At 57.2% G+C, this 225650-nt stretch carries 231 protein-coding genes, 1 tRNA gene, 1 pseudogene and 2 riboswitches (1 of these 235 running past the window's edge); of the genes and pseudogenes, 109 read left to right on the top strand and 124 right to left on the bottom strand.

The window, feature by feature from the left end:
- A protein-coding gene (gene cysE, locus AC2FJ5_RS03525) for a serine O-acetyltransferase (protein WP_496676121.1) crosses the window boundary here: on the bottom strand, positions 1 to 77 show its 5' end (the start). It extends 733 nt beyond the left edge of the window; the window shows 77 of its 810 coding nt (coding positions 1-77); its start codon is at positions 75 to 77; the stop codon falls past the left edge of the window.
- Positions 78 to 140: 63 nt separating this feature from the next.
- Here cysE and AC2FJ5_RS03520 point away from each other — a divergent pair, with 63 nt between their 5' ends.
- The gene (locus tag AC2FJ5_RS03520) at positions 141 to 500 is read left to right on the top strand and encodes a TraR/DksA family transcriptional regulator (protein WP_496700527.1); all 360 of its coding nucleotides are present in this window, start codon (positions 141 to 143) and stop codon (positions 498 to 500) included.
- Here AC2FJ5_RS03520 and AC2FJ5_RS03515 read toward each other — a convergent pair.
- The 20 genes from AC2FJ5_RS03515 to AC2FJ5_RS03420 all read right to left on the bottom strand — a co-directional run bounded on the left by AC2FJ5_RS03515 (position 481) and on the right by AC2FJ5_RS03420 (position 16134).
- Positions 481 to 777, bottom strand: coding sequence for a DUF7742 family protein (locus AC2FJ5_RS03515; RefSeq protein WP_496700528.1), 297 nt, complete (start codon positions 775 to 777; stop codon positions 481 to 483). The genes AC2FJ5_RS03520 and AC2FJ5_RS03515 overlap by 20 nt on opposite strands.
- Before the next feature lie 5 nt (positions 778 to 782).
- Positions 783 to 4745: a baseplate multidomain protein megatron gene (locus AC2FJ5_RS03510; protein WP_496792477.1), complete on the bottom strand. Its 3963-nt coding sequence runs from the start codon at positions 4743 to 4745 to the stop codon at positions 783 to 785.
- Positions 4746 to 5192 (bottom strand): C40 family peptidase, encoded by a 447-nt coding sequence (locus tag AC2FJ5_RS03505; protein ID WP_496700530.1) that lies wholly within the window; start codon positions 5190 to 5192, stop codon positions 4746 to 4748. It lies immediately after the preceding gene.
- Positions 5189 to 6076 carry a phage/gene transfer agent baseplate hub protein gene (locus AC2FJ5_RS03500; RefSeq protein ID WP_496691062.1) on the bottom strand — a complete coding sequence of 296 codons (888 nt, stop codon included), beginning with the start codon at positions 6074 to 6076 and terminating at the stop codon, positions 5189 to 5191. The genes AC2FJ5_RS03505 and AC2FJ5_RS03500 overlap by 4 nt, the downstream gene beginning before the upstream one ends.
- Positions 6076 to 6708, bottom strand: a complete 633-nt coding sequence (locus AC2FJ5_RS03495; protein ID WP_281971926.1) for a DUF2460 domain-containing protein — start codon at positions 6706 to 6708, stop codon at positions 6076 to 6078. Before AC2FJ5_RS03495 ends, AC2FJ5_RS03500 begins: the two co-directional genes overlap by 1 nt.
- 15 nt (positions 6709 to 6723) lie before the next feature.
- Positions 6724 to 7386, bottom strand: a complete 663-nt coding sequence (locus AC2FJ5_RS03490) for an RcGTA-type gene transfer agent tail tape measure protein (protein ID WP_496792475.1) — start codon at positions 7384 to 7386, stop codon at positions 6724 to 6726.
- Entirely contained in the window at positions 7373 to 7582 is a 210-nt protein-coding gene (locus AC2FJ5_RS03485) for a rcc01693 family protein (protein WP_496700532.1), read from the bottom strand. The genes AC2FJ5_RS03490 and AC2FJ5_RS03485 overlap by 14 nt, the downstream gene beginning before the upstream one ends.
- Positions 7579 to 7899, bottom strand: coding sequence for a gene transfer agent family protein (locus tag AC2FJ5_RS03480; protein WP_496792474.1), 321 nt, complete (start codon positions 7897 to 7899; stop codon positions 7579 to 7581). The genes AC2FJ5_RS03485 and AC2FJ5_RS03480 overlap by 4 nt, the downstream gene beginning before the upstream one ends.
- A 2-nt stretch (positions 7900 to 7901) precedes the next feature.
- Positions 7902 to 8315, bottom strand: coding sequence for a phage major tail protein, TP901-1 family (locus tag AC2FJ5_RS03475; RefSeq protein ID WP_496700534.1), 414 nt, complete (start codon positions 8313 to 8315; stop codon positions 7902 to 7904).
- 20 nt (positions 8316 to 8335) lie between these two features.
- On the bottom strand, positions 8336 to 8749 hold the full coding sequence (locus AC2FJ5_RS03470) for a DUF3168 domain-containing protein (protein WP_496701301.1): 414 nt from the start codon (positions 8747 to 8749) through the stop codon (positions 8336 to 8338).
- Complete coding sequence (locus AC2FJ5_RS03465; protein ID WP_142633184.1) at positions 8746 to 9084, bottom strand: phage head closure protein; 339 nt, start codon at positions 9082 to 9084, stop codon at positions 8746 to 8748. The genes AC2FJ5_RS03470 and AC2FJ5_RS03465 overlap by 4 nt, the downstream gene beginning before the upstream one ends.
- Entirely contained in the window at positions 9081 to 9680 is a 600-nt protein-coding gene (locus AC2FJ5_RS03460) for a head-tail connector protein (RefSeq protein WP_496700535.1), read from the bottom strand. The genes AC2FJ5_RS03465 and AC2FJ5_RS03460 overlap by 4 nt, the downstream gene beginning before the upstream one ends.
- A 171-nt stretch (positions 9681 to 9851) precedes the next feature.
- On the bottom strand, positions 9852 to 11030 hold the full coding sequence (locus AC2FJ5_RS03455) for a phage major capsid protein (RefSeq protein ID WP_496676132.1): 1179 nt from the start codon (positions 11028 to 11030) through the stop codon (positions 9852 to 9854).
- Positions 11031 to 11066: 36 nt separating this feature from the next.
- The gene (locus AC2FJ5_RS03450; protein WP_496708565.1) at positions 11067 to 11612 is read right to left on the bottom strand and encodes an HK97 family phage prohead protease; all 546 of its coding nucleotides are present in this window, start codon (positions 11610 to 11612) and stop codon (positions 11067 to 11069) included.
- 26 nt (positions 11613 to 11638) lie between these two features.
- A complete protein-coding gene (locus AC2FJ5_RS03445; RefSeq protein ID WP_142633175.1) occupies positions 11639 to 11857 on the bottom strand; it encodes a GTA head formation protein, RCAP_rcc01685 family in 219 nt (72 codons plus the stop codon).
- Positions 11850 to 13013, bottom strand: coding sequence for a phage portal protein (locus AC2FJ5_RS03440; protein WP_496792473.1), 1164 nt, complete (start codon positions 13011 to 13013; stop codon positions 11850 to 11852). Before AC2FJ5_RS03440 ends, AC2FJ5_RS03445 begins: the two co-directional genes overlap by 8 nt.
- A gap of 197 nt (positions 13014 to 13210) precedes the next feature.
- The gene (locus tag AC2FJ5_RS03435; protein ID WP_496700538.1) at positions 13211 to 13822 is read right to left on the bottom strand and encodes a hypothetical protein; all 612 of its coding nucleotides are present in this window, start codon (positions 13820 to 13822) and stop codon (positions 13211 to 13213) included.
- Between the two features lie 104 nt (positions 13823 to 13926).
- Complete coding sequence (locus AC2FJ5_RS03430) at positions 13927 to 15297, bottom strand: DNA-packaging protein (protein WP_496792471.1); 1371 nt, start codon at positions 15295 to 15297, stop codon at positions 13927 to 13929.
- Positions 15206 to 15550 carry a hypothetical protein gene (locus AC2FJ5_RS03425; protein ID WP_496792470.1) on the bottom strand — a complete coding sequence of 115 codons (345 nt, stop codon included), beginning with the start codon at positions 15548 to 15550 and terminating at the stop codon, positions 15206 to 15208. Before AC2FJ5_RS03425 ends, AC2FJ5_RS03430 begins: the two co-directional genes overlap by 92 nt.
- Before the next feature lie 206 nt (positions 15551 to 15756).
- Positions 15757 to 16134: a VOC family protein gene (locus AC2FJ5_RS03420; protein WP_496792469.1), complete on the bottom strand. Its 378-nt coding sequence runs from the start codon at positions 16132 to 16134 to the stop codon at positions 15757 to 15759.
- A 40-nt stretch (positions 16135 to 16174) separates the two neighbouring features.
- Between AC2FJ5_RS03420 and AC2FJ5_RS03415 the strand changes: the two genes are divergently transcribed.
- On the top strand, positions 16175 to 16711 hold the full coding sequence (locus tag AC2FJ5_RS03415; RefSeq protein ID WP_496792467.1) for a winged helix-turn-helix transcriptional regulator: 537 nt from the start codon (positions 16175 to 16177) through the stop codon (positions 16709 to 16711).
- A 317-nt stretch (positions 16712 to 17028) separates the two neighbouring features.
- The gene (locus AC2FJ5_RS03410) at positions 17029 to 18291 is read left to right on the top strand and encodes a DEAD/DEAH box helicase (RefSeq protein WP_496792465.1); all 1263 of its coding nucleotides are present in this window, start codon (positions 17029 to 17031) and stop codon (positions 18289 to 18291) included.
- 33 nt (positions 18292 to 18324) lie between these two features.
- Here the strand turns inward: AC2FJ5_RS03410 and mltG are convergent, their stop codons facing one another.
- The 7 genes from mltG to fabD form a co-directional block, all read right to left on the bottom strand.
- The gene (mltG, locus tag AC2FJ5_RS03405) at positions 18325 to 19485 is read right to left on the bottom strand and encodes an endolytic transglycosylase MltG (protein ID WP_496792464.1); all 1161 of its coding nucleotides are present in this window, start codon (positions 19483 to 19485) and stop codon (positions 18325 to 18327) included.
- On the bottom strand, positions 19486 to 20751 hold the full coding sequence (gene fabF / locus AC2FJ5_RS03400) for a beta-ketoacyl-ACP synthase II (RefSeq protein ID WP_496691051.1): 1266 nt from the start codon (positions 20749 to 20751) through the stop codon (positions 19486 to 19488).
- Between the two features lie 204 nt (positions 20752 to 20955).
- Positions 20956 to 21699: a 1-(5-phosphoribosyl)-5-[(5-phosphoribosylamino)methylideneamino]imidazole-4-carboxamide isomerase gene (locus tag AC2FJ5_RS03395; RefSeq protein ID WP_496691050.1), complete on the bottom strand. Its 744-nt coding sequence runs from the start codon at positions 21697 to 21699 to the stop codon at positions 20956 to 20958.
- 120 nt (positions 21700 to 21819) lie between these two features.
- On the bottom strand, positions 21820 to 22320 hold the full coding sequence (locus AC2FJ5_RS03390) for a GNAT family N-acetyltransferase (protein ID WP_496792637.1): 501 nt from the start codon (positions 22318 to 22320) through the stop codon (positions 21820 to 21822).
- Between the two features lie 177 nt (positions 22321 to 22497).
- Positions 22498 to 22731 (bottom strand): acyl carrier protein, encoded by a 234-nt coding sequence (locus AC2FJ5_RS03385; RefSeq protein WP_005982462.1) that lies wholly within the window; start codon positions 22729 to 22731, stop codon positions 22498 to 22500.
- A gap of 209 nt (positions 22732 to 22940) precedes the next feature.
- Complete coding sequence (gene fabG / locus AC2FJ5_RS03380; RefSeq protein ID WP_496792463.1) at positions 22941 to 23678, bottom strand: 3-oxoacyl-[acyl-carrier-protein] reductase; 738 nt, start codon at positions 23676 to 23678, stop codon at positions 22941 to 22943.
- 27 nt (positions 23679 to 23705) lie between these two features.
- Positions 23706 to 24644 carry an ACP S-malonyltransferase gene (fabD, locus tag AC2FJ5_RS03375; RefSeq protein ID WP_496691049.1) on the bottom strand — a complete coding sequence of 313 codons (939 nt, stop codon included), beginning with the start codon at positions 24642 to 24644 and terminating at the stop codon, positions 23706 to 23708.
- Positions 24645 to 24815: 171 nt separating this feature from the next.
- Between fabD and AC2FJ5_RS03370 the strand changes: the two genes are divergently transcribed.
- Positions 24816 to 26042 (top strand): cytochrome b/b6 domain-containing protein, encoded by a 1227-nt coding sequence (locus AC2FJ5_RS03370; protein ID WP_496784886.1) that lies wholly within the window; start codon positions 24816 to 24818, stop codon positions 26040 to 26042.
- Positions 26043 to 26100: 58 nt separating this feature from the next.
- Here the strand turns inward: AC2FJ5_RS03370 and AC2FJ5_RS03365 are convergent, their stop codons facing one another.
- Together AC2FJ5_RS03365 and AC2FJ5_RS03360 are read right to left on the bottom strand one after the other, a co-directional pair.
- A complete protein-coding gene (locus AC2FJ5_RS03365) occupies positions 26101 to 26673 on the bottom strand; it encodes a YceI family protein (RefSeq protein ID WP_281971916.1) in 573 nt (190 codons plus the stop codon).
- Positions 26674 to 26799: 126 nt separating this feature from the next.
- Positions 26800 to 27318 (bottom strand): hypothetical protein, encoded by a 519-nt coding sequence (locus AC2FJ5_RS03360; RefSeq protein WP_496691047.1) that lies wholly within the window; start codon positions 27316 to 27318, stop codon positions 26800 to 26802.
- A 285-nt stretch (positions 27319 to 27603) separates the two neighbouring features.
- On the opposite strand from AC2FJ5_RS03360, the gene rpsF reads away from it, so the two are divergent.
- The 6 genes from rpsF (at position 27604) to AC2FJ5_RS03330 (ending at position 31322) form a co-directional block, all read left to right on the top strand.
- Positions 27604 to 27957 carry a 30S ribosomal protein S6 gene (rpsF, locus tag AC2FJ5_RS03355; RefSeq protein WP_142633142.1) on the top strand — a complete coding sequence of 118 codons (354 nt, stop codon included), beginning with the start codon at positions 27604 to 27606 and terminating at the stop codon, positions 27955 to 27957.
- A gap of 28 nt (positions 27958 to 27985) precedes the next feature.
- Entirely contained in the window at positions 27986 to 28213 is a 228-nt protein-coding gene (gene rpsR / locus AC2FJ5_RS03350; RefSeq protein WP_005608650.1) for a 30S ribosomal protein S18, read from the top strand.
- A gap of 12 nt (positions 28214 to 28225) precedes the next feature.
- Positions 28226 to 28846: a 50S ribosomal protein L9 gene (gene rplI, locus AC2FJ5_RS03345; RefSeq protein WP_496701325.1), complete on the top strand. Its 621-nt coding sequence runs from the start codon at positions 28226 to 28228 to the stop codon at positions 28844 to 28846.
- Positions 28847 to 28998: 152 nt separating this feature from the next.
- On the top strand, positions 28999 to 29475 hold the full coding sequence (locus tag AC2FJ5_RS03340) for a transglycosylase SLT domain-containing protein (protein WP_281994455.1): 477 nt from the start codon (positions 28999 to 29001) through the stop codon (positions 29473 to 29475).
- A gap of 191 nt (positions 29476 to 29666) precedes the next feature.
- A complete protein-coding gene (locus tag AC2FJ5_RS03335; protein ID WP_185956601.1) occupies positions 29667 to 30368 on the top strand; it encodes a helix-turn-helix transcriptional regulator in 702 nt (233 codons plus the stop codon).
- Positions 30369 to 30464: 96 nt separating this feature from the next.
- Positions 30465 to 31322, top strand: coding sequence for an acyl-homoserine-lactone synthase (locus tag AC2FJ5_RS03330; RefSeq protein WP_142633135.1), 858 nt, complete (start codon positions 30465 to 30467; stop codon positions 31320 to 31322).
- Positions 31323 to 31419: 97 nt separating this feature from the next.
- On the opposite strand, the gene tig is transcribed toward AC2FJ5_RS03330, so the two are convergent.
- From tig to AC2FJ5_RS03315, 3 genes are all read right to left on the bottom strand, one after another.
- Complete coding sequence (tig, locus tag AC2FJ5_RS03325) at positions 31420 to 32751, bottom strand: trigger factor (RefSeq protein ID WP_496792636.1); 1332 nt, start codon at positions 32749 to 32751, stop codon at positions 31420 to 31422.
- 183 nt (positions 32752 to 32934) lie between these two features.
- A complete protein-coding gene (locus AC2FJ5_RS03320) occupies positions 32935 to 34059 on the bottom strand; it encodes a porin (protein WP_496676156.1) in 1125 nt (374 codons plus the stop codon).
- A gap of 271 nt (positions 34060 to 34330) precedes the next feature.
- Positions 34331 to 36118, bottom strand: a complete 1788-nt coding sequence (locus AC2FJ5_RS03315; protein WP_496792462.1) for an NAD(P)H-hydrate dehydratase — start codon at positions 36116 to 36118, stop codon at positions 34331 to 34333.
- A gap of 169 nt (positions 36119 to 36287) precedes the next feature.
- Between AC2FJ5_RS03315 and AC2FJ5_RS03310 the strand changes: the two genes are divergently transcribed.
- The 5 genes from AC2FJ5_RS03310 (at position 36288) to AC2FJ5_RS03290 (ending at position 40784) form a co-directional block, all read left to right on the top strand.
- Positions 36288 to 36626 (top strand): P-II family nitrogen regulator, encoded by a 339-nt coding sequence (locus tag AC2FJ5_RS03310; protein WP_142633129.1) that lies wholly within the window; start codon positions 36288 to 36290, stop codon positions 36624 to 36626.
- Between the two features lie 35 nt (positions 36627 to 36661).
- Positions 36662 to 38068, top strand: a complete 1407-nt coding sequence (gene glnA, locus AC2FJ5_RS03305; protein ID WP_496792461.1) for a type I glutamate--ammonia ligase — start codon at positions 36662 to 36664, stop codon at positions 38066 to 38068.
- Positions 38069 to 38173: 105 nt separating this feature from the next.
- Positions 38174 to 38818 (top strand): MSMEG_1061 family FMN-dependent PPOX-type flavoprotein, encoded by a 645-nt coding sequence (locus AC2FJ5_RS03300; protein ID WP_281994452.1) that lies wholly within the window; start codon positions 38174 to 38176, stop codon positions 38816 to 38818.
- Between the two features lie 65 nt (positions 38819 to 38883).
- Positions 38884 to 39672 carry a lytic murein transglycosylase gene (locus AC2FJ5_RS03295; protein WP_496784879.1) on the top strand — a complete coding sequence of 263 codons (789 nt, stop codon included), beginning with the start codon at positions 38884 to 38886 and terminating at the stop codon, positions 39670 to 39672.
- A 197-nt stretch (positions 39673 to 39869) separates the two neighbouring features.
- Positions 39870 to 40784 (top strand): hypothetical protein, encoded by a 915-nt coding sequence (locus AC2FJ5_RS03290; RefSeq protein ID WP_246097123.1) that lies wholly within the window; start codon positions 39870 to 39872, stop codon positions 40782 to 40784.
- 37 nt (positions 40785 to 40821) lie between these two features.
- On the opposite strand, the gene AC2FJ5_RS03285 is transcribed toward AC2FJ5_RS03290, so the two are convergent.
- Positions 40822 to 41565 (bottom strand): heme-dependent oxidative N-demethylase family protein, encoded by a 744-nt coding sequence (locus tag AC2FJ5_RS03285; RefSeq protein ID WP_496792459.1) that lies wholly within the window; start codon positions 41563 to 41565, stop codon positions 40822 to 40824.
- A gap of 122 nt (positions 41566 to 41687) precedes the next feature.
- On the opposite strand from AC2FJ5_RS03285, the gene dddP reads away from it, so the two are divergent.
- Positions 41688 to 43031 carry a dimethylsulfonioproprionate lyase DddP gene (dddP, locus tag AC2FJ5_RS03280; RefSeq protein WP_496792457.1) on the top strand — a complete coding sequence of 448 codons (1344 nt, stop codon included), beginning with the start codon at positions 41688 to 41690 and terminating at the stop codon, positions 43029 to 43031.
- Between the two features lie 4 nt (positions 43032 to 43035).
- On the opposite strand, the gene AC2FJ5_RS03275 is transcribed toward dddP, so the two are convergent.
- The gene (locus AC2FJ5_RS03275) at positions 43036 to 43218 is read right to left on the bottom strand and encodes a hypothetical protein (protein ID WP_496692351.1); all 183 of its coding nucleotides are present in this window, start codon (positions 43216 to 43218) and stop codon (positions 43036 to 43038) included.
- A gap of 232 nt (positions 43219 to 43450) precedes the next feature.
- Here AC2FJ5_RS03275 and AC2FJ5_RS03270 point away from each other — a divergent pair, with 232 nt between their 5' ends.
- Complete coding sequence (locus AC2FJ5_RS03270; RefSeq protein ID WP_496751590.1) at positions 43451 to 44665, top strand: bifunctional alpha/beta hydrolase/OsmC family protein; 1215 nt, start codon at positions 43451 to 43453, stop codon at positions 44663 to 44665.
- A 6-nt stretch (positions 44666 to 44671) separates the two neighbouring features.
- On the opposite strand, the gene AC2FJ5_RS03265 is transcribed toward AC2FJ5_RS03270, so the two are convergent.
- The 5 genes from AC2FJ5_RS03265 to AC2FJ5_RS03245 all read right to left on the bottom strand — a co-directional run bounded on the left by AC2FJ5_RS03265 (position 44672) and on the right by AC2FJ5_RS03245 (position 47228).
- A complete protein-coding gene (locus tag AC2FJ5_RS03265; protein ID WP_496688465.1) occupies positions 44672 to 45010 on the bottom strand; it encodes a hypothetical protein in 339 nt (112 codons plus the stop codon).
- 10 nt (positions 45011 to 45020) lie between these two features.
- Complete coding sequence (locus AC2FJ5_RS03260) at positions 45021 to 45578, bottom strand: hypothetical protein (protein ID WP_496692354.1); 558 nt, start codon at positions 45576 to 45578, stop codon at positions 45021 to 45023.
- A gap of 136 nt (positions 45579 to 45714) precedes the next feature.
- On the bottom strand, positions 45715 to 46302 hold the full coding sequence (locus AC2FJ5_RS03255) for a biotin transporter BioY (RefSeq protein ID WP_142633110.1): 588 nt from the start codon (positions 46300 to 46302) through the stop codon (positions 45715 to 45717).
- Positions 46303 to 46377: 75 nt separating this feature from the next.
- Positions 46378 to 46800 (bottom strand): DUF6314 family protein, encoded by a 423-nt coding sequence (locus AC2FJ5_RS03250; RefSeq protein WP_281971906.1) that lies wholly within the window; start codon positions 46798 to 46800, stop codon positions 46378 to 46380.
- Positions 46797 to 47228 carry a hypothetical protein gene (locus AC2FJ5_RS03245; protein WP_496792455.1) on the bottom strand — a complete coding sequence of 144 codons (432 nt, stop codon included), beginning with the start codon at positions 47226 to 47228 and terminating at the stop codon, positions 46797 to 46799. The genes AC2FJ5_RS03250 and AC2FJ5_RS03245 overlap by 4 nt, the downstream gene beginning before the upstream one ends.
- Here AC2FJ5_RS03245 and purB point away from each other — a divergent pair.
- From purB to AC2FJ5_RS03225, 4 genes are all read left to right on the top strand, one after another.
- Entirely contained in the window at positions 47219 to 48523 is a 1305-nt protein-coding gene (purB, locus tag AC2FJ5_RS03240) for an adenylosuccinate lyase (RefSeq protein ID WP_271947679.1), read from the top strand. The genes AC2FJ5_RS03245 and purB overlap by 10 nt on opposite strands.
- A 182-nt stretch (positions 48524 to 48705) precedes the next feature.
- Entirely contained in the window at positions 48706 to 49251 is a 546-nt protein-coding gene (locus tag AC2FJ5_RS03235; RefSeq protein ID WP_142633104.1) for a tetratricopeptide repeat protein, read from the top strand.
- A 69-nt stretch (positions 49252 to 49320) separates the two neighbouring features.
- Entirely contained in the window at positions 49321 to 50412 is a 1092-nt protein-coding gene (locus AC2FJ5_RS03230) for a flagellar motor switch protein FliG (RefSeq protein WP_496792454.1), read from the top strand.
- A gap of 106 nt (positions 50413 to 50518) precedes the next feature.
- Positions 50519 to 51442, top strand: coding sequence for a lysophospholipid acyltransferase family protein (locus AC2FJ5_RS03225; RefSeq protein WP_496792452.1), 924 nt, complete (start codon positions 50519 to 50521; stop codon positions 51440 to 51442).
- Here AC2FJ5_RS03225 and AC2FJ5_RS03220 read toward each other — a convergent pair whose 3' ends face one another.
- The gene (locus AC2FJ5_RS03220; protein WP_496792451.1) at positions 51443 to 52144 is read right to left on the bottom strand and encodes a DUF1223 domain-containing protein; all 702 of its coding nucleotides are present in this window, start codon (positions 52142 to 52144) and stop codon (positions 51443 to 51445) included.
- A 227-nt stretch (positions 52145 to 52371) separates the two neighbouring features.
- On the opposite strand from AC2FJ5_RS03220, the gene acnA reads away from it, so the two are divergent.
- Positions 52372 to 55062, top strand: coding sequence for an aconitate hydratase AcnA (gene acnA, locus AC2FJ5_RS03215; RefSeq protein WP_496792450.1), 2691 nt, complete (start codon positions 52372 to 52374; stop codon positions 55060 to 55062).
- A 199-nt stretch (positions 55063 to 55261) separates the two neighbouring features.
- On the opposite strand, the gene AC2FJ5_RS03210 is transcribed toward acnA, so the two are convergent.
- The 10 genes from AC2FJ5_RS03210 to yajC all read right to left on the bottom strand — a co-directional run bounded on the left by AC2FJ5_RS03210 (position 55262) and on the right by yajC (position 62225).
- The gene (locus AC2FJ5_RS03210) at positions 55262 to 55801 is read right to left on the bottom strand and encodes a DsbE family thiol:disulfide interchange protein (RefSeq protein WP_142633094.1); all 540 of its coding nucleotides are present in this window, start codon (positions 55799 to 55801) and stop codon (positions 55262 to 55264) included.
- Positions 55794 to 55952 carry a heme exporter protein CcmD gene (ccmD, locus tag AC2FJ5_RS03205; protein WP_185956600.1) on the bottom strand — a complete coding sequence of 53 codons (159 nt, stop codon included), beginning with the start codon at positions 55950 to 55952 and terminating at the stop codon, positions 55794 to 55796. Before ccmD ends, AC2FJ5_RS03210 begins: the two co-directional genes overlap by 8 nt.
- The gene (locus AC2FJ5_RS03200; RefSeq protein WP_142633092.1) at positions 55949 to 56722 is read right to left on the bottom strand and encodes a heme ABC transporter permease; all 774 of its coding nucleotides are present in this window, start codon (positions 56720 to 56722) and stop codon (positions 55949 to 55951) included. The genes ccmD and AC2FJ5_RS03200 overlap by 4 nt, the downstream gene beginning before the upstream one ends.
- Positions 56723 to 56783: 61 nt before the next feature.
- On the bottom strand, positions 56784 to 57440 hold the full coding sequence (gene ccmB, locus AC2FJ5_RS03195) for a heme exporter protein CcmB (RefSeq protein ID WP_282021834.1): 657 nt from the start codon (positions 57438 to 57440) through the stop codon (positions 56784 to 56786).
- Entirely contained in the window at positions 57437 to 58051 is a 615-nt protein-coding gene (gene ccmA / locus AC2FJ5_RS03190; protein ID WP_142633088.1) for a heme ABC exporter ATP-binding protein CcmA, read from the bottom strand. Before ccmA ends, ccmB begins: the two co-directional genes overlap by 4 nt.
- A 113-nt stretch (positions 58052 to 58164) precedes the next feature.
- A complete protein-coding gene (locus tag AC2FJ5_RS03185) occupies positions 58165 to 58518 on the bottom strand; it encodes an Mth938-like domain-containing protein (protein WP_142635082.1) in 354 nt (117 codons plus the stop codon).
- A gap of 9 nt (positions 58519 to 58527) precedes the next feature.
- Positions 58528 to 59274: a sulfite exporter TauE/SafE family protein gene (locus AC2FJ5_RS03180; protein WP_496792448.1), complete on the bottom strand. Its 747-nt coding sequence runs from the start codon at positions 59272 to 59274 to the stop codon at positions 58528 to 58530.
- Positions 59267 to 60241 (bottom strand): protein translocase subunit SecF, encoded by a 975-nt coding sequence (gene secF / locus AC2FJ5_RS03175; protein ID WP_282021836.1) that lies wholly within the window; start codon positions 60239 to 60241, stop codon positions 59267 to 59269. The genes AC2FJ5_RS03180 and secF overlap by 8 nt, the downstream gene beginning before the upstream one ends.
- Before the next feature lies 1 nt (position 60242).
- A complete protein-coding gene (secD, locus tag AC2FJ5_RS03170; protein WP_496792447.1) occupies positions 60243 to 61904 on the bottom strand; it encodes a protein translocase subunit SecD in 1662 nt (553 codons plus the stop codon).
- Between the two features lie 33 nt (positions 61905 to 61937).
- The gene (gene yajC / locus AC2FJ5_RS03165; RefSeq protein ID WP_142633080.1) at positions 61938 to 62225 is read right to left on the bottom strand and encodes a preprotein translocase subunit YajC; all 288 of its coding nucleotides are present in this window, start codon (positions 62223 to 62225) and stop codon (positions 61938 to 61940) included.
- A 202-nt stretch (positions 62226 to 62427) separates the two neighbouring features.
- On the opposite strand from yajC, the gene AC2FJ5_RS03160 reads away from it, so the two are divergent.
- Together AC2FJ5_RS03160 and serS are read left to right on the top strand one after the other, a co-directional pair.
- Positions 62428 to 64089 (top strand): mechanosensitive ion channel family protein, encoded by a 1662-nt coding sequence (locus AC2FJ5_RS03160; RefSeq protein WP_496792445.1) that lies wholly within the window; start codon positions 62428 to 62430, stop codon positions 64087 to 64089.
- A gap of 72 nt (positions 64090 to 64161) precedes the next feature.
- The gene (serS, locus tag AC2FJ5_RS03155) at positions 64162 to 65454 is read left to right on the top strand and encodes a serine--tRNA ligase (RefSeq protein WP_496792444.1); all 1293 of its coding nucleotides are present in this window, start codon (positions 64162 to 64164) and stop codon (positions 65452 to 65454) included.
- A 57-nt stretch (positions 65455 to 65511) separates the two neighbouring features.
- Here the strand turns inward: serS and AC2FJ5_RS03150 are convergent, their stop codons facing one another.
- The 5 genes from AC2FJ5_RS03150 to AC2FJ5_RS03130 all read right to left on the bottom strand — a co-directional run bounded on the left by AC2FJ5_RS03150 (position 65512) and on the right by AC2FJ5_RS03130 (position 70786).
- Complete coding sequence (locus AC2FJ5_RS03150; protein ID WP_496792443.1) at positions 65512 to 66051, bottom strand: helix-hairpin-helix domain-containing protein; 540 nt, start codon at positions 66049 to 66051, stop codon at positions 65512 to 65514.
- A 38-nt stretch (positions 66052 to 66089) separates the two neighbouring features.
- On the bottom strand, positions 66090 to 67076 hold the full coding sequence (locus tag AC2FJ5_RS03145) for a fatty acid desaturase (RefSeq protein ID WP_496700554.1): 987 nt from the start codon (positions 67074 to 67076) through the stop codon (positions 66090 to 66092).
- A 165-nt stretch (positions 67077 to 67241) separates the two neighbouring features.
- The gene (gene der / locus AC2FJ5_RS03140) at positions 67242 to 68705 is read right to left on the bottom strand and encodes a ribosome biogenesis GTPase Der (RefSeq protein ID WP_142633070.1); all 1464 of its coding nucleotides are present in this window, start codon (positions 68703 to 68705) and stop codon (positions 67242 to 67244) included.
- 48 nt (positions 68706 to 68753) lie between these two features.
- A complete protein-coding gene (locus AC2FJ5_RS03135; RefSeq protein WP_142633068.1) occupies positions 68754 to 70076 on the bottom strand; it encodes a PQQ-like beta-propeller repeat protein in 1323 nt (440 codons plus the stop codon).
- A gap of 38 nt (positions 70077 to 70114) precedes the next feature.
- Positions 70115 to 70786, bottom strand: coding sequence for a hypothetical protein (locus AC2FJ5_RS03130; RefSeq protein ID WP_142633066.1), 672 nt, complete (start codon positions 70784 to 70786; stop codon positions 70115 to 70117).
- 225 nt (positions 70787 to 71011) lie between these two features.
- Between AC2FJ5_RS03130 and AC2FJ5_RS03125 the strand changes: the two genes are divergently transcribed.
- Both AC2FJ5_RS03125 and AC2FJ5_RS03120 read left to right on the top strand, forming a co-directional pair.
- On the top strand, positions 71012 to 72244 hold the full coding sequence (locus AC2FJ5_RS03125; RefSeq protein WP_271947728.1) for an efflux RND transporter periplasmic adaptor subunit: 1233 nt from the start codon (positions 71012 to 71014) through the stop codon (positions 72242 to 72244).
- On the top strand, positions 72241 to 76020 hold the full coding sequence (locus tag AC2FJ5_RS03120; RefSeq protein ID WP_496792442.1) for an efflux RND transporter permease subunit: 3780 nt from the start codon (positions 72241 to 72243) through the stop codon (positions 76018 to 76020). Before AC2FJ5_RS03125 ends, AC2FJ5_RS03120 begins: the two co-directional genes overlap by 4 nt.
- 32 nt (positions 76021 to 76052) lie before the next feature.
- Here the strand turns inward: AC2FJ5_RS03120 and AC2FJ5_RS03115 are convergent, their stop codons facing one another.
- From AC2FJ5_RS03115 to AC2FJ5_RS03105, 3 genes are all read right to left on the bottom strand, one after another.
- On the bottom strand, positions 76053 to 76457 hold the full coding sequence (locus AC2FJ5_RS03115) for a DUF2147 domain-containing protein (protein WP_496692368.1): 405 nt from the start codon (positions 76455 to 76457) through the stop codon (positions 76053 to 76055).
- Positions 76458 to 76508: 51 nt separating this feature from the next.
- Complete coding sequence (locus tag AC2FJ5_RS03110) at positions 76509 to 78314, bottom strand: ABCB family ABC transporter ATP-binding protein/permease (RefSeq protein WP_496700558.1); 1806 nt, start codon at positions 78312 to 78314, stop codon at positions 76509 to 76511.
- Between the two features lie 77 nt (positions 78315 to 78391).
- A complete protein-coding gene (locus AC2FJ5_RS03105; protein WP_496792440.1) occupies positions 78392 to 79669 on the bottom strand; it encodes a LysM peptidoglycan-binding domain-containing protein in 1278 nt (425 codons plus the stop codon).
- 126 nt (positions 79670 to 79795) lie between these two features.
- On the opposite strand from AC2FJ5_RS03105, the gene AC2FJ5_RS03100 reads away from it, so the two are divergent.
- A complete protein-coding gene (locus AC2FJ5_RS03100; RefSeq protein ID WP_496692371.1) occupies positions 79796 to 80359 on the top strand; it encodes an LOG family protein in 564 nt (187 codons plus the stop codon).
- Positions 80360 to 80395: 36 nt separating this feature from the next.
- On the opposite strand, the gene AC2FJ5_RS03095 is transcribed toward AC2FJ5_RS03100, so the two are convergent.
- The 3 genes from AC2FJ5_RS03095 to AC2FJ5_RS03085 all read right to left on the bottom strand — a co-directional run bounded on the left by AC2FJ5_RS03095 (position 80396) and on the right by AC2FJ5_RS03085 (position 82543).
- Entirely contained in the window at positions 80396 to 80848 is a 453-nt protein-coding gene (locus tag AC2FJ5_RS03095; RefSeq protein WP_496792439.1) for a baeRF12 domain-containing protein, read from the bottom strand.
- Positions 80849 to 81057: 209 nt separating this feature from the next.
- On the bottom strand, positions 81058 to 81939 hold the full coding sequence (locus AC2FJ5_RS03090) for a metallophosphoesterase (RefSeq protein ID WP_496792437.1): 882 nt from the start codon (positions 81937 to 81939) through the stop codon (positions 81058 to 81060).
- A gap of 4 nt (positions 81940 to 81943) precedes the next feature.
- On the bottom strand, positions 81944 to 82543 hold the full coding sequence (locus tag AC2FJ5_RS03085) for a superoxide dismutase (protein WP_142633050.1): 600 nt from the start codon (positions 82541 to 82543) through the stop codon (positions 81944 to 81946).
- Between the two features lie 102 nt (positions 82544 to 82645).
- Between AC2FJ5_RS03085 and AC2FJ5_RS03080 the strand changes: the two genes are divergently transcribed.
- On the top strand, positions 82646 to 83407 hold the full coding sequence (locus tag AC2FJ5_RS03080; protein ID WP_496792436.1) for an FkbM family methyltransferase: 762 nt from the start codon (positions 82646 to 82648) through the stop codon (positions 83405 to 83407).
- Positions 83408 to 83509: 102 nt separating this feature from the next.
- Positions 83510 to 83788 carry a hypothetical protein gene (locus tag AC2FJ5_RS03075; RefSeq protein WP_496792435.1) on the top strand — a complete coding sequence of 93 codons (279 nt, stop codon included), beginning with the start codon at positions 83510 to 83512 and terminating at the stop codon, positions 83786 to 83788.
- Between the two features lie 161 nt (positions 83789 to 83949).
- Here AC2FJ5_RS03075 and AC2FJ5_RS03070 read toward each other — a convergent pair whose 3' ends face one another.
- The 4 genes from AC2FJ5_RS03070 to AC2FJ5_RS03055 form a co-directional block, all read right to left on the bottom strand.
- The gene (locus tag AC2FJ5_RS03070; protein ID WP_496792434.1) at positions 83950 to 84516 is read right to left on the bottom strand and encodes a sarcosine oxidase subunit gamma; all 567 of its coding nucleotides are present in this window, start codon (positions 84514 to 84516) and stop codon (positions 83950 to 83952) included.
- Positions 84509 to 87523: a sarcosine oxidase subunit alpha family protein gene (locus AC2FJ5_RS03065; RefSeq protein WP_496792432.1), complete on the bottom strand. Its 3015-nt coding sequence runs from the start codon at positions 87521 to 87523 to the stop codon at positions 84509 to 84511. Before AC2FJ5_RS03065 ends, AC2FJ5_RS03070 begins: the two co-directional genes overlap by 8 nt.
- Before the next feature lie 43 nt (positions 87524 to 87566).
- Positions 87567 to 87896 carry a sarcosine oxidase subunit delta gene (locus AC2FJ5_RS03060; RefSeq protein ID WP_142633040.1) on the bottom strand — a complete coding sequence of 110 codons (330 nt, stop codon included), beginning with the start codon at positions 87894 to 87896 and terminating at the stop codon, positions 87567 to 87569.
- Between the two features lie 88 nt (positions 87897 to 87984).
- On the bottom strand, positions 87985 to 89229 hold the full coding sequence (locus tag AC2FJ5_RS03055; protein WP_271947765.1) for a sarcosine oxidase subunit beta family protein: 1245 nt from the start codon (positions 89227 to 89229) through the stop codon (positions 87985 to 87987).
- A gap of 195 nt (positions 89230 to 89424) precedes the next feature.
- Here AC2FJ5_RS03055 and ccmI point away from each other — a divergent pair, with 195 nt between their 5' ends.
- The 3 genes from ccmI to AC2FJ5_RS03040 are packed head-to-tail and all read left to right on the top strand — an operon-like array spanning position 89425 to position 91359.
- Complete coding sequence (gene ccmI / locus AC2FJ5_RS03050) at positions 89425 to 90648, top strand: c-type cytochrome biogenesis protein CcmI (protein WP_496792431.1); 1224 nt, start codon at positions 89425 to 89427, stop codon at positions 90646 to 90648.
- Complete coding sequence (gene ruvX / locus AC2FJ5_RS03045) at positions 90645 to 91109, top strand: Holliday junction resolvase RuvX (protein ID WP_142633033.1); 465 nt, start codon at positions 90645 to 90647, stop codon at positions 91107 to 91109. Before ccmI ends, ruvX begins: the two co-directional genes overlap by 4 nt.
- A 16-nt stretch (positions 91110 to 91125) precedes the next feature.
- On the top strand, positions 91126 to 91359 hold the full coding sequence (locus AC2FJ5_RS03040) for a DUF1289 domain-containing protein (RefSeq protein ID WP_142633031.1): 234 nt from the start codon (positions 91126 to 91128) through the stop codon (positions 91357 to 91359).
- A 257-nt stretch (positions 91360 to 91616) separates the two neighbouring features.
- Here the strand turns inward: AC2FJ5_RS03040 and AC2FJ5_RS03035 are convergent, their stop codons facing one another.
- From AC2FJ5_RS03035 to AC2FJ5_RS03015, 5 genes are all read right to left on the bottom strand, one after another.
- Positions 91617 to 92345 carry a SpoIIAA family protein gene (locus AC2FJ5_RS03035; RefSeq protein ID WP_496700567.1) on the bottom strand — a complete coding sequence of 243 codons (729 nt, stop codon included), beginning with the start codon at positions 92343 to 92345 and terminating at the stop codon, positions 91617 to 91619.
- 35 nt (positions 92346 to 92380) lie between these two features.
- Complete coding sequence (locus AC2FJ5_RS03030) at positions 92381 to 93136, bottom strand: hypothetical protein (RefSeq protein WP_496792428.1); 756 nt, start codon at positions 93134 to 93136, stop codon at positions 92381 to 92383.
- A 23-nt stretch (positions 93137 to 93159) separates the two neighbouring features.
- The gene (locus AC2FJ5_RS03025) at positions 93160 to 93984 is read right to left on the bottom strand and encodes a sulfite exporter TauE/SafE family protein (RefSeq protein WP_496792427.1); all 825 of its coding nucleotides are present in this window, start codon (positions 93982 to 93984) and stop codon (positions 93160 to 93162) included.
- A 38-nt stretch (positions 93985 to 94022) separates the two neighbouring features.
- Positions 94023 to 95018 (bottom strand): tRNA dihydrouridine(20/20a) synthase DusA, encoded by a 996-nt coding sequence (gene dusA / locus AC2FJ5_RS03020; protein ID WP_496792426.1) that lies wholly within the window; start codon positions 95016 to 95018, stop codon positions 94023 to 94025.
- Positions 95019 to 95144: 126 nt separating this feature from the next.
- A complete protein-coding gene (locus AC2FJ5_RS03015; RefSeq protein WP_496792425.1) occupies positions 95145 to 95756 on the bottom strand; it encodes a TetR/AcrR family transcriptional regulator in 612 nt (203 codons plus the stop codon).
- 139 nt (positions 95757 to 95895) lie between these two features.
- On the opposite strand from AC2FJ5_RS03015, the gene AC2FJ5_RS03010 reads away from it, so the two are divergent.
- From AC2FJ5_RS03010 to AC2FJ5_RS02985, 6 genes are all read left to right on the top strand, one after another.
- Entirely contained in the window at positions 95896 to 96360 is a 465-nt protein-coding gene (locus tag AC2FJ5_RS03010; RefSeq protein WP_496792423.1) for a (2Fe-2S)-binding protein, read from the top strand.
- Between the two features lie 3 nt (positions 96361 to 96363).
- Complete coding sequence (locus tag AC2FJ5_RS03005; protein ID WP_496792422.1) at positions 96364 to 98550, top strand: molybdopterin cofactor-binding domain-containing protein; 2187 nt, start codon at positions 96364 to 96366, stop codon at positions 98548 to 98550.
- Between the two features lie 110 nt (positions 98551 to 98660).
- Positions 98661 to 99980: a glutamine synthetase family protein gene (locus tag AC2FJ5_RS03000; protein WP_496792421.1), complete on the top strand. Its 1320-nt coding sequence runs from the start codon at positions 98661 to 98663 to the stop codon at positions 99978 to 99980.
- A gap of 58 nt (positions 99981 to 100038) precedes the next feature.
- Positions 100039 to 100719 (top strand): type 1 glutamine amidotransferase, encoded by a 681-nt coding sequence (locus tag AC2FJ5_RS02995; protein ID WP_496695905.1) that lies wholly within the window; start codon positions 100039 to 100041, stop codon positions 100717 to 100719.
- A complete protein-coding gene (locus tag AC2FJ5_RS02990) occupies positions 100719 to 102077 on the top strand; it encodes a glutamine synthetase family protein (RefSeq protein WP_496792419.1) in 1359 nt (452 codons plus the stop codon). The genes AC2FJ5_RS02995 and AC2FJ5_RS02990 overlap by 1 nt, the downstream gene beginning before the upstream one ends.
- A gap of 6 nt (positions 102078 to 102083) precedes the next feature.
- A complete protein-coding gene (locus AC2FJ5_RS02985; protein WP_496792418.1) occupies positions 102084 to 103388 on the top strand; it encodes an NAD(P)/FAD-dependent oxidoreductase in 1305 nt (434 codons plus the stop codon).
- Positions 103389 to 103441: 53 nt separating this feature from the next.
- Here AC2FJ5_RS02985 and AC2FJ5_RS02980 read toward each other — a convergent pair whose 3' ends face one another.
- Positions 103442 to 104386: a formylglycine-generating enzyme family protein gene (locus AC2FJ5_RS02980; protein WP_496792417.1), complete on the bottom strand. Its 945-nt coding sequence runs from the start codon at positions 104384 to 104386 to the stop codon at positions 103442 to 103444.
- A 212-nt stretch (positions 104387 to 104598) separates the two neighbouring features.
- On the opposite strand from AC2FJ5_RS02980, the gene AC2FJ5_RS02975 reads away from it, so the two are divergent.
- Entirely contained in the window at positions 104599 to 105813 is a 1215-nt protein-coding gene (locus AC2FJ5_RS02975) for a DegT/DnrJ/EryC1/StrS family aminotransferase (RefSeq protein WP_496792416.1), read from the top strand.
- A gap of 62 nt (positions 105814 to 105875) precedes the next feature.
- Here the strand turns inward: AC2FJ5_RS02975 and phaR are convergent, their stop codons facing one another.
- The 3 genes from phaR to AC2FJ5_RS02960 all read right to left on the bottom strand — a co-directional run bounded on the left by phaR (position 105876) and on the right by AC2FJ5_RS02960 (position 108950).
- Positions 105876 to 106430 (bottom strand): polyhydroxyalkanoate synthesis repressor PhaR, encoded by a 555-nt coding sequence (gene phaR, locus AC2FJ5_RS02970; RefSeq protein WP_496749494.1) that lies wholly within the window; start codon positions 106428 to 106430, stop codon positions 105876 to 105878.
- Positions 106431 to 106566: 136 nt separating this feature from the next.
- The gene (locus AC2FJ5_RS02965; RefSeq protein ID WP_142633002.1) at positions 106567 to 107013 is read right to left on the bottom strand and encodes a phasin family protein; all 447 of its coding nucleotides are present in this window, start codon (positions 107011 to 107013) and stop codon (positions 106567 to 106569) included.
- 134 nt (positions 107014 to 107147) lie between these two features.
- Positions 107148 to 108950: a PHA/PHB synthase family protein gene (locus tag AC2FJ5_RS02960; RefSeq protein WP_142633000.1), complete on the bottom strand. Its 1803-nt coding sequence runs from the start codon at positions 108948 to 108950 to the stop codon at positions 107148 to 107150.
- A gap of 111 nt (positions 108951 to 109061) precedes the next feature.
- Between AC2FJ5_RS02960 and phaZ the strand changes: the two genes are divergently transcribed.
- Positions 109062 to 110333 carry a polyhydroxyalkanoate depolymerase gene (phaZ, locus tag AC2FJ5_RS02955; RefSeq protein WP_271947865.1) on the top strand — a complete coding sequence of 424 codons (1272 nt, stop codon included), beginning with the start codon at positions 109062 to 109064 and terminating at the stop codon, positions 110331 to 110333.
- A gap of 5 nt (positions 110334 to 110338) precedes the next feature.
- Complete coding sequence (locus tag AC2FJ5_RS02950; RefSeq protein WP_496695915.1) at positions 110339 to 110923, top strand: DUF6151 family protein; 585 nt, start codon at positions 110339 to 110341, stop codon at positions 110921 to 110923.
- Here the strand turns inward: AC2FJ5_RS02950 and AC2FJ5_RS02945 are convergent.
- From AC2FJ5_RS02945 to AC2FJ5_RS02930, 4 genes are all read right to left on the bottom strand, one after another.
- On the bottom strand, positions 110914 to 111630 hold the full coding sequence (locus AC2FJ5_RS02945) for an alpha/beta fold hydrolase (RefSeq protein WP_142632994.1): 717 nt from the start codon (positions 111628 to 111630) through the stop codon (positions 110914 to 110916). The genes AC2FJ5_RS02950 and AC2FJ5_RS02945 overlap by 10 nt on opposite strands.
- An 84-nt stretch (positions 111631 to 111714) precedes the next feature.
- Positions 111715 to 112329: a hypothetical protein gene (locus tag AC2FJ5_RS02940; protein WP_496700637.1), complete on the bottom strand. Its 615-nt coding sequence runs from the start codon at positions 112327 to 112329 to the stop codon at positions 111715 to 111717.
- A 28-nt stretch (positions 112330 to 112357) separates the two neighbouring features.
- Positions 112358 to 113338: an alpha/beta hydrolase gene (locus AC2FJ5_RS02935; protein ID WP_496700581.1), complete on the bottom strand. Its 981-nt coding sequence runs from the start codon at positions 113336 to 113338 to the stop codon at positions 112358 to 112360.
- Positions 113338 to 114087 (bottom strand): alpha/beta fold hydrolase, encoded by a 750-nt coding sequence (locus tag AC2FJ5_RS02930; RefSeq protein WP_282021849.1) that lies wholly within the window; start codon positions 114085 to 114087, stop codon positions 113338 to 113340. Before AC2FJ5_RS02930 ends, AC2FJ5_RS02935 begins: the two co-directional genes overlap by 1 nt.
- Positions 114088 to 114305: 218 nt before the next feature.
- Here AC2FJ5_RS02930 and thrS point away from each other — a divergent pair, with 218 nt between their 5' ends.
- The 5 genes from thrS (at position 114306) to AC2FJ5_RS02905 (ending at position 118993) form a co-directional block, all read left to right on the top strand.
- Positions 114306 to 116264 carry a threonine--tRNA ligase gene (thrS, locus tag AC2FJ5_RS02925; RefSeq protein WP_496792414.1) on the top strand — a complete coding sequence of 653 codons (1959 nt, stop codon included), beginning with the start codon at positions 114306 to 114308 and terminating at the stop codon, positions 116262 to 116264.
- Positions 116265 to 116485: 221 nt separating this feature from the next.
- Positions 116486 to 116788, top strand: a complete 303-nt coding sequence (locus AC2FJ5_RS02920; protein ID WP_142632987.1) for a BufA1 family periplasmic bufferin-type metallophore — start codon at positions 116486 to 116488, stop codon at positions 116786 to 116788.
- 74 nt (positions 116789 to 116862) lie between these two features.
- A complete protein-coding gene (gene bufB / locus AC2FJ5_RS02915; protein WP_496792413.1) occupies positions 116863 to 117720 on the top strand; it encodes an MNIO family bufferin maturase in 858 nt (285 codons plus the stop codon).
- Positions 117717 to 118478 (top strand): HvfC/BufC family peptide modification chaperone, encoded by a 762-nt coding sequence (locus AC2FJ5_RS02910; RefSeq protein WP_496792411.1) that lies wholly within the window; start codon positions 117717 to 117719, stop codon positions 118476 to 118478. The genes bufB and AC2FJ5_RS02910 overlap by 4 nt, the downstream gene beginning before the upstream one ends.
- Positions 118475 to 118993, top strand: a complete 519-nt coding sequence (locus tag AC2FJ5_RS02905) for a hypothetical protein (RefSeq protein ID WP_496792410.1) — start codon at positions 118475 to 118477, stop codon at positions 118991 to 118993. Before AC2FJ5_RS02910 ends, AC2FJ5_RS02905 begins: the two co-directional genes overlap by 4 nt.
- 1 nt (position 118994) lies before the next feature.
- On the opposite strand, the gene AC2FJ5_RS02900 is transcribed toward AC2FJ5_RS02905, so the two are convergent.
- Both AC2FJ5_RS02900 and AC2FJ5_RS02895 read right to left on the bottom strand, forming a co-directional pair.
- Positions 118995 to 119363: a hypothetical protein gene (locus AC2FJ5_RS02900; RefSeq protein ID WP_142632981.1), complete on the bottom strand. Its 369-nt coding sequence runs from the start codon at positions 119361 to 119363 to the stop codon at positions 118995 to 118997.
- Between the two features lie 41 nt (positions 119364 to 119404).
- On the bottom strand, positions 119405 to 119722 hold the full coding sequence (locus tag AC2FJ5_RS02895) for an ArsC/Spx/MgsR family protein (protein ID WP_281972388.1): 318 nt from the start codon (positions 119720 to 119722) through the stop codon (positions 119405 to 119407).
- Between the two features lie 216 nt (positions 119723 to 119938).
- Between AC2FJ5_RS02895 and AC2FJ5_RS02890 the strand changes: the two genes are divergently transcribed.
- A complete protein-coding gene (locus tag AC2FJ5_RS02890; protein WP_142632979.1) occupies positions 119939 to 120145 on the top strand; it encodes a cold-shock protein in 207 nt (68 codons plus the stop codon).
- A gap of 435 nt (positions 120146 to 120580) precedes the next feature.
- On the opposite strand, the gene thyX is transcribed toward AC2FJ5_RS02890, so the two are convergent.
- Positions 120581 to 121492 carry an FAD-dependent thymidylate synthase gene (thyX, locus tag AC2FJ5_RS02885; RefSeq protein ID WP_142632978.1) on the bottom strand — a complete coding sequence of 304 codons (912 nt, stop codon included), beginning with the start codon at positions 121490 to 121492 and terminating at the stop codon, positions 120581 to 120583.
- Positions 121493 to 121667: 175 nt separating this feature from the next.
- On the opposite strand from thyX, the gene AC2FJ5_RS02880 reads away from it, so the two are divergent.
- From AC2FJ5_RS02880 to AC2FJ5_RS02870, 3 genes are read left to right on the top strand one after another with little or no spacing between them, the layout of a single operon-like run.
- Complete coding sequence (locus tag AC2FJ5_RS02880; RefSeq protein WP_142632976.1) at positions 121668 to 122096, top strand: VOC family protein; 429 nt, start codon at positions 121668 to 121670, stop codon at positions 122094 to 122096.
- Positions 122093 to 122797, top strand: coding sequence for a DUF1194 domain-containing protein (locus AC2FJ5_RS02875; RefSeq protein ID WP_281994409.1), 705 nt, complete (start codon positions 122093 to 122095; stop codon positions 122795 to 122797). The genes AC2FJ5_RS02880 and AC2FJ5_RS02875 overlap by 4 nt, the downstream gene beginning before the upstream one ends.
- Complete coding sequence (locus AC2FJ5_RS02870) at positions 122794 to 123522, top strand: DUF1194 domain-containing protein (protein WP_496700586.1); 729 nt, start codon at positions 122794 to 122796, stop codon at positions 123520 to 123522. The genes AC2FJ5_RS02875 and AC2FJ5_RS02870 overlap by 4 nt, the downstream gene beginning before the upstream one ends.
- On the opposite strand, the gene AC2FJ5_RS02865 is transcribed toward AC2FJ5_RS02870, so the two are convergent.
- The 3 genes from AC2FJ5_RS02865 to AC2FJ5_RS02855 form a co-directional block, all read right to left on the bottom strand.
- Complete coding sequence (locus AC2FJ5_RS02865) at positions 123516 to 124013, bottom strand: MarR family winged helix-turn-helix transcriptional regulator (RefSeq protein ID WP_271947897.1); 498 nt, start codon at positions 124011 to 124013, stop codon at positions 123516 to 123518. The genes AC2FJ5_RS02870 and AC2FJ5_RS02865 overlap by 7 nt on opposite strands.
- Before the next feature lie 77 nt (positions 124014 to 124090).
- Positions 124091 to 124348, bottom strand: coding sequence for a succinate dehydrogenase assembly factor 2 (locus tag AC2FJ5_RS02860; protein ID WP_496727762.1), 258 nt, complete (start codon positions 124346 to 124348; stop codon positions 124091 to 124093).
- Positions 124348 to 124737: a helix-turn-helix domain-containing protein gene (locus tag AC2FJ5_RS02855; RefSeq protein ID WP_142632968.1), complete on the bottom strand. Its 390-nt coding sequence runs from the start codon at positions 124735 to 124737 to the stop codon at positions 124348 to 124350. The genes AC2FJ5_RS02860 and AC2FJ5_RS02855 overlap by 1 nt, the downstream gene beginning before the upstream one ends.
- 92 nt (positions 124738 to 124829) lie before the next feature.
- On the opposite strand from AC2FJ5_RS02855, the gene AC2FJ5_RS02850 reads away from it, so the two are divergent.
- Positions 124830 to 126032 (top strand): pyridoxal phosphate-dependent aminotransferase, encoded by a 1203-nt coding sequence (locus AC2FJ5_RS02850; RefSeq protein WP_496700588.1) that lies wholly within the window; start codon positions 124830 to 124832, stop codon positions 126030 to 126032.
- A gap of 11 nt (positions 126033 to 126043) precedes the next feature.
- Positions 126044 to 126445, top strand: a complete 402-nt coding sequence (locus AC2FJ5_RS02845; protein WP_271947903.1) for a hypothetical protein — start codon at positions 126044 to 126046, stop codon at positions 126443 to 126445.
- 7 nt (positions 126446 to 126452) lie between these two features.
- Here AC2FJ5_RS02845 and AC2FJ5_RS02840 read toward each other — a convergent pair whose 3' ends face one another.
- Both AC2FJ5_RS02840 and ppk2 read right to left on the bottom strand, forming a co-directional pair.
- Entirely contained in the window at positions 126453 to 127817 is a 1365-nt protein-coding gene (locus AC2FJ5_RS02840; RefSeq protein WP_496792409.1) for an MATE family efflux transporter, read from the bottom strand.
- 104 nt (positions 127818 to 127921) lie between these two features.
- Positions 127922 to 128848 carry a polyphosphate kinase 2 gene (ppk2, locus tag AC2FJ5_RS02835; protein WP_142632960.1) on the bottom strand — a complete coding sequence of 309 codons (927 nt, stop codon included), beginning with the start codon at positions 128846 to 128848 and terminating at the stop codon, positions 127922 to 127924.
- A gap of 110 nt (positions 128849 to 128958) precedes the next feature.
- Between ppk2 and AC2FJ5_RS02830 the strand changes: the two genes are divergently transcribed.
- Positions 128959 to 129834 (top strand): alpha/beta fold hydrolase, encoded by an 876-nt coding sequence (locus AC2FJ5_RS02830; RefSeq protein ID WP_496792407.1) that lies wholly within the window; start codon positions 128959 to 128961, stop codon positions 129832 to 129834.
- A 3-nt stretch (positions 129835 to 129837) separates the two neighbouring features.
- On the opposite strand, the gene AC2FJ5_RS02825 is transcribed toward AC2FJ5_RS02830, so the two are convergent.
- Complete coding sequence (locus tag AC2FJ5_RS02825) at positions 129838 to 130446, bottom strand: carboxymuconolactone decarboxylase family protein (protein WP_496792406.1); 609 nt, start codon at positions 130444 to 130446, stop codon at positions 129838 to 129840.
- A gap of 111 nt (positions 130447 to 130557) precedes the next feature.
- On the bottom strand, positions 130558 to 130935 hold the full coding sequence (locus AC2FJ5_RS02820; protein WP_496708605.1) for a hypothetical protein: 378 nt from the start codon (positions 130933 to 130935) through the stop codon (positions 130558 to 130560).
- 206 nt (positions 130936 to 131141) lie between these two features.
- Here AC2FJ5_RS02820 and parE point away from each other — a divergent pair, with 206 nt between their 5' ends.
- Positions 131142 to 133100: a DNA topoisomerase IV subunit B gene (parE, locus tag AC2FJ5_RS02815; RefSeq protein WP_496792405.1), complete on the top strand. Its 1959-nt coding sequence runs from the start codon at positions 131142 to 131144 to the stop codon at positions 133098 to 133100.
- Between the two features lie 10 nt (positions 133101 to 133110).
- Positions 133111 to 133698 carry a hypothetical protein gene (locus tag AC2FJ5_RS02810; protein ID WP_496792403.1) on the top strand — a complete coding sequence of 196 codons (588 nt, stop codon included), beginning with the start codon at positions 133111 to 133113 and terminating at the stop codon, positions 133696 to 133698.
- Positions 133699 to 133868: 170 nt separating this feature from the next.
- On the opposite strand, the gene AC2FJ5_RS02805 is transcribed toward AC2FJ5_RS02810, so the two are convergent.
- From AC2FJ5_RS02805 to AC2FJ5_RS02765, 9 genes are all read right to left on the bottom strand, one after another.
- Positions 133869 to 134639 (bottom strand): alpha/beta hydrolase, encoded by a 771-nt coding sequence (locus tag AC2FJ5_RS02805; RefSeq protein WP_496792401.1) that lies wholly within the window; start codon positions 134637 to 134639, stop codon positions 133869 to 133871.
- Between the two features lie 59 nt (positions 134640 to 134698).
- On the bottom strand, positions 134699 to 135844 hold the full coding sequence (locus AC2FJ5_RS02800) for an iron-containing alcohol dehydrogenase (RefSeq protein WP_496792400.1): 1146 nt from the start codon (positions 135842 to 135844) through the stop codon (positions 134699 to 134701).
- Positions 135841 to 137223, bottom strand: a complete 1383-nt coding sequence (locus AC2FJ5_RS02795) for an aldehyde dehydrogenase family protein (RefSeq protein ID WP_496792635.1) — start codon at positions 137221 to 137223, stop codon at positions 135841 to 135843. The genes AC2FJ5_RS02800 and AC2FJ5_RS02795 overlap by 4 nt, the downstream gene beginning before the upstream one ends.
- 130 nt (positions 137224 to 137353) lie before the next feature.
- Entirely contained in the window at positions 137354 to 138715 is a 1362-nt protein-coding gene (locus AC2FJ5_RS02790; RefSeq protein WP_496792398.1) for a glutamine synthetase family protein, read from the bottom strand.
- A 57-nt stretch (positions 138716 to 138772) separates the two neighbouring features.
- Positions 138773 to 140458, bottom strand: coding sequence for a Na/Pi cotransporter family protein (locus AC2FJ5_RS02785; RefSeq protein WP_142632940.1), 1686 nt, complete (start codon positions 140456 to 140458; stop codon positions 138773 to 138775).
- A gap of 146 nt (positions 140459 to 140604) precedes the next feature.
- On the bottom strand, positions 140605 to 141639 hold the full coding sequence (locus AC2FJ5_RS02780) for a TRAP transporter substrate-binding protein (protein WP_142632938.1): 1035 nt from the start codon (positions 141637 to 141639) through the stop codon (positions 140605 to 140607).
- A 52-nt stretch (positions 141640 to 141691) separates the two neighbouring features.
- The gene (locus AC2FJ5_RS02775) at positions 141692 to 143011 is read right to left on the bottom strand and encodes a TRAP transporter large permease (RefSeq protein WP_281971849.1); all 1320 of its coding nucleotides are present in this window, start codon (positions 143009 to 143011) and stop codon (positions 141692 to 141694) included.
- Positions 143008 to 143580: a TRAP transporter small permease subunit gene (locus AC2FJ5_RS02770; RefSeq protein WP_185956598.1), complete on the bottom strand. Its 573-nt coding sequence runs from the start codon at positions 143578 to 143580 to the stop codon at positions 143008 to 143010. Before AC2FJ5_RS02770 ends, AC2FJ5_RS02775 begins: the two co-directional genes overlap by 4 nt.
- Before the next feature lie 8 nt (positions 143581 to 143588).
- Positions 143589 to 144344 carry an N-formylglutamate amidohydrolase gene (locus tag AC2FJ5_RS02765; protein WP_496792397.1) on the bottom strand — a complete coding sequence of 252 codons (756 nt, stop codon included), beginning with the start codon at positions 144342 to 144344 and terminating at the stop codon, positions 143589 to 143591.
- 162 nt (positions 144345 to 144506) lie between these two features.
- Here AC2FJ5_RS02765 and AC2FJ5_RS02760 point away from each other — a divergent pair, with 162 nt between their 5' ends.
- Positions 144507 to 145370: a MurR/RpiR family transcriptional regulator gene (locus tag AC2FJ5_RS02760; protein ID WP_246097116.1), complete on the top strand. Its 864-nt coding sequence runs from the start codon at positions 144507 to 144509 to the stop codon at positions 145368 to 145370.
- 75 nt (positions 145371 to 145445) lie between these two features.
- Positions 145446 to 146201: pseudogene (locus tag AC2FJ5_RS02755) on the top strand (hypothetical protein); the annotation flags it as partial.
- 7 nt (positions 146202 to 146208) lie between these two features.
- On the opposite strand, the gene AC2FJ5_RS02750 reads toward AC2FJ5_RS02755, so the two are convergent.
- Entirely contained in the window at positions 146209 to 146883 is a 675-nt protein-coding gene (locus AC2FJ5_RS02750; protein WP_281994395.1) for a TIGR04283 family arsenosugar biosynthesis glycosyltransferase, read from the bottom strand.
- A 73-nt stretch (positions 146884 to 146956) separates the two neighbouring features.
- Between AC2FJ5_RS02750 and ygfZ the strand changes: the two genes are divergently transcribed.
- Entirely contained in the window at positions 146957 to 147694 is a 738-nt protein-coding gene (gene ygfZ, locus AC2FJ5_RS02745; protein WP_496792395.1) for a CAF17-like 4Fe-4S cluster assembly/insertion protein YgfZ, read from the top strand.
- A gap of 106 nt (positions 147695 to 147800) precedes the next feature.
- Positions 147801 to 148739, top strand: a complete 939-nt coding sequence (locus AC2FJ5_RS02740; RefSeq protein WP_271947939.1) for an ABC transporter transmembrane domain-containing protein — start codon at positions 147801 to 147803, stop codon at positions 148737 to 148739.
- A 63-nt stretch (positions 148740 to 148802) separates the two neighbouring features.
- Here AC2FJ5_RS02740 and efp read toward each other — a convergent pair whose 3' ends face one another.
- Positions 148803 to 149366 carry an elongation factor P gene (efp, locus tag AC2FJ5_RS02735; RefSeq protein WP_142632922.1) on the bottom strand — a complete coding sequence of 188 codons (564 nt, stop codon included), beginning with the start codon at positions 149364 to 149366 and terminating at the stop codon, positions 148803 to 148805.
- Positions 149367 to 149584: 218 nt separating this feature from the next.
- Between efp and AC2FJ5_RS02730 the strand changes: the two genes are divergently transcribed.
- Positions 149585 to 149905 carry a DUF6280 family protein gene (locus AC2FJ5_RS02730; protein WP_108785849.1) on the top strand — a complete coding sequence of 107 codons (321 nt, stop codon included), beginning with the start codon at positions 149585 to 149587 and terminating at the stop codon, positions 149903 to 149905.
- Between the two features lie 204 nt (positions 149906 to 150109).
- A complete protein-coding gene (locus AC2FJ5_RS02725; protein WP_496792394.1) occupies positions 150110 to 151567 on the top strand; it encodes a cobyric acid synthase in 1458 nt (485 codons plus the stop codon).
- Between the two features lie 3 nt (positions 151568 to 151570).
- Here the strand turns inward: AC2FJ5_RS02725 and AC2FJ5_RS02720 are convergent, their stop codons facing one another.
- From AC2FJ5_RS02720 to AC2FJ5_RS02710, 3 genes are all read right to left on the bottom strand, one after another.
- A complete protein-coding gene (locus AC2FJ5_RS02720) occupies positions 151571 to 152287 on the bottom strand; it encodes a hypothetical protein (RefSeq protein ID WP_496792393.1) in 717 nt (238 codons plus the stop codon).
- 75 nt (positions 152288 to 152362) lie between these two features.
- The gene (locus AC2FJ5_RS02715; protein ID WP_496692410.1) at positions 152363 to 153781 is read right to left on the bottom strand and encodes a TolC family outer membrane protein; all 1419 of its coding nucleotides are present in this window, start codon (positions 153779 to 153781) and stop codon (positions 152363 to 152365) included.
- Positions 153782 to 153876: 95 nt separating this feature from the next.
- Positions 153877 to 154530 carry a protein-L-isoaspartate O-methyltransferase family protein gene (locus AC2FJ5_RS02710; protein WP_142635071.1) on the bottom strand — a complete coding sequence of 218 codons (654 nt, stop codon included), beginning with the start codon at positions 154528 to 154530 and terminating at the stop codon, positions 153877 to 153879.
- A 228-nt stretch (positions 154531 to 154758) separates the two neighbouring features.
- Here AC2FJ5_RS02710 and AC2FJ5_RS02705 point away from each other — a divergent pair.
- The 8 genes from AC2FJ5_RS02705 (at position 154759) to cobJ (ending at position 163441) form a co-directional block, all read left to right on the top strand.
- Positions 154759 to 154832, top strand: a tRNA-Cys gene (locus AC2FJ5_RS02705).
- A 351-nt stretch (positions 154833 to 155183) separates the two neighbouring features.
- Positions 155184 to 155390, top strand: a riboswitch (cobalamin riboswitch).
- 94 nt (positions 155391 to 155484) lie between these two features.
- Positions 155485 to 155859 carry a DUF1636 family protein gene (locus AC2FJ5_RS02700; RefSeq protein ID WP_142632902.1) on the top strand — a complete coding sequence of 125 codons (375 nt, stop codon included), beginning with the start codon at positions 155485 to 155487 and terminating at the stop codon, positions 155857 to 155859.
- Positions 155860 to 155861: 2 nt separating this feature from the next.
- Entirely contained in the window at positions 155862 to 156917 is a 1056-nt protein-coding gene (cobW, locus tag AC2FJ5_RS02695) for a cobalamin biosynthesis protein CobW (protein ID WP_496792391.1), read from the top strand.
- 3 nt (positions 156918 to 156920) lie between these two features.
- On the top strand, positions 156921 to 160214 hold the full coding sequence (gene cobN, locus AC2FJ5_RS02690) for a cobaltochelatase subunit CobN (RefSeq protein ID WP_496792389.1): 3294 nt from the start codon (positions 156921 to 156923) through the stop codon (positions 160212 to 160214).
- Complete coding sequence (cobG, locus tag AC2FJ5_RS02685; RefSeq protein WP_496705830.1) at positions 160211 to 161338, top strand: precorrin-3B synthase; 1128 nt, start codon at positions 160211 to 160213, stop codon at positions 161336 to 161338. The genes cobN and cobG overlap by 4 nt, the downstream gene beginning before the upstream one ends.
- Positions 161338 to 161967 (top strand): precorrin-8X methylmutase, encoded by a 630-nt coding sequence (locus AC2FJ5_RS02680; protein ID WP_496788254.1) that lies wholly within the window; start codon positions 161338 to 161340, stop codon positions 161965 to 161967. The genes cobG and AC2FJ5_RS02680 overlap by 1 nt, the downstream gene beginning before the upstream one ends.
- Positions 161964 to 162692, top strand: coding sequence for a precorrin-2 C(20)-methyltransferase (locus AC2FJ5_RS02675; protein WP_496692416.1), 729 nt, complete (start codon positions 161964 to 161966; stop codon positions 162690 to 162692). Before AC2FJ5_RS02680 ends, AC2FJ5_RS02675 begins: the two co-directional genes overlap by 4 nt.
- Positions 162689 to 163441 (top strand): precorrin-3B C(17)-methyltransferase, encoded by a 753-nt coding sequence (gene cobJ, locus AC2FJ5_RS02670; protein ID WP_496692417.1) that lies wholly within the window; start codon positions 162689 to 162691, stop codon positions 163439 to 163441. The genes AC2FJ5_RS02675 and cobJ overlap by 4 nt, the downstream gene beginning before the upstream one ends.
- On the opposite strand, the gene AC2FJ5_RS02665 is transcribed toward cobJ, so the two are convergent.
- On the bottom strand, positions 163414 to 164163 hold the full coding sequence (locus AC2FJ5_RS02665) for a cobalt-precorrin-6A reductase (RefSeq protein WP_496792388.1): 750 nt from the start codon (positions 164161 to 164163) through the stop codon (positions 163414 to 163416). The two genes, cobJ and AC2FJ5_RS02665, sit on opposite strands and share 28 nt — an antisense overlap.
- Here AC2FJ5_RS02665 and cbiE point away from each other — a divergent pair.
- The 9 genes from cbiE (at position 164162) to AC2FJ5_RS02620 (ending at position 171011) form a co-directional block, all read left to right on the top strand.
- Positions 164162 to 165361, top strand: a complete 1200-nt coding sequence (cbiE, locus tag AC2FJ5_RS02660) for a precorrin-6y C5,15-methyltransferase (decarboxylating) subunit CbiE (RefSeq protein WP_496792386.1) — start codon at positions 164162 to 164164, stop codon at positions 165359 to 165361. The two genes, AC2FJ5_RS02665 and cbiE, sit on opposite strands and share 2 nt — an antisense overlap.
- Positions 165358 to 165726, top strand: coding sequence for a cobalamin biosynthesis protein (locus AC2FJ5_RS02655; RefSeq protein ID WP_496792633.1), 369 nt, complete (start codon positions 165358 to 165360; stop codon positions 165724 to 165726). The genes cbiE and AC2FJ5_RS02655 overlap by 4 nt, the downstream gene beginning before the upstream one ends.
- Entirely contained in the window at positions 165723 to 166517 is a 795-nt protein-coding gene (cobM, locus tag AC2FJ5_RS02650) for a precorrin-4 C(11)-methyltransferase (RefSeq protein ID WP_496792385.1), read from the top strand. The genes AC2FJ5_RS02655 and cobM overlap by 4 nt, the downstream gene beginning before the upstream one ends.
- A complete protein-coding gene (locus AC2FJ5_RS02645) occupies positions 166504 to 167826 on the top strand; it encodes a cobyrinic acid a,c-diamide synthase CobB (protein ID WP_496792384.1) in 1323 nt (440 codons plus the stop codon). The genes cobM and AC2FJ5_RS02645 overlap by 14 nt, the downstream gene beginning before the upstream one ends.
- Positions 167823 to 168551: a uroporphyrinogen-III C-methyltransferase gene (gene cobA / locus AC2FJ5_RS02640; protein WP_496792382.1), complete on the top strand. Its 729-nt coding sequence runs from the start codon at positions 167823 to 167825 to the stop codon at positions 168549 to 168551. Before AC2FJ5_RS02645 ends, cobA begins: the two co-directional genes overlap by 4 nt.
- Complete coding sequence (gene cobF / locus AC2FJ5_RS02635; protein WP_281971820.1) at positions 168544 to 169287, top strand: precorrin-6A synthase (deacetylating); 744 nt, start codon at positions 168544 to 168546, stop codon at positions 169285 to 169287. Before cobA ends, cobF begins: the two co-directional genes overlap by 8 nt.
- 43 nt (positions 169288 to 169330) lie before the next feature.
- Positions 169331 to 169539, top strand: a riboswitch (cobalamin riboswitch).
- Positions 169540 to 169576: 37 nt separating this feature from the next.
- Complete coding sequence (locus tag AC2FJ5_RS02630) at positions 169577 to 169747, top strand: CbtB domain-containing protein (protein ID WP_496792380.1); 171 nt, start codon at positions 169577 to 169579, stop codon at positions 169745 to 169747.
- 4 nt (positions 169748 to 169751) lie between these two features.
- Positions 169752 to 170450, top strand: coding sequence for a CbtA family protein (locus AC2FJ5_RS02625; protein WP_142632874.1), 699 nt, complete (start codon positions 169752 to 169754; stop codon positions 170448 to 170450).
- A gap of 66 nt (positions 170451 to 170516) precedes the next feature.
- Complete coding sequence (locus AC2FJ5_RS02620) at positions 170517 to 171011, top strand: hypothetical protein (RefSeq protein ID WP_496692424.1); 495 nt, start codon at positions 170517 to 170519, stop codon at positions 171009 to 171011.
- On the opposite strand, the gene AC2FJ5_RS02615 is transcribed toward AC2FJ5_RS02620, so the two are convergent.
- On the bottom strand, positions 171008 to 171421 hold the full coding sequence (locus AC2FJ5_RS02615; RefSeq protein ID WP_496705815.1) for a DUF1636 family protein: 414 nt from the start codon (positions 171419 to 171421) through the stop codon (positions 171008 to 171010). The genes AC2FJ5_RS02620 and AC2FJ5_RS02615 overlap by 4 nt on opposite strands.
- 68 nt (positions 171422 to 171489) lie before the next feature.
- Between AC2FJ5_RS02615 and AC2FJ5_RS02610 the strand changes: the two genes are divergently transcribed.
- The 7 genes from AC2FJ5_RS02610 (at position 171490) to mdoH (ending at position 180981) form a co-directional block, all read left to right on the top strand.
- Entirely contained in the window at positions 171490 to 171948 is a 459-nt protein-coding gene (locus AC2FJ5_RS02610) for a DUF302 domain-containing protein (protein ID WP_271947979.1), read from the top strand.
- 77 nt (positions 171949 to 172025) lie between these two features.
- A complete protein-coding gene (locus tag AC2FJ5_RS02605) occupies positions 172026 to 173645 on the top strand; it encodes a thiamine pyrophosphate-binding protein (protein WP_496792378.1) in 1620 nt (539 codons plus the stop codon).
- Complete coding sequence (locus tag AC2FJ5_RS02600; RefSeq protein WP_142632866.1) at positions 173632 to 174816, top strand: CaiB/BaiF CoA transferase family protein; 1185 nt, start codon at positions 173632 to 173634, stop codon at positions 174814 to 174816. The genes AC2FJ5_RS02605 and AC2FJ5_RS02600 overlap by 14 nt, the downstream gene beginning before the upstream one ends.
- A gap of 181 nt (positions 174817 to 174997) precedes the next feature.
- Positions 174998 to 176368 carry a tetratricopeptide repeat protein gene (locus AC2FJ5_RS02595; protein ID WP_496792377.1) on the top strand — a complete coding sequence of 457 codons (1371 nt, stop codon included), beginning with the start codon at positions 174998 to 175000 and terminating at the stop codon, positions 176366 to 176368.
- A gap of 34 nt (positions 176369 to 176402) precedes the next feature.
- Entirely contained in the window at positions 176403 to 177620 is a 1218-nt protein-coding gene (locus tag AC2FJ5_RS02590; RefSeq protein WP_281994375.1) for an OpgC family protein, read from the top strand.
- A complete protein-coding gene (locus AC2FJ5_RS02585; protein ID WP_496792375.1) occupies positions 177617 to 179116 on the top strand; it encodes an OpgD/OpgG family glucan biosynthesis protein in 1500 nt (499 codons plus the stop codon). Before AC2FJ5_RS02590 ends, AC2FJ5_RS02585 begins: the two co-directional genes overlap by 4 nt.
- A complete protein-coding gene (gene mdoH, locus AC2FJ5_RS02580; RefSeq protein WP_496792373.1) occupies positions 179113 to 180981 on the top strand; it encodes a glucans biosynthesis glucosyltransferase MdoH in 1869 nt (622 codons plus the stop codon). Before AC2FJ5_RS02585 ends, mdoH begins: the two co-directional genes overlap by 4 nt.
- Here the strand turns inward: mdoH and AC2FJ5_RS02575 are convergent, their stop codons facing one another.
- Both AC2FJ5_RS02575 and AC2FJ5_RS02570 read right to left on the bottom strand, forming a co-directional pair.
- Complete coding sequence (locus AC2FJ5_RS02575; RefSeq protein ID WP_496792372.1) at positions 180982 to 181797, bottom strand: CE1 family esterase; 816 nt, start codon at positions 181795 to 181797, stop codon at positions 180982 to 180984. It abuts the gene before it with no gap.
- Positions 181794 to 182267 carry a rhodanese-like domain-containing protein gene (locus AC2FJ5_RS02570; RefSeq protein WP_496792370.1) on the bottom strand — a complete coding sequence of 158 codons (474 nt, stop codon included), beginning with the start codon at positions 182265 to 182267 and terminating at the stop codon, positions 181794 to 181796. Before AC2FJ5_RS02570 ends, AC2FJ5_RS02575 begins: the two co-directional genes overlap by 4 nt.
- A 214-nt stretch (positions 182268 to 182481) precedes the next feature.
- Between AC2FJ5_RS02570 and AC2FJ5_RS02565 the strand changes: the two genes are divergently transcribed.
- The 7 genes from AC2FJ5_RS02565 to selD are packed head-to-tail and all read left to right on the top strand — an operon-like array spanning position 182482 to position 190577.
- Entirely contained in the window at positions 182482 to 185355 is a 2874-nt protein-coding gene (locus AC2FJ5_RS02565) for a monovalent cation/H+ antiporter subunit A (RefSeq protein WP_496792632.1), read from the top strand.
- The gene (locus AC2FJ5_RS02560; protein ID WP_142632852.1) at positions 185355 to 185714 is read left to right on the top strand and encodes a Na+/H+ antiporter subunit C; all 360 of its coding nucleotides are present in this window, start codon (positions 185355 to 185357) and stop codon (positions 185712 to 185714) included. The genes AC2FJ5_RS02565 and AC2FJ5_RS02560 overlap by 1 nt, the downstream gene beginning before the upstream one ends.
- Positions 185711 to 187255: a monovalent cation/H+ antiporter subunit D gene (locus tag AC2FJ5_RS02555; RefSeq protein ID WP_496792368.1), complete on the top strand. Its 1545-nt coding sequence runs from the start codon at positions 185711 to 185713 to the stop codon at positions 187253 to 187255. Before AC2FJ5_RS02560 ends, AC2FJ5_RS02555 begins: the two co-directional genes overlap by 4 nt.
- The gene (locus tag AC2FJ5_RS02550; RefSeq protein ID WP_496692434.1) at positions 187252 to 187752 is read left to right on the top strand and encodes a Na+/H+ antiporter subunit E; all 501 of its coding nucleotides are present in this window, start codon (positions 187252 to 187254) and stop codon (positions 187750 to 187752) included. The genes AC2FJ5_RS02555 and AC2FJ5_RS02550 overlap by 4 nt, the downstream gene beginning before the upstream one ends.
- Entirely contained in the window at positions 187749 to 188018 is a 270-nt protein-coding gene (locus AC2FJ5_RS02545) for a K+/H+ antiporter subunit F (RefSeq protein WP_142632846.1), read from the top strand. The genes AC2FJ5_RS02550 and AC2FJ5_RS02545 overlap by 4 nt, the downstream gene beginning before the upstream one ends.
- 7 nt (positions 188019 to 188025) lie before the next feature.
- Positions 188026 to 188412: a Na+/H+ antiporter subunit G gene (locus AC2FJ5_RS02540; RefSeq protein ID WP_142632844.1), complete on the top strand. Its 387-nt coding sequence runs from the start codon at positions 188026 to 188028 to the stop codon at positions 188410 to 188412.
- Between the two features lie 5 nt (positions 188413 to 188417).
- Positions 188418 to 190577, top strand: a complete 2160-nt coding sequence (gene selD, locus AC2FJ5_RS02535; protein ID WP_496792366.1) for a selenide, water dikinase SelD — start codon at positions 188418 to 188420, stop codon at positions 190575 to 190577.
- Here selD and mnmH read toward each other — a convergent pair.
- Together mnmH and AC2FJ5_RS02525 are read right to left on the bottom strand one after the other, a co-directional pair.
- Positions 190568 to 191620 (bottom strand): tRNA 2-selenouridine(34) synthase MnmH, encoded by a 1053-nt coding sequence (gene mnmH, locus AC2FJ5_RS02530; RefSeq protein ID WP_496792364.1) that lies wholly within the window; start codon positions 191618 to 191620, stop codon positions 190568 to 190570. The genes selD and mnmH overlap by 10 nt on opposite strands.
- Positions 191621 to 191664: 44 nt before the next feature.
- Positions 191665 to 192330, bottom strand: a complete 666-nt coding sequence (locus AC2FJ5_RS02525) for an SOS response-associated peptidase (protein ID WP_496792362.1) — start codon at positions 192328 to 192330, stop codon at positions 191665 to 191667.
- 55 nt (positions 192331 to 192385) lie between these two features.
- On the opposite strand from AC2FJ5_RS02525, the gene AC2FJ5_RS02520 reads away from it, so the two are divergent.
- Entirely contained in the window at positions 192386 to 194044 is a 1659-nt protein-coding gene (locus tag AC2FJ5_RS02520) for a tetratricopeptide repeat-containing sulfotransferase family protein (RefSeq protein ID WP_496792361.1), read from the top strand.
- 65 nt (positions 194045 to 194109) lie between these two features.
- On the opposite strand, the gene AC2FJ5_RS02515 is transcribed toward AC2FJ5_RS02520, so the two are convergent.
- Positions 194110 to 195687 carry a bifunctional metallophosphatase/5'-nucleotidase gene (locus AC2FJ5_RS02515; RefSeq protein WP_496792360.1) on the bottom strand — a complete coding sequence of 526 codons (1578 nt, stop codon included), beginning with the start codon at positions 195685 to 195687 and terminating at the stop codon, positions 194110 to 194112.
- Positions 195688 to 195794: 107 nt separating this feature from the next.
- On the opposite strand from AC2FJ5_RS02515, the gene AC2FJ5_RS02510 reads away from it, so the two are divergent.
- Genes AC2FJ5_RS02510 through arsC form a run of 4 tightly spaced genes read left to right on the top strand, consistent with a single transcriptional unit; the run spans position 195795 to position 197954 of the window.
- Complete coding sequence (locus tag AC2FJ5_RS02510) at positions 195795 to 196133, top strand: DUF952 domain-containing protein (protein WP_496692441.1); 339 nt, start codon at positions 195795 to 195797, stop codon at positions 196131 to 196133.
- Entirely contained in the window at positions 196130 to 196546 is a 417-nt protein-coding gene (locus AC2FJ5_RS02505) for a DUF1330 domain-containing protein (RefSeq protein WP_496792358.1), read from the top strand. Before AC2FJ5_RS02510 ends, AC2FJ5_RS02505 begins: the two co-directional genes overlap by 4 nt.
- 11 nt (positions 196547 to 196557) lie before the next feature.
- Entirely contained in the window at positions 196558 to 197616 is a 1059-nt protein-coding gene (locus AC2FJ5_RS02500) for a quinone-dependent dihydroorotate dehydrogenase (RefSeq protein WP_496701470.1), read from the top strand.
- Positions 197613 to 197954 carry an arsenate reductase (glutaredoxin) gene (gene arsC / locus AC2FJ5_RS02495; protein WP_496693344.1) on the top strand — a complete coding sequence of 114 codons (342 nt, stop codon included), beginning with the start codon at positions 197613 to 197615 and terminating at the stop codon, positions 197952 to 197954. The genes AC2FJ5_RS02500 and arsC overlap by 4 nt, the downstream gene beginning before the upstream one ends.
- Here arsC and AC2FJ5_RS02490 read toward each other — a convergent pair.
- Genes AC2FJ5_RS02490 through AC2FJ5_RS02480 form a run of 3 tightly spaced genes read right to left on the bottom strand, consistent with a single transcriptional unit; the run spans position 197951 to position 200211 of the window.
- Positions 197951 to 199267: an MATE family efflux transporter gene (locus tag AC2FJ5_RS02490; protein ID WP_496792357.1), complete on the bottom strand. Its 1317-nt coding sequence runs from the start codon at positions 199265 to 199267 to the stop codon at positions 197951 to 197953. The genes arsC and AC2FJ5_RS02490 overlap by 4 nt on opposite strands.
- Positions 199268 to 199273: 6 nt before the next feature.
- Positions 199274 to 199792 (bottom strand): PaaI family thioesterase, encoded by a 519-nt coding sequence (locus AC2FJ5_RS02485; RefSeq protein ID WP_271948008.1) that lies wholly within the window; start codon positions 199790 to 199792, stop codon positions 199274 to 199276.
- Positions 199792 to 200211: a PaaI family thioesterase gene (locus AC2FJ5_RS02480; RefSeq protein WP_142632821.1), complete on the bottom strand. Its 420-nt coding sequence runs from the start codon at positions 200209 to 200211 to the stop codon at positions 199792 to 199794. Before AC2FJ5_RS02480 ends, AC2FJ5_RS02485 begins: the two co-directional genes overlap by 1 nt.
- A 113-nt stretch (positions 200212 to 200324) precedes the next feature.
- On the opposite strand from AC2FJ5_RS02480, the gene AC2FJ5_RS02475 reads away from it, so the two are divergent.
- The 8 genes from AC2FJ5_RS02475 to AC2FJ5_RS02440 all read left to right on the top strand — a co-directional run bounded on the left by AC2FJ5_RS02475 (position 200325) and on the right by AC2FJ5_RS02440 (position 208109).
- Entirely contained in the window at positions 200325 to 200693 is a 369-nt protein-coding gene (locus AC2FJ5_RS02475; RefSeq protein WP_142632819.1) for a MerR family transcriptional regulator, read from the top strand.
- Between the two features lie 298 nt (positions 200694 to 200991).
- Positions 200992 to 201393, top strand: coding sequence for a MerR family transcriptional regulator (locus AC2FJ5_RS02470; protein ID WP_142632817.1), 402 nt, complete (start codon positions 200992 to 200994; stop codon positions 201391 to 201393).
- Positions 201394 to 201441: 48 nt separating this feature from the next.
- On the top strand, positions 201442 to 203223 hold the full coding sequence (locus AC2FJ5_RS02465) for an acyl-CoA dehydrogenase C-terminal domain-containing protein (protein WP_496692444.1): 1782 nt from the start codon (positions 201442 to 201444) through the stop codon (positions 203221 to 203223).
- Between the two features lie 51 nt (positions 203224 to 203274).
- Positions 203275 to 203487 carry a hypothetical protein gene (locus AC2FJ5_RS02460; RefSeq protein ID WP_142632813.1) on the top strand — a complete coding sequence of 71 codons (213 nt, stop codon included), beginning with the start codon at positions 203275 to 203277 and terminating at the stop codon, positions 203485 to 203487.
- A gap of 79 nt (positions 203488 to 203566) precedes the next feature.
- Entirely contained in the window at positions 203567 to 204205 is a 639-nt protein-coding gene (locus AC2FJ5_RS02455; protein ID WP_142632811.1) for a glutathione S-transferase family protein, read from the top strand.
- 10 nt (positions 204206 to 204215) lie between these two features.
- Entirely contained in the window at positions 204216 to 205427 is a 1212-nt protein-coding gene (locus AC2FJ5_RS02450; protein WP_496792355.1) for an acetyl-CoA C-acetyltransferase, read from the top strand.
- Complete coding sequence (locus AC2FJ5_RS02445; RefSeq protein ID WP_142632807.1) at positions 205427 to 205915, top strand: cupin domain-containing protein; 489 nt, start codon at positions 205427 to 205429, stop codon at positions 205913 to 205915. The genes AC2FJ5_RS02450 and AC2FJ5_RS02445 overlap by 1 nt, the downstream gene beginning before the upstream one ends.
- Positions 205908 to 208109 (top strand): 3-hydroxyacyl-CoA dehydrogenase NAD-binding domain-containing protein, encoded by a 2202-nt coding sequence (locus AC2FJ5_RS02440; RefSeq protein ID WP_496792354.1) that lies wholly within the window; start codon positions 205908 to 205910, stop codon positions 208107 to 208109. The genes AC2FJ5_RS02445 and AC2FJ5_RS02440 overlap by 8 nt, the downstream gene beginning before the upstream one ends.
- A gap of 67 nt (positions 208110 to 208176) precedes the next feature.
- Here the strand turns inward: AC2FJ5_RS02440 and AC2FJ5_RS02435 are convergent, their stop codons facing one another.
- From AC2FJ5_RS02435 to AC2FJ5_RS02425, 3 genes are all read right to left on the bottom strand, one after another.
- Positions 208177 to 208905: a Hint domain-containing protein gene (locus AC2FJ5_RS02435; protein ID WP_496792353.1), complete on the bottom strand. Its 729-nt coding sequence runs from the start codon at positions 208903 to 208905 to the stop codon at positions 208177 to 208179.
- Between the two features lie 188 nt (positions 208906 to 209093).
- Positions 209094 to 209741 carry a sulfotransferase family 2 domain-containing protein gene (locus tag AC2FJ5_RS02430; RefSeq protein WP_496696042.1) on the bottom strand — a complete coding sequence of 216 codons (648 nt, stop codon included), beginning with the start codon at positions 209739 to 209741 and terminating at the stop codon, positions 209094 to 209096.
- Positions 209738 to 210673 carry a DMT family transporter gene (locus AC2FJ5_RS02425; protein WP_496792351.1) on the bottom strand — a complete coding sequence of 312 codons (936 nt, stop codon included), beginning with the start codon at positions 210671 to 210673 and terminating at the stop codon, positions 209738 to 209740. The genes AC2FJ5_RS02430 and AC2FJ5_RS02425 overlap by 4 nt, the downstream gene beginning before the upstream one ends.
- A 152-nt stretch (positions 210674 to 210825) precedes the next feature.
- Between AC2FJ5_RS02425 and AC2FJ5_RS02420 the strand changes: the two genes are divergently transcribed.
- A complete protein-coding gene (locus tag AC2FJ5_RS02420) occupies positions 210826 to 211839 on the top strand; it encodes a hypothetical protein (protein ID WP_496692449.1) in 1014 nt (337 codons plus the stop codon).
- Between the two features lie 6 nt (positions 211840 to 211845).
- Here the strand turns inward: AC2FJ5_RS02420 and upp are convergent, their stop codons facing one another.
- The 7 genes from upp to AC2FJ5_RS02385 form a co-directional block, all read right to left on the bottom strand.
- Positions 211846 to 212478, bottom strand: a complete 633-nt coding sequence (gene upp / locus AC2FJ5_RS02415) for a uracil phosphoribosyltransferase (RefSeq protein WP_142632797.1) — start codon at positions 212476 to 212478, stop codon at positions 211846 to 211848.
- Positions 212475 to 213461: an adenosine deaminase gene (locus tag AC2FJ5_RS02410; protein WP_496792349.1), complete on the bottom strand. Its 987-nt coding sequence runs from the start codon at positions 213459 to 213461 to the stop codon at positions 212475 to 212477. The genes upp and AC2FJ5_RS02410 overlap by 4 nt, the downstream gene beginning before the upstream one ends.
- On the bottom strand, positions 213458 to 214669 hold the full coding sequence (locus AC2FJ5_RS02405; RefSeq protein WP_496792348.1) for a phosphopentomutase: 1212 nt from the start codon (positions 214667 to 214669) through the stop codon (positions 213458 to 213460). The genes AC2FJ5_RS02410 and AC2FJ5_RS02405 overlap by 4 nt, the downstream gene beginning before the upstream one ends.
- Positions 214666 to 215973 (bottom strand): thymidine phosphorylase, encoded by a 1308-nt coding sequence (locus tag AC2FJ5_RS02400; protein ID WP_496792346.1) that lies wholly within the window; start codon positions 215971 to 215973, stop codon positions 214666 to 214668. The genes AC2FJ5_RS02405 and AC2FJ5_RS02400 overlap by 4 nt, the downstream gene beginning before the upstream one ends.
- 4 nt (positions 215974 to 215977) lie before the next feature.
- Positions 215978 to 216370 (bottom strand): cytidine deaminase, encoded by a 393-nt coding sequence (locus AC2FJ5_RS02395; RefSeq protein WP_496677966.1) that lies wholly within the window; start codon positions 216368 to 216370, stop codon positions 215978 to 215980.
- Between the two features lie 102 nt (positions 216371 to 216472).
- Positions 216473 to 217564, bottom strand: coding sequence for a cupin domain-containing protein (locus AC2FJ5_RS02390; RefSeq protein WP_271948028.1), 1092 nt, complete (start codon positions 217562 to 217564; stop codon positions 216473 to 216475).
- Entirely contained in the window at positions 217539 to 218231 is a 693-nt protein-coding gene (locus AC2FJ5_RS02385) for a hypothetical protein (protein WP_496792345.1), read from the bottom strand. The genes AC2FJ5_RS02390 and AC2FJ5_RS02385 overlap by 26 nt, the downstream gene beginning before the upstream one ends.
- A 186-nt stretch (positions 218232 to 218417) precedes the next feature.
- Here AC2FJ5_RS02385 and AC2FJ5_RS02380 point away from each other — a divergent pair, with 186 nt between their 5' ends.
- The 3 genes from AC2FJ5_RS02380 to AC2FJ5_RS02370 all read left to right on the top strand — a co-directional run bounded on the left by AC2FJ5_RS02380 (position 218418) and on the right by AC2FJ5_RS02370 (position 224359).
- Positions 218418 to 220691 (top strand): NADP-dependent malic enzyme, encoded by a 2274-nt coding sequence (locus tag AC2FJ5_RS02380; protein ID WP_142632785.1) that lies wholly within the window; start codon positions 218418 to 218420, stop codon positions 220689 to 220691.
- 265 nt (positions 220692 to 220956) lie between these two features.
- Entirely contained in the window at positions 220957 to 222846 is a 1890-nt protein-coding gene (gene prpE / locus AC2FJ5_RS02375; RefSeq protein ID WP_496792343.1) for a propionate-CoA ligase PrpE, read from the top strand.
- Between the two features lie 73 nt (positions 222847 to 222919).
- Positions 222920 to 224359 carry an amidase family protein gene (locus AC2FJ5_RS02370; protein WP_496792341.1) on the top strand — a complete coding sequence of 480 codons (1440 nt, stop codon included), beginning with the start codon at positions 222920 to 222922 and terminating at the stop codon, positions 224357 to 224359.
- Positions 224360 to 224622: 263 nt separating this feature from the next.
- Here AC2FJ5_RS02370 and AC2FJ5_RS02365 read toward each other — a convergent pair whose 3' ends face one another.
- Complete coding sequence (locus tag AC2FJ5_RS02365; protein WP_496792340.1) at positions 224623 to 225384, bottom strand: NAD kinase; 762 nt, start codon at positions 225382 to 225384, stop codon at positions 224623 to 224625.
- Positions 225385 to 225650 lie beyond the last annotated feature (266 nt).

Here is a 225650-nt window from a genome sequence, read left to right as displayed (position 1 = left end):
ACCGCGGCCTGAGCCTCGGTCGTGATGCGATCCCAAACGGGATCTACAGGTGTGACATGACTGCGCTTTTCCAACATGGCTTTTGATCCTTTGCTGCGCCTAGAATGCCATTTAGTGGCTAAAACGCCAAACGCAAACCCGTGATCGGCAAAGCAACGAAAATGAATGAGGCTGACCTGAAGCAAATCAACGAGAAAATCCTTGTCAGGCTGGACGAATTGGCGCGCCAGTCGCAGGCCGGGAAAGATGCGCAATCTGTTGTTGAACTGGATCAACAATCTATCGGTCGTCTGAGCCGGATGGATGCGCTACAGAACCAGGCCATGGCCAAGGCGCACCAAATCAACCGGGACCTGGAATACCGACGTCTTTTGGCCGCGCTGAAGCGGATTGAAAGTCAAGAATACGGATTCTGCGAAGATTGCGGCGAGCCGATTCCAAATGGCCGACTTGAATTGGACCTCGCCGCAACCAGATGTGTCAGCTGTGCTTCTGGTTAATGCGGAACCGGATCAAATGACGCAGCACCGTCTCAAAACACCGGCAATACTGCAGATCATCGAATGAGGGTTCGGCGGCAAGGCGCCGGTTTCGCGCCGCAGCCAATAACGAACCGTTGCCGAACAACGGGTGCAGCCGCCCTGTTTTACTTACATGGCCATCAGCCGTTTCAGCTTCGGCAATCATACGTCGGCATAAACGGTCACGCTGATCGGGCGGCGCGTTCAACAAAACACGCGCCGCCGTGCTGACATCTCCGTGCAATACGGGCCGCACCGCGCCTATCCGACCTGCAGCCTGACAGGCGATCCAGGTCCGTAAGCCGCAGATATCTGCGAAACCGACACCTCATAAGACCCAGTTGCAGCGTCACCGGCCTTCATGGACGACGTGTAATTCCAATCCGGCTGGGCAACGACCTGTTCCCGGATCAGGCTACCATTCTGCCGGACCTGAACAAGGTAGGCTTCGGTTTCTTCATTCAACGGCACATCCAGCCCGGACCAGTCATCGCCATCCAGACGTGTCCGCCGCACCCATGAGAACACGTCCCTCGAGCTGGATTGCTGCACGCGAAGATGAGAAGGGGCATAGGGCCGCAAACCATTGCCTTCAAAGGCCTCGACCAGATGCTCGTAAGAGGGATCTTCGTACCCTCTGGTTGCAGGGCCGATACGGTAATGTTTGGTCAGGCCACGTTCCGACCGCAACAACCCTGTCTGGAAGACACGTTCGTCCAACAACACGAACATTGATCCTTCGGGCCAGAGATCGGGCATGATTGCATCTGTCCCCAGCTGGCCGCGCAACCGGCCAGATAGGGTATAGACACCTTCCTCTTGCAGAGCAGCATCCGCGAACTGGAACACCTCCCAATTGCCGGGCGTTCCGTCGCCAATCGCTGCAAGATTTGCGCCGTTTAACAAGGCAGACCGTGGACGGGACTCCAGGACGCCATCTACAAGATTGACACGTAAGGCATCGCCTTCATCCCAAAGTCCGGTACTGGCCCTTCGCATCGGGCTTGCGGTGAAGCCTATTATGGCCTGCCCTGTTATCACCTGTTGCAACGCGTAATCCTCATCGCTTAATGCGGCATACACCGCAACGCTTCCTGGCCAAGGGTCTGCTGCAGCCGCAAGATATGGCGCATGCGGCACTTCGGAACCGGTGATCAGAGGCAGGTCCAAGAATACCGGCAGCACCGGCACCGGAGCGACAAATGGCTTCGCTGTAACTTCATCAGCGGGGGCATCTGGCGGTGTGTAAACGCCGGGCTCGATCCTGACAGCCTCGGCCAGTTGCATTTCGGCCTGTTCAAGCCTGTCAATGCGATAGCGCGCTTCCTGCCCACCACTGACAAGCCGCACAACATCCCCTGCCCCGACATTCAAAAGCGAAGGCGGTAATGCAAACCTAGCCGTTTCACGCGAGACACGCGCCTCACTCAGCCAACGTTCCACCGTTTGACGCCCCTCGGCCCGCGTCATGGACAACGGCATCTCATTTACCGATACCGAATGGGTTTCATCATCAGGCAACACAGCCTCTTCCGAGACTATTTCATGGTCAGCATCAGACTGAACAAAGCGCAGCCTGACACGGCCAGAGATTTCCGCCTCAGCCTCGCGACGATATTCCACGTGTCCGTCAATGTCCGAAGTGATGGCCAACTGCTCTTCATTCAGGGTCAGGGCACGTGCGCCATCCCGCATCTGAAAGATCAGCTTTCCTTCGCGTTCAAGCGCATCGAAACCATACCGCAGCATGAGCGGTTGCAATGCCGAACGGGCATCCGAAACCTGTTCAACCGCATAGCCCTGAACGGAACCGTAAAGGCCCGAGACATCAATCTCGGTAACACCGGCAGCATGGCAAAGCTCGGTTACAACAGAGGCCAGCGTTCGTGAGCCGGAACGCCCATTAAGCCAATGGCCGCGGGCATAGTTGGCCCCATCGCTCCACTGGCTGCGCAGGTTTGGAAAGGTCGGATAGGGCCGCGCATCCCACGCCCAGACATAGGCATTGGACACGTCCACCATCGGGCCGCCATAGCTGGATGAAACTGGATTGATATCTGCGTCCGACCAATAGCCAAGAACCGCCCTGAGGTATTGCGTCTGCAGAAAGTCGTCCCGAAGCCCGTTTGAATATTTCGGCAACCCGGATTCTGAAGATTTAGGGTCTAGAAACTTGTTGGGCTGGTTGGTGCCTTTGTCTACTGCCGCACAACCGAGCTCAGTGAACCAGATGGGCTTGGACTCTGGCAACCAGTCAGTCGGGTTGTCGCTACGCACACCATTGATTCGCTCGTGATGCGGTTGTGACCACCAGTTGCGAACGTCCTTATATCGCCAGATCCACGGCTCGTTATGTGAACCATCTTCGATCGGCGTACGGATTTGTGCCGCCTCTTCTTCGGGCGAGGCATAATACCAGTCATAGCCTTCGCCACCTTCGATGTTCCCACGCAGATAGGAAAGATCGTAGATGGATTTTGCGCCGGCATCCGCATCCACGTGATCTTCACCGTCCCGCCAGTCGGACAGAGGCATGTAATTGTCGATACCGACGAAATCTATGTTGTCATCCGCCCAAAGCGGATCGAGGTGGAAGTAGCGATCCCCACTGCCATCATTTGGCTGGTAGCCGAAATACTCGCTCCAATCCGCCGCATAACCGATCTTTGTGTCTGGCCCCAGAATACTACGCACTTGCCCTGCCAAAACGCGCAGCTGCTCAACGGCCGGAAATCCGTTTAGGCCACGAATCTGGGTAAGACCACGCATTTCCGAACTGATACAGAAGGAGTCCACCCCACCTGCCGCCTTACACAAGGCAGCGTAGTGAAGAATAAATCGGCACAACCCCCATTCCTGCGGGCCAGAATAGGAAACCGTGCCGTTTCCGATGACAAAATCATCCGCTCGCGCCTGACCAAAGAAATCGGACACCTGAACATTGGCCTCAGCCATCTGGTCCGGAGACCCGTCCCGCCCAGGCGCAACACTCAGAGTGATGCGACCGCGCCAGGGAAGGTGCGGCTGATCGCTGGCATCAGACCACGGGTCGGGCAATCCGTTTCCACCGATCTGATCCATCAGGATAAACGGGTAGAACATGACCCGCTTCCCCTCTTGCTTAAGGTGTTGGATCGCTTGAATGACCGACGCGTCCGCTGGTGTCGCGCCATAGACGGGCTCGTTATTTTCCTGACGAACGATCTGGGCGGTTGCCCTTGTCAGCCCCGCGACACCCCAGGGCATATTTTTGCCCTCGATACCATTTTGCAGAACCTTTGGTTGTATCTTGCATTGACCGCATCGCAGATCACTTCCGAACCAGGACACAACCAAAGAGGCGGCTTCACAGCCCGGAAGTTCACTTTTCAAGGCTTGTGTGGACGTCACGAGATCAGGCAAACCAGAGGTCGAATTCACATTGGCCGCCCAACTGCGGCCGCGGCCTTTTGTGTAATTCACCTGCTGGGACGCCAATGCATATTCACCGGTCCCAGGCATTAGCGCCACGCCTCGTACAATACGTGACAGGGAATTTTCGGTATCAGGCAAACCAGGCTGCTCTTGCCGCACGACCTCGAACGAGAACTGCGGGACGCGGTTTCCAAAAGCGCCCAGCTTCAAATCTTCGATCACAATATAGGCGGTGCCACGATAGGCCGGGACATTTCCAGTACCTTCGATTGCTTCGATCAACGGATCGGGCAGCTGATCGTCGGTGCCAGGATAGACGCGCATATTCAAACTGCTGCGCTCAATCTCTTCGCCATCCGCCCAGACACGCGGCACGTCAGATATTTGCCCCGCGCCCAACGCGACCGCTAATGAAACTGAATAGCTGTAGCTGTTGGTGGTCGTTGTAACCTCGGGCTGCTTGGGGGATCCCTTGCCACCCCCAACCGATTGCGTGGTAGAGCTGGTGCTGCGGGTTTCCAGAAAATCCGAAGCCCAGATAACCTGCCCCCCGACACGCATCCGACCAAAGATGTTGGCGACAGCGGCGCCCTCGCCCGTCTGAGTAAGGCGAAAACGGTCCAATCGGCCCGTTTCTACAACTTCGCTGCCGCTGCCCATGACCGACTGGCTCATCAAACGCTGGTCGATGACACGCCCAAGAGTGGCACCAATGGCACGGCCGATAACTGCCGTGGACAGCCCCGCAACCGTCCCGCCAATGGCCCCGCCAACAGCGGCACCCGCCGCAGACAGTAATATCGTCGCCATCTAGATATCCTCCGTGGGGAACTCAAAACAAGAAACAACCCGCCGTCGCCACGGGTCGCTTAGGGCGCTTTCAACAACGCCATGTCCGGAATAAGCGTGAATGAACCGAGGGATGTCTCGACAGGTGCTGACAATTCCCAAATGCTTGGCAACGCCACTTTCCCGCATACGAAACAGCAACACGTCTCCGACCGAAAACCATGCCGGATCTTTCTCGATGAGATGGCGGCGTGCTGCGGCCCACATACGCTCTTCGCCCTGTGGTTCAGACCAATCCATGCTATAGATTGGGACGGCCTCAGGTTCGTGCCCGAGCACAGCGCGCCATACGCCACGCAGTAATCCCAGACAGTCCGTTCCGGTGCCTCTTACAGACGCCTGATGGACATAGGGGGTGCCTAGCCAGCTTCTGGCCTCATCAACAATGCTTTGCTTTGTCGGGATCATCGTCTGCTTCCCCCCCTGTTTGCCCCGTTTTTCTTGGGAACCGCCATCACCCAATCTTCGGAAGGCAGGTCAGGAAAGCCCTGAAAATTCGTGATATTATTGAACTTCAAGCGGCAGGTCGTCATGCGCTTGTCGCAACCTGCGGTCAGCCTCACCCTGTCGCCCTCGGCCAATCCACCGCTGATTGCAGACCACAGAACGACCGATCGACCTGTGTCGGTCTTTTGGTCCTTCTTGACCGCCCCCCACAGCCCAGCCGCACGGCCTGTCAGCACATCAAGCCGACCACGTTCGAACCATGTCTCAAGGTGAGTTTCCGCCCCTCGCAGCTGCAAAATACTGCCACCCGTCAAACCGACGATCTCAGCTTCGGCCGAGTATCCCAGGGCATCGGTGTTGAACCCGCACGCCTTGTCGCCCAGCACGGCTGTGCAGGGCTTTTGGTAAATCCGGCCCAAAGGTCGGTTCAACTTATCTGTCAGGCCCCGCAGTTCGGCATGAAAAGCCCCACCTGCCCGTCGCAATTCACCGATTGATCCGCGGAACTGCAACATTCGCTGCGATGGATCGGCCCAGTTCACAAGCCATGCCCGCACCTCGGCCCCGTCGAAGCGACCGGATTCGATATCCTCTTCGGTTACTGCGACATCCGATAACGCACCCATTGCTTCCGAGTTATCAATGGACAGCCCCGTTGCCTGCTCGATCGCGGCTGCTGTCAGACCCGAACTTGCATTGAAGTCCAGGCCTTCAAAGCTCAGCTTCAGGTCATGGTCGGTAAAGCCAAACTGAACACCGTCTGTGCGCGTAATCGCCCAACACCGACAGGTCGTTGTCAGACCACTCTGCAGATGGGCCTGCAGTGCCTGTTTGTCACCAGCCATCAGACACGCACCTCGACCACTGGCACGTTCGGAACGTCCCCTGCCTGAAAACTCGCGACACTTGTCTGGATCTTGTCGGTGTCAAACCTCACTGGCACATCGAATTCAAAACCGGCGGTGATATCAACCCGTTCAGGCGGAGGCGAATAGAACGTGACCAACCCCGAGTTCAGATCCACCTCGAAGTCGACACCTTCACGCATCTCATCCTGCTCGACGCCCACGCGGACGGTTCCCAATACGGGTTTGACGACCGGCCTTACATAAGTGAATCCACCCGAGGAATAGGTCTTTACCAGCTGGAATTCTGTCGCTACGCCATCACCTTGCGCAATGATCTGGTCGCCTTGGGCAACTTCGCCCGTAGCCGCACCAGATTTGAAATCGGACCAGTCTTTCCAGCGAAATCCAAACATCTGCCCCTGCCTCGCCTCGAAGAACGAGATCAACGTTTCGATGTCATCCAAGGATCGCATACCCAGACCGGCATCATAGCGACGCCGCGAATGCGCCCAGGGGGTATTGCGCTCTTCGAACCCGTTCGCCAGCGTCACAATATCCGTGCGCCTCTCGGGCCCACCGACCGAACCAAAACTCAGGCTGGCCGGAAATCTCACCTCGTGGAAATTCATGGTCTGCTCCCTGATCTACCTATTGCGATTGCCACGACCCAGCGCGCGGCTCATCTGGGCCGCGATCTGGCTTTGGCTTCGACGGAAACCCTGCACGTCCGGGGTCGTGATGTTCATCACCACGTTCACCGCAGAGCCGCCGCCAGACATGCGCACGCCCAACTTCCCATCGGTACTGCGGGCCAGCGGCATAATGGCCTCGGGGCCAGCCTCGCCCATCAGCCCGGTGCCGCCACGCATTGGAAACGTGGTTGGACCGCTGATCACTCCACCGTTGGCAAAGGGCATCACCCGTCCTTGGCTGAAGCTGCCGCCGTCAGCAAAAGGAAGAATGCCCTTCACAAAACCTCCGATCCCATTGGCTAGAAGGCCGCCGAAATGATCCGTGACCGGTTTGATCGCAGCAGAATAAGCGGTGCGGATCATCGAGTTCTTCAACACGTCCAGCGCATCGGACAGGTTCATTCCGTCCATCACGACGCCATCGAACGCCCGTCGCAGGCCACCGGACATGCCACGCTCCAGCGTTGCAACATCCTTGCCCGTTTCCTCAAAGGCTGCTTTGATGCGCTTCATCTGCCCATCAAATGCCGCAGCCATCGATGCCGCATCACTCAACGAGTCGCCAAGCGCCTCGCCCCGCTCCTGCAGGTCTTCCAACCCGTTACGATCCGTCATCACGCTCTCCTTTTGTCTTGTCCGGATAGGCCGCCAGCAACGCATCCAAACCCATCCTGTTCATCGAAGGCATGCCCGCGCCCTGCCCCAGCATCAGCCGCAACTCGGCCGGGGTCAGGCTCCAGAATTGGTCCGGTGTCAGGCGCAGGCTAAGGAACCCGGCCCGCATCAATGCGGGCCAGTCGAACCCGCTCATGCCTGCCCCGGCACCATGAAGGCCCTTGCCAACAGTTCGGCCGCGGCACGAGCACCGTGCATTGGCCCGCCCTCGATCTCGGCTCTCAGCAGGTCGGCGCGGGTGACATTGGCCCCGCCCCCCCGCAGCCCGGCGACGATAAGCGCCAGAACATCACCGCTGGAATAGGCGCCACCTTCGAACCGTTGCACCAGTTCAACCAATGTCCCGGAGCCCAGTTCCTGTTCCAGTTCCGCCAAAGCACCCAAAGTCAGCTTCAGCACCCGTTGCTCTCCATCGATGGTCAGTGCCACCTCTCCCGTCCACGGATTGGCCATCGTTACAGCACCGTAAAGGTCAGAGCACCGGCGCTTGCCATGCTCATTTCATAGGTCGCTTCACCATTGTGAGAGCCCGCATATTCGATGCCGGTCACCTGGAACGCACCCGCAACAATCCCGAAATCCGGGATGATGATCTGAAAACCAGGTGTCTCACCGTCAAAGAACAGCTGGCGCGCGCGCTCATCCGTTCCCGCGTCCTTGAATACGCCCGAGCCCGAGATCGAGGCCGACTTGACCCCCGCGCCCGACAAAAGCTCGCGCCAACCACCCTGGCTTTCCAGGCTGGTCACATCGACACTTTCCGCGTTGAAACTGACCCGCGTGGCACGCAGCCCCGCAATGGTCTCGAACAGGCCTGAGCCGTTCATATCTACTTTGACCAACAGGTCTTTTCCGTTCTGGGCAGCCATTTGCTCTCTCCGTTGATTACTTAATCGTCTTCCACGCGGGCGCGGAATTTCAGGTCGATCTGGCGGATCGCGCCGCCCGTTCCGGTCCGACGGGCCGAGGCACGTTCGAACCACAGCCCGACCAATCGGCCTCGATCCAGGGTCAGCCCCGCTCTGTCCAGGGCGTCACAAACTGCCCCCGCCAGCGTTTTTGCTGCACCGAACCCGGCAGCTTCGGACACGACGGACACCGTGAAACGATGGACGGCACCGGTCCCCGATCGGTCCGAGGCATCGCGCACCTCTTCCGGGCCCAGCGTCACATAGGTTTGCGGAACTGAACCAGCTGGAACGGCGTCATAGATCGCTCCACCTGAAAGAGTGCTGATCTGTGTGTCTTCCGACAATTTCTGGTAAATTGCCGCCTGCAACGCGGCTGAAACGCCATAGCTCATACCGCCACCTCCTCATCCGCAAAGCAGATCAAGTACTGGCCGCGCAGGTCCCGCTCGGCGACGGCGCGGATAACGAAACGGCGTGTGCCTTCCGCAAACCGCTGATCCGGCGAGGGGCGCATGGTCGATCCTTCGGGCGCGCCACGAACCACAATCCGGTAGCCGACACGCGAAACCGGCAACCCTGCAACATTTCGCTCTGACCCGCTGCGCGCAGTGACTTCGGCCCAAACCGAGCCCAAGGCGACCCATGTTTCCAGATACCCACCGGCGCCATCAGCGGTGCGCACGGAGGATTCAAGCAACAGTTTTCTATTCAGCCGAGGCGCCTTCATTGGGCCACCCCTGCACCAAAACGAACCACACGATAGCGTTGGATCAGGCTGGTCACGCCAAAGGGCATACAGCCGGCACCCAACGTGGTCTCATCCCGGTATTCATAGTAATGCGCGGCCAACAGCAGAACCGCCTGCCCGAGATCTGCCGGCAACCTTGACCATTCCCCGGCAATACCGGCGATAAACGCGATCTTCACGGATCCGCCGGTCGAAATAGCGGGCAAGACAGCCCCGGCAGGGCGTATCCGCGGGCGCTGGCTATCGCGATCCAATCTGTATCTGTCAGACGAAACGGCGGTTTCAGTACCCGCTGCATCCGTCAAACTGACCGTATTGATGGTCGAGACCGGCGCCACAGGCAGCACTTCGCCCGCAGGGTCACGCCAACTGTTAAGGCTCCAGGAAAACTCACGCGTGATAAGTACCTTCCCGGTACGCGCCTCAATCGCAGCAATCGCCGCCCTTAAGAAGCCCTTGAGCACTTCATCCTGCACGCTGGCACCAGTAAAGCCTGTTCCCAGCCTCAAATGCGCCTTGAACTGATCCACCGGCAGCGCCGCATCCGCGATGGCGGTTTCTTCGATCAACATCATCCATTCACTCCGCAATCTCGGACCCCTCCGGGGCCGTAACTTCAGGAATTGACGGGCACGCGCCGCCCCACGTTGCTCGGACGGAGGGGAGCAGCTAGACAACGCAGGGATCTCGCCCCGACCCGCGCCCGCCGCCCCGAGGGGCGAAGGCCCCCCGGGATTCAGCCCGCTTTAGGCGGTGCCGAATTTCACGAGTTTGATCGCAGCAAAGTCGCTGACATCGCCGCCGACGCGCTTGGTCGCATAGAACAGAACATGCGGTTTGGCGCTGAAGGGATCACGCAATACGCGCAGGTCCGGACGCTCGGCAATGGTATAGCCCGCCTGGAAGTCACCGAAAGCAATCGAAAAGCTGTCGGTTCCCGCATCCGGCATATCTTCGGCGATCAGCACCGGATAGCCCATCAGCCGCGCCGGCTCACCAGCAGCCAGACCGTCCGACCACAAGAAGCGGCCATCGCTGTCTTTCAGCTTGCGGATCAGACCAGCAGTTTTCGAGTTCATGACGAAGGTCCCGTTGACCCGGTACTGCGCGCCCAGCGCATAGACCACGTCCACAATGGCATCCGCTTCGACACCGCCATCGGTACCGGTGGGGACATAGCCAATGTTACCCCAATCCCAGACATCGTTGTCGACCTTGGCGTGGTTCAGAATACCCTTGGGTTTGTCCGCGCCGTCGCCGTTGATAAAGGCCGAGGCCTCGGCGCGTGCAAACTTGTCCGCGATACGACCGGCCAGCCAACCCTCGACATCGAACGCGCTGTCATCCAGCAGTCGCTGCGAGGCTTTGGGCAGTGCGCTCAGCTCGTGCAGCGGGATGGATATCCGGTCAATCGACGGGGTGCTGGTTTCGCTCGCCGCAGCATTTTCATCTGCCCAGCCCGCACCGATATCCGTGTGGTCGATCAAAACATCGAACGAGTTCGCCTCGACATTTACGATCGAAGCAATCGAGCGGATAGAGGCCGTAGATTTCAGCACCGATTTGATGATCTCGGCGGTTTGCGGGTCAATCAGGTACCCACCGTCACTGTTCACAGCGCTCGAGAGCGATTTCACCTCCATCTCAAGCCCACGCAGGCCGTCATCCTCACCCGAGCGCACATAGGCATCAAAGGCCTTCTGATGCGGTGCACCGTCCTCGATTGAGGCCGCAAGATGCGGGCGTGCCGCGATGGTTGATTTACGATCCAGCATGGTCAGTCGCTCTTCTGTCTGTTGCAATTTGGTTTTAACTTCAGCCTTCAGGCCCTTGAATTCGTTCACGAAGCCAGTCATCGCCTGCTTCACCTCCTGAACCAGGGGCACACCCTCTCCGGTCAAGGCCGGGGTTTCGGTCTTGCTCATCAGCACTTCCTTTTTGGGGGGTGAGGTTTCGGCGCGCTAGGTTCGCGCCAGCTCCTGCCGGGCGTGATCAAACACCTCGGCAATACTGCGCCAGGTGTTCTCGGCCTCGGGGTCCACCCCCTTTGCCGCCACCCGCGCACTGGGCAGCATCGGGAACGTCACCAGCGACACCTCCCACAGCTCCAGTTCGGTCAGGACCCGCTGGCCCTTGTCATTCTTCACGGCGCGCTTGGTACGATAGCCAATCGACAGGCCATCCATTGCGCCCGCCCGGATCAACTCGGCCGCCTCGCGACCTTTCTGAGTGCTTTCCAGCAGACGTCCCTTGACCCACAAGCCCCGGTCATCTTCGTGCACCTCATCCCAGACACCAATGGGCTGCGCCGGGTCATGCTGCCAGAGCATCTTGACCCGTTGACCCGCTGTGCCCAGCCTCTCAAGCGAACCGCGATACGCACCTTTCTGCACCACGTCACTGCCCTGATCCACCTGTCCAAACAGGCTGGCATAACCTTCGATCACCGCGTCCTCGGTCACCGAAAGGCCCTCTCCGAACCGTGCGAACTTATGTTCCAAGTCCATAAACTTCTCCATGTAACTTGCTGAATTCATGGTGTTACTGAAAGGAATGACTGAAACGCCTGCGCCAGGATCACCGCTGCCACGCCATAGACCGTCAGCCACAACCGCCTCTCCAGCCGCTCCATCATCTCTTCGATCTGATCCAGCCGCCTGCACAGATGTTCATGCTGGATCTCAGCCACCCGCTCATGCGCGGCCAGCCGCAAGCCTGGCGCGCAATCGAATGGCGGATATCCTTCAGCCATCCGCACGCTCCGGCAGCCCCAGCAAAGCACGCTTTTCTGCGTCAGTCAGGAACTCAGCCCCATTGACCCGCGACCAAAGCGCATCCCGCTCGGCGGACAACGCTGGAACCTGATCCAGATCGGGCTTCAGCATAAGCTCTTCGCCGGTAAAGCCCGCCAACCACGCCGACACCGCCGCCGCCACCCGCGTCACCAGGGGCAGCACGGTCAGGCGGTAAAACGCCCGGTTGGCCTCCTGATAGTTCGAATAGGTCGCATCGCCCTGGATCCCCAGCAACATCGGCGGGACCCCAAAGGCCAGCGCGATCTCGCGGGCGGCGGCTTCTTTAGTTTTCTGAAACTCCATGTCCGAGGGCGAAAAGCCCATCGGCTTCCAATCCAGGCCCCCCTCCAGAACCATCGGACGACCAGCATTGCGCGCCCCGCGATAGTTCTGCTCGATCTCATCGGAAAGACGCCGGAACTGATCCTCGGCCATCACCCCTTGGCCATCACCGCCCTTCCAAACCAGCGCCCCCGAAGGTCGCGCTGCATTGTCGAGCAGCGATTTTGACCACCGAGACGCGCTGTTGTGCACATCAATCGCCATCGCCGCAGCCTGCATCGGCGAGAACCCGTAGTGATCATCTTGCGGGTGGAACGATTTGATATGACAGATGTTTTCCGCCGCAAACCGGTGTTTCTTGCCGCCCACAGCGTAATCATACGCCTTGGGCCAGCCATCCGCTCCCGGCACCACGCTCATCCGGTCGGATCGCAAGACATGCAGCTCAACCGGCAGCCCTTCTTCGGCCTGAACCGCCTCAACATAGGCATTGCCCGACAGCAGCAACTGCGCAAACAAGGCCTCCATCAACTCTGCCCGCCCCTGTGCGGCATTCGGACGGCGCATCAGGGACAGGATCGGATGTACATCATAGCGCTGCGCCTGATCCTGCAGCACCAAAGGTAACGCCGCCGCCGCCTCGGCAATCAGCTTGACCGAGCGAAACCCCACCGGGTTCCCCGCAAACCCCGTCCGCGTCAGCGACACCGCATCCCGCGGACTCCACGCCACGCGCCCCCCGGTCTGCCACGCCACCACAGGCCCCGTCGCGCTCGCCTTCGCCTCGGGCGCCTCATCAGCCGATCCACGACGCAAGAAATCGAATACCATCTGTGCTCCTTTCTGCCGCCGCTCTGCCCGGCTTGTTGAAAGGAGTTATGACGGAAAGAAGTTTAAGCCTTGGGAATGGGGCGTACGGAGGGTGGGCAACGGGATAGCTGTAGCTGCATTGAGATGGGGCTACGCAGCCGAAACGAGGTCAAATCTAATGCTCATGACACTCCTGTGGTATCCGCTACATCACGCCGTCAAGATCGGATCATTGTGAGTAGTTCCTCAGCCTCCGGAACATAGTCCAACAGTATAGGGTAGTATGTCCTGCCAAAGAGTATCGGATGGCCGGGATGGGACAGCCCAAGCCCGAATGGTTGCACCTGCTGTTCGGAAAGAAGAATGCCAACTTCAAGTGATGGATAAGGGCGACTATCGACTATTGAATACGGAAACTTCGCTGAATGTTCACACGAAACGACATAGAGCCGGACACCTAGCCTCCAGTTTCTACCTCGCCGGCAAACAATTACCCGCCTGTTCGTAACAAAATAGGCCAAGTTATACAGGACGTAGTGCCGCTGACTCGCGATGCTAAACGAAAAGGCTACGAAAGCGAACGTTACTGCTCCGTATATCCAATACGCCTCAAAACGGCCAAACTCGGCATCGGCATTGATGAATGGAATAGTAGCCCACATGACGACCGAAGCGACCAACAGGAAAACATGAATCTTCCGCTCCTCACCTACCGCCTGAAAGAACTTGCGTCCGTATCCGGGTTCACCCGACCAGAGCAACTTTTCGCCGGGGGCGAGAATATCTTTTAAATCAAATCTGTTGGTACTGGTTACTGTGACTTTTTGCATAGCTTAGCCTTTAAACTGTCAAATCTGCAGAAACCAGCCGCAAACAGTTGATAGCAAAGCTTGGTTAAAGCTCTGTTGTCGTCATTCCTTCCTGATCGCTAAGCTCACAAACTCCTTACCCTCGGCCGCCGATACGCCCCCGCAGGCCCGACAACCAACTCATGCAGCGCCCAGACCAACGCGTCGACCCGGTCGGGTGAGCCCTGCCCCTCAAACCCGCGCGCGGTCATCTGGCACATCTGCTCCTCCAGCGCGTCCAACCCGGCCACATGGGCCACCCGCCCCTGTTCGTACAAAGCCGCCACAGGCTCGGCCCGCGCGACCTTACCGCGTGACGCCCGCACCGCGCGGTACGGGACCAGAGGGTCCACCTGCCGCACGACCTCTTCCACCAGCTGGCCACCCTGATTGACCTCAGCCACCAGCCGTTCGGCCGCAAATTCATCCATCGCATCAATCGCCGCCTGCGCCCAGCCCGCCGGGCCGACGCCCTGCACCGTCCGGTCGGCCAGCACAAAGGCGCGCCACTCTTCGGGCGGCCCTTGCAAACACGCTCCAACGACGACAATCCCGCAAGCATCCGCAGCCGCCCCCGCCGTCACCGCAGGGTCCAGCGCCACCACGATGCGGTCCAGCTCGGCCTCCTGTGCACAACGCGCCGCCTCCAGCATCGATCCGGTCCACAGCGCCCCTTCAGCATCCGACAGTAGCACACCGTCCAACTCCTGCCGCCCCAACCGTGTGCCCGCATAACGCGCGCGCACTTCCTCCAAAAACGACCCCGCCAGATTGGCCCGGTTCGCCTCGGTAGGCGCATGGGTCTGCACGGTGGAGGGCGACGCCAGCAAACCCTTTAGCACTTTCACATTGCGCGGGGTGGTCGTCACGCAGACCCGAGGCTGATCCCCCAGCCGCAGCGCAAATTGCAACATATCCCAGGTTTCCCCGGCCTTTTTCCACTTGGCCAACTCGTCCACCCAGGCTGCATCGAATTGCGGCCCCCGCAATCCCTCGGGGTCATGCGCTGAAAACGCCTGCGCCTCGGCCCCGTTGGGCCAGATCAGCTTGCGTTCCGACGCCTTCCAGATAGGCCGACGATCCGGTGGCGAGCATTGTAAAATCCCGCTATCGCCAAAAATCATCACATCGCGCACCTGATCAAAGGTCTCGCCGACCAAGGCCACACGACAGGCCGCCCCCTTGTCCAACGGCAATGACCCCTCGACCACAGACCGCACCCACTCAGCTCCGGCCCGGGTCTTACCGGCCCCACGCCCCCCCATGATCACCCACGACCGCCAATCGCCCTCGGGCGGCAATTGATGCGGCAGAGCCCAGAACTCAAACAGGAAAGGGAGGGCGCATAGCCCCCCCTCCCCGATCTCACTCAGAAATCTGTCCTGCACCGCAGCAGGCGCGGAGGCGAGCCAGCCTGCACCCGATCTCAGATCGTGCCCGATCAAGGTCGAGCGCATAGCCCCCTTGGGCAATTCCGGCTTGTCTGTGATGTTGTTCGACAAAGCTTGTCTCCACTTTTTGGCAACTTCGGATCAGCCCCTCAAGCTGACCCAGTTGCTTGCCTGCACCAGCAAGATCTGCATCCTCCCCGGCACCGATCTGCCTGCGCAGTTCTTCCGCTGCTTTGCGCAGATCGCGAATGGACGTCTCGAGCGACCGCAACAAGTCAGCCGTCTGGGAAATCCGCTCTTCCGGGGTAATTAATGTCATGTTTGCGTATTGACCTCATGCGTGAGTTTTCTCCGCACGAGAGAAACGAAAAACGGCCGCCGGATGTTAGCCCGAGGCCGTTGCTCACTTCTTCTAGCATGACACAGTTCGTACCAAATTAAGTTCGAAAAGTCAATGAATTGCGCAACACCAACGCAACAAGGAACGTGCGGTGCAGGTTAACAATTTCTTCCCCGCGCGCGTCTTTAGCTGCTGCCAGTCAAATCCTGCGCCAGCATCAGCGCATTCATATCCGGATCATAAAACGTGGCCGTGCTGACCATTCCTTCGATCGTTTCCGTCGCACCATCGAAGGCCACCCCTGCAGCCTCTAACGCGCTGCGGGCGGTGGTGATATCGGCGACCTCAAACACTGGAACGCAATTCCCCGGCGAAGGCTTGGCCTGCTCTCCTAAACCCAATGTGACGCCATCCACATTGGTGCGCATCTCACTCCAACCCGCCTCATCTATGTGATGGGAAAGTTCAAACCCCAATTTGTCGCTGAACCATTCGGCGCTTGCATGGCGGTCCCGAACCGAAATCGCAAGGGTGATCGTGTTTTTCAAAGAAACAAGGGGCATCAATCTTTCCTTTTGAGCTAAATTATATTAACTATACTTTATGGACATTAATTTGCTTGTCAAGCTGACCTCCCGAGCTTGGTCGCTGAATATTCTGGCACTCATGCATTCCGGCACTCCTGGCAGGCAGGCCGCTCTGCTTGCTGCCACCAGCGCAGGAAGAACTGCCTTCGCGGCAAGCCTAGACCATCTCATACGCCTTGACCTGATCGAAAGGAATCCGGGCCACGGGCACCCATTGCGCCCTGAATTCCGATTAACCCTGCCGGGGATCGAAACCGCCAGTATGGCCAGCGCAATAGTAAACGCCGTTCCGGATGGCACCAAGTTCAAGCTCGTCCGTAAATCCTGGACCGTCCCGATCCTGGCACTCACCGGCACTCCGCACCGCTTTTCCGCCATCAAATCGGATTTAGTATCGATCACGGATCGGGCGCTGTCGTCGTCCCTTCAACAGCTAGAGGCGCTCGACTGGATCCGCCGGGACATTGAAACTGCCGCGCGGATGCCCTTCCCTACATATCGAGCTGTAAGAACAGGTTTTGCGATCAACCAGGCGGTCAATCTCACTGCTTAAAGGTTGCAGACAGCCCACAACGATCCTTTTCGCCGGATGTGATCTATAACGCACAGCTTGACATTCCGCCCCGCAACCTGCATGAGCGCCTTAACAAAGCGCTGACGCGTGAGCATTGGCAGGTCCGACCTGCTCCACAGCGCTCGATTCACCCCATAGTTCCCCTTCACGCAGGGTTCTGAATGCAACGGCCGGATGCCGCAGGAAACGCCTGTGTATCCAGAGTCTTAGCGTAACCCTGTTGGCATCGCATATTGCGCTGCTGATTTATGTCGTCCGTGGTGATGCATTCACCAGGGGCAAAAAAGGAATGATATTTGTTCGACTTTGATATGCTGGGCCTGGCCCCGGCCCTGAACAACGCTTTGAAACGCGCCAATTTTTCACAACCCACTCCGATTCAGAACCAGGCAATCCCCATGGCATTGCAGGGGCACGATATTCTGGGCCTTGCCCAGACCGGCACCGGCAAGACGCTGGCTTTTGGCCTACCCCTGATCGACCACCTGCTGGCTCAGACCGGCAAGCCTGCGCCGAAAACCGCCAAGGCTCTGATCCTTGCCCCGACCCGTGAACTGGTCAACCAAATCGCAGATAGCCTGCGCAATTTGACCACGAATACGAAGCTGCGTGTGGCGACAGTTGTTGGCGGTCAGTCCATCAGTAGGCAGATTTCGTTTCTGGCACGCGGCACAGACATTCTGGTTGCCACCCCTGGTCGTTTGATCGACCTGATGGAACGCAGAGCGGTCGACCTCGGCTCGGTACGTCATCTGGTACTGGACGAAGCCGATCAGATGCTGGACATGGGCTTTATTCATGCTCTGCGCCGGATTGCACCGCAGTTGGGCACGCCCCGCCAAACGATGCTGTTCTCTGCCACTATGCCCAAGCAGATGGAAGAACTCAGCCAGGCCTACCTGACAAACCCGCAACGCATTCAAGTGTCCCCTCCGGGTAAAGCCGCCGACAAGATCACCCAATCGGTTCATTTCCTGAGCCGCGCGGAAAAACCGAGCAAACTGCGGGAGATTTTATCTGCGGATAAAGAAGCTCTGACGCTGGTGTTTTCGCGTACAAAACATGGCGCCGAGAAGCTGATGAAGGGCCTAGTGGCCGACGGCTTCAACGCCGCCTCGATCCATGGCAACAAAAGTCAGGGACAGCGTGACCGGGCGATCAAAGCTTTCCGCGCAGGCGAGATAAATGTCTTGGTGGCGACAGACGTGGCCGCTCGCGGCATCGACATCCCGGGCGTTGCCTATGTCATCAACTACGACCTACCCGAAGTGCCGGATAACTACGTCCACCGCATTGGCCGAACCGCCCGTGCCGGTCGCGAAGGCGAGGCGATCGCTTTCTGTGCACCGGATGAACTGGATCAACTGAAGCAGATTCAGAAACTGATGAAAATTGAGGTTCCGGTCGCCAGCGGCACAATGCCCGAGTTCGCCGAACCCGCAAAATCGCGGAAAGGCGGAGGGTTCCGTCGCCGTGGTCCAAAGCCGCAAGCAGCTAACAAGTCGGGCAATCCCGGAGGCCCAAAACGCCGGCGACCGCGTCGATCCTCCGCCGCCTAAATCTAAAAGGCGCCGCTATTAGCGGCGCCTTTTTTAGTTTCCGGTGCTTTGGCGCTCGGCCTCAATCTCACGCCATTTGGCGACGTTTCGATTGTGCTCATCCAGTGTCTCGGCAAAAGCATGTCCGCCGGTGCCATCTGCAACAAAGAAAACAAAATCAGTCGCTTCGGGCGAAACTGCGGCTTCAAGACTTGCAAGACCAGGATTTGCGATAGGTGTTGGCGGGAGCCCATCAATCACATAAGTGTTCCAAGGCGTTGCACGGCGCAGTTCGCTGCGGCGCAGGCCTCGGCCCAACGCGCCCTGCCCCTTGGTGACACCATAGATTACAGTCGGGTCCGTCTGCAGCTTCATGCCTCGCTCAAGCCGGTTTACAAATACGCTGGCAACCTGTCCACGCTCATGCGGAACACCAGTTTCCTTTTCGATGATTGACGCCAAAATCAGCATCTCTTCGGGGGTATTGATTGGCAAATCATCCTGCCGCCCTTCCCAGGCGGCGTTAATGCGCAGTTGCTGCTTATCCTGCATCGACTGCAGGATTGCCGCCCGATCGGCACCTCGCACAATGTCATAGCTGTCCGGTGCCAGCGCCCCTTCGGCCGGTATTTCAGGGATATCTCCCGTCAACGCGTCGATCTGCTTAAGACCCTCGACCACCTGCCAGGATGTAACACCTTCAGCAATCGAGACCCGGTACCGTGTGTCTGAGTCTTCGCGCTTTTGGGTATAAGCCGCGGGTATTTCTTCTTCCGCTACATCGAACGATGCGATTTCATCGAAGTCCAATGTTGCGGGGTTCAATTCGCGTACACGGGTTTGTATGCGGGTTACACCGATCCGGTACTCAATCTCGGATCCGCAGGTACTGGCCCCGCTCCGCGTTATCTCATCAATGATCTGCTCCATCGAAGCACCCTCGCGGACCAGAAAGCTGCCTGCCTTCAGCTGAGGTGCCTTGTCGGTATAATCCGCCGCCATACGGAATATCGTAGCGCTGATGATCGCGCCCTGATCCTCCAGCTGTCGGCTGACCTGCGTCATGTTCGAGCCACGTTCGACCTGCAAACACATCGCAGCTTCCAGAGGGCCCGCATTCTTGTATCGCGCCTGCCCCCACAAAATCAGTCCACCGGCAAGAAACAGGCCGACCACCAGAATGGTCAGCATGTTGGAGGCCAAAGCGCGCCACATTTAGCTGGCCTTTCCGAAGATCACACTTGCATTGGTGCCGCCAAATCCAAACGAGTTTGACAACGCCACATCAATCTTGCGCTCACGCTTAGCATTCGGAGCCAGATCAATCTGCGTCTCGACCGCTGGGTTGTCCAAATTGATCGTCGGTGGCGCAACCTGATCGCGGATTGCGAGGATCGAGAAAATGGCTTCGATCGCGCCTGCTGCGCCCAACAGGTGGCCAGTGGCCGATTTGGTCGAGCTCATCGTCACATTCGCGGAATGCTCGCCCAACATACGCTCGACCGCACCCAATTCGATGGTATCGGCCATGGTAGATGTGCCATGCGCGTTGATATAATCTAGGTCTTTCGGCTCCAGCCCCGCGCTGCGCAGTGCCGCGTTCATCGAACGCTCTGCGCCGTCGCCGTCCTCGCTGGGGGCGGTGATATGATAGGCATCACCGGACATGCCATAGCCCAGAACTTCGGCATAGATTTTCGCGCCACGCGCTTTTGCATGCTCGTACTCTTCCAGAACAACGATGCCCGAACCTTCACCCATGACAAAACCGTCTCGGTCGACGTCATAGGGGCGGCTGGCTGCTTTGGGGTTATCCGCGTATTTAGTCGACAGCGCCTTGCAAGCGTTGAATCCAGCGATTCCGATTTCGCAAATGCACCCTTCGCCACCACCGGCAACCATTACGTCAGCGTCACCGGCACGGATAATGCGGCTTGCGTCACCAATAGCGTGAGCACCGGTCGAACATGCAGTCACAACCGAATGGTTCGGGCCTTTGAATCCATGGCGGATCGACACCTGACCCGAGGCCAGGTTAATCAGCGCGCCTGGAATAAAGAAAGGCGACACCCTTCTAGGGCCCTTGTCACGGATCAGGTTAGCCGTTGCCGCGATGGAACCCAGCCCACCGATACCTGAACCGATAAGAACGCCAGTGCGCAAACGCGCCTCTTCATCCTCGGGCAGCCAGTCGGAATCCTTGCAGGCCATTTCAGCAGCTGCAATCGAGTACAGAATGAAGTCTTCGATCTTGCGCTGCTCTTTCGGCGGCATCCAGTCGTCAGGATTGAATGTCCCGTCGGTGCCGTCGCCTCGCGGAACTTCGCAGGCATACGTTGTGGTGACCCCACTTGCCTCAGCATCAAATTGCGTGATCGGGCCTGCACCGGATTCCCCATCCAGCAACCGCGACCATGTTTCCTCGACCCCGCTGGCCAATGGAGTGACCAACCCAAGACCGGTTACAACGACTCTGCGCATAAAATGCCTCTTGCCTGCTTCCTGTTTGAGAAACGCTCATACCCCGGGCCGGGGTGCGGGGGCAAGAGCAAGGCGCAATCATCACACAAGCAGATTGAGCGGAACACCTACAGTATACACTCTTGCAATGCGGCTCCTGGCCAGATGAAAGCCCGCCCTTTCACTGGACATGAAAGGGCGGAACCTGTTGTTTTGGAAGAAATCTTACTGAAACGCCGCAACCGGTTCGTGCGCTGTGCTGGCAACATTCAGCGCATCTGAAAGCTCGAGCGTCTTTCTGAACAGCGCGCGGCCAACCAAGGCGCCCGAAATATTCGGGATATAAGCCAACCGCGAGATATCATCTGTCGTGCGGACCACACCGCTTGCGATGATCGGTGTGCGAGATGTCTCTGCCAGCCCCGAGATCAGGCCCAGCTGTGCCTCAACGTCTTCCATGTCGCTATCGATATCAGTGACCAGAATTGCCGCAAACGGCGTCTCTGAAAACGCTTCGATAAAGGCCTCTGGTGTAAACGCACTTTGACTACGCCAACCGTCGGTCATCACTAAGCCTTGCCAAACGTCTACGGCCAGAACGATTTGGTCCGGATAGAGTTTGGCCAATTCTTTCACCAGATTTGGATCCCACGCAGCCATAGTGCCGATAACAATCCGGCCTGCGCCCTTGTCGATCCAGTGCTCGACTTGCTCGCGCGTTCTCATACCACCTGCCAACTGCACAGGGATTTCGGCAGAACGGATGATCTCTTCAACCATCTCCGAATTGGTATCGCGCCCTTCAATCGCGTCAAAATCGGTCAAGTGCATCCACTCGGCTCCAGCATCGGCCCAACTGCGTGCCGTTTCTGCGGGATTCACGTGCCAAATCATGGCCTCATCCAGACGACCCTTGTCCAGTGTGACACAGCGGCCGTTCTGCAGTTCCATCGTAGGGTAAATCCTCATGAGCTTGCTCCTCCGCTCAATCGCAACGTCAATAGAGGATACCATACCCTCAACTCTATCGGCGAGAATTTCCAGTTTCGGCAAACCAAAGGCAATTTGCGGCACGATCAAGGAGAAAGGTTAAGCCAGTTTGGGCGGCCCGTTTCTTTTCAGCAGGTTCACCTGACTTCCCATATAGTCGCGCTCGGCCATGAGCTCATAACCCAGCTTTGCCGCCAGATTCTGCGACGCGTAGTTTTCAGCATCAATCAGGGAAACCAGTGGTCCAGGCATTATTCTGTCAAACCAGTCATGTGCGGCCTGTGCCGCTTCAAAACCAAATCCCTGCCCCTGGGCTTCTGGTGCCAATAGCCATCCGGCCTCGGGAAAGCTGTCGAAGTCGTCGCCCAACCCTCGGTTACGATAGAAAAAGCCAGCTTGACCTATCATCTGACGATTCGACTGTCGAAAGACGGCCCATTGGCCAAAACCGGCCATCTGCCAGTGGCCGGCATTCCTCAGAAAGGATTCCCACGCTTCGCCCCGCGATAGCGGTTCCCGGCCAAGATGGCGCACAACACAAGGGTTCCGCCAAATCTCAGCGTAACGACTAAAGTCGTCGGGACGCATAGCGCAAAGCATCAGACGTGCCGTATTTATCATCGGGGTGGATCGTAGCATGCCCTGCCCGCTCAGAATTTCCTGCCTCGCGTAAATGGTTGCGGGTCAATAGCTAACTGGCAAGCGCGAATTCCGGCTGGACAAAAAAAACGGCGCCTCCGTTGCCCGGAAGCGCCGTTTTAGCGGATAAAGAAGGTCTTAAGACGCTTCAGAGATGAATTTGACGGCGTCGCCAAAAGTTTGGATGGTTTCGGCTGCGTCATCAGGAATCTCGATGCCGAACTCTTCTTCGAAGGCCATAACCAGCTCAACAGTGTCCAGGCTGTCTGCACCCAGATCGTCGATGAAGGACGCGTTTTCGGTCACTTTATCTTCTTCAACACCCAAGTGCTCAACAACGATCTTTTTAACGCGATCTGCGACGTCGCTCATGTCTATTCCTCATTTCATTTCAGGGCATAGTGCCCGGTTCTGCCCTTGCCCGCTCAGGCTGGCCTTGATGTGCCCGTTCTGGGCGGTTTAGGTCCCCGATTACCGGGTAAGTAGAAGGTTGACCATCCGGCCAGCCCCTGCATATGTGCGCCGCCTATAACACAGACAACGCCCGAGGCAAACGCTTTCGCGCCCACCTCGATCCGCGCTCACAACATGGCCATACCGCCGTTCACATGCAAGGTGGTTCCGGTAACATATCCGGCTTCGGCACTTGCAAGATACAGCACAGCCGCAGCAATTTCCGAGGGGTCACCCATACGACCGGCAGGAACTTGCGTCAGAATCCCAGATTTCTGTTCCTCGGTCAGTTTGTCGGTCATCGCAGTCGTAATGAAACCGGGTGCCACCGCATTGGCGGTGATTCCACGGCTGGCAACCTCATAGGCCAACGATTTGGTCATGCCCACCATGCCTGCTTTGGATGCAGCATAGTTGGCCTGACCCGGGTTCCCTGTCGCACCCACCACCGATGAGATATTAATGATCCGGCCCCAACGCGCTTTCATCATGCCCCTCAAAACGCCTTTGCACAGCCGGGCAGTAGATGTCAGGTTGACGTCGATCACGCTCTGCCATTCTTCATCAGACATACGCATGAACAGATTGTCTCGCGTGATCCCGGCATTATTCACCAGGATATCAACCGATCCCATTGCCTCAGCAGCCTGCTTCGGAAGGGCTGTCACCGCCTCGGCATCACTCAGGTTGCAGGGCAGAACATGGGCGCGTTCACCCAATTCGTCGGCCAGAGCCTGTAACGGCTCAACTCGCGTTCCAGACAAAGCCACAGTTGCACCGGCCGCATGCAAACTTCGCGCAATTTCTCCACCGATCCCGCCCGATGCACCGGTGATCAGTGCATTCTTACCTGTCAAATCAAACATTCGGTTTTCCTCTTGATGCTCGGTGTCTTACGATTCGGCCTGTGTCACATTCTGCACGTCATCAGGCGTACCGACAGCTTTACCAACAATCGCACGGTCAATTTTGCGAATCATACCGGACAGAGCTTTGCCCGCCCCGATTTCCCAAGTTTCACTCACGCCTTGCGCAACCATGTACAATACGCTTTCGCGCCAGCGAACCGAACCTGTGACCTGCTCGATCAGCAACCCACGGATCAGATCGGGATCTGTGACAGCCTCGGCCCGCACATTGGCAATCAATGGCACGGCAGGAGCTTTGATTTCGACATTTGCCAGGGCTTCGGCCATGACATCAGCGGCAGGTTGCATCAATGCACAGTGGAAAGGTGCGCTGACGGGCAACATGACCGCGCGCTTGGCGCCTTTTTCTTTGGCGATTTCGGCGGCGCGTTCCACGGCAGCCTTTGCGCCTGATACCACGACTTGTGTGGGATCATTGTCATTGGCAGCCTGACAAACTTGACCCTGCGCAGCTTGGTCTGCAACAGCGCGCACAGCATCAAGATCCAATCCAAGAATAGCGGCCATTGCGCCCTCTCCAACGGGAACCGCACTCTGCATCGCTTGCCCGCGGGTGCGCAAAAGGCGCGCCGTATCAGCGACCGACAATGCCCCTGCCGCAGCGAGCGCGGAGTATTCCCCCAACGAATGCCCAGCGACAAAACCAGCATCCGCAATCGAAATCCCATTGGCCTCCAGGGCCCGCATCGCAGCCATCGAGGTCGCCATTAGTGCTGGCTGCGCGTTCTGGGTCAGGGTCAGGTCCGCAATATCACCTTCCCAGATCAGATCGCTCAGCTTTTCCCCGAGCGCCTCGTCCACCTCGTCGAATACAGCCTGTGCAGCCGGATAGGCCTCGGCCAGAGCCTTGCCCATACCGATAGTCTGGGCACCTTGCCCCGGGAAAACAAATGCGCGTGTCATTGCAACCTCTTGGATGACGTTAGGTTGCCGCGGGGTGTAAACCGACAGACCGCGCGGCACAAGCTTTGCCTGATCTCTGCACTTTGGCACCGGCTCTGTGCATCCCTTGCTATTGTGTCCTAGGCTTGTAGCGGTAGGTTGTTGCATACGATCCACCTTCCGGAGCCTCAGATGCCTTCGTCAAACACCTTCTCAAGCTATGGAAGCGTAACCAAGACTTTTCACTGGCTGACAGCGTTACTTATCTTCACCGCATTCCCTCTGGGGTGGGTCGCCAACGGATTGGCCCATGCGATTTATGATCCGGCCATAGCCACAACCGAAGATGACATTGCACGCGCCGCCAGCCTTTTTTCTCTCCATAAAACCGTCGGGGTCACTGTTTTCTTTGTCGCGCTCGCGCGTATCATGTGGGCGATAGCGCAGACCAAACCCGGTCTATTGAACGCCGAGAACAAGCCCGAGGCCTTTGCAGCTGAAACCGTGCATTGGCTGCTTTACGCATCTTTGGTTCTGGCCCCACTAACCGGGTGGACCCATCACGCTGCCGCCGAAGGTTTCGCTCCGATTTTGTGGCCCTTCGGACAGGGCCTACCCCTTGTACCAAAATCCGAGTATCTGGCAGAGCTGACCGGAAGCCTGCATTGGCTGTTCGTCTGGACACTGGCCGGTTCAGTCGCGCTGCACGTCGCCGGGGCGCTAAAACACCACATTATCGATAAAGACAGCACGCTGCGCCGAATGATGCCGGGCGCCTCGGATGCACCGGAACCGCCAGAGCAAAGCCATTCAATGACCCCCGCATTGGCCTCTTTGGCCATTTGGGGTGCCGTTCTGGTCGGAGGATGGTCAATCGGCGCGTTTGACCACCAATCTACAGCTGGCACAGAGGTCGCAGAACTGACCCAGGTACAGTCCGACTGGAACGTCCAGGAAGGCAATCTAAGCATTACCATCACCCAGTTGGGCAGCCCGGTAACCGGCAGCTTTTCCGATTGGACCGCTGCAATCGTTTTCGAAGATCCGCCCACGCCGGGCTTAGCCGGATCAGCAGATGTCACAATCGCGATAACGTCGCTCAAACTCGGGACCGTCACAGATCAGGCAATGGGTGCTGATTTCTTCGACAGTGCGCAATTTCCAACCGCTCAATTCAAAGCTGATCTCTTCAAAACTGAGGACGGGTACGAAGCGCGCGGCGCGTTGACCATTCGCGACAAGAGTGTGGACGTAGTGTTGCCATTTACCCTCGACCTTCAGGGTGACAGCGCAGCTATTTCAGGACAGCTTGAACTGAACCGGCTGGATTTCGACATCGGCACTTCGCAGTCGACCGAGGATTCGCTGGGTTTTGCTGTTACAGTATCAGTTGATCTTACAGCAAAACGTGGCAACTAAGAAAATGGGCCGCCGAAGGGTTACTCCGGCGGCCTCGTTTCAACTCGTTGTAATCGTATTAGTCGGCCTTCTGGGCTTCGACTGAAATCTGAAGTTCAACTTCGTCGCTTACGAATGGCGCAAACTGACCAAGGTCGAACTCACTACGCACCAAGGTGGTGGTTGCGTCGAAACCGGCCCAGGGCTTTCCTGCCATAGGATGTTCACCCACCTGGTTCAGCTTGGCATCCAGAACAACCGATTTGGTCACACCGTTCATAGTCAGATCGCCAGTGATGTTGGCAGTGTTTTCACCCGTGACTTCGATACCAGTAGAAGTAAAGGTCACCATTTCTCCTTCGGTCACACCAAAGAAATCCTCGGACATAAAGTGGTCTTCACGTGGCTTCCAACCGGTAATCATCTCGACCACTGGCATGGAAACTGTAACACTGGATGCAGCCGGGTTTTCCTGATCGAACATGATCTCGCCTTCAAACCCCGAGAACATGCCATGGGTGGTCGAGAAGCCAAGGTGGTTATAGCTGAAAAGAACCTGGCTGTGGCTGGAGTCCAGAACGTATTTTTCGGCGCCGGCAAATGCCGTTGTGGCCGAAACCGCGAGCGCTGCTGCAAGAAGGGTGGATTTCATGATAATCTCCGCAATTTTGTAGATGCAAACCTCTTGGGTTGCTCGACAACGAAAATGTGCTGCCCTAGGGCAGCACACAAGTAATATTATTTCACAATATCTGTTCTTAATTGAACAGAATAAAACTCAGGCGAAAATTGTTACACTTCCGCTAAGTTGACCTTTGAGCGCTCGGCTGACATCCGCCGATTCAAGCGGCAATTTCATCAACAGGCTGCCATCCACATCGAACAACTCGATCTGGTCTTCAATGAAACGGGCACCACCCAGGCTGTCATAGCTCCGGCGCAAAACTGTCTGCGGGCGGCCATTTTCATTCTTTTGCAATACCCGGACCTCGCGGCGGATCGGGTCAAAATACGCATCAGGACGCGCGTCCAGAACTTCGATGGTCAGAAGGCTGACACCTACCAGAAGGAACATCAGCGAGGCCGCCAATTTGATCGGCCAGACTTCGGCGGCCATTGCCGTGCTGGGCATCAACCACATGGAAAAGGCAGAAACTATCAGTAGCGCACCGGCCAGACGGGCCAGAACCATCCGAGCTTTCCAATTTGGTGCAAAGCTAATGAGCACCGGCACTGACTTTTCAAAACTTACGCCTGTGGCGGATTTCTCGAAGGTATTTGTGTTAATCGCGGTCATTTTCAGTACCCTGTTTCTCAGGTTGCCGTTCCAACTTTTGTCAGTCCGGTTAATTTCCGGTATACAAAACAACTTTGAGCCGAAAAGCGTCAGGAATTGGGCAGCGCAGAGGAAATAGCGCGACTTCACAAAGGCATCTGTGGCAGGCCTTGCCCCCAGCGTACAAACGTGTATATCGGGCCATCCTTCGCAAACGACATGAATCGCGCAGCCTCTCGTGGCAGGGTCGCGAAGGACGAAACGGCCCCGCCTATGAAATGCGCCTTGATAGAAACAGGAGTGCACATGCCACTATATGAGCATGTAATGATCGCGCGTCAGGATTTGTCCAACGCGCAGGCAGAAAGCCTCGTCGAACATTTCGGCACCGTTCTGGCTGACAATGGCGGCAACGTCATCGACAGCGAGTACTGGGGTGTCAAAACGATGGCCTACAAGATCAACAAGAACCGCAAGGGTCACTATTCCTTCCTCAAGACCGACGCTCCCGCTGGCGCCGTTCAGGAAATGGAACGCCTGATGCGCCTGCATGACGACGTTATGCGCGTTCTGACCATCAAGGTCGACGAGCACAACGAGGGCCCTTCGGTCCAGATGCAGAAGCGCGACGAGCGCGAAGGCCGCCGCGAGCGCCGTTGATTAACGCCTGAAGAAAGGACACTAAACCATGGCCGCAAAACCATTTTTCCGCCGCCGCAAGGTCTGCCCGTTCTCGGGTGAGAACGCGCCGAAGATCGACTATAAAGACACTCGTCTGCTGCAGCGTTACATCTCTGAGCGTGGCAAGATTGTACCTTCGCGCATCACCGCCGTTTCGGCGAAAAAGCAGCGTGAACTGGCCCGTGCTATCAAGCGCGCCCGCTTCCTCGCCCTGCTGCCCTACGCCGTTAAGTAAGGAGATACTGACATGCAAGTTATCCTGCTGGAACGCGTTGCGAAACTGGGTCAGATGGGCGACGTCGTTGACGTCAAGTCCGGGTATGCCCGCAACTTCCTGTTGCCTCAGGGCAAAGCGCTGAGCGCATCGGACGCCAACATCGCGTCGTTCGAAGCCCAGAAAGCGCAGCTTGAAGCCCGCAACCTGGAATCCAAGAAAGAATCTGAAGCGCTGGCTGAAAAGCTGGACGGACAGCAATTCATCGTGATTCGCTCGGCCTCGGATGCCGGCGCACTGTACGGATCGGTCACCCCGCGTGACGCCGCAGACGCCGCTACCGAAGCAGGTTTCACTGTCGACAAGAAGCAGATTGCCTTGATTGCACCGATCAAGGACCTGGGTCTGCACACAGTCGCAGTTAAACTGCACCCCGAGGTTGAAGTGAAAATCGAAATGAACGTTGCCCGTTCGCAAGAAGAAGCCGAACTACAGGCATCGGGCAAATCGATTCAGGAACTGGCCGCCGAAGAAGAAGCCGCCGCAGAATTCGAAATCGCCGAGCTGTTCGACGATATCGGTTCCGCCGCTTCTGACGACGACGATCTGGTTGCTCAGGATGCTTCGGCCGGAGAAGACGAAGCCAAAGCCTGATCCTCGGGTTTCGAATTGAACAAGAAAGGCCGCACGATCTGTGCGGCCTTTTTTATGCCTCCTCCCGGCGAAATCCAGCTTGGGCCCCGGCCTTTGCTTGCGGTCATCAATAGGTTTCCTATCATCGCATAATAACTATTCGGAGACGATCAATGACATTTCTTCTGCGCCGCAGTGTATTGGCATTATTGATAATTGCACCCTTTGCGGCGTGCGGAGGGCCCGATACCCCAACCCAGAACACGTTTGATCCTCCGCTCTATCCCAACGAAACACCGGAACTGCGGGCCTCCATAAACAAATGGGCCGACCACTACGAAGTGCCGCGCGAATTGGTGCACAAGCTAGCAATTCGCGAAAGCACTCACCGACCTTGGGCTGTGAATCGGCCCTATTATGGCTTGCTGCAAATCCTGCCGGCCACAGCTCGTTCTATGGGGTATACTGGAAACGCCAAAGGCCTTTTGGATGCAGACACAAATCTCGAATTTGCCGGGAAATATCTGCGGGGCGCTTGGCTATTGTCCGACGGGGACCAGCAACGCGCCATATTCCTTTACGCAAAAGGGTTCTATCCCGAAGCAAAGGCACGTGGGATGCTGGTCGAAACAGGGCTACGTCCGGAATAACCGGATTTACCCCGAAACGAATCATCTGAGACATGCTGTTTCGGACCATTCTGTTGCCATTACATCGCAATATGACTACACAAGGCGAACAATTTGCTTGCACAATGCCCTGTGGTTGACGCAACGTATACCCCTAAGGACAAGTCTGGCATGTCTTGGGGGAGAGATATGCCGCCACAAGGGTTGGACAGGTGAAACTTATAGATTTGGCCGCGGTCGACCACACAGAGAAGTCGGCCGCTGACGTTATAAACGCCGTCTGCGAAGAGCTTGGCTTCGACTATGCGTCTTATGCCACCTTTAACCCTGTGAAAGGTGATGTGCAGGGCTATGCAAACTATCCTGATGAGTGGAAAATCCACTATGGCAGCCAGGGCTTTCATCACTTCGATCCGACGCTTTATCAATCTGTCCTAAGCATTGCACCCGTTGATTGGGGACGCTTTGATCAGGACGAGAAGTTCAACGCGGTGTTCCGTGACGCCCATGATTTTGGCATTAGTTCCAGGGGGTTAACAGTTCCTGTTCGTGGACCTTATGGTGAATGCGGACTATTAAACGTTACCCGGGACTGTTCGGATTCCGAATGGGATAAGCTAAAGAAACATGTCATGGGTGATCTGCAACTTGCTGCCGTTCAAGCCCACGATACTGTTATGCAATCCGGCTTGCTGGCCAAAGCTCTTTACCTGCCCACGCTGTCCACACGCGAACAGGAAATCCTCCAATGGGTAGCTGATGGAAAGTCGCAACAAGATATCGGTGATATTTTGTCTATTTCACACCGTACCGTCGAAGTTCATATGCGGTCCGGGCGTGAAAAGTTGGGCGCACTGACCACCTCACAGGCTATTGGTCGTGCGATCGGCCTGGGCCTAATTGCCCCTGGTTAATCAAAAAAAAGCACTTCTACGGGAAATCCCTAATAGTCTGCGCTTATTTCTTGGTTAACCTAATCCCTACGGTAACCAGACTGTAGGGGGATGGAAATGATCATCGTTATTGATGGTATTAATCAACATAAGTTCAAAGATGTCTTGGATGACATGTTCAAACTGCGCGCTCGTGTTTTCGGCGATCGCCTTGGTTGGGAGGTCAATATTGAGGATGGGCGCGAGCGCGACCACTTCGATGATCTGCATCCAGCACATGTAGTCAGCATCGACGACGAGGGGGACGTTGTCGGGTGCATGAGACTACTGCAAACCAAAGGACCGCATATGCTGTCCGATGTTTTCCATTCGATCCTGGATGGAGAACCTCCAATTCGGAGCGCGCAAGTCTGGGAAGCCACCCGGTTCTGTGTCGATACTAAAAAACTGGGCCGAGGGCGCGGTGAAAATTCTGTATCCTATGTGACCAGCGAAGTTATGATTGGCTCTTTCGAATATGCCAAAGCGGCTGGCGTTCTTGACTCGATCGCGGTGATTGATCCAGTTATGAACCGCGTTCTGCAAAGGTCCGGTAACGCGCCTTATGACTACCTCGGCAGTGCTAAGCCCATGGGTAAAGTCGTAGCCATGGCCGCTTTGATGGACTGCTCAGATGAGAGAATTTCCGGAATTCGGGAATATGCGAACATCGCTCACGATGTATTCCTGACGGACGAGCAGGCAATAGATCTGTATGCCAGAAACAAAACACCGGCAGATACAGGTGTGGCGAATTACGACCACCAACCACTAAGCCAGATGGAAAAATACTTTGTCGAACAGATGAATTCGGCAACCACAAAAGCCGAAGCCGAAGCTGTATTGAACCTGATCGAAGCAGTTTCGGATCGGTTCACCCCAGAGCAGAAAACTGCTCTGCTAAGGACCCCCCGTGCTTTTGCTCATGAGGCCTGACCCCCTCACCTCATAGCATAAAGCCACCCACACGGAGCCGTCTTTTTCAGACGGCTCCGTTTTTTGTGCCCATAAGAATTCTATGGGCAGAAGAGGATTAATCCTCTTCCAATGCCTCTACGGCTTTCTGCAGGTCGTCTTTGCTGACTTCTTTATCCGCAATCTGGGCCAGCTCGACGATATAGTCGATGACTTTGTCTTCGAAGATCGGCGCGCGCAGTTGCTGCTGCATCTGAGCGTTCTGCTGCACGAACTCAAAGAACTGGCGTTCCTGACCAGGGTATTGGCGCGCTTGGTTCATGATCGCTTGGGTCATCTCGGCATCGGTGACTTCAACTTCTGCCTTCTGGCCCAGCTCGGCCAGCAACAGGCCAAGACGCACGCGGCGTTCGGCCAGCTTGTTGTGCTCGTCGGTCGGCTCGATCTCATCGTGGTCGTGGCCTTCCACTTCCGGGTTTTCTTCGTGCCACAGCTGGTGTGCGATCTGCTTGGCCTCGGCATCTACCAGCGACGGTGGCAGATCAAACGAAACCTTCACGTCCAATGCGTCCAACAGAGCACGCTTCATAACCGCCCGCGAAGCACCGCTATATTCCGCTTCCAGACGTTCTGAAATCTGGCCTTTCAGCGCTTCCAAGTCTTCTGCACCAAATTTGGTGGCCAGCTCGTCGTTGATCTCGGCGGCGACGGGTTCTTTCACATCCTTGACGGTGCAGGTAAACACAGCGTCTTTGCCGGCCAGATGCTCGGCACCGTACTCTTCGGGGAAGGTGACGTTTACGTCTTTTTCTTCCTCGGCCTTTACGCCAACCAGCTGCTCTTCAAAACCGGGGATGAAGCTGTTGGAACCCAGAACCAGCGGATAGTCTTCAGCGGATCCGCCCTCGAACTCTTCGCCATCAACCTTGCCGACAAAATCGAACACAATCTGGTCGCCGTCCTTGGCTTTCGAGCCTTTGCGGCGAGATTTGAAATCCTGCGCAGTTTCGGCCAGGTTGCCCAGCGCTTCTTCAACGGCCGCGTCATCGGCTTTGACAACCAGCTTTTCCAATTCAACCGATTTCAGGTCGACCTCAGGGATGGCAGGCAGGGCCTCATAAGACATCTCGACATGTACGTCGTCGCCTTCTTTCCAATCCTCATTGGTCATCTTCACCTGAGGCTGAAGTGCCGGACGCTCACCGCTGTCTTCGAAATGCTGGTTCATTGCACCGTCGATGCTTTCTTGCATCGCCTCGCCAAGCAGACGCTGACCGAACTGCTTTTTCAACAGTGCCATCGGTACCTTGCCTTTGCGGAAGCCCTTCATCTCGACTTCAGGCTGTGCTTCGACCAGTTTCTCGTTAACTTTGTCGTCCAGCTCAGCTGCGGATACGACAATGTTATAGCCGCGTTTCAGACCTTCGTTCAGCGTCTCGGTAACCTGCATTATGGTAGTCCCCATAGGATTCGGGGCGCGCAAAACGGCGCGCCGGGCAAATTTGAGGCCTTCTATTTGCCCAGCCGCCCGCGTGCAAGGGGCAAAGCCCGGATCAGCCTTGTTTTGCCGCCGATTTGACCAAAAAAACGCCCCGGACCTGGCCGGAGCGTTCTTGAGGAATTGTTCGCGGGATCAGAACTTCCAGCGCGCACCCAGCACCCAAGCCTCGTTGTCATCGAAACTCGTGGTGTCATCGAAATCATGGTTACGGTATTTCAAATAGGCATCGGTATTGATACTGTCGATGCGCTGTACGACAGCAATACCCCAGGCCTTCGTACTTGAGCCGTCGATCGAGAAATCAGATCCGTCGAAATAGTCGATGCCGATACCAGTCTTACCCCATGACACCCAATCGTCTTCATACGCAAGCTTCGCATACCAATAATTCGGGTCACTGGCACCGCTGGAAGTGTCATCTCTTGTACCCAAAGCTGCGGTTACGCTGAAACCACTGGGCAGCAGAACCGAGGCGGACCCGATTGTGTCTTTTCTCTCCCCGGATCCGCTATCGTAATCGCGCACGGCGTAGGCGAGGGATGCAGCAATCTCCACCCCGTTGGATAAGGTATTTCCATAGGACACCGACACATCGTAGTAATCATCGTCATCGCTGCTGGACAGGATGTTCTGACCATAGGCTATCGCTGCCGAAAACCCGTTGAAATCTGGCGTGTCATAGCGAATGCGCCCGCGCCTTGAACCATCGAAGTTATCAGATGTGTCACCAACGGTAATGCCGCTTAGCATTCCATCAGACTCACGATAAAAGAAGGCGCCATTCTCATCATTGGTGAACGAATAGAGCGCCGTGCCAACATAGGATAGATCGGATTCGGCCGCTCCATCCGAGGCCATGCTGCCCTGCCCGGCGGAAAATTTACCATAGCCGCCCTTCAACGCAAAATCGACGTGCCGAATATCTTCACGGTTCCAACCATCGGCATTTGTCCCATCCTGGTTGGCGCTCCCCGTGCTCGGCAGGCCCAGACCGGATTCGAAACGGAAGGTAAACTCATTGCTACCGTAGGGTTGCATCAAAAACAGCCCTACCCGGCTGTTGGACAGATCATTGTCCAGCAAACGGGTTTCCGTCTCATCCCCGTCGTCAACTGAGACAATTACGGGGTTAAACTGGCCATACAGCTCAACATAACCGCCGCTGTTGTTGTTATATCTAAGCTCCGCCGCTGCTGGGATGGCCGATGCAGCGGTCAGACAAGTCGCAATCGTGCTTATCGATACTTTCTGGGTCATAGTCATTCACCATAATGGATCCATTTACGGGCACTGCTCGCTTGTGCGCGATTTCTCTATGATCCCCTGTCTCGGGCCCATTCAGCTCGCGCATCTTGTTCGAATATAACCGCAGCTGAAGGGTGTTAATTTGATCTACTTCAAAACGATAGAATATATGTCATCCAAGTCACCCAGATCGCTTGCCGCAATACTGACGCCTGACCTGAATTTCATCATACGCTCATTTTGGGACATCGAATACTGCAGCGGCGGATTTTCGCCGAGGCGATTAAGGACCTACTTCCCGCAAAACCCGTGGCAACTGTTCGGGCAAATCTTCGGCGATCAACCCCGGCCCGAAGGATCGCGCACATTCCACATGCAGCCATGCCGCAGTTTCCGCGGCCTGCAAGGACGAGAACCGCCGCGCCAGCAACCCGGTGATAAACCCCGCCAACACGTCCCCGGCCCCGGCTGTCGCCAACCAGGGCGCCGCACGTTCATAAACGGCCGAATTCACTGAGCATTGCCCGTTCGGCTCCGCAATCACGGTATCGGGTCCCTTGAACAAAACCACGCACCCTGCCCGCCTGGCAGCCTCTCGGGTGGCGTCAACCTTAGAGTAGGCCGGGCCTTTGGTGGGAACCGCCATCAACTTTTCCGAGATATCCGGGAACAGCCGCGCGAACTCGCCCCCGTGCGGGGTCAACACGCAACCGTCATGCAGCATGTCGAACAACGTCAGCGGGTCGTCTGCAAACGCCGTCAGTGCGCCCGCATCCAAAACTGTCGCTCGTTTTGAGGCCAAGGCAACAGGCACCAAATGCCGTGCTCGCTCCAGACCTAAACCGGGGCCAAGACACAAAGCATTCAAGCGCTCATCTTCAAGGGTTTCCGACAGTGCATTATCATCTTCAACCCGCCGCAACATGATCGCGGTTACCTGCGCCGCAACTTCCATCTGTGCCGCCGGAGGAACACCCAATGTCACCAACCCGGCCCCAATCCGCAAAGCACCCCGCGCCGCCAATCGCGCCGCGCCGGTCTTGCCAGAACCACCGGACAGGATCAGCGCATGTCCATGGGAATACTTGTGTTGTTGTTTGAATTTGGGCAAGCGATAAAGCGGCAACCCAACCCATGTTCGCTCGTCCTTCACGCGGCCAGGTGCTTCGGCAAGGGTTAGAAAAGCAGGTCGGCTCGCCCTGCGAAAAGGCTTAGGACCTAATGTGAACGCACTGTCGTAAGGTTCACCGTTAAAGCGGCAACGCTGCGTGGAAATACCGATGTCTTTCACAACAAGCTTGCCACACAAATCCGGCCCTTGCGCCAGAAAATGCCCAGGCTTTGGGCTGTCGAAACACACTGTCAACCAAGCAAAACGGTCATGCAAAGCACGCGCGCCGCCCGCAGGAGCTACCTTGTTTCGCATCTCTGCGGGTACACCGTCCAAAAATTCGCGAGGCCATAGGTTCAATGGCTCTTGATGCAACACCCGCCCGCTGTCTAAACACAAGCCGGATGGGGCATCTATGCTGACCAGGCGGTCGGTATAGTGGTCCCCGTTCACACCAGAAAGATGCCGAACGACCTTGAACAATTCGCCGTCCAAGCCGCGCTTCAGCCCCGTCCCAAACAGAGCATCAACGTAAAGATCGGCAGAACCACCCTTGCGTATGTCCTTTTCAGTCAGCGGTATAACTTCACCCAGCTCCAGCCACCGCTCATAATTCACCCGCGCATCCGGCGGCAGCTTCTCTAGGTCGCCATACAGAAACACCGCGATTTCCCACCCTTGCTCCCGCAAAAGCCTGGCCACGACGAGCCCGTCCCCACCGTTGTTTCCTGGCCCACACAAGACAACTGCCCGCAACGGATCCTCTTCATCTGGCCGCGGATACGTCAGGGAACGCGAGGGGCTGGCCCCTCGCTTGTCCAACTCTGGCCACTCCTCGAAAATCGCCTCGACAACACCCTGCCCAGCCCGTTCCATCAGCTCAAGACCGGTCACCTCACCGGCCTCAATGGCCGCTTGTTCGATCGCCCGCATCTGTGCTGCAGTCAGTAAGTCTGTCATGCTGAACCCTCGCGCGATTCAATTTCGACTATTTTTTGTGCAAACTGTTCAAAATTTCACCGGCCATCCAATTTCCATGCAACCCGGCATCGCCATTTTCTCATTCACATTGCCGCCCGATCTTAGACGTGGTCAGTGCCATCCTGACAAGAGTTAAAGGGAGCCCGGTATGAAGAAGATCGAAGCGATCATCAAGCCGTTCAAACTGGACGAAGTGAAAGAGGCGCTGCAGGACGTCGGAGTCCAGGGCCTCAGCGTGATCGAGGTCAAGGGGTTTGGCCGTCAGAAAGGTCACACTGAACTTTACCGCGGCGCGGAATATGTGGTCGACTTTCTGCCCAAGGTGAAGGTCGAGGTTGTGCTGGACGACGATCTGGTCGATGCCGCCATCGAAGCCATCGTTTCCGCCGCCAAAACCGACAAGATCGGCGACGGCAAGATCTTTGTCTCACCCGTCGAACAAGCAATTCGCATCCGTACCGGCGAAACCGGTTCGGACGCACTGTAACAAGACCAAATCTTCAATTCAGAGGAATCAAGAGAATGAGCAAGGACGCAGTTCTTCAGCTAATCAAGGACGAAGGCGCCGAATATGTCGACGTCCGCTTCACTGACCCGCGCGGCAAACTGCAGCACGTCACCCTGGTGGCCGATCAGGTAGATGAAGACTTCCTCGAAGAAGGCTTCATGTTCGATGGCTCTTCCATCGCTGGCTGGAAGTCCATCGAAGCCTCGGACATGAAACTGATGGTCGATACCAACAGCGCCTATGTCGATCCGTTCTACGCAGAGAAAACCATCTGCGTGCATTGCTCAGTTGTCGAGCCCGACACCGGTGAAGCTTATGAGCGTGACCCGCGCGGCACCGCCCAGAAAGCCGAAGCCTACTTGAAAGCAACCGGTATCGGCGACGTGGCCTATATGGGTCCTGAAGCCGAGTTCTTCCTGTTCGACGATGTGCGTTTTTCCAACAGCATCAACAAAGTATCCTACGAAGTTGATGCAACTGATGCGTCCTGGAACACCGACACCGAATACGAGATGGGCAACATGGGCCACCGCCCGGGCGTTAAGGGCGGCTACTTCCCGGTCAACCCGATCGACGAAGCTCAGGACCTGCGTTCGGAAATGCTCTCGACCATGAAGCGTCTAGGCATGAAGGTCGACAAGCACCACCACGAGGTTGCGTCCTGCCAGCACGAGCTGGGTCTGATCTTTGACAGCCTGACCAAACAGGCAGATGAGCTGCAGAAGTACAAATACATCATTCACAACGTGGCGCATGCCTACGGCAAATCGGCGACCTTCATGCCGAAGCCAATCGCAGGCGACAACGGCACCGGCATGCACGTGAACATGTCGATCTGGAAAGACGGCAAGCCGCTGTTCGCTGGCGACAAGTATGCTGATCTGTCGGATGAGGCGCTGTATTTCATTGGCGGCATCCTGAAGCACGCCAAGACACTGAACGCCTTCACCAACCCGGCGACCAACAGCTACAAGCGTCTGATCCCCGGCTTTGAGGCCCCCGTTCTGCGCGCTTATTCGGCCCGTAACCGTTCGGGTTGTGTCCGTATTCCGTGGACCGAAAGCCCGAAAGCCAAGCGCGTCGAGGCCCGCTTCCCTGATCCGGCCGCAAACCCCTATCTGGCGTTTGCCGCTCTGCTGATGGCCGGCCTGGACGGCATCAAGAACAAGATCGATCCGGGCGAAGCCATGGACAAGAACCTGTACGATCTGCCTGCCGAAGAACTGGCCGACATCCCGACCGTTTGCGGCTCGCTGCGTGAGGCTCTGGAGGCTCTGGCATCGGATCATGACTTCCTGCTGCAGGGCGACGTGTTCACCAAAGACCAGATCGACGGCTACATCGCACTGAAGATGGACGAAGTCGAAACCTACGAACACACGCCGCATCCGGTTGAATACGGCATGTATTACAGCTGCTAATCCAGCATTTTCGACGAAAATTCTATAGGGGCGTCCATCGGGCGCCCCTTGTTTCGTTTGGCCCGATCTTTCACACTTGCCATTACCCCGGTTAGGAGAGATCGCATGTCAGCCGAAACCGCATTCGCCCCGTTCTCGGATTTCGTCACTTCGAAAGAGGAACTGGAACGCATCACCGGCGCGCCCCTTCCCCAGATCATCGCCAAGGAACAAGCCGCGCTGGACGGCATGTGTCGCGACTTTATCGCCAAGTCGACCTTCTGCCTGATCGCTTCGGCCAATCCGGGTGGTTATCTGGATATCTCTCCTCGTGGGGATCCCGAAGGGTTTGTTCGGGTGATCTCAGACACTCTGATCGCCATTCCCGACCGCCCAGGCAACAAGCGGACTGACACGTTTCACAATATAATACAGGACCCGCGTGTTAGTGTGATCTTCCTAGTGCCTGGCAAGTTGGAGACTTTGCGCATCCGAGGAACCGCGCGCATATGTATTGACCCGGACTTGCTGAACAGTATGGCAGTGAATAATCGCGCGCCTAAGCTAGCCCTTATGATTCATATCGAGACCGCTTTTGCACATTGCCCTAAATGCGTCATCCGGTCGGATCTGTGGCAACCTGAAAACTGGCCAGATTCATCAGGGCTTCCCAATATGAATGCCATGATGGTCAAGCACGCCAAAATCGACAAAACGCCGGATGAATGGTTTGATAGCCTGAAGGGCACCGGGGAACTCGACCTTTATTAACCCCTTTTCGTGTGCGGCTTCCCTGCCTAGGCTGCCCCTGTCATTTCATTGGATCGGATTACAAGATGCTTCGGCTTGCTCTTATTTTGGCAATTTCTCTACCTGGCTTTGCGGCAGCGGCCCCCTGTGGCAACACCGGAAATGGATTTGAGACCTGGAAGCGGGATTTCGCGAAGCAGGCCCAGCGCGCGGGAGTAAAAAAGAAGGGATTGCAGGCGCTGAGCCAAAGCCAATACGCCACCCGAACCATTGCCGCGGACCGAAACCAAAAGAGTTTTAAATACTCGCTGGACAAATTCATGCAGATCCGCGGCGCGGATACCATCGTAGCGCAGGGCCGTAAGCGCAAAGCCAGGAACCCTCAGTTCTATGCGACGCTCGAGCGCCAGTATGGGGTGCCAGCAGGCGTTCTGATCGCTATTCACGGAATGGAAACAGGATTTGGAAATTTCATGGGTGACAGCCAGGTTGTGTCAGCAATAACCACTTTGGCCTATGATTGTCGCCGATCCGAGTTCTTCGTCCCCCACGCTATCGGAGCACTGAAGCTGGTCGATCAAGGCAGCATTACGACCAACACTGTTGGTGCCAAGCATGGTGAGCTGGGACATACACAGTTTCTGCCGGGCAATGCCCTGGAATACGGTGTGGATGCCACGGGTGACGGTCAGGTCGATTTCTACAATATGACCGATGCGCTGGCCTCGACCGCTAATTTCCTGCGTAAAAAGGGCTGGAAGCCCGGACGCGGATATCAACCGGGCCAAACGAATTTTGCGGTCATTCAACAGTGGAATGCCGCGACGGTGTACCAAGAATCCATCGCAATCATGGCTGCTCGAATCGACGGATGATTGTGTCGGTCTGTCATGTGGGGCGACCGCAATTCAGACACATTGTCGCCACAGACGCTAAATAGCCCTTAAAATGCCTAGGTTTCCAATGCGTAATCAATCTTGCCGATTTCTCATTTTTTTCCATTTCCGCCCAATTCTTTCCCTTATCTGTTGATAATTTGAGTCATCTGACGGAATGCACAAAGGAATGCGCAGTGACTCCGAAGCACAGCTATCACGGCGGCCTGCAGTTCACAGGCAAGACCAATGGCGCGATCGAGCGGTTTGGTGCCATCGTGGCGGCGACCCTGGAAGATTACGGCCATCTTGTTGAGCGCAAAACGATCCTGAACACCACCGAGGCGAGCATCGTCTCAAGTCAGTACCTTGTGCGCCTTACGCTGGATACCCAACTGGCTGAAACAGAAGACCGGTTTGAACGGCGGGACCGTGCGGCCGGTCTGAGAACCGTCTCGAAACCCCGGGTGACCCTGCCCGAAAACCGGTTGACGGTCACAATTACCCCTGTATCCGCCTTGCTGGACGACAGCGAGATCTCGGAGCTTATGCTTGTTGTGATCCTGTATCGCATGGTCGATATCTGTGCGACTCAGCGCGTGGAATGGCTGTCTCCGAATACGGTCCTGACCATGGAACAATTCATGAGTGCTTTTGACACTCTGGCGCCCGTTAAACAGCGGGACAGAAAACAAATTTTCGAATCCGTTTCCGGGCCGTTTGCAGGTCTTGAATTAACGGAGACAGAAGATCTGGATGAGCCAAGAAACAAAACGCAGACCTCACATGCGCGGCCAATCCAGCTGTCAGACGAGCAGTTGCTTAGCATTGCTTTTCGGACAGAACCGATCGAGCAGAAACCGGATGATCGGACCGACACTCCCCCCCTCGACCACGAGAAACCCAATGATATCCTGCGACTTACCAGTTGGGGACTTACGGGTGCCGTGGCCAGCGTGTCGGTCCCGATCGCGGCCTCGATGGCTGCCGTCAACCTGATCCGAGGTGAAGATTTCCGCCTGAATACTCAGGTACTTGCCTATTCGGTTGCAATATCAGCGCTCAGCACCAGCGGTGCCTTTGCCGGTGTGGCAACTGCTTTAGGCATGTAGACTAATTCCAATAAGACCCTCCTAAGAAGCCCCGCCGTCAGGTGGGGTTTTCTTTTTGGCGAAGGCTTCCAGCCTCAAGAACATAGGTGTGGATCGAAAAAACCACAGCCCGCGTTTTTGGCAGCCGCAACAATGTTTGCCGCTCGCTGCGCAAATAGCACGCGGCTCCGGGTGAACTGACCTCGCGCGGTTCTGTAGCGCTTCGAGGCTGATGCAGATCGGCATCCTCATACCACAGCGCATTAAACCGCCAGAGCGGCTTATCGGGCTGAATTCCATCAAACAACCGCTGGACACGGCGCGCGATGCTTTCGTCGTAGCTGTTGACCGGTACATGGATGTCGATCAGGGGACGCATGAATTTTTCTGACAGTCGCCAACTGGCGGGGAAACACAGAATTGCGCCGGTCAAAACATGCTCGTCGCCCTGCTTTTGCAGGATACAGATATCCTCTTGCACAAGCCTGCAAAGGGTCTCCATTGGGGCCTGCCGATCAATCTGGACCTTCTGCCCATCGGCTCTCGTGACGAGGTCTGAGCATCCGGGGTACGCATATTGCAACACCAGGTCCAAGACTTCTTGTGCGGCTGGTTCGGCTTCGGGCGCCAACGCAAGAACATCAGCGTGACGCTCTTTCAGCAACGCTTCCCGATATTCCATCTGGGCCGCGAACGCTTCGTCCTGATGCAACCAAGTTTCCATACTGGCAGGCTGAATACCCGGCAACGGGCGGGGTTTCAAAGGATCATAGGGAGTAGAGGTCTGCAAAATGGTCGTCATGAGCCCGACCTAACATCGGCACTTCGACTTGTCGGTCAAAAAGCGACGGATGGCGGTCGCAAATTATCAAGACGCTGAAAGAATGCTTCTTCACGCTCGATAGACAGGCAGGGAGGGCTACTATGAACCGTCACCATAGAGATATCCGCAAGATCGACCCCACCAAAGGCACAGCGCTTGGGGACGGCACGCCCAATGATTTGGACCGGATCGAGATCGGCCCCACACAGCTGGCCTTCGCCGAATGGGAAGCCGCCGGCCTGTCCTTGCCGAACCTTGAGAAGATGCGTGAGTATAGGTGGAAACGTCTGACCAAGGCCATCGTTGATCGCGGCTATGGTGGCTTGTTGATGTTTGATCCTCTGAACATTCGATACGCCACAGACAGCACCAACATGCAGCTCTGGAACACGCATAACCCCTTCCGCGCAGTGCTGTTATGTGCCGACGGGTATATGGTGATCTGGGACTATAAAAACTCACCTTTTCTAAGCAAATTCAACCCGTTAGTGAAGGAACAGCGGTCGGGCGCCGACCTGTTCTATTTCGATCGCGGCGACAAGGTCGATGTTGCGGCGGATGTACTCTCGAACGAAGTGCGGGCGCTGATTGATGCGCATGGCGGCGGTAACAAGCGGCTGGCTGTGGACAAGATCATGCTGCACGGTTTGCGCGCCCTTGAGGCCCAGGGGTTCGAGATCATGGAAGGCGAGGAAGTCACTGAAAAGTCCCGCGCCGTGAAAGGCCCGGACGAAATTCTGGCGATGCGATGTGCCAACCACGCCTGCGAGACCGCGGTGGCCGAGATGGAGGCATTTGCCCGCGCTAATGTCGGAGACGGAAGAACCTCGGAAGACGACATCTGGGCCATTCTGCATGCCGAAAACATCCGGCGCGGCGGGGAATGGATCGAAACCCGCCTGCTGGCCTCGGGCCAACGCACCAACCCGTGGTTTCAGGAATGTGGTCCCCGGATCACGCAAAAGAATGAAATCATCGCCTTCGATACCGATTTGATCGGGTCTTACGGCATCTGCATCGATATCTCGCGCACTTGGTGGATCGGGGACGAGAAACCCCGCCCGGATATGGTCTATGCCATGCAGCACGCGCATGAGCATATCATGACAAATATGGAGATGCTGAAACCCGGCGTTATGATCCCTGAACTGACCGCCAACAGCCATAGGTTGGATAGCAAGTTTCAGGACCAGAAATATGGCTGCCTGATGCACGGCGTTGGCCTGTGTGACGAGTGGCCTCTGGTCGCCTATCCGGACAAGGCCGTTGCAGGTGCCTACGATTACCAACTGGAACCGGGCATGGTTCTGTGCGTCGAAGCCGCGGTTGGCGAGATAGGTGCAGATTTCTCAATCAAACTCGAAGATCAGGTTCTGATCACTGAGGATGGGTATGAAAACCTGTCCACCTATCCCTTTGACCCACAGCTTATGGGGCTGGCCTGACCCCTCAGTTCGGCCAGTTTGACCGTTTGACGTTCCCATGCCAGTCCTCGATTTCGGTGCTGGCAAAAGATGTCGGCTGTGTCCAGTTCTGACCCGCGGCAAAACTGACGACCGCAGTTACGGCGATAGCGATCAGTAAATCTACTCGAAGATTTGTGCCATGTGGCTGAGAAGTGAGATGTACCATTGTTGCCTCCGTGGCTGGTTGTGTTCGACAGGCTCAAGATGAGGGTGGCGTTCGCTTTATTAAAGTGAATGTTTGATTGGGAATGCATCACAAAAGTTGATGCAATCTATCGCACCAGAACTCCGCCGGCCCCTGACCCAGTCTCACCTTCCCGTGACGCTTCTTACATAGGGGTTGAGACCCCTCGCTGGCGGCCACAATATTGAGGCACCTCATGACGTAAGGAACTGCCATGCCCACCGAACGCATCACCTTTGCCGGTCACGACGGCCACCAACTGGCTGCGCGCCTCGACCTGCCGGACGGGCCTGTCCTTGCTACGGCATTGTTTGCCCATTGCTTTACCTGTTCAAAAGATATCCCGGCCGCGCGCAGGATCGCAGCCCGTCTGGCAGCGATGGGTATCGCGGTATTGCGGTTTGATTTCACAGGCTTGGGTCATTCAGACGGCGAATTTGCAAACACCACCTTCACCTCGAATGTTGAGGATCTGATCGCCGCCTCACGGTATCTGGCTGGACGGAACATGTCCCCGTCTCTGCTGGTCGGGCATTCTCTCGGAGGGGCAGCGGTTCTGCGCGCCCGAGCTGGTATTTCGAGTGTTAAGGCCGTTGTGACGCTGGGCGCACCTGCCGATCCAGGGCATGTCTCGCACCATTTCGACGCCGCACTGTCGGAAATCCAACAAGAGGGATCGGCCGAGGTCACTTTGGGTGGTCGCCCGTTCCGTATTGGCAGAGCGTTCGTCGAAGATATCGCCCAATCCGCGCTAACCCCTGCGATTGCGGATTTGAAGGCCGCGCTGCTGATACTTCATGCGCCACGCGACGAAACGGTTAGTATCGACAATGCAAGCGCGATCTTTCTGGCAGCCAAACATCCCAAAAGCTTCGTGACGCTGGACGACGCTGATCACCTGATTACACGCGCGGCGGATGCGGAATATGCTGCAGATGTAATAGCGGCTTGGGTTACGCGCTATGTGGTGCTGCGCCCGCCTGCCCCACCACCGGGTGCGCCCGAAGGCGTAGTGCGGGTGACTGAGGCCGATCCCAACGGATTCCAGCAAGACATTCAGTCCGGCCCCAAGCATCATGCTGTTGCGGACGAACCGGCCTCATATGGAGGCACCGACCGCGGTATGTCGCCCTATGGCTTTGTGTCATCGGGTCTGGGAGCCTGTACTTCGATGACAATCCGGATGTATGCGCGGCGCAAGGGCTGGCCACTAACAGGCATCACTGTCGATGTTTGCCATAACAAGGTCCACGCACAGGATGCGGGTCTGATCACTGACAACAAGGTCGATCTGTTCCGCCGCAAAATCCGGCTCGAGGGCCCCTTGGATCAGGATCAGCGCGCACGTCTGCTTGAAATCGCCGACAAGTGCCCTGTTCACAGAACACTTGAAGGAACAGCGAAAATCACGACGGAATTGCTGTCGTGATCCGCATCAGCGCCGCCGCGGTGACGGGCGGTGAATAGGCGGCCGGGCAACTGGCGGCCGGGCAACCGGTGGACGTGCCGGGGGCTTGGCGACAGGGGGGCGTGGGCGCGCCGGGGGCTTGGCGACCGGAGGTTTGGGTTTGACCGGAGGCTTACCCTGCGGTGGACGATTTACATCAATGTCCACATCAACGTCGTGATAGTAGTCGTTCCAAAGCATCGAGTCATAGAACGGATCATATCCGTATCCCACACCAACCGTCACGCCGTCGCAGGCAGACAAGGTGATACTGGTCAAACCGAATACCAGCGCGGCGATCGACCGTTTCATCAGCTTACGAGTCATCCAAACCTCCTCACTGAAGCGACCGGAATGACGCGAATACGGCATTCAGGTCGTCCACATAGCCAGGATCGGCGCCGTCTCTTAATACGGCCACTGCGACAGCCACGCGATCACGCGGCAAGTCAATCACTGTGGCCGTGAAATTTATCCCCCGCCGATCACGGGTGCCGGTACCGCGGATAACCCGCGCTGGCAGACCTCCGATCCGGGTTGCGACTGTTTCCGAAACGATCGGATCTTTGACCAGAAACTTGTCGATATCCTGAAGGTATCGCAGGCCACCGTCGATGGATGACACACCAGATGGCGAGACAAATCCAATCCATACGCTGTCATCCGTTACCGGTTTGATCCCCATGACTCGGGCAACCGCGCGGGGATCGTTCAGCTCGGTGTCATCGACCTCACGCGGGCCGCCAGTACGAACCGACCAAAAATCTGGTACCGCAAAGCTGAACAAGGCGCGCCCTTCATCAGTATAGGTGATCGGTGTTTCGGCTTTTGCACTCCCTGCCCCGGCGCAAACAACCGCGCAGGAAAGGGTTACAGCCCTCAATAGATTAGGCATATCTGAATAACCTGTTGTTTCTATTGCTACAGCTTGAACTGTGTCGACCGGTTTTGTCCAGCCTCTTGTTGGCGCAACAAAAAACCGCGCCGGGATCGCTCCGGGCGCGGTTCATGTCAACTAGGTTGACTGTGGTTTAGGTGCGGGCGTCGCCCACCAGCTTCCACAGGCCGGGGATCAGCAGCGCGGCCAGCGCGAGCTTGATCGCATCACCCACCAGGAATGGTGTCAGGCCCCATGCCAGGATCGGCTGGTCCCAGCCATAGAGCTGGCCCAGCCACAGCAGGCCGGGGACATAGATCAGAACGTTGGCCAGTACCAGCGCCAGCGCCATTTTCACGACCGAACGGTCCCAGCCGCGCGCGGCCAGCGTACCCAGCATCAGGGTTGCCAGCACATATCCGACCAGGTAGCCGCCTGTGCCACCCATCATGTAAGTAAGGCCGAATTTTTCAGCCGAAGAGCCCGCGAACACGTCAAAGCCCAGCGCGCCGATCAGCAGATAGCCCATCATGGTTACCAGACCCAGCCGTGCGCCATAGGCGGTGCCGATGGTCAGAACCGCAAATGTACCCATGGTGATTGGAACCGGCCACATCGGCACTTTGATCTTGGCGGCGACGGCCAAGGCAACGATGCCCAAAGCAACCAAAACCACCTGTTTGACGCGCAGCGCCGTCCCTTCACGTGGGCCAAATGCATTGGCCAATACGTTCGCATTCATGTTGTTTCTCCCTAAACGGACCGAGATTCTGCAACAGGAATGCCCTGTCAGCGCCGCATCTGCAAGATGATTACGCTACCGCAGCATGTATTCCGTATTCATTTCGTATGATTTCCGGGGGCCGGACACGGTCCAACGGACCCTCCAGCAGGGCCAGCCTGAGAAATCATAGACTGCGTCATAGCTGTCTGGCGAGCAATTATGATGGTCCGCAGCCTGCGTCACACCCAGCCTGAGCGTGTGAAAATAGCGCCCGTCATCAAAATGCACCGCAACGCTCTCGCCCTTGTCGTGCCACAGGTAGCGGCGCGTTCCCATCATTTCGGGCTGGCCCGGAATGCGCAGAGTTACCGTCTCGTCATAGATCAGACCGTCTTTGGACCTGGTGAATCGCGCAGAGCCATCGGCCAAAACTACCTGCCCGGCCCGCGCATCCCGAATGGTGCGTGACAGGCTCCAGCCTCCTTCGAAGTCGGTCAGTTCGTTTGGAAAGGTCATTCGGGATAATACCCGTCTGTGATCTCGCCTGCGCCGTCAATAAATCGAATGATGACACCGCTTTGCAGAACATCATAACACGCCCAGATATCCGAAGGCGGCCAAACCGAGCAATACTGATCGCCCTGCACGGCCCACTTTCCGGTGCTGGGACGACCCGAAAAATAATGGGTCACCCCGCTTTGGTCGAATGTTTGCCAGATGCCGTCGCCATAAGTTAGTTTTTTGCCCGACAAGGCTTCGGCAATTTCATCCCTCGTCAGCGGCCAGAACTCTGTCGCTGCCGCAACACCGGGCCAAAGGGACAAAATCAGGGCAAACCGTCTCATCACCGCACTCGCGCCTTGTTCCGTAGGGCGGCTGGGTTTAAACCGCGCCGCAACGACCTCTGCCAAATCATAAAAAGGTGCCGCTGCCAATGATTCCACGTTATTCCCGCCCCGACATGGTCGCCATCTGGTCGCCCGAGACGAAGTTCCGCATCTGGTACGAGATCGAGGCCCATGCCTGTGACGCCATGGCCGATCTGGGCGTGATCCCGCGTGAAAACGCCGAGGCCGTGTGGAAGGCCAAGAATGTGGAATTCGATGTGGCCCGCATTGATGAGATTGAGGCAGTCACCAAACACGATGTCATCGCTTTTCTGACCCACTTGGCCGAGCATGTCGGAAGTGATGAGGCGCGTTTCGTGCATCAGGGCATGACCAGCTCGGACGTGCTGGATACCTGTTTCAACGTTCAGCTGACCCGCGCTGCCGACATCCTGATCGCCGACCTCGAAAGTTTGCTGGCCGCTCTGAAACGCCGCGCGATCGAACATAAGGACACTGTCCGCATCGGCCGCAGCCACGGCATCCACGCCGAGCCCACCACAATGGGCCTGACATTCGCGCGCTTCTATGCCGAGATGGATCGCAACCTATCCCGCATGCGCGACGCACGGGCCGAGATTGCAACAGGTGCGATCAGCGGCGCGGTCGGCACCTTTGCCAATATCGACCCTCAGGTCGAAGAGCATGTCTGCGACAAGCTGGGACTGGTGCCCGAACCGATCAGCACGCAGGTCATCCCCCGCGACCGCCATGCCGCGTTCTTTGCCACGTTGGGCGTGATCGCCAGCAGCATCGAAAACGTTGCCATTGAAATCCGTCACATGCAGCGGACCGAGGTTCTTGAGGGGGCCGAGTTCTTCTCGATGGGGCAGAAAGGGTCGTCGGCGATGCCGCACAAGAAGAACCCTGTACTGACCGAGAACCTGACCGGGCTGGCGCGCATGGTGCGCGCGGCGGTGATCCCGGCGATGGAGAATGTGGCGCTCTGGCACGAACGCGACATCTCACACTCCTCGGTGGAACGCATGATTGGGCCGGACGCCACGATCACACTGGATTTTGCTCTGGCTCGACTGACGGGCGTGATCGACAAAATGCTGATCTTCCCCGAGAACATGATGGAGAACATGAACAAGTTCCCCGGTCTAGTGATGAGCCAGCGGGTTCTGCTGGCGCTGACGCAGGCAGGGGTCAGCCGGGAAGAGGCTTATGCTATGGTTCAACGCAACGCGTTGAAGGTCTGGGAACACCGCACAGACTTCAAAGAAGAACTTCTGGCGGATACTGACGTGACCGCCGCGTTGAGCAAGGAGGAGATCGAAGAGAAATTCGATCTCGGCTATCACACCAAACATGTCGATACGATCTTTGCCCGGGTGTTTGGCGAGTAAAATTTCGTCAAGCTCACGCAATACAGACCCGCACAATGATCTTGTGCGGGTTTTTCTTTGTCTGGTTACGTCAAGATTGGTCGAGCTTTCTAACTTGTGAATAAATTCGCGCGATCAGTTGTTAGCTTTTGTATAGAACGCGCTATGCTCATTCTGAGCAGCCCTACGAACGGAGACCAATTATGCGCCTCATCCTAGCTTCGGTTATTGCAATTCAGGCCCTTACATTTGCCCCCATGGTTCATGCCGCAGGTGGCGGCGGGGGATCGACGCCGCCAAAAACAACAAACACCACCAAGAAATGTCTGTTCGGACGGGTCTATGATGAGGCCGCGGGCAAATGCGTAAAGCCCAGCAACACCAATTTCACTCAGGATCAGCTGTACCACGCCGTGCGTGAACTGGCCTATGACGGGCAGTTCAAAAACGCCCAAGGCGTGCTGCGCGTGATGGACCAAAATGACGATCGCGTCATGACCTATTGGGGCTTTACCTATCGGAAGATGGGCAAGCTGGAACTGGCGAACCTGTTCTATGAAGGTGCAATTAACGCAAATCCCGACAATATCCTGGCACGTTCCTATATGGCGCAAGGCTTTGTTGCCGAGGGCAAAACCGATCTGGCGATTGCCCAGTGGCGTGAAATCAAGGCGCGCGGCGGCGAAGGAACCTGGGCAGAGGTTTCCCTGCGCGAGGCGATCCGCACCGGACTGACCTACAACTACTAAGCTTCAGCCTTTCTTTACCCGACTCTCTGTAATCTGCCTGTGGAACAGGAACTTTGGCACCGCAGGCAGATGCAGAACACAAACACATTGGTACAGGTGGCCCCGGGGGCTTCTGCCCAGCTGGCCAAAGAAAACGATGACGACCTTCGCTTGGTGGCCCGCAACCTCAGCAGCCGACAAAAGGCGGCGGTAGTTGTGCGTCTCTTGCTGAATGATGGGGCGGACATTCCGCTGGAAGAGCTTCCCGACGATTTACAGGAAAAGCTAACCCACCAACTGGGCAAAATGGGCCTTGTCGACCGGGTTACCTTGGACGCAGTTGCCGGTGAATTTGCAGATGCGCTGGACAGTGTTGGCCTGTCCTTTCCACATGGTCTGGCGGGCGCTTTGGATGTGGTGAACGACAAAATCGCCCCTGCCACTGCGGCGCGTTTGCGCAAAGTGGCCGGGATACGCCAGATCGGAGATCCTTGGCAGCGATTGCGAGAGATCCCTACAGAAGATCTGGCCGAAATGGCGCAGGCCGAAAGCACCGAGATTGCGGCCGTGATGCTATCGAAACTTGAAACCGCCAAAGCTGCGCAACTGCTAGGGCACCTTCCCGGCCCAGTTGCTCGGCGTATTACCTATGCGGTTTCGAAAACTGCAAATGTCAGCCCAGAGGCCGTCGAGCGGATCGGATGGTCGCTGGCGGCTCAGATGGATCAGCGCCCTGCCACAGCGTTTGCCGACGGACCGGGTGCCCGCGTTGGCGCGATACTGAATCAGTCCGCTGCCTCGACTCGGGACGGCCTGCTGAGCGCATTAGAAGAAGAAGACGCCGATTTTGCCACCATAGTTCGCCAATCCATTTTTACCTTCGCCCATATTCCGTCCCGCATTCTGCCCCGCGATGTACCGACCATTCTACGCGGTGTGGAACAACCCGTCCTGGTTACAGCGCTCGCCGGTGCAGAAACGGAAGGAGACAGGGCATCGGTTGACTACCTGTTGTCCAACATGTCGTCGCGTATGGCCGAAAACCTGCGCGAAGAAATGGATGAGGTCGGAAAAATCAAACAACCCGATGCAGAGGAGGCGATGACCCAGATCATTGGCGCCATCCGGACACTTGTCGATGAGGGAACCATCACGCTCCGGGATGATGACGGCGACGAATAAAGAGAGAAAGCGCGCCAAAATTTCTGGCCGAGCAGAAAGCTTGTGGTTACCGCGATCGGCTTGTATGTCTGACCCGGCAATTCACAACAGACGCCGAGACCTTCTGATGCCCGTTGAAAAGTCTGAACTAAGCAGGTCCGAGCTTGGCAAATACTATGTATCCGGCATGTTCCTGAAAGGCGTTATCAAAGCGTTACGGTTGCTGCCCTATGAGACACGCATTGCCACAATGGGCGCCATAGCGAGAAACCTTGCACCGTTGGTCGGGTTCTCGAAAAGAGTACGCAGCAATCTGAAACTCACCTGCCCGGACCTGACTGAATCCGAAGTGAAACGCATCTGCAAGGCCGTTCCTGACAACGCCGGGCGCGCGATCATGGAGCACTTCTCGCCCGAGGATTTCACAGAACGCCAACGCTTTGCCAAAGTCACGGGTACGGGTCTTGCCGCCTTTGATTCCGCCTTGGCGGAGGGGCGACCTGTGATGATGATCACTGCGCATTTCGGCCATTACCTAGCCGCGCGTATCGCCCTTCAAGAACGCAGCGGTCAGCCTATTGGCTGCCTCTATCGTCGAATGGCGAACCCCTACTTCAACGACATGTATGTCGATGCGTTCTACAAAACCGGCGCCCCGATGTTCGAACAAGGCCGTCGCGGGATGGTCGAAATGGTGCGAACACTCAAAAAAGGCGGGATCATCGCTATTGTGTCAGACCTGCACGCACATGGCGGGGAAGAGCTGACTTTTTTCGGCAAACCGGCCGTAACGTCGGTTTTGAATGCTGAACTGGCCATGAAATACAAAGCCGTCCTGATTCCGTGCTATGCAGTGCGTCAGCCCAATGGGGTTGATTTCGAAATCATCCTGCACGAACCGGTCCCACATACGGATCCAAAGACGATGACCCAGTTCACCAATGATGACCTCGAGGCGGTTGTCCGACAGCATATGGGTCAGTGGTTCTGGATTCATCGTCGCTGGAAAACCTGGAACGGGCTAGGTGTCCAAGCCAGAGACATGCCCTGATCAGCGAACGCGTGCCGCCGCAATAATCGACCCATGGCCAACCCCTTGCACCAACACAACGGCCGGTAAACCTGACGTCAAAGATACCTTATAGGTCTTAGGCGCTGTCCCGTCCCATTGCCCGGCTACTGTCCAGGCCTCGACCACATTGGCATAATCCAGTTCTTGTCCCGCCAACTCTCCGCGCCGGATCGAGGCATGGCGCATCGGCGTGTATTGCACCACCCGGATGTCATAGACCTGATCCGGTGGCAAACTGATCGAGGAAACGTCGACAGTTACGTTATCTCCTGTACGCGAGGCCGAAACCGACGCCAGCGGAGCGGCCTTGGAATGGTCGCCGATCAGGTAATCCAGTTTTGCCGTATCTGCCCCTACAATATCCTGCTGACCATTCACTACCATCTGAGGCGTATAGATCACCGTACGCCCGGAATTTCCGGCATAGCTGCGCTGACGCTCAGTATGGGTGGGGTCGGCATATTCATCCTCCCATCCGATATAGTCCCAATAATCCACATGCAGCGCCAACCCGATGACGTCATCCCGATTGGCCAGATCGTGCATGATCCGGTCAGCCGGGGGGCAGGACGAACATCCCTGCGATGTGAACAGCTCCACCACTACGGGTCCGCTTTCTGCAATGGCCGAAGTAGCCAGGAACAGGGACGCCAACGCGGTTGCGGTTGCAGATTTGAACATGTTTGCTCTCGGGTTTCATGGGGTGCATTACTGGTTTAGACGGAACGCTGATCAAGCACCAATCAAGGTTTCTTGAGACCGGTGACACAAGGTTTTCGGAAAAATGTGTGCAATGGTATACAAAAATTGCCGCACCTGGTCTGTTGGACCTTGAACCGCGCGCTTGGGTGATGCAGATAGCCCTCAGCGAATCCCATATTCCACGTCATTTGAGAGGGAGGCCACAGATGCCCATCAAAGTCGGACAGGATACCGCCAAGACACGCCGCAGCCTGAGCGTGAATGGCAAGTCCATCTCGTATTACTCGATCCCCGCCGCGCAAGAGGCCGGCCTGGGTGATTTCTCGAAACTGCCCGCCGCCCTGAAGGTGGTATTGGAAAACATGTTGCGGTTCGAAGATGACGGGTTCTCCGTCTCGGTCGACGACATCAAGGCCTTCGCCGAATGGGGTGCCAAAGGTGGCAAGAACCCCCGCGAGATCGCCTATCGCCCTGCCCGCGTGTTGATGCAGGACTTCACCGGCGTTCCGGCGGTGGTCGATCTGGCCGCCATGCGTGATGGTATCAAGGCTCTGGGCGGCGACGCGCAGAAGATCAACCCGCTGAACCCCGTTGATCTAGTCATCGACCACTCGGTCATGATTGACGAATTCGGCAACCCGCGCGCGTTCCAGATGAACGTTGACCGCGAATACGAACGCAACATGGAACGGTATCAGTTCCTGAAATGGGGTCAGGGTGCCTTCAACAACTTCCGCGTTGTGCCCCCCGGAACCGGGATCTGTCACCAGGTGAACCTGGAATATCTGGCGCAGACCGTCTGGACCGACACGGATCAGAACGGGGATGAGGTTGCCTATCCCGACACGCTGGTCGGCACCGACAGCCACACCACCATGGTCAACGGCATGGCCGTTCTGGGCTGGGGCGTCGGCGGGATCGAGGCCGAAGCCGCGATGCTGGGTCAGCCGATCTCGATGCTGATCCCCGAAGTCGTGGGCTTTGAGCTGACCGGTGATCTGATTGAAGGCACCACCGGCACCGATCTGGTTCTGAAGGTCGTCGAAATGCTGCGCGCAAAGGGTGTTGTGGGCAAATTCGTCGAATTCTTCGGCGAAGGTCTGGACCGTCTGCCGCTGGCCGACCGGGCAACCATTGCCAACATGGCCCCGGAATACGGCGCGACATGTGGTTTCTTCCCGATTGACGGTGAAACGCTGCGCTATCTGCGTAACACCGGTCGTGACGAAGATCGCATCGCGCTGGTCGAAGCCTATGCCAAGGAAAACGGCTTCTGGCGCGACGCAGATTACGCGCCGATCTACACCGACACCCTGTCGCTGGACATGCGCACCATCGTTCCCGCGATCTCGGGCCCGAAGCGCCCCCAGGATTATGTTGCTCTGACCGGTGCCAAGGCGGCGTTCACCAGGGAAATGGCCGAGACGTTCAAGCGCCCCATGGGCAAGGAAGTCGCCGTCAAAGGCGAAGACTATACCCTGGAATCGGGCAAGGTTGTGATCGCCTCGATCACCTCCTGCACCAACACCTCGAACCCGTATGTCATGATCGGCGCTGGCCTTGTGGCCCGCAAGGCCGCAGCCTTGGGTCTGAACCGTCAGCCTTGGGTTAAAACTTCGCTCGCACCGGGATCGCAGGTTGTATCTGCTTATCTTGAGGCCGCTGGCCTGCAGGAAGATCTGGACAAGATCGGCTTCAACCTTGTCGGCTACGGCTGCACCACCTGTATCGGCAACTCGGGTCCAATCCAGAAAGAGCTCTCTGAGGCGATTGCCGAGGGCGATTTGGTAGCCACGTCGGTCTTGTCGGGGAACCGCAACTTCGAAGGCCGTATCAGTCCGGATGTTCGCGCCAACTACCTGGCCTCACCGCCGCTGGTCGTGGTCTATGCGCTGGCCGGTACGATGGATATCGACCTGACCTCAGAACCGATCGGTCAGGACAAGGACGGTAATGATGTCTTCATGAAAGACATCTGGCCGACCCAACAAGAAGTGGCGGAATTGGTCGAACAGACGGTTACCCGTGAGGCGTTCCTTTCGAAATATGCAGACGTCTTCAAAGGCGACGAGAAATGGCAAGCGGTCGATACCACCGATGCCGAAACCTATGACTGGCCACCGACCTCTACCTATATCCAGAACCCGCCCTACTTCCAGGGCATGGGGACCGAGCCGGGCACAATTTCGAACATCGAAGACGCCAAGGTTCTGGCCATTCTGGGCGATATGGTCACCACTGACCACATCTCGCCTGCAGGCTCGTTTGCCACGACAACACCGGCTGGCAAGTATCTGACCGACCGTCAGGTGCAACCGCGCGAGTTCAACTCTTACGGGTCGCGCCGTGGCAACCACGAGGTCATGATGCGCGGCACCTTTGCCAATATCCGCATCAAGAACGAGATGCTGGACAGCGTCGAAGGTGGTTACACCAAAGGCCCCGATGGCGAGCAGACTTCAATCTATGACGCGTCGATGGCCTATCAGGAACAGGGCACGCCGCTGGTTGTCTTCGGTGGTGAGCAGTACGGTGCGGGATCGTCGCGCGACTGGGCGGCCAAAGGCACGGCTCTGCTGGGTGTCAAAGCGGTGATCGCCGAAAGCTTTGAGCGTATCCACCGCTCGAACCTGGTTGGCATGGGCGTTGTACCGTTCGAATTCACCGGTGGCGACTCGCGCAAGACGCTGGGCTTGAAGGGTGATGAAACCGTCTCGATCCACGGTCTGGATACGATCCAGCCGCTGCAAGAGGTGCCCTGCACCATCACCTACGGTGACGGTTCTGAGAAAACCATAACCCTTAAGTGCCGCATCGATACCGCGCCCGAAATCGAATATATCGAAAACGGTGGCGTGCTGCATTACGTGCTGCGGAACCTGGCCAAGGCCGACTAAGATCTCTGAGCAAACTAAAAAGGGCGCCCGGTCGGGCGCCCTTTTGACGTTCCATTTGCGCCAGGATGCTGTGCCTGGCGTTTTCACCAACCTCCTACTTGGGTCTGCCCAACCAGAGGGGCTACGGTGACAGCACCAAGATGGATGATTGTGACCAGATCATTCAGAAGACTGGTGTTTCTTCCCTCACCCTGCCGCGTTAATCGGCCTTAGCCTTTTCCAAAGCGGGCCGAATAGTTCCTTCGATGACGCGCTGGGTAATCGGCCCAGCAAAGCGCAAGATAATGGTTCCGTCGCCGTCGACCACATAGGTTTCCGGTACGCCGTAAACGCCCCAGTCCAGCGCCATGCGTCCCTGTTCATCCCGGCCGATACCCGTATAGGGATCACCAAGTTCGTTCAGGAATGCCTCGGCATTTTCCAGCTTGTCCTTATAATTGATACCGTAGACAGGAATGCCTTCATCCGACAGAGCCTGCAGGTTCGGGTGTTCTACCCGGCAGGGCGCGCACCAACTGGCCCAATAATTCACAAGCTTGATCTGTCCATCGCGCAGCGTTGCGTCGTCAAATTGTGGCTTGCCTGCAAAATCTGTTAATACAACCGGTGGCGCGGTTTGGCCCTCACGGGCCGAGGGCAAAGCGTTTGGATCATCACGGAACATGCCAATACCGGCAAGTACAGCAAAGGCACCAAATATCAACGGAGGCGCAATCATCAGGGGCGAGATCTTAGCCATTGCGCTTTATCCTCTGTTCAACTTTTTCCAATTCAGCCTGGCTCTTGCGGCCCCGCATCACGCTGACCAGAACCAGCGCCAGCAAAAGCCCGATGGAAACCACATAGGACCAGAGCACCGTATCGGCATATTTTCCAAGATCAGGGATCATCCGTTTGCCCTTTCCCGCGCCAGCAGAGTCTTGGTCCGACGCGTGCGAATTTCAGTACCCGTGCGGTAAAGTACCAAGGCGATGAACAACAACACGAACCCGACAATGCACAGCAGCAGAGGATAGAAATAGATATTGCTGACCTTCTCTTCGGTATCCGCTCCAGTCACGGCACCAGCCCGCAGGACAGAAGCGCCCTGATGCAGCCCCTGATTCCAGAAATTCACCGCATAACGGCTGAGGATAGCAAAGACCGACCCCACCAGACACAGGATCGAGGTCAGATCGGCAGCCGTATCAGGGTCTTCGATCGCCTCCCACAAGGCGACATAGCCCAAATAGAAGAGGAACAGGATCAGGAATGAGGTCAGACGTGGATCCCAGGCCCACCAGGTGCCCCACATGGGCTGCCCCCAAATCGCCCCGGTTGCCAACGCAATCAATGTCATCACGATGCCCACAGGTGCGGCCGCGCGCGCAGCCAGCGCACTGACATGATGACGGCGAACCAGCCAAACCAGAGAGGTCGCCAGCATCATAAGCCAGCAGTTAATCGCCATCAGTGCGGCGGGCACATGCAGGTAAATGATCTTGACGGTCGATCCCTGCTTGTAATCATCGGGTGTGAAGAAAAATCCCCACACCAGACCAATGACGATGCAAACCAAAGCCGCGCCCCAGAAGAACGGCATCACCCGTTCACTGGTGGCAAGAAACTTGCGCGGATTGGCATATTCCCAGAGGGTATTGGCTTTGGCTGCGATAGACATGGGCCTTATCTAGTCCGAGTCGGGTTCATTCTCAATTGACATCCGTCAAAGTTACACTGTGTCACCGTAGGTTAATGCGCAACACGGCGGCGCTGGCAAAAGGTAACAGGGCAATCGTCGCCGCAGTGATCCCAGCCAGCATCAACAAGGGTGTCTGCGTTTCCATTCCTGTTGCGCCGCGGCGCGCGACCTCGGCCCCGAAGATCAACGTCGGTACATAAAGAGGCAGCACAAGAAGCGACAGCAGCAATCCGCCGCGTTTCAAGCCGACCGTAAGAGCGGCGCCAAAGGTTCCGATGACGCTCATCGCGGGCGTGCCAATCAAAAGTGAGACGACAAGCCAGAAAAAGCCGGGCAAAGGCAGATTAAGCAGAACGCCCAGGAAAGGCGCGGCCAGAACCAGTGGCAAGCCCGTGGTCAGCCAATGCGCCAAAGACTTGATCGTTACGACCGCTTCTAACGGCAGGGGCGCCGTCGCCAATAGGTCGAGCGAGCCGTCCTCCCAGTCCAGCGCAAGCAGCCGGTCAAGTGACAGAAGGCAGGCCAAAAGCGCCCCCAGCCATAGCACGCCAGGTGCAATCGTGGACAACAACGCGGATTGCGGGCCAACTGAAAAAGGCACCAGCACGGTGACGATAAGAAAAAACGCCAGGCCAAGGCCAAACCCACCGCCCGCACGGAAGGCCAGTTTCAAATCACGTAAAAGTAGGGCGATCACAGGAAACCTCCGTCGAGATCATCGACAGGTTTCGGTTTAGCCTTGTAGGGCCCCACATCCAGGACCTCTCCGTCCAGACCAAGGTCGATATGGGTGGCAATCAGGGCAGACCCACCCTGCCCCAGATGCGCGCGCACCGCGTCAGCAAACATCTGCACTGCATTCTTATCCAGCGACACAGTGGGCTCATCCAACATCCAGATCGGTCGTTCGGTGACCAACATCCGCGCCAACCCCAATCGACGTTTCTGGCCTGCCGACAGATTGCCTGCATGGCGATCCGACAGCTCAGTCAAAGCAAACGCGTCCAGGGCCGGTTGAATGCTGTGACTGCCGAAGACCTGCGCCCAGAACGACAGGTTTTCCACCACGGTCAGAGTCGGCTTGAGTCCGTCGGAATGTGAGGCATAGGCGATCCGGTCCTCAGCCCCGTCGATCTGCCCCTCAAGCGGAGGCTGCAGGCCTGCCAGCGTTCGCAGCAGCGTTGTTTTACCGATCCCGTTCGGCCCGCGCAGGATTAGCGCCTTTCCGGGCTCCAGCGAAAAGCTGAGATTTTCCAGCACAGGAACGCCCCCTCGGGCGATCGACAGGTCGGTCACGGTCAATGTCATGAATCCCGCTTATCCTATTGCCGTCAGAGGCAAAAGGCGGGATTTGCCGCAGCATACCGACAGCAACGTATTTGGGTGGCATCTAAGCGTAAGGCCAGAGGAAAAGAATCCGATCAGACCGGTAGCAGCGCCAGCGCAATGCGGCGCCCTTCGGATAACAGGATATTGTATGTGCGGCACGCGGACGGAGAGTTCATGATCTCAACCCCGATCCCCGAATCTTCCAAGGCGGCGCGCAGATCAGAAGGAATATGGGCCAGCTCAGCGCCGGTTCCGATAAACAGCACATCGACCTGACCCGCCAATTTCAACAGACCATCCCTATCGTCGTACCCGCCCCATTTCGCTGATCCTGCAGGGCCGGTCAGCACCGACCCGTCATAGACCTGACCACCGATGCGGAAAAACCCAGGACCATATCCGTCAACAGGGGCCGCATTGTCATAAGAGATTTCATTCATACGCATAGGATGCATCTAGCCCCAAAGCGGTAAGCCCGACAAGGCTGCAAGCGCTATCGCCAGATACGCTGCGGCACGATACAGCTTTTCCCGCTCGGGCCGGAACATCCAACCACCCAGCCAATTACCAGCCAGATTGGGGACCGCCAGAGCCAGACCCAATATAACAGCAGGCAACGTGATACGGTCCATGCCAGTCAGGTACCCGAGCAGAAGAAAATCAAAGGCGAACAGGTATAACAGGATCGTCGCACGGATCACGGCCACGGGCAGAGGTCGAGACATATAGAACAAGATAACGGCCGGTCCGGGCAGGCCCGCGACACCGCCCAAAAACCCACCAGCGCCTCCTATTCCCAAAACCATTTTTCGACTGACATGACCGTGATAGCGCAGACCGAACACCAGAATAGCCAGCATAAGAAACGCCAACAGGCTAACGGTATAGCGAAATACATGTGGATCGACCGTGGTCAGCAACCACAGCCCCAATGGCAGAGCGAGTGCGCACCCTCCTACCAGACGGACCAGATCACCCCTGTCGACCTCGCGCCAGGCCCGGCGAAGGTTGGGCAGCGGGCCCAGAATATCCATGATTGTCAGGCAGGTCAGCGCCTTGAAAGGATCAAGGAATGGGGTTGCGATAGGCAGGAAAATCAGGGCGGTCCCAAATCCGGAAAAGCCGCGCACTACACCGCCAAGAAAGGCAGCAAAAACTATGATGGCCAGCCCTGTGGGGGACTGGCCAAAATACTCATGCATCGATGTTGGCAAACTGGTTGCCAGAAGTGTTTGATGGCTTGGACCAGTCGCGCTTGACGCCCAGCCACAACAGGATGGTTGAGGCCACAAAGACGGACGAATAGGTACCTACGATCACACCCCAAATCATAGCAAAGACAAACCCGCGGATCACATCCCCACCCAGAACATAGAGCGAAATCAACGCCAGCAAGGTGGTGACAGAGGTCATGACTGTCCGGCTGAGCGTTTCGTTGATCGAAAGGTTCAAAACCTCCTTTAGGTCCTTTTTCTTGTATTTCCGCAAGTTCTCGCGCACCCGGTCGAACACGACCACCGTATCATTCAACGAATAGCCCACGATGGTCAGCAGCGCAGCGATGATCGCCAGATCAAAGCGGATTTGCAGTTCGGAAAAGATGCCGATAGTCAGGATGACGTCATGCACCAGCGCAGCGACAGCCCCCAGCGCAAACTGCCATTCAAACCGCAGCCAGATGTAGACAAGCACCGCCCCAATGGCGAGCACCACCGCGATTACGGCGGTCTGGATAAGCTCTCCCGAGACTTTGGGTCCTACAGATTCGACGCTTTCGAAGGGCAGTTTCAACCCGGGGTCCGCTGCGGCAAGAGCTTCGCCAATTTGTTCAATCGTGGCCGCATTGACAGCCTCAGCATCATCCTGCGCCTGAATGCGGATCATCGCGACATGTTGATCTGGCCCGAAGCTCGGATCGAAAATCTCGGTGATCGTCACGTCGCCAAGTCCAAGCGGCGCAATAGCGTCACGATATGTGCCGACATCGATTTCCTGCGCGCTTTGGGTCCGAATGGTGGTCCCTCCACGGAAATCAATGCCGAAGTTCAGGCCCTGCAGCATGAAGGACGTAAACGCGACAATCATCATCAAGGCCGAGATACCCAGCCAGATCTTCCAGCGACTGAAGAAATCGAACGAGGTATTCTGGGGTACGAGTTTCAGTCTCATGTCAAACCTCGATCGTTTTCGGACGGCGGCGTTCGAACCAAATCACGATCATCAGGCGCGTCACGAAGATCGCGGTGAAGACCGAGGTCAGAATACCCAGACCCAAAGTGATTGCGAACCCGCGCACTGGCCCGCTGCCCATAGCAAACAGGATTACAGCGGTAATGAAGGTGGTCACGTTGGCGTCCAGAATGGCCGACAGCGCTTTTTCATAACCCAGCTCAATCGCGCGGGCAGGACCTTTGGCAGATTTCAGTTCCTCTCGGATACGCTCGAAGATCAGTACGTTGGCATCCACCGCCATACCTACCGTCAGAACAATCCCCGCGATCCCAGGCAGGGTCAACGTCGCCCCAATCAGGGAAAGCAGACCGAACAACAGGCCAACGTTGATGATCAGCGCAATATTGGCGAAGATACCAAACAGGCCATAGCTGAGCGCCATGAATGTCAGCACCGCGACAAAGGCCACGATGGTTGCCACCTTACCCGCGTCGATACTGTCCTGGCCCAGCTCGGGACCGATGGTTCTTTCTTCCAGAAACTCCAGCCCGGCGGGCAGTGCCCCTGCGCGCAACAGGACAGCCAGATTTGTACTTTCCTCAACGGTGAAATTACCGGTGATGATACCAGACCCACCGGGGATATGACTTTGGATCACCGGGGCTGAGATCACTTCGTCATCCAGAACGATGGCAAAGGGTGCCCCGATGTTTTCCAGCGTGTAATCACCAAATTTGCGCGCGCCTGAGGTGTTAAATCGGAAACTCACCGCCGGGCGGCCATTCTGGTCAAACGCGGGCTGCGCATCGACCAGTTCCTCGCCCGTTACAACAGGCGCGGCATCCAACGTGTAATAGACGCCATTTTCGTCAATCGACGGCACCACCTCTTCGCCAACGCCCGCTATCGCATCGGGGTCGGTTCCGCGCCCAACGACGGGGTTAAAGGTTAGTTGCGCAGTCGTGCCGATGATCTCTTTCAACTCTCCTGCGCTGCCGATACCTGGCACCTGGATCAGGATACGGTCGGTGCCTTGCCTTTGGATGGTCGGCTCGCGGGTGCCCACCTCGTCAATCCGGCGGCGAATGATTTCCAGCGACTGACGCACGGTGCGGTCGTCTGAGGCCAGCTTCTCTGCCTCAGAAAGTTGTACAATGATCGTATCACCTTCGGCGCGGGCCTCGATATCCGTGGCCCCTACACCGCTGAGGGTCTGCACCTGACGGGCCAGACCTCGGACAACCTCCAGCGCGCGGGACATGCCCTCGGGCTGACTGATGCGAAGGCGAATCTCATCAGGCGCCGAGTCCTGGCGACGGATGGTGCCCACGGTGGCACGTTCGTCCCGCAGCGCATCCCGAATTTCGGGCCACATGGCGTCCATGCGGGATTCGTAGACGTCACCCACCCGAACTTCGGCCAAAAGATGCGCGCCACCACGCAGATCCAGTCCTAGATTGACCAGCGACGACGGCAGCCAGTTCGGCCAATGCGCCGCCTCTGCCTGCATTTCAGGGGTGTCGACGCCAAGCTCGATCGCCGCCTTGGCATCATTGGATTGTTCAACGCGCGTATAAAACGCATTCGGCAGGGCCATCAGCAAGCCAGTCACGCAGACCAGCCAGATCAGAACCCGCTTCCAGGTATCAATTTGCAGCATTACCCTGCCTTTTCAAGGGATTATATCGCGAAGTTACTTCGCCGGCTCAGTCTTGTTCAGAACCTGCGAAATGGTCGATTTAACCACGCGGACTTTGACTCCCTCGGCGATTTCGACTTCGATCTCGTTATCGCCTTCTTTGACCTTGGCCACTTTACCAATCAGCCCACCCTGGGTAACAACCTGATCGCCCCGGCGCACGGCCTCGACCATGGCTTGATGTTCCTTCATTTTCTTCTGCTGCGGACGGATCAGCAGGAAATACATGATCGCAAAAATCAGGATCAGCGGGAGAAACTGGGCGATTGCGCCACCTTCCATGGGATATTCCTTTTGGTTTGATACTGCGAAAATGCTCCGCAAATTTTGCGAGAACCTATTCTCTGAACCACCTGTTTGCAAGGAATGGCAGCACAGGTTTTTACAATGATTGGCTCATAATGATCAAAGAAATACACCAGGGTCGCAGATCGGTCCTTTGATCCGGGCTCGGCTGGGATATAGTTGGCCGGCAGGAGGACCGATGATTCAATTAATCCAAACGCTTGGCACGCTTTCGCGCATCTGGTTCACGCTTGTCTGGATTATGTTCAGCACAGCGATGGCGCTAGCACAGGATGCGCCAATCGAAACGCCTGAAACCTCTGAACAATCAGAGAATTTCAAAGCGCCGGTCATCATCGACGGCGAAAGCCTGTTTTTCCTGCGCGGATCCAGCGCCCTGCCCGCGCCCGAACGGGCCGAGACCGTTCAGAACAACATTATCCAAGTGGCCCTATCCTCGGAAAATCCTGAGGTTACCGTTACTTATGAGGATACGGAACTGGGCACGCGTATTCTAGTTGATGGCGTGCCGGTATCGACGGTCACCGTCGCCGATGCCGAAATGGACCAGATGGAGCTGGACGTCATCACCTATCTCCATGGCTCGGCCATCCATGATGCGATTGTCGCCTACCGCGCAAACCGAACCGAACAGGCGCGTGTATCCGGCGCGCTTGAGGCTTTGGGCTGGACGTTGGGGTTTGCCGTATTCATCGCCTTTATTCTGTGGCTGCACCGGCGCATCAGACGGCGGACCCTGAAATTCGTATCGCGCCATCTGAAGGACATGGAAACGGCAACAGCCAAAAGCGTTCAAGCCGAAGCCATTGCAGCCCTCGTCAGTTACGGTCTGAACTTCATATTGCTGGTCGTCTTCTTTCTGGGCTTTTACTACTACCTGTCTTTTGTTCTGCTTTCCTTTGCCGAAACCCGGTATTTCGCTCAGCTGTTGCTGACCTATCTGACCGAACCGGTTCTGCTGATCTTCAAAGGAGTGGTCAGCTATATCCCCAACCTTATCATGCTGGCGCTGATCGCCTGGTTGGCGATGTATATCATCAAAGGGATGCGCGTGTTCTTTGACGCGGTCGAGGCCGGCACATTCGAACTGGGCGATTTTGAAAGCCATTGGGTAAACCCGACATTCAACATTGCCCGCGTTTTGGTCATCCTGATCGCATTGGTGTTTGCAGTACCCTATATCCCAGGCTCGGATTCCGCAGCGTTTCAGGGGCTGACTATTCTGGTGGGTGCGATGCTATCGCTTGGCGCGAATTCGGTGGTCTCCAACATGCTGGCTGGGCTGTTTGTGATCTACCGCCGCTCAACCTCGATCGGCGATCGCATCCAGATTGGCGACCACATCGGAGACGTTGTACGGATCAAGCTGATGGAGACCCACCTGAAGTCTATCAAGAACGAGTTGATCTCGATCCCAAATGCGCAGTTGATGAATTCGGATGTGATCAATTTTTCAAAGAAAACAGATGGTAGCGGGCTGTTGCTGCATACGACTGTTGGTATCGGCTATGAGGAACCTACGGAGAAGGTCGAAGCGATGCTGATCGAAGCCGCACGCCGGACAAAGGCAATCAAGGCAAAGCCAGAACCATTCGTTTTGTGGACCGCTCTGGCCGACTATGCGATCAATTATCAGATCAACGGCTATACTACGCGGGGCAGCATCATCCCGAAAATTCGGTCAGACCTGCATCGCAATATTGTGGCTGTGTTCAATGAGAACAATGTGCAGATTATGACCCCGTCTTACATCGCCGATCCACCCGAGCCGAAAATCCCCACTGAAGGCTGGGATGGCCATCTGGCACATGAAGCACACGAGGGAACGGATAAGTCGTAACCGGTGCTACACCCTGCCTTTCATATGGTGCATAAGCAGGTTCAGTGATTCACGCATTTAAGGACCTGAACCATGCACGACATCCGCGCCATACGCGAAAACCCAGCCGCTTTCGACGCCGCCCTTGCGCGCCGTGGGGACGCGCCGGTGTCGTCGGACCTGTTGCGCCTGGATGAAAGCCGCCGTGCCAAGATTCTGGCCGCCGAAACCGCTCAGGCTGAACAGAACAAGGCCTCTAAAGAGGTGGGCGCGGCCAAGGGGCGCGGCGATGAGGTCGAGTTCGAGCGCCTGCGCGCGCTGGTCGCCGAGAAAAAGGCCGAGATTGCCCAGATGCAGACCGAGGCCAAGGATCTGGACGCCCTTCTGACCGATCAACTGATCCGCATCGCCAACCTGCCCGCCGAAGATGTGCCCGAAGGCGCGGATGAAAACGACAATGTCGAAGTCAACCGCTGGGGCACTCCGCCCAAGCTGGATTTTGCGCCCAAAGAGCATTTTGAGATCGAATCCGTCCAGACCGGTATGGATTTTGAGACCGCCGCGAAACTGTCCGGCTCGCGTTTTGTGCTGCTGTCCGGTGGCGTAGCCCGCATTCACCGCGCATTGGCACAGTTCATGCTGGACACACATATCAACGAAAACGAACTGACCGAGGTCAACGGCCCGGTTCTGGTTCTCTCCGAAATGATGCAGGGCACCGGGCAACTGCCGAAGTTTGGCGAAGACAGCTATCAGACCCGTGAAGGCTGGTGGCTGATCCCAACCTCCGAAGTGTCGCTGACCAATATCGTCAATGAAACGCTGATCGAAGAAAGCTATCTGCCTCGCCGCTATACCGCGCATTCCCTGTGCTTCCGGTCCGAGGCTGGCAGCGCTGGCAGAGACACCCGTGGGATGCTGCGCCAGCACCAGTTCGAAAAGGTCGAGATGGTCTCGGTCACCCATCCGGACAATTCGGATAAGGAACAAAAGCGTATGTTACGCTGCGCCGAAGGTATTCTGGAAAAATTGGGCATACCCTATCGCACCGTGATCCTGTGTACGGGCGACATGGGCTTTGGCGCGCGCCGTACCTATGACATCGAGGCATGGTTGCCCGGACAGGATACCTATCGCGAGATCAGTTCGGTCTCGACTTGTGGTGATTTTCAGGCCCGCCGCATGAACGCGCGGTTCCGCCCCGAAGCGGGTGGCAAACCGGAATACGTCCATACACTGAACGGCTCCGGTCTGGCTGTCGGTCGTTGTCTGATCGCCGTACTGGAAAATGGTCAGAACCGCGATGGCACCGTGACCTTGCCCAAGGTTCTGTCCCCCTATCTTGGCGGCAAACTGACCTTACAGCGGGACGGCACGCTGGCATAAGAAAACCGGCGCTAACCAACTGCGCCGGTCCTGAGAAAATCAAAAGGTGGAGGAGGTCTACTTCTTCGCCTTTTTCTTATCTTTTTTCTTACTCTTCTTCTTGCCGACTTTCTCTTTGGCGTCCTGTTTCTTTTGATCTTTTTTCTTGTCGTCCTTTTTGGACTTTTTATCCTTTTTGGCTTTGGCTTTCACCTTGTCCTTTGCCTTTGAGAATGCGGTCTCCATTTCCAGAAGCTTTTTGGCAGCTTTCTCTGCCTTGGCTTTTGCCTTGGCCTTTTTTCGCGCTTTGGCTTCAGCAGCGGCTTTCTCTTCAGCAGCCTTCTGGGCGGATTCCTCAGCCCGCTTCCGGGCGGCAGCAGTAACGCCCTTCCGAGCAGCTGGGCGCTTGGTTGCCGCGCGCGCAGTCGTGGCTTTGGCTGAAACAGCTGCTTTCGCCGCCGCTATAAGAACCGGTGCCCGTGCCACACCAATGCGGGGAACTTTGACGAGCTCTGCGGGTTTCGCGCTCGCAAGGTCTTCTGCGGTCTTGAAGCCATTGGCAATCAACGCTTGCCCAAGCACCTCGCCTACCCCCTTAACATCGGTCACTGCAGTCATCAAAGTTCCCTTCCTTCTCACATCAGTGCGGGTATCGGCTAGCTGCTATGGGCCAGCCCCCGGGATTGATCTTTGGGCGGGAAAGGCACAAGCCGTTTAGTGTCCTCATCCCAAAGTTTCAGATTCAAAGCCGCTACCGCCTCGGGGAATTTGATCCGACGCGGCGTATACTCGGACGGCAGGTTATAGTGGCATTCCCGCAGCCGGTAAGACGGGATGCGCGCGTTGAAGTGGTGTATGTCGTGCAATGTGATGCAGGCCACCGCATTATCAAACCACCAGCCGAAATCCAGCGCCGACGACCCCTGCAGCGCGGCCAATTTCGGATCCAGATCTGGGCGACGGTCCCAGTATGTGTCTTCGAAATTATGCTGAAGATAGACTAGGAAAACTCCCAGCATCCCGCCAAGGAAGGAAAAGGCCACCCAAACCAATATACCGGTCGCACCGGCGATCAGATACAGCAGGCCCAGGAAAATCAGGATCGACAGGTTGTGCAGCAGCACGCCTTTGACGCCGAACCGCACCGTATTCTTGGGCCAGCGGTAGCGAATGAAATAAGTAAACAGTGCTCCGACCGGTACCAGGACAAACGGGTTGCGGTATAGGCGATAATACAGCCGCGACCACCAGTTCGCCGCATTCCATTCCCTCACGGTCATGGTATGAATTTCGCCGGTCTCACGATGTTCCAGATTGCCGATGCCGGAATGATGCAGGTTGTGGTTTTGCTTCATCACTTCGAATGGAGCGAAAGTGAACGGGGACAGCCCATGCCCTGCCCATTCATTCTGTGCACGCGTTTCAAATAGCGAATGATGCCCGCAATCGTGCTGCAGCACGTAAAGGCGAACAGCGGAAAACGCGAAAACCACTCCGGCAGGCATCATGACATACCAGCGGTCCACATAGATGATGGCTAATGCCAACGATGAGAAATAGACCGCGAAAGTCCCAAAGTAGCTGATCGCGGCCAATCCATTATCCTGAACCGCGTATTGACGTGTGTATTCTCTCAAATCCATTCCGTCGGCTCCCCACAATGGCCCGTTGCAATGTGATTCTAAAAATGGGTGCGGTCTTCCCGCAAACAAGCGACACGCTTGGAAACAAAAGCGCGCCAGCGAATGCTAGCGCGCCATCAAAGGGCTGTCACGCCCCGAGATGAAAAATGCAACAGATTGGCGCAGTTACGCGCGTCCCTTCAAATGCTTGGCCAAGGCACCTGCGTTTTTCTTACGCCGTCCCTTGTAAGGGTTCTTGTCTCCCTGTCCGCGCAAGGTCAGTCGGATGGGGGTCCCGGGCATATCGAAACTCTCACGCAGGCCGTTGACCAGATAACGGTTATAGCTTTCAGGCATCTTGTCGGGGTGCGAACACATAACCACGAATCCAGGGGGGCGGGTTTTGGCCTGCGTCATATACCGCAGCTTGATCCGGCGACCCTGCGGCGCTGGCGGCGGGTGCTGTTCCAGCATTGCGATCAACCAACGGTTCAAAGCAGCAGTCGGCACACGGCGATTCCAGATATCATGGGCGCGTAGGATAGCAGCTCGCAGGCGCTCAAGCCCCCGCCCTGTTTTGGCGGAAACCGTGACCAGTGGCGCGCCGCGCAACTGCGGCAGAAGACGTTCGAATGATTCTTTCAGATCGCGCAGTTTTTCCTGCTTGTCCTCTTCGATATCCCATTTGTTAATGGCGACAACGACGGCTCGGCCCTCGCGTTCGGCCAGATCCGCGATGCGCAGATCCTGCTGTTCAAACGGAATCGCCGCATCCAGCAACACCACCACAACCTCGGCAAATTTTACTGCACGCAAACCATCCGATACAGAAAGCTTCTCAAGTTTTTCCTGTACCTTGGCTTTTTTGCGCATCCCCGCCGTATCGAAGATCCGCATCGGCGTGCTTTCACCCTCGGGGTCGGCCCAGTCGATCCGCAGGCTGATTGCATCGCGTGTGATCCCGGCCTCGGGTCCGGTCAACAAGCGATCTTCGCCAACGATCTTGTTGATCAGGGTGGATTTTCCGGCATTCGGGCGACCAACAACGGCAACTTGCAACGGCTTGGCGTCGGTGATCAACGGGGTTACGGCTTCGCCGTCTTCATCAAGCTCGATATCAGTTACGGGCGCTTCTTCGATCGCTTTTTCCGCAGCAGCATCCGCCAGAGGCATCAGATGTGCGTAAAGATCGGTCATCCCCTCGCCATGTTCACCCGACAGGCGGACCGGCTCGCCCAGACCCAGATTATAAGCTTCGAGCACACCGGCATCAGCCGCCGAACCTTCGGCTTTGTTGGCCGCAAGGATCACGTGTTTCGATCGTTTGCGCAGAATCTCGGCAAACATCTCATCTGTGGGCGTCAACCCCACACGCGCGTCGATCATGAACAGGCACACATCAGCCATGTCCACGGCGCGCTCGGTCAGGCGTCGCATCCGGCCTTCAAGGCTGTCATCTGTCGCATCCTCAAGACCCGCCGTATCAATAACGGTAAAGCGCAGATCGCCCAGACGCGCTTCGCCTTCGCGCAAATCGCGCGTAACACCTGGCTGGTCGTCGACCAATGCCAGTCGTTTGCCGACGAGGCGGTTGAACAAAGTGGATTTGCCCACATTGGGGCGCCCCACGATAGCGAGGGTCAGGGACATGTTACTCAACTTTCAAGACTCAGACGCGCCCTTTAGCGCATCTTGTCGTCAACGGAAAGCGTGCAGTTCACCTTTGGTCGAAACGACGTACAAGGTTTGCCCGGCAACAACTGGCGCCGTAGTGGCACCGCCGGGAACCTCGACGCGGTGAACCAGCGTGCCGTCGAGCGGGTTATAGAACCTTAGATAACCATCGTTCGATGCAACAACGATACGCCCACCGGCCATGATCGGCCCGTAATGCGCATAGATTGCGCCACGCCGACCGGGCTTGTCCTTGACGAATCCAGGCAAGTCCTGCGCCCACACAATCGAGCCATCCGAGGCATCCAAACGCACCAACTGACTGCGATCACTAATCAGGAAGATGCTGTTTCCAGCCGGCCAAACCGTATCAACGGCACCTTCATCCGCGGTCCATCTCCGCTCACCCGAAGTGGAATCGAATGCCACGGTGCGGCCCGAATGGTTGCCGATATAGATGGTATCGCCGACCACCATCGGGCCGCCTGTTACGTCAACGATCTGCGCTGCGGCGCGCCCGCGACGCCCACCAGCAACCGACGCGTTCCAGCGGCGAATACCACCTCTGCGGAACGTTGCAGCTATATCGCCCGAGCCAAATGCAAACACCGAGAAATCCGAGGCAATCACCGGCGCAGGCGCGCCCAACACATTGCCAACGCTTGGGGTGCCCTGAACCTGCCAGAGGATGCGCCCATCTTTTGTATCAATCGTCCATCCGATTTCATCTCCGGCGACAAGATACAGCAGGCCATCATTGATCAGAGGTGAGCCGCTGCCCGTAGCATTCAGGCGCTTTTGCCAACGAATGGCACCGGTTTTGCCATCCAGAGCGGTCAGGCGACCAAAACCAGAAGACACATAAAGAACGCCATTGGCATAGGCCAATCCACCGCCAGTTGCATCTGAATCCCCGTCGGTGCCAGGGATTAGATCTGTACTCCAGGCAACCTGCCCCTGCGGTGAGACCGCTGAAACGGTCGCTCCGGAATCCAGCGTGTAGACCAAACCACCTGCAACGACCGGCTCGGCCGTGATGCGCTGTTTGCGCGAATCTCCATCACCGATCGACGTTGACCACAGTTTCTGTGGAGTATTACGCAAAGAGGCATTTGTCGTCCGATACGCCGCGGTTCCCGGGCTTTGTGACCAGTTGGCATTGGCCGTCTGGGCAGGAAGGCTGATCGGCTTGGCCCCCTGGGTCTCAACCGTTTCATTGTCGGATGTGGGTCGGATGTCCTCACGAGCTCCGGGCAGGATGACCTCGGGTTCCTGACAAGCCGCCAGCAATGTCAGGGAAACAACCGCGACCGGCAACCCAATACGGGGGAAGAGACTAATCACCATGATACTCCGAACTTGCCTGTCATTTATTTTCTACCGGTTCAGCTTTGCCGTGCGACCAGCGGTTCCGGTTCACCACCCAACGCAACAATCAACTGTGTTGCGCGTTGCTGCAGATCTACGCCGATTTCAGCGTCCTGCCGCATTGCCTGCAAACGGGAAATGGCGGCATCGACTTGACCTTCGGACACTTCGATCAGTGCCAGTTGCTCCTCTGCCAGCAACCGCAATGGGGCTCCCGGCACGGCCAGCGCTTCGAATTGCTGACGCCGGTCTGCTACCGGCATTGTCTCGCTTTGCAGCAGCAAAGCCTTGAAGGTCGCGATGGCCCGGTAAATTTCAGGCAGATCACCCTGAACCGCAATGGCGTTCAGACTCTCAACAGCGCCCTGCCCGGACTCGATTTCGGTCTGCGAGGCAGAAAGCAGCATCTTTACAATCGCATCTCCACCGGGTGTTGGTGCAGGTACCAAGGCAAGATCATCGGCACGATCGGCGGACTCATTCTGTGCCATAGCGGCCAGAATCGCATCTCCCAGATCCTGTGCCTGACTGGTTGCGCGCGCTTTGCGCAGTTCGTTGAACGCGGCACCACCAACGATCAGAACAACCGCCACTACGCCAACCCAACCCCAACGGCGCAAAAGCAAGAACAGACGGTCGCGGCGCACCTCTTCGGTCACCTCATCAATGAAACTGTCGACGTCGCTCATCCCTGCTCCCCGGGCTTGTGTTCTGTGATATTGGGCAATGTCATACCCCGCTGCCATTGCCAAGCCAAGGGTCCGATTTCATACAATTCCCCCACCTGCGGATACCCTTGCAGAAAAAAGTGAACCGAACTATTCAGTTTAGTGTGGAAAAGATGAGGCCCCGCCCCCATTTCTAAGCATGCGCGCCGAGGGACAGTCGGCAAAGAATTCTGGGAGAGACCCTGTATGCGTTTGATTTCATTCGTAAACGCCTTTTTGGTGATTGTTGCCTTGTTCTATTTGGTATTCGAAAGGGATGCATTATTAGCATTCGCCGGCCGCGATGATTCAAACCCGGGCACTACGTCCGAGGCAGAATCTTCTGAAATTCCCGCAGAGGATCGGCACGTAATCCGTGTAGTTGCACAGCGCTCTGTCGCCCGCGAAGTAGACAGTGCAGTGACTCTGCGTGGACAAACCAGAGCAAACCGCGAGGTCGAAGTTCTGGCCGAAACGACGTCAACTGTCGTATCAGAACCCAAGCGCAAGGGCAGTTTTGTCGAAGCCGGTGATTTGTTATGTGAGCTGGATCCAGGCACCCGTCCGGCAAGCCTGGCCGAAGCAGCAGCCGCCAAGCTTGAAGCCAAAAGCCGGGTGCCCGAAGCCGAAGCGCGTCTGCTGGAGGCACATGCGCGCGTAGCCGAAGCCGAAATCAACTTGAAAGCCGCACGAAAGCTATCAGAGACCGGTTTTGGGTCGGAAACCCGCAGGATTTCCAGCGAAGCAGAAATGAGTACAGCTCAGGCTGGAATCAAAAGCGCCGAAGCCGGGCTGGAAGCAACACGTGCCGGTATCGAAGCGGCATCAGCCGAAGTCGAGGCCGCCGAACGTGAAATCGAACGCCAGACGATCGAAGCTCCATTCAAGGGTCTGTTAGAAAGTGACACAGCTGAGCTTGGAAGCCTTATGCAACCAGGGTCGCTGTGTGCGACTGTGATCCAGTTGGACCCAATCAAGTTGGTCGGGTTTGTTCCCGAGGCAGATGTAAACCGGATCATCGTAGGGTCCGAGGCTTCGGCCCAGCTGATCTCGGGGCTTCAAGTCTCTGGGCGGGTCACCTTCCTTAGCCGGTCGGCCGATGAGACCACCCGGACCTTTGAGGTCGAGATTACCGTTCCTAACCCCGACCTGACAATTCGGGACGGTCAGACTGCGGACATCCGAATCTCGGCTGAAGGGACCAAGGCACATCTGTTGCCTCAGTCCGCACTGACGCTGAATAACGATGGCAAAGTTGGTGTACGGACCGTTGGAAATGGGAACATTGTGGATTTCCTGCCGGTCACTTTGTTGCGCGACACCTCCGAAGGTGTCTGGGTCGACGGGTTGCCGGAAACGGCGGACATCATCATTGTCGGGCAAGAATTCGTGACTCGCGGCGTGATGGTTGAGCCAACTTATCGGGATGCAGTGCAATGACCGGAATAGTAAGCTGGGCCGCTGGCCGAGCCCGAATGGTTCTGGCATTTATCGCGATTTCCTTGATCGTAGGTGGATACGCCTATGTTGGCCTGCCGAAAGAAGGTGAGCCGGATATCGAAATCCCTGCGCTTTTCGTCTCGGTTCAGTTCCCCGGCATTTCCGCTGAAGACTCGGAAAACCTGCTGGTCAAGCCGATGGAAACCGAGCTGGCTGATCTGGACGGTCTCAAAGAAATGACGTCGACGGCTGCCGAAGGCTATGCCGGTGTCGCGCTGGAGTTCGATTTTGGATGGGACAAGACGGCGATCATGGCCGATGTCCGCGACGCCATGAACAGCGCCCAGGCCGATTTTCCTGAAGGGGCTGAGCAATATACCCTGACCGAGATCAACTTTTCTGAATTCCCTATTGTGATTGTCAATCTGACCGGGGCTGTTCCTGAAAGAACAATGGCCCGTGTCGCCAAAGACTTGCAGGATGATCTGGAAGCATTGGATTCCGTGCTTGAGGCAGGGATAGCCGGCAATCGAGACGAATTGCTAGAAGTGATCATCGACCCGCTGCGGCTGGAAGCGTATAACGTTACCGCCGCCGAGCTGATCAATGTTGTTCAGAACAACAACCAGCTGATCGCCGCTGGTGAGGTGGAAACCGATCAAGGCACCTTCTCGGTCAAGATCCCTTCGTCTTTCAAGACCGCCCAGGACGTGTATGACCTACCCGTCAAGGTCAATGGCGACCGCGTCGTGACCATGGGCGAGCTGGCGCAAATCAACTATACTTTCGAAGATCGCGAAGGCACCGCCCGCTTCAACGGCGAGGCCACCGTGGCACTGCAGGTCGTCAAACGCAAAGGCTATAACCTGATCGACACGGTCGACGAGGTCAAAGCCTCTATCGCAGCGGCCCAATCCAAATGGCCAGCCGAGATGCAGGCGGCGATCAAACTGGGCACCTCGAACGACCAGAGCCGGATCGTAGGGTCGATGGTCAGCCAGCTTGAGGGTTCGGTTCTTACCGCTATTGCGCTGGTTATGATTGTCATTCTGGCCTCGCTTGGGACCCGTGCCGCCCTGCTGGTGGGTTTTGCGATTCCAACCTCATTCCTGCTGTGCTTTGCATTCCTTGCGGTGATGGGGGTCAGCATTTCGAACATCGTCATGTTCGGTTTGATTCTTGCGGTCGGAATGCTGGTCGACGGGGCCATCGTGGTGGTTGAATATGCCGACAAGCGGATCAACGAGGGCGTGGGTCCCATGCATGCCTATGTCGAAGCCGCACAACGGATGTTCTGGCCGATCGTATCCTCGACAGCTACGACATTATGCGCCTTCTTGCCTATGCTCTTTTGGCCCGGCGTTCCGGGCGAATTCATGGGGATGCTGCCAGTTACGCTGATATTCGTTTTGTCGGCGTCGTTGATCGTTGCACTGATCTACCTGCCCGTGATGGGCGGCGTTTCCGGCCGCCTCAGCCGCGTGTTTGACCGGTCGTCGAACTGGCTGAGGGCGCGAACAGCCTGGTGGGTTCGGGCAGCGATGGTTCCCCCGTCGTTATACCTGATCTTCCTGGGGGCGATGCAGACACTGAACCCGAATTACCTGGTCGATTCAGGTAGTTCAGTTCTTGGAATGATCCTGTTCATGCTAGGTGCGTTTGCCGGGTCGGTCACCCTGAGCGCGGCAAAAATCGAACGCGCCCCGGTTGAGCATGTGCAGACCAGCCGCGAACACACACGCTTTGGGCATGTGGTAAAGTTCCTTGTGGGCAACCCGGTCATGCCGCTTGTGTCAATCCTTGTGATTGGCTTCGCCGTGTATCTGGTCATGACGGCATTTGGGGAAAACAACCGCGGAGTTGAATTCTTCGTTGAAAGCGAACCAGAGCAGGCCACGGCCTATGTCCGTGCACGCGGCAATATCTCTTTGGCCGAAAAGGACCAGATGGTACTCGCCGCAGAAGAGATTATCAGTGCGCACCCGGCTGTTATCAACGTCTTTGCATTCGCTGGTGAAGGTGGTTTGGACACCGGTGGACCCGGTGGCCAATCCCCGGCTGATACCGTTGGTCAGGTTCAGTTCGAGATCATCCCTTGGGAAGACAGACCGAACGTCTCGGAACCGATTTTCGGAGGATTGTTGGACCGGCACACAGTGGCGCCAGACTATGACGGCGATTATGTTCTGGAAGAGTTGAACAGGGAGCTTGCGCAGCTACCGGGGATCATCGTTGAGACCTTGCCGCTTGAGCAAGGGCCAGGCTCTTCCAAACCTGTCCATCTGCGGATCAAGGCCGATGGCTGGCAAGAGCTGACATCAGCCACTTTGGCCGCACGTGAGGCATTCGACGCCACCCCGGGCCTTATTAAGATCGAGGATACGCTGCCCCTGCCCGGTATCGATTGGCAGATTGACGTTGATGTCGCCAAAGCAGGCCGGTTTGGCGCAGACGTAGCCACCGTCGGTGCGATGGTACAGCTTGTTACGCGTGGCCTTTTGCTGGGCGAAATGCGCCCGGACAACGTGGATGATGAAATCGAAATCCGTGTTCGCCTGCCTGATCAGGATCGTGTCTTGTCAACGCTTGACACGCTCAAGGTCCGCACGGTCGATGGTTTGGTGCCACTGTCCAACTTTGTCTCGCGCAAACCAGTCGCCAAACTGGCCGAAATCAACCGTGTCGATCAGGAACGTTATTTTGACGTGAAGGCGGATGTTGAGCCCGGCCTGAGCAATGTTGTGGTCACAGGACCGGATGGGGCCGATCAAAGATTGGCAGTGGTGCGTGAACTCGCAGAGGGTGAAAGCCCCACAGCTAGCGCATTGGCATTTCCCGATGGCACTCAGTTCGAACTGATTATGCTGACCGAGGCAGAAAGCACCGATGCTTTGCGCACGCTGATCGAATCCGGTGACGCGCGCACCAGTCTGATTAACCCGAACGAACGGATTGTTGTGTTGACTGAATGGCTGGAAACCGATCCTTTTGGCAGTTCCGTCAGCTGGACATGGACAGGTGATCAGGAGGATCAGGCCGAATCCGGGGCGTTTCTTGTGAATGCCTTTATGGGCGCGTTGGGGCTGATGTTCGTTATTCTGCTCGCGCAGTTCAACTCGTTCTACAATTCGATCCTGGTTCTGCTGGCCGTGGTACTGTCCACAACAGGTGTTCTGATCGGTATGATGGTGATGCAACAGCCCTTCTCGATCATCATGACAGGAACGGGTATTGTGGCTCTGGCGGGGATCGTGGTGAACAACAACATTGTTCTGATCGACACCTATCAGGAATATAGCCAGTACATGCCAAGGATCGAGGCGATCATACGCACTGCCGAGGCACGCATTCGTCCGGTTCTGTTGACCACACTCACCACGATGGCTGGCCTTACCCCGATGATGTTCGGGCTGTCGCTGGACTTTATCAACGGCGGGTATTCGATCAACAGCCCCACAGCGCTGTGGTGGAAACAGCTGGCAACCGCAGTTGTCTTTGGCCTTGGTATCGCGACGGTACTGACGCTGATCGTGACGCCTTCGCTTTTGGCTATGCGGGTCTGGGTGACAACCTATGCCATCTGGTTGGGTAAGATTTTGGCTCGCGCCACAGCGGGAAAATCCAGCCAGGTGGCGCTGGATATGGCCATCGGTAAAGCCGCGATGAATGCTCAGGCAACCGAAATGGTCTGGGATGATGAGCTGCGTACCGACGATCCGAGCGCTGACAGTTCCGGGAAAGAACCGACCGGTTCACCGCTGAAAGCAGCCGAATAAAGAGCAACAGGGTTGGGCAATCCAGCCCTGTTTTACTCGCGCGTCCAGGTTTGATGCGCACAAATGTGATGTTCACACCCTTTGACCATCAGAGTGTCACCCTTCAGCGTCATTTGCGGAACTGCATCAACATCCACTAACGGCACCCAGAATTCACCCCCGCCATATTTACCACCGCCTTGGCTGCCGACATCCCAAAACAGTTTCTTTCCGATATTCGGCGTCTGTACTGCTTTTCCGCTGGCGTCATATGCAGATAAAATCTGACCACAGAACTTGTCACCGCAGGCTGTAATTTTGATGTCAGAGACGAGGTTTTTCCGGTCCGGCTCGGTCTTCCAAATTCCGATGATGGGGTCTCCAAGCGCATAGACCGGTGTAAGTGTGGCAACTGCCGCTATGGCTGGCACAATGAACTTGCGGAAATATTTATGCATAACAAAACCTCAGATGAGTGATCTGTAGTGTAACATAGTTTGGGCCGCCTATCAGGCCGCCTGCATATCCGATTGCTGGCGATTCCAAAGCTGGGCATAACGCCCCTCACGTTTCAGCAATTCATCATGCGTGCCTTGCTCCAGGATTTTGCCACGCTCTAGCACTACAATACTGTCTGCCTCGGCGATTGTGCTCAGGCGATGGGCAATCGTCAGAACCGTACGCCCCTCGCCCGCATGGGCCAAAGCATCCTTGATGTCTTGTTCTGTATCTGTGTCCAGCGCCGATGTCGCCTCGTCCAGCAAAAGGATTGGCGGGTTTTTCAGCAGCGTTCTGGCAATACCGACCCGCTGCTTTTCCCCACCCGACAGCTTTAGCCCGCGCTCACCGACTGTCGTGTCATAGCCTTCGGGCAACGTAACTATGAAATCGTGGATCTGGGCAGCCCGGGCGGCGGCTTCGACATCTTCCTGCGTGGCTCCGTCGCGTCCATAGGCAATGTTATAGCGAATGGTATCGTTAAACAGCACGGTATCCTGTGGCACCACTCCGATTGCCGCGTGCAGGCTGGTCTGCGTGACGTCGCGCACATCCTGCCCATCAATTTTCAGCGCGCCCCCGGTGACATCGTAGAACCGGAACAGCAACCGACCGATGGTGGATTTACCCGACCCCGTCGCACCCACAATCGCTACGGTTTGGCCCGCAGGAATGGTAAGGGAAACACCTTTGAGAATTTCCCGCTCAGCATCATATCCGAATTGTACATCATGCAAGGTAACCTCACCCCCTGTTACATCCAGATCCGGTGCATCGGTCTTGTCGACCACTTCGGAGGGTTGTTCCAACAGGTCAAACATCTGGCCCATATCGACCAGAGATTGGCGGATTTCCCGATACACCGTACCCAAAAAATTCAGCGGTACGGTAATCTGTATCATATAGGCGTTGACCATAACGAAATCGCCCACGGTCAGCGTCCCGGCCTGTACCCCAATGGCTGCCAAGACCATCACACCGATCAATCCGCAGGTGATCAGAAAGGACTGCCCAAAATTTAGAAACGCCAGAGAATACGCAGTCTTGAGAGCCGCCCCCGCGTAGGCTTTCATTGACACATCATACCGTTCAGCTTCACGCGTTTCGGCATTGAAATACTTGACGGTTTCAAAATTCAGCAGGCTGTCGATGGCACGCTGGTTCGCCTCGGTATCCTGATCATTCATCTCGCGGCGCAGTTTCACGCGCCACTCGGTCACTGCAAATGTGAACCAGATATACAGTGCGATCGTTGCCGCGACGACCACCAGATACCAGACATCAAACAGCCACATCAGAATGATCGCAACAAGCAGCAGTTCAAGGATCAAAGGCCCGATGGAAAACAGGAGGAAACGCAAGAGGAATTCGACCCCCTTTACGCCGCGCTCGATAATACGGCTCAGACCGCCCGTGCGCCGCGTCACGTGATAGCGCATCGACAACTGGTGGATATGCTGGAAAGTCTCCAATGCCAGTGCGCGCAATGCTCGCTGCCCGACAGGAGCAAAGGCCGCATCCCGCAACTGCTGCAAACCAACAGTCATCATGCGCGCGACACCATATGCCACCGTCAACCCAACAGCACCCAGCGCTACGGGGGGAACGCCCTCGCCCGCCAGGCTATCAACCGCGCCTTTGTACAAAATCGGGGTGTAGACCGCGATCAACTTGGCCAGAACCAACATGCCCATTGCAATCAGAACGCGGCGCTTAACCCAGGGTTCATCCTCGGGCCAGAGATAAGGCGCAACTTTCCGGATTGTACGCCAGCCAGAGCTGCGCGCGTCCAATTTTGGGATATTGTCGGAATTCATCGGGGCTACTCGTCTCTTCACGTACCGGAACTGCGGTCAGAGAGTGCCCCTGACCCCGGAAGGTCAGAGGTACAGGATTATTCCGGAATGGTGAATACCTGCCCCGGATAGATCAGATCCGGGTCGCGGATCGCGCCTCGGTTGGCCTCGAACAGTTTGACATACAAGACACCATCGCCAAATCGTTCCCGAGAGATAGCCCAAAGCGTATCACCCTTTTGTACTGTAACCGAACGGATGGCCGGTGTTTCCTGAGAGGGTGCAGGCCCATCGTCCACTTCGGCCACGCTCAGAACTTCTAGAGGCTCACGCTTGAACGGGGTTTCCAGACGGCTTTTAACCGTGCCGTCCGAGGCTACCTCATCCACACGCAGCGTATACACACCGGGATCAATGCCTTCGATCTCGCTGCGCCATTTTCCATCATCCGTGGGCTGCATATCAGCGACCAGTTGGTTGTCCAGGTACACGCGTACCGCGGAACCATCAGCCACGCGGCCGGTCAGCTCGACCTCACCCGTGTCTGAATACCCGATCGTATCCAACGCGACCTGATCAGGTTCGGTGCTCTGAGGCGTCGCAGGTTGGACAAGCTCGACCCCGTCTTCCCCCGATCGCAGGATCGCAACCTGTTGTCCTTGCGTGGAATCTGCCGTTTCTTCAGAAGATGTGTCGCCGGTTTGAGCGACCTGCCCCGCCTCGGTTTCATCGCCGCCTGCGGATTCGTCGGCGAGGGTGGTTTCCGCCGTATCAACCGATGCGACCTCTGGTTCGGGTTCGGGCAAAGCCGCAATCAGATAGTCATCAGAGCGGACCGGTTGATCGACCCCATCGGTTTCCAGTGTCAGACCGCGTGCGGCCGTGGAAAACGGGATCGACACGAATTCGGCAAACTGCCCGCTGTCATCAACGGTAAAGCTGTGAACTGCCTCACCGTCCAGCAATACCCGCACCTTGGCGCCGGGTTCTGCATTTCCGGACAGAACAGCATTCCCGTCAGGCTCAACAAAGATCTGATCCAAGGCCGGAGGCGTAACTTCGGCAACTTCCTCAGCCGGTTCAGCAACCTCCTCAGCCGATTCAGCGGTCTCGTCAGCCTCTTCGGTCGGAGCCTCGGCTGCTGCCGTATCCGTATCAGTCGTCGCATCGGCCTGCGGGGTTTCTTCTGTGTCCGAGGCAACGGACACGTTCTCAGACGCATCCTCAGCCACATCTTCCTGCGCTGTTGGGTCGAGAGACGTGCCGTTAAACGCGCCGGAAAAATATGCACCGCCGACGCCCAACAGAACCAGCAAACCGGCGATCACCCCCCAGGTGAAAGATCTGGGGCTCTCGCTTCCCGAATTGGAATCCATACTCTTCCTTTCACTCCGCAGCGCAAATGCCTTATCTACAACGCATTCTGCCTGACGGTTGAGCCAATCTATCAATACCGCTATCACGGGTCAAAACCCCAGATACAACCCCGGAGAAGCCTCTCGATGTCTCAGAAATCCGTCTGTGTGTATTGCGGGTCACGCAATGGCGCCCAAACCAGCTATTCCGACGCAGCCCGCTCCTTTGGTCAGCTTCTGGCGCAGGAGGGCTGGCGACTGGTCTATGGCGCGGGCGATGTGGGTCTGATGGGCGAGGTCGCGCGTGCGGCCCAAGCCGCCGGAGGGGACACGTTCGGCGTGATTCCCGTTCACCTGCTAAAGCGCGAGGTTGGCAAGACAGACTTGACCCGGTTCGTGATCACCGAAACGATGCACGAACGCAAAAAGGTCATGATCATGAATGCCGATGCGGTGGTTGTCCTGCCGGGTGGTCCGGGTTCACTGGACGAATTGTTCGAAGCCCTGACATGGCGACAGTTGGGTCTGCACGACAAGCCCATTCTGGTCATGAATGTTGATGGATATTGGGATGCCCTCCATGATCTTGTGCAGCAGGTCATCGGCCAGGGATTTGCGGACACATCTCTGGCCGATTTCATAGCGTGGGTCGACAGCCCGGAAACGGCGATGTCGACCCTGAGAGCGATGTTGGTCCCGCATAAGGGCTAGTCGGGCGGTGTGACCCGCCCGCAGATTGCCGCAGACCTAGGTGGCGGGTTTTAGACGGCTGATCAGAACCTGTTCCACTTTGTTCAGCGGGTGGTTGGTCAGGGTCTTATCAACCTCGGCCACCACTTTCCTTAGGACTTCGCTGTGCAGGCGGCGGCGCAGAAGCCCCAGAACATGAGGGCTGGCGACCAGTACCAGGCGCTTATATGCCCCCTTCAGGCCTTTGCGATTCAACAGATTTGCCACATCCTGCACGAACAGAGACTTGGCCTGCGATTTCCACTTGGGTTCCTCAACGGCTGATTTCTGATTGAGCCCGTTGTCAGAGCGTCGCCCTGCCCGATCCGAAGGCCTGACGCCTGAGCCGTCGCTTTCTTCGACCGAGACAACCACCAGATTGGGGTCTTCGGCATCCGTGATATTCTCCATGAACAGCGCCTTTTCCCCGTCGGCAATGACAATCCATGTTCCCCGCGATAGTGCGACCATTGTGATCTCCTGTTTTGGTTTTTCTGAGACCATCCCTCGTGTTTCAGGCACGGCTAACCGTTTACGCAGCTTTGTTTTTCGCCGCGCCGCCTGTGTTTTTTGCAAGTGATTTGCGGCTCTCTCCTCCGCTCCCTTTAAGGTAGGCACTGCGCGCCATCTTACAATCCGGCCGGGCACCGAAACTGCAGCAATAGGCGGGTTTTCACCGGTCAGGAGGACAGTTCGATGACCGTAATCTCGGGCGTTACGCCTAAACGGACGGGCAGGATCGAACAACCGATGCCTCCGGACACAACCAGATCACGATTGCCTTCGCGCACATGCCCATAGGCATAGCGATTGCCGAATTTCGAGGGCACTATCGGCGACCAGCCAAACAGCCGGACCTGCCCGCCATGAGTATGGCCCGACAGGGTCAGCGCCACACGATCCGGGACTTTCGCAAAGATATCAGGCTCATGCGCCATCATCACCACCGGGGCGTCATCCGTGATCTGCCCAAGCGTCGCTGGCAGGTCGTCCAGCCCCTGGTACCGACCATTGCCCGTATAAATCGCCAACTGATCTTCCAGACCGGCAAGCCAGATACCAGCACCATCCAGTTTAAAGGCCTCGTTTGACAGCACAGGGATCCCATTCTGCCTCAGCGCATCGCTGTACAAATTCGGCCCGCCCCTGCGCTTTTGTGCGGACCGGTCATCCCACCAGTCGTGATTTCCCAGAACCGCATAGACACCATGCTTTGCCTGCAACCCGGACAACACCGGCGCCAGATCGGCAATTTTAACCGGTTGTAAATTTATCCTGTGCCCGGCGGCATAGTCACCCAACAGCAGGATAAGGTCAGGTGACAGAGCGTTTGTGCGCCGAACGATCTGCTGGATTCTTTTCAGCCCCACATAGGGCTCACCCACATGCAGATCAGCAAGAACCGCGATCCGCAGCGGCGGTGCGGTCCAGTCCGCGCGCCGGATCCGCCACTTACGAACACGCAGGCGCAGCGCGGGTTCGATGAAGAAACCATACGTGGCAGCAAAAAGGCCTGCCAGCATCACTGCCAGCAGGCCCTTTATGAACCCTCTACGGGTCACTGGATCACATCCGCGAAGCGACGTTTTCCCAGTTCACCAGATTGTCGAGGAAGTTCGACAGGTACACCGGACGCTTGTTGCGGAAGTCGATGTAATAGGAATGCTCCCACACGTCGCAACCCAACAGAGCAGTCTGACCAAAGCACAGCGGGTTCACGCCGTTTTCGGTCTTGGTCACTGCCAACGAACCGTCCGCATTCTTGACCAGCCACGCCCAGCCCGAGCCGAACTGACCGGCACCAGCTGCGCTGAACTGCGACTTGAACTCGTCAACCGAGCCAAAGCATTCGACCAGCGCCTTTTCCAGCTCGCCAGGCATGGCGTTGTCGCCGGGGCCCATCATCTCCCAGAACTGGTTGTGGTTCCAAAGCTGACTGATGTTGTTGAAGATGCCGTTTTGCGCGACGGCATTTGCGTCGTAGGTGCCGGTGATGATTTCTTCCAGCGACTTGCCGTCCCACTCGGTACCGGCGATCAGCTTGTTGCCGTTGTCGACATAGGCCTTGTGGTGCAGGTCGTGGTGAAATTCCAATGTTTCGGCGGACATGCCCTTGGCTGCCAGCGCGTCGTGTGCATAAGGAAGATCAGGAAGTTCAAAAGCCATCTCGGCCCCCTGTTGAAAATGAATGTTGCGGTTTCCAAAGGTTAAATGCTTTGGCAAGTGCCGCAGGTCAAGGGCAGAGATCATAAAACCCGGAGGTCCGCGATGCTAACTCAGGCGCGCAAGATGTTTTACCGCGCCCGCGGATACTATGCGGGCAGCCTGAATGGCGAGCCTTTCCGGCTGGATCCCTACCACTCGAAGTTCTGGCGCAAGGCCTCGGCCGGCGCGTGGGAGCCCGAGACTTTTGCCGTGCTGGATAGATATCTAACGCCGGACAGCGACTATCTGGACATCGGGGCATGGATCGGCCCAACGGTGCTGTACGGTGCCCGCAAAGCCCGCCACGTCTGGTGTTTCGAACCAGACCCCACCGCGTTTCGGCATCTGGCGTGGAATCTGGACCTGAACGACATTCGCAATGTTTCGGCATTTGGCGTCGCATTGTCGGATCAATTCGGCGTGGCCCGTATGGCATCCGTTCGCGGTGAACCCGGGGATTCCACCAGTTCACTGTTGCATGATGCGGCGCATGGGACAGATGCATTGACCATCGAGTGGGATCAGTTCGAGGCCGTAAATGACCTATCGGGTGTATCTCTGGTCAAAATGGATATTGAGGGGGCTGAGTTTTTTGTACTGCCGACGATCCTGCCCTGGTTGAAACGGACGCGACCCACTCTGTACCTCTCGCTCCACTCACCGCTTTTGGCTGAAAAGGACAGACACCAGCGGACATCCGACCTGCTGAACAGCCTCTCCTTTTATTCTAAAATTACTGACGAAACCGGACGCCCGCTGGATGTTCAGAAAGCGCTCAGCCCAACGGAAATGACACGATACCATACCGTTTTATTTACTGGGTAGTAATTCGGCCATTAGCCCTGTCGAAGTAGGTGTTTCCCCACTTGCAACCCAAGTGTGAGCTCGTTGAAGTGCGCCCACGGATTAGTTTGAAGGATAACAAAAATGAAAGCTTCGCTTACGGCGATTGCTGCGATGATCGTTTCCTCGCATTCAGTTTTAGCTGGTACTGTCGAATACAAATGTGAAATCACGAAGCCGGACGGCCACGGTTGGATCGCGCCCGAATATTTTTTTCAAGTAGATACTGACACGCGCGAGGCCAAAGTTGTCAGCGGCCATCACGATTGGACCAGCGCCCAACTCAAAGTGAAAAAAGTGGCGAATATCGCTTGCTTTGGAACGTCACCCTCCGGTCAAGCGAAGGACAAAATCTGCGCATGAAATATCAGGCTAATCTTAATTCGGCAAAATACACTGTCAAAGTACGCGCCAGTTTTGCTCATATAAGCGCTGCCAACAAGCCATATGGATCCGGAGTCTGCAGCGTATTCACCGGGTAAAGAAAGCCCCGGTGTGACCGGGGCTTTTTAGTTCACTTCGGTTCAGTAAATCCCGACGCCGCTGCCCGGCTGCGCTGCGACCTTCAACAGTTTGAACACGTAGTCTGCGGTTGACCGGAAGCAGACGACGCGGAGAGTTTCGGCGTCATCCATCCAGAACGCACCGGCAACCTGCGCCAAGCGCGAGCGGCGGATTTGGCCGGGTTGGAAGGCGTCAGCCGACAGATCTACCGGGGCCACTTTGCCCAGAACTTCGCGAGCGTTCGCGCCCGAGATGCTGAACACCGCGCGGGCATCCGAGACGTTGACCGCCAGGGCATGCACACCGCTCAGCGCGTTGGTCATCGCGGCCAGTTTGGCCTCGACCTCGGCATATGGGACAAGCACAAGCAATTCGTCGGTGGACATCCAGCAAACACCGCTGTCTCCGTCGACAAATGCCTCGCGCTGGCCGGGTACTTTCTGGCCGGTGGCGTCTTTGACGGCCTTCACCAGAACCTTGTCGGACAGGTCGCCGCGCAGGGTGATCATGCCCTGCAGACCGCATTCTTCAACCTTGGCGATGCCCTCATAGCTGGCGTGGTTCAGTGCGCTGATGGGTTCAGACATTCTGCTTCTCCCCGTCCTTGTCGAAGAAGATCGGATCCACGATCTTTGCTTTGTAGGATTTGCCATCGGTGCCCGGGAACTCGACAATCTCGCCCATGCGGTCAGGACCATGCTTGATCAAGCCCATGGCGATACCTTTGCCCAGGTTGGCTGAATAATAGGTTGAGGTCACACGACCGATCATGTTGCGCTGACCGTTGGCGTTGACGCCCTCGCCCACTGCGTAAGCCCCATCCGGGATGACAGAACCATCCACAGTCTCAAGACCCACCAGTTTCCAGCGCTCGGGATCGGCCATGTGGCTGCGCGAATGGGCGCGCTTGCCGAGGTAATCCTCTTTCTTTTTCGACAGCGCCCAATGCAGCCCCAGATCCTGCGGGATCACGGTGCCGTCGGTCTCGTCGCCGATCATGATAAAGCCCTTCTCGGCCCTCAGTATGTGCAGACATTCAGTGCCATAGGGCATCACGCCGAATTCCTTGCCTGCATCCATCAGCGCATTCCAGAAGGCCTGCCCTTGTGATGCAGGGACGGCGATCTCGTACGACAGCTCACCCGAGAACGAGATGCGATAGGCCCGGCAACCAAAGTCGCCGATCTTGCCATCGCGCCACTCCATGAAGGGCAGCGCCTCCTTCGACACATCCATGCCGCCGAGCTTTTCAAGCACCTTGCGGGCGTTGGGGCCAACAACGGCGACCTGCGCATATTGCTCGGTCACGTTGGCAACATAGACTTTCCAGTCCCACCATTCGGTTTGCAGCCATTCTTCCATGTGACCGTGGATACGTTCGGCCCCGCCGGTGGTGGTGTGGCACAACCATGTGTCTTCGTTGATCCTGGCAACAACACCGTCATCGATCAGAAAGCCATTTTCGGAACACATCAGGCCATAGCGGCATTTGCCGATCTTCAGCGTAGACATCATGTTGGTGTACATCATGTCCAGGAACTTGCCTGCGTCCGGCCCTTTGACGATCAGCTTGCCCAGGGTCGAGGCATCCAGCAGACCGAGGTTCTCGCGGGTGTTTTTCACCTCACGGTTCACGGCGTCATGCACGGATTCACCCGGGCGAACATAGGCATAGGTCCGGCGCCAATGGCCGACCGGCTCCCAATCGGCGCCGTTCTTGTCGTGCCAGTTATGCATCGGAGTCTGGCGGATTGGCTGGAACACCTCACCACGTGCCTCACCGCCGATAGATGCCATTGAAATTGGGGTGTAAGGCGGGCGGAACGTTGTTGTTCCAACCTTCGGGATTTCGGAGTCCAACGCATCAGCTAGGATCGCCAATCCGTTGATGTTACTCAGTTTACCCTGATCCGTTGCCATGCCCAGAGTGGTGTAACGTTTGGTATGTTCAACGCTCTCGTACCCCTCACGCGCGGCAAGTTGCACGTCCGAAACTTTGACGTCGTTTTGGAAGTCCAGCCAGGACTTCATCCGCAGTTGAATATCCGCGTTCGCAGGCATCAACCAGACCGCAGCCATAGGTGCCTCGGACGTAGTTTCCCCGACAGGCGCTTTGGTGCGTTTGGTTTTGAATCCAGCCGCTTTGGCTGCGGCCTTACCGGCTGCATCGGCATCGGCCAGCACATCGCCCAGCGCCATCGGGCCATTCGATGCCCCGGCGGCCACGACGAACCCTTCGCCATCGGCCCCAAGCGGGGGTCGTGCAGGATCCGGCCGGAAATGCGCATTGGCATCGTCCCAGATCAGCTTGCCGCCGCAATGCGACCACATATGCACGACCGGAGACCAACCGCCCGACATCGCAACCGCATCGCATTCCACCTCTTCACGGGCGCCACCGATGCCGTCCTGATTGCAGATGGCAACTTTCTTGACGCGTTTGCCGCCTTTGACTTTGGCAATGGCCTTGCCCACATCGACGCGGATACCCAGTTGGCGCGCCTCTTCAGCCAGAGGGCCCGAGGTAGCCCTTGCGTCAACCACACGCAAGATATCCACACCGGCCTGTTTCAGGGTGATCGCAGTCCGGTAGGCGTCGTCATTATTGGTGGCCACAATCACCTTTTCACCGGGTGTCACACCCCAGTTCACGACATAGTCCCGCATGGCCGAGGCCAGCATGACACCTGGCACATCATTGCCCGCAAAAGACAACGGACGCTCAATCGCTCCGGTAGCAGTCACGACCTGTTTCGCCCTAATACGCCACAGGCGATGGCGCGGGCCTTGTGCGCCAGGCTTATGGTCCGTCAGGCGTTCATAGCCCAGCACATAGCCATGGTCATAGACCCCTGCACCCATGCAGCGATTGCGCAAGATGACGTTGTTCATTGTTTCTAGTTCGGAAACAATTTGTTCCACAAACTTATCCACAGGCTCATCATTGATTGTGCCGCCATCAACTGGGGCACGGCCACCCCAATGCGCGGTCTGCTCAATCAACATGACCTTTGCACCGGACTGAGCGGCCACTTTGGCAGCCTGCAAACCGGCCACGCCGCCACCGATCACCAACACATCGACGAAGTTGTAGAAATGCTCATAGGTATCCGCATCACGGCTGTCCTTGTCGGGGGCTTTGCCCAGACCGGCAGATTGGCGGATGAACGGCTCGTAGACATGTTTCCAGAACGGCTTGGGATGAATGAACATCTTGTAATAGAAGCCAGCCGGCAGGAACCGCGACAGGTGCGTATTGATCGCACCGATATCAAATTCCAGGTTCGGCCAGTGGTTCTGCGAGATCGAGGTCAGACCGTTGAACAGCTCGGTCGTGGTGGCGCGCTGGTTCGGCTCGAACCGATTGCCCTGCCCCAGACCGACCAGAGCGTTGGGTTCTTCCGCACCACTGGCGACAACACCACGCGGGCGGTGATACTTGAACGAACGGCCCATCATCATCTGATCATTTGCCAGCAAGGCCGAGGCAAGCGTGTCGCCTTCGTAGCCCTGCATCGAAGTGCCGTTGAAGGAGAATGTGACCTGTTTCGACCGGTCAATCAGCCGGCCTTGATTTGCGAGACGGGTGCTCATGATGCGGACCTTTCGCAGGCGGAATTACGGGTGGTGGCGCGGATCATTTGTATTCTCTCCACGTCCAGCCAGGGCGCTTGGCGGTGATCGCCTCGCGAATTTCTTTGGGCGGCTCAAACACCTGGGCAGAGTAGGTGCCGAAAACTTCGAGCGTTTGCGTGCAGCGCGCCGCGTGGAACCACTTGCCGCATCCGTTCGCATGACGCCAGCGTTCGAAATGAACGCCTTTAGGGTTTTCACGCATGAACAGGTAATCGTGGAAGTCACCATCCGACGAGCCCGGACCGAAACGCTTCAGATGCGCCTCGCCACCGGCGGCCAGTTCGGTTTCTTCGGCATCGACGCCGCAATAGGGGCAATTCAGGATCAGCATATGTTCATCCTCTCGACAGCAGGCGAGACCATGCTGCATGCGAAATCTGAGTAACGGGCGCGCGAGATTTTTCGCCGAAAAATCTGCATCAGTGCGCCACCCCGGCCGCGACGCTTTCGTCGATGAAGCGGCCTTCTTTGAAACGATCCAACGAGAACGCCTCGGTCAGCGGTGAATGACCCGTGGCCATCAGCTGTGCCATGCCCCAGCCGGACCCCGGAATGGCCTTGAAGCCACCGGTGCCCCAGCCACCGTTGATGAAACAGTTCCCCAGGGGTGTTTTTGACAGGATGGGCGAGCGATCGCCGGTCATATCCACGATCCCGCCCCATTGCCGCAGCATTTTCAGGCGTGAGATCATCGGGAAGGTCTCGACCAGCGCGCGCACAGTTTCTTCGATATGGTGGAAGCTGCCGCGTTGGGTGTAGTTGTTGAACCCGTCGGTGCCGCCACCGATCACCATCTCTCCCTTGTCGGATTGCGACATGTAGCCATGCACCGTGTTGGCCATCACGACCACGTCCATGCAGGGTTTGATCGGCTCAGACACCAGCGCCTGCAGAGCAATCGCCTCAAGCGGCAGACGGAAGCCCGCCATTTCGGCCAGTTGACCGGAATGGCCCGCAACCACGATGCCCAGCTTGTCACAGTCGATCGCACCTTTGGTGGTGTCGACACCGACAACACGACCATCCTGTGACCGAACCCCGGTCACTTCGCATTGCTGGATGATATCCATGCCCATGGCGGAACAAGCGCGCGCATAGCCCCAAGCCACCGCATCGTGACGGGCGGTGCCACCACGTTCCTGCCACAGCGCACCCAGAACCGGATAGCGCGGGCCTTCGAGATTGATGATTGGCACCAGTTCCTTGACCCGTTCAGGTGTGATCCATTCAGTCTTTACACCCTGCAGCGCATTCGCATGAGCCGTGCGCTGATAACCGCGGATTTCATGCTGGGTCTGCGCCAGCATCATCACGCCGCGCGGGCTGAACATGACGTTATAGTTCAGGTCCTGACTCAGATCCTCATAAAGGCTGCGCGCCTTTTCATAGATCGCGGCAGACGGATCCTGCAGATAGTTCGAGCGGATGATGGTTGTGTTCCGACCGGTATTACCACCGCCCAGCCAGCCTTTTTCGATCACAGCGACATTCTGGATGCCATAGTTCTTACCCAGGTAATAGGCGGTTGCCAGACCATGGCCACCCGCCCCCACAATGATGGCGTCATAGCGTTTCTTGGGCTCGGGCGAACGCCAGGCGCGTTCCCATCCGGTATGATAGCGCAGCGCTTCGCGCGCCACAGCAAAGGCTGAATAGTGTTTCATAAGCGAATCCATCCGGTTCGGTGATTGGCGCAGGTATGCCGTGTAACCGCCTTTGGCCCCTGCCGTGCAACGCCATAATATCGCACTATTGCGACATCGCCCTTATTATTGCGACATGAAGCCCCCTCGCGGCCATTTGTCCCTTTTTTCCGCCCCGCCACAGGTCTAAGTCAGGACAGCCATCTTGGAGTTATCATGACCTTCTGGGCCCTCATCATAGCCACCGCCGTCCTGATAGCGGTTTTTCTTGGGATTTCGATACTGCGTAGGCGAGATACGCGCGAACCATCCACTGCGTATGACTTGCAGGTCTATCGTGAACAGTTGGCCAGCGTAGATCGAGACTTGGCCCGTGGTGTCATCGCTGACGCAGATGCCGAGCGAGTTCGCACGGAAATTTCACGCCGCATTCTTGCGGCTGATGCGCAGATGCAATCTTTGTCTGAACCGCAAGGGCCTTCCAAATGGATCTCGGTTACGGCATCCATATTTGTCGCGGTCATCCTGGTAGGCGGAGGATCCTGGATGTATCTGAAGCTTGGTGCAGCCGGGCTCCCCGATCAGCCCCTGTCATTGCGGCTAGAAATGGCCGATGCTCTGCGCACAGAGCGCCCCAGTCAGGCCGAGGCAGAAGCCGCCACGCCACCCGCACCACTGCCACAGCTTGACGAAAGCTATGCCTCTCTTCTCGGGCAACTACGCGAAACCGTTTCCGGTCGTCCTGATGACCTACAAGGACATATCCTTCTTGCCCAGCACGAGGCGAACGCAGGTAACTTCCATGCCGCCTACAAAGCGCAGCAACGTGTGATCGAACTGTCCGGGAATACTGCACCCGCAGATGTCTATTCGCATCTTGCCGAGATGATGATCCTTGCTACCAACGGATATATCTCGCCCGAAGCTGAAGACGCATTGAAACAGTCATTGCAGCGTGATCCACGCCATGGTCCGGCCTTGTATTACCTGGGACAGATGATGGTACAGGTCGGACGACCTGATATCGGTTACAGGATCTGGGTGGATGCACTTGGAAGCGCGCCGACAAATGCCCCCTGGGCAACGGCCATTCGCGCACAGATGGACGATCTGGCCTTTCGTGCGGGTGTGTTCAATGCCGCCCCTATACCAGCAGGGAACCCAGGCCCCGGTGAGGATGACATCGAGGCCGCTGCATCTCTGACCGCACAAGAGCGACAAGAGATGATCCTTGGCATGGTCGAGCAACTGTCAGACAGGCTTGCAACCGAAGGCGGTTCCCCCGAAGAATGGGCCCGGCTGATCGGTGCCCTTGGGGTGGTTGGCGACATCGACCGGGCCACCGCGATCTACGCCGAAGCCCGATCCGTATTCTCGGACAATGACAACGCACTGGATATCCTTGGTGCGGCAGCAGCTCAGGCTGGGGTGACCCAATGATCCATGACATTTTTGAGGAATTTGCAGGCGCGCTTGCGCCTATGAGCGCGTTGATCGGTCTCGATCTGGGAGAAAAGACTATCGGGGTTGCAGTCTCGGACCGGATGCGCGGTGTTGCAAGCCCGCTGGAGACCGTAAGGCGCAAGAAATTCACTCTGGATTCTGCCCGTCTGCTGGAAATCATCGCCGACCGTGAGATCGGGGGCATCCTACTGGGTCTGCCGAAAAACATGGATGGCAGCGAAGGGCCGCGCTGCCAGTCCACCCGTGCCTTTGCCCGAAACCTGTCCCGTTTGACCGAAGTTCCGATCGGGTTCTGGGACGAACGGCTCAGCACGGTTGCGGCAGAAAAGGCACTGCTTGAGGCGGATACGACACGAAAGCGTCGCGGACAGGTTATCGACCACGTCGCGGCAGGCTATATTCTGCAAGGCGCGCTGGACAGAATGCGCTTTCTTTAAGGATCGGAAAACGCTGATGTCGAACATGGTTTGGAAAAGGAACGAGGTCGAAAGCCCGTGCATCCAGATCTGCGTTGTGCACCCGACCGAGCGTATTTGTACCGGTTGCTACCGCACGATCGACGAAATCTCTCGCTGGTCGAAAATGGACAGCTCTGAGCGCGCCGATATCATGGCAGACCTACCGTCACGCAAACCGCTGCTTGCCAAACGGCGCGGCGGCCGGGCGGGGCGGCTCAACAAGGCCTGAGATTTCCACAAAAGGATGTGATTGCTGAATCTGCACCGCTGCGGGCTGGTCTGAACTACGAGGGGGTCAAGTTCGTTGACAGCTGGTGAGTGAGTGGCAACCCACAGCGGCGCGTTTCAACAATCGATCCTCTGCAGTGGCTCGGCAGAGGAGTTCGATCTGTGTACGTCTTTTTTGACCAATCGATCAAGAAAAATCCTCGCTGATATTTCTGTGCCCTGACGTAAATGTCACAGCAGGCTCAAGCCGCTGCGTTTCTACCCAGACGCAAGCCATGTTTTGGCGTTCTGAATTTCCTCGGCGGGAAAGAACTGAGTGCGTGTGCCAAGGATGTGGCTGGCCACCCGTTGGGCCAGATGTTGCCAGGCTTTGTCGCCAACAACCGCTGCCCGATCCAGATTACCAATATGTCCCCGGGCCAGCCGAAAATGCGAGGCAAGCGCCGTAAGGCCTTGCCATCCGTCAAACTTGGACAGATCAATCAGCAGGCGAAACCCCTGTTTCTCCTGCAAAATGTAGTCCAGATCGGTTTCGGCCTTTTTGAATTCGCCAGGGTCGAGTTTTCCCATCAGGCTGACCTGCACGCAGGGGCCGCCCAGATCCATAACGTGAATAGAGCCCAGAGATTCGCGCAACCATCGGCGCGCTTCTTCAATATTCGCGTGATCGAATACCTGCACAGGGCAAGGGAAAAGCGGAGCCGCAAGCCGGATACTGGTCTGAACCCAACCCTGATCCGCCACCACTCCAATTCGGTCAAAGCCGCGCCAGTGGCTGAGGCCCAATTTTGTATCCGACCAAACCGCATTCAGATCGTACCCTTTGAACTCTGGCTGCACGATCGCCAACAACCGCACCGTGTCGTGTTCGGCCAGTGCGGCCTCAATCGCCGGGATCAATGTTGTGGAATAGTCCGTACCTGTCACTTCGCCGGAAAGCTCGATTTCAATCAATGCTCCGTCAGAGTTTTTGTGGACAGCAATCATCAAAAAATCCTCCAAATCTGTATAATGACAGAACGTTAGGAGGATTTGATCCATTCGGCCACACCGCCAGCGCATTCAGGCCGAAAATAGGCGATCATCCGGCCATCCGACCCAGCCTCAGCCCCGCTGCCCCATGGCGCTACCCCGTGCAGGCAGTGGCGGTGCAGCAGATAGGCCTCGCCCGGACGTGCGGGCAGTACGATGCGACGGCAAGTATCAAAGACCTCACGACGGGCAGCCTGATAAACATCTGTTATGTCCACCTGATCCAGAGTTTCCGGGCGCTTGTCTTCAAGTGCATCCGCAAATGCAGCCTGCATGATCTTGTGGCTACCTTCCCAAAGAACCATCGGGGACGCATTCTCGCTGGCATCGCTCAATGGAATGCCCAGAATCCACGCATGCGGTTCCTCGACCCTGCGGCGCCTGTCCGGGCCGGACGGGCGTAAACCATCCACATGGGCCGCATCCCGCTTTGCTCGATACCGGGCAGCAGCCTCGCCCTCTCCGCGTCGGGGCAACGGGTAGCCGGGGTAAATGACCGAGACCTGGGCTTTGTGCAATGGCAACGACCCATAACGCGACACTATGAAATCCATGACGGCCCCGGTCAGAACCGGGGAACCCTGGACCCTGCCCTCGGTGTCGTTGTTCAGCGCGTCGACCCCAATGAACCAAGTCCCTTCACAGTCCAGCCAATGCGCGAATTCCGGATCCGTCGCAGAAGCGCGTGCTGCAGGCAGCGCATAAGATACCCAGTCCAGAATAGCCCGGTCGTGGGGAAATTTCACCCAACCCTTTTCCTCGAAAGAACTCAAAAACCCAACGCCTTGCGCAACATATTCAGGGCGACCAGAGTCAGGAAGACCGCGAATATCCGCTTGAGCGGCTTTGGATCCATCGCATGGGCCAACTTTACGCCCCAAGGCGCAGTGATCATGGTCATGGCGACCACAATCCCAAAGGCAATCAGATTGACGGCGCCGATGGTAAAGGGCGGGCGGTGTTCAGGGGCAATTTCGAGAAACAGGAACCCCATGACCGAGGGCACAGCGATGATCACGCCAAACCCGGCAGCCGTGGCCACAGCCCGGTGAATTGGCGTGTTGAACAAGCTCATTAACGGCACGCCCAAGCTGCCGCCGCCGATACCCATCAGAACGGATAGGAAGCCGACCGAGGGCGACAGGAGAGCGCGTTTCAGGCCCTTGGGCATGGCGTCTCCAAGTCGCCATTCGGATTTACCCAGACCAAGATAGGCACCAATCACCATACCCAATACACCGAACAGGGCTTGCAATGCCTCGGTCCGAAGAGCGGATGCCACCATCACGCCCAACACCGCACCGATGGCGATGCCCGGACCCCAACTGCGCAGGATATCCCAATCAACGGCACCCTTTTTGTTATGTGCCAGAACCGACCGCAGTGAGGTTACGATAATCGTTGCCAGTGAGGTGGCGAGGCACAGCTGCATCAACTGCGGACCGCCATACCCAAGGGTCTGAAACGCATAGAAAAAAGCAGGGACCAGCACGATGCCTCCGCCGACACCCAACAGACCCGCCAAAACGCCTGCCAGCGCTCCGATCACCAGCAGAAGAACCAGCATCTGAGCAAGCAACATTACTTCGGGCATCATTCCCCCCAACCGACCTTTTGCCGTATTGCCACCATTCAGGCCTCGGTCAGAGGCGCGATATGATCCAGTGCCTGCAACATAACCTCGGGGCCCGCCCCGTCATGCACCGCACCTTCAGACAGGGTCCGCCGCCAAGCCCGCGCACCCGGCCGCCCTGCGAACAGGCCCAGCATATGTCGCGTAATCTGGTGCAAGCGCCCTCCGTCAGCAAGATGGCATTCGATATAAGGCACCATTTTCCGGACAACAGCAAACGGGTCGGCGGCCTGACCGACCCCAAAAATCACAGGATCCGCTGTGGACAGAACATCTGACGGCTGATGATACGCAGCCCGCCCGATCATGACACCATCCAACCCTGCGTCCAGATGCCCGCGCGCCTGTTCCAGATCAGCAATGCCACCATTTATCGAGATGTGCATATCCGGGAATTCCGCCTTCATCCGATGCACGAGATCATAATCCAGGGGTGGAATATCCCGGTTTTCTTTGGGGCTGAGCCCTTGCAGCCAGGCTTTGCGCGCGTGGATCGTGACCCGTGTGCATCCCGCTTGCCTGATCTGGCTCAGAAACTCAGGCAAAATGTCTTCGGGCTGTTGGTCGTCGACTCCAATGCGGCATTTGACCGTGACATCTACGTCCACGGCTTCGCGCATTGCGGCAACACAATCCGCAACGCGGTCAGGGGATTTCATCAGCACCGCACCAAAAGTGCCAGATTGCACTCGATCAGACGGGCAGCCACAATTCAGATTGATCTCATCATAACCAGCATCCGCCCCCAACCGGGCCGCTTGTGCCAATTCCTGAGGGTCCGACCCGCCCAGTTGCAGGGCCACGGGATGCTCCTGCGGGTTGTGGTCCAGCAAATGCAGCGCACCACCCCGAACTAACGCAGGCGCTGTTACCATTTCAGTGTACAGCAGCGCCTCGGTGCTCAGCAACCGATGCAGATAGCGACAATGCCTGTCCGTCCAATCCATCATAGGGGCGACGCTCAGGCGTGCGGCTTGTCTTACCTTGTCATTCAATGCTGAGTCCTCGTCGCACCCGGTTTCCAATCAGACGGATCGAAACCGCAAATTCCTGCCCATCGAATCGGGCAGCCCGGGGTTTAGCATATTCGAAAGAGGCCGTCCTTGTGTCTGCCAACCGCGTTACCGATTGTCGACACCGTACCGGCAAATCATCATTTCGACGCTGCGCTGAATGGTATCAGACATTTCGTCCTGACTAAGTACGGTCCCGCAAAAAACCATGGGCCAGAATGCCCTGCTCTTGATCAATCCGATGAATTCACGACCCGCGATGTCGGGGTTATCGATGCGTAGCTGACCAGCCTCTGCCGCATCTTTAAGCATGGCCGAGAAGATGGCAGTTTTGTCCAATTTGCCCTGCGCGGCGACCGCAAGGTCGGGATTGCGCAAGGTTTCGCTGATCACCATACGCGACATCGCCATCACCTCGGGTGACATCAGAATGCGACCCTCGGCCCAAGCCAAATCTGTCAGTTGCGCGCGGATATCTCTGCCCTTTTCATATCTGATATCCTGAACCTCAGAGAAGCGGTTCGACAGCTCAACCACGATCGAGCGGAACAGGTTTTCCTTACTTTCGAAATACTTGTACAGTGTGCGCTTGGAGACCTCGGCCCGTGCCGAGATGCGATCCATACTGGCCGCCGAGAACCCCTTTTCCTGGAATTCAGCTACGGCAGCCTCGATGATCTGGGCATGCTTTGATGCTTTCGGTGCGCTGAGGTCATTCATGCTCCAAAGCTATAGACCCTTTGACATGAATCGGTCAAACGCTAGGTAAACTCTCGGGTTTACAACGCCCTGCCCCCTGCCTAAGGTAAACCCGCCAGTTTACCGATTCAGGTAGCCAGCCCAACAGGAGATCCCCCCAATGGCTTTGACATTGAAACTGAACGGCCAGACCCACACGGTTGAGGCCGAGCCCGGCACGCCCCTGCTGTGGGTAATCCGGGACGAACTGAAGATGACAGGAACCAAGTTCGGCTGCGGTGTCGCGTCCTGTGGTGCCTGCACCGTGCATCTGGACGGGGAGCCTGTGCGCTCTTGCCAGACGTATATCGAGGATGTCGAAGACGCCGAAATCACCACGATCGAAGCTGTCGGAAACAACGATACTGGCGCCGCGGTACAGCAGGCCTGGGTCGAATTGGACGTGGTTCAATGCGGTTACTGCCAATCCGGTCAGGTGATGTCGGCGGTCGGATTGCTGTCCGAAAACCCAAAGCCCAGCGTTGAAGAAATCGACGACTACATGTCCGGCAACGCCTGTCGCTGTGCCACCTATCAACGCATCCGCGCCGGTATCCAGCGTGCATCCGAAATTCTGGAGGCCTGATCCATGACCATCAACACCTCTCGCCGTGGTTTTCTGAAAGGCGCTGCTGCAACCGGTGCCGTCTTGCTGGTTGGCGCCCGCCCCGATGGCGTTCTGGCTGCGGCCTCGTCCGAGACGACGCAGCTCAACCCATTTGTTAAGATTGACGCAGACGGCACTGTGACCGCCATCGTCAAACACTTCGAAAAGGGTCAGGGCCCCGCGACCGGCCTTCCGACGCTTATCGCCGAGGAAATCGGCATCACTATGGACCAAATTAAATACGAATTCGCGCCGTCGAACCCCCAAGTCTATAACAACCTGCTGTTCGGCCCCTTCCAGGGCACCGGCGGGTCAACCGCAATGGCGAACTCCTGGCAGCAATATCGCCAGGCGGGCGCTGCTGCCCGTGAGATGCTGATCAACGCCGCCGCCCAAAGATGGGGTGTAGATGCATCAGGCATCACAATTGAGGAAGGCATCGTCAAAGCAGGCGAGAAATCTGCACCGATTGCCGATTTCGTGGCGGCCGCTTCGCAGATTGAGGCGCCGACCGAGCCGCGCCTGAAAGACCCCTCGGAATTCCGCCTGATCGGAAACGAGGCCGTGCGTCGCACGGATTCGGCCATCAAGGGCAACGGACAAGCGATGTACGCCATGGATGTCCACCTGCCCAACCAGATGGTTGCGATGATCAAACGTCCGGAGTCGCGCGGTGGTGTTGTCATCAGCTTTGACGACAGCGCCTCGAAAGAGGTCAAAGGCTATATCAGCGCCACCACACTGCCCAATCAGGCAGGCGTTGCGGTCTATGCCGAAAACACCTGGGCCGCGATTCAGGCGCGTGACGCGCTTGAGGTCGAATGGGACATGTCCGGCGCTGAAACCCGCCACTCGGATCAGATCAAGGCCGAGATCATGGACGCGCTGAATGCCGAGCCCGCCTATAACGTGAACAAGGCAGATGTTGCCACGGTTTCGGCGGCGATCGACGCAGCGGATACGGTCGTAGAAAAAACTTTTTACTACCCGCTTCTCGCCCATGCTCCGATGGAGCCACTGAACTGCACAATCGAACAGACAGCAGAGGGTGACATCGTTCTGCATGATGGCGCTCAGATGCCAACCGGCCCGCACATGGCGTATCAGCAAATCTTTCAGCTGCCACCCGAGAAAATCCACATCAGAACGATGCTGGCCGGCGGGTCTTTCGGGCGTCGCGCAACACCGGATGCGGACTATCAGGTTGAGGCCGCGTTGGCCTTTGTTGTCACCGACCGCTCGCGCCCGGTCAAACTGGTCTGGACGCGGGAAGACGACATTCGCAGCGGGTATTACCGCCCGGCCTTCGGCCACAAAGTCCGTGTCGGGTTGAATGCGGAGGGGAATATCGTCGGATGGCAGCATCAGGTTGCTGGGCAATCGATCATGAAGGGCACCCCGTTCGAAGCGGTTGCAGTGCATGACGGCGTCGACCACAGCTCGATCGAGGGCATCGCAGACAGCCCCTATGATATTCCGGGGATGGCGCTTGGACTGACCGACACACCCAAGGCCACATCGGTCCTATGGTGGCGGTCGGTAGGACATACCCACACTGCCTATACGATGGAAACAATGATGGATTTGGCCGCCACCGCCGCGGGCCGTGACCCGGTTGAGTTCCGTCTCGCCCATCTGGCGGATGCGGGCAATCCCGACCAACAGCGCAAGGCCTCAGTTCTGAAACTTGCGGCCGAGAAAGCAGATTGGGGCAACGTCCCTGCCGGTCGCGCGCAAGGTATTGCGGTGCACAAATCCTTTGGTTCTTATGTGGCTGAGGTGGTTGAAATCTCGGGCGATCCGGATGACGGCATCAAGATCGAAAAGGTCACCTGTGCTGTCGATTGCGGTATCGCGGTGAACCCCGACGTGGTGCGTGCCCAGATGGAAGGTGGGATTGGCTATGGCATCGGGCATGTGATGCGCGATCAGATCACACTGACCGGCGGTTCCGTGGATCAATACAACTTCCCGGATTACGAGCCCCTTCGGATCGGCGATATAGCTACAATCGACGTCCACATCCTGCCCTCGGCCGAGGCCCCTACGGGCGTGGGCGAACCCGGCACGCCTCCCTCGGCCCCCGCGCTCGCGAACGCAATCAAGGCAATGTCCGGGACCTTGATTGCCGATCTGCCGATGGCCGAGAACGGCATAAGCTTTGCATAAGGTCCCGACCCCGCGCCGAAAAAAACGGCGCGGGGATAATTTGATCAAATTTCGTGACAAGGCGCTTTGTGTCGATTAAACCTCGGGGTACCAGAGTGATGGAGACGCCGATGGACCTGAACGCCCTACACAGTTTTCGCGTAGCGGCCTGCGACCTTAACGGTCAGCTGCGCGGCAAACGCGTGCCTCCTTCTTATGCTGACAAGCTGAGTAAAGGTGTGGTGCGGATGCCCTTTTCGGCATTGAATGTTGATCTGTGGGGCGCGGATATCGAGGATAGCCCGCTTGTGTTTGAATCAGGCGACGCGGACGGCATATTACTGCCAACCGAGCGTGGCCCCGTCCCAGTTCCCTGGCTTGAAACCGAAACAGCGCTGGTGTTGATGTCCCTGTATGACGATCAGGGCAAGCCCTTTGCCGGCGACCCTCGCCATGCTCTGACCTCGGTGCTGCAACGCTATGCCAAGCGTGGCTGGTCTGTTGTTGCGGCGACCGAGCTGGAATTCACGCTATTGGACTCATCAGGTGCACGACCGGTGCCTCCGATCAATCCTTTGACGGGGCGACGGCTGGTCGACGAGGCAGTCCTGTCCATGGCGGAAATGGATGCGTTCGACGCCTTTTTCACAGACCTCTATGACGGATGCGAGGCAATGAGCATCCCGGCTCAAACCGCCATTTCCGAAAGCGGGATTGGCCAGTTTGAAATCAACCTGAACCATCAGGACGCCATGCGCTGCGCAGATGATACGTTGCTTTTCAAGGTGTTGACTCGTGGCCTTGCACGCAAACATGGGTTTACCGCAACTTTCATGGCCAAACCCTATGCCCAGGATGCGGGCAATGGGATGCATGTCCATTTTTCGGTCGTCGACCAGGATGGGCAAAATATCTTTGACAATGGCGGGCCTGAAGGCACTGATCTTTTGCGCTCGGCCATAGCCGGATGTCTGTCTGCAATGCCTGGTTCAACTCTGATTTTTGCACCGCACGGGAACTCCTACACCCGGCTTGTCCCCGGCGCCCATGCCCCAACTGAGGCATGCTGGGCTTATGAAAATCGCACTGCCGCGCTGCGCGTTCCCGGCGGCGCGCCCTCTGCCCGCAGGATCGAACATCGCGTTGCTGGTGGTGACATCAATCCCTACCTCATGCTGAGCGCCGTGCTCGGTGCGGCGCTGAACGGCATCGAGGACGGAACTGAACCGCCAGCTCCGATCACGGGCAACGCATATGAGATCGACAGCCTGCCGCAACTCGCTGGCGACTGGGCTTCAGCCATCACCGCCCTTGAAACCGATCCGCAAGTTGCGCGCATCTTTCCCGCCCCGCTGATCAGCAATCTCGCCATGACAAAGCGACAAGAGATCCTGCGCTTTGACGAACGCCCACCCGAGGAGCATTGGCTAAGTTATCTCGAGGCGGTTTGAGCCCCTTGCCCGCTTCGTTCTGCTCAGCTAGAATAAATTTGATCAAATTTGGTGACCCATGAAAATCGGTATCCTTGTAACCGGCCACCCCCCTGACGAATTGCACGATCAGTTCGGTGAGTATGACGGCATGTTTCGCGCGCTGCTGGATGGCAACGGCTTTGAGTTTGTGACCTATGCGGTTGTCGACGATCACTTTCCGCAAAGTTTTGACGATGCTGATGGATGGATCATCACCGGCTCGCGCTATGGCGCCTATGAGGACCATGCCTGGATTCGCAAGCTCGAAGCGCTGATCCGCGACATCCATCAAAGCGGCAAACCACTGATCGGCATATGCTTTGGTCATCAAGTCATTGCGCAAGCCCTTGGCGGGAAAGTTGAAAAGTTCAAACAGGGCTGGGCCGTGGGGCGGACGGACTACGATTTGGACGGACAGATCGTCACTTTGAATGCCTGGCATCAGGACCAGGTGGTAGAGCTGCCCGCCGGTGCACAAGTAACCGGTTCGAACGCCTTTTGCCAGAATGCCATGCTGGCCTATGGCGACACGATCTGGACCGTTCAGGCCCACCCGGAGTATGGCGACAGCTTCATCGAAGGGCTGATGGACACACGCGGCAAAGGTGTCGTTCCGGACAATCTGATGCAGGCCGCCGCCGACCGCCTGCCCACCCGCGACGACAGTCCGAAGATCGGACAGTTCATGGCAGAGTTTTTGAAGAAAGAGAGGGCCTGATGGCCGATTGGACAGAACAACTGCCACAGGCAGCCCGTACCTATTTTGAAGGTCACCGATTGGATGAGGTCGAGTGCATCATCTCTGACCTGCCCGGCATCGCGCGCGGGAAAGCGGTTCCGGCCACCAAATTTGCACGCCAGTCCTACTTCCATCTACCCGATAGTATCTTTTACCAGACTATCACCGGGGACTGGGGCGAAGCCGCCGGAGAGGACGGCTTCATTGAACGGGACATGATCCTTAAACCTGACTTTTCGACTGCTTCCGCTGCTCCTTGGACGGGTGACTGGACACTGCAGGTGATCCACGACGCCTATGACCGGGACGGAGAGCCGATCCCGTTCAGCCCACGCAACGTGTTGAAGCGCGTCGTAAAAATGTATCACGACAAAGGCTGGAAACCGATTGTCGCGCCAGAGATGGAGTTCTTTCTGGTCGCCCCCAATGTCGACCCCGCGCAGGGGATCAAACCGATGATGGGCCGTTCGGGTCGTCCGGCGGCCGCGCGGCAGGCCTATTCGATGACAGCGGTGGATGAATTCGGCCCGGTGATCGACGACATCTATGACTTTGCCGAACATCAGGGGTTCGAGATTGACGGCATCACCCAGGAAGGCGGCGCCGGACAGCTTGAAATCAACCTGCGCCATGGTGATCCGGTCAAGTTGGCAGATGAAGTGTTCTATTTCAAACGCCTGATCCGCGAAGCCGCGTTGCGACACAACTGCTTTGCGACCTTCATGGCGAAACCGATTGCGGATGAGCCTGGATCGGCCATGCACATCCACCACTCGATCACCGAGATCGAAACCGGACACAATATCTTTTCCGGACCTCAGGGCGGCGAAACGGATGCATTCTATAACTTCATTGCAGGGCTGCAAAACCACTTGCCTGCAGGCCTGGCAGTCATGGCACCTTATGTGAACTCGTACCGCCGCTACGTGAAAGACCATGCCGCGCCGATCAATCTGGAATGGGCTCGTGACAACCGCACGACCGGCATCCGTGTTCCCCTGTCCGGCCCCGAGGCGCGGCGCGTTGAAAATCGTATCGCAGGCATGGACTGCAACCCTTATCTGGGCATCGCCTTGTCGCTCGCCTGCGGCTATCTTGGCCTGACACAGCAGGAACGTCCGCGCCGTCAGTTTTATGGGGACGCCTACGAAGGTGACGGTGATATCCCGCAGGTCATGGGCAATGCGCTGGACCTGTTTGATCAGGCCACCGCCCTGCACGAAGTGCTGGGTCCGGAATTTGCCCGCGTCTATGGCATTGTAAAACGTGCCGAGTATGAAGAGTTTCTACAGGTCATCTCTCCGTGGGAGCGTGAGCACCTGCTCATGAACGTTTAAGCCGCGATGAATCTCCTCTATTCCAACGACCGCAAGGCCGAGTATCCGGCCAGCTGGTATGCCGCGACGGCCAACTCGCTCGACCGTTTTCCCGCGCTTGCAGGGGATACCAAAGCGGATGTCTGCGTGGTCGGTGGCGGCTATACCGGACTGTCCGCCGCGCTGCATCTGGCCGAGGCCGGGTTCGACGTCGTGCTGCTTGAGGCGCATCGCGTTGGTTTCGGAGCGTCAGGCCGCAATGGCGGGCAGCTGGGCAGCGCCCAGCGGATGGATCAGGAAGACCTTGAACGCCTGGTCGGCGATGACGATGCCGCTAAGCTGTGGGATCTGGCCGAAGATGCCAAGGATCTGGTCAAATCGCTGATCGAAAAGCACAAAATCGACTGTGATCTGAAACCGGGCGTGGCGGTTCTGGGCCTCAGCACCGGGGATCAGCAAGACCTCCACGATCACGCGGCGCATCTGTCCGCGCGATATGGGTATGACCATATGGAGCTGCTGGACGAAGGCGCGGCGCATGGCTTGTGCCCATCCCCAACCTATCGCGGAGGTTATCTGGACATGGGGGCGGCGCATCTGCACCCGCTGAACTTTGCCTTGGGGCTGGCTGATGCCGCAGCCAAGGCCGGCGTGCGCATATTTGAAAGCACCGAGGTCACCGGGATCGACGAAGTCGATCCGGCCATCGTGCAAACCCCGCAGGGAAAGGTGACGGCCAACCACGTCATTCTGGCCTGCAACGGCTATCTCGGCGATCTGAACGGCAAAGTGGCGTCGCGCGTCATGCCGATCAACAATTTCATCGCCGCGACCGAGCCTTTGGGCACCGATGCCGCCCGCGTCCTGACCCGGGATGTCGCCGTCGCCGACACCAAGTTTGTGGTGAACTATTTTCGCCTCAGCGCCGACAACCGCCTGCTATTCGGCGGCGGGGAAAGCTATGGCTACCGTTTCCCGACAGATATCGCCTCCAAGGTGCGCAAACCGATGACCGAGATTTTCCCGCATCTGCGCGATGTGAAGATCGACTATGCGTGGGGCGGTACTCTGGGCATCACCATGCGGCGAATGCCCTACCTGACACGGGTTGCCCCGAATATTCTGTCAGCCTCTGGCTATTCGGGTCACGGTGTTGGCACAGCTACACATGCCGGGCAACTGATGGCGATGGCCATTCAGGGCCAGGCCGAAGGGTTCGACACCATGTCCCGCGTACCCGCCATGCCCTTCCCCGGAGGCCCCGCCCTGCGCAGCCCGTTGCTGGTGCTGGCGATGACATGGTTTTCCCTACGGGACCGGCTGGGATTCTGATTTCGAAATTGCCTGAGAAACTCACTTAAACTCTCTCAGGATACGAAAGCCCGTCAATTTTGACCGCCAATCAATGCCCGCCCCACCGCGACTTGCAGCGCGCGAAAATCCATAGCAAATGGATAAGAACCGCCTTTTACAACCCGCCTGTGACAATCGACTGATCTCGCCATCTCTAAGTGCTGGCTGGAAGTCGACCAACCCGGGTGCGTCGCTGTCCAGCAGGACATCGTTTTTTCCCCGACATTCCCCGACATATGCCGAAGACCCCAAGCATTGGAGGCATCAAGTTCATCAACGCGAACTGGGTAACCGCGCCACACTAAATCCTGCCGCTTTTCACCAATCATCTCTTCTGTCGGTTTGGCATGGAAATTGGCCTGATCCGTCGTAACTTCCTCTCCTTGCGCAAAAGGAGTCTGCGTTCCGGCACGGGCGGCATATTCCCATTCGGCTTCCGTTGGTAAGCGGTAAGCATCTATCCCGAGTTTTTTGTTCAGCCAATCCGTGTAAGCCAAAGCATCCAAATAAGACACATCATTCACTGGATGATTGCCCGTAAGTTCTATGCGCTCAAAACTATCGCCGATTACAAAATCTTCCGGCACATATTTGCTACATCCCCCATCTTCAACGCAGGCCATCCACTCATCACGGGTAACCTCATTCCGCCCCATGGCGACGGGCATATCTATCGTGACCTTATGAACCGGACCTTCATGATGTGCGATATACGGCTCTTCCGGTGTCGCGGGGCGAAGCCCTTTTTCATCCCAATGAAAGTTTCGTTTCGATTCTCCCGGCGGTCCACCCATCAGAAACTCACCCAAAGGCAGGACAATCATTTCAGGGCAAACATCGCATTCCTGAAACATCTGAAGCGGCGCAACTTCAGTGCCATCCGACGGAAGATAATCTGCGTGAACCGCCGAAGCGAAAGTTGAAAGCGCGCCCCAAAAGGCCAAACGAATGATAGTCAATGCAGTGATCCAACCCATCATACGAGAACAACGTCAAAGAAGATCCATTGCCACCTTACTTCCCCCAAAGTTGCAAGTTCAAAAGAATTTCCCGCTACGCGGGGTAAGCCAATCTGTGTCTCTCTGACTACGACAGAATAGTGAAATTTCGCCACCCTGAAGATTAAGGGCTTGGATTGACACTTCATTAGCTTTATCTTTCCCAAAGATAGAATTCAGGAATGCCAAATATGACGCTGCCTCCTAACGTCCATGACGCCGAACCCATCCCCGCGGCCGCCCGCGACGCCATTGATGCCCTGATGCAGTCAGGCGACCTGTTCCGCTACACTGCGCCGCAGGACGCTCCGGTTGCGATGCTCGAGTCGGAATTCGCGGAACTGCTGGGCACGAAATATGCGCTGGCTGTATCGTCCTGCTCGGCGGCACTGTTCCTGTCGCTCAAGGCGCTGGGTCTGCCGCGGGACGCGCGGGTGCTGATACCGGGCTTTACCTTTGCGGCGGTGCCCTCATCGGTCATACATGCGGATTGCATCCCCGTATTGTGTGAGGTGGGTGACAATTATCGCATCGACATGGATGACTTTGCCGCCAAACTGGATAACGTGCAGGCCGTGATCATCAGCCATATGCGCGGACATACTTCGGATATGGACGCGATCATGACTCTGTGCAGCGCGCGCGACATTCCGGTGATCGAGGACGCAGCCCATTCGCTGGGGACAACTTGGCATGGTCGCAATATTGGGACGATTGGCAAGATCGGCTGTTTCTCGTTTCAGTCCTACAAGATGATCAATGCGGGCGAAGGTGGCATTCTGATAACCGACGACGCTGATCTGGTGGCGCGTGCCGTGATCATGTCCGGCGCCTACGAACATAACTGGAAGAAACACAAAGGTCCGCGTGGCGACAACTCATCGGAACTCCAAGAGGCCTTTGGCCGCTGGCAGAACCAGTTGCCGCTGTATAACCTGCGGATGAGCAACCTGAGCGCTGCAGTAATCCGTCCCCAGATGCCTGAATTGGCACGCCGTGTCCGCGATGGGTTGCAAAACCACGACTATGTGGCAGAGCGCCTGAACTCATCGCCCTATATCAACGTGCCTGCCCCGCTGGTGCCAGAGCGCCGGGCGCCGGACTCGATCCAGTTCAATCTGGTTGACCTAAGCGATGATGATATCCGCGCCTTTGCCGCAGCATCCGAAGCACGCGGGGTGAAAGTTCAGGTATTCGGCCTGAGTGAAGACAACGCCCGTGCCTTTTGGAACTGGCAATTCCTGCCGGAACAGATCGAACTGCCACACACGCGAAACATGCTGATGAAAGCTTGCGACGTGCGCCTGCCTGTACGCCTGACACGCGCGGAACTGGATGTGATCGCTGATATTCTGTTGGCTTCAGTAGGGGAAATTACCGCCCCGAAAATCGCATTTGGAACCTGAACAAGCTGAATTCAAACGAAAAGGCCCGCCAGCGGCGGGCCTATTTCATTGTGTGGACAAATTCAGTTCAGTTTAGACAGCTTTTGCTGCAACTCCGCCAACTGCTTCTTGATGTCGTCCAGATCCTCACTCGACTGGGGTTTGGCCTCGCTATCCTTTTCGGGACCGGACCAACTGCCGGAAATGCCGCTGGTCATCGCCTTCAGAAATGCCTTTTGCTGCGCTTGCAGTGCGTCGAAACCCGGAATCTGGGTCATCGGATTCATCGCAGACATGTTTTCCATCATTTTGCTTTGGCTTTCGCGCAGCATTTCGAACGAGCTTTGCAGGAATTGCGGCATCACTCCTCCGCCCGGCAACATATAGCTGCGCACAAGATCGTTCAGCACGTTCACCGGCAGGACATTCTCACCGCGGCTTTCATGCTCGGCAATGATTTGAAGCAGATATTGCCGTGTCAGATCATCCCCAGTCTTCAGGTCTATGATCTGAACTTCGCGACCGTCACGTATGAATGCCGCAATATCTTCGAGCGTGACATAGTCACTGGTTTCAGTGTTATACAGCCGACGGCTGGCATATCGTTTGATTAGCAACGGTTTTTCTTGTTCTGACACCGTCTACCCTCCCCAAGGAATGATGCATTGCAGCAGAGATTATGCGAGTGCAGAACAAAAAGAAAGGGCAGGTCTTTCGACCCGCCCAACGCGATTGCACCAAATGGGAGGAGTGGGTGCACCTCGCTATCTTACCTTACTTGGCGCCAGCTGCTTTTTTCGCAGCAGTGGACACGTCGTTGGTTGCTTTTTTGACAACGGCAGTTGCGTCTTCTGCAGCGTTTTTGCCAGCAGCCATCAGCAGCTCAACGGTTTCCGACTGAACTTTTTTCGCGATTTCAGCGAAAGCAGCCAGGTTTTCAGCAGCAACTTCAGCCGACGCGCTTGCGTAGTCGGTTGCAGCTTTTGCGTAATCTGCAGGGTCAGATTTCGCTTTCGACATATCGGACAGTTTGGCCAGGGTTTCCTTGGTCCATTTGTTCGAAATCTCAGCCGATTTCTCAGCCGCTTCCAGAGCAACGCCCGACAGCTTTTCGTTCAGGGTCGCGGTGGTGTTGAACGCACCTTCCAGAGCGGTGGTGTCAACAGGGAATGCACCCATCATGTCTTTCAGGGTCGCGGTAAAGTCTTGAGTCTTTGCCATTGTCCAAATCCTTTGCTTGCCGATCCGGGCCAACCCCGGGCTTCATCAGCTTGAGGACAATATCGTTGCTGCATCGCAGCATTGCAAGTTTTTTCTTGCTGCACTGCAGCAATATTTTTCTAAACTGTTAAAAATCAATCTGTTGCCTTCACCAAAACATAGGTTCCTGGTGCCTCGGCCAGGGAAGCGTATCCCGAATCGCCCACTTGGCGCGCGGGGATCTGCTTGCCGGATCTCTTCTTCAGCCAAGCTTCCCACTGCGGCCACCAGGACCCTTTATGAAAATCGGCCTCTTTCATCCACGCATCGGCATCCGCATTGAGATCAGGGTTGGTGTAGTGGCCGTATTTCTTCTTGCTCGGCGGGTTCACGATGCCTGCTATGTGACCGGATTCCGAAACGACAAACGTCTTCGAACGTGACCCCATCTGCTGCACACCCCGATAACAATCTTTCCAGGCGGCGATATGGTCGGTTTCACAGCTGATGGCCATCAAAGGAACATCAACGTCGCGGATATGCAGTTTGTGCCCAAGCAAATCGAAACCGTCGGTCACAAATTGATTTCTCTGGCAAAGCCCCCGCAAATACTCGATTGCCATTTTGCCCGGAAGATTTGCGCCATCCCCGTTCCAGTAGAGCAAATCAAACGCCGGAGGGGTCTCGCCCATCATATAGCTTCGAATGGCGGGGCCGTAGATCAGGTCATTCGATCGCAGGAACGACATGGTACGACCTATGACCCATGCTTTTAGGATACCGTCTTTCGTCACTTGTTCTTGAATGCCGTCGACAAAGTCGTTCTGTAGGAACGGCGTGAATTCCCCCTGCTCACCGAAATCGGTCAAGGTTGTAAAGAAAGTCGCCGATTTGATGGATTTGTCGCCACGCTGTTTCATCAGGGACAGCGTCAGGCTCAACGTGGTGCCGGCAATGCAATATCCCACCGCATTGACCTGCTTGACCTTACAGATCGACTTGACGGTCTCGATGGCGGTCAGAAATCCCTCTTCGACATAGTCGCCCATACCGACCTCGGCATGAGAAGCATCCGCATTAACCCAACTCACAACAAACAGGGTATAGCCCTGCTCGGTCACCCATTTGATGAGGCTGTTCTGCGCCTTAAGGTCCAGAATATAGTATTTGTTGATCCAGGGCGGAAACAGAACGATCGGGGTTTCGTGTACGGTCTCGGTCGTGGGTTTGTACTGGATCAACTCCATAAGCCTGTTGCGATAGACCACGTCGCCCGGAGTTGTCGCGATATTCTCGCCAAGCTTGAACGCAGATTCATCCGCCAGTCTGACAACCATTTCACCATTATTGGCTTCTAGGTCAGCAACTAGATTCTCTAGCCCTTTGATCAGCGATTGCCCTTCCGTCTCGACCGCCTTTTCCAGCGCGTCGGGATTGGAGGCCAGGAAATTCGTCGGAGACATCAAGTCAATGATCTGTTGCGAAAAGAAATGCAGCCTCTGCTTGTCCTTGCCGTCCAGATCGTCGACCGAAGCAACCGCCTGCGCGATTGCATCGGCATTTGTCTGATACTGCTGGCGAATAAACCGGAAATAGGGGTTGGTGTCCCAAAGAGGGTTTGAGAACCGTTTATCCTTGGGTCCGGGTTCGCTGTCCTCGACCCCGCCGGCGGCCAGCGCCTGCTGAGCCTCAGCAAAGTTCATAACGGATTGTCCCCAGAAGGCGACCTGATGTTCCAGAAGCTTGGCGGGATTCTGCCACGCTTCGGCGAAATACGAAGTTGCTGCTCTTGCGAAAAGATCTTGATTCGGACCGTCCAACGCGGGAGTGTGCGCCTCTTTGCCAGCCATCACATCGATCAGCCTTTTCGACAATTCTTCGACTTTCGTCATATTTTCTCTAATCCGTTCAAGGTGTTCCTCGGACAGCTCTGGCGCGTTATCTTCACTTGTTGTCATTTTAACAATTCCACCCTAACCTCGCTGCTATGCAGAATAACGTCGTGGGCGTCGGGGGGCAAAGCGACGAATGGTCCGAATTATCAGGCTGACACTCAGGAGGCCCATTTCATGCGCTACATGATGACCTACGATCTGATGGAAACGATGCGCAACACCAATCAGTGGATGGGTGCTACGGCAAGTGCCATGGCTTCTTATCCGCTGTTTTCGATGGTGCCCAACCCTGCGTTCAGCATGATGGCCGCCTGGGGCGAGGTGACTGAGCGGACGTTCCAGCGCATGGTTGTAAAACCCGACTGGGGAATCCGTACATTCACTTGCGAAGACGGCAAGGATCATCTGGTCGATATTGTCCCGGTGATCGAACGCCCTTTTGGTGATTTGATACATATACGTGTCAATGGCCGCGCCGAACAGCCCCGCAAGGTGCTGTTGGTCGCCCCGATGTCTGGACATTACGCCACTTTGCTTCGGTCCACCGTAAAAAGCCTCTTGGTGAATTGCGAAGTTTATATCACAGACTGGCATAATGCGCGCGATATCCCCGTGTCCGAAGGTAAGTTTGATGTAGAGGATTATACACTTTACCTTGTCGATTTCATGAAAGAATTGGGACCGGACACCCACGTTGTAGCCGTCTGCCAACCGGCGCCGCTGACTCTGGCCGCCACAGCCTATCTGGCCGAGGTCGAACCCAAAGCCCAACCCAGCACGCTGACATTGATCGGCGGACCTGTTGACCCGGATGCCACACCTACCGACGTGACTGATTTTGGCCGCCGCGTGACAATGGGGCAGCTGGAAGAAACCATGATTCAGCGCGTCGGCTTCAAGTATAAGGGCGTCGGGCGCATGGTGTATCCCGGCCTGCTGCAGTTGGCCTCGTTCATGTCGATGAATTCGGACCGGCATTCTCAGGCGTTTTCCGAGCAGATCCAGAGGGTTATGCGGGACGAGGCTTCGGATCACGATGCCCATAACAGATTCTACGATGAATACCTCGCCGTCATGGACATGACCGCCGAGTTCTACCTTTCGACCGTCGAACGCGTCTTCAAAAACCGCGAAATCGCGCGCAACGAGTTTGTTGTTGCAGGGCACAAGGTGGATATCGGCAAAATTACAAACGTTGCTGTCAAAACAGTCGAAGGTGCGAATGACGACATCTCGGCCCCTGGCCAGTGCATTGCTGCGCTCGAGCTGTGTACAGGGCTGCCGGATTCGAAAAAAGCCAGCCATGTCGAACCTGGCGCAGGTCACTATGGCATCTTCGCCGGCCGCAGCTGGCGCGACAATATCCGCCCATTGGTGATCGAATTTATGAACGCCAACGCCCGCAAACCCTCTCGCAAAGCGGCCAACCGCAACAAAGTGGCCTAACGCCGATGGGAAAGAAAGTCGCCAAACAGACGGCTTTCGCCTGCAACTGTGGAAAACTCTTTGGCAGCATTACAGCCAGAGGCGTTCAGTACGGAACGCATGTAGTCTGCTTTTGCCGTGATTGCCGGGCCGCGCAGATATATTTCGGGCAACCGGACCCTGCGCCGGAACCGGTGGACATTTTCCAAATGGCCCCTGAAGAAATAAGGATCGACGGCGGCATCGAACACCTGGCCGCGATGCGCCTTGGCCCCAAGGGGATGCTGCGCTGGTATGCCAGCTGCTGCAATGCGCCGCTGGCGACGACATCAAATACTCCAAAATTTCCGTTTGCGGGCTTTGATGTGAAACGAGTTTCCGACCCGGACTGTTTAGGGCCGGTTACGACCCAAGGGTTCATTCCCCAGGCCGATGGAAAACACAAACACAAGCGACTGGGTTACGCTGTCGCCGGGATTGTTACGCGGGTACTAAAATCCCGGCTTTCTGGCAGTTGGAGGGACACCCCGTTCTTTGATCAGAATACGGGCCAGACGATCTCAACCCCGGTCATTCTCAGCAAAGAACAGCGTAAAGCGCTCTACGCGTAATCCAGCGCAGGCTTCACGCTGAGCCAGGTCTTCAGCGCCTCGGTGACATTTTCAGGCGATTCCAACGTAGGCAAATGTCCTGCATCCTTGATGACGTGCAGTTCTGCATTTGGGATCAGGTCCGCCATGAACGCATGCCTTCGCACCGGAACAACCGTGTCATGCGCCCCACATAGCACCAAAGTCGGGGCCGTGATCCGGCGCAGGTTGCCCTGCTGGTCCGGACGACGCTGCAGCGCGCGAATCTGACGCTCGAACACCTGCGGGCCCAAATCTAACGCCATCGAGATGACATCAGCAAGAATGGGAATACGTCGAGGCCCCGGGGCCAGCGAATCCGATCCAATCAGCCGACGCATCACTTCCTCTAACCGACCCATCTTGGCGGCGACCAACAGCTCCTCCCGCGCGGCTGCGGTCTGAGGCGATTCCGAATGCGCATCCGAAGCCATCAGACACAAGCGCGACACCCTCTCGGGTGCATATCGGACAATTTCCAAAGCGACTACGGCGCCCAGGCTTAGGCCCGCCAATGCAAAGCGTTGTGGCAACTGAACCAATAGGCCCCGCGCGATCTCTTCAATCCGTTCAGCAGTCGAAACCGAAGCGACCGTCACGGCGCGATCACGTGACAGGGCGCGCATCTGATGCTCAAATACCCGCGCATCACACATCAAACCGGGCAAAAGAACCAACGGCTCGATCAAACAACGCCTCCTTTGGAAAAGTCACTCAAATCGTCGTCATTAGTTTCAGGATGAGAGGTTTTGTATGGTTCGGCAAGTTAAAGTTCAGGGGTAGCGGATACCGCGAAAAGCGGGGAAGTCCGCATATCGTCTTTGCCGCTCAAGGTCACCCTCGCCAGGCGCGCCTCCTGGGCGCAGAAGGCAGCCCCGCGGCGCGATATAGCTGTCGATGCGCTTATGAGGCACAGGCCTCCAGACCAGATTGAAAGCACAGAGTTTTGGAAAGAACCAGATTTCGGAATAATCCAGATGGTCGTGCATCCACCACGCCAAATCCCGCCAATCCCGCCCCGCCTCATATTGATCCGCAAACCATGGGATCACGACCGATGCACCGGCAATCCGATCATCACCCACCGCGCGATCCCAGATGTGACATTCCAGCGGGTTATCATTTCGCGCGCAATTCAGCCGGTTTTCATTGCCGAAACGGTTCAATGATGCCGAGCGATAGCCGGATCGTACGGCAATCCGGCCAAAGGTCTCCTCAAGCGGGTCCAGCAGGGTTTCACAAAGCGCCTTTCCGGTTTCGATGGCAAGGTTGGGATCGTCTGGAAAATTCTGCTTTTCGTGAAAATTGCTTATTTCCGAATACAGAAAATCGCGCATGAAAAAATGACGGGACAGACGCACACGACCGAGGGTTTCAAGGCTCCACATACTGCCTGGTCTGCGCATTATTTCTTCCTCACTCGATCCCCAAGGTTTTCAACCATCTCAGGATACCAGCCACCACTTCGTCGGTCTGCCCCGGAGACATCAACCGCCCGGCGATCACATGGGAATTAGGATCGTCCCCGGGCCCCATTGTTACCAGCTCAACCGACGCAGGGGCGCCCCATGCCTTGGCAATCTCGTGGGTCAGGTCGGCACGCACGACCTGATCTTCATTCGAGAACCAGAACAACGCGGGAACCTTTGCGTCTGAAAAATCCAGCGCATAGACCACATCCACCAGCACTGTCATCGGCACCACAGCCTGCCAAGGGTAGACCGCCGACCAGAATTTGTTCATTTCCGGGTTCACCCCTGCGACGCCCCGGGTTTCACCCATCATCAGGGGCAACCAGATGCGCGCCCAAGGCAATCCGGGTATCCATGCGCCGGCCGCTTTAACGCCGAAATTCGGAGAAACAAATACGATCCCCGCAACGTTTTGGCTCAGCTCTTCATTCAGTGCGGCCGCAGCTGCCAACGTGCCGCCGGTTGATGTCGAAATCACCACGACCTGATCCCCAACCGCCCGTGCGGCAGCCAGCCCTTCGGCAAGATCCTGCATCCAACCCGCGGCCGTCGCCTCACCCATTGCTTCCCCCCCGCGACCATGACCCTGCAACCGCGTGTAGACCAGATTGGCGCCCAACGTTTCGGCGAGCAGATCGGGAACCGGTCGGATCTCTTCGGATGATGCAGAAAACCCGTGCAGATACAGAATCGAAACAGGTGTTCGCTGCTCTTTATAGCCCTCTTGCCAAATAACTCGCTTTTCGACCCCCGGAATGATGTCGGCGAATGCAGATTCCACACTTTCGAAATAGACCTGCACCCCTTCGCCGAATTTGCGCGCGTCAAATGTTGGGGCCAGATCAACCTTCTCACGCGGGCCAAGCCAATAAATCAGGCCAAACGCAACGATCAATGTCAGAAAAACGCGACCCAATATCCGCATTATTGGGCTGCCATCACATCGAGAACAGCTTGTTCAATCAACCCCAGGCATGGGCCATCCGAAAAGCGATGATCGGCGTGCTTGATCAATGACAGGCGCATATCGGGCCCGAACGCATGTTCAATCAGGCGCACTGCTGTTCCGGTTGAAACCGCTGTGTCTTCGGTACCTTGCAAAAACCGCACGGGAAAAGGCATATGCAGAGGCTTGCGCAGGACCAAATGTTGGCGACCATCTTCGATCATCCGTTTGGTCACGATGTATGGCTCCATATAGTCCGAAGGCAGCTCGACATGGCCAACAGTTTCCAGTGCCTGTTTCTGGTTTTCCGAGAATGAAGCCCAATACCCGTCCTCGGTAAAATCCGGCGCAGCAGCGATGGTCACCATTCCCTGAATCCGATCTGGCAGCGCTTTGGCCAACAGCAGCGCCTGCCACCCCCCCATGGACGAGCCAACAACAATCAGCGGCCCATCCGTCAATTCCGTGATCGCGGCCAGCGTATCCTCATGCCAGTCACCAATGCATCCTTCTTCGAACGTGCCCCCGCTTTCACCGTGACCTGAATAGTCGAACCGCAGAAATGAATGGCCTCGCCCCTGCGCCCAGGCCTCCAAATGCACCGCCTTGGTGCCCTCCATATCGGATTTGAGCCCGCCCAGAAACACGATGGTCGGCCCGGTGCCCTCGCTTTTGTGATAGGCCAGCCGCCGTCCCTGCGCCGTTTCCAGAAAATTCGTCGCTGCCATGACACCCTCTTTTCTTTTTCCGATATCATGCACGCCCCACCCCCAAGTGCAATTCCCAGATCCCCCTTCATCTGGCCAAAAACACCTCGGGGAGCGCGAGGGGCCAGCCCCTCGCGCCGGCCCTTGACAGGTCCACCCCCACCTGACAAATGAAGCGAACACAACATAACCCGCAACCGGGCGTTCAGTGGGCGCCAAACCGACGAGGAGAGCCAGCCATGGCCTTGGACGCACAGTCAATCTCTCTCACTTTTCCTGACGGCAATGCACGATCCTATGACGTGGGTATAACCCCTGCGCAGGTGGCCGCCGACATCTCGACCTCACTGGCCAAAAAGGCCATCTCAGCCACGGTGAATGGCCAGCATTGGGATCTGCAATGGCCCATTGAATCTGATGCCGAAATCGCCCTGCACACCATGAAAGATGAAGATCAGGCAAACGAGCTGATCCGCCACGACCTCGCCCATATCATGGCCCGCGCGGTGCAGGAAATCTGGCCCGACACCCAGGTCACAATCGGCCCCGTTATCGAAAACGGCTGGTACTACGACTTTGACCGGGTCGAGCCTTTCACACCCGAAGATCTGGGCAAGATCGAAAAAAAGATGAGGGAAATCATCAATAAACGCGACGCCGTGACCACTGAGGTGTGGGATCGGCAACGCGCGATCGATTTCTATACCAAAAATAACGAGCCTTATAAGGTCGAGCTGATCGACGCCATCCCCGGGGATGAACCTTTGCGCATGTACTGGCATGGCGACTGGCAAGACCTGTGCCGCGGTCCGCATCTGCAGCATACCGGCCAGGTTCCGGGCGATGCGTTCAAGCTAATGAGCATTGCTGGCGCCTATTGGCGCGGTGACAGCGACCGTGCGATGCTGCAACGCATCTATGGCGTGGCTTTTACCGGCAAGGAAAAGCTAAAAGCGCACCTGCACATGCTGGAAGAGGCTGCCAAGCGTGACCACCGCAAGCTGGGCCGCGAAATGAACCTGTTCCACATGCAGGAAGAGGCTCCGGGCCAGATCTTCTGGCATCCGAATGGCTGGAAGATCTATACCACCCTGCAGGACTATATGCGCCGCATGCAGGAACGTGACGGCTATGTCGAAGTCAACACACCGCAGGTTGTTGACCGCAAATTGTGGGAAGCCTCGGGCCACTGGGACAAGTATCAGGAAAACATGTTCATCGTCGAAGTCGACGAGGAACATGCCCGTGAAAAGGCCGTGAACGCCCTTAAGCCAATGAATTGTCCCTGCCACGTGCAGGTGTTCAATCAGGGTCTGAAATCCTATCGCGATCTGCCTCTGCGCATGGCCGAGTTTGGGTCTTGCGCGCGGTACGAACCCTCTGGCGCGCTGCATGGTATCATGCGGGTGCGCGGCTTTACCCAGGACGATGGGCATATTTTCTGCGCCGAAGATCAGATCGAATCTGAAACTGCAAAATTCATCGCGTTTCTGTCGAAGGTCTATGCCGATCTCGGTTTCCATGATTGGACCATCAAGCTCTCGACGCGCCCGGAAAAACGCATCGGGTCGGATGAAAGCTGGGATCTGGTCGAAAAAGCCCTAGGGGACGCCTGCAAGGCCGCAGGATACGACTATGAGCTTCTCGAAGGCGAAGGCGCCTTCTACGGACCCAAGCTTGAATTCACCCTGACCGACGCGATCGGCCGTACCTGGCAATGCGGCACCCTTCAGGTGGACCCCAACCTGCCTGAGCGGCTGGACGCCAATTTCATTGGCGCGGACGGATCGAAGCACCGCCCCTTCATGCTGCATCGAGCAACGCTGGGTTCGTTCGAACGGTTCATCGGCATCCTGATCGAAGAACACGCGGGCAAATTGCCCTTCTGGCTGGCCCCGCGTCAGGTCGTGGTCGCTTCGATCACCTCCGAGGCTGACGGTTACGTGCAGGAAGTGGTTGAGACACTCAAGGCCGCAGGTATCCGAGCCGAGGCGGACATCCGCAACGAAAAGATCAACTATAAGGTTCGTGAACACTCGGTCGGCAAAGTTCCGGTCATTCTGGCCGTCGGTCACCGTGAAGTTGAGGACCGCACGGTCAGTGTCCGTCGTCTTGGTGAGAAACAGACACAAGTGCAGCCGCTTGAGGCTGTAACAAATGAACTGTCGCGGGCCGCTACGCCGCCCGACCTGCTGTAACAATCAGCGGCAAATTGCACAAAATCCGGCCCTCTCTGAGGGGCCGGATTGAAACATTTGCGTTTTATCTCTTCTAAAACAAACTATTAGTTTGCAAGATGTCATGACAGTCATTGACGGGCTCGTGAGACACAGGCTCGTGAATTCAACTGTGACCTGCAACCCATTACCTTTGTCATTGTCGAACACAGACATACGCAGTCATCAAAAGGATAACCGAGATGTCGAACACCGCTAAATCCCTTGTCATCGCAAGCGCCGTAGCCGCAGCCGTTTCAGGCATGGCCACAACCGCATCCGCACAAGCCAAAGAAAAGTGCTATGGCGTTTCTCTGGCCGGTCAGAACGATTGTGCCGCCGGTCCCGGCACCACGTGCGCGGGCACCTCGACTGTTGATTATCAGGGCAATGCCTGGACGCTGGTAGATGCCGGCACCTGCGCCGATATCGACCTGCCTCAGTCAGCTGACGGCGCTGCCCGCAAGGGATCGCTCGAGCCGCTGGAGCGTGACCTGCCGGCATAAGCCTGAGTTTTTGCCAAATCTGAGGGGCGGGCAAGAATCGCCCGCCTCTTTTTTCAAGACCGCGAGGTTACCAGATGCTGGACAGCACAATCCGATCGAACAGGCTGCCTGCGGCACCAGGCGTCGGCTATAAGCCTCAGCATTTCCAGCAGATTCTGGATCACCCGCAACCGGTCGCATGGCTGGAAATCCACGCCGAGAACTACATGGGCGATGGTGGCCGACCGCTGGCACAGCTGCGGCACTTGTCGGAACACTTCCCGATTTCCGTCCACGGCGTTGGCCTGTCCATCGGCGGAGAAGGCCCGCTGGATACAGACCACTTGGCCCGCTTGAAACACCTCGTCAGCTGGCTCAACCCCGCCAGCTTTTCCGAACATCTGGCCTGGTCGACACATGACAGCCACTTCCTGAATGATCTGTTGCCCCTGCCCTATACCGACGCAACCCTTGCACGGATTTGCGATCACATCGACCAAGTTCAGAATGTCGTTGGGCGACAGATGCTGCTTGAAAACCCGTCAAGCTATCTAGCATTTGATGAAAGTACGTGGTCCGAACCAGACTTCCTGCGCGAAATTTCGGGCCGCACCGGATGCGGGCTCTTGCTGGATGTGAACAACGTTTTCGTATCGGCGACAAATCTCGACTTCTCACCGCAGAGCTATATCGACGCCTATCCGCTGGACAAGGTCGGGGAGATCCACCTTGGCGGACATGATGAGGATGAAGACGACCACGGGCTTCCCTTGTTGATCGATAGCCACGGGCGAGAAGTGGTTGATCCGGTTTGGGCGCTTCTGAACTATGTGCTTGAACAATCGGGACCAAAACCTGTTCTGGTGGAATGGGATACCGACGTCCCTGATTGGCCTGTCTTGCGTGCCGAAGCCGATCGCGCCCAAGCGGCACTGGACCGCATCCCAGCATGAGCGTGTCGCAAGAAGAGTTTCACCTGGCTTTGCTGGATCCAGCCATGTCGGTGCCTGAGGGCCTTGTGGACGCGTCGGATCAGCCGGCGGGACGGCGTTTCAGTGTCTATCGCAACAATGTTGCCGTTTCGCTGACCGAAGCCATGCATCAGGCCTTCCCGGTTATCGCCAAGTTGCTGGGTTCGCAAAACATGGACGGGTTGGCCGGGCTTTTTCTGCGCAGCCACCCACCAACCTCGCCGTTGATGATGTTCTATGGCGAAGCGTTTCCGGATTTCCTGGCCGGGATGGATCAGCTGTCGCATATCGGGTACCTGCCCGATGTGGCGCGACTGGAGCTGGCCCTTCGCCGATCTTACCACGCGGAGGACAGCGTGCCAGCGCCGGACGACGCATTAGCCGTGCCACCCGAAGATCTTTTCCGGGCCCGATTGGAATTCGCACCTTCGATGCAGATCTTGCGCTCGGATTGGCCCGTCTTTTCCATATGGCGGTTCAATACGGAAGACGGCGTACCGAAACCCCAAGCTGGTGCTGAAGATACCCTGATCACGCGCCGCGAGTATGATCCTGTTCCTCAGGCCCTGCCGCAAGGCGGGGCGGGTTGGATCGCCGCGATGAAGGCCGGAAACACAATCGGACAGGCATTTGAAAACACTACCGAAACCACCCCGGATTTTGATCTTGGGGCCACTCTGGCGCTGCTGTTACAGGGCGGCGCTATCACTTCTGTGACTATTGAAAGGCTGGCAACATGACTGCCCTGATCTCTCTTCATAACAACGTCCTGGGACGGATCGACAGCTCGGCCAACTGGCTGACACCAACCCTGGCGCGTCTTGTCTTTGTTGCCGTGTTGCTTGTCTACTACTGGAACTCAGCCACCCTGAAAATCGACGGATCGATTTTCTCTCCGTCAGCGGGGGCGTTTGGGCAGATTTTCCCCAAAGCGGCAGAGGCCGTACTTTATGACGTAACCCAGATGACTTTTTTCCAACGCGTCGTAATCTTTCTGGGAACAGCCGCCGAATTTGTCCTGCCAGCCTTGTTGCTGGTCGGCCTGCTGACCCGGGTGGCAGCCCTTGGGATGATTGGGTTTGTCTGGGTCCAGACCATTGTCGACGTGACCGGTCATGGCGTCAAACTGGGAGGCCTGTTCGACAACGCACTTACTTTGATGGATCAGCGCGTGATGTGGACTTTCCTGTTTCTGGTCATCGCGATAAACGGCGCAGGCCCGATCTCGATCGATCGCATCCTGCGCCTGAAGTAACTCAGAAATGTGCCTTGGGCTCGTCCGGTTTACCCGCGGCCAGCCCAAGGAGACCCGCCACGGCGGCAAAGGCGACCGGGAACATGGTGAACACATTGAACCCGAACGCATAATACATCCCAGCCGCAGAAATCAGCAGCAACACGCCACCAATCAGAGCGCGGGCATGTGCCATCGCCCCGCCCGCAATAGCCAATAAAGGCGCAAGGATCGCCGCGGTTCGGATCAACTGCGCATTGTCCACCTGCTCGGCAATCCCGTCGATTTCGCCAAACCTGTCGATCAACTCGACATATCCATAGCCAACAAACCCGACCAACATGCCGATCAGACCGGCAACTACCCCTAAAATCATCGCTGCGTTACGCATTTAGAACCCTCTAGCTTGCGACCAACCACATAAGTACCCACTCAGCCAACGCCAAGGGCTGCCTGCGTTTCAGCCGTCCAGCCCAGATAAAGTGCACCGTCTTTCTCAACAAGCGGTCGCTTCATTAAGGTTGGGTGTTCCTGCAAGAGTTCCAGCGGCTCTTTTTTGCGCTGCTCTGCATCCAACCCGCGCCATGTTGTCGACCTGGTATTGAGCAAAGCCTCGCCGAAACGTTTTAGGGCCTGCGCCAGTACCGCATCCGGCACACCTTGCGCGCGAACATCGATAAAATCCGAACCCTCAAGCAATTTCAAAGCCTTACGGCAAGTATCGCAAGTCTTCAATCCATATACGCGCATTTTCAGGCTGCTCCTGTTTCGATCTTGATAATGGGCAAATTCGCCAGTGTATTCCGGTATTTCTTGATTTTTTACTTCACCGTGCAATGTTGAAAAAGACGGAACACGTAATTCGGGCCGTGTCGTGTGGACGAGACGGTGATGTGTTGCGGTTACGTCAATCGCTACCCCCACCAATTTTGTGGGACAACGTGCAAGTAGAAGGAGACACGGGAAATGCCAACTGGCACCGTGAAATGGTTCAATACCACCAAAGGCTATGGGTTTATTGCCCCTGATGAAGGCGGCAAGGACGTATTTGTTCACATCTCGGCCGTTGAAAGATCTGGTCTTACCGGACTCGCTGACAATCAGAAGGTCGCTTACGAACTGGAAGACGGACGTGACGGCCGACAAATGGCTTCAGATTTGAAGCCACTGTAAAATCCCGTTACTGCGGGTACGAAAATCAGGACAACGGCCAATTTCAGGCCGTTGGCCATCGAAAGTGAAGTGCCTATTCTCGCGCCCTGCTGCTTTCGGGGCGCGTGGTTCAATTTTGCCACATGGCACGATACAGGACGTACTGGTCGCACAGGTGACCTCCATCGTCCAGTTGCCGGATTATCTAGTCCACACTTCCATCAGTTGTTCAGGATTGCACATCCTGGCTCTTGCCCGCTCAGAGGTGAACTGGAGCGCAAGTTTTTGGTGCATGTAGCCGTGGGTTCGCAAATCACCATCGACGATGGGGGGCCTCGGCCTGTGCCACGCAAGGCAGGAACAGGGTCAGACAACCGGTTTTGATCAAAACTGAAAGTGTCATGAAACGATCGCAACCATTTCATGACGCCCCGTATAGACAGACGGCAAGCGCACTCAGCTTTCCTTGATGATCGCCTCGAACTCACGCCATTCCCGCCCGGTCATGCCCGAGTTTTCCTGCGTGACCGTCTCTCCGGCCAACATCCGACGCAGGCTGTCGACCATCTGCGCGGAAAGATTGACCGCACCCAGGCGGTAATCTTCAAACGCCTTATAGGCGGCCGGCACCCAATCAGCGACGATCTTGCACATGGCATCGGCGTAAACACGAATTTCGTATTGGGCATGAGGATCCGCGCGCAGACGCAGGAAGTGGAACAGGTTGTGCAGGTCAACCTTCCAGTACCATTGCGTGTAGATATTCGCCGGAAGGTTCATCCGCGCCAGTTCACGCGCAAGCCCTTGCTGCCCGTCCTGACCCATCATCGCCTCGTAATTGTCATAACAACGCGCGCTATCAGCTTTCAATATCTCAAGGACGCGCGCGGCTTCTTCGCCCTGCAACGTATCGCCGCGACCCTGATTGTTGATCTCGGACTGCGCGGACACGTGCTCGGGTGCCGGGATATAGAATTCACGGTCCAAAATCGAATAGCGCGCCGAATATTCATTCACATTCGCTGTCCGGTGCCGAATCCACTGTCGCGCGACAAAAACCGGTAACTTGACGTGCAACTTTATCTCGCACATCTCAAACGGGGTCGAGTGCCAGTGCCGCATCAGATAGCGGATCAACCCTTCGTCATTTTGCACTGATTTGGTGCCCTTGCCATAGGACACGCGTGCGGCCTGACAAATCGCAGCGTCATCACCCATATAGTCGATCACGCGCACAAAACCGTGGTCCAGAACCTGATGCGCCGTGTACAGATGTTCCTCCATCCCCGCAGCTACAACACGGCGTGTTGGATGCGATTGCGCCCGTTGCGCTTCGATCTCGCCCAGTTGGTCAGAGGACAGCGGCATGAAATTTCCTTTCCAGCAATGAGTCGCCTGCCACTATATATCGCCAATCAAAAGACAGGAACCGCGATATGTGCGCCCACATTTGCATTTTCAGAATTGTGTCCGTGCGGCCTCTCGACACGTGATGTACGCGCGCTAAGGTGCAGGGCATCACCTGAACAGAAAGGAACCCGCAATGGGGCTCACTTACCTCCACACCATGGTTCGCGTGAAGGACCTGGACAAATCCATGGCGTTTTACAAGTTGCTGGGTCTTAAGGAAACGCGCCGCTATGACAGCGAACAGGGGCGGTTTTCTCTGATCTTCATGGCTCCCGCTGGGCAAGAGGATCGACCAATCGAGTTGACCTATAACTGGGATGGGGATGACGATCTGCCCAACGACAGCCGCCATTTCGGCCATCTCGCCTATGGAGTCGACAATATTTATGAAACCTGTCAGCACCTGCAGGACAATGGAGTCGTGATCAACCGGCCACCACGCGACGGCCGAATGGCGTTTGTCAGGTCACCCGACAATATCTCGGTAGAGTTGCTACAAAACGGTGATGCGCTGGAACCGGCCGAACCCTGGGCCAGCATGGAAAGCACCGGGCACTGGTGATCCGCTGGTTGATCACACTGGGCCTAGCCTTTTTAGCCAGCCCCCTGCGGGCCGAGCCCTGTCGCCTTGCGCTTGCGCTGGCAATGGACATTTCAACATCGGTAAGCGCAGAAGAGGACGCGCTGCAAAGGCAGGGCCTTGCCGCAGCGTTGGTTGCCCCCGAGGTGACCGAGGCCTTCTTTTCCTCGTCGATGCCGGTCGCGCTGGCTGTTTATGAATGGAGCGGCCGGGACGTTCAGCACATCATACTGGGCTGGACGATGATCAACACGCAGACCGATTTGCTGGTGGCAGCGACCACGATACAGCAATCGGTCCGATCAGACAGCGACTCGGCCACGGCGATGGGGTATGCGCTAGCCTTTGGGGCGACGCTGATGCAGCAGGCCCCGACATGTCTTTTTCAAACCATTGATCTGTCAGGTGACGGTTCGAACAACGATGGATATGGCCCGGATTCCGCCTATCGGCATTTTCCCTTTGAGAATACGATTGTGAATGGCCTGGTCATTAATGCCGCCGACTTCGAAGGCGAGCTGTACCTGATTCCCTTCTTTGAAAACAATGTCCTGTACGGCCCCGGCGCGTTTCTGGAAATCGCCGACGGGTTCCAGGATTTCGAACGCGCCATGCGGCGCAAACTTGAACGCGAACTAAAAGGTATGCAGATCGGCGCATTGTCGGGCCCCGGCCAGCGATGATACGTGCGCTTGCAACGATAGTCAGCATATTGGCCACCTCTGCGGCATCAGAATGCCGCCATGCTTTGGCTTTGGGCCTGGATGTGTCGGGATCAGTCGACAGCTCGGAATACCGGTTGCAGCTTGGCGGCTTGGCAGGTGCTTTGCGCAGGCCCGAGATTAAGCAACTCTTTCTTTCAGACACAGCAAACCCGGTACACATCGCGATTTATGAGTGGAGCGAACCCGGCCACCAACGCCTGTTACTGGGCTGGACCGCAGTACAATCGGACCTCGATCTGGGGCGCATAGCCACCCTGCTCGACCATGTGAAACGCAGCGGCGCTCCGCAAGGAACCGCCGTCGGGTCCGCCATGCTGTTCGGTGCCGAGCTTTTGGGCCAGAAACCCGATTGCTGGAAGCGGACATTGGATCTGTCGGGGGACGGAAAGCACAATATCGGCCTGCATCCAAGAAATGCGAAACAGACGCTCTCTGACGACGGTATCACGATCAATGGACTGGTCATCGGTGCCGACGACCCTGACATCGGTAGCACCCGCTATGTTCAGGTCGGAGAGCTGCTGGCCTATTTCAAAGCATGGGTCATCCTTGGCCCCGGCGCCTTTGTTGAGGTTGCCCTGGGCTTTGACGATTACGAAGAAGCAATGACCCGTAAACTGATCCGCGAACTTGAAGGCCTGACCCTATCGGATGCGGGACTGAGGCCGACCAAGCATCAGTAGATATAGCGGATCTGATCCGTCCAATACCGTTCTACCCGCCGCAATGCTCCGGTAATGTCTTCGATCCCTTCCTGTCCAAGCACGCCGCGCGATTGTAGGCCTTCGGCATGTCTCGAAAACAGCTCGGAGACGATATCGCGGATTTCCCGGCCCTGTGGCGTCAACCGGACACGCACCGAACGGCGGTCTATTTCGCAACGCTGGTGGTGCATATACCCCATCTCGACCAATTTTTTGAGGTTGTAGCTGACATTGCTGCCTTGATAGTAGCCGCGGCTTTTCAATTCACCAGCGGTAACCTCATGATCTCCGATATTGAACAAAAGCAACGCTTGAACCGCGTTAATCTCAAGAACACCGACCCGTTCAAACTCATCTTTGATAACGTCCAACAACAAACGATGAAGCCGCTCAACCAGAGCAAGTGCCTCAAGATAGCTGGTCATGAAGCCTTTGACCCCCGGCGCGGAGACCTGCATTTCCAAACTCATACGATCCTCCGATTCATTCGCGCAGTTTCAGGCAGAATGAAGCGAAAAGCCGAAAAATCAGTTAAGCCGGATAATCTCTATTTTTGAAAGGTTTGTGCGATTTCGGAAACAAGGTCCGAGAATTGGGAAGGTGGCAGGACCTGACCGGTGACCCATTGATACAGGTCCTGATCATTCTCGTGCAACAGGGCGTCGTAAACATCCAGCCCTGTTGCATCCATGGAGTCCAGATTGCGGTCTGCATAGGCAGCCAGAATCAGATCCATCTCTTTGATGCCGCGTCGCATGGAACGCATTTTCATCCGTTTGATCCTGACATTGCGCGGTTCGGTCACTATTCCGCCTCCAGCATCATGCGCACACGTTTCTCCAGCCTTGCAGCCCGCTCGGCGCTGGCGCGCATCTCGCCTCGGATTGAACGAAGCTCGGATACGATTCCGGCCAGGTCAGGTGCGTTTTCTCCAGCCTCGACAGGGGCGTCCATCCCGTCGCCCTCGCCGGTGAGAAGCCACATGATCGAAACGTTGATCATGCCTGCCATCATCGACAGTCGGTTGGCCCGGGGCTCAGACAGATCATTTTCCCAGGCGGCAATCGTAGACTTCTTGACACCCAGCCTGCGGGCCAGATGTGCCTGCGTCATCCCCGCTGCTTCACGCGCCCCTGCCAGCCGGTCTCCGAATGTCGCCGCGTCGGGTCCGTACCAGTCATTTTCGTCGTTCATCGGGGTCTCCAAATCTCTTGTTTTATATCGCTTGATCGTCGTTCGGGCGCACCCTATGACAGTCAGGCTAAACATACAAACTGAGGCCGACCATGAGTTTCCTGTCTGCGACACTGTCACGCGTAAAACCATCTCCAACAATCGCGATGACAGCCAAGGCGGCCGAATTAAAGGCAGCCGGACGAGACGTAATTGGCCTAAGCGCCGGAGAGCCAGATTTCGACACGCCCCAGAACATCAAGGATGCTGCGGTGGCGGCCATCGCCGCTGGAAAGACCAAATACACCGCGCCCGATGGCATACCAGAGCTGAAGCAGGCGGTTTGCGCCAAGATGAAACGTGATCATGGACTGGACTATTCGCCTGCTCAGATCTCGGTCGGAACCGGTGGCAAGCAGACGTTGTATAACGCGCTGATGGCCACCATGAACACGGGCGATGAGGTGGTCATACCTGCGCCCTATTGGGTCAGCTATCCCGATATGGTTCTTCTGGCAGGGGGAACGCCTGTGACAGTTGAAACGACCTTGGAGAACAGTTTCAAACTAACCGCTGAACAGCTTGAGGCAGCTATTACCCCAAAGACCAAATGGTTCATCTTCAACTCTCCGTCCAACCCAACCGGTGCAGGGTATAGCCGGGCGGAACTGAGAGCTTTGACCGATGTCCTGATCAGGCACCCGCATGTTTGGGTAATGACAGATGATATGTACGAGCATCTGGCCTATGACGGGTTTGAATTCTGCACACCGGCCGAAGTCGAGCCCAGGCTTTATGACCGCACCCTGACCTGCAATGGTGTATCCAAAGCTTATGCGATGACTGGCTGGCGGATTGGCTATGCAGCAGGGCCTACCGAATTGATTGCGGCAATGCGCAAGGTTCAGTCGCAATCGACCTCGAACCCCTGCTCGATCAGCCAATGGGCGGCGGTAGAGGCGCTGAACGGTACACAGTCCTTTCTGGCCCCGAACAATGAAACGTTCAAACGCCGCCGTGATCTGGTCATCAGCATGCTGAACCAGATCGAAGGAGTGACCTGCCCAACTCCGGAAGGTGCGTTTTACGTCTACCCTTCCATTTCCGGGTTGATCGGAAAGACCACGCCTGCTGGCACTTTGATCGACACAGACGAAGCCTTCGCAACCGCGCTTTTGGAAGAGGCTGACGTTGCAGTCGTCTTCGGCGCTGCGTTTGGGTTGTCCCCCAACTTCCGCGTCAGCTATGCTACGTCAGATGAAGCGCTGACCGAAGCCTGCACGCGCATTCAGAGGTTTTGTGCTTCGCTGACCTGATCGGAGACCTTATGACTGCCGAATTGCCTGAGTACTATTTCCGCATACGCGAAAACGGTGCCGCGGTTTTCCGGATCGACACGGAAAACCGCCAACGTCGGATTGAAATGAACCAGATCGCGGTCATCAACATCCGCAACGGAGAGGTGAAGCCGCAGGGTCAGCGCGCTCTGACTGAGGCGGATCAGGCCGAAATCGAGCGCTGGATGGCAGAACGTAAAGATCTTCTGGCGCAGCGCGATATCGACGATATTCACCGCGCGGTGGACTATCTGAACCTAACCACACAGTGGGCCCAGTCCAAAGCGACTGACCAACAGCTCGAGGACGTTACGGACCGGCTACTACTGGCGATGCATGATCTGCGCAGCGTATTGGTTCGGAAGAAAGCCGACCGGCTGAACAAAGGCTAATTTGCCTTCACGCTGCCGGTTCAGCGATCATACGCACTGATCGTAACCAGAAGCGCGCCATCAACAGTACGGCGGCACAGGCAAGACCCAGCACAAGGCCCAACCAGACACCGACGCCCTCCATGCCGCGGATGAACCCAAAATAGTAGGACGCCGGAATTCCGACGACCCAATAGCTTAGCCCCGCCATGACCATTGGCACCTTGGCATCCTGCAATCCGCGCAAAAGGCCCAACGCGATCACCTGTGCGCCGTCCACCAGCTGGAACAACGCAGCCATGGCCAGCAATCCGGTACCTATGGCCAGAATCTCGGGGCGTTTCGGATCCTGCGGTTCCACAAATACGGAAATCAGAGGCTCGGCGCAGGTCAGGAATAGGATGATTGTCAGGATAGACACCACAAGGGACATCCCTGTCACGGCGACGGCTCCTTTTTCCAGATGCGCGCGGTCCTTGCGGCCAAGCGCATTGCCCGCCCGGATCGTGGCGGCGTTGGACAGGCCCAGATGCACCATGAATGTCGCCGAGGCGAGGTTCAGAGCGATCCCATGCGCCGCCAGCGGCACCTGACCGATCCAGCCCATCATAAAGGCCGACATCGCGAACAGAGACACTTCGGCCAGCAGGGTCAGCCCGATGGGTATGCCTAGCTTCAGAACGCTAAGCAGCATCTCCCAGTCGGGCCGCCAAAACCTTTGGAACTGGCTATGCTCGGGCAGAACTTTTACAGCATAGATGATAACCGCAATTAACGACACGGTCTGCGTCACGACCGAAGCGATAGCGGCGCCCATCACGCCCAGTTCAGGCGCACCCCAGTTGCCAAAGATCAAAGCATAGTTGGTCAGACCGTTCACCACCGCAGCTGCGACAGTGATCCACAAAACAACCTGGGTTCGCTCCAACGCCGCAAGGTAGGACTTCAAGACCATTACCACCAGAGCGGGGAACAGACCCCAGCCTGCAACCCGCAGGTATTCCGATGCAGTTTCTGCCACCTGTGGATCCTGATCTGTGGCGATCAAGATCGGGTATGACCACCACAGCAAGGGCATTACCACTGCTGCATATAGCAACGACAACCAGAGCCCCATACGGGTCGAACGGCGAATGCTGGTTTCATCGTCTTCGGCAGCGGCTGTTGCCACCATTGGCATAACGGCCAGACCGAACCCGCCCCCGAACAGGAACAGGACAAAGTAAAAGCTGCTGGCCAACGTGACCGCCGCCAAAGCTTCGACCCCGTACCAGCCAAGCATGATCGTGTCTGTCAGACCGATTGCGAACTGCGCCAGATGCCCGCCAACCAATGGCAGGCCCAGGACGGCAATGGCACGGAAATGGCCTTGATATGTCATCACCTTATTCATTCCACCAGCCATAGGCCCGGGGAAAGGCCGGGACAAGACCGGAACAGAGAAATTTCAGAGTGAGACATCGATCCGGGACAGGTGCCCTGCCCCGAACCTTAGGCCTAGCAGCGGGCGTCAGGATGCAGCGCGTTGCCCAGAATATGCTCGGATCGGTGGATCACATGATGCGCCTGACCCACGATCAAAGGATCGGGCTCGCCAACAATGCCGTGATCCTTGTCCGGGTAATCAAGTGTCGACAGAAAGTGGCGCATACAGTTCAGACGAGCGCGTTTTTTGTCATTCGATTTCACGATAGTCCAGGGCGCATCAGCGGTGTCTGTATAAAAGAACATCGCCTCTTTCGCCTCGGTATAGTCATCCCATTTGCCAAGGCTTGCCTTGTCGATCGGAGATAGTTTCCATTGCTTCAACGGATCGGTCTCACGGCTTTGAAACCGCCGCTGTTGTTCGGGTTGCGTGACCGAAAACCAGTATTTGTAAAGCTGAATTCCCGACCTCACCAACATCCGTTCAAGCTCTGGCGTCTGGCGCATAAACTCTAGGTACTCGTTCGGAGAACAGAACCCCATCACCCTCTCGACCCCGGCGCGGTTGTACCAAGAGCGGTCGTAGAACACCATTTCACCAACGGTGGGAAGCTCGTGCACATAGCGCTGATAGTACCATTGGCCCTTTTCTTCCCAGGTGGGTTTGTTAAGGGCGACCACGCGCGCCTGACGGGGGTTCAGGTGTTCCATAAACCGTTTGATTGTACCGCCCTTACCAGCCGCATCGCGCCCTTCAAACAGCAATACGAACCGTTGTCCGGTTTCCTGCGCCCACAGCTGAACCTTAAGCAACTCAGCCTGCAGTTTGGCCTTCTCGGCCTCATAGACCCGCCGGGGCATCTTGCGATGATAGGGATATCTTCCGCTTTCGAATGCCTTGCGGATCTTTTCCGGGCTTGGCTCGGAAACAGCACCTGCAACAGGTGTTTCGTCATTCACACGTGGTAGATTTTGCTCGGGTTGCGCAGCTGCATCCATTCATATTCTCCTTTTTTCACTGTTCGAAAAAACGGCTAGCAGAACCGAAGCTTTCGCGCTTTGATTGGGGTCAAACCAAATTCACTTATACGGCGAAAAGGCCAATAAACATGGAAACCCGATTTCAGATCCTGAATGGCCAGAGGTTTCATATTCGCCGTTGGGGGTCATCCGACCTGCCACCCTTGCTGATGCTACACGGCTTTCCGGAATATGGTGGGGCATGGGCCGATCTGGCGCCACATCTGGCATCTCATTTCCATTGCATTGCCCCTGATCAACGCGGTTACGGCCAAAGCTGGGCACCAGAGGGTGTCGGCCAATATGCCACGTCCGAGCTGGTCTCGGATATGATCGCACTTGTCGAAGCTCTGGATACGCCAATCAGTGTTCTGGGCCATGACTGGGGCGCCGCGGTCGCCTATGGCCTGGCCATGTTCCGCCCAGATCTCGTCGGTCGCCTGATCATCGCAAACGGCGTTCACCCGGTGCCCTTCCAACGGGCTATGGCATCGGGCGGCGCGCAATCCGCGGCCTCTCAATATATTAACGCGCTACGGGCCCCTGATGCCGCAACACACTTTGCCGCGAACAATTTTACCCGCTTGGAAAGTTTCTTTCGCCACGGGATGGGCTTGGACTGGCTGTCCAACGACCGGATGGAGGACTATCGCACTGAATGGGCCCGTCCCGGTCGCCTGAATGCCATGCTGAACTGGTATCGGGCCTCTCCGCTGGTTGTGGCGAAACCGGGCGAGCCCTGCACAGACCTGCCCCGGCTTCCGGTCGAGCGGCTGATGGTTCGTTGCCCACATCTTTTGCTATGGGGCTCCGATGACAAAGCGCTGCTGCCCGAGACGACAGACGGTCTGGAAGATTTCGCGCCCGACCTCACACGAGTCGATATTCCGGGCACAGATCACTGGTTACACCACCAGAAGCCCGAAGCATTGGCACAGGCAATCATCGAGTGGACAGACGGCTGAGGCCTATTTATGCCCCCAATCGGCAGGATCAGCCGAGTTATTGGGGGACAGCCCCAGAATGTCACCATCGGTGGAACATCCCAGCCCCAGAACGGTGCGGTTAGCATAGGCGAAATAGGCACAGACCTGATTGATCTCGAGGATTTCTCCATCATCCCACCCTGTGTTGCGCAGGGCGGCGATGTCACCTTCCACCAATTCTGCAGGGGCCTGCGTCAGCTTGCGCGCATACAGCATGGCCGCAACCTGAGCAGCCTCCAATGGTGCGCTTTCGGGTGTCCCAGCTTCGATCGCGGCACGGATTGCATTACCGCGCACTTCGTCGCCTAACAGCCTTTGCAACCCGTTGAAATGATGCTCGACACAGTACCCGCAGTGGTTCAGAGAACTGACCCAGACACCCAGAGTTTCGAGAAACCACTTGGGAATCTGATTGGCCGAATGGTGCAGCACATTCTTGTACAACGCCATATGTCCTTCCATCGAATGCGGCCGCAAGGAATGCGCCATCATGATGTTGTCGACATTGTTGTCGGGGCCGGTGACGCGGTCGTAGAGTTTCTTCAACCGACCAGTGGCCGTATCGTAGGGGATGGTTTTTATCCAGCTCATTTTAAGATTCCTGCTGTCGCGGTGATTTGTTATCCGCAGCCTAAGAGGCCTTAGAACAGGTCGCGAAACGAAATCGTCGAACTTCTGCTCTGAGCCCAAACCAGCTGCGTACTATGTCGCAAAAACCTCTTCGCGTTCCTCGGAAAAGCGTCCGCGTTCGGAGAAGACAACCAATGCCTGTTTTGCGAATTTGGACACGCTGACCCATTCCTCCGAACTCTTAAACCAGTCGACGCTCCAAGTATCTTCTTCAGTTGCATCGGCTGCGTATTCGGCAAGCTCTGCAAACTTAGAAATGGCTTCTATTTCCTTTTCGCTGAATACCTTGGGAGCCTCATCGTAATCGAGCGGCAACAAGTCACCGACCAACTCAATCATCTCATAGGCCCCAAGTGTAGCGATGTCGCCTAAAGACGAATACATATCAAGCAACTCGATCAAGCGGTTGCGAAGCCTTTGATAAAGTAGTTGCCGACTGATTTCTTCCATGTAGTGTTTTTGGCACCGTAGGCGCGTTCACTCAAGGTCTGCTTCGTCCGCATCGCTTCCATTAGTGATAGCTGGTGCCGCAACCATATTGATTATCCTCTAATCGGCCAACCAGCCCCAAACCATCCACAACACCTCGCGTCCCTCTTCCCCCGGACCACATCACCTGCCATAATAGGGGAAACTCAAAAACAAGAGCAGCCCATATGCCCGACGATCTGTTGACGCCCGAAGCGACCAATACCTATGACGCCTCATCCATTGAGGTGCTCGAAGGTCTTGAACCTGTTCGCAAACGCCCCGGCATGTATATCGGCGGCACGGATGAGCGTGCGCTGCACCATATGGTCGCTGAAATCCTCGACAACTCGATGGACGAAGCGGTGGCAGGCTATGCCAACCGGATCGAGGTCGAACTGCACGCAGATTTCGCCCTGACCGTGCGCGACAATGGGCGCGGCATTCCGATCGATCCGCACCCGAAATTCCCCGACAAATCCGCGCTTGAGGTCATCCTGTGCACATTGCACGCGGGCGGCAAGTTCTCGGGTAAGGCGTATCAGACCTCGGGCGGTCTGCATGGGGTTGGCGCGTCTGTGGTCAATGCTTTGTCGGACTCGATGGTTGTTCAGGTGGCCCGCGACAAACAGCTGTTCGAACAACGCTTCTCGCGTGGAGTACCTCAGGGCCCCGTCGAAAAGGTCGGCGCTGCCCCCAACCGGCGCGGTACAACAGTAACTTTCCATGCCGACCCCGACATCTTTGGCCACCACAAATTCAAACCCGCGCGGCTGTTCAAATCCATCCGCTCCAAGGCCTATCTGTTCTCGGGCGTCGAAATCCGCTGGAAAACCGCCATCGACGACGGCGAAACCCCCACCGAGGCGACGTTCCACTTTCCCGGCGGGTTGTCGGATTACCTGAAGGAAACGATGAACGGCTCGTCCACCTATGCCGATCAGCCCTTTGCCGGCACCGTGGACTTTCGGGAAAAATTCAATGCCGCTGGTAAGGTCGAATGGGCGATCAACTGGACCCCCTCACGCGATGGGTTCATCCAATCCTACTGTAACACCGTCCCCACCCCCGAAGGCGGCACGCATGTGGCGGGCTTCTGGGCGGCGGTCCTCAAGGGCATCAAAGCTTACGGCGAGCTGATCAACAACAAAAAGGCCGCGCAGATCACCCGCGACGACCTGGTCACCGGCGGCTGCGCCCTGGTGTCCTGCTTTATCAGCGAGCCTGAATTCGTTGGCCAAACCAAAGACCGCCTCGCCACGGTCGAAGCTCAAAGGCTGGTCGAAAACTCGGTCCGTGACCATTTCGACAACTGGCTGGCCGCGGATAACAAATCCGCCGGAGCGATCCTCGACTTCCTCATTCTAAGGTCCGAGGAACGTCTACGCCGACGGGCCGAGAAGGAAACACAGCGCAAGTCCGCCACTAAGAAACTTCGTCTCCCCGGCAAGCTGGTGGACTGTTCCAGTTCAACACGGGACGGCACCGAATTGTTCATCGTCGAGGGCGACTCGGCGGGCGGCTCGGCCAAGATGGGCCGTAACCGCAAAACACAGGCGCTACTGCCCCTGCGCGGTAAAATCCTGAACGTGTTGGGCGCGGCCAGTTCCAAGCTGGGCACCAATACCGAGATCAACGATCTGACCCAGGCGCTGGGTGTCGGGCTTGGCACCCGTTTCAATGTCGACGACCTGCGCTATGACAAGATCATCATCATGACCGACGCGGATGTCGACGGCGCGCATATCGCGGCGCTGCTGATGACGTTCTTCTTTACCCAGATGCGGCCCATGATCGACGCGGGCCACCTCTACCTCGCCTGCCCGCCGCTGTATCGCCTGACCCAAGGGGCCAAACGCGTCTATTGTCTGGACGAGGCAGAGCGCGATGCATGGATGGAAAAAGGTCTGGGCGGCAAAGGCAAGATCGACGTGTCCCGCTTCAAGGGTCTGGGCGAAATGGACGCCAAAGACCTGAAAGAAACCACGATGGATCCGGCCTCGCGCAAACTGATCCGCGTCACTATAGACGAGGACGAACCCGGCGAAACCGGCGATCTGGTCGAGCGTCTGATGGGCAAGAAACCCGAACTGCGGTTCCAATACATTCAGGAGAACGCGCGGTTTGTGGAGGAGTTGGATGTTTAGGTAAATAGCGATGAAAACGCTTGGCTTCTTTTTTGCCATTGTTATTCTTTTGTTAGGCGGCGGAGTAGCCGGTTTTGTTGCCTACAATGGTTGGTTTGTAATTGTCGCGGTAATTGAAGGTGCAAAAACCTTAGAGCCGAAAATTTATGTCCCTTTGGTCGTAACAGTCCTCTCGGCAGCAATTGGTTTAATTGCCGCGTTGTATACTCAATCTTCCATACGAAGGCGGGAAATTGAAGAAGCTCACAGAAACAGGAAGATCGAAATCTACTACGGTTTCTTAAAGCTTGTTCAGAAAATGCAACTTGCTCAGAAAGAAGGATTTGAAGATCAAGCGGTCGATGAAAAAGACTTACTCCTCTTGCTTAGCGACTTCAGGGTTGACATAACCTTATGGGCGTCACCCAAAGTACTTAACTCTTTCCAAAACTTCTTATCTGTTTCGGCTGGGCGGTCTTCGCCTAAGGAATTGTTGTCTCAAATAGACCCGCTCTATAAAGCTATGCGAAGGGACATAGGTTTGAGCAATACCGGCCTAGAAAACCATTACTTTGCCAAATCGATGCTGATTGACCCTTCAGAGTTTGACCAGCTTTGAACTCTTTGATTGTCCAAAGCTTGCTAAACTCAGCAAGCGTAGTATGGGTGTTTACACCCATCAAATTTGCCACATCAAGATGGGTGTAAACACCCATCCTACATCAGCACAATCCACGCGTTCGACCCGAGCGTGAATGCGAAACGTCTCCACAACCCGTAGGCCGGGCTTCAGCCCGGCACCCCGTCCAACCACTCCGCAATCTGCCCGGCAGGCCCTTCCCACCCCGGCTCCATGAACAGAAAATGCGCGTGGTTTTCGACCGGCAGAAACGTCGCGCGGCCTCCGTAGAGCTTCGCCAGCGCACGGCAGGTGTTGGGGTTCACGGCCCGATCTTCCGACCCTGAGACGATCAAAACCGGGCAATCGACCTTGTCGATCTCGACCTTCATCGCGTGGTAGTCGTCGAACATCCAAAAGAACATCTCGAACATCACCCTGCCGCTTTCCGCGCCCAACTGGTCGAACACCGCGTGCTGCTGCGCCTCGGGCATCTTGTTCAATGCAAAGGGGGCCATCAGATCGAACTCAACCCGCATGGGCTGTTTCCAGAACGCCCCGCCCTCCATCAACGCACGCGGAACGGCGCGTTCGTCGTCGGCTTCGGGCAGTGTGCCCCACGGCGCGTTCGGGTTGATCAGAACGATGGCGCTGGCCAAGCCGCGCGCTGCCACCTGCTGCGCCACAACGCCCGCGATGGCATGGCCCAGAATAACCGGTTTGCTGTCCAGCCCCTGAACAAAGTCGGCAATGTCATTTGTATAGTCCGTCACGCTGGTGTCGGTCAGCCCCGGATCGGGTTCGGCCTTGGGATCGCCACCATGGTACCGCAGAGCGGGCGTGTGCACCATCCAGCCCCGGTCGCGAAAGAATTCTGCGTAATCGGCCATACACCACGGTCCGGCAAAGGCTCCGTGGATCAGAACAATCTCTTTGGTCATGGAAACGCCCCCTCACCTGCCTTCACTATGAGAGATGAGGGAGCGGATCGGCAAGAGGCTTACAGCGCCGCTTTGAACAGCGCCGTCAGGTTGTCCTCGGTCAGTTCAATCGGATTGCCGCCGCAAGAGGGGTCGATGATCGCCCCCTTGACCAGTTCGGGGATTGCCGCATCGGTCACTTTCATATCCGAGAGTTTGCGGGGGATACCCAGCGAGTCATTAAACTCCTGCACAAAGGCGCGGAACCCGTCAAAGCCTCCATCGATGCCCAGATAGGCCGCTGCCTGGTGGAACCGGTCGGCGATGGCGGGGGCGTTGAACTCTAGCACTGCGGGCATGCAGACTGCGTTGGTCGTCCCGTGATGGGTGTTGAATACCGCGCCAATCGGGTGGCTCATCGCGTGGATCGCGCCGAGGCCCTTTTGAAAGGCCGTGGCCCCCATCGCTGCCGCGCTCATCATTTGGGCACGGGCTTCGATATCGGTGCCATCGGTATAGGCGCGCGGCAGGTAGTCCTTGACCAGCCGCATCCCCTCGAGCGCGATGCCGTGTGACATCGGGTGGTAATGCGGGCTGGAGAACGCCTCGACACAATGGGCAAAGGCGTCCAGACCGGTGCCCGCGGTGATGAATTGCGGCATCCCGACGGTCAGTTCCGGGTCACAGATCACCACGGTTGGCAGTACCTTAGGGTGAAAGATAATCTTTTTCGCGTGGGTTTCCGAATTGGTGATGACGCTGGCGCGCCCGACCTCGGACCCGGTGCCAGCGGTGGTCGGAACCGCAATGATCGGAGCAATGGCATCGGCATCGGCGCGGGTCCACCAGTCGCCAATATCTTCGAAATCCCAGACCGGGCGCGTCTGCCCGGCCATGAAGGCCACCATCTTACCTAGATCCAGCCCCGAGCCACCGCCAAATGCGATTACCCCGTCATGGTCGCCTGCCCGATACGCCGCAACGCCGGCCTCAAGGTTCTTCTCATTGGGGTTCGGGTCCACTTCGCTAAACAGGCCACGCCCCAGACCCGCAGCCTCAAGAATATCCAGCGTCGCCGAGGTGATCGGCAGATCAGCCAACCCCTTGTCCGTGACCAGCAGAGGGCGTTTCATTCCGGCCGCAGCGCAGGCTTCGGGCAGTTCCTTGATGCGGCCAGCGCCGAATTTGATCGCGGTCGGATAGGACCAGTTTCCAGACAGGCTCATGATGTCACCTTCTTCAGATGGTAGGATTTGGGGCGGGTAAGGTTGTGATAGCCGATGACAGAAAGACCACCGCCACGCCCGGTATTCTTGCAACCGGTCCAGCACAGGCCCGGATCCAAATAATCGGCGCGGTTCATGAAGACGGTGCCAGTTTCAATCTGGTCACCGACCCGCGCGGCCCGGTCCACGTCGCGGGTCCAGAGGCTAGCGGTCAGACCAAACTCGCTGTCATTCATCAGCGCGATGGCTTCGTCATCCGACGACACTTTCATGATACCAACTACGGGGCCGAAACTCTCATCCCGCATCACCCGCATGTCGTGTGTGACATTGGTCAGGATTTGCGGGGTCAGATATGCCCCCCCATCATCCTCGGGGAAAGTGTCGATATGGGTAACTGCGCCATCCGCGACTGCCTCGGCAATCTGCGCGCGGACCTCATCGGCAAAGCGTACATTGGCCATCGGTCCAATCGTCGTCTCTGCATCCAGCGGATTGCCCAGCTTATAGCCCTGAACAATCTCAACCGCTTTGGCAACGAACGCATCATACAGGCTTTCGTGCACATAAATCCGCTCAATCCCGCAGCAGCACTGGCCCGCGTTGAACATCGCACCGTCGATCAGCGTATCAACAGCTGCGTCCAGATCGGCGTCGTCCATGACATAGCCTGGATCCTTGCCGCCCAACTCGGTACCGACCCCGGTGAATGTGCCCGCCGCCGCACGTTCCATCGCCTGACCACCACCGACCGAGCCAGTGAAGTTCACGAAATCAAACGCATTTCCAGCGATCAAATCGTTAGTCACATCATGACTCAGGAACACATTCTGGAACACATCCTCAGGAACACCTGCCGAATGGAAAGCCTGCGTCATCCGCTCACCCACCAACAAGGTCTGGGTCGCGTGTTTCAGCACCACGGTATTGCCCGCAATCAACGCCGGGGCCACCGTATTGATCGCAGTCATGTACGGGTAGTTCCAGGGCGCCACGACAAAGACAACCCCATGCGGAATGCGTTTGATATAGCGCCTGAAGATCTCATCCTCGCCCACCGCAATATCGGCCAGTGCACCCTGCGCGATCTCGGCCATATGGCAGGCGCGCTCGTTAAAGCCGCCAAACTCACCGCCATAGCGCACCGGGCGCCCCATCATATGGGCCAGCTCCGGCACAATCTCATCATTCATCGCACCAACAGCGGCGACACCCGCCATCACAAGATCAATTCGCTCTTGTAATGGGCGTGCTGCCCAGGCTGTTTGCGCTTCCCTGGCCCGCGCGGCCACCTCAAACGCTGCTTCGCGCGATAAGGTTTCGCGCTCAGCATAAACCGATCCATCGATCGGTGAGATGCATTTCAACATCTGCCCCATCTCCATTCCATCCTCTAAAAAGCAGAATCTCCTGCTTTATCTGGCCAACACAAACCTCGGGGGCCGTCATTGATGCACCATTGGTTCAAGCACCAATAGCGGCAGGCAGGGCCCCCAGCTTCGTCCACCCTCAGGCCCGTTCGAACCCGCGGGCAATTTCCCAATCAGTAACCACGCTTTCGAATTCCTCGATTTCTACCTCGGCGGCGCGCGCATAGTGATCAACAACTTCGTCCCCCATAGCGGCCCGCAACATGGTTGAGCCAAGCAGGGCATCCCGCGCAGCGGGCAGGTTGCCGGGGATCATGCCAGACTCGCTCTGATACGCATCGCCTTTGGTTGGTGGCTCAAGCTCCAACCCCTCCTCGATGCCCGCGATACCCGCCGCCAACATACCAGCAATCGCCAGATACGGGTTCATATCCGAGCCCGGAATACGGCATTCCACGCGAACCGATTTGGTTCCATCACCACACAGTCGGAAACCGGCGGTGCGGTTGTCGACCGACCAGATGATCCGCGTCGGCGCAAAACTTCCTTTTTGGAAACGCTTGTAGCTGTTGATGTAGGGGGCCATGAAACACGTATAATCGGCAGCGTATTTCAACAACCCGGCCATATAGCTTTTCATTACTGCCGACATGCCGAGCGGATCTTTTTCGTCGAAAAAGATTGGCCTTCCCTCAGACCACAGCGACTGATGCACATGGGATGAACTGCCAACCTTGTCATGATGCCATTTCGGCAGGAACGTGGCCGCATGCCCGTGCTGCCAGGCGATTTCCTTCACCGCATTCTTGGCGATCGAGTGATACTCGGCCGTTTCCATGGCGGCGGCGTATTTGATGTTCAACTCTTCCTGACCGGTCTCGGCCTCGCCCTTCGTATTCTCGACCGGGATGCCCGCGTTCCACAAATGATTGCGGATAGGACGCATCACATGCTCTTCCTTGGTGGTCTGCAGGATATGATAATCCTCATTATAGCCCGAGATCGGCGCCAGATCGCGAAAGCCTTCCTTGCGGATCTGATCAAAGCTCTTCTCAAACAAAAAGAACTCCAACTCGGTGGCGCACATCGCGTCGTAACCCATGGCTTTCAGGCGTTTGACCTGTTTCTTCAGGATCGACCGGGGCGCGTGCGGGACCTCTTCATGTGTGTGGTGATCCAGAACATCGCACATCACCATCACCGTGCCCTCAAGCCACGGCACCGGGCGCAAAGTGCTGAGATCAGGTTTCATGACGTAATCGCCATAGCCCCGCTCCCAGCTGGTCGAGGCATATCCGTCAGGCGTGCCCATTTCCAGATCTGTCGCCAACAGATAATTGCAGCAATGGGTCTCTTGCCAAGCGCCTGCCACAAAGTGACCGGCGTGAAACCGTTTGCCCATCAGCCGCCCCTGCATGTCCACCATGCAAACAAGAACGGTGTCTACTTCACCTGCTTCAACCTTGGTTTTGAGGTCCGCCAACACAGCATCATGGCCCATCATGTTCATCCTTCATCGCATTCGGGCCTACCGCGCCCCTGTTCCCATCGACGGCCCTTAGTCTTCGGCCGCTTCTTTCTCCATTTCCATAACCAGCCGCGTTTCCAGAACCTGTCCGCTTTTGTAGAGGATCGGATAGGCGATGGCCGCGATATGGCCGTGCAGATCGCGCATAGCGCGCAGTGCCTCCAGATGCAGATCGCTGGACTGGAAACTTTCCGTTTGACCACGCTCCAGCCGCTTTAGATGCGCCTTGCGGCTGTCGCGGGACATCCTTTTGATCTCGGCCTTGTCCAGAACAAGGCGGCGGGCACAGTCGACGTCGTCCACCAACAAAACGTGTCGCGCCAGCGAAAAACTTTCCTGAATGGTGGCGTGTAAATCCTTGAGTTCTTTCCACCCCTGGGCGGAAAACTCGGCCCTTTCCATGTGTTTAATCTTTGCTGAACGCGTCATTCTGTTCGACACGACATCTCCAGCGGCCTCGAGCCGAATAGCGTATTCCACCAGACCACGGGCGGCTTTGATCTGAGACTTGCTCATATTCTGCCGCGGCAACCGCGCGACAAAGCGTCGGATTTCCGTCAACTGGGCGTTTACCATTTCATCCTGCTGCGACAGGGCAGCAATGGTATCAATGTCGTCACGCTCATAGATATCCAGCACCGGGCGGAACATGCGTTCGACCTGAGTGACCATCTGCAACAATTCGTGGCGCACCGAGGACATCGCAACATCAGGGCCTGTGGCACTGGGGTCGCCTAGCGGATTAAGAGCACCCGAGAATTGATCTGCCACACCAGATTCAGGGTCGGTCTCAGGCATGAGCAATGCCATCGGCGCTTCCATCCGGGTGACGAATCCGGTTGCCAGCAGAAACACCACGAGGTTGAAACCGATATGGGCAAAGATCAACGATTGCCCCGGTCCGCTGATCATCAATGCGGCATGGGTCCCGGTGACGTTGACAGCAAACAGCATCACAAGCGCTGCACTGCCGCGCAGCAACAGGTTGGCAATCGGTATCCGGCGGGCCGAAACGATCTGGTCGCGCGTCAACCAGATCGGAATAAAGGCCGAGCCCAAATTGGCCCCCAATACCAACGACAAACCCGCCGCGAATGGGATTGCCCCGATCTGTACCAGCGTCACGCACATCAGGATTGTCGCAACCGAGCTGTGCATGACAAAGGCAAGCACAGCCCCAACGATGAAGGCACTGAAATAGTCGCTTTCAAGATAGCCCGCGATAGCCGGCAAAAAGGCACTTTCACGGATCGGATCAACTGCATCGCGCAAAAATTGCAGTGATACCAAAATGAAGGCCACACCCAGAACAATCCGCCCCATCAGGCGAACATTTGCCCGATCGGATTTGAGGTAGAGCCACCCGCCCAGCGCCAGCAACACCGGCTGCAACCATCCCAAATCATAAGACAGTATCTGAATGACCAGAGCCGATCCCAGATCGGCCCCCAAAACACCCGCCAGGGCGATGCCAAAACTGACCATTCCGGCCGCCGCAAACCCTGTCAGCAAAACCGCCACGGCGGCTGAACTTTGCAGGATCGTGGCCAGAACCATACCCGCGCCACCGGCGACAAAACTGTTTGAATGTCGGGTCAAAAGCGATTGAAATAGCGCGCCAAATCGCCGCTCAATCCCCGTACGAACCAGGCGAACGGCGAAAAGCAGCAACATGGTTGCGGCAAAAATCTCGATCAGAAAACCAGCGATGGCCATGTGTTCATACCCCGTCCGACCGGTGAGCAGCACTGTGCATCCGGTTTCGCATCTCTGTTATTGGGATTGATATGAACATAAGAGGTGTCGCCAGGTGATGTCCAAACCCGACGCGAGAGGAGTTACCCGCGTCGGGAAGTTGCTTATTATCCGTAACGATAAGGCCGTCCGGCCTTGAGCATGTCGGCGTTGTATTGTTTGAATATCTCAACAACCCTCGCCTTGATCTCAGATTCTGCCGCAATCTCATCCCAGAATGCGATTGCCGCGCCTTCGACCTGTGCCCATTCCTCATCCGGGATCGTGGTCAGCTGCATTTTGTCTCCATTGACCCGCAAGCTGGCCTCGCCGCCCCAGTACCACCACTGGCGGTAGTAATGCGACTGATCACAGCAAACACGGAACAGGGTTTGCAGATCTTCCGGCAACTCGTTCCAGCGATCCATGTTGGCAAAGAAAGACCCGGCCCAGGCGCCTGAGATGTTGTTGGTCAGGAAGTAGTTGGTCACATCCGCCCAGCCGACAGTGTAATCCTCGGTGATGCCCGACCATGCGATGCCGTCCAACTCGCCGGTCTGTACGGCGACCTCGATATCTTCCCATGGCAGTGTAACTGGTACCACACCGAACTGGCTGAGGAAGCGACCCGCTGTAGGGAAAGTGAAGACACGCTTGCCTTGCAGGTCCGCCAGGCTGTTGATTGGATCCTTGGTGGCGAAATGGCACGGGTCCCATGCGCCAGCCGAGATGTGCTTGACCCCGACTTTCGAGTATTCTTCGTCCCAGATTTCGTTCAGACCGTACTGATTGAACAGAACCGGTACATCCAGGGAATAGCGCGAGGCAAACGGGAAATAGCCGCCGAACACTGTGACATCGGTAGGCGACGCCATCGAGTCATCATCGGACTGTACCGCATCAATGGTACCTTTCTGCATGGCACGGAACAGTTCGCCTGTCGGAACAAGCTGGTCAGCATAGAACAGCTCGATTTGCATCCGGTCACCGGCAATCTTGTTGAACATCTCGATTGCCGGGTCGATCACATGCGCAGCCAGCGCAGGACCGGCATAGGTCTGCATGCGCCACGTGATCGTGCTTTGAGCCAGCGCCGGTGCGGCCAGAGGTGCGGCTGCGACCCCTACCCCGGCGGTTTTCAGAAACTTACGTCTTGTCGTCATGTCAATTTCCTCTCTGTTGAAGTGCTTCGTGCCTCTTCGAAAGGCATTCTTGTTAATTTCCATAGACATAGCCGGGCAGCCAAAGAGCCAGTTCCGGGAAGATCATGATAATCGTAAGCGCCAGAACCATCACGGCGACGAACGGAAAGATCGAGCCATAGATATCCCTCAGCGTGATTTCTGGTGGGGCCATCGCGCGCATCAGAAATAGGTTATAGCCGAAAGGCGGTGTCATATAGGCGATCTGTGTGGTGATCGTGTACAGAACCCCGTACCAAATCAAGTCAAAGCCCAGCGCACCAACCAGCGGTACATAAAGCGGTGCCACAATCACCAGCATCGCGGTGTCGTCCAGAAACGTGCCCATGACAATAAAGCTGAGCTGCATCAGGATCAGGATCATCCAGGGTGACAGGCCCAACTGGTCGGTAAACAAGTTGTCGATTGCCTTCACCGCACCAAGCCCGTCGAAAACCGCGCCAAAACCAAGTGCTGCAAGGATGATCCACATGAACATGCACGATATCGCCAGCGTATGCTTGGTACAGGTTTCAAAAATCGCCCAGGTCATTCGACGTTTGGCCACCGAAACCACCAATGCCGCCAGCGCTCCGATGGCCGAACTTTCAACCAGTGACGTCCACCCGTTCACAAAGGGCACCATCATCGCAGCGAAGATAATCAGCGGCAACGCACCCGCGCCCAGCAACCGGATTTTCTCGGCCCGCGGAACCTCGTGCGCGTCTTTCATCGCTGGACCAAGCTCGGGCTGAATGCGACAGCGGATCCAGATGTAAAGGATGAACATACCAGCCATCATCAGGCCGGGCACGATCCCCGCCAGCCATAACTGTCCCACAGGTTGACGGGCGATCATCGCATACAGCACCAGAACCACCGAAGGCGGTACAAGGATACCCAGACTGGACCCGGCCTGAATGACACCGGTCACCATGGTTTTGTCGTACCCGCGTCTCAACAGTTCAGGCAAAGCAATCGTGGCTCCAATGGCCATCCCGGCCACGCTGAGGCCATTCATGGCAGAAACCAAGACCATCAAACCAATCGTCCCGATGGCAAGCCCGCCATTCACCGGCCCCATCCAGACATGGAACATGCGATACAGGTCATCCGCCAGCCTGCTTTCGCTGAGCACATAGCCCATGAAAATGAACATTGGCAGGGTCAGCAGCGGATACCACTTCATCAGCTTCATCGCGGCTGAAAATGTGATGTCCTGCCCTCCGGTTCCCCACAATGAAAGCGCCGCGATCGTCGCAACCGCACCGATCGCACCAAAAACGCGCTGACCTGTGAACAGCATCAGCATCATCAACGCGAACATGAAGATGGCGATATATTCCTGGCTCATGCCCGCTGTACCCCGATTTCCTGCCCGTTGATCCGCGCAATGTCTTTGAAAAATTCCGAGACTGCCTGCAGCAACATCAGGAAGAAGCCGAAAACCATGATGGATTTGACCGGCCAGATATACGGCCGCCACGCGGTCGAGGAACGTTCAAGCCGACCGATCTCTTCACTGCCGGTCAGCAGTCCGGTGAAGTAGGAAACGGGTTCGTCGCCCCAATAACCAAGGCTGTACGCCGTCGATCCAAGCCCACCGTAGAACAGCACACCCAGATAGAGGATCAGCAAAAGCACGGTGAACGCATCGAACCACGCTTTTCGTTGGGGGCTCCAGTTGTGGTAAAACAGGTCCATGCGCACATTCGAACCCAGCTGGATCGAATATGGCCCACCCATGATGTAATAGGTCACCATCGCAAACTGTGCCATTTCAAGTGTCCAGAGCGACGGTAGGAAGAAGGTCTTTGATATCGAAGACCACAGCAGGATGCCCATCATGACAAACAGGCCCCACATCATGACCCGCCCGATCCGATAGTTGATCGCATCCACGATACGGACATATGCGCTCATTGCTTTGATCACGCTGACGCCCCTTCCTGAAAATCCGACAGAACACGCGCTATCCAGGGCACCAGGCAATCGGCCATCTCTGCCTGCTGCTTAGGCGTGCGGATCAAGTCATTGCGGATCTCGATCATCACGTTCAGCAAGCAGTGAGGCAGCGCCTGGGTATCCAGTGTATGAGCTACTCCATCCGCCGCAGAATAAGGCTCATTCAGCCTGATGATAAAGGGGCTGCCGATAGCTCCGTCAGCCATCATCGCTGTGGCAAACTGGTTGTCCACACCGTGCAGAATACCCAGTTCGACCTGCCGTTTCTGCCCCAGATAGATCGGCGTGAAACTGTGGATTGTCACCATCAACCTAAGTGAAGCGCTGTGCTGATCGATCAAATCCGACAGAGCGGCGCAAAACGGCTGATACACGTTTTCGATTCTGGCCACTCGCTGCTCGGGCGACATGTTGATGTTCGCCGGGATTTCGTAATCCTCGCTGCGGATCGGCATTGCACCCGCCGCCTCGGGCGGGCGATTGCAGTCATAGACCAGCCGAGACACCCCGCCATGGACCAAAGGTGCTGACATGCGTTTGGCCATAGCCTGCGCCACGGCCAGTGCGCCTGGATCCCAGGCAATATGACTTTCGCGTGCTTCAGCGCTTAACCCCATATCACCCAGAAAAGCCGGGATACGATTAGACGCATGTTCGCACACCAGCACGACCACAGGCGCATTGCCCGCCAAATCCGTATGAACAACTTTGCCGAAGTCCAATCTACCGTCCTGCGATTCCAAAATGAGACATTGTGGAAAAATTTCCACAGACCGCATCATCCTGTCAATATTTTTTCTGTATAAATTTTTCCAAGCTTGATCTTGCTGAAAAATTATTCACATTATGGTCTGGTCGCATAATAGGAGGACACACCAGTGCGGGTGACAGACAGGCTTCTGGCCCATCGGGACAAGATGACCCCGTCTGAACGGCAACTGGTCAGCGTTCTGCTGGATGATTACCCGATGGCCGGGCTGGGTAGTATTACCGAATTGGCCAGTACCGCCTCAGTCTCGACCACTACGGTTGCACGGATGCTGCAAAAGACCGGTTTTGACGGATATCCTCAATTTCAGGCCGCGCTGCGTGGTGAGGTCAAAGAAATGATCTCGGGGCCAGTAGCCAAACGTGATGTCTGGCAGAATGACCTGCCCGAAGAACATATCCTCAACCGCTATTCCCAGCGTTCTCTGGCCAACCAGAAGCGCACAATCGACGAGATCGACCCCGACGAATTCGATAGCTTCTGCAGCCTGCTGAGCGATCAGAACCGGCGTATTTTCATCACCGGTGGCCGCATTACCGGAACACTGGCGCAATACCTGTATCTGCACCTGCAAATGATCCGACCGGATGTCCGCCTGTTGCCGGTCGCCGCATCCTGGACCCATGATCTGTTGGACGTGCGTCAAGGGGATGTGCTGATCGCGCTGGATGTCCGGCGCTATGAGAATGCGAGCCTGCTGATTGGTCAGCTCTGCCACGAGCGCGGGGCCGAAATCGTGCTGTTGACCGATCAGTGGCGCTCGCCAATCCACCGGCTGGCCAAACACACATTCGCGGCGCGCATCTCGGTGCCTTCTGCCTGGGATTCGATGGCTGCGATACTGACCCTGATGGAATGCGCCATAGCCGAAGTTCAGGAACGGCTTTGGGATTCGGTCAAAGATCGCACGGTCGAACTGGAACAGGCCTTTGATCGCACCAAGCTGTTTCGGAAATTCGGTCAAAGTTCGGGCTCTTAGCTTCGGATTGTTCCAAAACTACAACTGCCCGTGAGGAGTGTTGCCACTTGACCGGCGGTTGGTCACTTTGTTTCCATGACATTTATTACCGAAAACCAGCTGCCGCTGCTGATTCTGTTTTTTCTGATCGGCACAGTTGGCACAGCGTTCCTGTTTCGCAAACCAGCCGGGCATCGCGCATGGAAACTGGCTGATCTGGTCTGGGTGGTTCTGGGCGGGGTCGGCGCATTGGTTGCGGTGATGGCCGGGCTTTATACAGCGGACAGTTCCCGTCTGGACCGGCAGATTGACGTTGCCTATGCCGCAACACTTGCCTTTGACCGCGACGCCGCGCGGTTTCGATTGCGGTTCTGCGACCCAGCCTATGACAAGGATATCGGAGCGCTGTGCGAAAAAGTTGAGTTCCTTTCAGCCTCAACCGCAAGCAACGCTGACCTGCCCTTGTTTATTGCCGTAACAAACGAAGTCGCCCCTCTGAGGGGGCTACAATTCCTGTTTGGACGGCAGGCCCAGGAAGAGCGTGATGACATGCGCGCGATGACATCGAAGGTGCACTCATTCGACGTCGACCAGTTTCTGGTGTTCACAACGCTGGATGACCCGACACAGGAAGCTATCGACAATCTGCGCAGGAAAGTTCCCGCAATCGCAGGCGACTATTTGATCTTGGCTCAAAGTTACGATGATCTTGTCACTCAGGTTGGCAAGCTTAAGGATGAATGGGAATATTTGCGGGAAAACGGGCATATTCTGGTGCTTCAGATCATTGCGCTGTGCCTTGTCAGCTTTGCCGCCCCGTTCCGGCTGGGCAAATCCATTGTCGAACTCAGACCGACGCTTACTGCCGGTACGCCCGCGCCAACCGCTCGGGATCAGCGCCCAGAAGATAGCGGGTCAGAGTCCACAGATTCCGACCACCACGACGCAACCACCCCGCCCGTTCATACCGGTCCGCGCTCGTAAAGGCGCGGGCGGACAACAGCGTGATGCGGTGCAACTTTTTGGCAAGCGCCACGTCCTCCATCAAGGGCTGGTCTGGGAAACCGCCTGCATCTTGATATTCAGAACGCCGGACTAGCAAGCCCTGGTCACCATAGGGCAACCCAAAGATCCGGCTACGAAGATTGGCCCATCCGGCAACCCAGGATGGCGCAAACCCCGCGGCCACAAAGGCCAGTCTGAACGCCCCAGGTCGCCCCGAGGGCAGATGATCCCGCACAACATTGCTCCACCCGTCCTGCAAAACCGTATCCGCATGAAGTACCAACAGCCAATCGGCTTTGGCGGCTGCACAGCCACGGCGCAGCTGCCCCCCGCGCGAGGCTTCTCCTGTCACGATCCTGGCCCCGGCATTCTCGGCGATTTCATGGGTTTTGTCGGTAGAGCCTGCGTCCGACACAATCAATTCGTGGATCAACCCTGCGCGCAGCCCCTCCATCAGCGCTCCAAGTGTAGCAGGCAAGGTTTCGGCCGCGTTCAGGGTTGGAATTACAATACTGATCGGTGCCGGCACGTCGGATATCCTCTGGTCTTATGAGCGACTTCTCATATATCACGAGCACCATGGAAAAGACGAGGACTCTGCCATGCCCAATCGCCGCATTCTGCGCCTAACCGGTGCCGACGTTGACAGCTTCTTGCAGGGGCTGGTGACCAATGACATTGCCGGGCTTGATCGGGGTCTGGTCTATACGGCGCTGCTGACCCCACAAGGCAAGTATCTGGCCGATTTCTTTCTGAAACGCGAGGGCGACGATATCTTGCTGGACGTCGCCGAGGTTATTGCCGACGGGTTGATCAAACGTCTGAGCATGTACAAGCTGCGCGCCGACCTGACGATCAAAGCCAGCGGCCTGAATCTGCAACGCGGCACTGGCCTGGCACCCGATGGGGCCCTGCCCGATCCGCGCCATTCAGATATGGGCTGGCGCGCATATACCGAAGATGCCGAAAGCGAGGACGGAACCGATTGGAACGCGATCCGCGTGCTCCATTGCATTCCCGAAACCGGAATCGAACTGACCGAAGACAGTTATATTCTGGAATCAGGGTTCGAGTTGCTGAACGGCGTTGATTTCAAAAAAGGGTGTTATGTCGGTCAGGAAGTGACCGCGCGCATGAAACACAAGACCGAGCTGCGTAAAGGGCTGCGCACGGTACTTGTCGCAGGCACCACGCCTGTCGGAACCGAAATAACTGCTGACGGGAAATCCGTGGGGCGCCTGTTTACCCAAGGGGATGGCCAGGGGATCGCATATCTCAGGCTCGACAGGGCCAAGAGCGATATGCAGGCGGGCGACGCGACCGTGCGCCTGACGGAATGAAATTTCTCGAATACAGCCTGGCCATGGCCCCGCCAGCCCCGGAACCATTTGATCCGCCCAGCACAGGCTGCCAAACTAGGTTTGGTTCAGTGATCCGGGTGAGTTGATGTTTCGTCTGTATAAAGCAATTTGGCGTGCCAGTTCCGCCCGGCAGATCATCCTTATCATCCTGTCTATTGCGGTTGCCGCTCTGGCAGCGGTCCCGCTGGAGTTTCAGCGCGATATCATCAACCACCTGACCTCGGACGATGTATCTGTGGACCGGATGATCCTGCTTGGTGCGGGCATGATGGTGGTTATCTTGCTGAGCCTGGGGCTGAAATGGCTGCTCGGCTATCGGGCGGGAACACTGGGCGAGGATATGATCCGCCTGATCCGGCAAAGGCTGCTGGTCCGGTCCGCCGATCTGGATGAAACCGGCGAGACCATGCGCAAGGGGACCATGACTACCGCCATTTCTGCCGAAGCAGAAGAGCTGGGTAAATTCGCAGGCGGTGCCTTTTCCGACCCCGTGGTCCAAATCGGCACTCTGATCAGCGTGATTGGCTATATCTCGTCTACACAGCCGGGGCTGGGTTTGATCGCTTTTTCGATGGTCGCGCCGCAGATCATCATCGTTCTGGTTTCGCAACGCAAAGTGAACGTCTTTGTCGCCGAACGCGTTCGTATCCTGCGCCGTGCCACCGACAGTTTGACAGCAGAAAAGATTGACGCGGCCGCGCACGAGATCGAAGCGGAATTCGACAAAATCTACGAAACTCGCCGAAAGATGTTCATCTGGAAGCTCTCGGCCAAATTCCTTCTAAGCGTGATCAACGGCGCCGGGACGGTTGGGGTTCTGATGCTGGGTGGCTGGCTTGTCCTTCAGGGCAGAACCGATGTCGGCACAGTTGTTGCCGCCACCAGTGGGCTCAGCCGTATTCAAGGCCCCACGGCCTTTCTGATCGCCTATTATCGCCAGGTCAGCGCAAACCGGATCAAATTCGAACTGATGCTCGAACTATTTGGCCCGAACCCAGAAAAATACCGACGCGTCAAAGACTAAAAATAGAAAGAACCGCGCAGCGCGGGCTGTCGCGGTTCTCGGTGTCTTGAAGCAGAAGTGCAGTTACGCGCGCTCCGAATAGTCCATGGTTTCAGTATTCACCACGATCATTTCATCTTGGCCCACAAACGGTGGCACCATGACTTTTACACCATTGTCCAGGACGGCCGGTTTGAACGAGTTCGCAGCAGTCTGACCTTTGACCACAGGCTCGGTCTCGACGATCTTGCACGTCACTTTCTGTGGCAGTTTGGCGTTCAGTGCCTCACTTTCGTAAAATTCTACGACGATAGTCATGCCGTCCTGCAGAAACGGGCGGCGATCACCCAACAGATCAGCGGACAGTTCGATCTGCTCATAGGTCTCGGAATCCATGAACACCAACATGCCGTCGGATTCGTATAGAAACTGCTGGTCTTTCTGTTCCAGGCGAACACGCTCGACCTTGTCAGCTGAGCGGAAACGTTCGTTCAGTTTGGAACCATTGCGCAGATTGCGCAGCTCGACCTGTGCAAAAGCCCCGCCTTTACCGGGCTTTACATGATCAACTTTGACAGCGGCCCATAGCCCATCGTTATGCTCAAGCACATTGCCGGGGCGAATTTCGTTCCCATTTATCTTGGGCATTACATAAATCCTTCACAAACGGTTGATGCGTCAGTCGCGCACCCTATATCTGGCGTGGCCGCACCTGACAAGACAACGACACCTTGTGCTGCAGCCGCAGCAAGCTATGCGCGTGACGCAACGCAACTATGCACATTAGGTGTATCCGAATCGCACTTAATAGGTCATAAGAACCGTCACGCCGAAAATGCAAGAGCAAGAACAACAAGGAAGACGAGATGAGAGATTTCGTTGACGGCACCGCCTTTAACAATGAGCAAGGCAACCGTGCTCGTAAACTTTTCGCAGCTGTCGTTTTGGCTGCGCTGGATGATGCTATTGCCGACGACAAAAAGTATGGCAATGGCCCAGAACAGATCGCCCGCTGGGCACGCTCGCGCGATGGGCGCGAAGTGCTGTCTTGCGCGGGTATCGACCCAAATGAACGGGTTGTCAGCGGATTGATGGATTTCGTTGGTCGCGGTGTGCGGACTTCGGTCGCTCTTTCGCGCGAAGAAAGCGAGCGCCGCAACGCCGCCCAACAGGCCGAAGCCGCCTGATCACAGACACGAGTCTGTTTGAAAAAACGCGCCTCCTATTGATGGAGGCGTGTTTTTTTGTTGCATAGACCCCGAATATGAATTCCGGTGCGAAACTGCGCCCTCACCCGATGACTGAAAAATGATGACAATGCCGCGTCATCCGGGGCTTTCCCTTCACCGTCAAATCAGGTCATCTGCGCTTTAGCTAACAGGAGACACGGCATGGTTCGCGCCATCATGATTCAGGGCACAGGCAGCAATGTTGGAAAATCGGTTCTGGTGGCCGGATTGGCACGCGCCTATACGCGCCGAGGCCTGCGGGTTGCCCCGTTCAAACCGCAGAACATGTCGAATAACGCCGCAGTAACCGAAAATGGTGGCGAGATCGGGCGCGCGCAAGCCCTACAAGCGTTGGCGGCACGACGCGCCACACATACGGATATGAACCCGATCCTTTTGAAGCCTGAAACAGATACAGGCGCGCAGATCATCATTCAGGGCAAACGCGCCGGAACGATGCAGGCTGGCGATTACCGCAAGGATAAATCCAAGCTGATGACAGCCGCGCGCCAGAGTTTTGACCGGCTCTGCACCGACGCTGATCTAGTGTTGGTTGAAGGGGCCGGAAGCCCGGCCGAGACCAACCTGCGTCAGGGTGATATTGCCAATATGGGCTTCGCCTGCGCCGCGGGTGTGCCGGTCGTACTTGTCGGCGATATTCACCGAGGTGGGGTAATTGCTCAGATCGTCGGGACTCAGGCCGTGCTGGATGCTGGCGATCTGGCAATGATCCGAGGCTTTGCCATCAATCGCTTTAAGGGCGATGTATCCCTATTCGACGAAGGTCGCGATGACATCGCCGCTCGAACAGGCTGGGCCTGTATCGGTGTTGTGCCTTGGTTCGACGATGCCTGGAAGCTGCCAGCCGAAGATATGATGGATATCCGGTCCCACAGTGGCGGTTCCTGTAAGGTTGCAGTACCTCAGTTGGAACGGATGGCCAATTTTGATGATCTTGATCCGCTATCGGCAGAGCCTGGCATCACGGTCGAGATCGTGCCCGCTGGCCGCGCGCTGCCCGGCGATGCGGATTTGGTTCTGCTTCCCGGAAGCAAATCAACCATTGGCGATTTGGCTTACTTTCGTGCGCAGGGCTGGGATATCGACCTTTATGCCCATGTGCGACGTGGCGGTCACGTGTTGGGATTATGCGGTGGCTACCAAATGCTAGGTAACACCATTGCTGATCCCGATGGTGTGGACGGGCGGCCAGGTACAGTCGATGGATTGGGGCTGTTGGATGTGGATACCGTTATGGTCGGCGAGAAAAAGGTGACCCTGCGGACTGCACGCGCCCTGCCGGGGCACCAACCGCTAACCGGATATGAGATCCATATGGGCCGCACCGAAGGCAACGATTGCACCCGCGCTTGGCTGGAGGTCGAGGGCCGCCCGGAGGGCGCAGCTGATCGGACTGGCCGGATACGCGGAAGCTACCTACACGGTATATTCTCATCCGATCAATTTCGGGCCGACTACCTACAGCTTTTGGGAGTCTCTTCCACCCTGCACTATGAGGACGGTGTCGAAGATACGCTTGATCGTCTGGCCGACCATCTGGAACGACATATGGATCTGGACCGCTTGCTGGAACTGGCTGAAACGCCGATTAGAGGCTGACTTTTACTCGGCTTTTTGCTCGGCCAACGCACGGTAGATTTCGCGGCGAACCATTTTTCGAACGTTCCGCGTAATGCGTTCACCCAGTACGCCCTGCAGTTCTTCACGAACAACCTGCGCAATCAAAGAGCGCAAGCCATCGTCATCAAGCCGGGGCATGGCAGCATCTGCTTCTGAACCTGTTGTATCCGCGGCAGCCGATACCTCTGGGTCCCGTACAAACACTGCCTTTTCAACAGTCTCAGTCTCTGCATCTGGGGCTTCGTCTTGGGGTTGCCATTCCAACGGTTGATTTGGCGTTCCTGAATAGGCATCTACGCTGTCACCGTCGGGCTCCCACTGATCTTCGGTCCTGGCGATCGCGGCTTCCAGCGCCTCAATTTTGGCACTTAGACTTTTGGCTATGCCCTCTTCCGCAACTGGATCAGGTGAATGCTCTGTAGCCGACTCCGCTTCATCACCCGCAACAACATCGCAGGCGCGCAAAAGCATCGGTTTCACCGATTTTTCAGCGCTGTACTCAGCATCCAGCTTGAAAGGCTGCGTCTCGACATCTGTTTGCTCGCCAACCCTGAGCGCATCAGTCAGAACAAGCCGCCCTGGCTTTCGCTCTGACTTGGAACGCACCAGATCGGGAACTTTTCGACCTTCTTCGCTGACCAGCCGCTTGACCGATGACAGTACGTCTTCGATCCCGGAGTTCACGACATTGTCTGTCATTGTTTTCTACCGCTCTAACCTCAGGTCCGAGTGTAGCCAAACAATGCAGACCTCACAACAGGCAGTATTGGGTGTTTAGTCCCGACGCAGTGCTTTCAGGACCCGATCCAGATCTTTGCTCTGCTTGCTGACCTGCGCGGGGGCTTTCTTCACCAGATTATAGTAAAGGGTCGGATCGTAAATCTGAACCGCCAGACCCAAACGCTCGGCCGTGAGCAAACCTTGGGCCTGCAGCAACTGATAAGCCGCCAGAGATCGCTCGGTTCTGGAAGCAATTTCGGCAAGCTGCGCGTCCAGCAAATCCTGCTGAGCAGCCAGCACGTCCAGAGTGGTCCGCGCACCCAAAGTTGCCTCTTCGCGGATACCATCAAACGCAACTTCCGAGGCGCGTACACGTTCCGAAGAGGCCCTCAGGCTTGCGCTTGCAGTTTGAAACCGAACATAGGCATCAGACACGCCCTGCGTAATGTTCTTTTGCACATTCAGCAGATTGGCACGTGACCCATCCCGCGAGGCCATTGCGCGGCGCACGCTTGCCGCGAGTCGACCACCCGCATAGATCGGCTGGCTGAAGTTCAGCGAGATACTCGCATCATTCACATAATCGTCGTCATCATAGCTCTCGGTGACGCCCGCATCAGCGTTCAGGCTGACATTCGGACCCAGACCCGCGCGCTGCTGCTGCACGACCAGATCAAGGGCGCGCACCTGATGCTGGGCGGACAGAATGGATGGGTGATTGCGTTGGGCCAGGCTGACGGCCTCGCTCTGGGACCGGGGCAAGTTTGGCAGGCTGGGCTGACCAGCAGTACGGCCCGGCAGTTTGCCAACTGCGTTCACATATTCCGCCTGAGCAGTGCTCAGATCGCCGCGCGCATTCGCCAGATCGGCCTGCGAGCTTGCAAGCTGAGCCTGAGACAATGCGACGTCTGTGCGGGTAACTTCCCCAACTTCGAAACGATCCTGCGAGGCGCGAAGCTCTTCTGCGGACAGTTCAACGTTGTTTTGACGAATCGATACGGTCTCTTCCTGCAGCAGAACACTCAGGTAAGCGGTCGCCGCGCGGAACAGGACCTGCTGTTCGATATCGATCAGCGCCTGCCGGGTCGACAGCACCGTTTCCTGCGCTGATTGCTTGCCCAGAATCGAGGCTCCGCCATCGTATAAAAGCTGGCTCAGCGTCAGGCCCGAGAAGAAGTTCGAAGGATCAACACTGTTCGTAACACCACTGTTTCTGCTGCGCGTATAATCTTGGCTAACCGCGACGGTCCAGTTGATAATAGGGCGCAAAGCCGACAGCGCGATCGCCACATCCTCGTCCGCAGCCCGCAGCAGCGCCCGGTTCTGTTCCAGCAAACCGCTGGTATTATAAGCTCCGATGAACGCATCGGTCAGGTTATCGGCCCAAACCGCCTTACCGGGCAACGTGCCCAGAGCAATACCCGCAGTCACTGCCAGAGTCCTGACCAGCTTGCCTCCTGCTGCAAAACGCATGGCGAAATCCTCTCAAATCAAAATAACGCAGCCCTCAGGGCAGTTTGCGTCTTTGTGTTGAACTAATCAAGGCAGCAGATAAATCTGCCCGCCGACTATAGCGAAAATGCACTCTCGGCCGAGAAAGCCTTCAGAACAGGTGCACTGGCGTTGAATGCCTGGCGCCAGGTAACGCGATCGCCTGATTTGTGGCCTATACGGACTGTCCCAAGATCACCTTCCATGAACAGGCAGGCGATACGCCCATGATCCTTAAGCTGGTCAATCAATGCAGACGGAACCTCTTCTACGCCGCCCTGGATCATGACCACGTCATAAGGCCCATGCTCGGCAGCGCCCTCATCCAGCGGCCCCACGTGAACAACCACATTATCCGCGTCAGCCTCCATCAGCAGCGTTTGCGCTTCGGCAGCTAGCGCTTCATCCGCTTCCACCGCTACGACCAACTGCGCCATACGGGCTGCAACAGCCGTCGAATATCCCAGCGCCGGAGCAATATCCAGAACAACCTCATCATTGGTAATGTTCAGCACATCCAGCATCTTGGCCAGTGTTCTCGGTTCCAGAATGCAGCGTCCAGCCTCAAGTTCTATCAAACCCTCGACATAGGCGGCTTCGCGTTGCGCGTCTGGCACAAAATTCTCGCGCTTGACGGACAGCATGGCATCAATGATCGGGAACTTGGTAACGTCCGAAGGCCGGACCTGCGTATCGACCATGGTGCGGCGGCGGGCTGCGAAATCTGTCATTGGATCGCTCATTCATTTCCCAAGGTTGCTGGGCTTGTGCCACATCCCGGGCAAACCAGCAACGGCCCGCAAGCGGAAACTTTCGTCTGTCGTGAAGATTTTAGAGTGATCCGATTGGGTGATCCAATTTTCAGTTCGTCAAATTTAGACCGAACCCACTGGACGCCCCGGATTAAAGCTGCTAAAACGCCTGTCACACCACGGCAAGTATTTGATATTACTTGAAAAGGCGAGTTGGCGGAGTGGTGACGCAGCGGATTGCAAATCCGTGTACACCGGTTCGATTCCGGTACTCGCCTCCAATACTTTCAAACAGTTGCTTCGCATTCGGCTTTTCGAGCCTGCGACACGCCGTCTCGCCACGGCAGTGCTCTGCTGAGTCAAGCTTGACACCGGATTGATCAGAAGGCGGTGAACTCACTGGCTCGGCCGGTAAATTTGACCGCTCTATCGATTCCACGCGATATGCCCTTTGAAGTAACGGGCCCGCGAATCCTTTCGTCTGGATATCTTCGAGGTGCAAAGCCCAAATTCGCCTGCGGTCATTTTGCATATGGCTGACCAAACATGCCGCTGACAGGCATTGGCAGGTCGCTTTTCCATTCTCGATGATTTCCGTGCGTCTGCCGCGCTTGACAAGCCCCCTGCCCGTGCCGCATGTCCCATCCGTTGGTGTCTGCATATGCAGATGAAAAGGGAATGCGTCAGCGGTCATCCGTCAAACGCAGCCGCCCCCGCGACCGTGACCGGAGAGGGTGCCCAAAGCCACTGGCCAGACAGGCCGGGAAGGCGGGACATCTGCCAGAGGCCAGCCTCTGACATCCGCAAGCCGGGAGACCTGCCAACATCCGAAGTTGAAACCGGACGGGGTGATCCGGTGTCGGGCCCATGTCGCAATACGTGGCCCGCATGAAACCCCGTCCCCCGCGAAGAGGATTTGGGGGGATGAGAGACATGACCGAGACCACACCTGTTGAACTGCTGGTGTGCACGACCTGCCGCCGCGGCCTGCCCGTCGAGAATGATGCAGATCGTCCTGGGGCGTTGCTGCACAAGGCGTTGGAGCAGGCAGAACTTCCTGATGGCGTCACTTTGAAGGCAGTAGAATGCCTTTCAAATTGCGATCAGGGCTGCTCGATTGTGCTGCGTGGCGGACCCAAACGTTGGACCTTTGTCTATGAGCATCTCGATGAAACCGATCATGTCGAGACCATTGTTGAAGGCGCGACCAAATATCTCGCGACCCAAGATGGCCTCGTTAAATGGCGCGAACGTCCTGAACATTTCCGCAAAAACTGTGCGGCCCGCATTCCCCCGATTGGAGCTTAGATATGAGCAATCTCGAAAAACTGCCCGTCACTGTGATCACCGGCTTTCTGGGCTCGGGAAAGACCACGCTGGTGCGTCATCTGATGCAGAACCCGCAGGGCAAGCGCCTGGCCATTGTGGTCAACGAGTTTGGAGATGTTGGCGTCGATGGCGATATCCTCAAATCCTGCGCGATCCCCGATTGCCCGGCGGAAAACATCATGGAATTGGCCAATGGATGCATCTGCTGCACCGTGGCAGATGATTTCATCCCGACCATCGAGGCGCTGATGGCGCTAGAGCCGCGCCCCGATCACATTCTGATCGAAACCTCTGGTCTGGCCCTGCCCAAGCCGCTGCTGAAAGCGTTCGACTGGCCCGATATCCGCTCGAAAATCACCGTGGATGGCGTGATCGCTCTGGCCGATGCCGAGGCTGTGGCCGCTGGTCGCTTTGCCCCGAATGTCGCTGCGGTGGATGCCCAGCGCCTGGCCGATGACTCGATTGATCACGAAACACCGCTGTCTGAGGTGTTCGAGGACCAGATCTCCTGCGCCGACATCATTCTGCTGACCAAGCCTGATCTCGCTGGCCCCGAGGGTATCGCCAAGGCCAAGGAAATCATCGCAGCTGAAGCCCCGCGCCCTCTGCCCGTGGTCGAAGTGGCCGAAGGGGCTGTGGATGTACGTATTGTGCTGGGGCTTGAGGCCGCCGCCGAGGATGACATGGACGCGCGCCCGTCGCATCACGACGGCCACCACGATCACGAGCATGATGATTTCGAAAGCATCATTGTCGAGCTGCCGGAACAGACCGATCCGGCCCAGCTGGTCGCCAATATCGAACGTCTTGCGAATGAACTGAACATCCTGCGGGTAAAAGGCTATGCCGCTGTTGCCGGCAAACCCATGCGCCTTTTGGTGCAGGCTGTCGGGGCCCGTGTGCGTCATCAGTACGACCGCCCGTGGGAGCCAGGTGAAGACCGCCGCTCGCGTCTGGTGGTCATCGCCGAACATGACGACATCAAAGAGGCCGAAATCCGCGATATCCTCGTGGGTGTAACCGAGGCTGCCGAGTAAGCCATGCACGTCGTCTTCCGCGAAAGCCATGGGTTAGAGGAAACGGAGACCCCGACCGATCTGGGCCAGAGCCCGGCGGATCTGGTGGTGCTGTCCTTTTCCGACAGTGACCTTGGCGCTTTCGCGGCAGGCTGGCATCGTGGTGGTGGACCCGAAGGCCGGATGCCGACCCTGCGGCTGGCCAATCTAACGGCGCTGAAACACCCGCTTTCTGTCGACACCTATGTCGAGCAGACGCTGGAGGGCGCCAAAGGCATCCTGATCCGCCTGATCGGTGGCGTGCCCTACTGGTCCTATGGCTTGCAGCAGGTTCTGGCACTGGCTCAAGCCAAGGGCATTGCCGTTGCTGTGCTGCCTGCGGATGGACGTGAAGATACGCGGCTGGATGACTATTCTACCCTGCCCGTTTCAACCCTGCGGCGGCTGGCGCATCTTTGCGACACAGGCGGTGAGGTCGCAGCGCAGGCTGCGCTGGCGCAAATGGCACTGGCCGCGGGGCTTTATTCTGGCCCGGTGATGGGGGCCAAGACGATCCCGGAATGTGGCGTATGGTGCCCGGATCGCGGTGTGATCCCGGCGGATACCGCATTCGCCGGTGATGCCAAGCGCATCCTCGTGACCTTCTATCGCGCCTATCTGACCTCGGCAGACACTGCCCCGGTCGCGGCCCTGATCCACCGTCTGCGTGCGCGTGGGTTTCAGGCTGTTGGCCTATTTGCGCCGTCGCTCAAAGCCCCTACCGCCGCTGACTGGCTGCGCGAACAGGTCGTAGCGCTGGCCCCCTCGGCAATCATCAACGCCACCTCCTTTTCGGGCAAAGGCGCCTCGGGAACGTCCCCGCTGGACGCCGCCAATGTGCCGGTATTTCAGGTCGCCTTGTCCACCGCACGCCGCAAGGCTTGGGTCGATGCGGAACGCGGGCTGTCCCCCGCCGACCTCGCAATGCATGTGGTCCTGCCCGAGGTGGATGGCCGCATTTCGGCGGGCATCGCTTCGTTCAAGGAACCGGGCAAGCGCGACCCGTATCTGGAATATTCCCGTTTTGCCCACCGCCCCGAGCCGGAACGGGTTGAGGCGATCATTGATCGGGTGGACGGCTGGCTGCGCCTAAGCGACAAACCCAAGCCAGATCAGGTCCCAGCGTTGGTGCTGTCGACTTATCCCGGCAAGGACTGGCAGATGGCCCATGCGGTTGGCCTGGATGCGCTGGCCTCGGCCGAGGCGATGCTGTCTGATCTGCAGGCCGAAGGCTATGACACCGCACCTGGCGCGCCGATTGCCGAGACGCTTCTGGATGCGCGACTGTCTTGGCCGCTCGCGGCCTATCAGACCGCGCTGGAAGACTTGCCGGAACAGTTGCAAACGGATCTGCAATCCATCTGGGGCAAGCCTGAGGACGACCCGATTTTTGCCGATGGTGCGTTCAACTTTACCGCCTTGAACCGGGGCAAGACACTGATCGCGCTGCAACCGGAACGCGGCACGCCCGAGCTGCGCGATGACGACTATCACGATCTTTCGCGCACCCCGCGCCACAGCTATGTTGCCTTCTATCTCTGGCTGCGTAAGGGGCATGGCGCGGATGCGCTGATCCATATCGGCGCGCATGGCACGTTGGAATGGCTGCCAGGCAAATCGGTCGCCCTGTCCCAAAACTGCTGGCCTGAGGCGTTGGTCCGAGATCTGCCGGTGATCTACCCCTTTATCGTGAATGACCCCGGCGAGGCCGCACAGGCCAAGCGCCGGATCGGCGCGGTTACACTGGGCCATATCCCGCCCCCGATGCGAACAAGTGACACGCCGGACCGTATGGTGCGGCTGGAATCCCTGCTGGACGAATTCTCGAACGCCGACGGGCTGGACCCCAAACGCCGCGACCGACTACAAGAAGACATACGGGATGAGGCGCAGGCCATTGGTCTGGAAAGCGATCTGGGTCTGAATCAGGCAACCTGTACCGCCGAAGCGATCACCCGTATCGACCGATTTGTCTGCGACATCAAAGAAAGCCAGTTCGGCGACGGCTTGCACGTCTTTGGCCGCGTCCCCGAAGTGACCGGCAATTTTGATGCCACGCCTTCGGCGCATGCGGAACGTCAATCACTTTTGGACGCACTGGCCGGGAAACGGATCGAGGCTGGCCCGTCTGGCTCACCCTATCGCGGGCGCTCGGACGTGCTGCCGACAGGGCGAAATCTTTACACCACCGATCCGCGTTCGGTTCCAACACGCGCGGCCTATACCCAAGGTGTCAAACTGGCCGAGGAACTAGTGCGGCGGCATCTGCAGGAAGAAGGCGATTACCCCAAGGGGCTGATTGTCGACCTCTGGGGCTCGGCCACGATGCGCACTGCGGGTGAAGAATTCGCCATGGCGCTTCACCTGCTGGGTGTGAAACCGGTTTGGGACAAGGGGTCGGAGCGGGTTTCCGGTATCGAGGTGCTGCCAATCACTGATCTCAGCCGTCCACGGCTAGACGTGACCTTGCGTGTCTCGGGCCTGTTCCGCGATGTATTCCCGACGCTTTCTGCGCTGTATGGCCAGGCAGTGCGAGCATTGTGTGAACGGGACGAGGCAGCAGACTGGAACCCATATGCCGGGCAGGCACCGGCCGCCCGTGTCTATGGCCCCGCCCCCGGCAGCTATGGCCTGAACATGACGCAGCTATCCGAAATCTATACGGACGAAGCGCGCACACAGGCCGGTCAGGCTTGGCTGGACGCCAGTTCCTTCGCTCTTGAGGGCGAGCAAATTGCACGGGATGTCGATGGTATTACCCAACGCGTTGCCCACGCCGATAGCTTTGTTCACCTTCAGGACCTGACCGAAACCGATCTGCTGTTGGCCAATGACTATGCCACGCATGAGGCCGGTTTTGCCGCCGCCAAGAAAGTCACTGGCGGTACTGCGCAGCTGTACCATCTGGACAATACCAACCCAGACATCCCCCGCGCCCGAACCCTGTCTGAGGAAATCAGCCGCGTTGTCCACGCGCGCGCGGCTAATCCTGACTGGATCGCAGGAATGCAACGGCACGGATTCCGCGGCGCCGCCGAGATCGCGGCAACGCTGGATCATATGGCAAGCTTTGCCCATCTGTCGGGAACCGTTGCACCGCATCTGTTTGACATCTACCACGATGCCACACTGGGTAACGCCGAGGTTGATGCCTTTCTGCAAGAGAAGAACCCACAGGCGCATCAGGCCATGCAGGATCGGTTCCGTGCGCTGCTCGAGGCTGGCCTGTGGAACACGCGCCGAAACTCGATCCGAGCCGATCTGGAGGGGTTGGGATGAGTGCACCGATCGTTCAGGGCTGGTGCCCCGGCGCCCATCGCCCGATGATGTCGGGGGACGGGTTGGTCGTGCGGGTTCGGCCGCGGCTGGCGCGCCTTGAGGCTGCGCAGATGTTAGGCCTGTGCGAACTTGCCGACCGGTTTGGCAATGGCACAATTGACCTGACCAACCGCGCCAATCTGCAACTGCGCGGTGTGGCCGAGGCCGATCACCAACCTTTGCTAGAAGAACTCGCTGCGCTGAACCTTTTGGATGCGGAACCGGGTATCGAGGTGCGGCGCAATATTCTGGTGACGCCGCTCTACCAATCCGGCGATCTTACCGCACGACTGACGCAGGAACTGATCGACCGGTTGGGTGAATTGCCGTCGCTACCAGCCAAGTTTGGGTTTGCCATCGACACCGGACCAAATCGCCTGTTGGTCGGGGATTCGGCGGATATCCGGCTGGAGACAGGCCCCGACGGGCTGATCCTACGCGCTGATGGCGCCGAAACAGGGCGTCGCGTGACCGAAAAAATCGCCATCGACCACCTGATCGCGCTGGCCGAATGGTTCGCGGATCACCAAACTCCCGAGGCCCGGCGCATGGCCCGCTTGGTTGCGTCACAGGATTTGCCGTCAGAATGCCAAGGCAGCGCACCGGGTGATGTTGGCGCTCTGCCTGAACCGGGCATCGTGGAGCTGGGTGCGTTTTACGGAGCCGCGTTCGGTCAGTTGCCAGCGCGCGGGCTTGCGGGGCTGATTGAGACCTGCGGTGCCTCTGCGCTGCGGGTCACCCCTTGGCGGCTGTTCCTGATGGAAGGCGGGGCGGCGATACCCGCCCCAGCGTTCGTCACCGATGGCACCGACCCGCTGATGACCACTGACGCCTGCCCCGGCGCCCCGCTCTGCCCGCAGGCGCAGGTGGAGACCCGCGATATCGCCCGCGCGCTGACCTCGCGTATTCCCGGCCACTTGCATGTCTCGGGCTGTGCTAAAGGATGCGCGCGCATGGGACCAGCTGATGTCACCCTGGTCGGCCACGATGGTCGATTTGATCTTGTCAAACAAGGCCGCGCGGGAGATGAGCCAAACCTGCGCGGGTTAAGCCCCGAAACACTTATGACCATGGACTTCTCCTGATGCCCTATGAATACGAAACCGACGGCGCGGCGATCTACAAACAAAGCTTTGCCACCATCCGTTCCGAGGCCGATCTGGCACGGTTCGACGCCGATGAGGAACAAGTCGCCGTTCGGATGATCCACGCGGCAGGTATGGTGGGGTTGGAAGAGTTCGTGCATTTCTCAACCGGTTTTGTGACCTCGGCCCGTGCCGCGTTGGAAGACGGCGCACCGATCCTGTGCGACGCCCGCATGGTCAGCGAGGGTGTGACCCGGTTCCGCCTGCCCGCCGATAACGAAGTGATCTGCACCCTGCACGACGAACGTGTGCGTCCGCTGGCTGCCGAGATGAGCAACACCCGGTCCGCCGCTGCGCTGGAGTTGTGGCGCCCGCATCTGCAAGGCGCCGTGGTGGCCATCGGTAATGCGCCCACCGCCCTGTTCCACCTGCTGAACATGCTGGAAGACCCCGACTGCCCGCGCCCTGCGGCCATCATCGGCTGCCCGGTGGGCTTTGTCGGTGCGGTCGAATCTAAAGACGCTCTGTGGGAGGCGCAGCCAGTGCCGTCCTGCATCGTCAAGGGCCGCCTCGGCGGCAGTGCCATCACAGTCGCAGCCATCAACGCCATCGCGAGCCGCGCCGAATGAACGCGGGCAAGATATACGGCGTGGGCCTCGGCCCCGGCGATCCGGACCTTATGAGCGTCCGGGCCGACCGCCTACTGCGCACAGCACGTCACGTGGCCTTTTTCCGCAAACCGGGTCGCAGTGGTCAGGCCCGCAAGATCGTCAATGGCATGATCCCAGAAGGCGCGGTGGAATTCCCGATGGAATACCCCGTGACCACAGAAATTCCATTGAGTGATCCGCGGTACAATGAGCTGCTCTCGGCGTTTTATGAAGATTGTGCCGCGCATCTGAAGACACTGTCGGATCAGGGCGAAGACGTGGTGGTCCTGTGTGAGGGAGATCCGTTTTTCTATGGATCATTCATGCATCTTTACAATCGCCTACGCAGCGGAGCTGAAGTAGAAGTCGTGCCTGCGATCACCGGAATGTCCGGCGCATGGACCGCAACTGGCGATCCGATCACATGGGGCGATGATGTTCTGACCGTGCTGGTAGGCACATTGCCCGAGGATGATCTTGCACATCGGATGGCGCAAACCGACGCGCTGGTAGTGATGAAGATCGGGCGCAATATCGACAAAGTGAAGCGGGCCTTGAAGACGGCCGGTTTGTATGACCGTGCTTGGATCGTGGAATACGCTCAGATGCCCAATCAACGCGTGTGCAAATTGTCGGAAAATTGCGAGGGGATCACTCCGTATTTCTCGATCATCATCGTTCACGGACAAGGGCGGCGGCCATGAGCGGTTGGGTCAAGATCGCAGGACTCGGGCCAGGAAACGAGGCTTTGGTGACGCCCGAAGTGACCGCTGCGCTGGCTGAGGCGACGGATGTCGTCGGCTACATTCCTTACGTCGCGCGCATCGCCGAACGCCCCGGCCTGACGCTGCATGCCAGCGACAACCGAGTTGAGATCGACCGTTCGCAGCATGCGTTGCAAATGGCGGCCGAAGGGAAGCGCGTAGTGGTCGTATCCTCGGGCGATCCGGGTGTATTTGCCATGGCAGCAGCGGTGTTCGAAGCGCTGGAAAACGGCCCCCGTGAATGGCGTGACCTACCGGTTGAGGTGCTGCCCGGGATCACCGCGATGCTTGCGGCCTCAGCACGTGCAGGTGCCCCGCTGGGGCATGATTTCTGCACCATCAACCTGAGTGACAACCTCAAACCTTGGCCTCTGATTGAGAAGCGCCTGCGACTGGCGGCACAAGCGGATTTCGCGATGGCGTTTTACAACCCCCGCTCGAAATCTCGCCCCGAAGGCTTTGTCAAAACGCTGGAAATCCTGCGCGAAGAATGTGAACCCGAGCGGCTGATCCTGTTCGCCCGCGCTGTCAGCCGGGCGGATGAGGCAATCCGGATTTCGACATTGGTCGAGGCCACGCCTGATATGGCCGATATGCAGACCGTGGTGATCGTCGGCTCATCCTTAACCCGCGTGATAGAACGCGACGGTGATCCCATCGTCTATACGCCGAGGTTCACACCCGAATGAGCCAGCCAGTCCAGAACCTGCGGAACGCTCGACAGTTCCAGCCGCTGCGGCAGGGCTGGACGGTCGATCATCAACACCGGTATGTCCAGAGCCCGCGCGGCGTCCAGCTTGGCGCGCGCGCCGGCGCCGCCCGCGTTCTTGGATACCACCAGCTGCGTGCCGTGGCGCTGCATCAACGCCCGGTCATCAGCCTCGGCAAAGGGTCCGCGCGCCACGACAACCTCGCAATTCGGCAAGGGCAGGACATCGGGTTCATCCACCAGCCGCAACAGGTAATGGTGCTGGGGCTGGCTGACGAAATCTTCGAGATGCATGCGCCCGACCGCAAGAAACACGCGCTGCGGATTACCGGACAAAGCGGCCACCGCTGCGGCGATATCCGGGACGCGCAGCCAGGTGTCACCGGGCTGCGGTGCCCATTCGGGCCGTGTCAGCGCAACAAGTGGAATCTGCGCCGCATGGCAGGCCTCAATCGCGTTATGGCTCATCCCGGCGGCAAAAGGGTGGGTAGCGTCGATCACGTGGCTTATGCTGTGGTCATGGATATATTTCGCCAGCCCTTCGGCCCCACCGAACCCGCCAATACGCACCGACAGAGGTTGCGGGCGCGGGTTGTCCACGCGTCCTGCATAGGAGTAGGTCGCGGGAATACCCCGCTCAGCTATGGCTTTTGCCAGCTCGTTGGCCTCGGTCGTGCCGCCCAATATCAGGAGGTTGGACATGTCTGAAGCTCCATGGCTGACCGTTTTGGGTTTGGGCGAAGATGGACTGGATGGCTTGCCCCCCGCAAGCCGTCAAGTGCTGGAACGCGCCGAAATCATCATGGGGCCACCGCGACACCTGTCCTTGGTTCCCGATTTCGGGGCCCAGCAGGTGGAATGGCCCGTGCCCTTTGCCGATGGTCTGCCGATCCTGACCGGTTTTCGCGGGCGATCAACCGTGGTTCTGGCCTCGGGCGATCCGTTCTGGTTCGGCGCCGGATCCGTGATCGCGCGGAATTTCGAGGCCGGTGAATGGACCGCCCTGCCCGGCCAATCGACGTTTTCGCTGGCCGCTGCGCGGTTGGGCTGGCCGCTGGAAAGCACGCAGACATTTGGTCTGCACGCGGCCCCGCTGACCCGGCTGCGCCCGCATCTGGCCCCCGGCCTGCGCGCGATTCTGCTGTTGCGCGATGGTAAGGCCGTGACGGAACTTGCCACCTATCTGACTGACACCGGCTTTGCCGACACACACCTACATGTGATGGAGGCCCTGGGTGGCCCGCGCGAACGGGCGCGCAGTGTCTCGCTGACTGAGGCGCTGTTGGGTGGGTTCGATCACCCGGTCTGCGTCGGGCTCGAGGTTGCTGGCGGCGGGCAGGCCTTTCCGCGCGCCTCTGGCAAACCGGATGAGATTTTTGAGACCGACGGCCAGATCACCAAACGCCCTATCCGTGCGCTGACCCTATCGGCGCTGGCCCCGCAGCGGGACGAGCATCTGTGGGACATTGGCGGCGGCACCGGGTCAATCAGCATCGAATGGCTGATGTGTGATCCAACGCTCAGCGCCACGACGGTCGAACCCCGCGAAGACCGCGCCGAGCGTATTCGCCGCAATGCCGACGCTTTGGGTCAGGACCGGCTGCAGGTGGTGCATGGCACCGCCCCGGATGCGCTGGACGGCCTGCCCCTGCCCGATGTGGTTTTCATTGGCGGCGGGCTGAGCAGTGAGCTGCTGCAATGGCTGCAAGCGGCTCTGCCATCTGGAACGCGGCTTGTGGCCAATGCTGTGACACTGGAGAGCGAAGCTCTGCTGGCGCAATGGCAGAATATGCTGGGCGGTGAGCTGCTACGGATCGAACTGGCACAGGCTTCAGCCCTGGGGCCGCGGCGCGGTTGGAAATCGGCCTATCCGGTGGTGCAATGGAGCGTCACGCTATGATCGTCGCAGGCATCGGATTTTCCTCGACCGCCACGGTGAACAGCCTGCGCGCCGCCTATGATCGGGCCAGTATCGGCCAATCTGTGGACGCGCTGGCCACGGTTGCCGACAAGGAAGGCCACGCCGCGCTGACAGATTTCGCCTCGGCCATTGCCCTGCCATTGCATTTCATTGCCCCCGCCGATCTGGCCGGGCAGCGCACCCTCACCTGCTCGACCCGCAGCCGCGCCACATATGGCACCGGCAGCGTGGCCGAAGCATCCGCCCTTGCCGCCGCCGGAACTGGTGCGCGGCTGATCTCACCCAGACAGATTTCAGACGACCGGCTGGCCACCTGCGCCATCGCCATCGGAGGACAGACATGACCGTTCATTTCATTGGCGCTGGACCGGGCGCCGCCGACCTGCTGACCCTGCGGGGGCGCGATATCATCGCCGCTTGCCCGGTCTGCCTGTATGCGGGTTCGCTGGTGCTAGAGGAAATTCTGGACCATTGCCCCGACGACGCCAAGATCGTGAACACGGCGGCGATGGATCTGGACCAGATCATGGCCGAAATCGCAACCGCACATCAGGCCGGTCTAGATGTTGCGCGACTGCATTCCGGCGACCTGTCGGTCTGGTCCGCGATGGGCGAGCAGATCCGCCGCCTGAAAGAGCTGGGCATCCCGGTCAGCGTGACCCCCGGCGTGCCGTCTTTTGCCGCTGCGGCCGCATCACTGGGCACGGAACTGACCCTGCCCGGACTTGCGCAATCAGTGGTCCTGACCCGGACACCGGGACGCGCATCGTCGATGCCCGAGGGCGAGACGTTGGCGAATTTTGCCCGTACCGGGGCGACGCTGGCCATCCACCTGTCGATCGGCAATCTGGACACTGTGATCGCCGATCTGACCCCGGCCTATGGCGCCGAATGCCCGGTGGCCGTGGTCTATCGTGCCAGCTGGCCCGACGAGCGGATCATCCGTGCGACGCTGGCGACGCTGAAAGACGCGCTGGACGAGAGCATCTCACGCACAGCGCTGATCATGGTGGGTCCAGCACTCGCTGGTGAAGGGTTTGACGAAAGCTGCCTGTATTCAAAGGATTACGACCGCCGGTATCGCCCGCAAAGCGCGGACAGCCCTTGGTCAAGCTGGAGCCATGGTGATGACTAACCCTCCGGGCATTCTGATTTCGGCACCGTCTTCGGGGACTGGCAAGACCACCGTGATGCTGGGCCTGCTGCGTGCGCTGGCCGAGGATGGCCTGACCGTTCAACCTTTCAAAAGCGGCCCTGACTATATCGACCCGGCCTTTCACCGGGCGGCGGCTGGGCGCGCCTCGTTCAATCTGGACAGCTGGGCGATGGGCGATCCTCTGCTGAACGCAATATCGGCACAGGCTGACGGCGCGGATATCGTCGTAGCCGAAGGATCGATGGGTCTGTTCGACGGTGTCGCCAAACCCGGTGAGATTGGCCATGGATCTAGCGCGGAAACCGCGCAGCGTATGGGCTGGCCTGTGGTGTTGGTTCTGGATGTCGGCGGTCAAGCGCAATCAGCTGCAGCCACGGCGCTGGGGTTTCGGATGTACAACCCCGACCTGCCCTTTGCCGGGGTAATTTTGAACCGCTGCGCCAGCCCGCGCCACGAGCGTCTGACCCGGTTGGGTATGGAACGTGCAGGCCTGCCGGTTCTGGGCGTTCTGCCACGACGCGGAGACCTGACACTTCCCGAGCGGCACTTAGGTTTGATCCAGGCAGTGGAACATCCCGATCTGGAAAGCGCTATTGTCGGCTATGCTGCGTTCCTGCGTGAACATGTCGATCTGGAGGCGATCAAGCGGGCGGCTTCCTCAAGCCCAAATAGGCCATCGTCAGCCGTGCTGCCCCGCCCTCCGGCGCAGCGGATCGCACTGGCCCGGGATGCTGCGTTTTCGTTCACCTATCCGCATTTGCTGGAAGGCTGGCGCGCGGCGGGTGCAGAAATCCTACCGTTTTCACCACTGGCGAATGAAGCCCCTGCCCCGGATGTCGATCTGGTCTGGCTGCCGGGTGGGTATCCCGAGTTGCACGCAGGCACATTGGCCGCCGCCAACACCTTCCAGACTGGGCTGTGCAAACATGCCGAGACAAGACCTGTGCATGGCGAATGCGGGGGCTACATGGCGCTGGGTCAGGCGTTGATCGACAAAGACGGAGTCCGGCACGAAATGGCGGGCCTTCTGGGCCTTGTGACCTCCTATGAAAAGCGCAAGTTCAACCTGGGTTATCGCAAGGCGGAATTACTGGCCTCGATGGCCGGATTTACCGAAGGCACAGCGCTACGCGGGCATGAGTTCCACTATTCCTCGATCATCGAACAGCCTGACGCCCCGCTGGCGCGCGTGTTCGACGCCGAAGGCGCGGAAGGCCCGCAAACCGGATCGGTGCGAGACAATGTCACCGGGACATTCTTTCATCTGATCGCCGAGGCCTCGGCATGAGTGGTTTTGTGTCCTTCATCGGTTCAGGCCCCGGCGACCCGGAATTGCTGACGCTGAAGGCGGTAGACAGGTTGCAGAAAGCTGATGCGGTGCTGTTTGACGACCTCAGCAGCGGCCCGATCCTGAGCCACGCCCGCGAGGATGCTGATCTGGTTGGTGTCGGCAAACGCGCCGGGCGCCCCTCGCCCAAGCAGGATCACGTCAGCCGCTTGTTGGTCGAATATGCACAAACCGGTCAGCATGTCGTGCGGCTGAAATCCGGTGATGGCGGCATGTTCGGCCGGCTTGAAGAAGAACTGGTGGCCCTGCAAGAGGCCGGGATCGACTATGAAATCATCCCCGGCATCCCCTCGGCGGTAGCGGCGGCGGCAGCGGCAGGCATTCCGCTGACCCGGCGACTGACCGCGCGGCGCGTGCAATTCGTCACCGGCCACGATGTCAGTGGCAAACTGCCCGAAGATCTGAACCTGGCAGCACTGGCTGATACACAGGCTACGACCGTCGTATTTATGGGCAAGCGCACCTTTCCCCTTTTGGTTGGCGCCCTGCATTCGCACGGCCTACCGCTGGACACGCCTGCATTGATGGCCGAATCCGTTTCGACCCCCGAACAAAAGCTGCAACGCTCGACCATCGGTGCCTTGTCGCAGCAGTTGGAAACGGAGATCGGCACCGCCCCGGCCCTGATTCTGTATGGACCTCTGGCAGAGTTCGAAAATGATTGACCTGACGCTGATCGGTATTGGCACCGGCAACCCGGATCATGTGACATTTCAAGGGGCGCAGGCGATCCGTTCGGCGGACCTGATCCTGATCCCCCGCAAGGGCGAAAACAAGGCCGATCTGGCAGGGCTGCGCGAGCAGATCATCGCTCAGGTCGCGGATACTCCTCCGCAAATCGCGTATTTCGACATTCCCAAACGCCGTGCCGATGATGGCTATTTACGCGGAGTGGACGAATGGCACGACGCGATTGCATTGCGCTGGCAGGAGGCCATCGCAGCCCACCCGAAGGCCCGCCATGTGGCGCTGCTGATCTGGGGGGATCCGTCGCTGTATGACAGTTCGCTGCGAATCGCGGCACGTTTGACCCCTCAGCCAGAAACACGCGTGATTCCCGGCATCACAGCGCTTCAAGCGCTGACGGCGGCCCATGCGATTCCGATCAACGAACTGGGCGCGCCCTATATCGTCACAACTGGTCGTCGCATCCGGGACGAAGGATGGCCGGAAACCGCAGAAAACGTGGCGGTGATGCTGGATGGTGAATGTTCATTCCAAAACCTGGACATGGAAGACTTGGACATTTGGTGGGGCGCATATGTCGGCATGAAAGAGGAAATCCTGATCAAAGGCCCTTTGGCCGAGGTTGCCCAGCAGATTCTGGACCGCCGCGCCCATGCCCGTGCCGACCATGGTTGGATCATGGATATTTATTTGCTGAAAAAGCGCATAATCTGACACAATACGTCGCAAATGATGATTGCACCGCCACAGCTATAGCGGCTAAATGGGGGTGTCTGGTCCTGCCGGAGAAATCCGGATGCTAAGAGGGAATTTGGTGCGACTGCCTCGGTGGTCAACTCCAAAGCCGCCCCCGCGACTGTAAGCGGAGAGCCCCTGTTCAACCAGCCACTCCCGGTTATCCGGGGGGAAGGCGAACAGAGGCATCGACCCGCAAGCCAGGAGACCTGCCAGGCGAAAAAACGAAACACCGGCCGTCGGGTGCGGCGGCAGAGGAGAATACAAAATGGCAACACAAACGAAAACAGCATCCGCCGCGCTTACAGGCTTTGTTCCGGTCATGTTTGCAGTGGTTCTGGGTCTGGGCCTCATCACGCTGACCGGTCACGTTCAGGCAGCGGCCCTGCATGATGCAGCGCATGACGTGCGTCACGCGACCGGCTTCCCCTGCCACTAAGACCGTGTTCAGTCGTATATTGACCAGCGCGTTGTTCGCTGGTGCTGCAGCGGGGCTGATTGCCGCCTTGCTGCAGTTGGTATTTGTGCAACCAGTATTGTTGCATGCCGAGCTTTATGAATCCGGAGAGCTGGTGCATTTCGGGGGCGAGACCGTATCGGCTCATCCCGAGCTGCCGCGCATGTTCTCTGAACTGACGCGTGATGCTCTGAGTGTCATCTTTACTATGCTGACCTATACCGGCTATGCGCTGGTGATGGTTGCGCTGATGTCGGTAGCCGAAGGTCAAGGGCATCAGATTGATGGCCGGACCGGCGTTCTTTGGGGGTTGGCCGGATTTATCGCTTTCCACCTTGCACCAGGTTTCACCCTTGCGCCCGAAGTGCCGGGTGTCGCAGCAGCCGATGTCTATGCACGTCAGGTCTGGTGGTTCGCAACAGTTGCAGCAGCCCTTGTCGCCATGTGGTTGATCGCCTTTGGAGGTAACCTGATCAGCTATGTGATCGCCGCGGTACTTCTGTTGGTGCCACATCTTATTGGTGCACCCGAGCCCGATGTTTTCACCGGCCCTGTGCCGACTGAAATTGGCGCGTTGTTCGCGGCACGAGCTTTTGGAATCGGTCTGGTTGCATGGGTTCTGGTTGGCGCGTTCGCTGGCTATTTCTGGCAGAAAGAAGCGCAACCTTCCGAAGCAACGGCCTGATCGCACTTCGATTGAACGCGCTGGGGGTAAACTTGGCGCGTTTCCCTATGTTTTCAAGGAAATACAATGACCCGTTCACTTGCTCTATTCGTGATCGGTCTGGTCTTTGGCGGCGGTACAGGATTTGTAATTGCTGCTGCAAACGGCGTCACATTTGATGGCCACGACCATTCTGATCCGTCTCTTCACGGAGCCTCACCCACTGAGACCATGGCCCACGATCATTCCACGGCCTTGAACCTACCGGCAGGCACAGATGCACCTACACTGGACATCGCTCTGACACAGGATCCTATGTCTGGCTGGAACCTGCATGTTATGCCAAAAAACTTTACCTTCGCACCGCAGAACGCATCGACCGCAGACATGGCAGGCGAAGGGCACGCGCATGTTTACATCAACGGAGAAAAGCTCGCCCGGCTTTACGGCAGTTGGATGCACATTGATCAGTTGCCCAAAGGTGAGGTCGAGGTTTCGGTTTCGCTGAATTCCAACAGCCATAGCCCGCTTTCGGTCGATAACGTGCCGGTTCGTGCTGCGGTTACGGTTCAGGTTGACTAAAGCGCCGGAATACGCGCACGCAAACACATCCGAAGCCGCCCGCAGGGTCGGGCGTCTTCGATCCAGCCCTGCGGGCTGTTCAGGTAAGTACGGCAAGTTTCAGCGATATCCGCAGCATCCGCCACCACATCGACACCCGAAAACACATAAGATGCGCGCCCCAGCGCCTGTATAGCCAGCGCCGTGGGTTCCGCGCAGCTGCTGAAACAGGCGTGTTCGCTCAATTCGACCTGATCCGTCAATCCAGCCCTTTTCAGTGCGTCCTTCACAGCCTGCACCTCGGCCGCCCGATCGCGTGCGGTGCCACAGGTTTTGCAGATCATCAGGCGCATCCGATCCAGACCTTTCCCTTCGTCCTGCGCCCGTTTCTGCGGCTTTAAGCGGCGCGGCGCAATCCCGAATGCACACAAGATTGTGAGTGCGACGTTCTCACATTTCTGGCAGGATTTCTGCAGACACCTTAAAAGGAAGCCTCTGGATGAAACTGCTTTGGACCGTCTTCGCCCTGCTGGCCCTGCCCGCCTGGGCCGACGAACCGCTCTCGGGATGGGCCGTGTATCCAACGGGCAAAAGCTATGATGAATTGGTCTCGGACACCAAATCGGCGGTTAAGGCAAACGGTCTGATCGTGGTCACGCAGGCCGGCCCCACCAAAGCCGCCGCCGCGCGGGGAATTACAATCCCAGGCAATCTGGTGATCGGCGCCTTCAACAATGACTATGCGGTGCGCGTGCTGGAAACCTCGGTGCGCGCAATGATCGAAGCACCGATCCGGTTTTACGTGACCGAAAACGAGGACGGCACCGCCACCCTATCCTATAAAACGCCCAGCTTTGTATTCGCGCCCTATATCTATGAGGGCGGAGACCCCCTGAGGGACATTGCCCAGGAATTGGATGACACCTTTCAGATCGTGGCCGAAGCCGCTGTCAAATAGTCACACTGGCGTGATGCGCCTTGCGTCCGGGTCTGTCCTCCGCAATCTGCGTTGAAACAGTTTTCGGAGCTTTACTGATGCAGGACTCGTCGCCCCGCGCTGCGGACATTCTGGCCCAACGGCTTTATGAGGCTGGCTGCCGCCACGCTTTTGGCATGCCAGGTGGCGAGGTGCTGACCCTAGTGGATGCGTTGGAAAAGGCGGGGATAACCTTTCACCTGACCAAACACGAGAACGCGGCCGGCTTTATGGCCGAGGCGGTGCATCACCGCGACGGCGCCCCGGCCATTCTGGTGGCCACACTCGGCCCAGGCGCGATGAACGGGATCAATGTGGTCGCCAATGCGTTGCAGGACCGGGTGCCAATGATCGTGCTGACCGGCTGTGTCGACGCAGATGAGGCGCTGACATACACCCATCAGGTCATGGATCACGCACGGGTCTATCGCTCGATCACCAAAGGGACGTTCCTGCTGACCGCCAAAGGCGCGGATATTATCGCAGACAAAGCGGTGTCGCTCGCCAATCAGCCGCGCCCAGGACCGGTGCATATCGACGTGCCGATTTCGGTTGCGGATGCGCCTGTGACCGATGTCAAACGCCGCCGTATTGTCAAACCTGCCGCCGTCGCGCCCGAGGGGGATTGCGTTGAAAAAGCCCGCCGCTGGGTGGCACAGGCCGAACGGCCCATTGCGATTATCGGCCTGGATGTTCTGTATGACGACTCGCGCAATGTGGTGCAGGCGTTCCTTGAACATTTTGGCATTCCTTTTGTGACAACCTACAAGGCCAAGGGCGTGGTTCCCGAGGATCATCCACTGTGCCTTGGCGGCGCGGGCCTGTCGCCGCTGGCTGACACCCATCTGGTGCCGCTGGTTGAACAGGCCGATCTGGTGTTGTGTCTGGGCTATGACCCGATCGAAATGCGCCCAGGCTGGCGCGAGATATGGGACCCCGAAGAAAAGCGCGTCATCGACATTTCGGCGGTTCCGAACGATCACTACATGCATCAGGCCGGGTTGAACCTGGTGGCTGATACCGGCGCGACCCTCGAGGCCATTGCAAAGGGCAACCCTGCCCGCGCCACCTGGCCCGGCGGCGAACCCGAACAGGTTCGGGCCGCCCTGGCGCGAGCCTTCCCTACTGATGATGTGTGGGGTCCCGCCGCGGTAATTGCGGAAACCCGCGCGGCTCTTCCTGCCGAGACATTGGCCACCGCTGACAGCGGCGCACATCGCATCCTTCTCAGCCAGATGTGGGGATGTTCCGAAGAACGCGGGCTGATCCAGTCTTCGGCGCTCTGCACCATGGGCTGCGCTCTGCCAATGGCCATCGGGCTGAAGCTGGCCGAACCCACGCGCCCGGTCATCAGCTTTTCCGGTGATGCCGGGTTCCTGATGGTCGCCGGAGAACTGTCGACCGTTGCCGAGATGGGTGGTAACCCGATTTTCCTGGTGTTCGTTGACGCCAGCCTTGCCCTGATCGAATTGAAACAGCGTCAGCGGCAAATGGGGAACGTAGGCGTCGATTTCGACCGCCACGACTTTGCAGCTATGGGCCGGGCCTTCGGTGGGAATGGTCACACGGTGCGCACCCGCGCCGAACTGAGGGATGCTCTGGAAGCGGCAACCAAGTCTGATAGGTTCACCGTAATCGCTGCTGAGATTGACCGCGGAGGATATGATGGCCGGATCTGAAGGGCCGCTGAAGGGCGTCAAGGTTCTGGACCTGTCCCGCATTCTGGCCGGACCGACCTGCACACAGTTGCTGGGCGATTTGGGTGCCAGCGTTATCAAGATCGAAAACCCTGCCACTAAAGGGGACGACACGCGCCAGTGGGGCCCACCTTATGTCGCAGATGCCGACGGGGTTCCATCGGATCTTAGTGCCTATTTCATGTCAGCCAACCGCAACAAGAAATCGGTCGCCATCGACATCACCACACCCGAAGGTCAGGCGGAAATTCGGCGGCTGGCCTCGTTTGCGGACATCCTGATCGAGAATTTCAAACCAGGCGGGCTTGCGAAATACGGGCTGGATTATAAATCGCTCTCGCAGGAATTCCCTAGCCTCGTCTATTGTTCGATCTCAGGCTACGGGCAGGATGGGCCTAACGCATCAAAGCCCGGATATGATCTGATGGCACAGGGCTATGGCGGTGTCATGTCTCTGACCGGCGATCCCCAAGGGGCGCCGATGAAAGTTGGAGTTGGTATCGCTGATGTCATGTGCGGTATGTATGCCTGCGTTGGCATTCTGGCAGCATTGCGCCACCGGGACCAGACCGGAGAGGGACAGCAAATTGATCTGGCTCTGGTCGATTCCCAGATTGCGTGGCTGATCAATGAAGGCGTGAATTATCTGACATCCGGCAATGTGCCACAACGCCGTGGGAATGGTCATCCAAATATTGTTCCATATGACGTTTATGAAACCGCCGATGGCCATGTGATCCTTGCTGTAGGTAATGACAGTCAGTTCCGCCGGTTCTGCGAATTCATCGACCAACCTGATCTGGCGGATGACGTCCGCTTTGCGACGAATCCGGCGCGGCTGGAAAACCGGGATGCGTTGAACGCCCTATTGCGCCCTGCGGTTCAGTCATATGACACAACAACCGTCATCGCAGAACTTGAGGCACGCAAAGTACCAGTTGGGCCGGTCCAGACCCTGGATCAGGTTTTTGACACCGAGCAGGTCGCGGCGCGGCAAATGCAGATCGCGATGCAGGCTGCCCCGGCCGAGGTAAAACTGATCGGAAACCCGCTGAAATTGTCGCGGACACCGGTTACCTACCGGACGGCTCCGCCACAGTTCGGAGCGGACACTGCAGCAGTCCTGAACGCTAAGAACCCATTTGAAGATTGAAACACAATGCCTTATTAGGCGGCATATTGCTGAAACATGCCGTTGAATCGGCGGATTTTTTCACGTTTTCCACACACAGCTTTTCACCAATTCGAGAGCAGGGCCGATACTGATACGACCCCGCCTGACTCTCTGCTAAATCGAATAAAGTAATAAATCGCAAATGGATTGGATCCCGCGCATGAAACAAGATGTTTTCGGACAGATGAACACTCTTTGCCATTCGGCCAGTGTCGAGGCGTGGAATGGTGTTCTGCTTGGTTTCATGGCGCATTCAGCTGTCACACCCCAGCATCTGGGCAAAGTGCTAGAGCTTGAGCCCGATTTCGCGCTTGGTCACGCCATCAAAGGTCTGTTCCTGGTCCTGCTGGGTCGGCGCGAGATGATGCCAGTTGCAGCGGAAGCGTTGAATGCTGCCAACACCGCTATGGATCGCCAACCGGTAACTGAGCGCGAGCGGCTTTATGTCGACGCGTTGGCCCTTTACCTGTCCGACCTGCCCTCACATGCAATCCAGAAGTTTGAAGAAATTCTGCGCCTCCACCCACAGGACTCGCTGGCGATGAAACTCAGCCATGCAACACGGTTTGTCTTGGGAGATGCCGCTGGTATGCGACGGTCGATCGAACGTGTCCTGCCTGCTTATGAACCCGACCACGCCGGTCGCGGATATCTTCTGGGGTGCCATTCCTTCGCGCTTGAGGAAACCGGGGCCTATGAAAAAGCCGAAATCGCCGGACGTCAGGCCCTGTGGATGGTGTCGGATGATGCCTGGGGCCTGCACGCAGTGGCCCATGTGCACGAGATGACCGGCAATGCGCAGCAAGGTCTTGATTGGCTGGCCGGACGCGAGGATGCCTGGGCGCATTGCAACAACTTCCGCTATCATGTCTGGTGGCACAAGGCGCTGATGCATCTGGACCTGGGCCAGGTCGATCAGGTTATGGAACTGTATGACCAGTATGTCCGGCAGGACAAAACCGACGATTACCGTGACATATCGAATGCCACGTCGCTTTTGTCCCGGCTCGAGCTTGAGGGCGTCAAAGTTGGAAACCGCTGGGAGGAACTGGCCGACCTCAGCGCCGCCCGGACCGAAGATGGCTGCCTGATCTTCGCCGATCTTCACTATCTACTGGCCCTGACCGGCGACAACCGGACCGAAGCGACCGGCAAAATGCTGCAGCGCATCCAGAAAGATGCCCAGCGCAATCAGGGCGACACTCCGATCCGGATGTCGGATCCCGGTATTGCCGCAGCCAAAGGGCTTGAGGCTTTTGGCGACGGCCTTTACGGCGAAGCATTTGATTTCCTGTCGAGTGCACGGGACGGAATGCAACTGGCTGGTGGTAGCCACGCCCAACGTGATGTATTCGAGCGCATCACTATTGATTCCGGCCTGCGTGCCGGCCGTTTGGATGCTGTCGAGCGCATTCTAGACGACCGCCGTGCCAAGCGGGCCGGGGGTGAGGACAATTATGCTATGGCGCGCCGCGCATTGATCGACGCGGCTCGCGATAACCAAGACGCACAAAGCGTTCCGGCAGAATAACAAAACAAAAAGACTGAAGAAGGACAGAACTCGTATGGCGACTCTATCGCCCGCTTCTGATTTTGCACCTGTGGCAGCCACCTCGGCCGCCCCTGTTAGTACGCGCGACCCGCGTCTGGATTTCTATCGCGGAATTGCGATGTTCATCATCCTGATTGCGCATATTCCCAACGACCCTTGGGCCAAGTGGATCCCTGCCCGGTTTGGTTTTTCGGATGCAACCGAGATTTTTGTTTTTTGTTCGGGCATGGCCTCGGCCATCGCCTTTGGCGGCGCGTTCCTGCGCAAGGGCTGGTGGATGGGCACTGCGCGGGTATCATACCGGATCTGGCAGGTTTACTGGGCGCATATCGGCCTGTTCTTCTTTGTCGCGATGACAATGGCTGCGCTGAATCAAACAGGCCTGTTTGAGAAGAACTACATCTCGTCCCTGAACCTGCAGCATTTCTTCAATGATCCTGCGCCGCAGATCGTCGGCCTGTTCACCCTGACCTACGTGCCGAATTATTTCGACATTCTACCCATGTATCTGGTGGTACTTGCAATGATGCCGCTGTTCATGGGCCTGTCCCGCATCGGATTCTGGGCGGTTGCAGCCACATCCGTTGCTATCTGGCTCGTGGCGCAGACCGACGTTCTGGACCTGCCTGCCGAGCCCTGGTCGGATCGTCAGTGGTTCTTTAATCCTTTTGGCTGGCAGTTGCTTTTCTTTACAGGCTTTGCATTCATGCGCGGTTGGATCCCGGCCCCTCCGGTGTCAAAAACGTTGATCTGGGCAGCGGCGCTGTTCCTGATCTTTTCAATGCCTTTCGGGTCGTGGAAAGTGTTCACATGGGTGAATGCCGCAGCCCCGGACTTGGCCGATGAAATCCGCAAAGTCTGGCCCATCACGAAGGAATTCCGCGACAAGACCGATTTCGGTCTGTTTCGCTACATGCATTTCCTGTCGCTGGCCTATCTGGGCTGGGTCGCTGCTGGCGAGCATGGACACCGCCTGATCGCAACCGGTCAGAGCGCAGGCGCCAAAGCTTGGCAAATCGTGCTGACCCTGGTCACCAAAGTGGGTCAGCAATCACTTGCCGTATTCGTATTTTCCATGGCAGCAGCACGACTTATCGGCGTTGGGCTCGATTTGTTTGGGCGGGATTTTGCCACTGTCTTTGTCGCTAATATGATTGGCTTTGCCATGATCATCAGCGTGGCCTATTTGGCCGCGTGGTTTAAGTCACAACCCTGGAAATCAAAGAAATGAAATTCACACGTCGCGCATTTCTGGCCACGACTTCGGCGCTTGCCTTCGCCCCGGCCACCTTTGCCGTGGGCGGAGAGGTCCCGTTTGACCGCAGTGACGTGATCGCGCTGGCCCGCGCGTTGGCCGCAAAGCCCTTTGCCGAGCGCGAGATGGTCCCTCAGGAATGGCAGGACCTGACCTATGAGCAATACCGCTCGATCCGGTTCCGCCTGGATCGTGCGATGTGGTACGAGACCGAGACGCCGTTCAACGTCGATTTCTTCACCCCTGGGCTTTATTTCCCCCGCACGGTTCAGGTGTCGACTGTGGAAGACGGCATGGCCAAACCCGTAGCCTTCGATCTGTCGATGTTTGACAAGTCGACCGAGGTTCCTCAGTTGCCCGTCGACGACACGCTGGGTTTTTCGGGCCTGCGCCTGCGGACTGAAATGCACCGCCCCGGAAAAACCGATGAGTTCTGTGTGTTTCAGGGCGCCAGTTATTTCCGGGCGATCGGCCTTCACGAGGTCTACGGACTGTCGGCCCGGGGGCTGGCGCTGAAAACCGGCGATCCGGATGGTGAGGAATTCCCTGAATTCATCCGTTTCTGGCTGGAACGTCCCAAGCCCGGTCAGCGCAACATGGTGGTTCATGCCCTGATGGACAGCCCCAGCGTGACCGGTGCCTATCGGTTCAACGTCACGGCCGGCGCGGATTGCGTTATGGAGGTTGAGGCGACGCTGTTCCCACGCACCGAGTTGACCCATGTCGGCATTGCACCCGGCACGTCGATGTTCCTGTTTGACCAGACCAATCACAGCCGTTTCGACGATTTCCGCCCTGCTGTGCATGACAGCGACGGGCTGCTGATCCGCAACGGCGCTGGCGAGGTCCTGTGGCGGCCTCTGGCAAACCCGACCCGCCTGCAGTTCTCGTCCTTTGTCGACATGAACCCGCGCGGGTTTGGCCTGATGCAGCGCAAACGGGCGTTCTCGGATTATGCCGATCTTGAGGCGAGTTACCACAAACGCCCCGGCCTCTGGGTCGAGCCAACTGGCGATTGGGGCAAAGGCGCGGTCACTCTGGTCGAGATCCCTGCCGATCAGGAAATCTACGACAATATCGTCGCCTATTGGCGTCCGATGGAGCCCTATGCGGCCGGGAGCCAGGTGGACCTGTCCTACCGCCTGATCTGGGGTGAAGAACCACAGCGCACCCCGATGCCGCGTGTGATCAACACCGCGATGGGTGACAATACATTTGGCGAGGGCCGTCTGGCTGTGATCGACTTTGAGGCCAGCGAGCTATTCGACGAACCTGAGGCGATGACGATCTTTGTGGACTCGCCCCATGCAGAGACCTCGGAAGGCGTCCTGCAGCGCAACCCCGATACTGGCGGCCTGCGGTTGGCCTTTTCCTTCGAGCCGGGAGACCGGAACCATGTGGAACTGCGTGCGCAGTTGCTGAAAGACAAGCAGCCTGCCTCCGAAGTCTGGCTGTATCGTTGGACATCATGAGCAACGATCTGCATATCATGCCGCCTGAGGCACCCCTGGCGATGCCGGAGCAGAATTTCAGCGCTGGGTTCCGTGACGCTCAGGCGCCCCGCAGCAGGCAGGCATCTGCGGGATTCTGGCGTGCGCTGGCGTTCTCGCCTGCAATGGCGGCTACGCTGGGCATGCTGTGGGTCATGACCGACTGGTTCGGAGCCGAAGGGATCAATCTGATCGAAGCGATTCTGTTGGCTCTGATCTCATTCAACTTTTTCTGGATCTCTTTCACGGTCTGCACCGTGTTGTTGGGTATGATTTCCCTGTCGCGGCAGGAACAGCCCAAACGTCAGGGCCGCCCACAGGCGCTGCGCGTCGCGCTTCTTATGCCGGTCTATAATGAAGTACCCTGGAACGTGCTGGGCAACGCCCGCACCATGCTGGAAGACCTGCGCGCGCGGGATGGTCAGCACCACTATGCGATGTTCATCCTCTCTGACACGCGCGACCCCGAGATCGCGGCACAGGAACAAGCCAGCGTCGAAGCGTTGCGCACCACCCTCGCGCCGGGACTGGAACTGTATTACCGCCGGCGAGAACAGAACACAGACCGCAAGGTCGGAAATATCGCAGATTGGGTCAGCCGTTGGGGTGCGGATTGGGATGCGATGCTCGTGCTGGATGCCGACAGCCTGATGACCGGCCGCGCCATCCTGCGCCTGACGGATTCTCTGGCGCGCGACCCCGGTGCGGGCCTGATCCAGAGTTACCCTCAGTTAATTGGCGCTCAGTCGGTTTTTGCCCGGATGCAGCAATTTGCCAATGGTGTTTATGGTATCGCCTTCGCCGAAGGTCTGGCCCGCTGGTGTGGTCAGGAAGGTAACTATTGGGGCCATAACGCGATCATCCGCACCAAGGCTTTTGCCAACTGCGCGGGGCTGCCAAGACTGCGCGCAATGAATGGTCAGGAACAACTGATCATGAGCCACGATTTCGTCGAGGCCGGCCTCATGCGTCGCGCCGGATGGGGCGTGCGGTTCCTACCGCGCATCCGAGGATCCTATGAAGAAACCCCACCAACGCTGATCGACCACGCGTTGCGTGACCGGCGCTGGTGTCAGGGCAATTTGCAACACCTGAAGTTGCTGGGCTCAACCGGATTCCGCGCTGTGTCGCGGTTCCACATGTTCCATGGAGCAGTCGGATATCTGATGTCGCCGCTGTGGTTTGCACTGCTGGTGATGTGGGCGCTGATCGGTCAGGGTGAGGATGCCTCAGTCCTGCATTATTTCAGCCCCGACAATCCGCTATTCCCGCAATGGCCCGAGATGTCCGAGACCCGCCACGTGCTGATCATTCTAGTCATGTATGCCATGTTACTGGCTCCCAAGGTGCTGGGCGTGCTCGCCCTGCCCCTCAGCGGTGTGCGCTATGCGGATTTCGGTGGCGCGGGCAAATTCATGACCTCGTTCCTCTCAGAGGTTATCCTGTCGATCCTCTATGCCCCGATCCTTATGGTGCAACAGATGATCGCCGTCTTCCGGACAATTCTTGGTATTCAAAAAGGCTGGTCTCCCCAGGCGCGGGATGGTGGCAGCTATGGCCTGCGGACGCTGATCTTATGTCACACGCTGGAAACTATCAGCGGTATAGCCTTGGGCGCCGGCATCCTATCGGGTCTGGTGTCAATCTGGCTGGCTCCGATTGCCATAAGCCTGGCCTTTGCCATCCCGCTTTCCGCACTCAGCGGCGTTTCAACCTCACCGGCGCGGCGCATGGTCGGAATGAAAGAAGATGTTCAGGAACCGGCAATCACCCGGTCCGCCCGTCTCCACAGGGATGAATTGAAGCGCCTGGTCGAAGGCAAAACCGTCATGACTCCTGCCGAGTGATCAACCACCCGGCAGGCCCTCGTACCACTCTACCATCATATCCGACCATCCCTGCGGCACGTTGTGACCACCGGGGAAAAGTGCGAATTCCAACATCGCGCCATCGGCGCATCCGGTCCATCTGCGGCGCATGAATTGCCCGGTCGTGGAAAATCCGCTGGGTTTGGTATCGGCGCATTCGTTTGCGGCCCGCCAGATTTCCAGACCGGCAAAGATATCGCCCTGATGGAATCGACCGCCGCCCAAAAGGCGCCCTTCCAGCGGGACTACATTGTCGGTCCAGCCATGGGTGTGAAACATGCGCACCGGGCCATCACAGGCCTCGGGATGCGGTCGCCAAAACCCACCTGAAACCGGAGCATAGGCCGAAAACGTATCCGGCGCCGCGCAGGCGAGGTAATAGACCATGAAGGCCCCCGCAGAAAACCCGCCCAACACGACGCGGTCATCATCGACCCCGAACCGGTCCGACGCATCCTGAACCACCTCGCGCAGAAAAGCCGTTTCGTCACGCCCCTCCCAACCCGGGAAGAAATTCCAGCTTTGGCGGCCGTTACGCTCGGACCCCTCCGGTGCCATAACCGCATATCCGCGAGCAAGCAGAGGATCAACCATACTGCGGTTCTTCAGCGTTCCGGTTGCAGTCCCGCCATAACCGTGCAGAAACACCACCAGCGGTGGGTTTTCGGTTTCGGGAAGTTCGATATGGTACCCGCCCGACGGCGTTTCGCACATGTCTTCCTGATCGACACAGGCGGCCATTCCTGCATTCGCGATCACTGCCATCCCGACCGACAGAAACAAGCTTCGGATCATTCTGCTTTCCCATCATAGTGTTGAACCGGCAGGCCTGCCCGGACCCAGCCCGGCCCTGCTGCTGAGCCTAACATACCCTCGGGCACGTCGATGATATTTGCGAACCCCGCCTCGGACAGCTGGTTGCTCAGCCGGGCCGAGCGCACACCGCGCGCGCAGATCAGGGCGATTGGGGCATCGTGGTCTCCGCCGACAATCTGCAGCAGCGCCTCATCAAAATCATCGCGACGCATGTCTAGGGGATGCGCGCCTTCGCCCACGCCCGAGGCATCCCATTCGCGTGGGGTACGGATGTCCACCAAAAATATATCTCCAAGCCTAGCTTGCTGATGCGCATCCCCGACACTGATCCGACCGCCCGCATAGCTCTGCGGGATCAGGCGGTATTCGCGGATTGCAAAACCGCCCAGAACAGCAGCAGCACAAAACAGCAGAACCTTTCGCCGTGTCCGGTTTGCCTCGGCTGCCACTGTAATCCCTCCTGATCCGATGCGGTCCTATGTATCACAGCAGCTTATCCAGTTCCGCGTCGAAATTAACCTGCCTGTTCAAGTTCGTGTCATCGCCCCAACCTCTGCCTTGGGGCCCCTGAACAGGCAGAATGGCTTGCAATCGCTGGACACTCCGCGAATTATCCTTACAAAATCAATAGCACTTTTGACCGCCCAGACCGGAGTATCGCAGTTGTCCCTATTCCTCATCGCGGCCCTTCCCTTCCTCGGAGCTGTATTCCCAGCCCTTTTGATCCGGGCTGGACGAAATGCAGCAGCCTCGGCCGCTGGTTTGACCACTTTCCTGGCGCTGATGGGGCTGTTGATTCACATCCCAACCGTGATGCGCGGCGGGGTCGTTACCGCCCGGTTCGACTGGATTCCGGCACTGGGCCTAAACGCCAATTTCATGTTGGACGGCCTTGGGTTTCTGTTCGCGCTGCTGATCCTTGGCATCGGTTTGCTGATCATCCTCTACGCCCGGTTCTATCTCTCGCGCGAAGACCCGATGGGGCAGTTTTACACCTATTTGCTGCTGTTTCAGGGCGCGATGGTGGGAATTGTTCTGTCGGACAATATCCTGCTTTTGCTGATATTCTGGGAACTTACCTCGCTTAGTTCATTCCTTTTGATCGGATATTGGAAACACCTCCCCGAGGGGCGACAGGGCGCACGTATGGCGCTGGCTGTGACCGGCTCTGGCGGCTTGGCGATGATTGCGGGGATGCTAATCCTGGGCAATATCGTTGGCTCTTATGACCTAAGCGTCATTCTCCAGAACAAAGAGCTGATCCAGTCTTCACCCTATTACATGCCAGCGCTGATCCTGATTTTGCTGGGGTGTTTCACCAAATCGGCACAGTTTCCCTTCCATTTCTGGCTGCCACACGCGATGGCCGCCCCTACGCCAGTATCAGCCTATCTGCACTCGGCCACGATGGTGAAGGCAGGGTTGTTCCTGATGGCCCGCATGTGGCCCGTTCTGGCGGGGACTGATGCGTGGTTCTACATTGTGGCCACAACCGGCCTGGTAACCATGCTGATCGGGGCCTGCATCGCCCTGTTCAAAGACGATCTCAAGGCGCTGCTGGCGTTTTCGACCGTGTCGCATCTGGGACTGATAACCATGCTGCTGGGGTTTGGAACCAAGATCGCCGCCGTTGCTGCCATCTTCCACATCATCAACCATGCGACGTTCAAAGCAGCCCTGTTCATGACCGCCGGGATCGTGGATCACGAGGCCGGGACCCGCGACATCAAGCGACTGGGCGGATTGCGCCATTTGATGCCCATCACCTTCACCATCGGGACGATTGCCGCACTTTCCATGGCCGGTCTACCTCCGCTGAACGGGTTTCTGTCCAAGGAGATGATGCTGGAGGAAACGGTCCACACAACCTGGCTGCATTCGCATTATCTTGTGCCCGGACTGGCGCTGCTGGCGGCCTTGTTCTCTGCAGCCTATTCGTTCCGCTTTGTTGGACACGTGTTCCTTGGTCCAGTACGCGACGATTACCCAACCCATCCACATGACCCGCCGGCCGGGCTTTGGCTTGCACCCGCTTTCCTGGTCGTGCTTGTCGTCCTGATCGGTCTTTATTCCAACGCCATCGTAGGTCCGCTGGTGGCGGTTGTTTCAAGTGCGGTAATCGGGGGCGAGAAGCTGCCCTATTATTCGCTGAAACTCTGGCACGGGTTTACGCCTGCCCTGTATATGTCCGCGTTCGCGACACTGGGTGGCCTGGCCTTGCTGAGACAGCATCGGCGCGGTGAGTTTATCTGGAATGCGCTGCCCAGACCCGAGGCGAAGACCATTTTTGACGCAGTGATCGCTGCGCTTACGACAACCAGCCGCTGGGTCACAGATACTCTGCATAACGGGGTTCTCAGCCGGTATGCGGCCATCCTGATCGTCTTTACGGTTGGGCTGGGATATTATGCATTCGCCACCGGATCTATTGGCGTTGAAACACGCACGCCCCTACCCGTTCAGATCATTCCGTTCATTGGCTGGATCTGCCTGATTGCCGCGACGCTGGCCATCATGTGGTTTCACCGCAACCGGCTGTTGTCCTTGGTGCTGATCGGGGTCGTGGGCCTGATCGTCTCGATGGCCTTCAACTATCTGTCCGCACCCGACCTTGCCCTGACACAGATTTCTGTCGAGGTAGTGACGATGATCCTGCTGTTGTTGTCACTTAACTTCCTGCCCACGGACACACCCTGGGACAGCAGCGCGGCGCGGCGTTGGCGGGATGCGGCAATTTCGGTCGTGGCAGGCATCGGATCAGGTGCGTTGATCTACGCGTTGATGCTGCGGGATTTCGGTTTCCCGAGCATTTCCGAATTCCATCTGGCCAACTCGTATAAGGGCGGCGGAGGCACCAATGTGGTCAACGTGATCCTGGTGGATTTCCGTGGCTTTGATACCTTCGGCGAAATCATCGTTCTGGGCATTGCCGCCCTGATCATCTTTGCCCTGACCGAGGCGGTTCTGGAAACCAATGTCCGGGGGTATTTGCTGAACCGTAAACCGCACTGGCCGCAATCGGGTGACTCTCATCCGTTGATGATGGTCGTGGCGACAAGAGTGATGATGCCGATCGCGCTGATGGTCGGGGCCTATATCTTTTTCCGCGGCCATAACCAACCAGGAGGAGGGTTCATCGCCGGTCTGGTCGTCGCCATCGCCTATCTGATGCAATATATGGCCAGCGGCTATACCTGGGCCATCGAACGGCAACGGTTCTATTATCACGGCACAATCGGCTGGGGCGTTCTGATCGCCGCAGCAACTGGAATTGGCGCATGGTTCAATGAACGTCCCTTCCTGACCAGTGATTTCGGATATCTGACGTGGCCGCCGCTGGAAGAGTTTGAATGGGCAACCGCCATGCTGTTCGATACTGGAGTGTTCCTTGCGGTTTTGGGCGCGGTGATGCTGGCACTGGATAGCCTGTCCCGCTTGGCCTGGCAGCCCGGCATGGCGCAGGAATTCCCAATGGATATCAACCCGCTGCGGGACGATCCGGCCGAAGAAGAACAAGAAGAAAAGGAGCAGGTCTGATGGAAGCGCTCGTAGCCTCTGCGGTTGGCGTGATGACCGCCGCCGGGATTTTCCTGATCCTGCGTCGCCGGACTTTTCCAGTCATTCTGGGACTGTCTCTACTGACCTATGCGGTGAACGTCTTTTTGTTTGCCACCGGGCGGCTGGCTTTGGACGCGCCGCCGGTTCTGAACAAATATGAAGAGGTCGCCTATACCGATCCCTTGCCGCAGGCCCTGGTGCTGACCGCCATCGTGATTTCATTCGGGATGACTGCGGTGATCGTGATGATCTCGCTTTCGGCTTACCTGTCGGCCAAGGATGACCACATCGACATGGCCGCGCATGACAATACGGACGCGCCGGGAGAAGACGCATGAACCATTGGATCGTTGCGCCAGTCGTCCTGCCCGCGATTCTGGCTCCGTTCATCATCATGGTCCTGCGATACCACCTTGATTTGCAGCGCATATTCTCGGTCGCCGGTGTCGTGGCACTGCTTGGCATCGCCCTGACAATCACCGCACAGGCCGCAGGTGGAGACATTCTGGTCTATGAGTTGGGCAACTGGCCAGCGCCCTTTGGAATCGTGCTGGTGCTGGATCGGTTATCTGCCATGATGGTCTTGCTGACCGCGCTTTTAGCCCTTCCGATAGTGCTTTATGCGATTGCCTCCGGATGGGATGCACGCGGCAAGCACTTTCATCCCTTGTTCCACTTTCAGCTTATGGGCGTATGCGGTGCCTTTCTGACAGGTGACGCCTTTAACCTGTTCGTGTTCTTCGAGGTATTGCTGATCGCGTCCTACGGTTTGATGACGCACGGCGGTGGAGCCGTTCGGCTCAAGGCAGGCGTGCAATATGTCGCCTACAACCTTTTGGGCTCAACGCTGTTTTTGTTTGCCCTTGGCACGCTCTATTCAGTGACCGGCACGCTGAACATGGCGGATATGGCTGTACGGATTGCCGAGCTTCCGCTCGAAGACACCGCTCTGATAAGAGTGGGTGCTGCCCTGTTGCTGCTGGTATTCTGCATTAAGGCTGCAGTTCTGCCGCTGCACTTCTGGCTACCGGCCAGCTATGCGAATGCTCCTATGCCAGTTGCCGCGCTGTTTGCGATCATGACAAAGGTCGGAGCGTACTCGATCTTGCGCATGTACACGCTTGGCTTTGGCCCCGAGGTTTTGGTTGCGCATGATCTTGTGATCAACTGGCTGCAACCTGCCGCTTTGGTAACTTTGGCGGTTGGTACAATCGGCATATTGGGCTCACGACACATCGCGCGCCTTGTGGCTTTTTGCGCCATCGCGTCAATGGGTACCCTGCTGATCGCAATTTCCCTGTTCACCGAAACGGCCACTGCTGCCGCTTTGTTCTATATTTATCATTCGACACTGGCGACGGCACTGTTGTTCCTGATTGCTGATCTGGTGATCGAGCGGCGCGGAGGCGCAATTGCCCCAAAGCACCCAATGGCACAGACCGGACTGATTTCCGCGCTGTTCTTTATTGGTGCGATTGCTTTGGCCGGGATGCCGCCCCTTTCCGGGTTCATTGGCAAACTGCTGGTCCTGGACGCCGCGCGAGATGCACCAGACGCAAATACGGTCTGGGCTGTGGTATTGATCGGCTCATTTGTAACTATAGTAGGACTGGCCCGCGCCGGAACTTTGATCTTTTGGAAAAGCCATGACGCCAGCTTGACCACCGACCAAGCCGATACAACTGACGGCGAGACCGCCTTTCAGGCAGCCCCGGAACCTTCGCCCGGGTTGGCCTTTACGTCGGTATTTGCTTTGATCATCGGTCTGGTCATGCTGACATTGTTTGCCGGGCCTGCAATGAACTACGCTACCAGCACAGCGGAACAGTTGTTTGCACCCGAGAATTACATCTCGGCCGTGTTAGGGGTGGAAGAATGAAAAAACTGCTTCACCGGATATTCCCGCACCCGCATCTGACTTTCCTGCTGACGGTTGTGTGGATTTTGCTGGCAAACACACCATCGCTGAATTCACTGGTGTTTGGCCTTGTGCTGGGGATTATCATCCCCTTCGTCACACAGCCGTATTGGCCAGACCGGCCCGTTCTTCGGAATTGGCCGATGATCACCGAATACATATTGGTGGTTCTATGGGACATTGTTGTCGCCAATATGACAGTTGCCAGGATCATCCTGTTCAAACGGGATTCCGACCGTGAACCGAACTGGGTCTGCATTCCGCTGGAACTGCGCACACCCGAAGCGATTACGGTTCTGGCCGGGACAATCACCATGACCCCCGGCACCGTCAGTTGCGATCTGTCAGCGCAGGGTCACAACTTACTGGTACACTGCCTCGATGCGCCAAACCCGGACGAAGTACGGGATCAGATCAAGCAACGATACGAGCGCAGGCTAAAGGAGATTTTCGAATGATCGAGCTAGCAATCTACTTTGCCTTTGCCTGTTTCGGCGCAGCCATCATGATGTGCCTGTGGCGGATCATTACGGCCGATGGAGTGGGCACCCGGGTTCTGGCGCTGGACACGATGGTGATCAACACCATCGCCCTTATGGTGCTTTACGGGCTGTTTCTGGGGACCGAGATTTTCTTCGAGGCCGCCATGATCATCGCAATGCTCGGCTTTGTCTCAACCGTTGCCTACGCGCGCTTTATGCTGCGCGGCAATATCATCGAGTGAGGGCGACATGTCGGTAATCTTTGAATTCCTGGTCGCCTTCTTCCTGGTTGTTTCAGGCATATTTGGTTTTGTCGGATCGTACGGGATGATCAAGCTAAAGGACCCGATGTCCAGGCTTCACGCTCCCACCAAAGCGACAACGCTTGGGGTGGGTGGCGTTCTGATCGCCTCAATCATCCATTCCGTATTGATCGAACATCATCTGTCTCTGCACGAGCTGCTGATCACGCTGTTTCTGTTCCTGACTGCTCCGATCACGGCCCTGTTTATTGCCAAATGGCATATTCACCGCCATGAAAAGCCCCAGGATCTGCCGGACGCGGGTGAGGACAAAATCTGGGCCACACATGCGGTCGAACAAGTCGAAGACGTTCCTGATCACAGAAACACCTGATACCTATGCATAGACCTCCGTTACCCCTGACCCGCGATCTGGTTCTTATCGGCGGCGGTCATACGCACGCGCTGGTGTTGCGAAAATGGGGGATGAACCCTCTGCCTGGCGCGCGCCTGACGGTCATCAACCCCGCGCCTTCAGCCCCCTATTCAGGGATGCTGCCCGGTTTCGTTGCCGGTCATTATCGCCGGGGTGACCTGGATATTGATCTGGTGCGCCTGGCTCGCTTTGCGGGGGCACGGGTGATATTGGGTGCCGTCGAAGGGTTAGACCCTGACCGGCAAGAGGTACATGTGCCCGGCCGACCGCCCGTCGCCTATGATGTAACCTCGGTTAATGTTGGCATTACATCCGACATGCCGGCCCTACCTGGATTTTCCGACCATGCGGTCCCCGCAAAACCGTTAGGGTCTTTTGCCGCCAGGTGGGCCGAGTACCAATCTGGTGCAGGCGCCGCCTCGGTCGCCGTGATCGGCGGTGGTGTTGCCGGGGTCGAGTTGATCATGGCGATGGCGCACGCTTTGCGTTCCGCAAACCGCAGCGCCCGATTGACCCTGATCGACAATGCTCAGGCCCTGACCGCGATTGGCGCAAAGGCGGCCTCGATCATTCGCAATGCGATGGCTGACCTTGGCATCGACGTGATCGAACAGGCCGCCATCGTCGAAATTCATGCGGATCACATCCGGTTGGAGGACGGGCGCCAGATTGCAGCTGAATTCGTGACGGGGGCGGCGGGGGCCAAACCCTATGGTTGGATGGCGCAGTCCGGGCTGGATCTTCACGATGGATATATCACGGTGAATAGCAGGCTGCAGTCCAGCAATCCTTTTGTGTTCGCAGTCGGCGATTGTGCCCATCTGTCAGAAAACCCCAGACCAAAAGCAGGTGTCTATGCCGTCCGAGAAGCCCCGATTCTTTATGGCAATCTTCGGGCCTCGCTGGGTGCCGGAAAGATGCGCCCCTATCATCCGCAAAAAGATTACCTCAAGCTGATATCGCTGGGTGGGAAATCCGCATTGGCCGAGCGATTGGGAGCCTCGCTCAGTGGTCCGTTGATGTGGAAATGGAAGAACCATATCGACCAGAATTTCATGAATAAGTTCCGGAATCTGCCCCAGATGAAAGCAGCAGAGTTGCCCCGCGACCACGCTTTGGGCGTGCCCGAAGTCCTGGGTGAAAAGCCCATGTGCGGTGGGTGCGGCGCAAAGATTGGGCGTCGCGCTTTGCGCAGTGTTCTGTCTGATTTACCGCCCCCCGATCGGCAAGACGTAATACCGCTTTCAGGTGACGATGCGGCTTTGCTTCTCACCGGCGGCGCGCGGCAGGTGATAACCTCGGACCATTTGCGCAGCTTTACCAATGATCCGGTTTTGATGACACGGATCACGGCCATTCACGCATTAGGTGATATCTGGGCGATGGGTGCGGCACCGCAGGCCGCCACCGCGACGATTATTCTGCCTCGGATGTCACCCGCACTGCAACAACGTACCATGTCAGAAATCATGGCCACCGCTAGTGACGTCATCCGCGCAACCGGGGCCGAAATCGTCGGAGGCCACAGTTCGATGGGGGATGAGATGACCATCGGGTTCACTCTGACCGGCCTGTGCGAAAACGACCCGATCATCTTGTCCGGGGCCCGCAAGGGCGACGCTTTGATCCTGACCAAGCCGATTGGCAGCGGCGTGATCATGGCCGCCGAAATGGCCGGTTTGGCCAATGGCATCTGGGTCGCAGAGGCGTTCCGCCACATGGTTCAGCCGCAGGGCGAAGCCGCGCGCATTCTGTTCAGCGCCCATGCGATGACCGATGTGACCGGGTTTGGTCTGGCAGGGCATCTGCAAGGTATTTGCGGTGCCTCTGGCTGCGGTGCGGTAATTGCTCTGGATGCGGTTCCCGTGATGGCCGGGGCCGTAGAGCTCAGCGCAAGCGGTGTTCGGTCCACGATCTTCGAGGACAACCGCGCCATCGCGCCTGAACTCGCCAACGGACCCAAGGCTGATCTTCTTTTCGATCCTCAAACCGCCGGAGGGCTATTGGCCGCTGTCCAAGCCGATGACGCGCCAGGCCTGTGTGCAGACCTACATGCGGCTGGATATCCGGCAGCAATCATCGGCATGATCGACGATACGCCGGGTGTAAAACTTCAGAGCTGATCCAGGACCTGTTCGACCCGCACAGCGACCTCTTTCAGACCGGTACTTGCCAGCGAGGGCACCTGGATCGAGGCTACAATTTCGGCGCTGTGTACGCGCGCCGACTTGGCATAAGCCGGGTCGTAATGCTGTTCCATAAGTGACCGTGTAAGGGCCAACTTGTTACCGCCGTCAATCAGCGCAAACCACCCATCCACCACCTCATGCCCACGGTGAGACCTCAGCGGCGACAGGAGATCTTTCAACCGCTCGGCATCGCTGAGGACATCGTCATATGCCGAGACCAGATATTCCGCGCGCGCTTCTATCGGGGCGTCAATCTGAATACGCACGGCCGCACACATGGCGGACCAAAGCCTCGGCGGCAGGATCAAAGAGCCGATTTTGGACGATTCCGCTTCGACTACGACGGGACGGGTGGGGGCAAAACCACAAAGTTCTGCGGCCAGCGCGGATTCGAATGCCTTTTGACTGGGTTGTCCGCCCGGCATTGCCCCCAGCAACGACCCCCGGTGATTGGCAAGCCCTTCGAGATCCAGAACCTGGACACCACGTTCCTGAAGGTGTGTAAGCAGCTCGGTCTTTGCTGTGCCCGTATACCCATCCAGAAGGACGAATTGAAACGGCAACGGATCGTCATAAAGATACCGGCTTACCAAGCGGCGATAGGAGCGATAACCGCCTTCGACAACCTCGGCCCGCCAGCCGATCTGTTGCAACATCCAGGTAAACGCGCCTGATCGCTGCCCACCGCGCCAGCAATAGACAAGGGGCCGCCATCCTCCTTCATGATGGGACAGGCTGTGTTCGATGTGATTGGCCGCATTCCTGAAAACCAAAGCCGCCCCCAGTTTGCGGGCCAGAAACGGGCTTTCCTGGACATAAATCGTCCCGACGCGCGCGCGTTCATCGTTATCCAGAACTGGCAGGTTGATTGAGCCCGGCAAATGATCCTCGGCAAATTCAGCCGGGCTGCGCACGTCTATGGTCGTGTCGAACTCATGCTCATATAATTGCGGAAGGCTGGTAAATTTCAGAACCATGTCAACGATCTAACGCGCGTGGGAACGGATGGAAAGCCACGGCGTCAACCGGCGATGGGATCGACAAGCGCCGGCCCGCTGGCCCGATTGGAATTGACGCCCCGATCGACGCGGTGAAAGCCAAGAAGATCTTCCTGCCCCGGAGACAGCAGCCGCGCAGCCCCTTTGCCCATTTCACCCAACCATAACGGCCAGTTTTCGGGATCAACAATCAGGGGCATGCGGTGATGAATTCTGCCCAGATTGCGGTTCGCTGGTGTCGTAACGATTGCGCATGTTCCCTTCTTGTCGCCCTCGGGTCCCCAATCTTGCCATACCCCGCCAAAAGCAATCGGGGCCCCGTCTTTTCTGAAAATATACCAGGGCAGCCGGTCTCCGCTCTCGGTTTTGGTCCATTCATAAAACCCGCTGGCAACGATCAGACATCTGCGTTCTCTGCAGGCCGCCCTGAAAGCCGGTTTTTCAGCTAGCGTTTCGGCGCGGGCATTGATCAACAATGGCCCAGCAGTTTTGGACTTGTACCAGTGTGGTAAAAACCCCCAACGCAAGGCATCCAACTGACGCCCGGTTTCGCCTGCCCTGACCACATGCACCTGACATGTCGGGCAAACGTTGAAATTCGGGACAACAGGCAGAGCATTGGCCGGGCGCGCAGAAAACAACTGGGCCATGGCATCATTTGGAAGGGTTATTGCAAACCGTCCGCACATAGGTAATGAACTTTCAACAATCGTTTTCTACAGGCACAGGTTCTCACGGGGTCATATGCAAAATCAAACGGCGAAAACCTTAAAAGTCAAAGCTGTCGCAGCGCTGGAAGAAGGCAAATTCCAGGCTGCGCTGAAAAAGGCTCAACTTGGCGTAAAAAAGTTTCCGACCGACTCGGATTTTCATGCCATTTCCGGTTTTGTTCTGACCGAGATGAAACAGTATAAAAGGTCGATCCCGCATTTTGTCGAAGCCGCGCGGATGAAACCTGACGATCCGCAATTCGTCGAAAACCTCGCCAATGCTCTTATGCAAACCGGCCAGATGGCCAAAGCCTTGGAATATGCCGAACTCAAGGCCGAAAAATTCCCAGCCAGCAAGGAACTGAACCGGGTCATTGATGAGATTACGCTGAAAGGACAGAATTGGCGCCTGATCATTGATCACGTGACCAAAAAACTTCAAAGCGACCCTGAAAATGTCAGCCTGTTGTCGACTCGTGCCCGCGCCTATGGCCGCATCGGTTATATCGAGCACAACTCACGCGATATAACCAAGGCGTATGAATTGGCACCGGACAACGAAAAGATAGCCTTTCAAAAAGCCGTAAATCTGCACCAGAGTGGCGACAAAAAGGGATGCGCCGATATTCTGCAGGGCATCTACGCCAAAGAACCTTTCCATGTTGCCACCCTTCTTCAGCTTTCGACAATGTCCAGCAAAGAGGACGCCCCGAAACTGATGCAGGCGGTAGAAGCAGCGATATCCGAAAGCGTACACGAGCTGTCGGAACTGGAATTTGCCAAGGCCCACCTGATCCAAAAAGCCGATAGCCTTGGCGCAGCACTGCCGCAATTTGCACGTGCCAATGCCATCCAACACAATGTCAAACCCTATGATTTAGAGGCGGAAGAACAGAAGTTCGAACGTATCACTGGCCTGTTCCCTGTAGGGGGAAGAGTTCCTTGGTCCGAACAAACCGATCAGCCGGTTCCGATCTTCGTTCTGGGCCAGCCGCGCTCTGGCACAACGCTCATGGAAATGATGCTGAGCTCCGCGCCAGACATTGCTGGCTGCGGCGAACTGACGGTTGGGGCCGATCTTTCGCGCGACTACGCACAACATCGCAAGACCTTCGATTCCACTGCCGCAGCGAAATATGCCAAAGAGTTCCGAGAGTTGATGCCGCCGATCCCCGATGGCTCAACCGCTTTTGTTGACAAGATGCCCCACAATTTTCAGCGGGTCGGCTTCCTGTTGTCGGCATTCCCAAACGCCAAGATAATAAACATGCTGCGTGATCCGCGCGATGTTGGTCTTTCGAAATGGATCCGCCGGTTCCCTGCGGGTGGCATGAACTATGCCTCGAATCTTGAGACCATTGCCCATTCTGCCAACCTGTATCGTCGCTATATGGCGCATTGGGATGCTGTTTTTGGCGACAAGATCCTGACCGTTCCATATGAAAAGCTTGTCGCGGACCCCGAAACCTATAGCAAGCAGATCGCCGCTTTCTGCGACCTCGAATGGACCGAGACGATGATGCATCCGGAAGAGAATACCAAACAGGTCCGGACTGCCAGTATCGACCAGGTTCGCAACAAAATCTCAACCAAATCCATTGGGGGATGGCGATCTGTGTCGGAACATATCCAGCCCATGCTTGCGGGTTTTGATACAGGGCTTTGGCCGGAATACGACATTGATCAAGGCTGAAGGTTAGCTGAATGAAATAGGGCCGCATCCCAAGGTGCGGCCCTTTTCGTTTCGCTCTGGTCGCCTTACTTTTGCTTGATGCGACCGTCCAGATAAGGCTGGTAAGGCGCGTTTTCGGCTAGGTATTCCGCCGTGACATCCGCCAGATCCGGGCCAAAGTCATAGGCATTTTTATCGTCGCCTTCGAACATACTGTACCCGTCACCGCCATTTCTGACGTAGTTATTGGTAACGACAAGATAAGTCGCCGCCGGATCAATCGGGGTAAGCCCATCGCCGTTGGATACCATGACCTCTGATACGCGCCCTTCGTTTGGTGCCACCGATGCGTCCCAAACAAAGGTCAGACCGGCAACCTGCGGAAAGCGGCCCTTGACCTCTTCTACCTGGCTCACGCCGTTTTCAAGCGCGTCAACGATGCCTTGTCCGCTGATCTCAAAGGTTGAAAGCGTATTCTGGAACGGCAGCACGGTCAGAACTTCACCCATGGTCACATCGCCAGGGTCAATCGAAGCACGCAAGCCGCCAGAGTTCGCAATCGCGATATGAACGCCCTGATCAGCAACCCGCGCAAGCATGGCATCAGCGACCAAATTGCCCATCTGACATTCCTGAACACGACAGATCGAACGGTCACCCTCAATCGCCTCAGACGTGCTGGCCACGACCTTATTGCGGATTTCGTCCAAAGGAGCGGCCAGTTCTGCGATACGGTCCAGCGAGGCCTGATCTTCGGCCACGTTGTTGTCCATGATCAGCGGCTCGCCAGCCGCCGCGACAACATTTCCGTCGTCATCAAAAGTGACATTCAGCTCGCCCAGGAATTTGCCATAGGCATAGGCCTGAATGATCTGCACGCCATCGACCACTGTCGGATAGGGGCCAACAGCCTTGTCAGAAACGTTGGACAAATATGTATTGGAATGCCCACCTACGATTACGTCAACGCCGGTCGTTTCCTGTGCAACACGCTGGTCGACAGCATATCCCGAATGGCTGAGAACGATGATCTTGTTCACGCCTTCCGCGGTTAGCTTGTCCACTTCGACCTGAACCGCGGGAACCGGGTCCGAGAATGTGATGTTCGGGCCAGGAGAGGCCAGTTCATGCGTGTCTTCCGGCGTCAGGCCAACAAGGCCGACTTTTTCTCCGCCGACTTCGATCACTGTAGACTTTTTGATCTTGCCGTTCAGCAATTCTTCGCCGGAAAAATCCGCGTTCGACATCAGCACCGGGAAATCAACCGTGTCGATAAAGCCGCGCAGGACTTCCGGGCCATCATCGAATTCGTGGTTGCCCACGGTCATAGCGTTATAGCCCAGTTTGTTCATGAACTCGGCCGCGACCTTGCCCTTGTAATAGGTATAGAACAACGAGCCCTGAAATTGATCGCCGCCATCTACCAGGATCGAGTTTTCGGCACGCCCGCGGGCTTCTTCCACTGCTGTTACGAGACGGGCAGATCCGCCAAAACACTTGCCTTCGGCGTTGTCATCTGAACTACAGCCGCTGTCATATTTGTTGATCGGCTCGATACGCGAATGAAAGTCGTTGGTGTGCAGAATGGTCAGTTTATATTCGGCGGCGGCCATTCCTGCAGTCAAACCCAGCACAGCAGCCGAGGCTAGGAAACGGGTGAACATATTTTAACTCCCTTTGTTAATTGCCAAGATGTTGCGCCGCCTTCAGCAAAGAGTCAAAGGGGGAAATCCGGCTTGAATCTAGCCGCAGCGCGGGGCATGACCGTTCTATGCTGATTTACAAGATTTTCCGCGCCAACGAATGGACAGCGCTGCAGACCGATGGCGCCACGGATGGTGCTCCGATTGATGTTTCGGACGGTTTTGTCCACTTTTCGACAGCTGAACAAGCTGCGGAAACCGCTGCCAAGCATTTTGCCGGCGCCGAAGGTTTGACGCTGTTGGCCTGCGATGCTGACGCGATGGGCGAGGAACTGAAGTGGGAGGTTTCGCGCGGGGGCGCTCTGTTTCCGCATCTCTACCGTCAGATCCGCATGACCGACATAGCTTGGTCCTGCCCCCTGCCCTTTGACGGCAACGCGCATCGCTTCCCGGACGACATGAAATGACGGAATATATCGACCCGGGTCGCGCCCAGTTCGAAGCCTTCAAGGTGCTGGATCGTGACCACCCGATCGAGATGCTGAACCTGGTGAGGTTCCGCAGCCGGGCCGAATATCCATCGGGGCACGAACTGGCCAAAAGCGGTCTGTCGGGCGCTCAGGCTTATCGAAATTATGGGATCGAAACCGGGCCGATCATTGCCCGCCTTGGGGCAAAGATCACTTGGCGCGGCGCGTTTCAGACTACGTTGATTGGCCCAAAGGATGAGCTATGGGACGCGGTATTTATCGCGCGTTACCCATCGGCCCATGCCTTTCTGGAAATGATATCCGACCCTGATTACAAACAGGCGGTCGTGCATCGTCAGGCTGCGGTGAAGACCTCTCGCCTGATCCGGTGCGCGCCGACCGAAGGCTGAGAAATGTTTGGATGAAACTGACTGAAAAGCTGGGGCTGGCTGCCCTGCACCGGCTGGATCCGGAAACCGCACATACCCTGTCGATCAAGGCCCTGAAAGCGGGGCTTACGCCTGCGCCGGGGCCGGTCACCTCGCCGCGTTTGCGGACCAAAATCGCCGGGCTGGATCTGCCCAATCCGGTTGGTCTGGCCGCAGGGTTCGACAAGAACGGAGAGGTTCTTGGCCCCCTGTCTCGCGCCGGGTTTGGGTTCATCGAAGTCGGTGCCGTTACCCCACGCCCGCAGCCCGGCAATCCCAGGCCGCGCCTATTCCGCCTGACCGAAGACCAGGCTGCCATCAACCGCTTTGGCTTTAACAACGAAGGGATGGAGGCCATGGCCCGTCGTCTGGCGGCGCGCCCCAGGGATGCGGTGATCGGACTGAACCTTGGTGCGAACAAAGACAGCGATGATCGACCCGGCGACTTTGCCAAGGTACTGGCCCATTGTGGGGCGCATCTGGATTTCGCTACGGTCAACGTGTCATCTCCGAACACTGAAAAGCTGCGGGATTTGCAAGGCAAAGCGGCGCTGAGCGCTCTGTTGAGCGGCGTGATCGAAACCCGAAACACCCTAATGCGCCCTCTACCAGTATTCCTCAAGATTGCCCCCGATCTGACCGAGGATGAGCTGCGGGATATCGCCGAAGTGGCCCATGAATCGGGCGTTGATGCGGTCATCGCCTCGAACACCACTTTGTCGCGCGATGGGTTGCGCAGCGCACACAGAGACGAAGCAGGCGGCCTGTCCGGCGCACCTTTGTTCGAAAAATCCACCCGCGTTCTTGCCCGGTTTAGCCATTTGACCGACGGTCAGATTCCGTTGATCGGTGTTGGTGGCATCAGCACAGCAGAACAGGCCTATGCCAAGATATGCGCCGGTGCTTCGGCCGTGCAATTTTACACCGCGATGGTTTTCGGTGGTATCTCACTTGCGGCGGAAATCGCGCGAGGTTTGGATGACTTGCTGGCGCGCGACGGGTTTGAAACCGTTGCGCAGGCCGTTGGAAGCAAAAGACAGGACTGGATATGATCGAATACTGGCACAATCCCAGATGCTCTAAGTCTCGCGCAGGGCTCGCTTTGCTTGAGGAAAACGGAGCGCAGGTCGAAATTCGCAAATACCTTGAGGATACGCCCTCGGCAGACGAAATCCGGGCCGTACTTACACGCCTTGATATCCCCGCCATCGACCTGATGCGGACTAGCGAAAAGCTGTTCAAGGAACTGGGCCTAACCAAGAATACCGCTCAGGATGACCTGATCACAGTAATGGCGGCCCATCCGATTTTGATCGAGCGTCCGCTTGCAATCAAAGGGGACAACGCAGCCATTGGTCGCCCTACTGAATCCCTTCTGGACCTTCTTTAAGCGACCAAAGCCTCAAGCTTGGGGTATCGCCATCCCAGCGTGCAGGCACGCGCGATATTCAAGATCATCAGCGCGGCCCAAAGGCCGTGATTGCCGAGCGCAGGCACCAATATGAACAGGGCCAAAACATAAATCGCAACCGAATGGATCATCGCATTGCGCATTGCGCGCGTCCAGGTCGCGCCTATGTAGATGCCGTCAAACATCCAGCTTGCCACACCGATCACCGGCGCCAGCGCCGCCCAGACCAGATACTCGCGTGCGGCTAGTCGCACCTCAGGTGCAGTTGACATCAGGTCGATCAAAGCTGGCCCGGCCAGATAGAAAACCGCACCAAGTACAAATGCACCCCCTACCCCCCATTGCGAAGCCATGGCCGCGGCTCGGCGCACCTGATGCCGATCCCGCGCGCCAATGGCGCCGCCGACCAGTGCTTCGGCGGAAAAGGCGAACCCATCCAGTGCAAAGGCGGTAATTTCGAGAAACTGCAGCAAGACCTGATTGGCTGCCAGATTAACATCCCCCAGATCCGACCCAACGAAGAGGAAAGTGGTAAAGGCGCCAGTCAGCAGTACCGAACGGACCATGATGTCGCCATTCACCTGCATCATCCGGCGCAGGCGCGTGGGATCGAAGATCCGCGGCCAGTCGCGCCATTGATTCCCAGTAAAAGCACTGCGGCACAGCCAGAGACCCAGTGCCAGCCCGCTCCACTCGGCGATGAGCGTCGCGATGGCCACCCCCTCGACGCCCCAACCCAGACCAAGCACAAACCACAGATCCAGGAGAATATTCAGCCCGTTCATCCAGACCTGCAGGACAAAGACCCCACGCGTACGTTCCATCGCAATCAACCAGCCAGTGATGGCGAACAGCGCAATCGTTGCCGGCGCACCCCAGATGCGTATCTGCAAATAGTCACGGGTCAGCGCCTCAACCTCGGGGCTGGCGGGGGAAAGGGCAAAAGCCCCTTTGAACAAAAGGACCTGGGCCAATATGAAAACCATACCTGCCGCACTGCCCAGCAATATGCCCCGCATCAGCAGCGCACCGGTTTCGGCAGTGTCACCCGCCCCGCGCGCCTGCGCCGCCAGGCCGGTGGTCCCCATCCTCAGAAAGCCGAATATCCAGTAGATCGAGGCCAGAATCACGGCCCCCATCCCAACAGCCCCAATCGGCGCAGCCAGACCCATCTGCCCGACTACGCCAGTATCCACGGCCCCAAGGATCGGAACCGTGGCATTCGACAGCACGATGGGCGCTGCAATTTTAAGCACGCGCCTGTGCGTGATTGGTGCCGAGGCGTCTTGCATGGAAATCTACTCAGCTTTCGATTTGGACTGCGGCATCAGAAAATGCCCGCTGGCCTGTGCGAAAGGTCGCTGATGATTGTCCTGCCACGCTTCGACACGAACCGACGCATACCGGCGCCCTAATCGGCGAACAAAGGCACGCGCATAGGCATCCCGTGGCAAGCCCGATCGCAGGTAATCAACGGTAAAATCTACTGTTTTTGGAAACATGATGGTTTCATCTTGAAAGACCGTGCTGGCATCCAATTCGCCGTTTTCGATCCGGGGAAAGAAATACTCCCAACTCAGGGTGATAACCGCGGTTACTTCCAGAAAGGCAGCCGTCACACCACCATGAAGCGCCGGAAGCATCGGGTTTCCGATCAGCTTTTGGTCAAAGTTCAGTACCCCGGTCAACTCATTTCCCCGCCGGTCAAATTCGATTCCGAGAAACTGAATATATGGAACACCATCCACGATTGCCTTCAGTGCTGCATCGCGACGCTGTTCGATAAGCTGCATGGCTTCGGGCCGAGGTCGTGACATCATCGGCTCTCCACTGTGAATGAACCGGTGGCGGTTGCCACGGGCAGGTCCTTGTCCTCATCCATCGCAGTTGCGCGGACAAAGGCCACGTTTCTGGTGATGTGATAACAGACAGCATGTGTCGTAATGCTCTGTCCTGGCGTCGCCGGGCGCATGTAGTCTATCCGCAGATCTATTGTCGCGGTGGCGCCGGGCGAAGAAGGATGGCACATGACCGCGGAACCGCAGCAGGTGTCAAGCAGGGCAAAAACCGCCCCGCCATGGATCACACCCGTGCGTGGATCACCGATCAGTTCGGCCTTGTAGGGCATCGAAATCTCGGCCTCGCCATTACCCATTTTGGTGAGTGTCAAACCCAAAGCTTTGGCATGCGGAATGGCCTCAATAAACTGTCGTGCTATAGCAGCTTTGTCGACCATCTACTTGTGTCCTCTCTGTTTCTCCCTTTATGAGCGTCAGGCTAGCAAAAGAGCAAGCCCGCCTGTTGCGCTTGAAGTCGCCACGTCCTACGCTGTTTCGAAGGAGACCAGGAATGCCCGACAACCGTTTGTCATTCAAAGAGATGTGCGCCGAGTTTGACGTGACTCCACGTACCCTGCGCTACTATGAATATATCGAACTTCTGCAGCCTGACCGCGAAGGCCGAACTCGCTTTTACGGGCCTAGGGAATGCGCTCGGATGACGCTGATCATGCGGGGACGGAAATACGGATTTCCTCTGGAAGATATCCGCCAGTGGCTGCTGATCTACGAAGATCAGGGGAATCAGGCACAGATGAAGGCCTTCATCGAAATGGCCGAACATCAGCTTGTCGAACTGAACAATCAGAAAAAACAGTTGGATGAAGCCATAGATGCCTTGGAACAAATGCGTGACCAGACCGCGAAATTGTTAGACTAGGCATTGCTGCCCAGTTGATCGCGTTTACTATCGGATTTGCCAAAGCCAAAAACAGACCCTTCCTGGGCTCTTTTACCCTTTCAGCATGCTTTCCCGTGTTTGGAAAATTGCATCTGGAAGGTGATCTGACGTGACGTCCTGAAATTCCCTGCAGTAGAAACCTTGACGCGAACGGAAGTTACGTCAACTTATTTGTGACGCAGCGTTCGCGTTACGTGAACGGCATCTACGTGCTGTAAGACGCGCATCGACTGCGCAAATCAGCTTAACGAAGGCCAGTTACAAGAGTGCAGAAACCATGACCGAAGATCTGATGACCATTCGTGAAATGTGCGAGACCTATGATGTCACGCCGCGCACATTACGTTTTTACGAGGCAAAGGAACTTTTGTTTCCGATCCGCGAAGGGCAGAAACGACTGTTCACCAAAAGCGACCGGGCGCGTCTCAAGCTGATCCTGCGAGGCAAACGCTTTGGCTTCAGCCTGGAAGAAATTCGCCAGCTTCTTGATTTGTATCACGTAGGTGATCAGCAGGTTACACAGATGACCCGCACCTATGAGATCGCGTGCGAGCGGCTTGCCGATATGGAATCCCGGCGTGAAGAGCTGACCCAGGCCATTGACGATCTAAAAGAACAGTTGAGATGGGGCGAGAAAGTGATCGCCTCGATCAAGAGCGACAAAAAGGCCGCAGAATAACCCCGGCGGCACCCACCCACCGGACAAGCGAAACTAAGGAAGTTCCCAATGCCCGTATACAATGCACCAACCAAAGACATGCAGTTCGTATTGCACGAAGTGCTCAATGTATCGGGATCGGACATCCCGGGTTATAGCGAGCTTGAACCTGATTTTACCGGCGCTGTTCTAGAAGAAGCCGGTAAGGTGGCGACAAATGTTCTGCACCCGCTGAATACAATCGGTGATACCGAAGGATGTCGTTTGGAAAACGGTGTGGTATATACCCCTACTGGCTTTAAAGACGCATTCGGTCAGATGAAGGAAGGCGGCTGGACCGGCCTGGACATGCCCGAAGAATTCGGCGGCCAGAACATGCCTTATGTCATCGGCTCTGCCGTGGCCGAGATGTTTTCCGCCTCGAACCAGGCGTTCACCATGTATCAAGGTCTGACCCACGGCGCAGCCTCGGCCATTCTGGCGCACGGCACCCAAGAGCAGAAAGAAACCTATCTGCCGAACATGGTTAGCTGCGATTGGACCGGCACCATGAACCTGACCGAACCGCATTGCGGCACCGACCTGGGTCTGATGCGCACCAAGGCTGAACCGCAGGCGGATGGCTCCTACAAGATTTCCGGTCAGAAGATCTTTATCTCGGCTGGTGAACACGACATGGCCGACAACATCATTCACCTGGTGCTGGCCAAGATCGTGGGCGGCCCCGAAGGCATCAAGGGTGTATCCCTGTTCATCGTTCCTAAATTCATGGTGAACGAAGATGGCAGCCTGGGTGAACGCAACGGCGTATCGGTCGGCAACATCGAAGAAAAGATGGGCATCCACGGCAACTCGACCTGCGTCATGAACTATGACGAGGCAACCGGCTATCTTTTGGGCGAAGAGCATAAAGGCATGCGCGCGATGTTCACCATGATGAACGAAGCCCGTATGGGTGTAGCCATGCAGGGTCTGTCCCAGGCCGACGCGGCCTATCAGAACGCGGTGGAATACGCCAAAGACCGCCTGCAAGGCCGCGATGTGACCGGTGCGAAAAACCCGGACGGTCCAGCCGATCCGCTGATCGTGCATCCCGACATCCGCCGCAGCCTGATGGATCAGAAAAGCTTTACCGAGGGTGCCCGTGCCTTTGTTCTGTGGGGAGCGACCATGATCGACAAGGCCCACCGCTCTGGTGACGATGACGCCGATGGCCTGATCTCACTGCTGACGCCGGTCCTCAAAGGGTTCCTGACCGACGAAGGCTATGACATGACGGTCAAGGCCCAGCAAGTCTATGGCGGCCACGGCTACATCGAAGAATGGGGCATGTCGCAATATACCCGCGACGCCCGGATCGCGATGATCTACGAAGGCGCAAACGGCGTTCAGGCGCTTGACCTTGTGGGCCGTAAACTTGCCCAGGATGGCGGCAAACACGTCATGGCGTTTTTCGAAATGGTCAAAAACTTCTGCAAGGAAAACGCAGGTCAGAACGAAGCCTATGATACGGCGTTTATCGAACCGCTGAAAGCGGCCTCCAAGGATCTGCAGGCCGCTGCCATGTACTTTATGCAAAGCGGCACCAAGAACCCCAACCATGCGCTGGCTGGGTCGAATGACTTCATGCACATGTTCGGTCATGTCTGCCTGGGCCTGATGTGGGCACAGATGGCAAAAGCCTCTTATGCCGCACTTGAAGCCGGGACTTCGGACACCGAGTTCTACGAGACAAAGATTACCACCGGCCAGTTCTACATGGCGCGTCGCTTGCCAGCCACCGGTCTTCATCTGACACGCATCCAGAGCGGTGCGGATACTGTCATGGGCCTGGACGCGGCAAGCTTCTGATCTCTGACCGGCCCCAGACCATCTTGGGGCCGGCCATTCGAAAGGCTCGATATGCCAAAACGATTTCGCCTAACACGCCGTTTCCCGGTCGCCATGACCGAAGACGGCTATCGCAAACTCAGAGGGTTCGCGCGCGAGGCTGGTCTGGACGAAGGTGAGGCACTGTCATTCCTGTTCGAGAACTTCAACAGCGTCATCGACGAAGAGAGCCTGACGCACCGTTTGCGTATCTTCAATTCCGAACTTGAAGAGCGCAAACGATAAGAAAACAGACCCGCCCAAAAAAGGGCGGGCTACATGATACAGCACATCGCACTGACTCATGTGCCAAGGGAGGCAAATGATGACCATCAAACTGCATTGTTTCGGCGTCAGCGGAAACTCGTACAAGGCGGCGCTGGCTCTGGAGTTATCAGGGTTAGAATGGGAAGCCGTCGAAGTCGACTTCTTCAAAGGAGTGACACGCACTCCCGAATTTCGTGCCACTGTCAACGAAATGGGTGAAGCGCCCGTCATGATTGATGGCGACTTTCGCACCAGTCAGTCCGGGGCCATTCAGACTTATATAACTGAAAAGACAGGCATGTTCGGAGGAAAGACGCAGGAAGAGAAATACGAGGTACTGCGCTGGGTGCTGTGGGACAACCACAAACTCAGCTCGATGGCAGGCCTGACCCGTTTTTTGATCAACTTTCTGCCGGAAGAACATCGCAACCCAGATGTGATCGCATTCAACCAGGGTCGCCTGAAGGCTGCGTATCAAGTCCTGGATGCACATCTGAACGGTCGCGACTGGATCGTTGGGGACGGTGTAACCAATGCTGATCTCAGCTGCTGTGGCTATCTCTACTATCCTGAACCCTTCGGCTTTGACCGCACCGAATGGCCAAATATCGACGCCTGGCTGACACGCTTGTCCCAGCAGCCTGGCTGGAAACACCCCTACGACCTGATGCCCGGCTCTGTGCCGGATCGAGCTTAAGGAGAAAACTATGACCGACGCATATATCTATGACGCCCTGCGTACTCCGCGCGGCAAAGGCCGCAAGGATGGCAGCCTGCACGAGCTGACTTCGGCGCGCCTGTCCTCGCTGACATTGAACGCCGTAAAAGAGCGGAACAATCTAGAGGGCCACGCCGTAGAGGACGTCATCTGGGGCAACGTAACCCAGGTTATGGAACAGGGCGGCTGTCTGGCACGAACCGCAGTGCTGGGTTCTGATCTGGATGAATCGATCCCCGGGCTGGCGATCAACCGGTTCTGCGCCTCGGGCATGGAAGCTGTGAACCTGGCGGCCAACCAGGTCAAAGGCGGCGCAGGCGACGCCTATATCGCAGGCGGGGTCGAGATGATGGGCCGTGTTCCGATGGGCAGCGATGGCGCTGCGATTGCGGCTGACCCTTCACTGGCGATGAACACCTATTTCGTTCCGCAGGGTATCTCGGCTGATATCATTGCGACCGAATACGGGTTCACACGCGATCAGGCTGATGCGCTGGCGATGGAATCGCAGCGCCGTGCAAAAGCTGCGTGGGACGACAACCGGTTCTCGAAATCGGTCATCACCGTTAAGGATCAGAACGGCCTGACCATTCTGGACCATGATGAATACATGCGCCCCGGCACGGACATGCAAAGCCTGGGTGGCTTGAACCCCGCATTCCAGATGATGGGCGAGCAAATGCCCGGCTTCGACAACGTCGCAAAGCTGAAATACCCGCATCTGGAAAAGATCAATCATATCCACCACGCGGGTAACAGCTCGGGCATCGTGGATGGTGCGGCGGCAGTTCTGATCGGCAACAAGCAATTCGGCGAGAAATACGGCCTGAAGCCGCGCGCACGCATCAAGGCCACGGCCAAGATCGGCACCGACCCCACCATTATGTTGACCGGTCCGGTTCCCGTGACCGAGAAAATCCTCGCCGACAACGGCATGAAAATCAGCGATCTCGACCTGTTCGAAGTGAACGAAGCCTTTGCCTCGGTTGTTCTGCGCTTCCAGCAGGCATTCGATGTCGATCCGGCTTTGGTCAACGTCAATGGCGGCTCGATTGCAATGGGCCACCCGCTGGGCGCGACCGGCGCGATGATCATCGGCACCCTGCTGGATGAGCTTGAACGTCAGGACAAGGAAACCGGGCTGGCCACTCTTTGCATCGCATCCGGCATGGGTGCAGCAACGATCATCGAGCGCGTCTGATGCCCAAGCTGGATCTCTCTCAGATTCCGTTTCAGGGCGGCTCGGCCTATCCCGGCAAGCTGGCCGAGGCGACCGCAGGCCGTTTTGTTCAGCGCCTCGGTGATGCGGGCGGGCTAACCCAGTACGGGGTCAACATCGTACGGCTTGAACCGCAAGGCATGTCCTCGCTGCGCCACTACCATATGGAGCAGGACGAGTTTGCAATCATGCTAAGCGGCACCTGTACGCTGATCGACGACGATGGCGAGCATGAAATGCAGCCCGGCGATTGCGCCGCATGGCCCGCAGGTGAAGCCAACGGCCATCACCTTGTGAACAACACCGATGCGCCTGCGACCTTTCTGGTGGTGGGCACACGGACCCCGAACGAGACCGGCTATTACAGCGACTTAGACATGATGGTGAAGGATGATGAGAACGGATTCTCTTTCACCCGGAAAGATGGCAGCCCGCTAACGGCTGACCAGATTGGAGATGACAATGACTGATTTCACTCTGAGCAAAGACGCGGATGGCGTCGCCATTATCACCTGGGACGTTCCAGGAAAATCCATGAACGTGATGTCTTTTGACGGCTTCGCACAGTTGAGCGATTGCATCGATCAGGCACTCGCCGATGACGAGATCAAAGGCATCGTTATCACCAGCGGGAAAGAAGGTTCGTTCGCCGGTGGCATGGACCTGAACCTGCTTGCGGTGATGAAAGAACAGGCGGGCGACAACCCCGCCAAGGGCCTGTTCGAAGGCACCATGAATATGCACGGCGTGCTGCGCAAGATCGAGCTGGCGGGCATGGACCCCAAGACCAAGAAAGGCGGCAAGCCGATTGCAACCGCCCTGCCCGGTACAGCCGCAGGCATTGGCATGGAACTACCGCTGTCGACGCACCGCATCTTTGCAGCCGAGAACCCAAAGGCGAAATACGGCCTGCCTGAAATCATGGTTGGCATCTTCCCCGGCGCTGGTGGCACCACCCGTATGGTCCGCAAGGTCGGTGCGATTGCAGCCGCTCCGCTGTTGCTGGAAGGCAAGATGCTGGACGTCAAAAAGGCGAAAAGTGCAGGCTACATCGATGAGATCGCCGAGGATCCAGTTGCCGCAGCAAAAGATTGGGTGCTGAACGCCAAAGATGCGGACATTGTGAAGCCTTGGGATGCCAAGGGTTACAAAATGCCCGGTGGCGCGCCTTACCACCCTGCTGGTTTCATGAATTTCGTCGGCGCCTCGGCTATGGTGAATAGCAAAACCCAGGGTGCGTTCCCTGCCGCCAAGGCGTTGCTAAGCGCTGTTTACGAAGGTGCACTGGTTGATTTCGACACCGCGCTGAAGATCGAAGCCCGTTGGTTCACCTCCGTTCTGATGAACCCGTCTTCGGGTGCCATGATCCGATCACTGTTCCTGAACAAGGAAGCCTTGGAAAAAGGCGCCGTGCGTCCTGCGGGCGTACCGGATCAGTCAGTCAAGAAGATCGGTGTTCTGGGCGCTGGCATGATGGGTGCGGGTATCGCACTTGTATCGGCGCAGGCCGGTATGGAAGTTGTTCTGGTCGACCGCGATCAGGAAGCAGCAGACAAAGGCAAAGCCTATACCGAGACGTACCTGGACAAAGGTATGAAGCGCGGCAAGGTTACGGCTGAAAAGAAAGAGGCCATGCTGGGTCGCATCACCGCAACCCCGGATCTAGACAACCTCAAAGGCTGCGATCTGATCATCGAAGCCGTGTTCGAGGATGTGGGCGTCAAGGCCGAGATGACCAAGAAGGTCGAGGCGATCATTCCCGAGGACTGCATCTTTGCCTCGAACACCTCGACCCTGCCGATCAGCGACCTGGCCAAAGCTTCGGTGCGTGCGGATCAGTTCATCGGCATCCACTTCTTCTCGCCCGTCGAGAAGATGTTCTTGGTCGAGATCATCAAAGGCAGGGAAACCGGTGATCGCGCAGTGGCCAAGGCGCTGGACTATGTGCGCCAGATCCGCAAGACGCCTATCGTGGTCAACGATGCCCGCTTCTTCTACGCCAACCGCTGCATCATTCCCTACATCAATGAAGGTGCCCGGATGGTGACCGAAGGCGTCAGCCCGGTTCTGATCGACAACGCGGCACGCCAGTTGGGCTTCCCTGTCGGGCCGATCCAGCTGACTGATGAGACCTCGATTGATCTGGGTGCCAAGATCGCACGCGCGACCAAGGCCGCGATGGGCAACGAATATCCTGAAAGCCCGTCCGATGATCTGATCTTCTGGATGGAAGAACAGGGCCGTCTGGGCCGCAAGGCAAACGCGGGCTTCTTCGATTATGACGATAAAGGCAAGCGCGTCGAATATTGGAAGGGTCTGCAGGACAAGTATCCGCTGGCAGAGGATCAGCCCGACCTGATCGAAGTGCAGGAACGCCTGATGTTCGCTCAGGTTCTGGAGGCCGTCCGCGCATTGGAAGAAGGCGTTCTGGAAGACATCCGCGAGGGTGACGTCGGCGCAATCTTGGGCTGGGGCTTTGCACCTTGGTCAGGTGGTCCACTGAGCTGGCTGGACATCATCGGCACCCCTTATGCGGCCGAGCGCTGCGATCAGTTGACCGCACAATATGGGGAACGGTTTACCTGCCCGCCGCTGCTGCGTGAGATGGCAGGTAAAGGCCAAAGCTTCTACGGGCGTTTCAACCCCGAAGCCAAGGCTGCCTAAACAGTTGGTGCTGGCGTAAGAGACCTTACGCCAGCACCCTGCTTATCGTGTTTGGTTGGTCTGCCGTTCAGATCACTGGGAGAGGCCGACCCGGACGACCCGGGCGACGCGCGCCCCTGCTGGGTCTCAAAGGGACAACTTGTTCCAGCGAGATGGGTGCAGGCAGCGCACCCAACGGGTTGGCAAGGGCTGCCACGCGGCCCTCGGTTCGTATTTCTTCGACCAAATCCGCCGCTGTTTCGCTTTCGGCAATTTGATAGCCCGCACTTGTGCCGCTGTGGCCGCCGAAACGCCCTGACGGGCAGAAGGCGCGCATACCGCCTTCCATATAGACCACTTCATCCTCATCAAAGAACAGTGCACTGACATCGAATGAGGATGCCGGGACGTCCGACTTGATGCGGAACAAACCGCTCAACTTTCGTGCTGCCACAACAGTCAGATCTGCGGTGCCATGCTCCAATGCTATACCCTGTTCAGGCATGATCCAAATCGTACCTGGGCTGTCGACGGCACTTGGGGGTACGCGGACTGGCAAATACTCGATCCGACTTTCTTCAGTAGGAACCGAAATCGTATCGACAGAAATGCGCCTTACTGCCTTAAAGCCGTTCTCGACTGTCCGGATCAGATCACCAGGCTGAATGTCTTCAATCGGCGTCCAGCCGTCGACAGTTGCAACCCTGGTCCCGTGGATCAAGCCGCCACGGCGCGCGTTCAGTTCTACTCTGGTTTCGAATTGTGTCCGGCTTTCCGGAACATCTGAAATACCCATGTCACTCACTACTTCAAACACGTGCCTCCCCCCCCTGCTGGCACCAAAAACAATAGATATTCATTAGCATCCAAACCGATCACGCGTCCAAATTTTGACACATTTGAGCCTGATTTGGGTCCCAAACCCCGTTGGATAACGCTAAAAACGGAACAACGATCTGTAATCGCCCGGTATTAAGTCCCGCAGGGAAACGATATTTCTGTCATCTAATCAAAAGAGTATCCGAATCTGTCTATATCTTCAGCGCAAGCCTCGGCGATGGCCTCCTGTGATGCGGCTGAATAATAGCTGCGGTAGTCTTGTGACCGCTCTGATCGGTTCAAATGCGGCAGCGTGATCCGAAACCCCAAATGGTCGAACAGAGGCTCTGCCCCCTGATCAAAGGCTTCGAGCCTGATGAAATGCTGGCATTGTTCAATACCATCGGCTCGCGTCACGTAGTGCCGCGCCGGATGCTGACGGAGCGACTGTTGCGTCGCGGGATGGCAGACAAATCCTTCAAACGAATGGGCGCGGGCCAGCGCGATTGCGGGATGATCAAAGCCTTGCACCTTGAGCCAGTGATAATAGCTGACAAGCCGATCCCAGGGATTTCGGACCAGAGTAAAGACTGTCATCCCCGAAAAGTCATCCGGTGAAAGAACACCTTCGATATCGGCGAGGGTTGAATGTTTCCAAAGGCGGCCACGCGCCGATAGCTGTTTGATCCGCCTATTGCGTTTCTTTGCCTTGGGCGTATCTCCCAGCAAAATATCATCCTTCATCGCGCGCTGTTCCAAAGCCAGCGACAAAGATGTCCCTCCAGTTTTGGGAATGTGGACGAAGATATAAGAGCGACCGCGCGAAATGATCACGATGCGGCCTCTGTAGCGGCGGGACGCGTGGACCGCCAGGCCAGCAGAACTCCGGCCGTTGCGATCAGGCATATGCCGAGGATCTGCAGAACACCAATATTCTGCCCAAAGACCCTCCAGGCGAACAAGGGCCCAAAAATCATCACCGAATATTCAAACACCGCCACATAAGAGGTCTCACCGATCTGATAGGATTTGATCAGCATGAATACCGCAATCGTTGAACCAACAGCCTGCGCGATAATCCATGGAAGTGCCGGTCCCATCTGCCAGACCCAACCTCGGGTGACGAACCCGTCCGGCCCAGCGACCGGAGCCACTGGGTAAAGAGAAAACACGATTAGTCCCAACGCTCCGGCCAGTCCCAAAGTCACCACCATTGCCGCCAGTAATGCCGTCGTGCTTTCCTGCGCGCAGTGGCTTCGGGTGATGACTGAACTGAACGCGTAGAACAGCCCTCCGGCGACCGGCAACAGCGTTTTTGCATCAAACTCGCCGGGATTCGGCTGCAACACGCACAAAATCCCAGCAAACCCTACTGCAACGGCCAGAATACGCCATGGGCCTATCCGTTGCTTCATGGCGACGGTTGTAATCAACAGCACAAAGATCGGCGACGTGAACAAACCCGCCAACGCCTGAGCAATCGGCATCAGCGCAAGCGAGGCAAAATAGAACAACATGGCCAATGTGATGAGAACACTACGCAGGATCACGGGGCCAAGCCTAATCGGGCGCAAGCGGCCCAGCCCCAACAGTGACAGGCCCATTATCAGCGGTAGCATGAGCAGTGCCCGGCTGAAATGGAACTGCCACAGACCGATCGTTTCGGCCACCAAGATGACCACATTATCAATCACGCCGATGATTGCCATAGCACTGACCATCAGCACCGAGGCCAAAACCGGTGAAGTCTGGGTGTCCGCCTGCATCATTTTCCCCGCGGCATGATGGAGAGCGGTAACAGAATATTCCGCTCGTCTAGGTATCCAGCACATTTCCTGAACGTCGCGCAACAGGTTTGCGCCGGTTGAATTTAGCGTGTTAAGCTGGCTCCAATTAAGAACGAGCAGACATCACCCCGATGACGGCACTGAAACAGTTCCAGCGGATCGAAGCCACCGGTCTGTGGCGCCCCTCGCCCGATGTTCAGCGGCGCGAGGTTGTTGTGTCGATTGGCGAAGCGACTCTGACGATATCAGATTTCAACGACCGGGCACTGACGCATTGGTCGCTGGCTGCGTTAGAGCGCCAGAACCCCGGTGTTTTCCCTGCGATTTACCACCCGGATGGCGACCCGCAAGAGACGTTGGAACTGGCCCAATCCGAAACCACGATGATCGAAGCCATTGACCGTCTGCAGCGTGCCATCGACTGGTCACGCCCCCACCCCGGGCGTTTGCGGTGGTTCAGCGTGGCCGGGGTTGTGGCTGCTGTGGCCGCGCTCATGCTGTTGTGGTTACCGTCAGCGTTACAAAACCATGTCGTATCCGTCGTTCCCGAAATCAAACGTATCGACATCGGCGACACAATCCTGAGGCGCATCGAAAGAGTGTCAGGCCGCGCCTGCGTGTCCGAGGGCACTCAGGAAGCACTGGATCATCTGGCGGCAAGAACGGGCGTGCGCGCAATTGTTATCCTACCCGCCGGAGTACAGACCAGCCTGACCCTGCCGGGTGGAATTGTCCTGTTGAACCGATCTCTGGTCGAAGATCACGAAGACCCCTCGGTCGTGGCCGGGTACATCCTTGCGGAACGTGCACGTGTGCAGGCACAGGACCCACTGGATGATCTGCTGGACCGTACCGGCATCAGATCTGCGTTCCGCCTGCTGACAACCGGTGAGCTGACACCTCAGATTGTCGACAGTTATACCGAAGAAGTTCTATCAGAACCCCGTCCGGCTGTACCCGACGAGAACCTGCTGGAAATTTTTGCCGAGGCAGCTTTGCCCTCGGTCCCCTTTGCCTATGCGACGGACGTCACAGGTGAAACCGTGCTGGGCCTGATCGAGGCCGACCCGATGGCGGGCCAGCCCCTGCAACAGATACTGCCAGATCGCGAATGGGTCCGGCTGCAGAATATCTGCGGCGGATAAGCCCGCTTACTTGGTCCCGAACATCCTGTCACCCGCATCGCCCAGACCTGGCATGATATAGCCCTTCGAATTCAGCTCGCGGTCCAGTGCCGCAGTGACAATGTGAACATCCGGGTGCGCCTCTTTCATGCGGGCAACACCTTCGGGGGCGGCCAACAGGCAGAGGAAACGGATATCCGTCGCGCCAGCCTCTTTCAGCAAATCAATCGCAGCGGCCGAACTGTTGCCGGTTGCCAGCATCGGGTCGACAGCAATGACCAAACGGTCCTTCAGCCCCTCGGGCGCTTTGAAGTAATATTGGACGGGCTTCAAAGTCTCTTCATCGCGATACAGGCCAACGAAGCCGACGCGGGCCGACGGGATCAGTTCCAAAACGCCGTCCAGCATTCCGTTACCGGCGCGCAGGATAGAAACCAGCGCCAGTTTCTTACCTGCCAGGATGGGGGCGTCCATCTCTTCCATCGGGGTTTCAATGTGCCGGGTGGTCAATGGCATTTCGCGCGTGATCTCATAGGCCAGAAGCAAGGTGATCTCACGCAGCAACTGACGGAATTCGGCGGTCGAAGTGCCCTTGTCCCGCATGAGCGTCAGTTTGTGCTGCACCAACGGGTGGTCGACGACGGTCAGGTGTTCGCTCATGATATCTCCAGTCTTTTCTTGACCCGCGCACGGGTCGCTTCATCGCAAAAAGCCGCATTCAGGGCGGTTTCATTCAGGGCGGCAAAATCCTCGACCTCCCAACCGAAAGCTTTGGCCAACATCTCATATTCACGCCGCATGGTGGTATGGAAAAATGGCGGATCGTCGGTGGACACGGTGACCTTGACACCTGCCTCGCGCAACTTGGAAATCGGGTGGCTGGCAAAGTCGGGAAACAGGCCTAGAACCACGTTCGAGCCCGGGCAAACCTCAAGCGTCACACCACGATCAACGATCTCATGCACAAGGTCGGGATCTTCGATCGCACGCACGCCATGGCCGATGCGTTCAACTCCCAAATCACGGATCGCATCGCGGACACTATCCGGCCCGCCGAACTCTCCGGCATGGGTGGTCAGGCGCAGTCCGGCCTCGCGCGCGCAGTCAAACGCCCACTTATAGTCGCCCTGAACCCCCATGGATTCATTGCCCCCCATACCGAACCCAGTAATCCAGTCGCCCGCTGTTTCAGCGGCACAATATGCACTGAGCTTGGCCTGATCGGGTCCGAAATGCCGGACACAGGTCACCACGCCGCGCAGAGTGATATCGTATTTCCGCTCGGCTTCATCAGCGGCATCCTGAATGGCACTTAGATAGTCGCGCCAGGCCACCAAATCGCCACCGCCACAGAAATCGGGGCTCAGAAAGCTTTCCGAATACACCACCCCGTTCGCCGCGCTTTCTTCAAGAATAGCCAACGTCAGACGGCGGAAATCCTCGGGCGATTTCAGCACTTCACAGGCGGCCTCATATACGCTGAGGAAATGGGCGAAATCCCGGAAATCATATGACCCATCAGGTTTGAAAATCCCGCTGAGGTCGATGCGCTTTTCATGCGCCAGCTGACGGATGAAGGCAGGCGGCGCGGCACCTTCGTGATGCAAGTGCAGTTCGATCTTGGGTAGGTCAGCGACAGTCATAGAAAGCTCCGCCCCGGCCCTTGTGCCGGGATACTCAGGTGATGTGCGATACTGGCTGCAATGTCGGCGAATTTGACCTGACCGATCTGCCCCGCACCCTGCCCTGCAATCAGGACAGGTACTTGCTCACGCGTGTGGTCGGTGCCGATCCAGCTTGGGTCGTTGCCGTGATCAGCGGTCAACAACATCAGGTCATCGGGGCGCAACCGGGTCAGAATTGCACCTATCTCTTGGTCAAACCATTCCAGCGCGCGGGCATAGCCGCTGATGTCGCGCCGATGGCCATAGAGACTGTCGAACTCGACAAAATTGGCGAAGGTCAGGCTGCCCTCTTCGGCCTCATCGACCAAATCGGACAGATGACCCATCAAGTCAGCATCCGACCCTTTGCGCAGTGTGTCGATTCCCTGCATGGAAAAGATATCGCCGATCTTGCCCACTGCATGAACACGGCGGCCCGCATCCTGACACCAGTTCGTCAGCACCGGAGCGGGCGGCACGATGGCAAAATCCTTGCGGTTGGTCGTGCGGGTGAACCCTTGTTCAGGCGAGCCGACAAAGGGCCGTGCGATCACACGCCCCACTTTCATCTGGTGCAAACGTGGGGCCAGCGCGCGGCAGAGGTCAAGCAGACGGTCTAGGCCGAAACTTTCTTCATGCGCGGCGATCTGAAAGACACTGTCGGCCGAGGTATAGCAGATCGGCCAACCGGTTCGCATATGCTCGGCCCCCAATTCGGCGATGATCGTGGTGCCCGAGGCGTGGCAATCCCCCAAAACCCCTTCGGTTCCGGCGGCCTCGGCTGCGGCCTTGCTCAGATCAGCCGGAAATGATGGTGTTGTATTTGGAAAGTAATGCCAGTCCCACGGCACAGGCAGCCCTGCTAGCTCCCAATGCCCCGATGGCGTGTCCTTGCCCGGTGAATCCTCACAGGCGCAGCCCCACAGACCTGTCGGCTGGGCCAGCAAACCCGGCGTTTCCGCACCCGAGGCCAGCCGTGCCGCAGCACCCAACCCCAGCGCATCCAAATGCGGTAGATGCAAAGGCCCGGATCGCTCCTCTTCCGCCTGACCTTGAGCACAAGCCTGCGCGATATGGGCCAGAGTGTTTGCCCCAGTATCCGGCATGTCACCATTAAAGAACTGATCAGCATCGGGCGCGCCGCCGATACCCACAGAATCCATCACCACAAGGAAGGCGCGGCTCATGGCGTGATCCTCTCGTGGACAAGGGATGGCACCACTGGTTTACCCGTTCCAAGCGTGATCGCCTTTTGAACAGCATCAGCCGCACCTCGCGCGGCATCCTCGCGGGCGGCATGGACGACAGCCAATGGCGCGCCTTTTTCGACCCGGTCGCCCAGTCGCACCAGATCTGACAGCCCGACCGCAGGGTCGATCACATCGCTTTCAACCTGACGTCCGCCACCCAATTCGACAACCGCAAGGCCCAGAGCCTCTCCGTCTATCGTGGTTACATAGCCCGCAGCGGGAGCGGACACTTCGAGGATCACGCTGGCTTCGGGCAAATAGCGCGACCAATCGTCGACAAAGTGAATGGGTGCCCCAACTGCGGCCATCATGCGGCCAAACCGTTCTGCGGCACGGCCATCGCGGATGACCTTGGCGATTTTGTCCCGGCCTTCTTCCGAAGTGGCAAACATACCGGCGTCAGCCAACAGAACCCCACCCAGTTCGGCAGAGATCACAGCCAACGGCGCGTCAGGCGCTTGGGTCAATACCTTCATGACCTCATCCACCTCAAGTGCATTGCCCAGCGCAGAGGCAAGCGGCTGGTTCATATCGGTTATGACTGCCGAGGTCCGACACCCTGCAGCGTTGGCGGTTTCCGTCAGCGCCCGTGCCAGATTGCGCCCGTCATCAAGGGTTTTCATAAAGGCCCCACTGCCAACCTTAACGTCCAGCACCAGCGCATCCGGGCTGGCCGCAAGCTTTTTCGACAGGATCGACGCGGTGATCAGGTCGAGGCTTTCAACTGTCGCCGTGACATCCCGAATGGCGTAAAGCCGTTTGTCCGCCGGCGCGATTTGCCCGGTGGCCCCGGCGATGGCTGCCCCCGTTTCGTTCAGCACCTGCACCAGCCGGTCCTGGCTGATCTGGGTGGTCACACCGGGGATGGATTCGAGCTTGTCCAGCGTGCCGCCCGTATGTCCCAGTCCCCGGCCAGAAATCATTGGCACATAGGCCCCAAGCTCGGCCAGTGCGGGGGCCAGTACCAGGCTGACGCTGTCGCCCACACCCCCGGTCGAGTGTTTGTCGATTACCGGACCTTCCACATCCCAGTTCAGGACATCGCCGCTGTCGCGCATCGCAATGGTCAGATCGGCACGGCCCTGCGCACCCAACCCACCCATGCAAACCGCCATGGCAAAGGCCCCTGCCTGCGCGTCACTGACCCCACCATCGGCAAGCCCCTGGGCAAACCAGTGCAGTTCCTCGGCGGAGGGTATATCCTTGCGGCGCAACTTTGCGATGATCGAGCGGGCGTCCATGGGGTCAGACAACCTCCATATGCGAGGCGTCAAATGCGCCTGGCAGCAGATCCCCGATAGTGGTTTTCAACTCCGCCCCGTCCAAGCTGGCCAATACCACCTTGACGTCACGCTTGCCGAACTCGGCCAGTTTCTGGCGGCACCCCCCGCACGGCGGTACTGGCTGAGGAGACGACGCGACCACGTAAACCTCGGTCAGTTCCTGCTCGCCAGCAGCGACCATGGCGGCAATGGCTCCGGCCTCGGCGCAAGTGCCTTCGGGATAGGCCACGTTTTCCACATTGCAACCGGAGTAGATCTGCCCCGACAGGGACCGGATCGCCGCGCCGACCTTGAAATTGGAATAAGGCGCATAGGCGTTTTCCCGCACGGACAAGGCTGCGTCTTTCAAGCTCATGGCGATTCCCCATTTTTTGATCATCTGGTCAGAAAGTCATACCCTAAATGAAAGCCCCCGGGGAATTGAAGCCCCGAGCGCAGAATTCCTGAGCCAAAATGCTTAATCCAGAACCGTATTGAACACGCCAGGCAGCGTGACCTCAAGCAGTTCAACATCATCGGTCGGATCAGACAGGCGTGTCCGCATGCCCGGTGGAATGACAAAGGCATCACCTTGTTCCAGCCGATACGGGTCGCGCCCCTCGCCTTCAAGCGTAAGCTCACCGTTCATAACGAAGGTGAAATGAATATCGGTATCATGTTTAGCCCAGGCGGTGTCACCCTGCCCCCGACGCACCACCTGAACGCCTGCGACACCCATCGTGTTCTGGGCAATCGTGGTGTCGCGACAGATGTAGCCCGGCAAACGGAACGGCCCCCATTCTGCCCCCTCGGCCCGGTTGTAGACAAAGCGCTGGCCCTGCCATTCGCGATCCGGGCGGAATTGCGGGGTTGGCAACTGCATTTCGTGGTCGATTTCGGTGACATGTTCGGCGGGAACACCAATTTCGATCACCTGCACATTGTCCGATGCTTCCAACACACGATGACGGATTTCGGGCGGCTGGATAAAGCAATCGCCGGCGGTCAGGCGCATCTTGTCGCCCTGATCCTCGTAAACCACATCAACCCAGCCATGGATGCAGAAAATCAACTGAAACCCGACCTTGTGGAAATGCACCATGTCCGGAACCGGACCGCCATCGGGAATGCGGATATGGCTGGCAATGATCGACCCGCCCAAGCGATCGGGTACCAGATCGCGATAATGCATTCCGGCGCGCCCGATGACCCACGGGGCCTGATCCTTGAGTCTGCGCACGACAAAGGAATGCACGGTATCCGGCATCACCATCGGCGGGTTCAGTTCATCAATTTCGACACGCGTCCCGTTCGGCGCGACCAAACTGCGCTGGCCAGCCGCAAACTGATCCGGATTTTCGGTCAGAATGCGCAACATTCCGGGCGCCTCGGGTGCATCCTGTTCGATCCGTAATCGCAATCCATGCCCCGAGAACACGGCGACCCGAGGGTCATCAGCCGGATAGATCATATCCATCCGCATCCCCAGTACCTTGGTAAAAAACGGGATGTCGTCACGTAATTCCTGCGTCGGCAGACGAATCTCAGCTTTGGTCTGATTGCTGGTCATTCAAGTTCTCTTCGGTCGTGGCTTTGGGCCATCCGATCAGAACAGAAGCCAAAATGCCAATCGAAAAGAACATCTCAAGCGTTTCTTCCAACACAAACAAACGCATGATCATCTGGTCCGACAGGTCGTCTTTCAGTGCGCCACTGACTTCTTCCAACCCCTGCGCAACCACCGCACACATACCGGCCAGAAAGAACACCATTAGAAACGGGACCCGATGCTTGAACGCACGCCACCCGTTTGGCACCCCGTGCCAGAGCAAGCCGCCCAGAACCAAAACAGCCAGGATGACGCGAACCGCGTTCATATCGAGCAGCGTGTCCAGCCCATTCAGAATCCCATATGGCAAGCTATCTACGGCATAGATATCCGCAGCAAGTTCGCGCTCTGCCAGCAGCAAACAGACGAGACCGATATAGAGACGGGAAATCCCGCGATACCGGAAAAGCGCAATGCCCCCGGCCAGAACAAGCGCCGCGGCCGAAATGGATTCGAACGGGCCACCCTCATGGCTGAGGGACATCGCCTGCACCGACCAGATACAGAGGACCACCAAGATCAGCAACGCAACTCCAATCGCTGCACGAAACAGCGGCTGGTCCAGCCCAAAGGACCGCTTGGTATCGGTTGTGACGGGTATCGACCGAGATTGTTTTTCCGGGGTCATCTTGGGCCTTCGATCTCCTGTGGAAGCGGTGCCGAATATGAAGATGCGCGACCGTAACCATATTAGAACATAATTCAACCTACGGCCGTGTTTGGCAAAAATCCATTTATGAAGTGACGTCACGTAGCCAAGGCGCCAGAAATAGTTTAACCCTTCAACCAAATTCGGAACGGAGATGAATTGCCTATGTCTGACACTCCCAACCTGCGACAGGCCGCGCTTGATTATCACGCTCACCCAAAGCCTGGAAAGCTCGAAATCAGGGCTACGAAACCCATGGCCAACGGTCGGGATCTGGCGCGCGCCTACTCGCCCGGCGTCGCCGAGGCCAGCCTGGAAATCAAGGCCGACCCATCCAACGCCGAGCTTTACACTGCGCGGGGCAATCTTGTTGGCGTGGTCTCGAACGGAACAGCAGTGCTGGGCCTGGGCAATATAGGCGCTCTGGCTTCTAAGCCGGTGATGGAAGGCAAAGCGGTTCTGTTCAAGAAATTCGCAGGGATCGACTGTTTCGACATCGAGGTTGACCAATCCGACCCCGAAAAGCTGGCCGATATCGTTTGCGCGCTGGAACCCACGTTCGGGGCAATCAATCTTGAGGACATCAAAGCCCCCGATTGTTTTATTGTCGAAAAACTGTGCCGCGAGCGGATGAACATCCCCGTTTTTCACGATGACCAGCACGGCACCGCAATCGTCGTGGGCGCCGCTGCCAAGAACGCGCTGTACGTTGCCGGGAAAAAGTTCGAAGATATCAAAATCGTCTCGACCGGCGGAGGCGCGGCTGGGATCGCCTGCCTGAATATGCTGGTGAAGCTGGGTGTGAAACGCGAAAACATCTGGCTGTGTGACATTCACGGGCTTGTCTATGAAGGGCGAGCCGAGGACATGAACCCGCACAAGAGCCAATTCGCGCAAAAGACTGATCTGCGCACGCTGGATGACGTGATCGGGGATGCCGATCTGTTTCTGGGGCTTAGCGGACCGAATGTCCTGAAACCCGAAATGGTCGCGAAAATGGCCAACAGACCAATCATCTTCGCGCTGGCCAACCCGACGCCCGAGATTCTGCCGGACGCAGCTCGCGAAGTGGCCCCCGATGCGATAATCGCAACGGGTCGCAGTGATTTTCCCAATCAGGTGAACAACGTTCTGTGCTTTCCTTTCATCTTCCGGGGCGCCCTGGATGTTGGTGCGACCGAAATTAACGACGCTATGCAGATCGCCTGCGTAGATGGTATCGCTGATATGGCCCGGGCAACGACCAGTGCAGAAGCCGCCGCCGCCTATAAGGGCGAGCAACTGACATTCGGACCTGACTATCTGATCCCAAAACCTTTTGACCCCCGCCTCGTCGCTGTTGTGTCCTCGTCAGTGGCCCGGGCGGCTATGGACAGTGGCGTTGCCAGACGTCCGATTCCAGATATGGAGGCCTATAAAGAGCGCTTGAACCAGACGGTTTTCAAATCCGCCCTGATCATGCGCCCGGTTTTCGAGGCCGCAGCAGCTGCGTCGCGCCGCATTGTATTTGCCGAGGGCGAGGACGAACGTGTGTTGCGCGCCGCTCAGGCCATTCTGGAAGAAACCACGGAAACACCGATCCTGATCGGACGTCCCGAAGTCATCGAAGCGCGATGCGAGCGCCTGGGCCTGACCGTGCGTCCCGGCGAGGATTTTCAGATCGTGAACCCTGAACATGACAATCGCTACTATGATTACTGGACCTCATATCACCAGATCATGCAGCGCCGCGGTGTCACCCCTGATCTGGCCAAGGCCATCATGCGCACCAACAGCACAGCCATTGGGGCGATCATGGTCCAGCGTGGCGAGGCCGACAGCCTGATCTGCGGAACCTTTGGCGAATACCGCTGGCACCTAAGCTATGTCGAACAGGTGTTGGCCAATGGCGACCTGCGCGCACATGGCGCTTTGTCTCTGATGGTTCTTGAGGACGGCCCCTTGTTCATTGCCGATACACATGTGCGGCAATTACCAACGCCTGCAGAGCTTGCCGAAACCACCCTGGGCGCGGCCCGTCATGTCCGGCGTTTCGGGTTGGAGCCAAAAATCGCGTTCTGTTCGCAATCTCAATTCGGCAATCAGGCCGAAGGCTCGGGCAAGCGACTGCGGGCCGCTTTGGAAATTCTGGACTCGGAGCCGCGCGATTTCACATATGAGGGTGAGATGAATCTGGACGTAGCGCTTGACCCGGAACTGCGGTCGCGCATTTTCCCGCATTCACGTCTAGAAGGTGTCGCCAACGTCCTGATATTTGCCCACGCAGATGCCGCCAGCGGTGTGCGCAACATCCTGAAGATGAAGGCCAACGCGCTGGAAGTTGGCCCGATCCTGATGGGTATGGGCAACAAGGCACATATCGTGACCCCCTCGATCACCGCACGCGGGTTACTGAACATGGCGGCGATCGCAGGAACGCCTGTCGCTCATTACGGGTAAAGGGTCACGGATCCCCTCCGGGCACCGAAACAGGTGCCCGGACTGATTCCTTCATATTTGCACCAATACATTTGCAGTTTTGCAAAACTGTGAATTCGGCGCGCAAAATCCATAAATTGCCGACAGGTTTGCAAAAATTAGCAGGGAAATTCTTATACATCTGCAAATATTTTGCGATAAAGTGACGCCCCGTCACTTCGACCGCTTGTCTGCCCCCTATACCCCGCCCTAGACACGGTGCAGGGATTTTTCGGAGGAGACCAAAGTGGCATATCAGGACGTTTACCAGAGCTGGAAATCCGATCCGGAGTCATTCTGGATGGAAGGTGCAAAAGGAATTGATTGGGTTCGGCCACCCAGCAAGGCTTTGTTTGACGACAATGCTCCTCTTTATGAATGGTTCTGTGATGCCAGGGTCAACACCTGCTGGAATGCGGTTGATCGCCATGTCGAGAATGGTCGCGGTGAACAGACGGCCATCATCTATGACAGCCCAATCACCCACACCAAGCGCGAGATCTCATATGTCGAACTGCGCAATCGGGTCGCTACTTTGGCCGGGGCATTGCGGGCAAAAGGTGTCGAAAAGGGCGACAGGGTTATCATCTATATGCCGATGATCCCCGAAGCGCTTGAGGCGATGTTGGCCTGTGCCCGGCTGGGTGCGGTGCACTCGGTTGTGTTTGGTGGCTTTGCAAGCAACGAATTGGCGGTCCGTATTGATGACGCCAAACCAAAAGCAATCATCGCCGCTTCTTGCGGGATGGAGCCGGGCCGTGTGGTGCATTATAAACCGCTGCTTGACGGTGCCATCGAACTTGCCAGCCACAAGCCCGATTTCTGCGTGATATTCCAGCGCGAACAAGAGGTTGCGCATTTGGTCGAGGGGCGTGATTTCAACTGGCACGGGTTCCAGTACGGTGTTGAGCCTGCGGAATGTGTTCCTGTCGATGGCAATGATCCAGCTTATATCCTGTATACATCTGGCACGACCGGAGCGCCCAAAGGGGTCGTACGGCCGACGGCCGGCCATCTGGTCGCCCTGAACTGGACGATGAAGAACATCTATAACGTGGATCCCGGCGACGTGTTCTGGGCGGCTTCTGATGTCGGCTGGGTCGTTGGCCACTCATATATCTGCTACGCGCCGCTGATCCACGGCAACACCACGATAGTGTTCGAGGGCAAACCGGTTGGAACCCCAGACGCGGGCACCTTCTGGCGGGTGATATCCGAGCATAATGTTCGCAGTTTCTTCACTGCTCCCACTGCAATCCGCGCGGTCAAACGTGAAGATCCCAAAGGGGAATTAATCCCTGAATACGACCTCTCTTGCCTGCGAGCCCTGTTTCTGGCCGGAGAGCGGGCGGATCCCGACACGATCGAATGGGCCAAAGACGCGCTGAACGTTCCGGTCATCGACCATTGGTGGCAAACTGAAACCGGTTGGACCATCGCGGGCAATCCGCTGGGGATTGAAGAACTGCCAACCAAGCTGGGGTCACCGGCCAAGCCGATGCCCGGTTACGACGTGCAGATCCTGGACGAAGGCGGGCATCCGATGAAACCCGGAGAGCTGGGCGCGATTGCGGTAAAGCTGCCCCTGCCCCCCGGCACTCTGCCAACGCTGTGGAACGCCGAAGACCGGTTCAAAAGCTCGTACCTGAATCACTTTCCCGGATATTATGAAACCGGCGATGCGGGCATGGTTGATGAGGACGGGTACCTCTACATCATGGCGCGCACCGATGACGTGATCAACGTCGCGGGCCATCGTCTGTCCACCGGCGGCATGGAAGAGGTTCTGGCCGCGCACCCTGACGTTGCCGAATGCGCCGTGATCGGCGTGTCGGACCAGTTGAAAGGCCAGATGCCGGTTGGTTTCCTGTGTCTGAACGCGGGCTGTGATCGTGACCACGGTGACGTCGTTCAGGATGTCGTCAAGCTGGTGCGCGAAAAGATCGGACCGGTCGCTGCTTTCAAACTGGCCGTGGTTGTGGACCGGCTGCCCAAAACGCGGTCGGGCAAAATATTGCGCGGGACCATGGTCTCGATTGCGGATGGCAAGGAATACAAGATGCCCGCCACTATCGACGATCCGGTGATTCTGGACGAAATCACCGAAGCCCTGAAATCCATAGGCTACGCCCAGTAGAATATCGGCACAGCTGCCGCCTCTTGCAACCTGACACCGGGCCTCTACTGTCTGACCAAGACAGTGAGGCCCCATGACAGTGACCGACATTTGGCGTCTGAGCGCCACCGATCTGACCGCGTTGACCCGCAACAGGGAAATCAGCGCGGAAGAGGCCGTAAAAGCCGCAATCGACCGGATGCAACGGGTCAATCCTGCGCTGAATGCGGTTGTCGAAGATCTGAGCCTGCAGGCGCTGGACCGTGCGCGATATCTGGACAAGGCGGTCGGTGGCGGAGAGCAGCCCGGCCCCCTGCATGGTGTGCCGGTCACCATCAAAATCAACGTCGATCAAAAAGGACATGCGACCTCGAATGGGGTCGTTGCCCTGAAAGACGTGATCGCCCCGGATGATGCGCCGGTTGTTTCCAACCTGCAAAAGGCGGGCGCCATCGTCATCGGTCGCACCAACACGCCCGAATTTTCATTCCGTGCTGACACAGACAACGAACTGCATGGCCGCACGTATAACCCCTGGGGGCGTCATATCTCGCCCGGGGGATCTTCTGGTGGCGCGGGCGCGGCTGTGATGGCTGGGATCGGTGCGCTTGCCCATGGCAACGATATAGGGGGCAGTCTGCGATTTCCTGCCGCCGCCAATGGGGCGGTCACCGTCAAACCGGGTCTGGGTCGTGTTCCGGCGTGGAATCCCAGCCAATCGGCAGAACGGGGCATATTGGCACAATCGATGTCGGTGCAGGGTCTGATCACGCGCTCCGCAGCGGACCTGCACCTGTCCATGCCCAGCTTGATCGCGCCCGATCCGCGCGATCCGTTTCACGTGCCGATGCCGTGGCGGGGTGAGGACCAAACCGGCCCGATCAAGGTCGCCTTCACCAAGCAGACCTTTGGATACGATTTGCATCCCGAAGTCGACAAGGCTCTGGATACGGCACGCGATGCATTGATCGAAGCAGGCTATGTAGTGGAAGAGGTCGCACCACCCGATATCTTTGAAGCTGGTCGTGGCGGGTACCGCGCCCTGATGGGCGAAGTTTTGACCTTGTTGAAAGCCGATATCGAGGCTGCGGGATCAAAAACAATCCGCGACATATTCGAGGTCTACTTTCAGGAATTCCCACCCATAGTTGGCACAGACCTTATCGAAATGCTGGCCAAGCGCAGCCACTATGCGCGCGAGTGGTCTCTGTTCATGCAAAACTATCCTCTGGTCCTGTCACCATTCCTGCCACAGCCGTTCTTCAAACCGGACCGAGATACCGAGGGCGCCGAGGGCGTGCATGAAGTTCTGGGCTGTGCGGTCTATTCCTATGCGATGAACTTCATCGGCCTGCCCGCGGCATGTGTACCGGCGCGGCTGGCCGAGCTGCCGCATGGGCCGCAGCCGATCAACATCCAGATCGCAGCCCGCAGATGGCGCGAGGATATGGCCGTAGACGCCGCCGCGGCAATAGAAGACCGGGTGGGGCAAATGTGCCTGCCATTGTGGAAGAAAATGGGGACGTCCTTCTAAATAGACGTTGTCCAAAAAAAATTGACCCCGGGGTTTTGTACCCGGGGTCCGCTTTCTAAAATATGCCTAGAAATCCGATAACGAGCGTAGCACCACCTACCCTCGCCCGCACATAAACTGCACGTTCATTTCGAAACCGCCGTTGATGGCCACTCACTTCCACCATGGCGTGTTCTCCAGGCAAGTTCACAGTACCTTAATGTTAATCGGATTCGTGTGAACTGGTTCACACAAGCGCGATTAATTCATACCTAGCCTTTCAATTAGGTGAACTGCTCCGAAATCAGACGCTCTTCCAGGCCGTGGCCCGGGTCGAACAGGATACGGTGCCGGATCGCCGGTTCAGATCGAATTTCGACCCAATCAATATCCGGAAATGAATTTGAATCCGCATCCGCCATGACCGGCCGCTTGTCCGCATCCAACACATCGAACCGCACTTGGGCGATTTTGGGCAGCAGCGCCCCCCGCCAGCGTCGCGGACGAAAGGCTGCAATCGCTGTCAGAGCTAGAACATCCGATCCAATCGGCAGGATTGGCCCATGCGCGGAATAGTTATAAGCCGTCGATCCTGCTGGCGTTGACAGCAAAGCGCCATCGCAAACCAATTCCTCCATGCGCACGCGACCGTCCACACTGATCCTCAGCCGCGCCGCCTGAGGGCCTGCCCTTAGCAAAGAGACCTCATTGATGGCTAGCGCCTCATGGATCTTTCCGGACTGATCCATCGCGCGCATCGCCAGCGGGTTGATGACCTCTTCTTCAGCGGCGGAAAGACGGTCCATCAGATCTTCTTCGTGGAACTCGTTCATCAGGAACCCGATTGTTCCACGATTCATGCCATATACGGGCGTATCGAGGTGCTGCATGTTGTGCAAAGTGTGCAGCATAAAGCCGTCCCCACCCAGCGCGACAATTACACCGGCATCACGCGGCGCCGCATTGCCATAGCGCCTGACCAGTTTGTCGCGTGCGGTTTGAGCCACCTTGGCGTCGCTGGCAAGAAAAGCGATTCTTTGAATCATCTATTGTGGTTTCCAGTGCTGCACATTTGGTTCCGAAACAATCATACCTTTCCCCTATAGACCAGACTTGACGCCACCGCTGGCCAAATCGTCGCTTTAAGCCTTTTGCCGATGTCCCGTTTCCGATAGGAAATCCGCAAGAAATCCCAGCATTGTGGAGCCCCCATGAACGCCAATCTACGTGATACCGGTTTTTTCACCCAGTCTCTCTCAGCGCGCGACCCAGAGCTGTTCGGCTCGATCACGTCCGAGCTGGGCCGTCAGCG

This window comes from Ruegeria sp. CDSA221 (assembly GCF_059611825.1).
This window is presented reverse-complemented; position numbering and strand designations above follow the sequence as displayed.

Coding starts and splice junctions, on each gene's coding strand:
- AC2FJ5_RS03510 (WP_496792477.1), bottom strand. CDS start 4,745: ATGGCGACGATATTACTGTCTGCGGCGGGTGCCGCTGTTGGCGGGGCC.
- AC2FJ5_RS03505 (WP_496700530.1), bottom strand. CDS start 5,192: ATGATCCCGACAAAGCAAAGCATTGTTGATGAGGCCAGAAGCTGGCTA.
- AC2FJ5_RS03500 (WP_496691062.1), bottom strand. CDS start 6,076: ATGGCTGGTGACAAACAGGCACTGCAGGCCCATCTGCAGAGTGGTCTG.
- AC2FJ5_RS03495 (WP_281971926.1), bottom strand. CDS start 6,708: ATGAATTTCCACGAGGTGAGATTTCCGGCCAGCCTGAGTTTTGGTTCG.
- AC2FJ5_RS03490 (WP_496792475.1), bottom strand. CDS start 7,386: ATGACGGATCGTAACGGGTTGGAAGACCTGCAGGAGCGGGGCGAGGCG.
- AC2FJ5_RS03485 (WP_496700532.1), bottom strand. CDS start 7,582: ATGAGCGGGTTCGACTGGCCCGCATTGATGCGGGCCGGGTTCCTTAGC.
- AC2FJ5_RS03480 (WP_496792474.1), bottom strand. CDS start 7,899: ATGGCCAATCCGTGGACGGGAGAGGTGGCACTGACCATCGATGGAGAG.
- AC2FJ5_RS03475 (WP_496700534.1), bottom strand. CDS start 8,315: ATGGCTGCCCAGAACGGAAAAGACCTGTTGGTCAAAGTAGATATGAAC.
- AC2FJ5_RS03470 (WP_496701301.1), bottom strand. CDS start 8,749: ATGAGCTATGGCGTTTCAGCCGCGTTGCAGGCGGCAATTTACCAGAAA.
- AC2FJ5_RS03465 (WP_142633184.1), bottom strand. CDS start 9,084: ATGAAGGCGCCTCGGCTGAATAGAAAACTGTTGCTTGAATCCTCCGTG.
- AC2FJ5_RS03460 (WP_496700535.1), bottom strand. CDS start 9,680: ATGATGTTGATCGAAGAAACCGCCATCGCGGATGCGGCGCTGCCGGTG.
- AC2FJ5_RS03455 (WP_496676132.1), bottom strand. CDS start 11,030: ATGAGCAAGACCGAAACCCCGGCCTTGACCGGAGAGGGTGTGCCCCTG.
- AC2FJ5_RS03450 (WP_496708565.1), bottom strand. CDS start 11,612: ATGGACTTGGAACATAAGTTCGCACGGTTCGGAGAGGGCCTTTCGGTG.
- AC2FJ5_RS03445 (WP_142633175.1), bottom strand. CDS start 11,857: ATGGCTGAAGGATATCCGCCATTCGATTGCGCGCCAGGCTTGCGGCTG.
- AC2FJ5_RS03440 (WP_496792473.1), bottom strand. CDS start 13,013: ATGGTATTCGATTTCTTGCGTCGTGGATCGGCTGATGAGGCGCCCGAG.
- AC2FJ5_RS03435 (WP_496700538.1), bottom strand. CDS start 13,822: ATGCAAAAAGTCACAGTAACCAGTACCAACAGATTTGATTTAAAAGAT.
- AC2FJ5_RS03430 (WP_496792471.1), bottom strand. CDS start 15,297: ATGCGCTCGACCTTGATCGGGCACGATCTGAGATCGGGTGCAGGCTGG.
- AC2FJ5_RS03425 (WP_496792470.1), bottom strand. CDS start 15,550: ATGACATTAATTACCCCGGAAGAGCGGATTTCCCAGACGGCTGACTTG.
- AC2FJ5_RS03420 (WP_496792469.1), bottom strand. CDS start 16,134: ATGCCCCTTGTTTCTTTGAAAAACACGATCACCCTTGCGATTTCGGTT.
- AC2FJ5_RS03415 (WP_496792467.1), top strand. CDS start 16,175: ATGGACATTAATTTGCTTGTCAAGCTGACCTCCCGAGCTTGGTCGCTG.
- mltG (WP_496792464.1), bottom strand. CDS start 19,485: ATGTGGCGCGCTTTGGCCTCCAACATGCTGACCATTCTGGTGGTCGGC.
- fabF (WP_496691051.1), bottom strand. CDS start 20,751: ATGCGCAGAGTCGTTGTAACCGGTCTTGGGTTGGTCACTCCATTGGCC.
- AC2FJ5_RS03395 (WP_496691050.1), bottom strand. CDS start 21,699: ATGAGGATTTACCCTACGATGGAACTGCAGAACGGCCGCTGTGTCACA.
- AC2FJ5_RS03390 (WP_496792637.1), bottom strand. CDS start 22,320: ATGCTTTGCGCTATGCGTCCCGACGACTTTAGTCGTTACGCTGAGATT.
- AC2FJ5_RS03385 (WP_005982462.1), bottom strand. CDS start 22,731: ATGAGCGACGTCGCAGATCGCGTTAAAAAGATCGTTGTTGAGCACTTG.
- fabG (WP_496792463.1), bottom strand. CDS start 23,678: ATGTTTGATTTGACAGGTAAGAATGCACTGATCACCGGTGCATCGGGC.
- fabD (WP_496691049.1), bottom strand. CDS start 24,644: ATGACACGCGCATTTGTTTTCCCGGGGCAAGGTGCCCAGACTATCGGT.
- AC2FJ5_RS03370 (WP_496784886.1), top strand. CDS start 24,816: ATGCCTTCGTCAAACACCTTCTCAAGCTATGGAAGCGTAACCAAGACT.
- AC2FJ5_RS03365 (WP_281971916.1), bottom strand. CDS start 26,673: ATGAAATCCACCCTTCTTGCAGCAGCGCTCGCGGTTTCGGCCACAACG.
- AC2FJ5_RS03360 (WP_496691047.1), bottom strand. CDS start 27,318: ATGACCGCGATTAACACAAATACCTTCGAGAAATCCGCCACAGGCGTA.
- rpsF (WP_142633142.1), top strand. CDS start 27,604: ATGCCACTATATGAGCATGTAATGATCGCGCGTCAGGATTTGTCCAAC.
- rpsR (WP_005608650.1), top strand. CDS start 27,986: ATGGCCGCAAAACCATTTTTCCGCCGCCGCAAGGTCTGCCCGTTCTCG.
- rplI (WP_496701325.1), top strand. CDS start 28,226: ATGCAAGTTATCCTGCTGGAACGCGTTGCGAAACTGGGTCAGATGGGC.
- AC2FJ5_RS03340 (WP_281994455.1), top strand. CDS start 28,999: ATGACATTTCTTCTGCGCCGCAGTGTATTGGCATTATTGATAATTGCA.
- AC2FJ5_RS03330 (WP_142633135.1), top strand. CDS start 30,465: ATGATCATCGTTATTGATGGTATTAATCAACATAAGTTCAAAGATGTC.
- tig (WP_496792636.1), bottom strand. CDS start 32,751: ATGCAGGTTACCGAGACGCTGAACGAAGGTCTGAAACGCGGCTATAAC.
- AC2FJ5_RS03320 (WP_496676156.1), bottom strand. CDS start 34,059: ATGACCCAGAAAGTATCGATAAGCACGATTGCGACTTGTCTGACCGCT.
- AC2FJ5_RS03315 (WP_496792462.1), bottom strand. CDS start 36,118: ATGACAGACTTACTGACTGCAGCACAGATGCGGGCGATCGAACAAGCG.
- AC2FJ5_RS03310 (WP_142633129.1), top strand. CDS start 36,288: ATGAAGAAGATCGAAGCGATCATCAAGCCGTTCAAACTGGACGAAGTG.
- glnA (WP_496792461.1), top strand. CDS start 36,662: ATGAGCAAGGACGCAGTTCTTCAGCTAATCAAGGACGAAGGCGCCGAA.
- AC2FJ5_RS03300 (WP_281994452.1), top strand. CDS start 38,174: ATGTCAGCCGAAACCGCATTCGCCCCGTTCTCGGATTTCGTCACTTCG.
- AC2FJ5_RS03295 (WP_496784879.1), top strand. CDS start 38,884: ATGCTTCGGCTTGCTCTTATTTTGGCAATTTCTCTACCTGGCTTTGCG.
- AC2FJ5_RS03285 (WP_496792459.1), bottom strand. CDS start 41,565: ATGACGACCATTTTGCAGACCTCTACTCCCTATGATCCTTTGAAACCC.
- dddP (WP_496792457.1), top strand. CDS start 41,688: ATGAACCGTCACCATAGAGATATCCGCAAGATCGACCCCACCAAAGGC.
- AC2FJ5_RS03275 (WP_496692351.1), bottom strand. CDS start 43,218: ATGGTACATCTCACTTCTCAGCCACATGGCACAAATCTTCGAGTAGAT.
- AC2FJ5_RS03270 (WP_496751590.1), top strand. CDS start 43,451: ATGCCCACCGAACGCATCACCTTTGCCGGTCACGACGGCCACCAACTG.
- AC2FJ5_RS03265 (WP_496688465.1), bottom strand. CDS start 45,010: ATGACTCGTAAGCTGATGAAACGGTCGATCGCCGCGCTGGTATTCGGT.
- AC2FJ5_RS03260 (WP_496692354.1), bottom strand. CDS start 45,578: ATGCCTAATCTATTGAGGGCTGTAACCCTTTCCTGCGCGGTTGTTTGC.
- AC2FJ5_RS03255 (WP_142633110.1), bottom strand. CDS start 46,302: ATGAATGCGAACGTATTGGCCAATGCATTTGGCCCACGTGAAGGGACG.
- AC2FJ5_RS03250 (WP_281971906.1), bottom strand. CDS start 46,800: ATGACCTTTCCAAACGAACTGACCGACTTCGAAGGAGGCTGGAGCCTG.
- purB (WP_271947679.1), top strand. CDS start 47,219: ATGATTCCACGTTATTCCCGCCCCGACATGGTCGCCATCTGGTCGCCC.
- AC2FJ5_RS03235 (WP_142633104.1), top strand. CDS start 48,706: ATGCGCCTCATCCTAGCTTCGGTTATTGCAATTCAGGCCCTTACATTT.
- AC2FJ5_RS03230 (WP_496792454.1), top strand. CDS start 49,321: ATGCAGAACACAAACACATTGGTACAGGTGGCCCCGGGGGCTTCTGCC.
- AC2FJ5_RS03225 (WP_496792452.1), top strand. CDS start 50,519: ATGCCCGTTGAAAAGTCTGAACTAAGCAGGTCCGAGCTTGGCAAATAC.
- AC2FJ5_RS03220 (WP_496792451.1), bottom strand. CDS start 52,144: ATGTTCAAATCTGCAACCGCAACCGCGTTGGCGTCCCTGTTCCTGGCT.
- acnA (WP_496792450.1), top strand. CDS start 52,372: ATGCCCATCAAAGTCGGACAGGATACCGCCAAGACACGCCGCAGCCTG.
- AC2FJ5_RS03210 (WP_142633094.1), bottom strand. CDS start 55,801: ATGGCTAAGATCTCGCCCCTGATGATTGCGCCTCCGTTGATATTTGGT.
- ccmD (WP_185956600.1), bottom strand. CDS start 55,952: ATGATCCCTGATCTTGGAAAATATGCCGATACGGTGCTCTGGTCCTAT.
- AC2FJ5_RS03200 (WP_142633092.1), bottom strand. CDS start 56,722: ATGTCTATCGCAGCCAAAGCCAATACCCTCTGGGAATATGCCAATCCG.
- ccmA (WP_142633088.1), bottom strand. CDS start 58,051: ATGACATTGACCGTGACCGACCTGTCGATCGCCCGAGGGGGCGTTCCT.
- AC2FJ5_RS03185 (WP_142635082.1), bottom strand. CDS start 58,518: ATGCGTATGAATGAAATCTCTTATGACAATGCGGCCCCTGTTGACGGA.
- AC2FJ5_RS03180 (WP_496792448.1), bottom strand. CDS start 59,274: ATGCATGAGTATTTTGGCCAGTCCCCCACAGGGCTGGCCATCATAGTT.
- secF (WP_282021836.1), bottom strand. CDS start 60,241: ATGAGACTGAAACTCGTACCCCAGAATACCTCGTTCGATTTCTTCAGT.
- secD (WP_496792447.1), bottom strand. CDS start 61,904: ATGCTGCAAATTGATACCTGGAAGCGGGTTCTGATCTGGCTGGTCTGC.
- yajC (WP_142633080.1), bottom strand. CDS start 62,225: ATGGAAGGTGGCGCAATCGCCCAGTTTCTCCCGCTGATCCTGATTTTT.
- AC2FJ5_RS03160 (WP_496792445.1), top strand. CDS start 62,428: ATGATTCAATTAATCCAAACGCTTGGCACGCTTTCGCGCATCTGGTTC.
- serS (WP_496792444.1), top strand. CDS start 64,162: ATGCACGACATCCGCGCCATACGCGAAAACCCAGCCGCTTTCGACGCC.
- AC2FJ5_RS03150 (WP_496792443.1), bottom strand. CDS start 66,051: ATGACTGCAGTGACCGATGTTAAGGGGGTAGGCGAGGTGCTTGGGCAA.
- AC2FJ5_RS03145 (WP_496700554.1), bottom strand. CDS start 67,076: ATGGATTTGAGAGAATACACACGTCAATACGCGGTTCAGGATAATGGA.
- der (WP_142633070.1), bottom strand. CDS start 68,705: ATGTCCCTGACCCTCGCTATCGTGGGGCGCCCCAATGTGGGCAAATCC.
- AC2FJ5_RS03135 (WP_142633068.1), bottom strand. CDS start 70,076: ATGGTGATTAGTCTCTTCCCCCGTATTGGGTTGCCGGTCGCGGTTGTT.
- AC2FJ5_RS03130 (WP_142633066.1), bottom strand. CDS start 70,786: ATGAGCGACGTCGACAGTTTCATTGATGAGGTGACCGAAGAGGTGCGC.
- AC2FJ5_RS03125 (WP_271947728.1), top strand. CDS start 71,012: ATGCGTTTGATTTCATTCGTAAACGCCTTTTTGGTGATTGTTGCCTTG.
- AC2FJ5_RS03120 (WP_496792442.1), top strand. CDS start 72,241: ATGACCGGAATAGTAAGCTGGGCCGCTGGCCGAGCCCGAATGGTTCTG.
- AC2FJ5_RS03115 (WP_496692368.1), bottom strand. CDS start 76,457: ATGCATAAATATTTCCGCAAGTTCATTGTGCCAGCCATAGCGGCAGTT.
- AC2FJ5_RS03110 (WP_496700558.1), bottom strand. CDS start 78,314: ATGAATTCCGACAATATCCCAAAATTGGACGCGCGCAGCTCTGGCTGG.
- AC2FJ5_RS03105 (WP_496792440.1), bottom strand. CDS start 79,669: ATGGATTCCAATTCGGGAAGCGAGAGCCCCAGATCTTTCACCTGGGGG.
- AC2FJ5_RS03100 (WP_496692371.1), top strand. CDS start 79,796: ATGTCTCAGAAATCCGTCTGTGTGTATTGCGGGTCACGCAATGGCGCC.
- AC2FJ5_RS03095 (WP_496792439.1), bottom strand. CDS start 80,848: ATGGTCGCACTATCGCGGGGAACATGGATTGTCATTGCCGACGGGGAA.
- AC2FJ5_RS03085 (WP_142633050.1), bottom strand. CDS start 82,543: ATGGCTTTTGAACTTCCTGATCTTCCTTATGCACACGACGCGCTGGCA.
- AC2FJ5_RS03080 (WP_496792436.1), top strand. CDS start 82,646: ATGCTAACTCAGGCGCGCAAGATGTTTTACCGCGCCCGCGGATACTAT.
- AC2FJ5_RS03075 (WP_496792435.1), top strand. CDS start 83,510: ATGAAAGCTTCGCTTACGGCGATTGCTGCGATGATCGTTTCCTCGCAT.
- AC2FJ5_RS03070 (WP_496792434.1), bottom strand. CDS start 84,516: ATGTCTGAACCCATCAGCGCACTGAACCACGCCAGCTATGAGGGCATC.
- AC2FJ5_RS03065 (WP_496792432.1), bottom strand. CDS start 87,523: ATGAGCACCCGTCTCGCAAATCAAGGCCGGCTGATTGACCGGTCGAAA.
- AC2FJ5_RS03060 (WP_142633040.1), bottom strand. CDS start 87,896: ATGCTGATCCTGAATTGCCCCTATTGCGGCGTCGATGCCGAAGAAACC.
- AC2FJ5_RS03055 (WP_271947765.1), bottom strand. CDS start 89,229: ATGAAACACTATTCAGCCTTTGCTGTGGCGCGCGAAGCGCTGCGCTAT.
- ccmI (WP_496792431.1), top strand. CDS start 89,425: ATGACCTTCTGGGCCCTCATCATAGCCACCGCCGTCCTGATAGCGGTT.
- ruvX (WP_142633033.1), top strand. CDS start 90,645: ATGATCCATGACATTTTTGAGGAATTTGCAGGCGCGCTTGCGCCTATG.
- AC2FJ5_RS03040 (WP_142633031.1), top strand. CDS start 91,126: ATGTCGAACATGGTTTGGAAAAGGAACGAGGTCGAAAGCCCGTGCATC.
- AC2FJ5_RS03035 (WP_496700567.1), bottom strand. CDS start 92,345: ATGATTGCTGTCCACAAAAACTCTGACGGAGCATTGATTGAAATCGAG.
- AC2FJ5_RS03025 (WP_496792427.1), bottom strand. CDS start 93,984: ATGCCCGAAGTAATGTTGCTTGCTCAGATGCTGGTTCTTCTGCTGGTG.
- AC2FJ5_RS03015 (WP_496792425.1), bottom strand. CDS start 95,756: ATGAATGACCTCAGCGCACCGAAAGCATCAAAGCATGCCCAGATCATC.
- AC2FJ5_RS03010 (WP_496792423.1), top strand. CDS start 95,896: ATGGCTTTGACATTGAAACTGAACGGCCAGACCCACACGGTTGAGGCC.
- AC2FJ5_RS03005 (WP_496792422.1), top strand. CDS start 96,364: ATGACCATCAACACCTCTCGCCGTGGTTTTCTGAAAGGCGCTGCTGCA.
- AC2FJ5_RS03000 (WP_496792421.1), top strand. CDS start 98,661: ATGGACCTGAACGCCCTACACAGTTTTCGCGTAGCGGCCTGCGACCTT.
- AC2FJ5_RS02995 (WP_496695905.1), top strand. CDS start 100,039: ATGAAAATCGGTATCCTTGTAACCGGCCACCCCCCTGACGAATTGCAC.
- AC2FJ5_RS02990 (WP_496792419.1), top strand. CDS start 100,719: ATGGCCGATTGGACAGAACAACTGCCACAGGCAGCCCGTACCTATTTT.
- AC2FJ5_RS02985 (WP_496792418.1), top strand. CDS start 102,084: ATGAATCTCCTCTATTCCAACGACCGCAAGGCCGAGTATCCGGCCAGC.
- AC2FJ5_RS02980 (WP_496792417.1), bottom strand. CDS start 104,386: ATGGGTTGGATCACTGCATTGACTATCATTCGTTTGGCCTTTTGGGGC.
- AC2FJ5_RS02975 (WP_496792416.1), top strand. CDS start 104,599: ATGACGCTGCCTCCTAACGTCCATGACGCCGAACCCATCCCCGCGGCC.
- AC2FJ5_RS02965 (WP_142633002.1), bottom strand. CDS start 107,013: ATGGCAAAGACTCAAGACTTTACCGCGACCCTGAAAGACATGATGGGT.
- AC2FJ5_RS02960 (WP_142633000.1), bottom strand. CDS start 108,950: ATGACAACAAGTGAAGATAACGCGCCAGAGCTGTCCGAGGAACACCTT.
- phaZ (WP_271947865.1), top strand. CDS start 109,062: ATGCGCTACATGATGACCTACGATCTGATGGAAACGATGCGCAACACC.
- AC2FJ5_RS02950 (WP_496695915.1), top strand. CDS start 110,339: ATGGGAAAGAAAGTCGCCAAACAGACGGCTTTCGCCTGCAACTGTGGA.
- AC2FJ5_RS02940 (WP_496700637.1), bottom strand. CDS start 112,329: ATGTGGAGCCTTGAAACCCTCGGTCGTGTGCGTCTGTCCCGTCATTTT.
- AC2FJ5_RS02935 (WP_496700581.1), bottom strand. CDS start 113,338: ATGCGGATATTGGGTCGCGTTTTTCTGACATTGATCGTTGCGTTTGGC.
- AC2FJ5_RS02930 (WP_282021849.1), bottom strand. CDS start 114,087: ATGGCAGCGACGAATTTTCTGGAAACGGCGCAGGGACGGCGGCTGGCC.
- thrS (WP_496792414.1), top strand. CDS start 114,306: ATGGCCTTGGACGCACAGTCAATCTCTCTCACTTTTCCTGACGGCAAT.
- AC2FJ5_RS02920 (WP_142632987.1), top strand. CDS start 116,486: ATGTCGAACACCGCTAAATCCCTTGTCATCGCAAGCGCCGTAGCCGCA.
- bufB (WP_496792413.1), top strand. CDS start 116,863: ATGCTGGACAGCACAATCCGATCGAACAGGCTGCCTGCGGCACCAGGC.
- AC2FJ5_RS02910 (WP_496792411.1), top strand. CDS start 117,717: ATGAGCGTGTCGCAAGAAGAGTTTCACCTGGCTTTGCTGGATCCAGCC.
- AC2FJ5_RS02905 (WP_496792410.1), top strand. CDS start 118,475: ATGACTGCCCTGATCTCTCTTCATAACAACGTCCTGGGACGGATCGAC.
- AC2FJ5_RS02900 (WP_142632981.1), bottom strand. CDS start 119,363: ATGCGTAACGCAGCGATGATTTTAGGGGTAGTTGCCGGTCTGATCGGC.
- AC2FJ5_RS02895 (WP_281972388.1), bottom strand. CDS start 119,722: ATGCGCGTATATGGATTGAAGACTTGCGATACTTGCCGTAAGGCTTTG.
- AC2FJ5_RS02890 (WP_142632979.1), top strand. CDS start 119,939: ATGCCAACTGGCACCGTGAAATGGTTCAATACCACCAAAGGCTATGGG.
- thyX (WP_142632978.1), bottom strand. CDS start 121,492: ATGCCGCTGTCCTCTGACCAACTGGGCGAGATCGAAGCGCAACGGGCG.
- AC2FJ5_RS02880 (WP_142632976.1), top strand. CDS start 121,668: ATGGGGCTCACTTACCTCCACACCATGGTTCGCGTGAAGGACCTGGAC.
- AC2FJ5_RS02870 (WP_496700586.1), top strand. CDS start 122,794: ATGATACGTGCGCTTGCAACGATAGTCAGCATATTGGCCACCTCTGCG.
- AC2FJ5_RS02865 (WP_271947897.1), bottom strand. CDS start 124,013: ATGAGTTTGGAAATGCAGGTCTCCGCGCCGGGGGTCAAAGGCTTCATG.
- AC2FJ5_RS02855 (WP_142632968.1), bottom strand. CDS start 124,737: ATGAACGACGAAAATGACTGGTACGGACCCGACGCGGCGACATTCGGA.
- AC2FJ5_RS02850 (WP_496700588.1), top strand. CDS start 124,830: ATGAGTTTCCTGTCTGCGACACTGTCACGCGTAAAACCATCTCCAACA.
- AC2FJ5_RS02845 (WP_271947903.1), top strand. CDS start 126,044: ATGACTGCCGAATTGCCTGAGTACTATTTCCGCATACGCGAAAACGGT.
- AC2FJ5_RS02840 (WP_496792409.1), bottom strand. CDS start 127,817: ATGAATAAGGTGATGACATATCAAGGCCATTTCCGTGCCATTGCCGTC.
- ppk2 (WP_142632960.1), bottom strand. CDS start 128,848: ATGGATGCAGCTGCGCAACCCGAGCAAAATCTACCACGTGTGAATGAC.
- AC2FJ5_RS02830 (WP_496792407.1), top strand. CDS start 128,959: ATGGAAACCCGATTTCAGATCCTGAATGGCCAGAGGTTTCATATTCGC.
- AC2FJ5_RS02825 (WP_496792406.1), bottom strand. CDS start 130,446: ATGAGCTGGATAAAAACCATCCCCTACGATACGGCCACTGGTCGGTTG.
- AC2FJ5_RS02820 (WP_496708605.1), bottom strand. CDS start 130,935: ATGGAAGAAATCAGTCGGCAACTACTTTATCAAAGGCTTCGCAACCGC.
- parE (WP_496792405.1), top strand. CDS start 131,142: ATGCCCGACGATCTGTTGACGCCCGAAGCGACCAATACCTATGACGCC.
- AC2FJ5_RS02810 (WP_496792403.1), top strand. CDS start 133,111: ATGAAAACGCTTGGCTTCTTTTTTGCCATTGTTATTCTTTTGTTAGGC.
- AC2FJ5_RS02805 (WP_496792401.1), bottom strand. CDS start 134,639: ATGACCAAAGAGATTGTTCTGATCCACGGAGCCTTTGCCGGACCGTGG.
- AC2FJ5_RS02800 (WP_496792400.1), bottom strand. CDS start 135,844: ATGAGCCTGTCTGGAAACTGGTCCTATCCGACCGCGATCAAATTCGGC.
- AC2FJ5_RS02795 (WP_496792635.1), bottom strand. CDS start 137,223: ATGGGGCAGATGTTGAAATGCATCTCACCGATCGATGGATCGGTTTAT.
- AC2FJ5_RS02790 (WP_496792398.1), bottom strand. CDS start 138,715: ATGGGCCATGATGCTGTGTTGGCGGACCTCAAAACCAAGGTTGAAGCA.
- AC2FJ5_RS02785 (WP_142632940.1), bottom strand. CDS start 140,458: ATGGCCATCGCTGGTTTTCTGATCGAGATTTTTGCCGCAACCATGTTG.
- AC2FJ5_RS02780 (WP_142632938.1), bottom strand. CDS start 141,639: ATGACGACAAGACGTAAGTTTCTGAAAACCGCCGGGGTAGGGGTCGCA.
- AC2FJ5_RS02775 (WP_281971849.1), bottom strand. CDS start 143,011: ATGAGCCAGGAATATATCGCCATCTTCATGTTCGCGTTGATGATGCTG.
- AC2FJ5_RS02770 (WP_185956598.1), bottom strand. CDS start 143,580: ATGAGCGCATATGTCCGTATCGTGGATGCGATCAACTATCGGATCGGG.
- ygfZ (WP_496792395.1), top strand. CDS start 146,957: ATGCCCAATCGCCGCATTCTGCGCCTAACCGGTGCCGACGTTGACAGC.
- AC2FJ5_RS02740 (WP_271947939.1), top strand. CDS start 147,801: ATGTTTCGTCTGTATAAAGCAATTTGGCGTGCCAGTTCCGCCCGGCAG.
- efp (WP_142632922.1), bottom strand. CDS start 149,366: ATGCCCAAGATAAATGGGAACGAAATTCGCCCCGGCAATGTGCTTGAG.
- AC2FJ5_RS02730 (WP_108785849.1), top strand. CDS start 149,585: ATGAGAGATTTCGTTGACGGCACCGCCTTTAACAATGAGCAAGGCAAC.
- AC2FJ5_RS02725 (WP_496792394.1), top strand. CDS start 150,110: ATGGTTCGCGCCATCATGATTCAGGGCACAGGCAGCAATGTTGGAAAA.
- AC2FJ5_RS02720 (WP_496792393.1), bottom strand. CDS start 152,287: ATGACAGACAATGTCGTGAACTCCGGGATCGAAGACGTACTGTCATCG.
- AC2FJ5_RS02715 (WP_496692410.1), bottom strand. CDS start 153,781: ATGCGTTTTGCAGCAGGAGGCAAGCTGGTCAGGACTCTGGCAGTGACT.
- AC2FJ5_RS02710 (WP_142635071.1), bottom strand. CDS start 154,530: ATGACAGATTTCGCAGCCCGCCGCCGCACCATGGTCGATACGCAGGTC.
- AC2FJ5_RS02700 (WP_142632902.1), top strand. CDS start 155,485: ATGACCGAGACCACACCTGTTGAACTGCTGGTGTGCACGACCTGCCGC.
- cobW (WP_496792391.1), top strand. CDS start 155,862: ATGAGCAATCTCGAAAAACTGCCCGTCACTGTGATCACCGGCTTTCTG.
- cobN (WP_496792389.1), top strand. CDS start 156,921: ATGCACGTCGTCTTCCGCGAAAGCCATGGGTTAGAGGAAACGGAGACC.
- cobG (WP_496705830.1), top strand. CDS start 160,211: ATGAGTGCACCGATCGTTCAGGGCTGGTGCCCCGGCGCCCATCGCCCG.
- AC2FJ5_RS02680 (WP_496788254.1), top strand. CDS start 161,338: ATGCCCTATGAATACGAAACCGACGGCGCGGCGATCTACAAACAAAGC.
- AC2FJ5_RS02675 (WP_496692416.1), top strand. CDS start 161,964: ATGAACGCGGGCAAGATATACGGCGTGGGCCTCGGCCCCGGCGATCCG.
- cobJ (WP_496692417.1), top strand. CDS start 162,689: ATGAGCGGTTGGGTCAAGATCGCAGGACTCGGGCCAGGAAACGAGGCT.
- cbiE (WP_496792386.1), top strand. CDS start 164,162: ATGTCTGAAGCTCCATGGCTGACCGTTTTGGGTTTGGGCGAAGATGGA.
- AC2FJ5_RS02665 (WP_496792388.1), bottom strand. CDS start 164,163: ATGTCCAACCTCCTGATATTGGGCGGCACGACCGAGGCCAACGAGCTG.
- AC2FJ5_RS02655 (WP_496792633.1), top strand. CDS start 165,358: ATGATCGTCGCAGGCATCGGATTTTCCTCGACCGCCACGGTGAACAGC.
- cobM (WP_496792385.1), top strand. CDS start 165,723: ATGACCGTTCATTTCATTGGCGCTGGACCGGGCGCCGCCGACCTGCTG.
- AC2FJ5_RS02645 (WP_496792384.1), top strand. CDS start 166,504: ATGGTGATGACTAACCCTCCGGGCATTCTGATTTCGGCACCGTCTTCG.
- cobA (WP_496792382.1), top strand. CDS start 167,823: ATGAGTGGTTTTGTGTCCTTCATCGGTTCAGGCCCCGGCGACCCGGAA.
- cobF (WP_281971820.1), top strand. CDS start 168,544: ATGATTGACCTGACGCTGATCGGTATTGGCACCGGCAACCCGGATCAT.
- AC2FJ5_RS02630 (WP_496792380.1), top strand. CDS start 169,577: ATGGCAACACAAACGAAAACAGCATCCGCCGCGCTTACAGGCTTTGTT.
- AC2FJ5_RS02620 (WP_496692424.1), top strand. CDS start 170,517: ATGACCCGTTCACTTGCTCTATTCGTGATCGGTCTGGTCTTTGGCGGC.
- AC2FJ5_RS02610 (WP_271947979.1), top strand. CDS start 171,490: ATGAAACTGCTTTGGACCGTCTTCGCCCTGCTGGCCCTGCCCGCCTGG.
- AC2FJ5_RS02605 (WP_496792378.1), top strand. CDS start 172,026: ATGCAGGACTCGTCGCCCCGCGCTGCGGACATTCTGGCCCAACGGCTT.
- AC2FJ5_RS02600 (WP_142632866.1), top strand. CDS start 173,632: ATGGCCGGATCTGAAGGGCCGCTGAAGGGCGTCAAGGTTCTGGACCTG.
- AC2FJ5_RS02595 (WP_496792377.1), top strand. CDS start 174,998: ATGAAACAAGATGTTTTCGGACAGATGAACACTCTTTGCCATTCGGCC.
- AC2FJ5_RS02590 (WP_281994375.1), top strand. CDS start 176,403: ATGGCGACTCTATCGCCCGCTTCTGATTTTGCACCTGTGGCAGCCACC.
- AC2FJ5_RS02585 (WP_496792375.1), top strand. CDS start 177,617: ATGAAATTCACACGTCGCGCATTTCTGGCCACGACTTCGGCGCTTGCC.
- mdoH (WP_496792373.1), top strand. CDS start 179,113: ATGAGCAACGATCTGCATATCATGCCGCCTGAGGCACCCCTGGCGATG.
- AC2FJ5_RS02575 (WP_496792372.1), bottom strand. CDS start 181,797: ATGATCCGAAGCTTGTTTCTGTCGGTCGGGATGGCAGTGATCGCGAAT.
- AC2FJ5_RS02560 (WP_142632852.1), top strand. CDS start 185,355: ATGGAAGCGCTCGTAGCCTCTGCGGTTGGCGTGATGACCGCCGCCGGG.
- AC2FJ5_RS02555 (WP_496792368.1), top strand. CDS start 185,711: ATGAACCATTGGATCGTTGCGCCAGTCGTCCTGCCCGCGATTCTGGCT.
- AC2FJ5_RS02550 (WP_496692434.1), top strand. CDS start 187,252: ATGAAAAAACTGCTTCACCGGATATTCCCGCACCCGCATCTGACTTTC.
- AC2FJ5_RS02545 (WP_142632846.1), top strand. CDS start 187,749: ATGATCGAGCTAGCAATCTACTTTGCCTTTGCCTGTTTCGGCGCAGCC.
- AC2FJ5_RS02540 (WP_142632844.1), top strand. CDS start 188,026: ATGTCGGTAATCTTTGAATTCCTGGTCGCCTTCTTCCTGGTTGTTTCA.
- selD (WP_496792366.1), top strand. CDS start 188,418: ATGCATAGACCTCCGTTACCCCTGACCCGCGATCTGGTTCTTATCGGC.
- mnmH (WP_496792364.1), bottom strand. CDS start 191,620: ATGGTTCTGAAATTTACCAGCCTTCCGCAATTATATGAGCATGAGTTC.
- AC2FJ5_RS02525 (WP_496792362.1), bottom strand. CDS start 192,330: ATGTGCGGACGGTTTGCAATAACCCTTCCAAATGATGCCATGGCCCAG.
- AC2FJ5_RS02520 (WP_496792361.1), top strand. CDS start 192,386: ATGCAAAATCAAACGGCGAAAACCTTAAAAGTCAAAGCTGTCGCAGCG.
- AC2FJ5_RS02515 (WP_496792360.1), bottom strand. CDS start 195,687: ATGTTCACCCGTTTCCTAGCCTCGGCTGCTGTGCTGGGTTTGACTGCA.
- AC2FJ5_RS02510 (WP_496692441.1), top strand. CDS start 195,795: ATGCTGATTTACAAGATTTTCCGCGCCAACGAATGGACAGCGCTGCAG.
- AC2FJ5_RS02505 (WP_496792358.1), top strand. CDS start 196,130: ATGACGGAATATATCGACCCGGGTCGCGCCCAGTTCGAAGCCTTCAAG.
- AC2FJ5_RS02500 (WP_496701470.1), top strand. CDS start 196,558: ATGAAACTGACTGAAAAGCTGGGGCTGGCTGCCCTGCACCGGCTGGAT.
- arsC (WP_496693344.1), top strand. CDS start 197,613: ATGATCGAATACTGGCACAATCCCAGATGCTCTAAGTCTCGCGCAGGG.
- AC2FJ5_RS02490 (WP_496792357.1), bottom strand. CDS start 199,267: ATGCAAGACGCCTCGGCACCAATCACGCACAGGCGCGTGCTTAAAATT.
- AC2FJ5_RS02485 (WP_271948008.1), bottom strand. CDS start 199,792: ATGTCACGACCTCGGCCCGAAGCCATGCAGCTTATCGAACAGCGTCGC.
- AC2FJ5_RS02480 (WP_142632821.1), bottom strand. CDS start 200,211: ATGGTCGACAAAGCTGCTATAGCACGACAGTTTATTGAGGCCATTCCG.
- AC2FJ5_RS02475 (WP_142632819.1), top strand. CDS start 200,325: ATGCCCGACAACCGTTTGTCATTCAAAGAGATGTGCGCCGAGTTTGAC.
- AC2FJ5_RS02470 (WP_142632817.1), top strand. CDS start 200,992: ATGACCGAAGATCTGATGACCATTCGTGAAATGTGCGAGACCTATGAT.
- AC2FJ5_RS02465 (WP_496692444.1), top strand. CDS start 201,442: ATGCCCGTATACAATGCACCAACCAAAGACATGCAGTTCGTATTGCAC.
- AC2FJ5_RS02460 (WP_142632813.1), top strand. CDS start 203,275: ATGCCAAAACGATTTCGCCTAACACGCCGTTTCCCGGTCGCCATGACC.
- AC2FJ5_RS02455 (WP_142632811.1), top strand. CDS start 203,567: ATGACCATCAAACTGCATTGTTTCGGCGTCAGCGGAAACTCGTACAAG.
- AC2FJ5_RS02450 (WP_496792355.1), top strand. CDS start 204,216: ATGACCGACGCATATATCTATGACGCCCTGCGTACTCCGCGCGGCAAA.
- AC2FJ5_RS02445 (WP_142632807.1), top strand. CDS start 205,427: ATGCCCAAGCTGGATCTCTCTCAGATTCCGTTTCAGGGCGGCTCGGCC.
- AC2FJ5_RS02440 (WP_496792354.1), top strand. CDS start 205,908: ATGACTGATTTCACTCTGAGCAAAGACGCGGATGGCGTCGCCATTATC.
- AC2FJ5_RS02425 (WP_496792351.1), bottom strand. CDS start 210,673: ATGCAGGCGGACACCCAGACTTCACCGGTTTTGGCCTCGGTGCTGATG.
- AC2FJ5_RS02420 (WP_496692449.1), top strand. CDS start 210,826: ATGACGGCACTGAAACAGTTCCAGCGGATCGAAGCCACCGGTCTGTGG.
- upp (WP_142632797.1), bottom strand. CDS start 212,478: ATGAGCGAACACCTGACCGTCGTCGACCACCCGTTGGTGCAGCACAAA.
- AC2FJ5_RS02410 (WP_496792349.1), bottom strand. CDS start 213,461: ATGACTGTCGCTGACCTACCCAAGATCGAACTGCACTTGCATCACGAA.
- AC2FJ5_RS02405 (WP_496792348.1), bottom strand. CDS start 214,669: ATGAGCCGCGCCTTCCTTGTGGTGATGGATTCTGTGGGTATCGGCGGC.
- AC2FJ5_RS02400 (WP_496792346.1), bottom strand. CDS start 215,973: ATGGACGCCCGCTCGATCATCGCAAAGTTGCGCCGCAAGGATATACCC.
- AC2FJ5_RS02395 (WP_496677966.1), bottom strand. CDS start 216,370: ATGAGCTTGAAAGACGCAGCCTTGTCCGTGCGGGAAAACGCCTATGCG.
- AC2FJ5_RS02390 (WP_271948028.1), bottom strand. CDS start 217,564: ATGACCAGCAATCAGACCAAAGCTGAGATTCGTCTGCCGACGCAGGAA.
- AC2FJ5_RS02385 (WP_496792345.1), bottom strand. CDS start 218,231: ATGACCCCGGAAAAACAATCTCGGTCGATACCCGTCACAACCGATACC.
- AC2FJ5_RS02380 (WP_142632785.1), top strand. CDS start 218,418: ATGTCTGACACTCCCAACCTGCGACAGGCCGCGCTTGATTATCACGCT.
- AC2FJ5_RS02370 (WP_496792341.1), top strand. CDS start 222,920: ATGACAGTGACCGACATTTGGCGTCTGAGCGCCACCGATCTGACCGCG.
- AC2FJ5_RS02365 (WP_496792340.1), bottom strand. CDS start 225,384: ATGATTCAAAGAATCGCTTTTCTTGCCAGCGACGCCAAGGTGGCTCAA.